Source organism: Saccharopolyspora flava, from assembly GCF_900116135.1.
Classification (GTDB): Bacteria; Actinomycetota; Actinomycetes; order Mycobacteriales; family Pseudonocardiaceae; genus Saccharopolyspora; species Saccharopolyspora flava.
This window is the reverse complement of sequence record NZ_FOZX01000001.1, coordinates 974648-1205333: the sequence shown is the minus strand read 5'-3', so window position 1 is coordinate 1205333 and position 230686 is coordinate 974648. Positions and strand designations below refer to the sequence as shown.

The following is a 230686-nucleotide window of genomic DNA, read 5'->3' as shown; positions in this document are numbered from 1 at the left end:
GGTCGGGCGTTCGGCGACTCGGTGCGCGGTACGGGTCTGAAGATCCAGGAGGCCGGGGTCGCGGCCGAGCAGACGAAGGCCTCGCTGCAGCCTCCGGCCGGGTACGACTCGGTGCGCGGCGGCCTGTCGGCGGCGATGGGCCCGAGCGGCATGCTCATCGACAGCACCATGCAGATGCGGGAGCAGAAGGAAGCCGATCAGCAGGCCCGGCAGGTCGCGGAGAACGTCTACGCGAAGAGCTATCAGGCCGTCGACACCAGCACTCCGACGTTCCCCCCGCCGGTGAATCCGCTGGCGCCTCCGCCGCCTCCGCCGGGTGGTGACACCCCGGGCGGGCCCGGCGCGGGGACCGGCTCCGGGTCGGGGTCCGGTACCGGGGGCGGTGGCTACTCCGGCTCGTCCGTCGGCGGTGGTCCCGGTGGCGGCGGGTACTCGGGTTCCGCTCCCGCGCAGAGCAGTGCGCAGTGGGCTTCGCCCTCGCCGGCCGGTCCCGGTGCCGGTGGCGGGATGCCGCCCGGGATGACTCCCGGTCAGGGCGGCCCGGCCGCCGGGTTCGCCGGTGCGATGCCGCCGGGAGCCGGTGCCGGAGCGGGTCGCGGTGCCGGTGGCATGGGCGGTGCTCGCGGTGCGGGCGCCGGCATGGGTGCCGGGGGCAAGGCCGGAGCCGGGATGGGTGCCGGTGGTCGTTCCGGGATGGGCGGTCTCGGCGCGGGTTCCGGGTCTGGTGGTGCCGCTGGTGCGGGTGCCGGTGGTCGTGGTGCCGCGGGGGCTCCCGGTGCCGGGGCCGGTGCCGGTCGCGGCAAGGGCGGCGAGGAGGACAACGAGCACGAGCGTCCCTCGTGGCTCGAGGAGCAAGAAGACATCTGGATGGACGACATGCCGAAGACCGCGCCGCCGGTCTTCGGTGAGTGACCTGGGGTGGGGAAGTTTTCATGAAAACTTCCCCACCCCACGATCCGCGGGTAGCTGGGGGAGGAAGAGTGTCGGAGCGTTGGCTGCTGCCACCGCTGTGGTTCGACCTGTGCTGGGAGATCGGCGGGTTCGACGAGTACCCGTTCCCGATCTCCGTCCGCTCGCACGGTGAGACGCTCGAGGAGCGGGCCGTGCTGCGCCAGCGCACCCTCCCCGACCTGCACAACGCGGGTCTGCTCGGGCAGAACGGCCTGACGCAGCGCTTCGCCGAGATCCTCGGCCAGATCGCCAAGCCGGGCCTGTGGATCGAGGGCCTGTGGATGCCCGACGACACCACCGACTCCCCGGCCCGGCTCCTGTCGGTGGCCACCGAGCAGGGCGCGCTGCTGCTCGTCCAGCAGCCCGGCGACACCGAGAGCTACGGCGGTGACCTGCGGATCTCCGTGCTGCCGCGCACCTCCGTCGGGGCCGCGGCCGTGCAGGGGATGCCTCCGGCGCCCGTCGGCAAGCGCCCGCGCCTGGCGGTCCCGGCCGCCGACCTGGCGCAGCGCGCGCCCGCCGACGACTTCGAGAACATCGACCACATGCAGTCGGCGGCCCCGCGCAAGGCCCCGGCGGCCGAGACGCTGCGCGACCTCGTCGAGGCCCGGCACTTCAGGGACGGCCAGTTCACGGCCAACCTCCGCGACCGCTACGGCCGCACCCACCGCTCGGCGGTCCTCAAGTGGTTCGACGCCCCGGAACCCGACGGCCGCTACGGCCTCACCCAGGCCCAACGCCCCGGCGTCGGCGTGGAGATCGTCCTCGCCGGCCTCGGAGCCCCGGAACTCACCGCGGCCCTCGACAACAGAGTCGCCGAAGTCCGCACCCTCGCCCAGTCCTGACCATCACCTGGCAGTAGTCGGGGTTGTGGCGTTCGGGGTACGTGGGCGGGTGGGTGCGGCATGATGTTGGGCGTGCGGAGCCCCTGCCTCTAGGGTGCTCACCCGGGGGACGGTGCCGTCGCGTCGGCGGGCCGGTGGACGACGTCGTTGCAGGCGAGAGCTTCGGCGACGGTGAATGGAGTACTGGGTGTCCCTGCACGTCTCGATCGACTTCGGCACATCGAGCACATGCACGGTGGTCTCGGTCGGCGGTGCCGAACCACAGGTGGTCGTCATCGACGGGCAGCCGCTGGTGCCCTCGGCGGTCTTCGCCGCCGCCGACGGCACGCTGTTCGTCGGGCACGAGGCCGAGCGCCAGGCCGCCGTCGATCCCGCCCGCTTCGAACCGCACCCCAAGCGCCGCATCGACGAGGGCGAACTGCTGCTCGGCAGCACCGTGCTCAAGGTCGGCGACGTCATCCGCGCTGTCCTGCAGCGCGCCGTCGGCGAGGCCCGCCGCTTCGCGGGCGGAGCCGCCGTCGACCTCCTCGTGCTCACCCACCCCGCCGACTGGGGTTCGGTGCGCGCCGCCGAGCTCCGCCAGGCCGCCACCGGCCTCGGCAAGGAGATCGTGCTGGTCCCCGAGCCCGTGGCCGCGGCGGTGTTCCACTCGGCGGGCAACGGGCTTCCCGACGGCGGGGCGCTGGCGGTCCTCGACCTCGGCGGCGGCACCATCGACGCCTCCGTGGTGCGCAAGCAGGGCGCGTCGTTCCAGGTCCTGGCCACCAAGGGCGAACCGAACTTCGGCGGCGCCGACATCGACCAGCTGCTGCTGGAGCACGTCGGCGAACTCGTCGGCAGCACCGACCCGGACGCGTGGCGCAAGCTCGTCGAGGGCCGCGAGATGCCCGACCGGCGACGTCGCCGCGTGCTGCGGCAGGACGTGCGCGGGGCCAAGGAGACGCTGTCCCGCCACGCCTACACCGACGTGCCGATGCCGCCGCCGTTCCCCGACGCGCACGTCACCCGCGCCGACCTGGAGAAGCTCATCGCCGCCCCGCTGGCCCGCGCCGCCGACCTGGTGCTGGCCACGCTGCACGACGGTCAGGTGCCGCGAAGACAGCTCGCCGGGGTGTTCCTCGTCGGCGGTTCCAGCCGGATCCCGATGGTCGCCCGCCTGATCCACGAGCGCACCGGTGTCGTCCCGGCCACCCTCGACCAGCCCGAAACCGTCGTCGCCCGAGGTGCTTTGCGGGCCGTGCGGCTCGACCCCGGGCGCAGCGGCGGCCTCGCCCCGACCGGGACGTGGGCCGGTACCACGGTCCGCGACTACCCGATCCCCGGGCAGGCGACCAGGGGCGATCCGCTCAGCCACGCCCGGACGGTGGTGATGACCGGCGACGAGCCGACCCGCCCGGTCACCAAGCGCCCCACGGCCAAGCGCAAGAGCAGGACCCCGTGGATCGCCGGTGCCGGGGCCGTGGCGATCGCCGCGGTCGCCGGGGTGGCGGCGCTGCTGCTCACCGACACCCCGCCGCAGGCCGACCCGGCCGTGCCCGCGCAGCAGATGGCCGCCTACGACTACCACTTCGCCTACCCGGGCGGCTGGCGTCCGGCGGGCGGTGATCCGGCGAAGTTCCAGACGCTCGTCGAACCCGCCGGCGGACCGCAGGGCGCGCTGGTCGCGGTCGAGGAGGGGCGGCTGACCTTCGACACCGACGGCGACCGCAACCGCGCGGTGCAGCTGCTGCGCGGCGAGTACGAGAAGAGCGTCGCGGCGGGCGAGAAGTTCTCGCTGTTCACGCCGTCCACCAGCTTCGCCGGGAGGGACGTCGTCTACTACCGCGAAACGCTGCCCGCAGCGACCGTCGAGTGGTACACGCTGTACAAAGGTCAATTCAAAGTCAGCGTGGGCTGCAAGTACGGCGTGGAGGGCAGGGACGAGGTCGTTCGCGCCTGCGAACAGGTCGTCGGTTCTCTCGCGCTCGGCTGATGCAATTGCGAACGGACTCCGTTCGGCCGAGTGTCCTTTGAGGTTTTCGCAACCGCAAAACCGTTGCTGACCAGCGGGTTCCCCGTTCCGCGTTTACAACAGCAACGGCTTGCGAAGAAATCCAGGACAACGGGGAACCGGACGTGGCAATGTCTGCGTCGCAGGTTCATCAGAGCTTGATACCGAGTTTGAAGGGGGTCATCGGAGAGATGGCTGGAATTGGTGCGGACACCGAGGCGATCCAGCAGGCGTCGGTCGACATCGACGAGGCCCGCAACGCCGTGGAGCAGGCGCTGCAGCAGCTGCAGGGGCAGCTGGAGGGCCCGGTGCAGAACTGGCGGGGCGCCGCGGCGGACGTCTTCCGCAAGCTGATGGAGCAGTACGAGCAGAGCGGCAAGACCATCATCCAGAAGCTCGACGAGCTGGGGCAGAACGTGAAGTCCTCGGGTCAGGACTACGCGCAGGTCCAGGAGGAGCAGGCCCAGGAGATCTCGAAGATCAGCAGCCTGCTCGACGGCTGATTTCGCTTCCGCAGTTCGCAGATTCCACATTTCTTGATCTAGAAGATTCCGAGGGGACAGGTAATGAGCGAGATCAACGTCAACTTCGCGGAGCTGCAGCAGGCTTCCGATGACCTGCAGGCGGCCGCCCAGAAGATCCAGGGCGAGCTGGACGACCTGGAGGGCAAGATCCAGAAGCTGGTCGCCACCTGGGAGAGCGAGGCCGCCTCGGCCTACCAGGAAGCGCAGCGCACCTGGGACCAGGAAGCCGCCAAGATGCAGGAGACCGCCGCCAAGATGGGCATGGCCGTCGGTGCGGCCAACGAGTCCTTCCAGGCCGGTGAGAAGAAGAACGCCGGCCGTTTCGGTGGCTGAGCTCACTTCGCACTGATTTCCGCGCTGATGGCTCCGGCGTTTTTCGCCGGGGCCATCGGTGCGTCCGGCGGGTGATCTCCATTTGCGGAGGTCCGATCGGCTTTGCCGGGGTGCCCGTCGGCGACCAGCGGGCATTGCTATGCTGGTTTCGGCGATCTGGCAGGTCAGGGCCTCACAAGTAGGACCGAGGACCCGTTTTGACCGGCCGAGAAGCCACCAAGTACCCTCATTCTTTGTTGTGCGGTGCGCGGCTGCAGTTCGCGCCAGCGGAACGGACTCGCTCAGCGGGTCGCGGTCCCGGCGGCGGTACTGGCGGACGTGCCGGTTCCACGAGCAGACCTCGTGTGAACCGTCCGGCGTGATCGAGACGGGCTCCGCACTGAGATTCCGACGCGAACGACGACGAGGTAGACCCGTGCGCACGTACAGCCCGAAGCCCGGCGAGGTGACCCGCGCCTGGCATGTGATCGACGCCGAGGATGTGGTGCTCGGCCGGTTGGCAACTCAGGCCGCGACGCTGCTGCGCGGCAAGCACAAGCCGACCTACGCGCCGCACGTCGACACCGGTGACTTCGTCGTCATCATCAACGCCGAGAAGGTGGCCCTCACCGGTAACAAGCGCGAGCAGGCGTTCCACTACCGGCACTCCGGGTACCCGGGTGGCCTGCGCAAGCAGTCCTTCGGCCAGGTGCTCGACTCGCACCCCGAGCGGCTGCTGGAGAAGGCGATCAAGGGCATGCTCCCGAAGAACAAGCTCGGCCGGGCCATGGGCAAGAAGCTCAAGGTCTACGCCGGTCCGGAGCACCCGCACCAGGCCCAGAACCCGCAGGCGTTCGAGATTAAGGCGAGCCAGAAGTGACTGACGAAGAACTGCAGCAGGAAGAGGCAGTGACTGCCGAGGAGACGGTCGAGGCCGTCGCCGCTGACGAGACCGCCACCGAGGAGACCGCTGCCGAGGCTCCGGCTCCGGCCCCCGTCCCGGTTCCGGCCGGTGGCGCGGTGCAGACCGTGGGTCGTCGCAAGGAGGCCGTGGTCCGCGTCCGGCTGGTGCCGGGCAACGGCGGCTTCAAGCTCAACGGCAAGAGCCTCGAGCAGTACTTCCCGAACAAGGTTCACCAGCAGCTCATCAAGGAGCCGATGGTGACCGTCGAGCGCCTCGAGAACTTCGACGTGCTGGCCACCCTGCGCGGTGGCGGCCCGTCCGGTCAGGCCGGTGCGCTGCGCATGGCGATCGCCCGTGCGCTGACCGCCTTCGACTCGGAGGACCGCCCGGCGCTGAAGAAGGCCGGCATGCTCACCCGCGACGCGCGGGAGAAGGAGCGCAAGAAGTACGGCCTCAAGAAGGCCCGCAAGGCGCCGCAGTACAGCAAGCGCTGACGCGACCCCAGCATCACCTGCGGGAGCAGGTTCGTCCTTCCTGGGCGGGCCTGCTCCCGCAGTCTTTTGTTGGGGTGGGGAAGTTTTCATGAAAACTTCCCCACCCCGACCACGAGGCTCACCCGGGGTCTCGACCCGGGGACGCTGTGGAGTGCCGACGGACCGGTTGTGCGAGGCTTGTGCCACCGGTCGCAGACACGAGGAGGACTTGCTGCTGATGGCTCGGTTGTTCGGCACCGACGGTGTCCGCGGATTGGCCAACGGCGATCTCACGCCGGAGCTGGCGATGTCGGTGAGCTCGGCCGCCGCTCGCGTGCTCTACGACCGGGACGACTCCCGGCGCCGGGTGGCGCTGGTCGGTCGTGACCCGCGGGCCAGCGGCGAGATGCTGGAGTCCGCCGTCGTGGCCGGCCTGACCTCGGCGGGTGCCGACGTGCTGCGCATCGGAGTCCTCCCCACGCCGGCCGTGGCCTACCTGGTCAAGGAGCTGGGCGCCGACATCGGCGTGATGATCTCCGCCTCGCACAACCCGATGCCCGACAACGGCATCAAGCTGTTCAGCGCGGGCGGCAACAAGCTCCCCGACGCCCTCGAGGACGAGATCGAGACCCGCCTGGGCGAGCAGGTGGAGCGCCCGACCGGCGTGCACGTCGGCCGCGTCCGCGACGTCCCGGACGCGCTCCGCCGCTACACCGATCACCTGCTGGTCGCCGCCCCGCACCGGCTCGACGGCCTCAAGGTCGTCGTCGACTGCGCCAACGGCGCGGCCTCCGAAGCCGCCCCCGACGTCTACCGCCGGGCGGGCGCCGAGGTCATCGCGATCGCCGCCGAGCCCGACGGCCTCAACATCAACGACGGCGTCGGCTCCACCCACCTGGAGGGGTTGCAGGCCGCGGTCGTCGAGCACGGCGCCGACCTGGGCATCGCCCACGACGGCGACGCGGACCGCTGCCTGGCCGTGGACGCCTCGGGCGAGGTCGTCGACGGCGACCAGATCATGGCGATCCTGGCCGTGGACATGCACGAGTCCGGCGAGCTCGCCGACGACACGCTGGTCGCGACGGTCATGAGCAACCTCGGTCTGCACCTGGCGATGCGCGAGCACGGGGTGTCGCTGCGCACCACGGCCGTCGGCGACCGCTACGTGCTGGAGGAGCTGCGCGCCGGCGGCTACTCGCTGGGCGGCGAGCAGTCCGGCCACGTCGTCCTGCCCGCCCACGCCACCACCGGTGACGGCCTGCTCACGGCGCTGCGGCTGATGGGCAGGATCGCGTCCACCGGCAACCCGCTGTCCTCGCTGGCCAAGATCATGCGCCGGCTGCCCCAGGTGCTGATCAACGTCCGGGTCGCGGACAAGGCCGCGGCCGTGGTCGCGCCCGAGGTCACCACCGCCGTCGCCGAGGCCGAGGCCGAGCTGGGCGAGACCGGCCGGGTCCTGCTCCGCCAGTCCGGCACCGAGCAGCTGGTCCGGGTCATGGTCGAGGCCGCGGGCGAACAGGACGCGCAGGACATCGCGGACAGGCTCGCGAAGATTGTCTCCGCCATCCGGTGATCTTTGTGATTTGGGTCTCCACTTGACGCGAATCTGTGAGACCCTGCTCACATGGGTGCCATCGTCGTCGCCATAGTTGTCGGGCTCATCGCTGTTGGGCTCGTTGTCGGGATCATCGCGTTCGGAGCGCTGATGCTCGCGGGCCTCAAGGCTGTCAACGCAGCTCACGAGGGCCGTTCCTGGTACGTCAACCGCCGACACCACAAGGTGTGAGGTCCCGATGCGCCTCCTCGGAGACCTCTGGACGATCCTGATCGTCCCGCTCCTGTGCATGCTCCTGGGCGCACTGGTGTTCGCCGTGATCCTCGCCCAAGGCTGGGGCCTCCAGACCTTGATGCACTGAGCAGCCACCCCCGTCCCCCCGCGTCCGATAGGTTCGCGAGGAAATCGAGGACGGAGGAACAGGCATGTTCATGGCCCCTTGGCTGCTGATCGGGCTCGTCATCGGAGGAGGCCTGGGCTTCCTCGTCGGGTACTTGGTCTTCAAGAAACGACCGGCTCAGCAGGGCTATCCGCACGCCCCGCAGGCCTGGGGCCAGCCGCCGCAGCCGGTGCAGTCCCCGCAGCAGTGGGGCCAGCCCCAGCCCCCGCAGGCCCCTCAGCAGTGGGGCAACCCGCAGCAGCAGTACCCGCCTCAGCGCTGACGGCTTCGCGGATGCAAGTACCTGGTCGTTCCGGCCTTCCGCGCGCCCCTTTCCTGCCAAGATGAGGAACCAGACCGTCTTGGTTCACGTCGGAACCTGTGCTTGAGCGCCGTGCGAGCGACGGCGGGTTCCTGGAATGGAGGGGGAAGGGTGACCGGGTTCGGGGCCAACGCCGGTGAGTTCTCATCGGTAGGAGGAAGCATTCGTGCAGCGGCGGATCCCGTCCGCGACAAGCACAGCAAGGACATCGCCGACCTGGGGATGGGCCAGGCCGACTTCGGCAAGGCCCACGGCGAGTACTTCCAGCCCTACCAGCAGGCGATGGACAAGATCTCCAAGTGCGTCGCGAGCCTCGCCGACGGCATGGACGACTTCGCCGGAAAGCTGGAGCAGAGCGGTTCCGGCTACACCTGGTCCGATGCCGACGCGGCCGGCACCGTCGGAAAGTCTGGGGGTAACTGATGTCGGACGACCTCCCGAAGTGGGAAGACGTCAAGAAGGTCCTCGACGATCCGAACGTCTCCGATGACAAGAAGCGCCAGTTAGCCATCGCGTACGGCCAGAACTCCGATGAGTTCTGGGGAAACGGCATCAACGACGAGGTTGAGCCCTACCTCGACAAGTACGACGACGGCTACTGGCGTCTTCGGGGCGAGGGTTTCCTCAACCCGGACATCGAGCAGAACCTGAAGGACTCCTACAACGACGCCAAGGGCGAGGCTGACAAGGCCGCGAGCGACAAGCGGGAGCACGACAAGGCCGTCAGCGACGGCAAGGGCAAGCTCGAAGACGTCAAGCGCAAGTCCGAGAACGGTGAGAACGGCGGCGCAGGCGCCAAATCCGGTGATGAGCTGCTGGACGCGGGCAAGCCGGGGCTGAAGTTCTTCGATACCTGGGTGCCGCTCTACGAGAAGATCCAGCACGACTACAACGACAAGAGCAAGGTCCCGAAGCTCGACAAGATCAAGGAGCACTACGACGAGCAGCGCCGGCTGAACTTCGACAAGTTCGCCAAGAACATCGACGACCTCGAAAGTGCCGAGAAGGGCATGCGGGAGTCGATGCAGACCATGTCCGACAAGCTCGGCGGTCTGTGGAAGAGCTGGACCGGTGGTGCGTCCGATGCTTCGCAGGACTTCTTCTCGTCGAAGTTCACCCCCACCGCGCAGGAACGCGTGATCCAGACGGTCAGCGATGGCGCGTCGGCGACCAAGGACACGGTGAAGGCCGTGTCCTCGCTGATCCAGGCGAAGGCCAACGCCGCTCTGGAGCTCGACCAGTACTCCACGAGGATCGGCGGCAAGGCCGAGCAGGATTGGGACACCACCATCACGGTGGCCAACGGGACCGATGACGACACCACGCTGCGCAAAGCGTGCTCGATCTGGGACATCCCGATCGACGAGAGCTGTGGCGATCTCACCCAGGAGGTGAAGGACAAGATTTGCGACGAGTGTCGCAACGTCGTCCGGAACACCTTCGCGAAGCAGGTCGAGGAGTCCACGCACGGCTTCGTGAAGATGTGCGAGGACACCAAGAAGAACATCAACGACGCCTGGAAGAAGCTCAACGACGAACTGGGCAAGGCGGAGGCGAACCCCTTCAAGAACCCCGGTCCGGCCGACAAGGGCGGTGACCAGAAGCCCGGCGGCCCGCAACAACCCGGCGGGCAGCAGGGCGCCGGTGGAGCCGGTGGCGGCGCAGGCGGTGGAGCCGGCGGGGGTGCCGCTGGTGGCGGTGCTGCTGGTGGCGGCGCCGGCGGAGGCGCCGGGGCCGGCGGTGGTGCCATGCCGGCTGCTCCGGAGATGCCCAAGCCCCCCGAGATGCCGGAGATGCCGCAGGCCCCGGGCATGCCCGGCCAGGGCGGCCCGGGTGGTCCGGAAGGCGAGAAGGTCACGCTCGGCCAGGGCCAGAACGCCGTCACGGTCCAGGAACCGGGCGCGGACGGCAAGCCACAGGTCCAGTTGACCGGGCCGGACGGCCAGCCCAAGACCTACGCGGTCGACTTCGGCCAAGGACAACCGGGTCAGATGCCCGGGCAGCCGGGCGCGGTTCCCGGCGGTGTGCAGGCCATGCCCGCCCCGGCACCCGGAGCTCCGGGAGCCCCCGCGCCGGGTGGGCCGCAGCCGATCCCGGTCCAGGCCGGTCCTGACGGGCGCGCGGTCATCCACGAGGGCGACCGGACGATCACCCTGGAACAGGGCGCCGGTGGAGAGATCAAGGTCAACGTCGACAACGGCGGCGGCCAGCCCCCGCTGAACCAGACGATCGACTTCGGCGACGAGCCGCAGCCGCCCACCCTGGGCGGACAGGCTCCTCCGGCCGACGGCATCGTCGGCGGTCCGTACCCGGCCGAGCCCCCGCAGGCACCGGCACCGGGCGCACCCCCGGTCGATCCGGGCATGCCCGTGGCGGAGCCCGCTCCGGCGCCTGCGCCCCCGCCGATGCCCGAACCGGCGGGAGCCGGTGCGGCGAGCGCCTTCACGGCCGCGCCCGCCCCGGACACGAGCGGTTTCACCACGATGCCCGCCGCTGACACGGCTGCGGAACCGGTGCCCGGTGCTCCGGCGGCTACGACCGCGCAATCCGCGGGTGTCGCGCCGTCCGGACCGACCGGTGACGGCGTGCAGAACTTCTTCGGCAGCATCTCGGGCGACCTGTTCGGCGGTGATCCGGACCCGCATTCCGGGGCTCCGGGGCTCTCCTCGCTGGGCGGGGATCCCGCTGGTGGCACGGCTCAGGGAGCCGGGTCGACCGGTCTGTCCTCGCTCGGCGGTGATCCGGGAGCCGGTGCGCAGCCCGGTGGTGGGCAGTCCGGCCAAGGCGGTTCGACCGCGATGGGCGGCGGCATGATGGGCGGCATGATGGGTGCGGGCCAGGGGCAGCAGGGCGGTGAGCAGGAGCGCACCAACGACAGCCCGTGGCGCACCCAGGGCCAGCTCTTCGACGACGGGGTGGACGCGTCCAACGTGCGCTTCCGATCCGTGCTGGGCGAGGACCGGGATCAGTGAAGCCCGGTGAAGGAGTGCAGCGGTGATCAGTGAGAACGCCAAGGCCTTCCGCAACGCGATGGAAGGCCTGGTGCGGGAGAACGCGGCGAGCGTCCGCGTCGTCCAGCAGAGCTGGGAGGACGCGGCGAAGGCGGCGGACAAGTCCGCGCAGGAGACCACGGAGAAGGGCCAGAAGCTCGTCGAGCGCATCCGCGAGCGCGCCGAGAACCTGCGCCGCGCCGACGAGAAGTCGGGCGTGCAGGAGATCTCCGTCGGTGAGGAACCGGACACCGTGGATCCCGATCCCGAGGTGGAGCGGTTCGGGCAGCAGCTCTACGCGACGCAGAAGAGCAAGGCGGAGGAAGCCGCCGCGACGACGGCGCAGGCCGCCGAACCGCAAGCCCCGCAGCAGGCCGGTCATGCTCCGGCTTCGCCTGCGCCGCAGGCACCTCCGGCCGACAACGGGTGGAACGTGCAGGCCGGGCGGTTCGGTCGGCGGACCGCACCGCCACCCCCGCCGCCGGCCGCGCCGAAACCGCCTGCGCCGCCGAAGCCCGCGCCGCGCCGGCAGCAGCCGGTGTTCGACGACGACGATGACTACGAGAACCAGAGCTGGTTGCGCTGAACGCATTTCGGGCCGTGATCCCCAGGATCACGGCCCGATTCGTCATTGCTGCGGATAGCCACCCGGCTGCTGCGGTCCGCCCGGCTGCTGCGGCGGATATCCCGGCGGTTGCGGGAATCCTTGCTGCTGCGGGTATCCCGATTGCTGAGGCGGGTAGGCGAACCCGCCCTGCTGGGGGTATCCGCCGAACTGCACCGGCTGCGCCGCGCGCGGGCCGCCGGGCTTGGGCTTGAGCGACTTGCGCACGATCGGCAGGAACGCGAGCACGGTGACGATCAGCCCGGGCAGGAACGTCGCGATCCCGGCGTAGGGGAAGAACTGCTCGATGACCGTGTCGTCGCGGTCCATCGTCGTCAGCCCGTAGGTCACCGCCCAGACCAGGTTCCCGAACAGGAAGATGCCGCCTCCGAGCAGGACCAACGGCGCGAACCGGAGCCGGAAGATCAGCAGCACGCCGCCTGCGATCAACACCAGCCCACCGGGCACGCACATCACGAGTCCGGACAGGTTGTCCAGGCCGTCGAAGAACACGACGAGACCCGCGATGATCGCGATGGCGGCCGTGAGGAAGCCGATGATCCGGCCGGGATCAGAACCGCCCTGCCGCGGTCCCGCCTGCTGTGGATAACCCTGTGGATAACCCGCCTGCTGCTGCGGATGGGCGGGTTGCTGGGGGTAGCCCTGGGGTGGAAGTCCCTGGTGCGGGTATCCCGGTTGCTGGGGTTGACCGTAGGGCGGCTGCGGCGAGGTCATGGGCGGATTCTCGCGCATCCGCGTGCTGTTCCGGGTGGGTTCCGGGGAGGTCTAGGCGGCGAGTTTTCCGTGGGTGTTGACCTGGTCGATCGTGCTGCCCTTGATGTTCTCGTTGAGCAGGAGGTCGCCGCGGCGGTCGTTCGCGAGGGCGCGGAGGAAGAACGCCGTGAGCAGGCCCTTGGTGATGCGCTGCGTGGTGTACTCCGGCTTGCCGTGCAGCAGCAGCTGCGACCAGTGCGTGCCCTCGGTGAAGCCCAGGTGGGTGGCCTTCTTGATGGTGCGCAGCTGCACCGGGCCGCCCCAGGCGCGGGAGATCGGTTCGGCGTTGGCGACCGGCGGGGTGAGCAGGTCGTCGGCGGCGGCGAGGTGCAGGGCGGGGGCCTTGACCTTCGGGGCCGCGTCGAGCGCCGACGGGTGGGTCTCGGCGGCGGCCAGCGTGGCGACGGCCTTGATGCGCGGGTCCTCGGCCGCGGCCAACACGGCGCAGCCTCCGCCCATCGCGTGACCGGCGGCGCCGAGCTTGTTCTCGTCGACGCTGATCTTGCCCTCGCCGAGCCGGACGCCGACCGCGACGTCCAGGGCGGCGCGCATGTCCTCGGCGTAGAGGCGGTGCGAGGCCAGCGGGCCCCGGTGCGTCGCGGGCGAGACCACGACGATGCCCCAGCTCGCGAGGTGCCTCATCAGCGCCAGGTAGCGGCGCGGCGGCTGCAGCCAGCCGTGCCCGAACACGACGGCCGGCAGTCCCGTCCCCGAGCGCGGGGTGCAGACCGTGCCGGGCAGGCCGACCAGGGCCATGTCGCCGTGCAGCACGTCGTGCGGACCACGACGGGACAGCTCGACGAACGCGTGCTTCGCGGAGGGCAGCTTCTTGGCTTTGCGCGCCATGGTCGATAACCGTAGCGGATCTAGACGCACGCGCGAGGTAGCGCGTTGTTACGTGATCCTTCCGATCGGAGAACCCCGAGCGATGTGGGTCACCAGGGCTCCGTCATGTTCTGTTCGGGCGGAATGGCTACCCTGGCTCGCGTGTGCGGCATCGTGGGTTACGTAGGACATCGCCAGGCGCTGGAAGTCGTGCTGGGCGGACTTCGGCGACTGGAGTACCGGGGTTACGACTCGGCAGGCGTGGCCCTGCTCGACGGTGAGGGCGGCCTCGCGGTGGAGCGGGCGGCCGGGGCGCTGTCGAACCTGGAGAAGAAGCTCGCCGAGGGCGACGGCACCGGCTTCGAGGGCAACTCGGGCATGGGTCACACCCGGTGGGCGACGCACGGTGCTCCCACCGACCGCAACGCCCACCCGCACCGGGACTCGGCGGGCCGGGTCGCCGTGGTGCACAACGGCATCATCGAGAACTTCGCCGCGCTGCGCGCCGAGCTCGAGGCCGACGGCGTCGAGATGGCCAGCGAGACCGACACCGAGACCGCCGCGCACCTGGTGTCGGCCGCCTACGCGGCCGGGCCGACAGCCGGTGACCTCGCCGCCAGCGTCTGCGCCGTGGCGCGACGCCTCGAAGGCGCGTTCACGCTGGTCGTGACGCACGCCGACGAGCCGGGAACGATCGTGGCGGCGCGTCGCTCGTCGCCGCTGGTGGTCGGCGTCGGCGACGGCGAGCACTTCGTGGCCTCCGACGTGGCGGCGTTCATCGAGCACACCCGGGACGCCGTGGAGCTCGGCCAGGACCAGGTCGTGAGCATCACCCGCGACGGCTACCGGGTCACCGACTTCGACAACACCGAGGTCGAGGCCAAGCCGTTCAGCGTGGACTGGGACCTGTCGGCCGCCGAGAAGGGCGGCCACGACTACTTCATGCTCAAGGAGATCGAGGAGCAGCCGGCGGCGCTGGCCGACACGCTGCGCGGGCACTTCGCCAACGGCCAGATCGTCCTCGACGAGCAGCGGCTCACCGAGCAGGACCTGCGCGACATCACCAAGGTCTTCATCGTCGCCTGCGGCACCGCCTACCACTCGGGCCTGCTGGCCAAGTACGCCATCGAGCACTGGTGCCGCATCCCCGTCGAGGTCGAGCTGGCCAGCGAGTTCCGCTACCGCGACCCGGTGCTGGGCCGCGACACCCTGGTGGTGGCGATCTCGCAGTCCGGTGAGACCGCCGACACCCTGGAGGCCGTGCGGCACGCCCGGACCCAGCGGGCGCGGGTGCTGGCGATCTGCAACACCAACGGCGCGCAGATCCCGCGCGAGTCCGACGCGGTGCTCTACACCCACGCCGGCCCGGAGATCGGGGTGGCCGCCACCAAGACGTTCCTCGCCCAGATCGCGGCGAACTACCTGGTCGGGCTGGCCCTGGCGCAGGCTCGCGGGACCAAGTACTCCGACGAGGTGGCGCGCGAGTTCAACGAGCTCGCCGCCATGCCGGAGGCGGTGAGCTCGACGCTGTCGACCGTCGACCAGGTCCGCAAGCTCGGCAAGGAGCTCGCCGACTCCAAGGCGGTGCTGTTCCTGGGCCGCCACGTCGGTTACCCGGTGGCGCTGGAGGGCGCGCTCAAGCTCAAGGAGCTCGCCTACATGCACGCCGAGGGCTTCGCGGCGGGCGAGCTCAAGCACGGTCCGATCGCGCTGATCGAGGACCAGCTGCCGGTCGTGATCGTCATGCCGTCGCCGACCGGGCGGGCGCTGCTGCACGCCAAGATGGTCTCCAACATCCGGGAGATCCAGGCCCGCGGTGCTCGCACGATCGTGATCGCCGAGGAGGGTGACGAGGAGATCGAGCCCTTCGCCGACGAGCTGATCACCATCCCGGCCGTGCCGACGCTGCTGCAGCCGCTGGTGTCGACGATCCCGCTGCAGGTCCTGGCGGCCGAGATCGCCCGGTCCCGTGGCTACGACGTCGACAAGCCCCGCAACCTCGCCAAGTCCGTCACCGTCGAGTGACCCCGGGGGTTCCCGATTTCGTGTCACCCGGGAGGTGGCGGCGGGCCTGCGGCAGACTGTCGGCGGATCTTGTCCCCGGGCGAGAGGGCTCGTGATGCAGGGCGTGTGGACTCCTGACCAGGTCCGGGAAGCCGAGCAGCGGTTGTTCGCCCGGACCCCGGAACCGGCCGTGATGCGCCGGGCCGCCCACGCGGTCGCGGTGCAGTGCGCGCGGCTGCTGTCCGAGCAGACCGGCGGGGTCGCCGGTCGCCGAGTGGCGCTGCTGGTCGGGGCGGGCAACAACGGCGGCGACGCGCTGTGGGCGGGAGCGTTCCTGCGGCGCCGCGGCGTCGGCGTCACCGCCGTGCTTCTGGCGCCCGACAAGGCGCACCCGGCCGGGCTCGAAGGGCTTCGCCGAGCCGGGGGCCGTGCGGTCCCCGCCGAGGGCGCGGGCGCCGACACGACCGGGATCGGCGCCGAGGCCGCCGACGCGCTGGAACGCGCGGACCTCGTCGTCGACGGCATCGTGGGCCTGTCCGCGCGCGGCGCGCTGCGGCCGGTCGCGGCCGAGCTGGTGCGCCGGGTGATCGTGCCGATCGTGGCCGTGGACCTGCCCTCCGGGGTGGACCCGACGACCGGCGCCGTCGACGGTCCCGCCGTCTCGGCTGATCTGACGGTGACCTTCGGCGGCCTCAAGCCCTGCCACGTGCTCGGCACGGGCGCGGTGCGCTCCGGCGAGGTCACCACCGTCGGCATCGGCGTCACCGAGGAGCTGCCCGAGCCGGAGCTGTCGCTGCTCGACGCCGCCGACATCGGCGAGAACTGGCCGGTGCCGGGCCCGGAGGACGACAAGTACAGCACCGGTGTCGTCGGCATCGCCGCCGGTTCGGCGACCTACCCCGGAGCGGCGGTGCTGGCCACCGGCGCGGCCGTGCGGGCCACCGCCGGGATGGTGCGCTACGCCGGTCCGGCGGCCGACGAGGTGCGCGCCCGCTGGCCGGAGACCGTGGCCACCGGCTCGATCGGCGACGCCGGACGGGTGCAGGCGTGGTCGGTCGGCCCCGGCATCGGGACCGGGGCCAGCGGCCGGGACGTGCTGCGGTTCGTGCTGGAGTCCGGGCGGCCGGTGTGCGCCGACGCGGACTCGATCACGATCCTCGCCGAGGACGAGGCCATGTGGGACTCCCGCGACCCCGACGCGCCGCTCGTGCTCACCCCGCACGCGGGCGAGTTCGCGCGCCTGTCCGGTGCGGAGCTCGGCGCGGACCGGGTGGGCGAGGCCCGCGAGGTCGCCGCTCGCTTCGACGCGTTCGTGCTGCTCAAGGGCAACACCACGGTCATCGCGGCTCCCGACGGGCGGGTTCTGGTCAACGACGCCCGCCAGGCCTGGCCCGCGACCGCGGGTTCCGGCGACGTGCTGACCGGTCTCATCGGCGCACTGCTCGCGACCGGTGTCGAACCCCTGCTGACCTGCGGTTACGCGGCGCACGTGCACTCGCTGGCGGCGGAGATCGCGGCCCACGGGGCCACCGCCGACGGTCCCCGCTCCGAAGCCGGAGCCCCCATCGGCGCCTCGGCGCTGCTCGACGCCGTCCCGGCGGCCATCCGCGCGGTCCGGGACGCGGCCCTGCCCTCCTGACCCGGCCGATCCCACCCGATGGTGGGAAATCGCGTGTCCCTCGCCGGTGCGGGCCGTCCCACCAGTGCGTTGAGCTGGGGAAAGGCCACGTCGGGCGAAGGGCGGGATGGCTGATGTGGGACCATGAGCGGGCCATGAGTGAGCAGCCCGTGTACCGCGCCGACCTGCGGATCGACGTCGATGCGATCCGCCACAACGTCCGGGTGCTCGCGGGCCACGCCGCCGATTCGGGCGCGAGCACCATGGTGATCGTGAAGTCCGACGGCTACGGCCACGGCGCCCTGACCGTCGCGCGCGCCGCGCTGAGCGCCGGGGCCGACCGGCTGGGCGTCGCCGCGCTCGGCGAGGCGCTGCAGCTGCGCGAGGGCGGCATCACCGCACCGGTGCTGTGCTGGTTGTTCACCGAGGCCGACGAGTTCGGCCCGGCCATCGCCGCCGACGTCGAGCTCTCGGCGTCCTCGCAGGCCACGCTGGCCCGCATCGTCTCCGCCGCCGAGGCGCAGGACCGGGTCGCGCGGGTCCACCTCAAGATCGACACCGGACTGGCGCGCAGCGGCTGCCCCGCCGACCTGTGGCCCGCGCTGGTCGAGGCCGCCGCGAAGGCCGAGGCCGCCGGGCACATCCGGGTCGAGGCCGTCTGGTCGCACCTGGCCTGCGCCGACGAGCCCGGCCACCCGTCGATCGACAGGCAGGCCGAGCGCTTCGCCCGCGCCTACGAGCAGGCCCGCGCCGCCGGGCTGACGCCGATCCGGCACCTGGCCAACTCCGCCGCCGTGCTCACCCGCCCCGACCTGCACTTCGAGCTGGTCCGCCCGGGCATCGCCGTCTACGGCCTCGACCCGGTGCCGCAGGCCGGGGACCACGACCTGCGACCGGCCATGACGTTCCGCTCCTCGGTGTCCCTGACCAAGCGCGTTCCCGCAGGTGAGAGCGTCTCCTACGGGCACTCGTGGACCGCGACCGAGCCCACCACCCTGGCGCTGGTGCCGGTCGGCTACGCCGACGGCGTGCCGCGCAGCCTGTCCGGCCGGATGGACGTGTGGCTGGCCGGGCGCCGCAGGCCGGTGCGCGGCCGGGTGTGCATGGACCAGCTGGTCGTGGACTGCGGCGACGACGAGGTCCGCGAGGGCGACGAGGTGATCGTCTTCGGCCCCGGTGACCGGGGCGAACCGACCGCCGCCGAGTGGGCCGACGAGCTCGGCACCATCCACTACGAGATCGTCACCGGCATGTACCGGCCGCGGGTGACGCGGACGGTCGTGAACTCCGAAGCGGAGGAATCATGACCGGAAAGCGTCATTTCGCCCAGGATTCGGTGACGGGAGTGGGGCGCACCGCACACAACGCTGTGCAACCGGCACCGCGCTCTGTAACGATCTTCACGTTCCGCCGCTGGAGCCGACTGGAGGCGACGTGAAACCGGTGTGGCAGGCGTTGGCCTGGACGAGCGGGGTGATCGGGGCCGCGGTCACCGGCGCCGCCGTCGGTGCGGCCGCGCACAGCACGCGCGCCGCCGTGCAGCGCAAGGGCGACGAGGCGTTCGTCGAGGAACCCCTCGGCAGGCTGCGCCCCGACCGGCAGTCCACCGTCGCCGCCGACGACGGCGTCCCGCTGTCGGTGCAGGAGATCGGCCCGGCCTCCGGCGGCGAGCCCGCGCTGACCGTGGTGCTCGTGCACGGCTTCGCGCTCGACTCCCGCTGCTGGCACTTCCAGCGCCGCGACCTGCCCGGACTGCTCGGACCGAAGGTGCGGCTGGTGCAGTACGACCAGCGCAGCCACGGCCGCTCCGGGCACTCCAGCAAGAAGAACAGCACCATCGACCAGCTCGGCCGCGACCTCGACGCCGTGCTGCGCGCCGCCGCCCCGCGCGGACCGATCGCGCTGATCGGGCACTCGATGGGCGGCATGACGATCATGGCGCTGGCCGAGCAGAACCCGAAGCTGTTCGCCGACCGGGTCCGGGCGGTGGCGCTCATCGGCACCTCCGCCGGTCAGCTCGGCGAAGCCGGGCTGCCGCGCACCTGGCTGTCCCGCGCCAACCCCGTCCCGCGCGGCCTCGCGCTGCTGTCCGAGCTCAACCAGGGCCTGGTCGAGCGCACCCGCAAGATGGGCGACCGGCTGGCGTGGAACATCATCCGCGCGCTGTCCTTCGGGGACCGCAAGGTGTCCCCGGCGGTGGTGGACCTGATGGCCGAGATGATCGGCGCCACCTCCGTGGAGGTCGTCACCGACTTCCTGGAGACGATCAGCCTGCACGACCGCAAGAAGGCCCTGGCCGCGCTGAGCACCTGCGAGGTGCTGGTGCTCAGCGGCGACGTCGACAAGCTCACGCCGTTCTCCCCGCACGCCGAGGTGCTGGCCGGGGAGCTGCCGGACGCGACGCTGGTCAAGGTCGAGGGCGCCGGGCACCCGGTGATGCTGGAGCGCCCCGAGCTGGTCACCAACGAGATCGTGGCGATGCTGCGGCGCGCCACCGGGATGAAGTTCAAGAAGGGGACCGGGAGTTGAGTGCCGCGCTGAAAACCCTGGAACTGCCGGAGGAATCCGACACCCTGGAGTTCGGCCGCCGGCTGGGCGCCGTGCTGCGCGCCGGTGACCTGTTGCTGCTCGACGGGCCGCTGGGCGCCGGCAAGACCGTGCTGACCCGCGGCATCGCGGCGGGCATGGGGGTGACCGGCCGGATCACCTCGCCGACGTTCGTCATCGCCCGCGTGCACCACCCGGAGACCGACGGGCCGTCGCTGGTGCACGTCGACGCCTACCGGCTCGGCGGGCTGGAGGAGATCGACGACCTCGACCTGGACACCGACCTCACCGACGCCGCCGTGGTGGTGGAGTGGGGCGAGGGCCTGGCCGACCGGCTCTCCGAGACGCACCTGATGCTGCGGCTGCGCCGCCGCGAGGACGACGTCCGCGAGCTCACCCTGGAACCGCGCGGCGAGGGCTGGCCGGAGCGGCTCGGCGAGCTCACCGGGTGACGGAATTCCTGGCCGGGTTCCCCGGTCTGCTCGCGCTCGCGGTCGCCGCCGCCGTGCTGTTCGCGGAGTCCGGCCTGCTCATCGGGGTCTTCCTGCCCGGATCGGGCACGGTGCTGGCGCTGGGCTGGCTGGCCGGGCACGGCGCGCTGCCGGTCTGGGCGGCGGCGCTGGGCGCCTCGGCGGCCACGATCCTCGGCTGCCAGCACGGCTTCTACCGCGGTTCCCACCCCGGTGCCCTGAACCGGCGACTGGTCGAGCGGGTGGGCGAGACCCGGATGAAGCGCGTCGAATCCGCCCTCGACGGGCGGGCCGGGCGCACCGCCGCGGTCTCCCAGTGCTTCGCCGTGGTCCGCACCCTCGTCCCGCGCCTGGCGGCCCGCTCGGGCATGCCTCACCTGCGGTTCACGGCCTGCAACACCCCGGTCGGCCTCCTCTGGGGCACCGGCCTGACCCTCCTCGGCGCCTACTCCGGCGACGCCTACGACCACGTCCGCACCGCGGTCGGCCTCCTCGGCGTCCCCCTCCTGGCCCTCGCCGCGCTCGTCCTCGCCCTGCTCTGGTGGTCCCGCCGACGCCGCGATGTCCATGGAAATCGGGAACACCCGTCGGTGAGGTGACGTCGCGCTCGGGGAGGGGAACCGCCGGTCAGGCGGTGGCGCTGAGCTCCGTGGACAGGGATTGGGCAAGGCGCTGCATGACCGGGATGATCTCGTCGGCGGCGATGCGGGTCATCCGGCCCTCGGGGCCTGAGATGGAGATGCCCGCGCCCGCCGGGGCGCCGGGGACCGCGACCGCGTAGCAGCGGACGCCGACCTCCTGCTCACCGTCGTCGACCGCGTAGCCCTGCTCGCGGATGCGGCCGAGCTCCTCCTGCATCGACTCCACGTCGGTGATGGTGCGCTCGGTCTGCGGGTTCATCGCCGTGCGCGACAGCAGCTGGGTGACCTCGTCGGCGGGCATGGTGGCCATGACGGCCTTGCCGACCGCGGTGGCGTGGGCGTCGACCCGGCGGCCCACCTCGGTGAACATCCGCATCGAGTGCGGCGAGGGGACCTGGGCGACGTAGACGATCTGCGTGCCGTCGAGGACGGCCATGTTCGCCGACTCGCCGGTGACCTCGGTCAGCTCCGCCAGGTACGGCCGCGCCCAGGAGCCCAGCGCGCGGCTGGCGGTCTCGCCGAGCCGGATCAGCCGCGGCCCCAGCGCGTACCGCCGGGACGGCTGCTGCCGGGCATAACCGCTGTTCACCAGGGTCCTGATGATGCGGTGGATGGTGGGCAGCGGCAGCCCGGACTTGTCGGCCAGCTCGGACAGGGCGACCTCGCCGCCGGCATCGGCCATCAGCTCCAGGAGCTCGAAGGTGCGCTCGACCGACTGCACCCCTCCGCCCTGGTTCGCCCGCCGTGGGCCAGTCGTCATCGCAGAACTCCCTCTTGGTGGATCCAGCCGAAGTCTAGTTCGTGGCGCGTGCGCAAGCTCATGTTGCTTTTGACGCTATGTGGAAACTAACATCCACGATGCAGAATTTCATGTGGATGTTCTCCGCTTGTGACGACCCTGCTCGCGGGTGCGCGCCGGCTCGTCACGCGGCAAGGTGAGCCCTCAGCCACCGTCTGAAATCCGGCAGCAGAAAGAGGTGGACGATTCATGTCCGAAACGGCAGGGGTGAAGGTCCTCGGCGGCGCCGTCGAGCGTGGCGACGAGATCCTCACCGCCGAGGCGCTGCAGTTCGTGGCCGGTCTGCAGCGCGCCTTCGGCGCCCGGCGCGACGAGCTGCTCGAGCGCCGCAAGCAGCGTCGCGCGGAAGCCGCCGAGAAGGGTCGCCTCGACTTCCTCGAGGAGACCAAGCACATCCGCGAGGGTGACTGGCAGGTCGCCGCGCCGCCGGCCGACATCGCCGACCGCCGCGTGGAGATCACCGGCCCGACCGACCGCAAGATGGCCATCAACGCGCTGAACTCCGGCGCGAAGATCTGGCTGGCCGACCTCGAGGACGCCAACACCCCGCACTGGGACAACGTCGTGTCCGGTCAGGTCAACCTCTACGACCTCGTCCGCAAGCAGATCGAGCTGCACGTGCCGGGCGGCAAGTCCTACACGCTGCGCGACGACATCACCCACGCCGTGCCGCTGGTGCGCCCGCGCGGCTGGCACTTCGACGAGAAGCACATCGAGGTCGACGGCAAGCCGGTCGTGGCCGCGCTGGTCGACTTCGGCCTGCACTTCTTCCACAACGCCCAGGAGCTCATCAACCGCGGCAGCGGCCCGTACTTCTACCTGCCGAAGATGGAGAGCCACCTCGAGGCTCGCCTGTGGAACGACGTGTTCACCCACGCGCAGAAGGAACTGGGCATCCCGCACGGCACGGTGCGCGCCACGGTGCTGATCGAGACCTACCCGGCCGCGTTCGAGATGGAGGAGATCCTCTACGAGCTGCGCGACCACTCCGCGGGTCTCAACGCCGGTCGCTGGGACTACCTGTTCAGCGTCATCAAGACCTTCCGCGACTCCGACAAGTACATCCTGCCGGACCGCAACGCGGTGACCATGACCGCGCCGTTCATGCGCGCCTACACCGAGCTGCTGGTGAGCACCTGCCACAAGCGCGGTGCGTTCGCCATCGGCGGCATGGCCGCGTTCATCCCGACCAAGGACGACTCCAACGCCGCGGCGATGGAGAAGGTCCACGCCGACAAGAAGCGCGAGGCCGGCGACGGCTTCGACGGCTCCTGGGTGGCGCACCCGGGTCTGGTGCCGATCTGCTTCGAGGAGTTCGACGCGGTCCTGGGCGACAAGCCGAACCAGATCGACCGCAAGCGCGATGACGTCACCGTCACCGCCGACCAGCTGCTCGCGGTGGCCGAGACCCCCGGTGAGAAGACCATCGAGGGTCTGCGCGGCGCGGTCGACGTCGGCGTGCGCTACATCGTGTCCTGGCTGGGCGGCAACGGCGCGGCGGCGATCCACAACCTCATGGAGGACGCCGCGACCGCCGAGATCTCGCGTTCGCAGCTCTGGCAGTGGCTGCACAACAGCGTGAAGCTGGCCGACGGCCAGACCGTGACGCTGGAGCTGGTCCGGCAGGTCCTGGCCGACACGGAGAAGGCGCTGCGCGCGGAGTCCGGGTTCCCGACCGAGAACCTCTCCCGCGCCGTGGAGCTGTTCGAGCAGGTGGCGGTGGCCGACGAGTTCGTCGACTTCCTGACGCTGCCCGCCTACGAGCAGATCGACTGAGTTGTCATCGCGGGGGTACCGGGCGCACCGGTGCCCCCGCTTTGTCTCTAGGGAGGGTGCAAGTGGCTGAAACCTCGTTGGACTCCGCGGAAGTCGCCCGGCGGCTCGCTCGTTTATCCACTGTGGACGAGCACGTGGCGCGGACCTACCCGGGTGCCCGTTCCGACCGGCAACCGGTGCACACCTGCTACGTGCCCGCCGACAAGGTCGGCGCGACCGTGCTGCGGGACTGGGCCGATCAGGCGCTGGCGGTGCTCGACGAGCACGCCGCCACACCCTCCAGGCTGGCCGAGATCCTCGGCCTGACCTCGGAGATCGCCGAGGCCGTGCACCCCCGGATCCGGGCGAAGCTGGCCGGGGCGCCGGTGCAGGACCTGCGGATCGACTTCGAGGACGGCTACCTCGCCGACGCCGAGGACGACGACGCCGTGCGCACCGCCGGTGTCGTCGCCGACTGGCTGCGGGACGGCGTGGCACCGGCGAACTTCGGGCTCCGGGTGAAGTCCTACGACACGCCCGAGCTGCGCGAGCGCTCGGTGCGGACCCTCGACCTGTTCCTGACCGCGCTGCTGGCGCGCACCGGCGGCGTGCCCGACGAGTTCGTGCTGACCTTCCCGAAGGTCGTCGACGTCGCGCAGGTCGAGGTGTTCGTGGAGATCCTCGGGCTGCTGGAGCAGCGGTTCGGGCTCGACGAGGGCGCGCTGCGGTTCGAGATCCAGGTGGAGACCACCCAGTCCATCGTGGACTCCGAGGGCCGCTTCGCGCTGCCGCGGTTCCTGCGCGCCGGGGCCGGGCGGGTGACCGGGCTGCACTTCGGGACCTACGACTACACCGCCTCCTGCGGGCTCACCGCCGCGCACCAGCACCTCGCGCACCGGGCCTGCGACTACGCGCGGCACGCCATGCAGGTGGCCGCGGCGGGCACCGGCGTGTTCCTCTCCGACGGCTCGACCAACGTGCTGCCCGTCGGCGACCAGGTCGTCCACGGCTGGCGGACCCACTACGGGCTGGTGCGGCGTTCCCTGGAGCACGGCTTCTACCAGGGCTGGGATCTGCACCCGGCGCAGCTGGTGACCCGCTACGCGGCGGTGTTCGCGGCGTTCCGCGACTCCGCCCCCGCCGAGGCGGCCCGCCTCGCGGCCTACACGGGCACCGGCTCGGCCGAGGTCCTCGACGAACCCGCCACGGCCCGCGCCCTGGCGGCGTCCTTCGTCCGCGCCCTCGACAACGGCGCCACCGACGCCGACGAGGTCAAGGCCCTCACCGGCCTCCCAGAACCCGACCTCCGCACCCTCGGCCGCCTCTGACCTCCACCAACACACCCGAACCAACCCGGAACAGGTCAAAAACCCCCGGATTCCACAGGGCAAAACCTGCGGTATTCGACCCGACGAATACCGCAGGTTTTGACCGGGCGAATACCGCAGGTTTTGTCTCGGGTTGGGTGCGAGGGCGTGTGATGTTGGGATTTTCCGGGGGGTTGGGGCCATGCTCTGGGGCTGTACGAGCTGTGGGCCTCGGGGAGTGGTCGTGGCGGGCGGGTGTCCGCGGCGGGGCGGTGATCCGGGGTGGCAGCGCCGCCTAGGAAGGGATTTGCCGTGACCAGCACCGTTCTGCCCGGATCCAGCACGCACGTGGGTGGCCGGGAGAGCAATCAGGATTCCTCGCTCGTGGCCGAGGGGCTGTTCGCGGTGGCGGACGGCATCGGGGGCTACGTGCACGGCGACGTCGCCAGCCGGCTCGCGCTGGACACCCTGGAGCAGGCCTTCGCCGAGGACCGCACCACGTCCGGGCTGCTGGCGGCGGCGCACCGGGCGAACGAGGTGGTGTGGCAGCGGGCGAGCAGAGACGGCACGAAGATGGGCACCACCGTCGTGGCGCTGGCGATGACCGAGGACGCCGGGGCCGTGCTGCTCAACGTCGGCGACTCCCGGCTCTACCGGTTGCGCGAGGGGGAGCTGGAACAGCTGACCGACGACCACACGGTGCCCGCCGAACTGCTGCGGGCCCACCGCGTCACCGACGACGAGGCGCGCAACCACCAGTACCGGCACGTGCTGACCAGGGCCATCGGCGTCGGGCCCGAGGTGGAGCTGGACCACGCCGAGACGTCGGTCGAGCCGGGCGACCGCATCCTGCTGTGCACTGACGGGCTCTACAACGCCCACACCACCGAGGAGCTGGCCGCGCTGCTGGGCGCCGACGCCGAACCGCAGCAGATCTGCGACTCCCTCGTCGAATCCGCCCTCGACCACGACGCCGACGACAACGTCACGGCCGTCGTCCTCGACATCCGCTAGCGCGTCAGAGCCGCCGCAGTCCTTCGAGGACGCGCTGCATCAGCACGCGGCTCGGGACCGAGCCGTCGCTTTCGACCGTGTCGTGGGCGGTGACCGCGCCCGAGTCGGCCATGTCGGAGATCAGCACGCGCGCGACGCCGACCGGGATCGACAGCGTCGCCGAGATCTCGGCCACCGGGGTGCCGCGCACAGCCCGGAGATCGTCCGCCACTCCGGCGGGCGGTCGTCGAGCGGGCAGCGGCCGGTCGCGGAGATCAGCGCTTCCAGCGGCAGCGACAGGTGCGCCCGGGTGCGGCCGGCGGTGTGGGCGTAGGGGCGGATCAGCGAGGCGGGCGGCTCGTCCCACTGGGTCTCCGGGAGACGCGGGGGCGGGGCGAGCTCGACCACCTCGACGGTTTCGGGCTCGGGCTCGGGTTCCGGCTCCGGTGGTGGCGGAATCGGTTGCAGCGCTTCACTTTCCGGCTCGCGGGCCAGCTCGGCCTCGCGCTTCCAGCGTCGGCGCAGCGACGGGGAGCCGAACCGGGCGCCGGACAGCTCGGCGATCGAATCGTCCTCGTCCGGCGGGAGGTCGTCCTCCTCCGCCTCGGCCTCCTCCCACGTCTCGCGCATCGCGGCCGACCCGAACCGCGCGCCCGTCCGCCCGACGACGCGCTTCCGGCTCACCGCCGGGCACCTGGGATGCGGAGAGTGTTCACGCTGCACCTCCCTGTGATCGCCAGAACCGACAGCCATCCAAAATACGGACATTCGCGTCGGCGGTCGTGACGCAGGCGTTCCGGTCGTGTGCAGAGCGTGTTAACGGCGGCGTCGTCAGGTGCCGACCGAGCGGGGATCCATGCCGGAGAACTCGACGAGCCGGGCCGAGACCTCGGCGATGCTCGGGCGGGACGCGGGATCCGGTTCCAGGCAGGCGTCGACGGTGCGGGACAGGGCCGCGGGCAGTCGCCGGTGGGTGCGCAGCGGTGCCGCGCGCTCGTCGCGCTGCGGGTAGTGCCTGCTGCCGCCCGCGGTGCGCTCCCGGTGCGAGACCGACGCCCACGGCGTCGTTCCCGACAGCGCCTCGTAGAGCGTCACCCCCAGGCCCCACACGTCGGCGGCGGGCGACATCCGCTCTCCCCGGGCCTGTTCCGGCGAGAGGTAGTCGAAGGTGCCCGCCGAGCTCTTCTCGCCGATCCGGCACACCAGGCTCAGGTCGAGCAGCACCGCGCGACCGCCGATCTCCACCACGTTCGACGGTTTCACGTCCAGGTGCGCCCAGCCGTGCCCGTGCAGGTAGCCCAGCACCGAGCACAGCTGGATGCCCAGCACGGCCGCGTCGGCGGGCCGCAGCCTGCCCAGCGCGCCGATCAGGTAGCTCAGCGTGTGCCCGGGCAGCGTCTCGGTGATGACCGCCGGGCGCTCGGGCTCGTTGCTGCGCACGATCTCGTAGCCGCGCACCAGGTGCGGGTGGGTGAGCTGGGTGAGCAGCACGCCCTCGTTGCGCAGCCACGCGATGGCGCGCTCATCGGTGGCGCGCTCGGGCCGGATCGTCTTGGCGATGCAGCGGCAGGACCGTTGCTCGCTCCACACGTCGTAGACGTCGAGGCGGCTGCCGCGCCGCAGGTGGTCGACGACGCGGTAGCCGGAGGCCAGGACGTCGCCGGGGGCCAGCGGGGCCCCGGGAGTTCCCCAGTTCTGCTCCGGTTCTCCGTAGTAGTAGGACGAGGTCAACGACTCGATCAGCACAGCGGAGATCAGCTGTGGCTGCGGTGGCGACGGCGGTGGTCGCTGCTGCCGTAACGGCGGCGATGCCCGCTGCTGCTGTCGTGCCGGTGGCGGCGGTGATCGCTGCTGCCGCTGCGGTGCCGGCGGTGGTGATCACTGCTTCCGCGCGAATGGTGTTGCTTCGCGGGGGACACCATTTGGAACAGCTTGGAAAGGTCCACTGCACGCTCCCGGGGATTTTCATGATCATTCGGGTCACGCTGCGGCAACCCTTCGGACCATTCTTCCGTAGAACGAGTGGCTCATGCGACCGGTTTCGCGAGGAAAGCGCTTCGCGCGGCGAATGAAAAAGTCGCGGCCGGCAACAGCGGAAGCTGCTGCCGGCCGCGACTTTCGAAAGGGAGGTGGAGATCAGCCCTGGTAGCCGACCGCGGCCGCGGCGTCGACGACGCCGTAGCCGTACACGGGGTTGTAGACCCCGCGCAGACCGGCGATCGGGGTCTGCGCCGTGTGGATCAGCGCGTCCTCGATGCCGGCGGCGTCGCGTCCCTGCGCACCGAGCAGCGCGGCGACACCGGCGACCTGCGGGGCGGCCATCGACGTGCCCGCGAGCGCGTCGTAGTCGGCCTGCCCGCACTCCGGCTTGCCCATGCCGCGCGGCACGGAGGACCACACGTCGCCGTCGCAGTCGCCGAGCGAGGAACCGCCCGGCGCGGAGACGGCCCGCAGGTTGAGCTTGACGCCGAGGTTGGAGTAGATGGCGTGCATCTCGTTCGCATCGGTCGCCGCCACGCACAGCGCGCCCTGCTCCCACGACGGGGTGTCGCACAGCGGCGCGGTCTCGTTGCCCGCCGAGGCCACCACGACCACGCCCTTGTCGCGGGCGTAGGCGATGGCGTCCTTGGTGGCCGCCTGGATGCCCAGCAGGGTCAGCACCTGGATGCCCGGCTGGGCGCCCAGGCTCAGGTTGATCACGTTCGCGCCGTGGTCGGCCGCGTAGCGCACGCCCGCCCCGATCTCCTCGAACGTGCCCGAACCGTTCTCCAGCGCCTTGATCGGCATGATCTTGGCGTCCGGTGCGACGCCGGCACCGCCGACGCCGTTGCCCGCTGCCGCGGCCGCGATGCCCGCGACGTGCGTGCCGTGCACGTCGGCCTCCTGGCCGACGCCGTCGGCGCCGGTCCAGTCGCCGTTGCCGCAGGGAGCCGGGGCTCCGCCGCAGGCGAAGGTGGCGCCCGGGACGAGCTTGCCGGCGAACTCGGGGTGACCGAGGTCCACACCGGTGTCCACGACCGCGATGGTCTGCCCGGCTCCGGTGCTGGAGGCCCAGGCCTCGGGGGCGTGCAGCTGCTGCAGCCCCCACTGCTTGTCGATCAGCGGGTCGCCGGCGGCTGCGCCGGCGCTGGCTTGGGTGACCACCAAAGACAAGCCGACCAGGCTCGTGGTGATCAGGCTCCGCATCCGCATACGAATTCCTTGGGGTTGGCGCGGCATTTGGAGGATCAACGAGCCCGGTCGGCAATGGTTTCCCGCGCAACTGTGAATGGCTCCGTTCACGAGCCGGAATTCATTCGCGTGGAGCAATGCGGACTGTGAACATCTCAGTTAGGTGACGGCGAAATCCGTCCGCGTCCCGGCATTTCCGGCGACTCAGGCCGGTTCTGTCTTCTTCCGGTGGGAGAACAGCAGGTTCAGCAGCAGGGCCGCGATGCAGCCGGTGCTGATCCCGGAGTCGAGAACGGTCTGCAGCGCGGCGGGGAAGTGCTCGTAGAACGAGGGCGCCACGACCGGGATCAGTCCGAGCCCGAGGGATCCGGCGACGATGAGGCCGTTGCGCGGGTCGTCGAGAGCGGCGGTGCTCAGCGTCCGGATGCCGCTGGTGGCGACCGATCCGAACAGCACCAGGGCGGCGCCGCCGAGCACCGGCTGCGGCACCAGCGACACGACCGCGCCCGCCACCGGGAACAGGCCCAGCAGCACCAGCACGCCGCCGCCGGTGGCGACCACGAAGCGGCTGCGCACGCCGGTCAGCGCGACCAGGCCGATGTTCTGCGCGAAGGCGCTGCAGGTGAATCCGCCGAACAGGGCGGAGATCGCGCTGCCCGCGCCGTCGGCGCGCAGACCGGCGGCGATGGTCTTCTCGTCGGCGGGCCGGTCCACGATCTCGCCGAGCGCGATCATGTCGGCGGTGCTCTCCATCATCGCCACCAGCATCACGATGCAGATGGACAGCGTGGCGGTGAAGCTGAAGGCGGGGGCGCCGAGCTGGAACGGCATCGGCAGGTTGAACAGCGGGGCGGAGTCGAAGGTGCTGGTGTCGATCAGGCCCATCGGCCAGGCGATCAGCGTGCCCACCAGCAGCCCGATGAGCAGCGCGATCCGGTTGAGGAAGCCGGTGAGGAAGCGGTTGAACAGCAGCACCAGCACGAAGGTGATGGCGCCGAGGAGGATCTTCTGGGGCGCGCCGTAGTCGGGGGCCTCGCTGTCCTGCCCGGCGATCCACTTGATCGCCACCGGCATCAGCGACAGCCCGATCAGGGTGATCACGGTGCCGTTGACCACCGGCGGGAAGAACCGGACGAGCCGGGAGAAGAACGGTGCGGCCACGAACGCCAGCGCACCGGCGATGAGCACGGCTCCGTAGACCACCGACAGCGGGTTGGCCGACCCGCTCTGCTGGGCGACGATCGCGAGGATCGGCGCCACGGACCCGAACGTCACACCGTTGACGAACGGCATCCGGGCGCCGATCTTCCACACGCCGAGAGCTTGCAGGGCCGTGGCGATGCCCGCGGTGAACAGGCTGGCGCCGATGAGCAACGTCATCTGCAGCGGGGGGAGGCCGATGGCCTCGCCGACGATCAGCGGTGGTGCCACCACTCCCGCGTACATCGCCGCGACGTGCTGCACGCCGAAGGCGATGAGCCGTGTCGGTGGCAGTACCTCGTCGACCGGGTGCACTGCGCTTCCGGTGTCGGTTCTGGCCATTGCTCTAGCTCCCAAGCCCGCCGGTTCTTGCTGTCACGTCACTATCGGCACTAGGTGTTCTTTCCCGGTTTTCGTTGTGTTGCAACGCAATGAAGGTCCACAGTGGACTTTTGGGCACAGCGGACCGGACGTCCCAGTCGGAACGCCTTGGTTACCAGTGGATTTCACGATCCTCACCGCGCGAGTGCGATGAGTCGGCCGAGCCTCAGAACTCGGCCAGGGAGTACCAGGCCATCGGGGCGTCGTCTACGTCGTCGCGGCGGACCGTGCCCTCGATGAGGCCGTACGGGCGGTCGGCGGCGAAGAAGACCTCGTTGTCGTTCTCCAGCCCGAAGGGGGAGAGGTCGACCAGGAAGTGGTGCTTGTTCGGCAGTGAGAGCCGCACCTCGGCCAGCTCGGGGTGCTTCTCCAGCGCGGCCTTGCCCATCTCGTAGAGGCTCTGCTGCAGGGCGAGGCTGTGGGTGGTGGCGAAGGCCTCCAGCATCGTGGCGCGGATCGACTCGAAGCTCTTGCCCCAGTCCACGTCGGTGTGCCGGTAGCGCCAGCGGGCGGTGACCGCGGTGGCCAGGATGCGGTCGGTGGTCTCGGCCAGCGTCGTGTACTGGTCCTTCGGGTAGCCCCAGAACTCCGAGCCGGTGGACTTGAGCACCACCAGGTCCTTGAGGCCCGAGACGACGTGCGCGGTGTCGCCGTCGATGGTGACCGCGGTGGTGCGCTTCTCGTCGTTGGCGCGGGAGAACGAGTGGTCGTGGCCGGTGCCCTCGACCGGGATGCGCTGCCAGTTGTACTCGTCGATGAGGATGCGGGCGCCGGTGATGCCGTCGGCGGTGGAGACGAAGTGCCTGCCCAGCCGCAGCGCGAAGTCCTCGATCTCGCCGACCGGCTGCTGCTTGGCGAAGGCGTAGACGGTGTTCTTCTGCGTGTCGGTCGGCAGGCAGTTGGCGTTGTCGCCGGTGAGGTGCACCGCGTCGAGGTCGCCGCGCAGCGCGCTGCTGACGTTGAGGTCCTTGATGGAGTGCCGCGGCGTCGAGCGGTCCACGGTGACGAGGCGGACCTCAGCCTTGCCGTACTGGTTCGGGCCCATGGAGATGCCCATGATTCAGCTCCCTCGGTAGGTGGAGTAGGCGAACGGGCTCAGCAGCAGTGGAACGTGGTGGTGCTGCCCGGGATCGGTGATCCGGAAGGTGATCGACACCTCCGGGTAGAAGGTCGGGGTGCTCCGCTGGTCGAAGTACTCACCGGTGTGGAAGGTCAGCCGGTAGTCGCCCGCGTCGAGGCGTTCCGGGCCGAGGTCGCGGCAGCGGCCGTCGGAGTCGGTCCGGCCGGTGGCTTCCGGAGTCCCGTCCGCCAGGGGTTTCCCGTCGGCGGTCTCCAGTCGGACGGCGACGCCGGCCGCGGGCGTGCCCTGGGCGGCGTCGAGGACGTGGGTGGTCACAGCGCTCATGCTTCGATCTCTTTCGCCAGCCGCAGCGCGGCGATCTTGCGGAGTTCGGAGTCGACGATGCGCAGCTCGTCGGACGGGGTGTTGCCGAGCCTGGAGCGCAGGATCTCCAGGAGCTCCTGGCCGCTGCGCCCGCTGGCGCACACCAGGTAGACGTGGCCGAAGCGGCGTTCGTACTCCAGGTTGGCGGCCCGCAGCTCCTCGGCGAGGTCGTCGCCGACCCCGGCCTGCTCGTCGCGGGAGAACTCGGCGCTGCGGCCGGTGTCCTTCGGGCGCTCCCCGATCCGGGGGTGCGCGGCCAGGGCCTGCTGGATCTCGGCGTCGGTGAGTCCCGGGGCGGCGGCGTCGGCCGCCCGGAGCACGGCCTCGGCGTCGGCGAAGGGGCGCGCGTCGGCGACGTCGGCCGCCCATCGGGTGATGTCCAGGCAGCTCAGCAGCCTGTCGATGAGATCGGCTCGGGACGAGTCGTTGAGCCGTTGCACACCGGTGGTCGTAGCCATGCGCTTCTCCGCTGAAGTGGTTCACATGCCGGCTGGATGATCCCGGGGGAACCCGGTGACCGCAGTGCCGGTCCGGTGCGCAAGAAGCTACGACTGGCCTGACGGGGTGTCAACAGTTTGTTGAAAAACCCAGGTTAACGATGATGCGGAAGTGAACGCGATGGGCCGCGGTTCAGCGGCCCGACTGCTCCCGGTTGAGGTAGTTGTAGACCGTGAAGCGGCTGACGCCCAGCGCCTTGGCGACCGATTCGACCGACTTGCGCATGGTGAACGCGCCGCGCTCCTCCAGCAGCCGGACGGCCTTCTGCTTCTCCGGGCGGGGCAGGTCCGGCAGCTTCGCGCCCAGCTCGTTCTCCACGTCGCGGATCATCCGGTCCAGGGCGCTGGTGAGCTCCTGGCCGGGCACCCGCACGGCCACCGCCGGGGCGCCCTCCCAGTGGAGCACGATGTCGCCGGGTTCCCGCTGGTCGACGGGGACGGCGGTGCCGCCGATGTGGTCCAGCAGCGGGGCGATCGCATGAGCCAGCGGATGCATCGTGACCAGCCTAGACCTCGTCGCCGTCGGCGGTGACCTGCAGGGTGATCCGGCTCGCCCCCGCCGCCAGCGCCTTGTCCAGCACCTCCGCCAGTGCGGGCAGCAGCCGCTCCCGGTCGGCGGTGATCGCCGTGCCCAGCGGACCGAAGTCCGGATCCAGGCCCGCGTCCAGCAGGCAGTCGCGGGCGGCCAGCGCGTGCGCCGGCGGCTCGCCTTCCCCCTCGAACGGTTCCGTGGTGAACTCTGCGCGCAGCATCATGGACCGACCTCCCTCTCCGAGACGGTAGCGTCCGGTCGCCGACACGACCCACACGGGAAGCCCATGAGAACGGACCGATTCGACGTCAACCTGTCGATCCTGTTCACCGAGCTCGACCTGCTCGAACGCCCCGCCGCCGCCAAGGCCGCGGGGTTCGACAAGGTCGAGTTCTGGTGGCCCTTCGACACGCCCGTTCCCGCCGAGGCGGAGGTGGAGAAGTTCATCCGCGCCATCGACGACGCGGGTGTGTCGCTGGTAGGACTGAACTTCTTCGGCGGCGACCTGGCCGCCGGTGAGCGCGGAGTGCTGTCCGATCCCGACCGGTCCGGGCAGTTCGCGGCCAACATCGACGTGCTCTGCGAGATCGGCGAGCGGCTCGGCTGCCGCGCCTTCAACGCGCTCTACGGCAACCGGATCGACGGCGTGGACCCGCGCGTCCAGGACGAGATCGCGACCGAGAACCTGGTGCGCGCCGCGCGCGGCGTCGCCCGCATCGGCGGTACCGTGCTCGTCGAGCCGGTCAGCGGGATCCCCGCGCACCCGCTGCGGACCGCCGCCGACGGGCTCGCCGTCGTCGACCGGGTCCGCGAGGCCGGCGGGCTGGACGACATCCGCCTGCTGTTCGACGTGTACCACCTGGTCACCAACGGCGACGATCCCGACGTCGTGCTCGACGAGCGCCCCGAGGCGATCGGGCACGTGCAGATCGCCGACTCGCCGGGACGCGGCGAACCCGGCACCGGATCGATCGATTTCGCCCACTACTTCACCAGACTCGACGAGGTCGGCTACACCGGCCACATCGGACTCGAGTACCGACCCGGCGGAGCCAGCACCGACGCCTTCGGCTGGATCTCGCGCTGAACCAAGGAGGACGCAGTTGCCCGGTCCCGTTCTCATCGCACCGGACAAGTTCAAGGGCACGCTCACCGCACCGGAGGTCGCCGAAGCCGTCGCGGCCGGGCTGCGCGCCGAGCGCCCCGACGTGGAGGTCCGGCTCGCGCCCGTCGCCGACGGCGGTGACGGCACCGTGGAGGCCGCGCTGGCGGCCGGGTACTCCCGGATGACGGTGCCGGTGAGCGGCCCGACCGGCTACCCGGTCGACACCGAGATCGCCTACGACGGCGAGACGGCCGTCGTCGAGCTCGCCTCCGCCTCCGGCCTCGCGCTGCTCGACCCCGACGACCTCGACGCGCTCGGCGCCTCCAGCGACGGCACCGGGGAGGCGTTGCTGGCCGCGCTCAGCACCGGCGCCCGGCGCATCGTGCTCGGCGTCGGCGGCAGCGCCTGCACCGACGGCGGCGCCGGGCTCCTCACCGTGCTCGGGGCCCGGATCCTGGACACGCACGGCAACCCGGTCGCGCCCGGGGGAGGCCCGCTGGCCAACGTCGGCGAGATCGACCTGTCCGGGCTCGACCCGCGGCTCGGCGAGGTCGAGCTGGTCCTCGCGTCCGATGTGAACAACCCGCTCACCGGGCCGAACGGTGCCGCGCACGTCTACGGGCCGCAGAAGGGCGCCAACCCCGAGCAGGTCGAGCTGCTGGACGCCGCCCTGAGCAAGTACGCGCAGGTCATGAAGGCCGCCGGCGGCCAGGACGTCGCCGATCAGCCGGGCGCGGGCGCGGCCGGGGGCGTCGGTTTCGCCGCGCTGGCGGCGCTGGGCGCGACGATGCGGCCCGGCGTGGACGTGGTGCTGGACCTGGTGGACTTCGACCGCCACCTCGACGGCGCGGGACTGGTCATCACCGGCGAGGGCGCGCTCGACGAGCAGACCCTGCACGGCAAGGCCCCGGCCGGTGTCGCCCAGCGCGCGATCGCGGCGGGCATCCCGGTCGTGGCCATCGCGGGGCGCTGCGACCTCACCCCGGAACGCCTCGCCGAGGCCGGGATCGACGCCGCGCACGCCCTGCTCGACGTCGAACCGGACCCGCAGCGCTGCATGGCGGACCCGGCGCCGATCCTCACCACCCTCGCCGCGGAACTGGCCAAGACCCACCTGTAGGGACGAAAAACGTCCCCCTCCCCGAAGATTCGGGAAGGGGGACGTTGCGAGACCGCTCAGTACTCGTCCTTGGAACCCCTCGGTATCAGGGCTATGACGATGAGCAAGAGGATCACGATCACCGTTCCGCCGCCGACGGCCAGCCAGAAGGTGTAGCCGTCGCCGTCGGACTCGCCCGGAGGGGCCGGCGCCACGTTGAGGTAGTAGCCGCCTTCGGTGGTGTGCCCGTCGTCGAAGGTGGTCGTGTACTTCACCGTGTGCAGGCCCGGTTTCAGCGCCTCCATGCGGACGGTCACGTGGTTGCCGTCCACATCGGCCTCACCGGAGACGAGGTTCGCCCCTTGCGGGTTCTTCACCTCGACCTGCGGGGGCTTCGACGCGTCCAGGGCGCCCGCGAAGTCCATCTCGATCCGGTCCACCCCGGCCTGGGCGGTTTCGCCCGGGCCGGGGTGGGCGGAGTTGAGACCGCTGTGCGCGAACGCGATGTCCGTGTGCAGCAACGCCAGCAGCGCGGTCAGGACCGCGCCGAGGACGGGTCTCAGAAGTCTGCGCATGCGATTCGGTTGTCGGAGAACTCGGCCGGGTGGACCACGAGCGACTTGGCGGCGTCGGCCCGCTTGTCGTTCTCGGCCGTCATGAAGCCCTTGCCGCTCGCGTCGGCGGTGAAGGCCAGGTGGATCTCGTTCGGCGGCATCTCCGGTCCGGCCGGGTCGAACTTGAGGTGACCGCCGCCGTTCTCCTCCGCGCACGGCTTGGCGTGCACGTGGGCCATGTACTTGCCGTTGGGCTGCAGACCGGTCATCTCCAGCGTCACGGTCGTGCCGGCCTGGTGCAGCGCCAGCCACGCGGTGCCCTGGGCCTGGTCGAGCCCCGGCGGGCGGGTGGGCAGCAGCTGGAACGGGTTGCTGCGGACCTCGGCGCCCGGGACGTCCTTGGCGGGGGTGGCGTTGGGGTCACCCATGTTCATCTGCATGCCGCCGCCGGCCTGGTCGCCACCGGACTGCTGCATGTGCATGCTGTGGTCTTCGGCGGAGGAACCGCCGCTGCACGCCGAAAGAGCCGCGCAGGTCACGAGGATCCCGGCGGCGAAGGACTTCTGAAGTGTCATGCCCTCATCAACTTCCGTGTGGACTCGTTCGGGAGCCGTGACGGTGCCAACGATCGTTGGCAGTGGACAGTTTTAGTCATAATTGTCCGGGCAAAACGGACATTGATCATGGGTGATTATGGCTAAAACTGTCCGCGGTCTCCCCGGCCTCACCGCGAGCCCGGGGAGACCCCGGCATCAGCTCACATGTTCTCGGCCGCCTGCTTGATGGCCTGGCGGATCCGGCCGTAGGTGCCGCACCGGCAGACGTTCTCGATCTTGTCGATGTCGGCGTCGGTGACGTCGTCGCCCTTCTCGTTGAGCAGCGCGACGGCGGTCATGATCTGGCCGGGCTGGCAGAAGCCGCACTGCGGGACGTCGCGGTCGATCCAGGCCTGCTGGACCGGGTGCAGCTCGTCGTCGTCGGCCAGGCCCTCGATCGTGGTGATCTCGGTGCCGTCGGCGTCCTCGGCCTTGACCATGCAGGTCTGGACCTCTTCGTCGTCCTGCAGGCAGGTGCAGGCCCTGCAGACGCCGACGCCGCAGCCGTACTTGGGGCCGGTGATGCGCAGCTCATCGCGCAGCACCCACAGCAGGGGCATCTCCGCCGGGACGTCGACCTCGACGTCCTTGCCGTTGACGGTGAACTCGTACTTGGGCATGTCGCTCGGGAACTCCTCGAAGGATCAGGCCGGAATCAGAAGTTGATCGGGAAGCTGCGCGGCTTGGTGCCGGTCGCGCGCGCGTAGGCGCAGGCGATCGCGCCACCGCACACCGGAACGCCCAGCTCGCCGACGCCGCCCGGTTCGTCGGTGGTGGCGGGCATGACGTCGATCTGCAGCTCCGGCGGGGTGTTGCCCTGGCGAGCCCAGTAGAAGTCGCCGTAGCTGCCCTCGCGCACCGCGCCGTTGTCGATGTGGATGCCCGCCTGCAGGATCGTGGAGATCGCGTCGGTCAGGCCGCCCATCATCTGGGCCTCGATGCCCTTCGGGTTCAGCGGCTGGCCCGCGTCGACCACGATGTAGGCCTTGGTGACCCGCGGCTTCTTCGGGTCCGAGGCGTTGATCTCGACCAGGCAGGCCGCGATCGACTTGAACTCCTCGTGCAGCGAGATGCCCTGGGCGTGGCCCTTGGGCATCTGGCGGCCCCAGTTGCCGCCCTTCATGGCCTTCTGCAGCACGGCCTTGGCGCGGTCGGACTTGGCGTTCTCCAGGCGGAAGTTCGCCGGGTCGGAACCGGCCTTCGCCGCGATCTCGTCGACGACCAGGTCCTCGGCGACGCGGAAGGTGCCGGAGTGCACCGAGCGCCAGCTGCCGGTGTTGACACCGTCGAGGTCGAGGTCGTGCAGCGAGATCGTGGTCGTGCCGAACTCGTAGGGCACCGACTGGGTCAGGTTGAAGTACAGCTGCGCGGCCGGGAGCTTGCCGATCCCGGACTCCACCGCGGTCGAGGTGATCAGGTCACCGAGGCCGTGGGTGAAGTCGGTGGCCACGCTGGCCATCTTGTGGGTCCAGGAGCGGACCTTGCCCGCGCGGTAGGAGGCCTTGACGCGGTGGTGCGAGGCGGGACGCATCCGGCCGTGCCGGGTGTCGTCGTTGCGGGTCCACATCAGCTTGACCGGCTTGCCGATGGCCTTGGAGACCTCGGCGGCCTCGATCGCCGCGTCGTGGAACAGGTGGCGGCCGAAGGAACCGCCGGCGCGGGTGACGTGCACCTTGACGTCGAGCACGCCGATCTTGGCGGCGATGTCCTTCTGCGCGTCCTGCGGGGACTGGGCCGGGACCCAGACCTCGGCGCGGCCGTCCTTGACGTCGGCGACGGCGTAGTTGACCTCCATCGGCGCGTGGCTGACGAAGGCGAAGTCGAAGCCCTCGTCGATCTCGTCGCCGTCGTCGTCGTTGACCGAGTCGTCGAGGCTGCCCGCCATGTCGGCGAGCTTGGCCTGGATGTCGGCCGAGGACATGTCGGTGATCGGGCCGGACTTCCAGGTGACCTGGAGCTTCTTGGCCAGCTCCATCGCCTGCCAGGTGTACTCGGCGCACACCGCGACACCGCTGGAGATCTCGGCGGTGCCCTTGAAGCCCGCGACGTTGCGGATCGCCGAGTCGTCGTAGGACACGAGCTCGCCGCCCAGCGTCGGCGGGCGGACCACGACGGCCACCACCGAGTTCGGGATCTTCAGGTCGGAGACGTAGTGCGCCTTGCCGGTGACGATGGCGCGCGCGTCGGAGCGGGTCATGCCCTTGCCGAGGACCTTGAACTCGGAGGCCTTCTTCGGCGTGGCGGGCACCGACGGGATCACGACCTTGGCGGCGTCCTTGGCCAGCTCGGCGAAGGTGGCCTTGCGGCCGCCCGGGCCGACGATGCCGCTGCCCTGGGCGGTCAGCGAGTTCGCCGACACGCTCCACTTCTTGGCGGCGGCGGTGATCAGCCGGGCGCGGGCGGTGGCGGCCATCTGGCGCAGCGGCTTCCAGAAGGTGCGCACCGACGACGAGGCCGCGGTGAACTGGTTGAACAGCAGCTCGGGGCGGGCGTCGGAGAGCTCGACGACGACGTCGGAGGTCCGGGCGCCGAGTTCCTCGGCCAGCATCATCACCACGGCGGTGTTGAGGCCCTGGCCGACCTCCAGGCGCGGGAGCTCGAAGCGGACCTTGTTGTCCGTGGTGAACTCGAGCTTCATCAGCTCCATCGTCGGGGCCGTGGCGATCTCCATGATGTCGCCGAAGTCCACGAGTCCGGAGACCGGAGGGAGCGGGAGCTGCCCCGCGACCGGCCCGGCCGCTGCGGCCGCTTCGCCCTCCAGGACGAACTTGCCGGCGATCGTCAGCATCGGCGCCGCCGCGACGTAGGTGAGGAAGCGCCGGCGCCGGGTGCCGGAGGCCGGAGCGGCATCCTCGTGATCGGTGGCGGGGTGAACCATCCAAACTCCTCTCGCGCGTCGGCACTCAATGGCCGACCGGGGACCATTCACCGAGCGGAAAAGGCGTGCCGACGTACTCAGAACAGACCTAAGGCAGGACTTGTCCGACCGCAGGGCCGTCAGAACCCCGCACGATGCCGTGGGGTGAGCACCGCGTTATCGAAAATTCATTTCCGGTGGCCGGGAGTAGTCACGCTGCGGCATTTGGCCGTGAATGTCACTTCCCGTGACCGGAACCGATTCGAAGATGACTTTCCGGGGTTGTTCGACTTCCTCTGGGTCGGGGGAAATGCTGCATGAAAAGTCGGTGCGGCCGGTTTTTAGCCAGCCAACGTCGCGAGAGCCTACCTGACGGTAGAGAAGTCCCTGAATCGCCCTTTGGGTAGCGTTTCGGTTGGGCTGAACGGAGCAATTCAGCGTAGTTCCAGTCTATTTTGGCCGGGCGGCCAGCCAGGGATGGATCGCTGCAGAACGGACTCTCTAGGCGGCCGAGTTCGGGGTGGTTCGGGCTCGATGGGATAAGTGGCAATGCAATTCAGCATTGCCGACCGCGTCTGCTAATGTTCCGAACATCCTGCACGACCAGCGTATATAACAATTGTGTCGATAGGTTCCATAAGCGCGTTGACCACGTATGACGGCGGTCCTAGGCTGCGTCGTCATCTGATGCGCCGATGGGCCCGAGATTTTTCGGCGCTCCCGCCGGACCCGGCCGTTTCGCGGCATCTGCCGCTCACCCGGGCGGGCGCGAGTTCTTCTTGCTGCGGCCAACCAACGGAGAAGGTTTGAGACGAGGTCCATGTCAACGCTGAAACGCCTCTTCGCCTCCGGCACGATCCAGGCGCGACTGTTGGCCATCGCACTCGTTCCGAGTGTCGCGGCCCTGCTCGTCGGCGTCGGCTTGTCGGGGTACCTGATTTTCCACGGCCTGAGCGTGCAGAACTACGTCGGCAGACTCGCCGACGCCAAGGACCCCTCGGCCCGCTTCATGGCCAACCTGCAGGACGAGCGCCAGCTCAGCCTCGTCTACCTGAGCAACCGCAGCCAGCGGTACAACCTCGACGACGTCCGCAAGAAGTTCGACGCCTCGGTGGCCGAGATGGACTCCGTGGCCGAGGAGTTCGCGCGCGGTGTCCCGAGCGACGCGCGCGGCAACTTCGACGAGTTCCGCTCGCAGATGGCGACCGTCAAGGAAGTCCGCAAGCAGATCGACGGCGGCCCCGCCGAGCTGGACGCGGTCTACAAGTTCTACAACGGGCTCTACGACGCCTACGTCATGAGCCTGCGGACCTACGTCCGGTACGCCCCGGACGCCCAGGTGTCCTACGAGAGCTCGGTGTCCGCCGACCTCATGGACGCCGCCGACGCGATGGCGCGAGGCCACGCGCTGGCGCTGGGCCGCACCTCGGTCGGCATGACGCCCGCGCAGTACCACGAGTACGCGCACCAGATCGGCGCCTTCCACGACAACCTCAACTCGCTGACCCCGCGCATGACGCCGGTGGAGCAGCAGAACTACACCGACCTGCAGAAGGGCTCGGCGTGGTTCCGCGTCGACGCCGTGCAGGACGCGATGGAGGTCGCCGGTGGCAAGGCCGCCGCGGGTGAGGTCATCCGCGTCCCGGTCAGCACCACCGACTGGATCAGCGCCTCGCACGACCTGGCCCAGGAGCTCAACGCCCTTGCCAGCTCGCACTTCCAGTACGCGCTGGACCTCGGCGGCACGGTCGTCGACGAGACGCTGCTGACCTCGCTGATCACCGGCGCGATCATCGTGCTCATCGTCGCGATCGTGTTCCTGATCGCGCTGCGGCTGTCGAACCTGCTGGTGCGCAGGCTCAACCGGCTGCGCAGCCAGACCCTGGCGCTCGCGCAGCAGGAGATGCCCTCGGTCGTGGCGCGGCTGCGCAACGGGAAGCAGGTCGACGTCGAGAACGAGGTGTCCTGGCTGCGCTTCGGTCACGACGAGATCGGTGAGGTCGCCGACGCCTTCAACGAGGCGCAGCGCACCGCGATCCGCGCGACCGTCGCCGAGGCCGAGACCCGGCAGGGTGTCCGCTCGGTGTTCCTCAACATCGCCCACCGCAGCCAGGTCATGGTCCACCGCCAGCTGCAGGTGCTGGACAAGGCCGAGCGCAAGCTGGAGGACCCGGACCAGCTGGAGCTGCTGTTCCAGCTCGACCACCTCGCGACCCAGTCCCGCCGCAACGCCGAGAACCTGATCATCCTCGGTGGTCAGCGGCCCGGTCGACAGTGGCGCAACCCGGTCCTGCTGCACGACGTCGTGCAGGGCGCGGTCGCCGAGACCGAGCTCTACGCCCGGGTCGAGATCCAGCAGCTGCCGGAGATCTCGGTGCAGGGCCGCGCGGTCGCCGACCTCGTGCACCTGCTCGCCGAGCTGGTGGACAACGCGACCTCGTTCTCGCCGCCGGAATCGCACGTCGAGGTGCGCGGCAACGTGGTCGGCAAGGGCATCATCGTCGAGATCGAGGACCAGGGCATCGGCCTGGAGCCGGAGAAGCTCGACGAGCTCAACCAGATGCTGGCCAGCCCGCCGGACTTCGCGGTGATGGCGCTGTCCGAAGAGGCCCGGATGGGTCTGTTCGTGGTCGCCCAGCTCGCGGGCAGGCACGGCATCAAGGTCACCCTGCGCGACTCCGCCTACGGCGGCATCCGCGCGGTGGCGCTGATCCCGAACCACATCGTCGCCGACCGCGGCCCGCAGACCGAGCGCCAGGAGCGGATCGAGCAGAGCGGCTCGCAGCCCGCGATCGCCGCCGAGCCCGAGCCCGAGCAGGAGGCCCGGCAGCCGCGCAAGCGCTGGATGGAGGGCCGGCTCGACCCCGACGTCGCGCCCGACCCGATCGGGCCGGACAGCCCGATCACCCCGCACAACCCGGTGGGCCCCGAGGCGACCACGCAGCGCTGGACCCGCCCCGGCACCAACGGTTCCGGTCCCGCCACCGGCGAACTCGGTGTGCCGCAGCAGAACCCGGCCGAGCACCGGCGTCCGGTCGCTCCCCGGCCTCAGCAGCCCTCGCAGCCGCAGCAGTCGGCGCCGCCGCAGCAGCAGCGGCCGCCGGAACCGCCGCGCCAGCCCGAGTACCGGACGCCGGAACCGCGTCCCGATCAGCAACGACCGGTGACCGGGCCGCGGATCACGCCCGAGACTCCGGCGAACATGCCGGGGCTGTCGTCGAACATGCCCAACGCGTCTGGTGAAATCCTCCCGACGGAGGTTGTTGCCAATGGAACCAACGGCTCCGGTCCGCCGAAGAGCGGTACCACTGCCGGAGTTTCGGTGAACACTTCGGTGTCGAGCTCGGCCGACAAGCCGCCGCTCCCGCAGCGCCGGCGCGGTCAGAAGGCCAATCTCGCGGCGCCGCTGCGCGCCCAGATCGACCAGGGCCCCAAGACCGAGGCCGCGCCGCAGCAGCCCGCTCCCAGCAGCGGCCCGCCGCGGACGCCGGACCGGTTCCGCAACAGCATGAACGCCTTCCAGACAGGCACCAAGCGAGCGCGCACCAACGATGCGAACAACGAGGCTGCGCGGCCAGGAGGAAACGAGGCATGACGCTGAAGGCTTACAGCAAGGAAGTTGACTGGCTGCTCAACGATCTCGTGCAGCGGTTGGCCGGTGCGGACAAGGCGGCGCTGCTGTCCTCCGACGGTCTGCTGCTGGGCAAGACGCCGCAGCTGGGCCAGGCCGACGCGGAGCACCTGGCGGCGGTCGCTTCCGGCTTCCAGAGCCTGTCGAAGGGCGCCGCGCTGCAGTTCAACGGCGGCGACGTCTACCAGACGGTCGTGGAGATGGCGAACTGCTTCCTCATGGTCACCGCGGCCAGCGAGGGCGCCTGCCTGGCGCTGATCGCCGCGGCGGACGCCGACCTGGGCATGATCGCCTTCGAGGCCAACCGCATGGTGACCCGGGTGGGCAACTACCTGAGCTCCGCGCCCCGTGCCGCCGGTTCTCCCCTAGATGCGTGACCGCGATGTCAGGCGGGCGAGGATGGTTCGACGAGGACGCTGGACCGGTGGTGCGTCCGTACGCCTTGACCAAGGGGCGTACGCGGGCCACGAGCTACGAGCTCGACCTGATCACGCTCGTCGTGGCGCGCCAACCGCTGCCGCCGAACGCGCGTGCGCTGTCACCCAACTACCAGCGGGTTCTGCAGGGGTGCGGATATCCGGTCTCGATCGCCGAGGTCGCCGCCCGGGCAGATCTCCCGCTGGGAGTGGTGAAGATTCTGATCAGTGACTTGATCGAGCGTGACTACGTGGTCTTCGGACCGGATTCGTCGCCGACGACCGGGCCGAGTCTCGACATGATGCAGAAGGTGCTGGATGGGATCCGCAAACTCTGAACAAGCCAGCCTGAACGCGGTCGCGGCGAAGATCCTCATCGCCGGTGGCTTCGGTGTCGGCAAGACCACCCTGGTGGGGTCGGTCAGCGAGATCGTGCCGCTGCGAACCGAGGAGACTCTCACCGAGGCCAGCGCCGGGGTCGACGACCTGACCGGTGTGGAGCGCAAGACGACCACCACGGTGGCGTTCGACTTCGGCCGCATCACCATCAGCTCGGATCTGATCCTGTACCTGTTCGGCACCCCGGGCCAGGAGCGCTTCTGGTTCATGTGGAACGAACTGGCCAACGGGGCGCTCGGGGCGATCGTGCTGGCCGACACCCGGCGACTGGACACCTGCTTCGCGGCGATCGACTACTTCGAGGGTCGCGGGCTGCCGTTCATCATCGGCGTGAACTGCTTCAACGGCACGCAGATCTACGACCCGGAGGAGGTCCGGCGCGCGCTCGACATCGACGAGAACGTGCCGATCATGCTCTGCGACGCCCGGCAGCGGGAGTCCAACAAGCAGCTCCTGACGACCCTGATGGAACACGTCATGGCCGTCACCCGAGCCAAGCAGCAGCACGCCATGCGCTGACCCCGGCACCGGTTCCCTCAGCGCTGCACCCCAGCCCTGACCCCGGCACCGGTTCTCAGCGACCGGCACCCAGCACCGGCCCACCCGGCGCTGATGCACTCAGCGCGCGAACCTCACCACGCGCGGCGGCCCCCGGCACCGACCGGGGGCCGCCGCGCATCCGCACCCCGGTCCCGGGACCAGGGGCCGTGGTCCCGGGAGGCTCGTGCGTCACCAGGCGACAGTTTTAGCCATAACTGTCCGGACATTTCGGACGCGAACCCCGGGTGATTCTGGCAAAAACTGTCCCCTGGCGACCCGGAGGACGCCCGTGACCAGCGCTGACGTAAGCTGAACAGCTGTGCTCGTCATAGCGCTGGACACTTCGACGCCCGCGGTCACGGCCGGCCTGGTCGCCCTCGACGACGGACTCCCGCGGGTTCTCGCCGAGCGCGTCACGATCAACCCCCGCGCGCACGGCGAACTGCTCATGCCGCAGCTGGTCGACGTCCTCCAGGAAGCCGGTCGCGGCTTCACCGACGTCGACGCGATCGTCGCCGGGATCGGCCCGGGCCCCTTCACCGGCCTGCGGGTCGGCCTGGCCACCGCCACCGCGCTCGGCCAGGCCTGCGACGTGCCGGTGCACCCGGTGTGCGGCCTCGACGCGATCGCGGCGGCCGCCGAGGTGACCGGGCCGCTGCTGGTGGCCACCGACGCGCGCCGCAAGGAGACCTACTGGGCCGCCTACGACGGCGCGACCCGCGTCGACGGCCCGCACGTCGCCAAGCCCGCCGACGTCCCGACCGAGGGCTACCCGGTCGCGGCCGGTGAGCTCGCCGAGGCCGTCGGGCTGCCCGCGGTCGGCCCGAAGTACCCCACGCCCGCCGGGCTGGTGGCCGCGGCGACGCTCGACGCCGACCCGGAGCCGCTGGTCCCGATGTACCTGCGCAGGCCCGACGCCCAGGAGCCCGGCGAGCGGAAGTCGGTGCTCACCCGGTGAGCGAGGTGGAGGTGCTCAAGCTGCGGCGGTCGGACCTGCGCCGCTGCGCCGAGCTGGAGCAGGTGCTCTTCGCCGGGGACGACCCGTGGTCGCGGGCGGCGTTCTCCGCCGAGCTGGACCAGGGGCACCACTACGTCGGCGCCTACCTCGACGAGCGGCTGATCGGCTACGCGGGCTTGGCGGTCAACGGCCGCCCGCCGCACGTCGAGGCCGAGGTGCACACCATCGGCGTCGACCCCGAGCACCAGGGCGAGGGCGTCGGCAAGGCGCTGCTGCGCGCGCTGCTGCGGCGCGCCGACGAGCACCGCGCGACGACGTTCCTGGAGGTGCGCACCGACAACGAGGCCGCGATCGGGATGTACCGCGCCCACGGCTTCGAGATCGTCGGGCTGCGCCCGCGCTACTACCAGCCCTCGGGGGCCGACGCGCACACCATGCGACGCGAAGCTGCGGGTGCCCCGCAGGGAACGGAGGCGTCATGAGCGAGCGGATCGTTCTCGGGATCGAGAGCTCCTGCGACGAGACGGGAGTCGGCCTCGTCCGGCTCTCCGACGACGGCCGGGTGGAGCTGCTGGCCGACGCCGTGGCGTCCAGCGTGGACGAGCACGCGCGGTTCGGCGGCGTCGTCCCGGAGATTGCCAGCCGCGCGCACCTGACCGCGATGGGGCCGACGATGCGCCGCGCGCTGGAGGATTCGGGACTCGCTCTGTCCGATGTGGACGCGATCGCGGTCACCGCGGGACCCGGTCTGGCCGGGGCGCTGATGGTCGGCGTCGCCTCCGCGAAGGCCTACGCGACCGCGCTGAACGTGCCGCTGTTCGGGGTGAACCACCTCGGCGGGCACGTCGCGGTCGACACCCTGGAGCACGGTCCGCTGCCGGAGCGCTGCCTGGCGCTGCTGGTCTCCGGCGGGCACAGCCAGCTGCTGCTGGTGGAGGGCGTCGGCGAGAAGATCACCGAGGTCGGCACGACCATCGACGACGCGGCCGGCGAGGCCTACGACAAGGTGGCCCGCATCCTCGACCTGCCCTACCCGGGCGGCCCGCCGATCGACCAGCAGGCCAAGCTCGGCGACCCGAAGGCCATCGCGTTCCCGCGCGGGCTCACCGGGCCGCGCGACGCCCGGCACGACTTCTCCTTCTCCGGCCTGAAGACCGCCGTGGCGCGCTGGGTGGAGACCGAGCGGCGCGAGGGCCGGGAGATCCCGGTCCCGGACGTGTGCGCCTCCTTCCAGGAGGCGGTCGCCGACGTGCTCACCATGAAGGCGGTGCGCGCCGCGCAGGACCACGACGTCGACACGCTGGTGATCTCCGGTGGTGTGGCGGCGAACTCGCGGCTCTCGGGGCTGGCGCGCGAGCGCTGCGCCGCCGCCGGGATCGAGCTGCGGGTGCCGCGGCCCCGGCTGTGCACCGACAACGGCGCGATGATCGCCGCGCTGGGCGCGCACGTGCTGCACTCCGGAGCCAAGCCGTCGCCGCTGGACATGCCCGCGAACCCGGGCCTGCCGGTGGACACCATCGTCGTGCAGTAGGTCAGCGGGGCAGCCAGAAGGCCTTCACCGTCGCGAGCAGCTCGCGGCGGGTCGCCCGCGCGTTGACCCGGCGCAGCCCGTCGGCGGCCGCGTCGTGCCCGACGCCGCAGGCGTCGATGCCCAGCCGCCGCGCCAGCGCGATCGAGCGCCGCAGGTGGAAGCGGGTGGTCACCACGATCAGCGAGCGGTGGTGCTTCGCCGCGGTGCGGCACGAGGAGTAGGTGTCGACGCCGGTCTCGTCCAGCACGACGGCGTCCTCGGGGATCCCGCGCGACAGCAGGTACCGCCGCATCACCGCGGGTTCGCTGTGCCCCCGGGACTCCGGCGATCCGCTGACCACGACGGTGCGGACCTTCCCGGCCCGGAACAGCGCCACGGCCACGTCCAGCCTGCCCTGCAGGATGCGGCTGGGAACCCCGTCCCACCGGACCCCGGCGCCGAGCACCAGCGCGACCTCGCTCTCGGGAGCGCCGTCCACGCTGCGGACCCGGCCGGCGCTGCGCCCCCACGCCCAGATCAGCGGGAGGACCAGGCCCCCGAACGCGACTCCCACGACCACCCACAGAGCACGCACCGCCACAGTTTCCCATCCCCGCTCCGGGAGGGTCCGACGTGATCACGGCCGCGCCCCGGGTCTCCGGGAGCGCGGCCGTGTCATCGCGGCGGCCGGGTGTCCGGCGCGCCAGGGGGTCTCGGGGGCGTCCTTACTTCGGACGCCAGCTTCCGCGGGTCGGGGGGCCGGACGGACCAGGCGGGCGAGCGGGTCGGGGACGTCGCTCCCACGGCCGGTTCGCGGGCTTGGAGAGGGCTGGCATGCCGAGCAACCTAGGGCACCGGACGCCTCAGGTGTGAACCACCCGGCGACATTGGTGAGATTCCCCGCATGCCGATCTACCTGCGATGATCACGCTGCGCGCAGTGGAGGTGACGATGTCGCAGGTGAGCCCGGGCGGGGTGATCGACACCGGGTGCCACCACTGCGGGTGATGCCGTCGCCCCGGTGGGTGAACACGCCCTGACACGACACGCCGGGGCGTGTCGCGCGGGTTCAATGAACCCCGCCGGTCGGCGGTCTCCGGCGGTGCCGTTGAATGCGCGGAGTCGCGTTCCGCCGAGCGGGTGAGCGGGTGGTTGTTGAGCGTTGGCACTCTCCTGGGTAGAGTGCTAGTAGCACGGCGACACCGCGACCCGGCACCCGCGACGACGGGGAGCAACGGAGCCGTCATTCCCAGCCAACGCTTCGAAGGCCCCAGAAGGTGGAGGTCACACCGTGGCGAGCATCAAGCCGCTTGAGGACAAGATCGTCGTCCAGGCGAGCGAGGCCGAGACGACGACTGCGTCCGGCATCGTGATCCCGGACACCGCCAAGGAGAAGCCCCAGGAGGGCAAGGTCCTGGCTGTCGGCCCGGGTCGCATCGACGACAAGGGCAACCGCATCCCGGTGGATGTGAAGGAAGGCGACGTCGTCATCTACTCGAAGTACGGCGGCACCGAGGTCAAGTACAACGGCGAGGAGTACCTGATCCTCTCCGCCCGCGACGTGCTGGCCGTCGTCAACTGACGCCAGATCATCGTGCGCCCACCGAGCGTGGGCTCAGCCGCCCCGGCGGTCCCGACCGCGGGACCGCCGGGGCGGCTGCATGTCGGGGATCAGGCACACATCTGAAGGGCTGTAGCAACAATGGCTAAGCAGATCACCTTCGACGAGCCGGCGCGCCGCGCACTGGAAAGCGGCGTCAACCAGCTCGCCGACGCGGTGAAGGTCACGCTCGGGCCGCGCGGCCGGCACGTCGTGCTGGACAAGCAGTTCGGCGGACCGCAGATCACCAACGACGGCGTCACCATCGCTCGCGAGATCGAGCTCGACGACCCGTTCGAGAACCTGGGCGCCCAGCTCGCCAAGAACGTCGCGACCAAGACCAACGACGTCGCCGGTGACGGCACCACCACCGCCACCGTGCTCGCGCAGTCGCTGGTCAAGGAGGGCCTGCGCAACCTCGCCGCGGGCGCGAACCCGGCGGCCCTGAACAAGGGCGTCACGCTGGCGGCCGAGGCCGTCGTCGAGGCGCTCAAGGCCAAGGCCACCCCGGTCAAGGGCCGCGACAACATCGCCCAGATCGCCACCGTGTCCTCGCGCGACGAGACCATCGGCGACCTGATCGGCGAGGCGATGGAGAAGGTCGGCGAGGACGGCGTCGTCAGCATCGAGGAGTCCTCGACGCTGGCCACCGAGCTCGACCTGACCGAGGGCGTGCAGTTCGACAAGGGCTTCGTCTCGCCGCACTTCGTCACCGACGCCGAGCGCCAGGAAGCCGTCCTGGAGGACGCGCAGATCCTGCTGCACCGGGAGAAGATCTCCAACATCCAGGAGCTGCTGCCGCTGCTGGAGAAGGTCGTCGAGGCCGGCAAGCCGCTGCTGATCGTGGCGGAGGACGTCGAGGGCGAGGCGCTGTCCACCCTGGCCGTCAACGCCGTGCGCAAGACCCTCAAGGTCGCCGCGGTCAAGGCGCCGTACTTCGGCGACCGCCGCAAGGCCTTCATGGACGACCTGGCGATCGTCACCGGCGCCCAGGTCATCGCCCCCGAGCTCGGCCTGAAGCTGTCCGAGGTCGGCCCCGAGGTGCTGGGTTCGGCCCGCCGCGTCACCGTCACCAAGGACGAGACGACGCTGGTCGACGGCCGCGGTGCCGCCGAGGACGTCAAGGACCGCGCCGCCCAGCTCCGCAAGGAGATCGAGGCGACCGACTCCGACTGGGACCGCGAGAAGCTGCAGGAGCGGCTGGCCAAGCTGGCCGGCGGCGTCGCGGTGATCAAGGTCGGTGCGGCCACCGAGACCGAGCTCAAGGAGCGCAAGTCCCGCATCGAGGACGCCGTCGCGGCCGCCAAGGCCGCCGCGGAGGAGGGCAGCGTGCCCGGCGGCGGGTCCGCCCTGATCCACGCGGCCAAGTCCCTCGACGGCGACCTCGGCCTGACCGGTGACGAGGCGACCGGTGTCCAGCTGGTCCGCCGCGCGCTGGACGCGCCGCTGTTCTGGATCGCCGCCAACGCGGGCCAGGAGGGCGCCGTCGTGGTGTCCAAGGTCCGCGACCTCGACTGGGGATCCGGCTACAACGCCGCCACCGGCGAGTACGGCGACCTGGTGCAGTCCGGCATCGTCGACCCGCTGAAGGTGACCCGCTCCGCGGTCTCCAACGCGGCCTCCATCGCCCGCATGGTGCTCACCACCGAGAGCGCCGTCGTGGACAAGCCGGAGGAGACCGAGGAGGAGGCCGGCCACGGGCACGGCCACGGCCACGGCCACTGACCTGGTGAGAGCGGCCGAGCCGCTCGCCGAGAACGAAGAACGGGGCGGTACCCACCTGGGTACCGCCCCGTTCTCTTGCCTCCCGCCGGGCGCGAATGACGCCCCTCGTGCCATTCGATCCCGGCTTCACCTGATCCGCGGCGCTTTCCCCCACCGCCGATCGAGGACTCGGGTCAGCTGGCCGCTACCGCCAGCTGCTGGCGCTTGCGCGCCTTGATGATCACTTCGCGCTCCGATTCGGACAGCCCGCCCCAGATGCCGTACGGCTCCTGAACCGCCAGTGCGTGCGTGCGGCACTGGGCGAGAACCGGGCAGTGCTGGCATACCTCCTTCGCCTTCGCCTCACGCCTGGCTCGGGCCGGACCTCGCTCTCCGTCCGGGTGAAAGAAGTACGCGCTGTCCATCCCCCTGCACGAGCCCCGTATCTGCCAATCCCAGATATCGGCGTTCGGTCCTGGAAGACGTCGAGTGTCTGCCATTGCGACAACCACCTCCTACCGGTGGATCCCCTCCCTCGCTACGGCGGGACCGCCGCAGCCTCGCATGATCCGACCGTAGAACCGAGTCAAAACTTGTTCAACCCCTTTCGCGCCAAAAGCTGTTCATCGTTGGTGTGATCCTTGGAAATGGGGTGATCGAAGTCCGACCCGCTTGCTCTCGACGGACGAGAACCGGAATATGTCCGGCGTGACGACGCGGCCTGAACCAGTTGTGGGGGTGGACGCCCCCGAACCGCTCGGCGACGCTCCCTCGGGCGAGCCGGCGGTCGCGTCGGAGACGGCAGCGCAGGCACCGGAGGAGATCGCCCTGGACGACGAGCCGAGGCTCAGCGTCGCCGCGGTCGCTCGCAGGCTCGGCGTCGCACCGGCCACGCTGCGCACCTGGGACCGCCGCTACGGGCTCGGGCCCAGCGACCACACCAGCGGCAGGCACCGCCGCTACGGGCCGGACGACATCGCCCGCCTGGAACAGATGCAGCGCGCCCTGCTGCGCGGCGCCTCCCCGATGGAGGCCGCCCGCTACGCGCGCACGGTCGCCGCACCGCCGCCTCAGCGGCGCGTGGAGGATCCGTCGCGTGCCGAGTCGCCCGATGAGGGCCCGCTGCTGCTCTCCGGCGTCCTCGACGGCGAGGAGGGGTTCGCGCCCGCCGGTGCCAACACCGGCGGCCGGGGCCTCAAGCTCTCCGGGGCGAGCCCGCGCGCTCGCGGCCTCGGGCGGGCGGCGCTGGCGCTGGACTCCTGGTCGGTGCAGCGGCTGCTGATCGAGGCGATGGACGCCGACGGCGTGGTCCGCACCTGGCAGGAGATGCTGCAGCCGGTGCTGCGCGCGGTCAGCGAGCGCAGGCAGCGCTCCGGCACCGGTGTCGAGGTGCTGCAGCTGCTGCACGACTGCGCCTCGACGGCGCTGCGCTCGGTCATCGCGGGCGCCCCGAAACCGCAGAACCCGCGTCCCGCGGTGCTCGCGCCGGTTCCCGGCGAGGGGCAGGAGCTGGAGCTGGTGGCGCTGGCGGCGGTGCTGGCCGCGCAGGGCGTCGGGCACCGGTTGTTCGGCGCCGCGCTGCCGCGCGAGGGCCTGGCCGCGGCGGTGAAGCGCTCCGCGCCCGCTGCGGTCGTGCTGTGGGCGGACCAGCCCTACTACGCCGCGCCGCGCGTCCTGGACGACATCCCGATCACCCGGCAGCGGGCCCGCGCGTTCGTCGCGGGGGCGGGGTGGTCGCCCGAGGCGCTGCCGGGTCACGTGGAGCTGCTGGGGTCGCTGGAGGCCGCGGTGACGCGCGTGTCCGACGCGGTTCTGGGCTGAGTTGAGTATGATGTGACCTAAATCACAGAACCGTGCGCGGGGTCGTTTTCGATGTTCGTTCGGACGGGCGAAGTGATCGTCACATTCGCAGCGATCGGGTGAACACCGCAGGTATGGCGGGCGAGCCGCCCCATTCAAGGGGTAACGATCCGACCCTGCTCCGTTATGGTGAATGTCCCTCACGTGTGTCAGCCGCCAGGATTCTGGACGGATTAAGCACCGGATCGTGTCAAGGTTTCGCCCACTGCGTCCGATAGGGCTTGTGGAACGTCACTCGCCTGCAGGAAAGGAGTTCCCGTGACGACGGTCCTGATCTGCGATGACCGACGTAGCGTCCGGGAAGGGCTCACTCGTGTGATGTCGGCTGTCCCCGGAGTGAGCCGGATCGATTGCGTTGCGCACGGCGACGAGCTGCTGGCCCGCTTCTCGCGGCAGGCCGTGGACGTCGTGCTGGTGGGAACGCAGCGCGCCGTGCCCAACGGCGTCGAGGCCACCCGGCGGCTCGTGTCCGCGCACCCCCAAGCCAACGTGATCGTCTTCGGTGCCCCCGACGACGCGGCGAGCATCGCCGCGGCCATCGCCGGTGGTGCCCGCGGCTACCTCCGCTGGGACGCGTCCCGGCCGGAGCTCGTCGCCGCGCTCGCGCACACGCTCGCGAGCACCTCGGTGCCCGCACCCCGTCAACCGTCCGACCCCGGCGTGCAGCTCACGGAGCGCGAGCTCCAGGTGCTGCGCGGCATGAGCCAGGGCAAGAGCAACGGCCAGATCGGCCGCGAGCTCTACCTCTCCGAGGACACGGTCAAGACCCACGCTCGCCGGCTGTTCCGCAAGCTCGGCGTTCGCGACCGCGCTCAAGCGGTGGCGCACGGGTTCCGCCGCGGCCTCGTCGCCTGAACCGATGATCAGGCGGCACCGGCCGGTTTCGGGGGAGGCCGGTGCCCGTCCGATGAAAGCGACTTCGGGTGAGCTGACGCTTCGGTAGCGGCTGTGGCTCGCCTCGCGCACGATCCCGCCGCCGCGTTTCGCGGCGACGCAAGGGATTTCGTGACGTGAGCCACAGCCGCCTCCGGTCGGCAGATGATTCGGGTGCCGGCGGCGAGAACCTTCTCCGCTCCGGCCGTCGCCGCCGCCGGGCGCCCGCGGGAGACGATGTGAAGATCGTCTCCGATTTCTCCCACGCGCACCACCAAGATGTCGGTGGCCAGCTCAAACGCCACCGGCCCCGGCTTCTGGTAGATGTGGATGTGTGACGACGACGGCCCCCGATCCCCGGTCCCTGTTCTGCGGACGCCTCCTGCCCGGTACGGTGGCCACGGCGCGGCGTGCGGTGCACGCGAAACTCGCCGGGCAAATCCGAATCGCTTGAACGCGTAACACCAGGGCTGCTGTCTGCGATGACCAATGTGGGGGACGGGCTGGACGCTCTTGTAAGCGCCGCCGTCGACGGCGATCGTCAGTCGATTGAGCGCTTGCTGGCCGAAATCCGTCCTTTGGTGGTGCGGTACTGCCGCGCCAGGGTCGGACGAAACGAGAGGTCGTTCGCTTCGGCGGACGACGTGGCCCAGGAAGTGTGCCTGGCGGTACTGACCGCGCTGCCCACTTACAAGGACCAGGGTCGTCCCTTCTTGGCGTTCGTGTACGGCATCGCCGCGCACAAGGTGGCTGATGCGCACCGTGCGTCAGCTCGCAACCGTTCCGAACCGGTCGCGGACATGCCGGACACCCCGGAGTCCGAGGCCGGTCCAGAGCAGCGGGCGATGCAGGGTGAGCTCTCGGGCAGGATGGCGCAGTTGCTCCAAATCCTCCCGGCCAAGCAGCGGGAAATCCTGCTGCTCCGGGTGGTAGTCGGGCTGTCGGCGGAGGAAACCGCCGAAGCGGTCGGCTCGACACCGGGTGCTGTGCGCGTGGCACAACATCGCGCACTGGCCCGGTTGCGGAAGACGCTGTCCGCGGAGGAGGTGGTCTGAATGGCTGAGCGGAAAGGGCCCGACGGGGAGCTGGGAGGCATCCCGCACGAGGAGTCCGCCCCGGAGCAGGACCGTTCGACCCGTGCAGACGAGCGGGACTCGGCTCCCGCTGAGAGATCCGCAGACGAGGGAACGGAACTGAGCGACAACCACCGGGACTCCGGCTCGAACGAGCCCGAGACCTCCCGCGACGAGGCCGGTGCCGAGGTGCTGACCTTCCGTCCGCGCGGTGACGCGGACGAGGAGCTCACCGACCTCGACGACTTCAGCGACGAACCGATCGACCTGGCGGCGCTGCAGGAGGACGACCTCCTGCTGGACGCGCTGGGCGGGACCAACCCCGACGTTCCCGCGTCGGCCGACGGCTCTCCCAGCCTGGAAGAGCTGCTCGTCGCCTGGCGCCAGGACGTCGACTCCGCGCCGATCGGTGATCTGGTGGACACCGACACCGCCGCCGCGGCGATCGCCGAGGCCGGCCGGCCGCGCAGCTTCCTGCGCCGCAGGCACCTCGTCCCGGTGGCCACCGCGGCAGCGGTTCTGATGATCACCTTCACCGGTGTCGGCGTGGCCGCCCGCGACGCGCAGCCCGGCGACATGCTGTGGGGCGTGGCCCAGGTGCTCTACACCGACCACACCCGCGCGGTGCAGGCCGCGGCGTCGGCGCGCACCGACCTCGACACGGCCGAGAGCGCCGTGGACCGGGGCAACCGGCTGGCCGCCGAGGAGGCGCTGCGCTCCGCCAAGGAGCACATGGCCAAGGTCGACGCCGAGAACGGGCTCTCCGAGCTCAAGGCCGCGCACGAGTCGCTGACCAAGCGCATCGACCGCGGTTCCGGCAACTCCTCGCACACCTCGACGCCGACGACGACGCTGCCGCCCACGACGCAGCCGTCCCCGTCGCAGCCGCTGCCGCCCAACCCGGGCGTGCCGCCGACCGGCAGCAGCACGCCGCCGTCGAGCACCTCCGACCCGACCTCGCCGACCACGTCGCCGAGCGAGACCAGCAGCTCGGAGAGCTCGTCAGGCGGATGGTTCTGGCCGAACCAACCCCAAACCTCAACTCCCTGAGATCACGAAGAAGGGGCTTCTCTCATGAAAAGAGGAGCCCCTTCTTTTGCTTGGCGGTGCGGGTAGCGGAACCTCAGACGCCTTCTGGCTCCGGGATCCGAGGCTTATGTATGCCAATACACGACACGTCGGCTGTCCTCACCAGAAGACGTCTGAGAACCCGCGGCGGTGCCAGTTGCTCAGGTGGGGTAAGGAGAAACCGCCTGCGGCGGTTGCCTGACGAGGGTCAGAGCGTGGTTTCGCTCTCGGTCATTCCGTCTGCGTAGCCGCGGCAGTACTCCCACGTCACGTACTGGCCCGGGTCCGGGTCGAAGGCCGGTTCGTGGGGGCGCATGCGGCCGTCGTGCAGCAGCTGGGACAGGCTGGAGCGCAGCAACTCCCAGTCGTGGTAGTGGCACTCTCCGCAGTCCGCGCAGTCGACGACGATGCCGCGGACGCCCCGCGGCTCCAGCAGCGCCTGGTAGACGGCGAGATCGGTCAGGTCGGCGAGCAGCTCGGCGCGTTCCTCGTCGCCGAGCGGCGGGCCGTCCTCGGCGTCGTGGTCACCGAGTGCCATGCTCGGATCGTCCGGATCACCCGCGAAGGGGTCTGGTGGCATCGGATCGTGCGGCACGGCCCGCACGGTACCGGGCGCGTCGTGCGCGCGGGGCTGTCGGGGCGGTTTTCACACGCCTGCGACCACGGTCCGTGGTGTGGCGCACCCCTGGTGGGACGGGGGATCGGCGCCCTGACCTGTGGTCTCTATCATTTGGGGAATCCCGTATCCGGACTCCGCGTTGCTACTCAGCACAGCTGAACGCTTCGACGCGATCGCCGTGGTAATCCCAGCAAGCCGCACCTTGAAGGTTTGTGGGCCATATCGTGAAGGAAGGCACATCCCTCGCCATGACCAGCGAACTCTCCGCTCCCGGCCTCCCCGATAAGTTCGCGACGCTGGGTCTGACCTTCGATGACGTGCTGCTGCTGCCCGACGAGTCGGACGTCATCCCGAGCGCGGTGGACACCTCGACCCAGCTCTCGCGCAACGTCCGCCTGCGCGTCCCGCTGCTCTCGGCGGCGATGGACACGGTGACCGAGGCGCGGATGGCGATCGCGATGGCCCGCCAGGGCGGCGTCGGCATCCTGCAGCGCAACCTCTCCGTCGAGGAGCAGGCCGCGCAGGTCGAGGTCGTCAAGCGCTCCGAGGCGGGCATGGTGACCCAGCCGGTGACCTGTTCCCCGGAGGACACCCTCGCCGAGGTCGACGCGATGTGCGCCCGCTTCCGGATCTCGGGCCTGCCGGTGACCGACCCGGACGGCACGCTGGTCGGCATCATCACCAACCGCGACATGCGCTTCGAGGTCGACTACACCCGCAAGGTGCGCGAGGTGATGACCACGACGCCGCTGATCACCGCGCAGGTCGGCGTCACCGCCGACGCGGCGCTGGGCCTGCTGCGCCGCAACAAGATCGAGAAGCTGCCGATCGTCGACGGCGCGGGCAAGCTGCGCGGCCTGATCACCGTCAAGGACTTCGTCAAGACCGAGCAGTACCCGAGCGCCACCAAGGACCCCGACGGCCGGCTGCTGTGCGGCGCGGCCGTGGGTGTGGGCGCCGACTCGCACGAGCGCGCGATGGCGCTGGTGGACGCGGGCGTGGACGTGCTGATCGTCGACACCGCCCACGGCCACTCCCGCGCGGTGCTCGACACCGTGGCGACGCTGAAGAAGGAGCTGGGCAACTCCGTCGACGTCATCGGCGGCAACGTGGCCTCCCGCGCGGGCGCGCAGGCGCTGGTGGACGCGGGCGCGGACGCGGTCAAGGTCGGCGTCGGCCCGGGCTCGATCTGCACCACCCGTGTCGTCGCCGGTGTGGGCGTGCCGCAGATCAGCGCGATCTACGAGGCCAGCATGGCCTGCAAGCCCGCCGGTGTGCCGATCATCGGTGACGGCGGCATCCAGTACTCCGGTGACATCGGCAAGGCCATCGCCGCCGGTGCCAGCTCGGTGATGCTGGGCAGCCTGCTCGCCGGCACCGCCGAGTCGCCCGGCGACCTGGTGCTGGTCAACGGCAAGCAGTTCAAGGTCTACCGGGGCATGGGCTCGCTGGGTGCGATGCAGTCGCGCGGCCAGGCCAAGTCCTACTCCAAGGACCGCTACTTCCAGGACGACGTGCTCTCCGAGGACAAGCTGGTGCCGGAGGGCATCGAGGGCCGGGTCCCGTTCCGCGGCCCGCTGTCCCAGGTCGTCGACCAGCTCGTCGGCGGTCTGCGCTCGGGCATGGGCTACACCGGCTCCACGACGATCCCGGAGCTGCAGGAGGCCAAGCTGGTCCGGATCACCGCGGCCGGGCTCAAGGAGTCCCACCCGCACGACATCACGATGACCGTCGAAGCCCCGAACTACACGACCCGCTGAGGTCCGTCGGACCTCTTCCGAGAGCCCGGTGCCCGCGTGGCGCCGGGCTCTCGGTCGCTCTGGGTGATCTCGCGGGTTCGGGTGGTGATCGGGGGACCCCGCGCGGCGGAGACGGGGTCCTTGCGGCGAGAATGTTGCGCTGGACATCCGCCGCTAGGAGGGACACACGGTGCGGGATCAGGTTGAGATCGGGATGGGCCGGACCGCCATGCGCGGCTACGACTTGGACGACGTCGAGATCGTGCCCTCGCGGCGCACCCGCTCGTCCAAGGACGTGTCGCTGGCCTGGCAGATCGACGCCTACCGCTTCGACATCCCGGCGATCACGCACCCGACCGACGCGGTCGTCTCGCCCGCCACGGCGGTGCGGATGGGTGAGCTCGGCGGCCTGGGCGTGCTCAACGCCGAGGGGCTGTGGGCGCGGCACACCGACGTCGAGGACAAGATCGCCGACGTCATCCGCCTCGCCGAGGAGAGCAGCGACCCCGAGGCCCCGATCCGGCGGCTGCAGGAGCTGCACGCCGCGCCGCTGCGGCTGGACCTGCTGTCGGAGGCCCTCAAGCAGGTCAAGGACTCCGGTGTCACGGTCGCGGCCCGCGTCAGCCCGCAGCACGCCGAGGAGCTGACCCCCGACCTGCTGGCCGCGGGCGTGGAGATGCTGTTCGTGCAGGGCACGATCATCTCCGCCGAGCACGTGGCCCGCGACGGCGAGCCGCTGAACCTCAAGAGCTTCATCAACGAGCTGGACGTGCCCGTGGTCGCCGGTGGTGTCGGCGACTACCGGACCGCGATGCACCTGATGCGCACCGGCGCGGCCGGCGTGATCGTCGGCTTCGGCCAGTCCCGCGCCGCCACGACCACGCAGGTGCTGGGCATCGGCGTGCCGATGGCCACGGCCATCGCCGACGCCGCCGCGGCGCGCCGCGACTACCTGGACGAGACCGGCGGCCGCTACGTGCACGTCATCGCCGACGGCGCGCTGTCGTACTCGGGTGAGATCGCCAAGGCGATCGCCTGCGGCGCCGACGCGGTGATGCTCGGCGAGTCGCTCAGCGAGTCCACCGAGTCGCCCGCCCAGGGCTACTACTGGACGTCGGCGGCGGCGCACCCGAACCTGCCGCGCAGCGAGATCGTCGGCTTCACCGGCACCGACGCGGACCTGGAGAAGATGCTCTTCGGCCCGTCCAGCGACCCGTACGGCACGCTGAACCTGATGGGCGGTCTCCGCCGCGCCATGGCCAAGACCGGCTACCGCGACCTCAAGGAGTTCCAGAAGGTCGGCCTCATGCTCCGAGGCTGACCCAACCCCGGAATTCTCCCGGTGCCCCTCCTGGCCCGAGGCCGCCCCACTGGGGTGCTCGGTCCGGGAGGGGGACAGTTTTAGCCATAATTGTCCGGACATTTCGGACATTGATCATGGGTGATTATGGCTAAAACTGTCCGCTGCCGAGCGCTCCGCCACCGGAGGGCGCCGCGGGAAGCGCCTCGGGCCGAGTCCCGAGCGGGGTCTAGCTACTCGCGAGTAGTTTCGCTTACGCTGTCGCGCATGGCACAACGTGGTGATGGCGGTACCGATTTCGACGTGGTGGTCATCGGCTCGGGCTTCGGCGGCAGCGTTGCCGCGCTGCGCCTGACCGAGAAGGGCTACCGGGTCGCGGTGCTCGAAGCGGGACGGCGGTTCTCCGACGAGGAGCTGCCCAAGACCTCCTGGGACCTGCGCAAGTTCCTCTGGGCTCCCCAGCTGGGCTGCTTCGGCGTGCAGCGGATCCACCTGCTCCGCGACGTGCTCATCCTCGCCGGTGCCGGAGTCGGCGGCGGGTCGCTGAACTACGCCAACACCCTCTACCGGCCGCTCAAGCCCTTCTACCAGGACTCGCAGTGGGCGCACATCACCGACTGGGAGTCGGAGCTCGCGCCCTACTACGACCAGGCCACCAAGATGCTCGGCGTCATCGAGCAGCCCTCGGAGACCCCGCACGACGTGGTGATGAAGCAGGTCGCGGCCGACATGGGCGTCGCCGACACCTTCCACCGCACGCCCGTCGGCGTGTACTTCAACGAGCCCGGCCGCACCGACGCCGACCCGTTCTTCGGCGGCGCCGGACCGGCGCGCACCGGCTGCACCGAGTGCGGCGCCTGCATGACCGGCTGCCGCGTCGGGGCGAAGAACACGCTGGTCAAGAACTACCTCTACCTCGCCGAGAAGCAGGGCGCGGAGATCTTCCCGCTCACCACCGTCAACCGGCTCGGCAAGGGCCGCGACGGGCGCTGGCGGATCGCGACCTCGCGCACCGGCGCCAAGCTCAACCGCAAGCCGAAGATCTTCAGCGCCGACCAGGTCGTGGTCGCCGCGGGCACCTGGGGCACCCAGAACCTGCTGCACCGCTGCGTCGACAACGGCGACCTGCCGAAGCTGTCGAAGCGGCTGGGCACGCTGACCCGCACCAACTCCGAGGCGATCATCGGCTCGCAGATCGCGGAGGTCGACCCGGAGCGCGACTTCTCCACCGGCGTGGCCATCACCTCCTCGTTCCACCCGGACGAGGACACCCACATCGAGCCGGTCCGCTACACCAAGGGCGCCAACGCGATGGGCCTGCTGCAGATCCCGGCGACCCGCGGCGGGCGGGGCTCGCGCTGGAAGCAGCTGGGCAAGTTCCTGCGGGAGAACCCGAAGCTGTCGCTGCAGATGCTGTCGGTGCGCGGCTGGAGCCAGCGCACGGTGATCCTGCTGGTCATGCAGAGCCTCGACAACTCGCTGACCACCAGCGTCAAGCGGATCCTCGGCAAGCGGCTGCTGACCTCCAAGCAGGGGCACGGCGCGCCGAACCCCAGCTACATCGAGGCGGGGGAGCAGGCCAACGAGCTCGTCGCCGAGAAGATCGGCGGGATCTCCGGCGGCACCTGGGGCGAGATGTTCGACATCCCGATGACCGCGCACTTCCTCGGCGGCTGCGCGATCGGCGACAGCCCCGACACCGGCGTCATCGACCCGTACCACCGCGCGTGGTCCTACCCGGACCTGTCGATCGTGGACGGCTCGGCAGTCAGCGCCAACCTCGGCGTGAACCCGTCCCTGACGATCACCGCCCAGGCGGAGCGAGCCTTCTCCCTCTGGCCCAACAAGGGCGAGGCCGACACCCGCCCGGACCAGTCCGAGGGCTACCGCAAGGTCACCCCGGTCGAACCCAAGTCCCCGGCGGTTCCCCCGACGGCCCCCGCGGCCCTCCAACTCCCCCTCGTCTGACGCCGTCGCCACCCCGAGGTCAAAAACTGCAACATTCATCGGTCAAAAACCGCGGTTTTCGTCGGGTCGAATATCGCGGTTTTCGACCGGGCGAATACCGCGGGTTGTGACCTCGGGTGGGGAGCGGTAGTGCGGGCCGATGCGGTTGTGGCCTTGGTTACCTGCGACAATGTGCGGACCGCAGTGCGATGGCCAAGGAGGTCGGCGACCACGTGTCCGGTTCCGCAAGCAACAGCGCCACAGGGCCTGTTCTCGTTGTCGACTACGGCGCCCAGTACGCCCAGCTGATCGCTCGGCGGGTGCGCGAGGCGCAGGTGTACTCCGAGGTCGTCCCGCACGACACCCCGGTGTCGGAGATGGTCGCCCGCGACCCCGCGGCGATCGTGCTGTCCGGCGGTCCTTCCAGCGTGTACGCCGAGGGCGCGCCGCAGGTGGACCCGGAGCTGTTCAACGCGGGCGTTCCCGTGTTCGGCATCTGCTACGGCTTCCAGGCGATGACCTCCGCGCTCGGCGGCACCGTCGAGCACACCGGCACCCGCGAGTACGGCCGCACCGAGGTCGAGATCAGCGGTGACGGCGGACGGCTGCACAACGACCTGCCCGGCCACCACCCGGTGTGGATGAGCCACGGCGACTCGGTCAGCAAGGCCCCCGAGGGCTTCCAGGTCACCGCAGGCACCAAGGACACCCCGGTCGCCGCCTACGAGAACATCGAGCGCCGGCTGGCGGGCGTGCAGTACCACCCGGAGGTCGTGCACTCCCCGCACGGCCAGGAGGTGCTGCGCCGCTTCCTGCACGAGATCGCCGGCGTCCGCCCGCAGTGGACGACCTCGTCCATCGTGGACGACACCGTGGCCGCGATCCGCGAGCAGATCGGCGACCGCCGCGCCATCTGCGGCCTGTCCGGCGGCGTGGACTCCGCGGTGGCCGCAGCGCTCGTGCAGCGTGCCATCGGCGACCAGCTGACCTGCGTGTTCGTCGACCACGGCCTGCTGCGGGCCGGTGAGCGGGCGCAGGTCGAGCGCGACTTCGTCGCCGCCACCGGCGTCAAGCTGGTCACCATCGACGCGGTCGACCGGTTCCTGGGCGCGCTGTCCGGGGTCACCGACCCCGAGGAGAAGCGCAAGATCATCGGCCGCGAGTTCATCCGCGTCTTCGAGCAGGCCGCCCGCGACCTGCAGGCCGAGGCCGGTGCCGCGGGCGAGCAGATCGACTTCCTGGTGCAGGGCACCCTCTACCCGGACGTGGTGGAGTCCGGCGGCGGCTCCGGCGCGGCCAACATCAAGAGCCACCACAACGTCGGCGGACTGCCCGACGACCTCCAGTTCTCGCTGGTCGAGCCGCTGCGCGCGCTGTTCAAGGACGAGGTCCGCCGGGTCGGCCTGGAGCTGGGCCTGCCCGAGACGATCGTGCACCGGCAGCCGTTCCCCGGCCCGGGCCTGGGCATCCGCATCATCGGCGAGGTCACCGCAGACCGGCTGGAGACGCTGCGCGCCGCCGACGCCATCGCCCGCGAGGAGCTCACCGCCGCCGGCCTGGACCGCGACATCTGGCAGTGCCCGGTCGTGCTGCTGGCCGACGTCCGCTCCGTCGGCGTGCAGGGCGACGGCCGCACCTACGGCCACCCCGTCGTGCTGCGCCCGGTCTCCAGCGAGGACGCCATGACCGCCGACTGGACGCGCCTGCCCTACGACGTGCTGGAGCAGATCTCCACCCGCATCACCAACGAGGTCCCCGACGTCAACCGCGTGACGCTGGACGTCACGTCCAAGCCCCCGGGCACCATCGAGTGGGAGTGACGGTTTTACCCCTCTGTGGGCACCCTGCTTGGCGGTGCGGGTAGCGGAACCTCAGACGCCTTCTGGCTCCGGGATCCGAGACTGATGTATGCCAATACACGGCGCTACGGCTGTCCTCCCCAGAAGACGTCTGAGAACCCGCGGCGGTGCAAGCGTCTTAGGTGGGGTACTGAGAAAGCGGCTTCGCCGCTTGCCTGACGTGAAGAAGGGCCCCTCTGACCTGGTCAGAGGGGCCCTTTCAGGTTCGGCTCACTGCTCGACCTTGACCCAGTCGATCAGGTAGCGGGCCGTTCCGGCCTTGATCTTGTCGACGCTCTCCTGCGGCAGGCCCGGGTAGGGCTCCGTGACGCCGTTGACGTTCTGCGGGTACTGACCGCCGGTGGCGAAGTTCAGGATCATGTACTGCGGGTCGTCGAAGACCCAGGTCCAGCCGTTGGCGTCGAACTCGGCCTTGGTGACCTGGTAGGTCTGGGTGTCGTCGACGAAGAAGGTGAAGCCCTCCGGCGTCCAGTCCACCCGGTAGGTGTGCCAGTCCGCCGGGTCCTTGCCCTCGAAGTTCTGCTGGTGGGTGATCGGGGTGTCGCCGTTGTACTCGGGGCCGTGCATCGCCGAGCTCGTCCACGGCTCGCCGACGTGCTCCATCACGTCGACCTCGCCGCACTCCGGCCACGGCTTGCCCTCGTTGATGCTGGTGCCCAGCGACCACCACGCCGGCCACAGGCCCGAGCCGGTGGCGTTCTCCGGCAGCTTGATGCGCGCCGAGTAGCTGCCGTAGGTGAACTCGAACTTGTCCTCGGTCTTCACCCGGCCGGACACGAAGTCGTAGGTGCCGCCGTCGGGCGCCTGGAAGCCCTGCTGGTAGCGCGGGTGCAGCGCGAGCGCGCCGTTCTGGGCGCCGGTGTTGCCGTCGTCGTGGTCGATGTAGATCGTGTCGGGCGAGTCGACGTAGGCCTGCTGCTCGTTGTTGACGGTCCCGAAGTTCTCACCGGTCACCTCGACCTGCCACTTCGAGCGGTCGAGCTCGTTGCCGGAGAAGTCGTCGAAGAAGACCTCCGCGCGCGGCTTCACGTCCTTGGGTGCTTCAGCCGGGTTCGCTCCCGCCGCCGCGGACGGCAGCGAGACGAACAGGGCGAGCACGGCGCCGCCTGCGAGCAAGCGGTTCCTGGTCATAGCCAGCTCCTTGCGGGGATGTTGGGAGCAACGCTGTTCGGATCGATCAAGACCGCAGTATCAGCAGATCGGAGCCGCGCTCGGGGCCGGTTGTCGTGTTTTGGAAAGGGTGCAGACGGATCGATCGGTGACGAACGGGAAAAATTCCCGGAAAACCTCGACGCGATCGCGAAAACCCCGGTGGAACTGGCAAATTCACTCGGCCCGCCGACGCAGCGAGGCGATCAGCAGCACGCCGCCGACGACCACCGCGGCCCCGGCGAGGATCCACTGCAGGAAGCTCGACAGGTCGAGCGCGACGGTGGCCGTGATGATCAGCGCGACGGCGCCCGCGACCAGCAGGACCGGGTCCGGGCCCTCGTGGGGCGTGCTCTCGTCAGTCACGGATGACCTCCACGTTTCCGGTGCCCACGCTCGCGTTGAGCACGAGTTTTCCACCGCCGGGCCCGTCCGGGCCGACGTCGGTGACCGATCGGTCCAGGTGCTCGCCGTTGGCGAGCTCGTTCAGGCAGCTGATCTCGCCGATCTCGGCGCGGCAGTGCGCCGTGACGTCCACAGTGGAGGGAACCCGGATCAGGACCCGCCCGGCGCCGACCGTCGCGTCGGTCTGCACGACCTGGTCGGTGCTGATGCGCAGGTCGGACAGGTCCAGCTCGATGGTTCCCGCCGTGCGGTCGTAGCTCGGCAGCACCTGGGTGGTCTCGACCGGGGTGACCCGCAGGTCGCCCACGCTCAGATCGCCGTCGAGCCGGTAGTCGTCGGCGACCGAGGGAACCAGCGCGAACATCGCCAGCAGCGCCGCGATCAGGATCGGCCAGCGACCCGCGTGCAGGAACGCGCCGAGCACCATCGCCGCCCCGAGCACGCCCAGCGCCACGGCCGCGGCGGGCCCGCCCCCGGCTCCCGAGGCCGAGACCAGCACCGCCGCCAGGAGCGCGAGCAGCACCGCGACCGGGTTGTACCAGCGGTACCGCCGAGCCTTCGGCTCCGGTGGTTCGGGCTCGGCCGGTTCCGGCAGGTCCCACGCGAACGGCGCCGCGCCCAGCGGATCCCACGCGGGCGGGGTCCGCTGCTCGGCCGCGGTGCTCGGGTAGACCCAGGTGTTCTCGCCGGTCGGGGTGGCCTGCGGCGGCGGGTTCGACGTGCCCGTCACCTGGCGGTCGCCCTGGTTGCGGTGCAGCAGGTACAGCGCGACCGGGCCGGCCGCCAGCCCCAGCACCGACATCGAGCTGATCATCCACATCATGCTCGGGAGCAGCAGGAGCACCAGCACCACCACGATCCAGGTGTCGGTGGGTTCCCGGCTCGGCGTCGTCTGGCCGGGCAGCGGCGGCGCCTCCTTCGGGAACAGCAGCCAGCCCAGCATGTAGAGGACGACGCCGGCGCCGCCGTAGCAGGCCAGCACCACGAAGGCGACGCGCACGAGGATCGGGTCGACGCCGTAGCGGCGCGCGATCGCCGCCGACACACCCGCCGCTTTCGACCCGCTGCGCGGCCGGACCGGGCGGGTGGCCCAGAAGTCGCGCAGGGTGGCCTCGACACCGCCGGACTGCTGCGTGCTGTTCATGCCGACCACTATCCGACGCGACCCACGTCCCGGGAATCCGGGACCTCCCTGAGACCATCCCCGGTGTCCTCGCCTCCTCGTCCCGAGGTGGGGGAGGTTTTCATGAAAACTGCGATCTCCCAGAGCACGTCGGGAACGGACCTCCGAGAGGTCTTCGACCAGGTCACCCCGGTGGTGGTGTCCGTGGGGTGGGGACAGTTTTCATGAAAACCGTCATCACCCACGGCACCGGGAACGGGTGAGGTTCTCATGAGAACTGCGCCGACTCCGGGTAGGTCAGGGGACGTCCCTGATGCCCGGGGTCTCTCGACCGTGTGACCATCGAAAACGTGACGGCCCCCGATGAGCAGAACCCGCAGCGGCACCCGCCGCATCCGGCGCACGCGCCGCAACCGCCGCATCCGCCGCGCAAGGTGAATCCGATGCGGACCGATCCGCGGATGCGGCAGGGCGACGTCCCCACCGAGCGGATGCTGCCGGTGCTCCCGCAGCTGCACCGGACCCGCGACGGGCGGCTGCTGGCCGGGGTGTGCGCGGGCGTGGCCGAACACCTGGGCGTCCGGGTGCTGTGGGTGCGGATGACCTTCGCGGTGCTGTCCGCGCTGGGCGGCGCCGGGATCCTCGGGTACGCGCTGCTGTGGGCGTTCGTGCCGCAGGGCGGCGGATCGCGTCCGGCGACGAAGCGGGAGTGGCAGCAGGGCTTCGGGATCGTGCTGCTCGGCGTCGGCGCGCTCGCCGGCTTCGGCGCCGTGCTGTCGATGCCGACGTGGCTGACGGTCCCGCTCGTGGTGGCCCTGGTGGGTGCGGCGGTGGTGTGGCGGGAGGCGGACGACTCACAACGCCGCCGCTGGAGGCAGGGCGCCCGCTCCGGGGTCGCGGGCGCCCTGCTCGGCTCGGGTGCCCGCAGCGCCTGGATCCGCGTGATGGCCGGTGCCGCGCTCGTCGTCCTCGGCATGGTGCTGCTGGTGGGCAGCACCACCTCGCTGGACGCGCTGCCGACCGGACTGCTGGCCTCGGGCGCCACGCTGGTCGGCGTCGCCGTGCTCACCGTGCCCTGGTGGGTGCGGATGGTGCGCGACCTCAACGTCGAGCGCTCCAGCCGCATCCGCTCGCAGGAGCGCGCCGAGATCGCCGCGCACCTGCACGACTCGGTGCTGCAGACGCTGGCGCTGATCCAGAAGCAGGCCGGTTCCGAGCGCGAGGTCCGCAGGCTCGCCCGGGGGCAGGAGCGCGAGCTGCGCGGCTGGCTCTACGGCCCCGACGGCTACGGCGCGGCCGGGGACAGCGCGGTGCCCTCCGGGGCGGAGAAGGGCACCTTCGCCGCCGAGGTGGCGCGCATCTGCGGTGAGGTCGAGGACCACTTCGCGATCACCGTGCAGCAGGTCGTGGTCGGCGACTGCGAGGTCGACGACCGGCTCACCGCGTTGGTCAACGCGGCCCGCGAGGCGCTGGTCAACGCGGCCAAGCACGCCGGGGTCTGCGAGGTCAGCGTCTACGCGGAGGTCGAACCCGAGGTCGTGTCGGTGTTCGTGCGCGACCGGGGCGCCGGGTTCGACCCGGACCAGGTCCCCGAGGACCGGCACGGGCTCGCCGACTCCGTCCGCGGTCGCGTGCAGCGGCACGGCGGCAAGGTCAAGGTGCGTACCTCGCCCGGTCAGGGCACCGAGGTCGCGATGGAAATGCCCGGGTCGGCGCCGTGAGGCGTAGCCTGCCAGGGGAAACGACGTTTTCGGAGGATGTTGTGACCGGTGAAGCCACCGAGGGGCCGGGCGCGGTCCGGGTGTTCCTCGTCGACGATCACGCGCTGTTCCGCGCCGGTGTGCGCGCCGAGCTCGCCGCCGCCGACGGCGTCGAGGTCGTGGGCGAGGCGGGCTCGGTGGCCGAGGCCGTGGCCGGCATCGGCCACTTCCGGCCCGAGGTGGTGCTGCTCGACGTCCACATGCCCGACGGCGGCGGCGCCGAGGTGCTGCGGCAGGTCCGCGCCCGCTCCGGCGACGACAAGGGCGAGATCGTCTTCCTGGCCCTGTCGGTCTCCGACGCGGCCGAGGACGTGATCGCGGTGATCCGCGGCGGCGCCCGCGGCTACGTCACCAAGACGATCTCCGGGCGCGAGCTGGTGGACGCGATCACCCGGGTCAAGGCCGGTGACGCGGTGTTCTCGCCGCGACTGGCGGGATTCGTCCTCGACGCCTTCTCCGAGGGGCCCAACGCCGCCCCGGTCGGCGACCCCGAGCTGGACCTGCTGACCCGCCGCGAGCGCGAGGTCCTGCGGCTGCTCGCGCGGGGATACGCCTACAAGGAGATCGCCTCGGAGCTGTTCATCTCGGTCAAGACCGTGGAGACCCACGTGTCCAGCGTGCTGCGCAAGACCCAGCTGTCCAACCGCTACGAGCTCTCCCGCTGGGCCTCGGACCGCCGCCTCGTCTGACCGGGGGTCACTTCGCGGGGTGGTTGGTGGCGAGTTCGGCGTAGATCCCGGAACCCCGCCGGAAGAACGCGCGGAGCCGGCCGGTCGCCGACGGGCCGGACGTCCTGCGGTGGGTGAGGGCCACGCCGAGCAGCACGATCACCATCCCGAGCAGGACCCGGAGCGGGAGCTGCTCGCCGAGCAGCAACCAGCCGAGCAGGACCGAGAAGACGGGCATCACGTAGGTGACGGTGGACGCGGTGGTGGGGCCCTCGTCGCCGATCAGGCGGTAGTTCAGGGCGAAACCGATGCCGGTGCCGACCACGCCCAGCGCGAGGACCGCCAGCAGCGCCACCGGGTTCCAGTGCACCATCCGCAGGCCGTCGATCGGCAGCGCGAGCACCGAGAACCCGATCGCTGCGGTGAGCTGCATGCTCGCCAGGGCCAGCGGCGGCGTGCCGCGCCCGGTGATGAACCGTCCTGTGTAGACGAACCCGATGCCGTAGCTGGCCGACGCGGCGACGCACGCGAGCACGCCCCAGCCCAGCATCCCGCTTCCCTGCCACGGCGCGAAGATGACCAGCACGCCGAGGAATCCGAGCAGCAGGCCCGCGGCACGGCGGGGCGGCAGCGCCTCGCGGCCGGCGAGCAGGCCGAACAGCACCGTCCACAGCGGCGTGGTCGCGTTGAGCACTCCCGCCAGTCCCGATTCGACGCTCTGCTCGCCGATGCCCAGCAGCACCCACGGCAGCGCGTTGGCGAACACCGCGGCGACGGCGACGTGCCGCCACAGGGTGCGGTCGCCGGGGGTGCGCAGGCCGCGCACCGCGCAGATCGCCAGCAGCGTCAGCGCGCCCAGCACGATGCGGCCCAGCGCGATCTGCGTCGGGGACAGGGCCTCCAGGCCCAGCTTGATCAGCAGGAAGCTCGCGCCCCAGAACAGCGCGAGCGCGCCCAGCCGCAGGTAGCTGGTCGGGTTGTTCATGATCGCTCCCCAGTGCCGTTGATGTCCGTGAGACCAGCTTGAGGAAGCGGAGACGTAAGGACAAGCGAATTAATCTCAACGAACCTTTAAGCAATCCTGTACGGTTGGGGTCATGCTCGACGTTCGGCGGATGCAGGTCCTGCGCGCGGTGGTCACCAGCGGATCGGTGAGCGCCGCCGCGTCCAACCTCGGCTTCACCCCCTCGGCCATCAGCCAGCAGCTCGCCACGCTGGAGAAGGAGGCCGGGACGCCGCTGCTGGAGAAGGCCGGTCGCGGCCTGCGGCCGACCCCGGCGGGCACGCTGCTCGCCGAGCGCGCCGGTCGGATCGCCGACCTGCTCGGCGAGACCGAGGCGGAGCTCGCCGACATCCGGGCGGGACGCACGGGTCTGCTGCGGCTGCGGTTCTTCACCACCGCGGCCGTCGGCCTGATCCCGCAGGCCGTGGCGAAGTTCCGCGCCGAGCACCCGGAGGTGCAGCTGGACCTCCAGCTGCAGGAGGAGGGGCTGCTCGACGACGTCGCGGCCGGGGAGTCGGACCTCGCGGTCGTCGTGCTCGGCGCGTCGGTGCCGGAGCTGCGCGGGGTGCGGTTCGTGCACCTGGCCGACGACCCGTACCGCCTGGTGCTGCCCGCCTCGCACCCGCAGGCCGACCAGGCGAGCGTCGACATGGCCAAGCTGGCGCACGACTCGTGGGTCAACAGCGCGGTCACCGACGGCGGCATCTGCTCCCGGCTGCTCGAAGACGCCTACGCCAGCGCCGGTTTCACGCCGCGCGTCGTGGTCGAGACCGACAGCACCTACTCAGCGCAGAGCTTCGTCGCCGCCGGCATGGGGATCGCGCTGGTGCCAAGGCTGGGGCTGGAGGTCGTGCACCCGGGCGTGGAGATCTGCGAGATCACCAAGCCGGCGCCGACCCGCCGCCTCCACCTCGCCGTCCGCGAAGCCGTAGCCGACCTCCCCGCAACCCGCTCCCTCCAGGACTGCCTCCACGAGGTGGCCCAACGGTGAGGCGCCCCGATTTCGGGGCGCTCGGGGGTCTGGAGGGGGACAGTTTCAGGCTACGTTTCGCAAGGAACGCGACCAAGGTGACCCAAGCTTTAGTAAACGCGACCCACTACGGATACGTTTCGATAGGCAGTGGAAATTTCTTCTGAAATTGGCAGACCCCACAACGAAAGAAAACCACGAAACGACGCCAATTTCTGGAGAAATTGCCACTCCGCACGCAAGCAGCTCGACCCCGCGAAGCGCTCCCGAGGAACCCCGTGGGGGTGGTGACAGTTTTCATGAAAACTGTCCGGCCCCTCGGGGTCTCTTTGTGGAGGGGGTCCCGGCCCTCGAGGTGGTTGAACTGGGATTTCGGGGTCCCGTCGTGTGGGTGGAGTGACAGTTTTCATGAAAACTGTCCCGACCCCTCGGGGTCGTCTTGGGAGCGCTCCGCGGGGTGCTTTGGGTGCGCGCGGAGGGGCAATTTCGTCCGAAATTGGCTGCGTTTCGTGGTTTTCTTACGTCACGCGGTCCGCCAATTTCAAACGAAATTTCCCCTGCCTTTCGAAACGTATCCGTAGTGGGTCGCGTTTACCAAAGCTTGGGTCGCCTCGGTCGCGTTCGTTTCGAAACGTACCCGCGGTGGGTCGCCTCTACCAAAGCTTGGGTCGCCTTGGTCGCGTCCGTTTCGAAACGTACCCGCCGTGTCGGGGGCTCAGGTGTGGTTGTCGGTGTTGATCAGGGCGTCTCCGTCGGTGTTGGCGACCATGCCCAGGACGTGCATCTCGGTGCTCTTCTTGCCGTCCTTGGTGAACTGGAGCGTCACCACGACGTTGGCGCCGGACTGGATCGGCTCGCCGACGATCTTGACGTCGTCGATCTGCTTCCAGAAGTCTTCGTAGCGCTCCTTGCCCTGGGACTGGAGGCTCGGGCCGAGCAGCTTCCACGCGTCGTCGAGCTCCTTGGGCACCAGCGTGTAGTACTTCTTGACCGTGGCGACCAGCTTCTCCTTGGTCACCTGCTTCTTGGTGCTCGTCGCGCTCGACGTCGGGGCCTGGCTGCTGGTGGTCGGAGCCGCCGAGGACGTCGTCGGGGTCGCCGAGGTCGTCGGGGCCGGTGCAGCGACCGGCGCCGGCTTCGGGGCGGGCCGCGGCGGCGCGCCCTGGTTCGAGCCGGAACCGAACGCGTTCGCGGCCAGCACGCCCACCAGGACCGCCACCACGATCGCCACGATCCACAGCGCCACCTGCTTGCCACCGCGACGCGGCTCTGCGGGGGCGGCCGCGACCGGGGCCGCACCGCCCACGCGGGTCGGCGGGTTCGCCCCGCCGCCCATGCCGCCGCTCGGCATGCCGCCCTGGTAGGCCATCGTCGGCGCACCGGTCGGCGGAGGCGGTGCCGGGGCCTGCTGCTGACGCTGCCAGCCCGCACCGGCGCCCGGGGCCGCGTTGGGCACCGGACGGCCGTCGAGGACGGCCTGCAGCAGGTCGCGGGTGTGCGCCATCGTCGGCCGGTCCACCGGGTCCGGGCACAGCATCTGCATCAGCACCGGAGTCATCGGCCCCGCCTGGCGCGGCGGCTCGAACTGACCGCGCGCGACCCGGTGCAGCAGGCTGATCGCGTTCTCGTCGGTGCCGAACGGCGGACCGCCCTCGATCGCCGCGTACAGCGTCGAACCCAGCGAGAACACGTCCGAGGCCGGTGCCGGGTCGCGGCCCAGCGCGACCTCCGGCGCCAGGTAGGCGGGCGTGCCCGCGAGGATGCCGCTCTTGGTGACCGCGACGTCGCCGATGGCCCGCGAGATGCCGAAGTCGGTGATCTTGGCGAGGTCGTTCTCGCCGAGCAGGATGTTGCCCGGCTTGAGGTCGCGGTGGACGATGCCCGCCATGTGCGCGGCGGCCAGCGCACCGGCCACCTGCACGCCGATCCGGGCCACCCGCATCGGCGGCTGCACGCCCTGCTCGTCGATGACGGCGGCGAGGCTGGTCGAGGGCAGGTACTCCATGACCAGCACGGGCTGGCCCTCGTCCTCGGCCACGTCGAACACGACGATGGCGTTCTGGTGCTGGAGGCGGGCGGCGATGCGGCCTTCGCGCATCGACCTCTGCCGCGCTTCCTCAGTCTCCTCGGGGGTGTAACCGGGCTGCAGCAGCAGTTGCTTGACGGCGATCGTGCGGTGGAGGCGCTCGTCGACGGCCTTCCACACCACGCCCATGGCGCCGCTGCCGATCTTTTGCTGCAAGCGGTACCGGCCCGCGATCAAACGACCTTCGGCGCTCACCGGTGTCTCCTGGTACTGGCTCGCCCCACGGGGCTCGCCTGTCTGAGGACTGCCTGTTTTCTCGTTAGCAATGAGGACGGACCGGACTCCCCGCTGCCGGCTTCACCCGACGGTGTCACGCCCGCAGTCACGTTACTGGGCGGCCCCTCCGGGTCGGCACCCCGGGGCCGGAATGCGCCTGCGGCCGGGGTGCTCACCAGGTGATGAGCATCCCGGCCGCAGGGCGTCGAGAGGATCGCCGACTACCTCACTGGGTGGTGACGCTGCCGGACTGGCTCGTCCGGGTGCTCGTCGGCTCGCTGGAGGTCTCCTCGGCGCTCGACGTCGGCTGCTGGGTCGACGTGGGCTCCTCGCTGGAGGTCGTCGGCTCCTCGGCCGAGGACGTCGGCTCCTTCGTGGAGGTCCGCGTCGGCTTCTTGCTGGTCGTCGTCTCCTCCGAGGTGGTCTCCGGCGGCGGGGCCGGGATCTGGGGAGCTTCCGACTGCTGGTTGGCCGGCTGCGGCGGCGGTTCCTGCGGGCGCAGCGCGGAGGTCACCAGGACCGCGATCACCGCGACGGCGGCCAGCGCGATCGCCGAGATGATCACCGGCCGCTTGCTGCTGCGCCGCGGCTCCTCGTAGACCGCCGAGTCGGCCCGCGGGTCGGCGCCCATGTAGGACGTCGCGTCCTCGTACGGGCGCTCCGAGTACGGGTCGTCGTCGTAGTAGGCGACCGTGGTGCCCGCGGCGGCGCCCGCACCCGCGCCCATCACGCTCGTCGCCTCTTCCGGGGTCTCCGGGGCCAGCGCGGGCGGGATCGGAGCGGCCATCGTTGGGATGGAGTTCACCGAGCCGCCGTCGGCCACGGCCTGCAGCATCTCGCGGGACTGCGCCATGTCCGGCCGGTCCTGCACGCGGGCGGCCATCATCGCCATCAGCGGCTGGGCCATCGGGCCCGCCTGCTGCGGCGGCTCGATCTTGCCCGCGGCCACCGCGTGCAGCAGCGCCAGCGTGTTCTCGTTCAGGCCGAACGGCGGGTGGCCCTCGATGGCCGCGTACAGCGTCGCGCCCAGCGAGAACACGTCCGAGGCCGGAGTCGGCTCCTGGCCCATCGCCACGTCCGGCGACAGGTACGCCGGGGTGCCCGCGAGCATGCCGGTCTTGGTGACCTGCACGTCGCCCTGAGCTCGGGAGATGCCGAAGTCGGTGATCTTCACCTGGCCGTTGTCGCCGAGCAGGATGTTGCCCGGCTTGATGTCGCGGTGCACGACACCGGCCGCGTGCGCGGCGCCGAGCGCCGAGGCGACCTCCGCGCCGATCCGCGCCACCTCGCGCGGCGGCAGTGGCCCGTGCTCGGACATCATCGCGGCCAGGCTCGTCGACGGCAGGTACTCCATGACGAGGACGGGCTGTCCCTCGTCCTCGGCCACGTCGTACACCGAGATCGCGTTCGAGTGCTGGAGCCGGGCCGCGATCCGGCCCTCTCTCATTGCCCGTTGCCGCGCTTCCTCGGCTTCACCCGGATCCAGACCGGGCTGCAACAGCAACTGCTTGACCGCAACGGTGCGGTGCAGGCGCTCGTCAACACACTCCCACACCACGCCCATCGCGCCACTGCCGATGCGTCGCTGCACCCGGTAGCGTCCGGCGACCAGGCGACCTTCGTCGCTCACCGACGTCTCCCCGTACTGCTATCGATGCCCAGCGTTGCCACCGCCCGGAGACCCGGGCGCCGTCCCACCGGACACCGGCGGATTAGGGCGGACCGCCATCGGCCCCCCATGAGTACACGTTTCCAGCACGACTCGGGTTGCCACCGAACCGCGATACGGCAGCCTAGCCGACGCCGTGTGGGCGTAGGTCCGAAGTCGAAAAGATCGGTACGACCTGTTTCGACTCGGCGCCGTCCGATCCGGACGCCCGGGTGATCCGGGCAGTTCGCCCAGCTGTTTGCGCTGGTGATCCGGATCTGGGCCGTCCGGCATCGCCGGGTTCGTGACCCGCGGCGCCGACCGGCTCACGCCACGGTACCGGCGGAGGGGTTGCTGGTGGGCGGGGGTGCCGGTGGTGACGGGTCGTTGCCGCATTGTTGTGCACCTCAGCGGCGGGCCTCCGGGACCTCGCTCAGCCCGGCGGCAGCTGCTTGGCGCTGCGCAGTTCGGCCCCGACGATGCGCGGCAGCGGCCCCGGCGAGACCTCCAGGTGCTGTTCGAGCAGCACCCGGCGGCCGTCCGGGTACACGGCCTCGACCTGCGCGGAGACCGCTCCGTCGGACTCCAGCCGCAGGTCCACGAGGCGCACCGCGCTGACCGCCTCCCACGCCCGGTGGATCTCCTCGGACTGCCCGAGCTCGGGTGCGATGAGCTCGCCGAGCCGGTCCGGGGCGTCCTGGGCGCGGCGGTAGAAGTCCTCGACGAGGCCGAGGGTGGTCTCGGCGCTGCCCGCGGCGGGGTTGGCCAGGTGGGCGTCGTCCGGTTCGGTCGCGACGACGGTGCCGCCGCCCTCGACGGCGGTGGTGAACCCGGCGTTGTCGTGGAACGGCCAGGCGGCCTGCAGCACCAGGTCCGGGCGCAGCGCGAGGGCGCCGCTGATCGCGGCGGCGGAGTCGGTGGGGCGGGGCAGCTGCGCGGGCTTGGCCATGACCAGCGCGCCCGCCCCGGCGGCGGAGAGCAGCAGGAGCAGCCCGAGCGCGGCCAGCGCGAGCCGCCCGCCCGGCGGCGAGGCGGCGGTGAGGTCGGGTCGCTCGTCGAGCTCACCGGCGAGCAGGACCTGCTCGGGGGTGTGCGGCCCGCGGCGGATCAGCTCGGCGACCGTCACGGTGTGGTCGAGCTCGGGGGTGCCGAACGCCGGTCGATCGCTGGGATGGTCCACGGCCTGAAGACGTACCCGTCTGCTGCGGTCAGGGGAAGACTTCTGGCAGAGATCACCGAATGGGGTGGTCCTGGAGATCACGAACGGAGCAGTGGATCACGTTCCGTGATCACGAGAGCCGGTCGTCGGACGAGATCAGCGGCTGCTCGGCCATCTCGTAGCGCAGGATCCGCCGCTCGGTGCGCACCGAGCCGTCGGGCAGGGTCAGCCGCAGCGTGTGCGTGGTGCTCGTCGGCGTCACGTAGACCTGCGTGACCTCGACCTTCGACGCGAACGAGTAGCGGGCGGCGAAGGCCTGGTAGCCCTCCTCGCGCAGCTTCCCGGTCGTCAGGGCGTAGGCGCCGGGCAGGTCGCCCGCGGCGATCGCGTCGAAGTACTGCTCGCTGCTGCGCTGCATGCCCTCGGTGTCGGTGAGCTTGAGCAGCTGCGGCGCCTCGGTCGTGGGCGGCCTGCTGGTGGTCGGCGGCGCGCTCGTGCCGGGAGCACCGCCGCCCGGGGACTCCGGCAGGTCACCGGTCCCGTCCTCGCCGGGCTCCGGGGCCGTGGTCCCGGTCGGCTGCGGTCCCGAGATCAGCCGGTTCGGGCTGCTCGACGGGGGTGGCGCGGCGCTGGCCGTCGAGGGCCGGGTGGGATCGCCGGTGAGGAAGTACGGATCGCGCGGCAGGGGCGGGTAGGCGCCGCCGCGCGGCATGCTCGGCAGGTCCAGGCCCTCGATGCGGGTGGTGTGGCTGGACACCAGCGTCGTGGCGAACACCAGGCCGCCCAGCGCGGCAGCCGACGAGGCGATGGCGAACCAGGCCGCGCGGCGCCACGTGCGCGGCGGGGTCACCGAGGCGGGCACCATGCCGAGGTCGAACTTGTGCAGCCCGCCCACGGGTGCGGTGTCGGTCAGCGGGTCGATCACCAGCCGGGGCGAGGAGTCCTCGGACCCGACCCGCTGCGCGGGCACCGGGGCCCAGGCGGCGCCGGTGTCGGTCTTGCGATGCCGGCCGGGCGCCGGTTCCGGGAATGCCGGTTCCGGGGCCGGTTCCAGGGGTGGCGGCGGCCAATCGAGTCGGCCGCTCCAGCCGGTGGTTCTGCCGCTGTGCATCGGAGTCTCGACTTCCTGCAAGTCGTGAGGGGTTCACGGCGAGCTTCGCGTGAGGAAGATCGGCCCTCCGAATGGAGCTCTTGATGCATCGAACGGGTGATATCAGCGCAGAACCACCCGGACGAACGTCACCGAAAGGCGGTTCCGAGGTGCGCGCGTCGAAGCCGGCACCTCGGAACCGGCACCTCAGGAGCTCAGAACTGCCCCTTGCGGAAGCGGCTCTGCGTGGTCCCCAGCGCCTTGAGCGACCCCGCGCCGCCGCCGAGGGCCAGCAGCGTCGCGAAGACGTCCGCTCCCACGCCGCCGCTGCTGATCACCAGCGCCAGCAGCGTGACGCCGAGGCCGACGCCCGCGACCGGGTAGCGCTTCTTGGCGAACTCGACGGCCGGCTGACCGCCGGGCCGCTTCTTCGCCGCCGAGGTCAGCATCGCCAGATAACCCGCGTGTCCCGCCGCCGCGATCACCGCAGCGATCGTCACCAGGAGCGCGACCAGACCGATAACCATGCCCATGACCACAGTCTGCTCCTTGACGCGGCATGTCCGATATGGGGGATCGCCCTGATTCCGGGATCGGTTCGAAAAGGTTGTGAATCAAGTCTGGTTTGAGATCGTCGTCACGCTTAGGTTCTGTCGCTATGAGCGAGCGAACCGGTCTCGATCTGAACGGCAAGCGGGTCCTGGTCACCGGGGCCGCCAGCGGCATCGGAGCCGCTGTGAGCAGGGGATTCGCCGCGGCGGGAGCCGAGGTGATCGCGGTCGACCGCAACGCCGAGGCGGTCGCGGCGCTCGCCGACGAGCTGGGGGCGCGGGCCCGCGTCGTCGACCTCGCCGATCCGGACAACGCCGACGGCCTGGGCGAGGGCGCCGACGTCGTGGTCAACAACGCCGGTCTGCAGCACGTCGCGCCGGTGCAGGAGTTCCCGACCGAGGTCTTCGGCACGATCCTGCGCGTCATGGTCGAGTCGCCGTTCCGCATCGTCCGCTCGGCCCTGCCGGGCATGTACCGGAACGGCTGGGGGCGGGTCATCAACATCTCGTCGGTCCACGGCCTGCGGGCCTCGGCGTTCAAGAGCGCCTACGTCACCGCCAAGCACGGCATCGAGGGGCTGTCCAAGACGATCGCGCTGGAGGGCGCCGCCTACGGCGTCACCTCCAACTGCCTCAACCCGGGCTTCGTGCGCACCCCGCTGGTGGAGCGGCAGGTGGCCGAGCAGGCCCGGCTGCACCGGGTGCCCGAGGAGCAGGTCGTCGAGGACGTGCTGCTGGCCCGCACCCCGGTGAAGCGGCTGGTCGAACCGGACGAGGTCGCCGACCTCGCGGTCTGGCTGTGCGGGCCCGGGACCGCGTCGATCACCGGAGCGTCGCTGTCCGTGGACGGGGGCTGGACGGCGAACTGACCCAGGTTTTCCCAGGTGACCACGGCCCGTCAAGGAGGACGCCAGCCATGACAACCGAGCCCGCTCCCGCCAGATCCTCGACCGCCAGGGTGGTGCTGGCGAGCCTCGTCGGCACCACCGTCGAGTGGTACGACTTCTTCCTCTACGGTTCCGCCGCCGCGCTGGTGTTCAACAAGCTGTTCTTCCCGGCCGGCGACCCGCTGATGGGCACCCTGCTTGCGTTCATCACCTACGCCGTCGGCTTCGTCGCCCGGCCGCTGGGCGGGCTGGTGTTCGGCCACTTCGGCGACCGCATCGGGCGCAAGAAGCTGCTGGTCCTGAGCCTGGTGATGATGGGCGGCGCGACGTTCGCGATCGGCCTGCTGCCCACCTACCAGTCGGTGGGCGTGCTGGCTCCGCTGCTGCTCACCGCGTTGCGGCTGATCCAGGGCTTCGCCATCGGCGGCGAGTGGGGCGGGGCGGTGCTCATCGTCTCCGAGCACGGGTCCGGCGATCGCCGCGGTTACTGGGCGTCCTGGCCGCAGGCCGGGGTGCCGCTGGGCAACGTCTTCGGCACCGCGGTGCTGGCCGTGCTGGCCGCGGTGCAGTCCGACGAGGCCTTCCTGGCCTGGGGCTGGCGCGTGGCGTTCCTGCTCTCCGGCGTGCTGGTGCTGATCGGGCTGTGGGTGCGGCTGGCGGTCGCCGAGTCGCCGGTGTTCCTGGAGGCCCAGCGCCAGGCGCGGGAGGCCGGGGCCGAGCAGAAGCCGCCGATCCTGGAGGTGCTGCGGCGCTACCGGAGCGAGGTGCTGACCGCGATGGGCGCCCGGTTCGCCGAGAACGTCGTCTACTACGTGCTGACCTCGTTCGTGCTCACCTACGTGTCCACGTTCCTGGACCTGCCGCGCGGCGTCGCCCTCAACGCGGCGCTGATCGCCTCGGTGCTGCACTTCATCAGCATCCCGGTCTGGGGCGCGCTGTCGGACCGGTTCGGGCGGCGGCCGATCTACCTGCTGGGCACCGTCGGCACGGGCGTGTGGGCGTTCTTCTTCTTCACGATGCTCGACACCAAGTCGTTCTGGGTGATCACCTTCGCGACCACCGTGGGCCTGGTGTTCCACGGCGCGATGTACGGGCCGCAGGCGGCGTTCTTCGCGGAGCTGTTCGGCACCCGGGTCCGCTACTCGGGGGCGTCGATCGGCTACCAGCTGGCGTCGATCGTGGCCGGGTCGCTGGCGCCGATCATCGCGACCGCGCTGCTGGCCTCGTTCGGCTCGTCCGTGCCGATCTCGATCTACGTGGCGCTGTGCTCAGTGGTGACGCTGGTCGCGGTGCTGCGCGCCCCGGAGACGCGGGAGCGCGACCTCGCCGCCGACCACGCGGTGTGACGCCGAAGGGCGCCTCCGACCAGGTCGGAGGCGCCCTCAGGGGTGTCAGGAATGGCCCAGCCGGCCCCTGCCGAGGCGGAGCAGGATCATGGCGATCTCGCGTCCCTCCGGCCCGAGCTCGCGGTAGCGGGCGAGCACGTCCATCTCGCGGTTGTAGACGATGCGCGGGCCGCCCGCGGCCATGCGGGCCTGCCCGACCTGCTGCGAGACCTCTGCGCGGCGCTTGATCAGGCGCAGGATCTCGGCGTCGAGGTAGTCGATCTCCTCGCGGAAGTTGGTGATGGCCTCCGCGGCGGCCTTCTCAGCCGAGGGCTTCTCGGACTGCGGTTGGTCACCGTCCACAGTGGCGTTCATCGGACGTCATCCTCCGGCTCCGGCCCCGTTCCCGTCCCGGAACGCGAAACGCCCCGAGTCCGAGGACTCCGGGGCGTCGTAGTGGTTTTCGTGCTCACGCAGCTACGGGCGCCGGAGTCCCGGGCCCGTAGAAAAACTCGTACTGCTGCGTCCGCACGCTTCCAGTCTGCCACAACCCGGACGACCGATCCACCACCTGGCCGAGGCGTCCCAGCCTTTGGACGGCCTTAACGGCGGAGCCGTTATCTCTTCACCCCACCTGGGCAACTCGCACCGCCGCGGGTTCTGACACGTCGTCTGGTGAGGACAGCCGTGACGCCGTGTATTGGCATACATCAGGAGCGGCTCCCGGAGCCAGGCGGCGTGTCAGGTTCCGCTACCTGCACCGCCACGCAAGGCGAGCTCACTGAAAAATCCGCGTCGGGGGTGTTCGGTAACGTGGTCAGGCGATGAGCACCCCTCTCGATCTCGAATTCCAGGGCGACGAGCCCGCGCAGCCCGCCCGCCGCTCCGGGCCGGACCCGGACGCGCTGCTGGCCGGGCTCAACCCGCAGCAGCGCGAGGCCGTGACGCACACCGGCTCGCCGCTGCTGGTCGTGGCCGGTGCCGGGTCGGGCAAGACGCGGGTGCTCACCAACCGCATCGCCTACCTGCTGGCCAGCGGTGCCCACCCCGGTCAGATCATGGCGATCACCTTCACCAACAAGGCCGCGGCCGAGATGAAGGAGCGGGTCGCCGACCTGGTCGGGCGCCGGGCCAACGTCATGTGGGTCTCGACGTTCCACTCGATGTGCGTGCGGGTGCTGCGCCGCGAGGCCAAGACGCTGGGCATGTCGTCGAACTTCTCGATCTACGACTCCGACGACTCCAAGCGGCTGATCACCATGATCGCCCGCGAGCAGGACCTTGACTCGAAGCGCTACCCGGCGAAGACGCTGTCGATCCACATCTCGAACCTGAAGAACGAGCTGCTCACGCCCGAGGACGCCGCGCAGCAGGCGGGCAACGACGTGGAGCGCAAGGTCGCCCAGGTCTACGCCGCCTACCAGCGCAGGCTCGCCGAGTCCAACGCGATGGACTTCGACGACCTGATCATGCGCACGGTCGAGCTGCTGCAGCAGCACCCGGCGGTCGCCGAGTACTACCGCCGCCGCTTCCGCCACGTGCTCGTCGACGAGTACCAGGACACCAACCACGCGCAGTACGTGCTGGTCAGGGAGCTGGTCGGGACCGAGCCGACGGAGAGCGGCGTCGAACCGGCGGAGCTGTGCGTGGTCGGTGACGCCGACCAGTCGATCTACGCGTTCCGCGGCGCCACGATCCGCAACATCGAGGAGTTCGAGCGGGACTACCCGCAGGCCCGCAGCATCCTGCTGGAGCAGAACTACCGGTCCACGCAGACGATCCTGTCGGCCGCGAACGCGGTGATCAAGCGCAACCCGAACCGCCGCGACAAGCGGCTGTGGAGCGACGCCGGCGACGGCGAGCCGATCGTGGGCTACGTCGCCGACAACGAGCACGACGAGGCCGCCTTCGTCGCCGGCGAGATCGACCGGCTGGTCGACCAGGGCGAGGCCACGTTCAACGACATCGCGGTCTTCTACCGCACCAACAACCAGTCGCGCGTGTTCGAGGAGGTGTTCATCCGCCTCGGCCTGCCGTACCGGGTCGTCGGCGGGGTGCGCTTCTACGAGCGGCGCGAGGTCCGCGACGCCCTCGCCTACCTGCGGGTTCTCGACAACCCGGACGACACGGTGAGCGTGCGGCGGATCCTCAACGTGCCCAAGCGCGGCATCGGCGACCGGGCGGAGGCCGTGGTCGCGGCGCACGCCGAGCAGGAGCGGATCTCGTTCACCACCGCGCTGCGCAAGGCCGCGGCCGGGGACGTGCCGCTGCTCAACACGCGCGCCCGCAACGCGATCTCGGGCTTCGTGGAGCTGCTCGACGAGCTGAACCGGGTCGCCGCCGAGAACGACGTCGCCGAAACCCTCGACACGGTCCTGGAGCGCACCGGGTACCGCGGCGAGCTGGAGGCCAGCGACGACCCGCAGGACGCGACCCGGCTGGAGAACCTGACCGAGCTGATCACCGTCGCCCGCGAGTTCACCGAGGCCCGGGCGGGGGAGCCGCTGCCGGTCGACGCGGAGGCGTCCCCGTCGGCGGAGGCCGTGGTCTCCGGCGTCGGTCCTGAGGAGGACGACGAGAACCCGATCGCCGACGACTCGCTGGCGGCGTTCCTGGAGCGCGTCTCGCTGGTCGCCGACGCCGACTCGCTGCCCGAGACCGGCGACGGGCTGGTCACGCTGATGACCCTGCACACCGCCAAGGGCCTGGAGTTCCCGGTGGTGTTCTCCGGCGGCTGGGAGGACGGCGTCTTCCCGCACACCCGCGCCCTGGGCGACCCGGCCGAGCTCGCCGAGGAGCGGCGGCTGGCTTACGTCGGCATCACCCGGGCCCGCCAGCGGCTGTACCTGTCGCGCGCCATGATGCGTTCGGCGTGGGGGCAGCCGATGACGAACCCGGCGTCGCGGTTCCTCACCGAGATCCCCGAGGAGCTGATGGAGTGGCGCCGGGTCGAGCCCGAGCGCGCGGCCCCGCAGGTGCGCAGCACCTGGGGCAGCCGGGGCGGCGGTTTCGACCGCACCGGCGGCGACTCGGCTCAGGCCGGGCTGGCCGAGCGCGGTATGCGCAGCACCGGGATGAAGGGCTGGAAGGACACGGTCGCCCTCAAGCTCGAAGCCGGCGACAAGGTCACCCACGACAAGTACGGCCTGGGCACGGTCGTCGCCACCGATGGTGAAGGCCCCCGAGCCACGGCCACCATCGACTTCGGCACGGCGGGCACGGTCAAGCTCATGCTCATCGGCAGCGTCCCCCTCACCAAGCTCTGAGGAACGTCTCCCGGATCCGGTCCCGGAGCCAGCGGTGCGCCGGGTCGGCCTCGTTGCGCGGGTGCCAGGCCATGCCGATGGTGATCGGCGGCAGCCGCAGCGGGACCGGGAAGGTGCGCAGACCGAAGCCGCGAGCGGCGGCTTCGGTCGTGAGGCAGACCAGGTCGCTGTCGCGGGCCAGCGCCAGCGCCGACGCGTGACGCGGCAGCACCACCGAAACCCGGCGCCGCAGGCCGATTTCGGCGAGCGCGTCGTCGACCGGGCCCCACGACCGGCCCCGGCGCGAGGCGCTGATGTGGTCCGCCGCGGCGAACCGCTCCGGTGTCACCGGCGCGTCGGTGAGCGGGTGCGCGGGCCGGACCGCGCCGACCAGTTCCGTCGAGGCCAGTTCCGCCGTGCGGGTTTCCGGGTCGAGGTGGTCGAGCACGCCGACCTCGACGTCCACCAGCCCGTCGCGGAGCGAGTTGGTCCCCTCCGTGCTCTCGGGAGCGAATCGCAGCGTCACCCCCGGTGCTTCGCTGTTGAGGGATTCCAGCAGCGGGGCGGCGGTGGAGACCAGCAGGAGATCGCTGGTCTGGACGGTGAAGGTCCGCACGAGCGAGGCCGGGTCCGCGGGGCTCCCGCGCGTCAGCAGCGCGGTCGAGGCGGCGACCACCGCGCGGACCTCGTCGCGCAGTTCCAGCGCACGTGGGGTCGGCACCATCCCCTGGCCGGCCCGGACCAGCACGGGATCGCCGAGGATCCGCCGGATCCGGCTCAGCGTGCGGCTCATCGCCGCGGGTGAGGTGCGCATCCGCTCGGCGGCACGGGTGACGCTCTGCTCGCTGAGCAACGCGTCCAGCGCGGCCAACAGGTTGAGGTCCACGTTCGACAACGGTGCTCCCGACCTCGGACATTGCGTTCGCGGCAATGATCCCATGCCGACGTGGCCATCGACGCAATTCCTCTCACGGGCAACGCTGGAGGCGAGCCCGCGATCGCGGGAATGCGCGAATCCACCGAGGAGACGACATGGCGAACGCCGACCTGCTGGCCGTGGTGAGCCAGAGCGGTCCGACCGTCACCTTCTTCAACGCCGAGACCCACGAGGTGCACGGTGTTCTGGAGGTGCCCGCCGAACCCCACGAGCTGTGCTTCGACCCCGATCAGCGCCTGCTGTACTGCACGATCGCCTACCGGGGCGGGTACTACCACGCCAACGAGGGGCGGGCGACGGAACTGGTGGTGATCGACCCCGATGAGCGGCGGATCGTGCAGGTCGTGGACCTGTCGCCGGAGCACGCGCCGCACGGCCTGGCGCTCGATCGCGAGCGCGGCCTGCTGTACGTGAGCGTCGAGGAAGGACCGGCCGGGTCGGGCGGGTTGGTGGTGCTCGACACCGCGACCAGGGAGGTCACCGGCCGGATCGACACCGAGGCGCCGGGGCCGCACTGGTTCGCGATCACCCCCGACGGCCGGCGCGGCTACGCGGCCAACAAGGAGGCCGGGTTCGTCTCGTCGGTCGACCTGACGACCGGTGCGCCGCACCGCATCCCGGTCCCGGGCAGCGAGGGGATCGCGGTGTCGCCGGACGGCGCGGAGATCTTCGTCGCCGCTCCGTACGGCGGTGGGGAAGACCGGGGGACTCCCGGGATCCGCGTCATCGACACCGCGAGCGACGAGGTGGTGCGCACGATTCCGGCCGACCACCAGGTGTTCCCGGTGCACGTGACGAGTCGGGGTCTGCTGCTGACCGGCGAGGTGCGCACGTCCTCCGACCCGGTCGCGTTCGGGGACCAGGGCGCGGGACTGCTGTCGGTCCACCGCGACGGTCAGCGGATCGGGCAGATCGACGTCGGGCGGCTGCCGCTGACGATCGCCTCCTCACCGGACGGGCACCGGGCCTGGGTGTCGGCGGTGTCGTCCTCCACGGTCTCCGTCGTGGACCTCGACGACCTCTCGGTGGTGGCCACCCTGCCCATCCCGCGCCGCGGAGAACCCGGAGCCCACGGCCTCGCCTTCATCCCGGCGTCCTAGACCCGGATGCTGGGTCCCGGAGGGGTGCGCACGTCACCAGGCGACAGTTTTAGCCATAACTGCGCATGATCAATGCCCGAAATGTCTGGGTAATTATGGCTAAAACTGTCCCACTGCCGGGGACCGTCGGGGCGGGAGAGCGCTCGGGTCAGGTCACCGCACCGGGGCGGTTCGGGGTGGGGTCGTAGTCGCTGGTGGTGATCGTGCGGTGGAGGTGGGTGGTTGCTGCGAGGACGTCCTGGTGGGAGGTGTAGAGGGCGTTGACGCCGAAGCGGAGGACGTCGGGGGCTCGCATGTCGGCGATGACGCCTTGGGTGGCCAGGGCTTGGATGAGGCCGTAGGCGTGGGGGTGGCGGAGGGAGACCTGGCTGGCTCGGATGTCTGGGTTGGTCGGGGTGATCGGCTCGAAACCCTCCGGGGCCAGCAGGTCTTCGGCGCAGCGGAGGAAGAACCCGGTCAGCGACAGGCTCTTCGCGCGGACCTGTGCCAGGTCGACGCCGTCGAACGCGGACAGCGCGGCCTCCAGGGCCAGCAGCGACAGGATCGGCGGGGTGCCGATGCGGGCGCGGGCGATGCCGGGAGCGGGGACGTAGTCGGCCGCCAGGCCGAACGGTTCGGCGTGCCCGGTCCAGCCGTGGAGCGGGGTGCGCCACGAGTCGTGGTGCCGCGCGGCCGCGTACAGGAACGCGGGCGCGCCCGGACCGCCGGAGAGGAACTTGTAGCCGCAGCCGACGGCGAAGTCCACCCCGAGGTCGTCGAGGTGCACCGGCATCGCCCCGGCCGCGTGGCACAGGTCCCACACCGCCAGCGCGCCGACCTCGTGGGCGGCGGAGGTCAGCGCGGCCATGTCGTGCAGTTCGCCGGTGCGGAAGTCGACCGGCGAGTAGCTGATCGCCGCGACCCGATCGCCGTGCGAGGCCAGGAAATCCGGCAGGTCGGCGGGCGCGACCCGGCGGACCTCGCGGCCGTGCAGGCGGGCGACCGAGTCCGCCAGGTACCGGTCGGTGGGGAAGTGCTCCGGGTCGGTGACCAGCAGCGACCGGTCGGGGCGCAGGTCGCAGGCCGCGCTGAGCGCGGTGAACAGCTGCACGCTGGTGGAGTCCCCGGCCACCACCTGGCCCGGGGCGGCGCCGATCAGCGCGCCGACGGCGTCGCCGACCCGCAGCGGCGACTCCCACCAGTCGTTGTCGTTCCAGGAGCGGATCAGGTCGGTGCCCCACTGGCGGTGCACCACGTCCTCCAGCACCGGCGGCACCGCCGCGGGCAGCGGGCCCAGCGAGTTCCCGTCGAGGTAGATCACGCCCTCGGGCAGCAGGAAGCGGTCCCGGACGTGCGCCAGCGGGTCGGCGGCGTCGAGCTGGTCGGCGAGTTCGGCGAGTTCGGTCATCACGAGCACTCTCCCGCATCGGCGTCGCGTTCACGGGACAACCGCCACAGCACGTCGGCCACCGCGGCCGCGGCCGGGTTGTCGGGTTCGATCAGCGCGTAGTGGCCGGTGTCCGGCAGCACCACGGTCTCCAGGTCGTCGTGGACCTTCGCGTAGTCGGTGAACTGCCCGTGCGGCACCTCCTCGTCGGCGTCGCCGTGCAGCAGCACCGTGCGCACGCCCGTGGTCCGGGCCTCGGCCAGCAGCGTCACCGGGTCCACCAGCGGCAGCCGCTCCTCGAACTCCTCGGCCCCCATGAGCTGCACCGCGGCACCGTCGCTGAGGTCGTCGCGGCGGGTGGCGGTCAGGTCGGTGATCGGGGCCAGCGCCAGCACCGCGTCGGGCAGCCGCGTCGAGTGCCACGGCGAGTCGGCGGGCAGCAGTCCGCGCGCCGCGCACCACAGCGCCAGGTGACCGCCGGAGCAGTGCCCGGCCAGCACGTACGGGCGCCCGGCGGGCAGCTCGTCGACGATGCGGGCCACGTCGTCGAAGGTCTCCGGGTACCCGCCCGCACCGCCGGAGCGGCGGAAACCGGGCAGCAGCACGGAGAACCCCTGCCGCGCCAGGTAGGAGGCGAACGGGGTCAGGTGCATCCGGTCGTAGCGCCAGTAGCCGCCGTGCAGCAGCACCACCAGCGGACCGTCGCCCGGCCACTCGTCGTAGCCGTGGTGCGGGTGCTCGCCGTACTTGCCGTGCTTCGGCGCCAGCACCGGCTTGAGGCTCAGCACCCGCTGCTCCTCGGCCGCCGCGCGCGCGGAGATCTCCCTAGAGGGCACCGCGGGCCTCCCACAGCTCGGGGAAGACCGGGATCGCGGCCCGCTTCTCCAGGTACTTCACGCCCGCCGACCCGGCGCTGCCGGGCTTGGAGCCCATCGCGCGGCGCACCACCATCACGTGGTCCAGCCGCCAGCGGGTGATCGTCTCGGCGACGTCGGTGAGCAGCTCGCCCAGCCGCAGCAGCGGGTGATGCTGGTTCCCGGCGTAGATCTGCCGCCACACCTCCACCACGCCCGGGTCGGACGCGTAGGGCTCGGTGACGTCGCGGGTGAGCACGTGCTCGGGCACGTCGAACCCCTCGCGGTGCAGGAACCGCAGCACCTCGTCGTACAGCGAGGGCTCCTCGTAGGCCTCGCTCAGTCCCTTGTGGACATCGGGGTCGCCGGAGTGCGCGCGCAGCAGCGCCGTGGACTTCTGCCCGATGAGGAACTCCATGTGCCGCTGCATCGCCGACTGGAACCCGGAGGCCTTGCCGAAGGCGGCGCGGAAACCGTTGAACTGCACCGGGGTCAGCGAGGCGATCGGCGCCCACGAGCCGTTGAGGGCCTGCAGGCCCCGGCGGCTGCGCTGCAGCGCGTCCATCGCGGTGTCGAGCTCGTCGGCGCGGAACGCCTCCCGCGCGGCCCGCCACTCGTGGACGATCAGGGTGAACCACAGCTCCATCACCTGCGTGGTGACCAGGAAACCCATCTCGTCGGCGGCGTCGGTCAGCGGTTCCTGCAGCGTGTTGAGCAGCGTCGCGCGGACGTACTCGTCGTAGGGGCTGGCGCCCTGGAACGGCTGGGTCAGGGGGTCGTCGGTGGACAGCTCCGCGAGGGCGGAGGCGCGGTCGGTCATCACCACTCCTACGGGGACCGGAGGTTGCGGGATTCGGTGTTGCTCAGATCCGGACGCCGCCGCTGGCGTCGATCCACTGCCCGGTGGTCCAGCCGGCATCGCCGCTGGCCGCGAACGCGACGACGGCGGCGATGTCCTCGGGCTGCCCGAGCCGGTCGAACACCGACTCGGCCGAGTAGGCCCGGCGGATCTCCGGGTTGCGCAGGGTCGGGTTGATCTCGGTTTCGGTGAAGCCGGGCGCGACCGCGTTGACCCTGATGCCGCGCGGTCCGAGCTCCTTGGCCAGGGCGAGGGTGAAGGTGTCCAGGGCGCCCTTGCTCATCGTGTAGGCGATGATCGCCGGGTAGGCGAAGCGCGTGGTCACCGACGAGACGTTGACGATGGCGCCGCCGTCGCGCAGCCGCGGGAGTCCGCGTTGGACGACGAAGAACGGCGCGCGGGTGTTGATCGCGAACAGCCGGTCGTAGTCCTCCTCGGTGACGTTGGCGATGGTGCGCGGCAGCGTGATGCCGGCGTTGTTGACCAGCACGTCCAGCCCGGGTTTGGCGTCCTGGCCGGCGATCTCGCGGTCGAAGGACTCCCAGAGGGCGTCGGCGTCGCCGGGGACGCCGAGCTCGGCGTGCACCGGGAACGCCCGGCCGCCGTCGGCGATGATCTCCTTGACGGTGCGCTCGGCGGCGGCGTGGTCGTGGCCGTAGTGCACGGCGACCAGGGCGCCTTCGGCGGCGAGCCGCCTGCTGATCGCCCTGCCGATGCCGCGGCTGCCGCCGGTGACCAGGGCGGTGCGGCCTTCGTGGCGCGGTGTGGGGGTCACGTCGTCTCCTCAGACGTCGAAGTCGAGCGCGAGCTCGTCGGTGCGGGGGCGGGCGCGGCAGGCGAGCGTGTAGCCGTCGGCCAGGTCGGCGGGGTCGAGGGCGTGCTGCGGTCCGAGCGCGACCGCACCGGCGACGACCTTGGCGCGGCAGCTGCCGCACACGCCGTCGCGGCAGGAGTAGGGCACTTCGGGCCGGTGCCGCAGCACCGCGTCGAGCACCACCCGGTCCTGCGGCAGCATCGTCACGCTGCTGGTGCGACCCCCGAGCGTCGCCGAGATCCGGCCACCCCCGGGCGTGTCGGTCTCCGCGTCGAAAACCCCGGTTTTCGTCGTGTCGAAAACCCCGGTTTTCGCGCCGTCGAATGTTGCGGTTTTTGACGGGAAGGAGTGGAAGAGCTCGGTGCGGACGTGGTCGGCGGGGACGTCGTGGAGGGCGTCGCGCGCGGTGGCCAGCAGGCCGGGCGGGCCGCACAGCGCGAACCGCGCGCCGGGGGCGGTGTCGAGCAGTTCCAGCAGTCGCCGCAGCTTCGGCGGGTCGAGCCTGCCGGTGCACAGCTCGCTGCCGCCGGTCTCGCGGGTCAGGACGTGCAGCACGTCGAAGCGGTCCAGGAACTCGTCCTTGAGCAGGGCGAGCTCGTCGGCGAGCAGGGCGTCGGCGGCGGTGCGCACCGAGTGGATCAGCGAGACCCGGCAGTCCGGGTCACCGCGGAGCGCGGCCGCGGCCATCGGGGCGAGCGGGGTGATCCCGCTGCCGCCCGCGAGCAGCACGTGGTGCGCGCCGGGAGCGTCCGGCAGGCCGAAACTCCCCGTGGGAGCGGACAGTTCGAGCGCGTCGCCGCACTTGAGCTCGGTGCGCGCGTAGGTGCCGAAACCGCCCGGCGTGACGGGGGTGAGCACCAGCCGCAGGGCCGTCGGGTCGTCCGGCGGCGGGCAGATCGAGTAGCTCCGCCGCAGCTCACCGGCCGGGGCGCGGTGCCGGACCACGACGTGCTGTCCCGGCCGGTGGGCGAAGGTCTCGGTGAGCTCCGGCGGCACGCGCAGCGACAGCGCCACGGACTCGGCCGGGAGGTGCTCGATGCGGGTGACGTCCAGCGGGTACCAGGTCATCGGGGCCTCACATCGCCGTGATGCACGGGAAGATCTCCCGGCACCGCGCGCAGCGCAGCAGCGACTGGCAGCGCGTCGGGCCGAAGGAGCTGTGCGGTCGGGTGTCCTGGGAGCCGCAGTGCGGGCACGGCGTGCCCAGCCCGAGTCCCACGGGAGTGGGACCGCCGGGCGGGGCGATGCCGTGCTGGGCGAGCTTGTCCCGCCCGGCGGCGGTGATCCGCTCCGGGGTCCAGGCGGGCGAGAGCACCTGCCGCACCCGGCCGTCGGGGTGGCCGCAGTCGGCCAGCACGTCGGCGATGGCCTCGGTGATCGCCGGGATCGCCGGGCAGCCCAGGAACGTCGGCGTGAACTCGACCTCCACGCACCCGTCGTCCGCGGTGCGCGCGGAGCGGATCACACCCAGCTCGCCGAGGGTGATCATCGGCAGCTCGGGGTCGGGCAGCGCCTCGACCCGCTCCCGCACCAGGTCCGGGGCCGCGCTCACCAGGTGCCTCCGGGGAACTGGCGGCGCACCGACTGCATCTCGGCGACGAGCGAGCCGAAGCCCTCGGTGTGCACGCCGCTGCGGCCGCCGGTGGCGTGCCAGCCCGGCTTCGGCTCGGTCAGCCCGGCGCGGGCGAGCACGTCGGCCACGCCGTCGTGCCAGACCTCGCGCACCTCTTCGGGTTTCGGGTGCAGCCCGGCCTCGACCAGCCGCTCCACCACCGGGTCGGTCTCGACGAGCTCGGCCGCGTAGGGCCAGACCCGCTCCAGCCCGGCCTGCATCCGGCGCGCGCTCTCCTCGGTGCCGAGCCCGAGCCGCACCGCCCAGTCGGTGGCGTGCCTGCGGTGGAAGGCGACCTCGGCGGCGGCCCGGGCGGCGAACGCGGCCAGCTCGGCGTCGGCGCAGCCGGCCAGCCGCTCGTAGAACGGGACCGCGTGGTGGGCGAACACCAGCTGCCGCGCGATCGTCACCGCGAAGTCGCCGTTGGGCAGCTCCACCAGCAGCGCGTTGCGGAACTCCCGCTCGGTGCGGCCGAACGCCAGGTCGTCCTCGTCCCGTCCGCTGCCGTCCAGCTCGCCGCCGAGCGAGAGCAGCACGCGGGCGTGGCCGAGGAGGTCGAGGGCGATGTTGGACAGCGCCAGGTCCTCCTCGATCATCGGCGCGCGCGTGATCCACTCGCACAGCCGCTGACCGAGGATCAGCGCGTCATCACCCAGCCGCAGCGCCAGTTCCGCGAGGTCGGCGTGCTCACGCATCCCCGTTCTCCTCGGTCATCGGGTACTGCTCCGGGTACCGGTAGGGCTTGTGGCGGGCGTTGCTGAAGAACGGGTCGTGCTCGTCCGGCGCCGACGCGTGCACCGCCTCCGAGGCCACCACCCACAGCGACAGCGGATCGCCGCGCCGGGTGTAGAGGTCGCGGGCGCGGGTGAGCGCCAGGTCGGCGTCGGCGGCCCGCACCGATCCGACGTGCTGGTGCGCCAAACCCCTGCGCGGGCGCAGGAACACCTCCCAGGAAGCACCGCTCATGACGTCCCCTCCTCGCGGGCGGCGTGGGCCAGCGCGGCTTCCCGCACCCACGCGCCGTCGTCGTGCGCGGCGACCCGGTGGGCGATGCGCTGCCGCGCCGAGGGCAGGTCGTCGCCCAGCGCGTCGCGGTACACCTCCCAGGTGATCGGCGTGAAGTCGTAGTGGCCGCGCTCGTCGTTCCAGCGCAGGTTCGGGTCCGGCAGGTCCAGGCCCAGCGCCTCGGCCTGCGGCACCACCTGGTCGACGAACCGCTGCCGCAGCTCGTCGTTGGTGTGCCGCTTGATGCCCCACGCGATCGCCCGCCGGGACACCGCCGCGCCCATCGCCGCGGTGCGCTCGTCGGCGCCGCCCGCGACCGTGTCGGGCGGGCCGAACATCAGCGCCACCGCGGGCAGCCACCACCGGTTGACCGCGTCCTGCGCCATCTCGCGCTGCTCGGGAGTGCCCTGGCACAGCGCGCGGATCTGGTCGTAGCCCTGCCGCACGTGGAAGGTCTCCTCCTGGCAGACCCGCCGCATCGCCCGCGCGTAGGGCCCGTAGGAGGTGTGGCACAGCGGGGCCTGGTTGAGCACCGCGGCGCCGTCGGTGAGCCACGCGATCGCGCCGGTGTCGGCCCAGGTCAGGGCCGGGTGGTTGAACGTCGCGGCGAACCGCTGCCTGCCGGTGTGCAGCGCGTCGAGCAGGTCCTCGCGGTCCACGCCCAGCGTCTCGGCGGCCGAGTACAGGTACATGCCGTGGCCGGCCTCGTCCTGGACCTTGGACAGCAGCACGGACTTCCGGTGCAGCGACGGGGCGCGGGTCAGCCACGCGCCTTCCGGCTGCATCCCGATGATCTCGGAGTGGGCGTGCTGTGCGACCTGCCGCAGCACCATCCGCCGGTAGCCGTCCGGGACCCAGTCGCGCGGCTCCACCGAGGCGCCCTCGGCGAGCAGGGCCTCGAAGCGCTCGGTGAGCTCCTGCTCGGATCGCGGCGCGCTCACGGGTTCTCGCCTCGCCTGCGTTGCCTGCGCACCCCGCATCACTCCTCACGTGATCACCCGCGGTGTTCCCACCCGAGAAGGAGTGCCGAACCGGCCCCGGCTATCCCGGGCGCTCGCGTGACGAACCTCACCGAGGGCGCGGGGATCGCGGGCGCCCGCGCGCGCCTCCTCCCGGGTGACACACGTTGTCGACAACGCGAAAGAGGTTGCCATGAGCACCATCCGGGAGCTGCTGGTCGAACTCACCGGCACCGCCGAGTACGCCGACCAGGTCGGCGACGACGTCGACCTGGCCGCCAGCGGCATCGACTCCGGCGACCTGGTGCGCCTCGTGCTGCTCGTCGAACAGCGCACCGGCGTCGAGATCACCGCCGAGGACGTCGAGGAGCTGCGCACCATCGCCGACTACGAGCGCTTCATCGCCGAGCGCGCGTCCACCACCACCGGCGGCGCGTGATGTGGCTGACCCAGCTGGCGGAGCGCAACCGCCAGTGCTTCCCGAACCGCACGGCCCTGGTCGACGAGCACCGCAGCGTCACCTGGGCGGAGTTCCACGACCGCACCCTCGAACTCGCCCGCGGGCTCGCCGAGCTCGGCGTGCGGCGCGGCGACCGGGTCGTGGTGCTGTCCCAGGACCGGGTCGAGGTGCTGGAGAGCTACTTCGCGATCGCGCGCCTCGGTGCGCTGTTCGTGCCGCTCAACCACAGCGTCGCGGCCCCGGAGGCCGCCGAGATGATCGAGCGGGTCGGCGCGGTGGCGATGCTCGGCGAGTCCGAGCTGCTGGACCGGCACACCGACCTGCCGTCGGTGCGCATCCGGGTCTCCTTCGACAAGCCGGAGTTCGCCGAGCTCGGCAGCACGTCCCCGGACGTCGAGCTGCCGGAGGTCGCCGACACCGATCCGGTGGCGGTGCTGCACACCTCGGCGACCACCGGCCGGGCGAAGGGCGTGACCGTCGACGCCGGCTCGTTCCGCGCGATCGCGCTGGGCTGGCTGGTGCAGGCGCGGCCGACCGACGACATCGTGATGGTCAACTGCTGCCCGCTGTACCACGGCAGCATGGTCGTGTCGCTGACCTACCTGGCGGCGGGCGCGACGCTGGTGCTGATGCCCGGCTTCACGCCGCAGCGCGCGCTGGCCGCGGTGGAGAAGCACCGCGCCACGCACATGTGGCTGGTGCCGCAGATGCTGCGGTTCATGTTCCAGGCCAAGGCGGCCGAGTCGGCGGACCTGTCGTCGCTGCGCGAGGTCCTCTACGGCGCGGCCCCGATGCCGATCGACGTCTACACCGACGCGGTGGGCCGGCTCGGCTGCGGCTTCCGCCAGGTGTACGGCATGACCGAGGTCGGCGGCCCGTTCGTGACGCTCGGCCCGGACGAGCACCCGCAGCCCGGCGACGTCACCGCCCGCATCCCCTGCGGCCGGGTCATCCCGGGCATGTCGGCCCGCGCGGTCGACAAGCGGGGCGTGGAGCTCCCGACCGGGGAGATCGGCGAGATCGTGGTGCGCGGTCCCGGTGTCATGCAGGGCTACTGGAACGACCCGGAGGCCACCCGCGAGGTCACCCTCGACGGCTGGATCGTGACCGGCGACCTCGGTTTCCTGGACGAGGACGGGCGGATCCACCTGGTGGACCGCAGCAAGGACGTGATCATCCGGGCGGGGCAGAACGTCTACCCGTCGGAGGTCGAGCGGGTGCTCATGACGCACCCGGCGGTCCGGGACGCGGCGGTGATCGGCGTTCCCGACGACGACTACGGCGAGGTCCCGCTCGCCCACGTCGTCGCCGACGACGTCACCGCACCGGAGCTCCTGGCGTTCCTCAAGGACAACCTCGCCCCCTACAAGCGCCCGCGCCGCATCGAGTTCATCGACGCCGTTCCCCGCAACCCGGCGGGCAAGATCCTCAAGAAGCAGCTCCGAGCCTGACCCGTCGTGGGGGGAGTTTCCGGTGAAACTCCCCCACGCGACCGGAGCGGGGGACCGTCACCTCGGGTGGGTGGTGGGGGAAGTTTTCATGAAAACTTCCCCCACCCCACGGGACCCGGGTCAGCCGAGAGCGGTGCGGAGGGTCTCCGCGATCTGCGCGATCGGGCCGGGTTCGGTCATCTCGTAGTGGTTGCAGGGGATCGGGTGGTCGTGGAGCGAGCCGGTGACGTGCTTGCTCCAGTGGGCCGCCTTGTCGGGCGCGAGGGCGAAGTCGTCCGTCGCGCCGGGGACGTCCTCGGTGGCGGTGAAGAACAGGGCGTCGCCGTCGAACTCGCCCGGGGCGAACTGCGGGGCGATGCGCAGGCTGTTGCGCATCACCTCGGCGATCGACGTCGCCTGCTCGCGGGTGACCGGCGATTCCCCCGCGGGCAGTGCCGAGATCCGGTCCAGCACCTCGGACACGTCCTCGGCGCCGGAGAGCCCGGCGACGCGCCCCAGCAGACCCGCGACCTGCCGCTCGATGCCCTCGGCCGTGTAGGGCAGGCCCTCCGGCAGCGGGGCGTCGAGCATGGCCAGCAGCTCGACCTCCTCGCCGTCGGCCTGCAGGGCGCAGGCCATCGCGTGGGCGACGAAACCGCCGTAGGACCAGCCGAGCAGCCGGTACGGGCCGTGCAGCTGCACCTCGCGCACGAGGTCGACGTAGGAGCGGGTCATCTCGGCGGCATCGGCGGCGGGCGGCCGGGTTCCGTCGAGACCGAACGCCTGGATGCCGTGCACCGGCTGGTCGGCGCCCAGCTGCGGCAGCAGACCCGTGTAGCGCCACGCCACGCCCGCGCCCGGGTGCACGCAGAACAGCGGAGTCCGGGAACCTTCGGCGCGCAGCGTCAGCAGCGGCGCCAGCCCGGTCGGGCTCGGCCCGTCGGCGGCCAGCGCCCCGGCGATCGTCGGCGCCGACAGCAGCGCCGCCGCGGGCACGTCCAGCAGTCCCGCCTGCCGCAGCCGGCCGGCGAGCAGCACCGCCCGCATCGAGTCGCCGCCGAGGTCGAAGAGGTTGTCGTCCAACCCGATCCCGTCGATGCCCAGCGTCTCCTCCCACACCCGGGCCACCGCGCGCTCGCGATCGGTGCCGGGAGCGCGGTGCGGGGTCGCCAGGTGCGGGCGCGGCGCCCGCGTCTCCTCGACGACCTCCACCTGTTCGCCGCCGGTGCGGGCGCCGGGGGCGTCGATCCAGTGCCGGTGCCGCTCGAAGGCGTAGCCGGGCAGCCGCACCCGGCGCGGCTCGCCCGCCACCTCCGGCAGGGCCGAGGTGACGCCGTGGCTCCACAACCGGCCCAGCGCGTCGGCGAGCACCCGCCCGTCCGGCTGCTGCGCCTTGGCGTGCCGCATCGTGGTGACCGCCCGCGCCTCCGGGAACCGCGCCCTGGCGAGCTTGGTGAGGCCGTCACCGGGGCCGATCTCCACCAGCACCGGGTCGTCCTCGCACAGCGTCGCGATCCCGTCGGCGAAGCGGACGGTGCGGCGGAAGTGGTCGATCCAGTGCTGCTCGCCGGTCACCTCCGGACCCGCCCAGGTGCCGGTGACGTTGGAGACGTAGGGCAGGCGCGGCGCTCGCCGCGTCACCCCGCGCAGCTGCGCGGTGAAGTCGCCGACCACCGGGTCCAGCAGGTGCGAGTGCGCGGCCCCGGCGACCCGCAACCGCCGGAACGGCACGTCCCGTCGGGTCAGCTCGGCCTCCAGGCGCACCACGGCTTCCTCGTCCCCGGCGACGGTGCAGGCCTCGGGGCCGTTGATCGCGGCCAGCGACAGCCGGTCGTCGAGCAGCTCCCGCAGGTCCTCGGCCGGGGCGGCGACGCCGACGGTCGCGCCTCCGGCGGAGACGATGAGCCGCAGCCGCTCGGCCACCAGCGGCAGCATCTCGTCGAGCTCCAGCGTTCCGGCCAGGCACGCCGCGGTGTACTCGCCGAGCGAGTGGCCGATCAGCGCGTCCGGCACCACACCGGACTCCATCAGGGTCGTGGCCAGCGCGTACTCGGTGACGACCAGGGCCAGCATCGCCGACGGGCTGCCCGGTTCGGCGTGCTCGAACAGCGCCGTGCGGATGTCCTCGCCGAGCACCGGCCGCAGGATCGCCGCGCAGCGGTCGACCGCGTCCCGGTAGACCTCGTCGTCGCGGTGCAGCTCGGCGCCCATGCCCACGTACTGGGTGCCGCCACCGGGCAGCAGGAACGCGATGCGGGGCTCGTCCTCCCCGGTCGCGTGACCGGCGGGTCCGGCCGCCCGCAGCGCGGCGACGGCCTCCTCGGTGCTGGAGGCGCTCACGGCGAGCCGGTGCGGGAAGGCCGGGCGGTCGACGCGCAGCGAGTGCGCCACGTCGTCCAGCCGCAGGCCGGGGTGGTTCTCCAGGTGCCGGGCCAGCGCCTCGGCCTGGCCGCGGATCGCCCCTGCGGTGCGCGCCGACAGCGGCAGCACCTGACGTCCCGAGCAGTCCGGTCGCGGCGAATCCTGCTGCGGCGGGGCCTCTTCCAGGATCACGTGCGCGTTGGTGCCGCCGATGCCGAAGGCGCTCACCGCGGCCCGGCGCGGGTGGCCGGGGTCGGGCCAGGGCTCCAGCTCGGTCGGCACCCGGAACGGGCCGGACGGGAAGTCGATCAGCGGGTTGGGCTCGGTGAAGTGCAGGTTCGGCGGGATCTGCCGGTGCTCCAGGGACAGCACGGCCTTGATGAACCCGGCGATCCCGGCCGCCGCGCCCAGGTGCCCGATGTTGGTCTTCACCGATCCCAGCGCGCAGAACCCGGTGTCCTCGGTGGACTCCCGGAACGCCTCGGTGAGCGCGGCGACCTCGATCGGGTCGCCGATCCGGGTGGCCGTGCCGTGGGACTCGACGAGACCGATGGTGCGGGCGTCGACGTCGGCCTGGGCCTGGGCGGCCAGTACCACCTCGGTCTGCCCGGCGGAGCTGGGAGCGGTGAACCCGACCTTGCGCCGCCCGTCGTTGTTGATCGCGGTGCCCCGGATGACGGCCCGGATCCGGTCGCCGTCGGCGAGCGCGTCCTCCAGGCGCTTGAGCACCACCACGCCCACGCCGTCGCCGGAGGACGTGCCTGCCGCGTCGGCGGCGAACGCGCGGCAGTGCCCGTCGGGCGAGAACGGCCCGTCGGGCACGTGCCGGTAGCCCAGCGCCGCCGACGGGTTCAGCGACGCCGCCCCCGCGAGCGCGGTGTCGCAGCGGAACTCCAGCAGGTCCTGGCAGGCGGTGTGCACCGCGACCAGCGCGGTGGAGCAGGCCGTCTGCACCGACGAGCTCGGCCCGGTCAGCCCGAGCTCGTAGGAGATCCGGGTGGCCAGCGTGCCCAGCGAGTTCGCGGTCGCCGAGTGCACCAGCTCCACGCTGCCGGGCTGCCCGGCGAAGCGCGGGTACACGTGCGCCGGGTAGTAGCGGCTGTCGCCCGCCCCCGCGTACACGCCGGTGGTGAGCTCGCCGTCGGGTTCGGGCAGGCCCGCGTCCTCCAGCGCGTGGTAGGCGGTCTCCAGCAGCAGCCGCTGCTGCGGGTCGACGACGGCGGCCTCGGCGGGGCTGTAGCCGAAGAAGCCCGAGTCGAACCGGTCCATCCCGTCCACCGTGGAGGCCATCCGGACCAGCGCGGGGTCGTCCAGGTCGCGCGGATCACCGCCCGCGGCGAGGAACTCCTCGTCGTCGACGGCGCGCACGGATTCCCGGCCCGAGGCGAGGTTCGCCCAGAACTCGTCCACATCGGACGCTCCGGGCAGGCGCGCCGCGACGCCGATCACGGCGACGGCCGGTGCGTCCTCCGGCGTGGTGTCATCCATCGCGATCCTTCCGCTGGCGGCGGGCGCTGCGGGCGGCCCGCTGCCGCTGTGCTCGTTGCTTGGCCCGGTCCAGGCCGCTGGGTTCGGCCTGCCGGTCGGTCTCGGGTGCGGCGGTGCCCTGCCGGGCCAGGTGCCGCGCCAGGGCGCGCACCGTGGGGTGGGCGAACAGGTCGACCACGCCGAGCTCGCAGCCCAGGGCCCCGTTGATCGCGGTCTGCGCCTTGACCAGCAGCAGCGAGTTGCCGCCGAGGTCGAAGAAGTTCTCGTCGCGGCCCACCTCGTCGCGGTCGAGCACGCCGCGCCAGATCGTCGCGAGCTCGTCCTCCAGCCGCCGCTGCTCGTCGCCGCCGGTCTGCTCGGCCCGGGCCGAGGTCCCGGCCGAGCGCAGCACCCAGGTGCCGGGCGCGGCACCGGCCGCGGCGGCCTCGTGCAGCGCGCCGAGGTCGGTGCCGTCGTCGAGCCCGACGCGCCCGGCCAGCCGCCGCAGCTGACGCGCGGGCGCGCGCACGTGGCTGCGCACCCACGGGGCGGTGCGGTCGGCGCCGATGAGCAGGTGCGGTTCGTCCAGGCCCCGGGCGAAGTCGAAGGAGCGCAGCGCCTGCGCCGGGTCCAGCACCCGGTAGCCGCGCATCTCGGTGAGCTCGGTGTGCCGGTAGCCGCGGCTCATGCCGCGTTCCCGCCACATGCTCCACGCGAGGCTCTGCCCGGGCAGGCCGCTGCGCCGCCGGAGCACGGCCAGGGCGTCGAGGAACGCGTTGGCCGCCGAGTAGGCGGCGTTCATCGACCCGCCGAAGTGCCCGTTGACCGAGGAGAACGCGACGAACGAGGTCACCGGGTGCTCGGCGGCGACCTGGTGCAGCGTCCAGCCGCCCAGCACCTTCGCCGACAGCGCGTCTCGCCAGTCGGCGGGGGAGAGCTCCGGCACGGGGCGTTCGTCGAAATCGCCCGCCAGGTGCAGGATCCCGGTCAGCGGCACACCCCACTCGCCGGCCGCGGCGTCCACCGCGGCCCGCACCTGCGCCGGGTCGGTGACGTCGGCGACCGCGTGCCGCACGTCGCCGAGCCGCTGCAGCCGCTGCAGCGCCGCGGCCTTGTCGCCGGTCGGCTCGGTGCGGCCGAGCAGCAGCAGCCGGGTGCCCGGCGCGTCGAGCAGGTGCGCGGCCAGCTCGGCCCCGATCCCGCCCAGACCGCCGGTGACCAGCTGGAACCCGTCCTGCCGAACGATGTTGCCGGGACTGGGTTCGGCGGGCAGCGGGGCGAGCCCGCGGACGTGCCGCCGTCCACTTCGGACGGCGACCTCGGTGTCGGCGGGATGACCGGCGGCCTCGGAGACGACCGCGTCCAGCGGGTCCTCGTCGGCGCCGACGTCGAGGTGCACGCCGCGCAGCCACGGCAGCTCCTCGCGCACCGACTTCAGCAGCGCACCGGCGGCGGCGTGGGCGGGCGAGGGCAGCTCGTCGTCGGCGACGGCCTGCGCCCCGGCGGTCACGAACAGCAGGGTCACCGGTCGCGGCCGTTGCGCCAGCGCGCGGGTCAGCACCAGCAGCGATTCCGCGCCGCCGTCCCACGGCTGCTCACCGGGCCGCAACGCCGCCAGGTGCACGACGGTGTCGACCTCGCGCCCGTCGGCCGCCAACCCGGCCAGCAGCGCCGCGTGGTCGGCCTCGTCCGGCCGCACCCGGTAGGTCGCCGCGTCCACCCGCTCGAACTCCGCACCCGGCGCGACCACGGTGCACAGCCCGCCGTCGGCGCGCAGCCGGGCCGCGAGGCGCTCGGCGAGGTCGGTGTCCGCGCCCGCGAACACCAGCACGTGCCCGGCGGGCCGGGCCGGGCGGTGCGCCTCGGCCCGCTGCCACACCGGGCGCAGGAACCAGTCCGGGACCGTGGCCGAGGTGCCCAGCAGCAGCTGCGACTCGCGGATCTCCGCGTCGAACTCCCCGGCCTCGAAGCTCTTGCGCAGCTTGGTGCGCTGGATCTTGCCGATCTCGGTCTTGGGGATCCGCTCCGGCGCCACCGGGAGCACGAACGCCGGGCTCACCCCGACCTCGCGGGTCACCTTGCCGCCGATCTCCCGCAGCGCCGCCGCCGCGTCCTGCCCCTCGGCCAGGTGCACGAACAGCGCCAGCTCGTCGGTGCTCACCGACGGGTCCGAGCGCACCGCGCAGGCGGCGGTGAAACTCCGCACCACGCTGGGAAGTTCCTCGACGCAGGCCTCGATCTCGTGGCTGTAGTGGTTGACGCCGTTGACGATGATGACGTCCTTGGCGCGGCCGGTGATGAACAGCTCGCCGTCGCGCAGGAACGCCAGATCACCGGTGTCGAACCAGCCGTCCTCGGTGAACGACTCGGCGTTGGCCTTGGCGTTGTCGTGGTAGCCCTCGGTCACCGAGGTGCCGCGCACCTGCAACCGGCCCACCTCGCCCTCGACCAGCAGCCGGTCCTGCTCGTCGACGACCCGCATCCCGAACCCCGGGTAGGGCAGGCCGCAGCTGACGAACGACTCGTCGTGGTCCGGGACCTCGCCGGGCAGCTCGAAGTCGGTGACCACCGAGCAGGTCTCGGACATGCCCCAGCCCGGGTGCATCACGTGCTGCGGCAACCCGAACGGCCGCAGCGCGCGCAGGAACTTCCGGGCGGCCGAGGCGACCACGACCTCACCGGCGTTCATCACCAGCCGCACCGGCGAGAGGTCCCAGTCCCGGCCGGTGAACCGCTCGGCGTGCTCGGCGAGCAGCCCGAACGCGAAGTTCGGGGCCCAGGTGACGCTGACCCGGTGCCGGTCCATCAGCTCGGGCCAGCGCGGCGGGTCCTCCAGGATCCACGAGGTCTGCGCGTGCACCTGGCGGCAGCCCAGGTAGACGTCGCGGAGGTGGAACATCACCACGCCGGTGACGTGGTCCAGCGGGATCCAGTTCAGCGAGACGTCCTGCGGCCCCAGCCCGTTCATCGCCTCGGTCGCCGCTGAGCGGGTCAGCACCGCCCGGTGCGTCTGCCGCACCGCCTTGGGCAGACCGGTGCTGCCGGAGGTCATCAGCAGCAGGAGCAGGTCGTCGGGTTCGGCCCGGTACCAGTCGCGGTCCTCGGGGTGGGCGCGCAGCTCGTCGGCGGTGAGCAGGTGCAGGTCCGGCCAGCTCTCGCGCGCGGCGTAGGAGCGGATGCCGCTCTCGTTGCCCGCCGAGGTCGCGATGAGCGGGCGGCCCAGCATCCGCCAGATGCCGTCGAGCTTGGCCAGCGCCGCCGACCCGGTGTCGTAGGAGCCGGGCACGGTCAGCGGCACCGCCGCGAAACCGCCCAGCACGCACCCCCACAGCACCGACACGAAGTCCTCGGTGTCGTCGCACTGCAGGATCACCCGGTCGCCCGGCTGAAGCCCCGCGCGGCGCAGCCCGGCCAGCACCCGGGAGGCCTGGGCGGCCAGCTCGGCGTAGCTCATGCGGCTCTCGGTGCCGTCCGGGCGGACGTGCACGATCTCGCCGTCGCCGCGCTCGGCGGCCCGGGTGAGCGCCGAAGCCCAGTCCGGCACCGACGGTTCCGGCAGCACCGGTCCCTCGGACAGCGCCGGAACGGTGCTGGTCGGCCCGCTCTCGGGCGCCTGCGCGGCCTCGGTGCGGGGCGTGCCGAGGTGACGGCGCTCCAGCTCGACCGGGACGTCCTCCAGCCGCACCTCGACGTCGCGGACCCCGTCGACGGCGGCCAGCCGCGCCTGCCACTCCTGCGCGCTGCGCTCGTCGACGACCGGCAGCGCGCGCAGCGCGTCGAGGTCGAGCGCGCCGTCCTCGTCGCGCGGTAGGTCGTTGACGGCGACGACCCGGGCAGCCCCCGCCAGGGCGCGTTCGACCTGGTCGACCGCGCCCTGCCGGTCCGGGACCACGGCGAGCGCCCGGTCGTCGATCACCGCGGCGTCGCGGATGCCCGGCACCGCCAGCGCGGCGCGTTCGAGCGCCGGTGGCACGGCGGCGTTCCCGGCCGCCGCCGGGCGGGTGCGACTGGTCAGGGCGCTCAGCGGAGCGTCGGGGTCGGCGCAGGCGGACTGCAGGACCTCGTGCAGCGCGCGGGCGAACTCCTCGGCGGTGGCCGGTTCGTAGAGGTCGGTGGCGTACTCGACGTGCAGTTCCAGGCCGTCCGGCCGCTGCTGCTCGTCGTGGCGCTCCAGCACGTCGACGAACAGGTCGAACTTGGCGGTGCCGGTGGCGCTGGGCCACAGCGCCGCGCGCTCGGTGCCGAGGTCGAGCACCGCGGTGTCGTTGTTCTGCAGCGCCAGCATCACCTGGAACAGCGGGTGCCGCGCCGGGTGCCGGGCGGGGTTGAGCTCCTCCACCAGCCGGTCGAACGGCATGTCCTGGTGGTCCAGCGCCCGCAGGTCGCTCTCGCGGACCCGGGCCAGCAGCGCGCGGAACGCCGGGTCTCCACCGGTGTCGGCGCGCAGCACCAGGGTGTTGGTGAGCAGCCCGATCACGTCGTCGAGGGCCGGATCACCGCGTCCGGCGACCGGGGTGCCCAGCACCACGTCCTCGCCGGCGCCCCAGCGGGTCAGCACCGCGCTCACCGCCGCGTGCAGCACCACGAACAGGCTCACGTCGGCCCGCTCGGCCAGCTCCAGCAACCGGGCGTGCAGCTCAGAATCCACAGTGGACGTCGTGCTGGCGCCCTCGCCCGCGCTGGTGCCGGGGCGGGGCCGGTCGGTCGGCGGGGAGCTCTCGGCGGGCAGCCCGGCCAGCGCGGAGCTCCAGAACTCGGTGAGCCGCTCGATGCGGCCCGCGCCCGGTGCGAGCAGTTCCCGCTGCCAGAGCGCGTGGTCGGCGTGCTGCACCGGCAGCGCGGGCAGTTCGGGCACCTCGCCGGCGACGCGGGCTCGGTAGGCGGCGCCGAGGTCGTCGGCCAGCGGCCGCAGCGACCAGCCGTCGGCGGCGCTGTGGTGCAGCAGGAGCAGCAGCGCCCGCTCGCCGGTGCCGAACAGGCCCGCGCGCAGCGCGCTCTCGCGGGTCAGGTCGAAGCGGTGCCGCGCGGCCGCGGCCACCTGCGCGTCGACCTCGTCGTCCGGGCAGTCCACCACCCGCAGCTCCGGCACCAGCTCCCCGGGCTCGCGCACCAGCTGGTGCACGCCGTCCTCGTCGGGGACGAACACGGTGCGCAGGCTCTCGTGCCGGGCGGCGACATCGCCCAGCGCGGCCCGCAGCGCCTCGACGTCGACGTCGTGGCGCAGCCGCACCACCAGCGGGATGTTGTAGGTGGCGGCCCGGTCGCCGAGCCGGTCGAGGAACCACATGCGCTCCTGGGCGAACGACAGCGGCACCCGCTGCGGGCGCTCGACGGCCGTCAGCGCGGGCAGCCGCGCGCCGGTGTCCCCGCCGATCCGCGCGGCCAGGGCCGCCGGGCGGGGCGCGTCGAACAGCTCCGAGATCGGCACCTCCGCCCCGGTCTCGGCGCGCAGCCGCGCCAGCAACCGGGTCGCCAGCAGCGAATGCCCGCCCAGCGCGAAGAAGTCGTCCTCCACGCCCACCTCGGGCAGTCCCAGCACCTCGGCGAACAACCGGCACACCAGCGCCTGCTCCGGCGTGCTCGGCGGGGTTCCCCCTGCTGCGGCGGCGAAATCGGGTTCGGGCAGCGCGGCGGTGTCCAGCTTGCCGTTGGCGGTCAGTGGGAACTCGTCGACGAGCACGCACGCCGCCGGGACCATGTGCTCGGGCAGCCGCGCCGCCAGGTGCTCCCGCAGCTCGGCCGGTTCCGGCCGCGCCGAACCGGGCACCGCGTAGCCGACGAGCTGCGGCTGACCGTCGCGCGAGCGGGCCACCACCGCGGCCCGCGCGACCGCCGGGTGCTCGGCCAGCACCGCCTCCACCTCGCCCGGTTCGATGCGGAAACCGCGGATCTTGACCTGCTGGTCGGCGCGCCCCACGTACTCCAGCACGCCGTCGCGGCGCCGCCGCGCCAGATCCCCGGTGCGGTACATGCGGGTTCCCGGGCGCCCGAACGGGTCGGGCACGAACCGCTCCTCGGTCAGCTCCGGCCGGTTCAGGTAGCCCGGCGCCACCCCGGGCCCGGACACGTGCATCTCACCGACCACGCCCGGCGGCACAGTGCGGCCGGCGGCGTCGAGCACGTGCACCCGCAGGTCGGGCAGCGGGCGGCCGATGACGCTCGCCCGGCGCGGGTCGTCCAGGTCGGCCCAGGTCATCCGGTGGTGCGTGACGTGCACCGTGGTCTCGGTGATGCCGTACATGTTGACCAGCTCCGGCGAGTCCACGCCGCGCCGCTCGGCCCACGGCCGCAGCCGGTCCGGGTGCAGCGCCTCGCCGCCGAAGACCACGTAGCGCAGCGCCAGCGGACGCCCGTCATCGGCCGCCACCAGCTGCTCGAACGCCGACGGCGTCTGGTTGAGCACCGTCACGCCCTCGGCCGCCAGCAGGTCCAGGAACTCGCCCGGCGAGCGGCTCACCTCGTGCGGCACCACGACCAGCCGGCCGCCGTGCAGCAGCGGACCCCACAGCTCCCACACGGCGAAGTCGAAGGCGTAGGAGTGGAACAGCGTCCACACGTCGTCGGATCGGAAGTCGAAGTGCTCGGCGGCGGCGTCGAACAACCGCAGCACGTTCGCGTGCGGCACCGGAACGCCCTTGGGGCGCCCGGTGGAACCGGAGGTGTGGATGACGTAGGCGATGTCGCCGGGCCCGGTCGGCCCGGTGCGCTCGGCGTCGGTGAGCGGCTCGGATCCCCGCCCGGCCAGGTCGGTTTCGGTGGCGGGATCGTCGAGCACCGCGGTCGCCGGGACCGGCAGCAGCTCGGCGTGCGCCGAGTCCGTGACCAGCGCGACCGGGCCGACGTCGTCGATGACCAGCCGCAGCCGCTCCGCCGGGTGCCGCACGTCCAGCGGCAGGTACGCCGCACCGGTCTTGAGCACCGCCAGCAGCGCCGCGACCAGGCGGGTGCCGCGCGGCAGCGCCAGCGCCACCGCCGTTCCCGGTCCGGCGCCGCGCTCCACCAGCAGCCGTGCCAGCCGGTTCGCCTCCGCGTCCAGCTCGGCGTAGGTCAGCGACTCGCCCGAGCAGGACACCGCGACCCGCTCCGGGAACCGCGCCGCCTGCTCATCGAAGCGGCGGGCCAGCGTCGTGGTCACCGAGTGCTCGGGAGCCTGCGCGTCGCGCGGTTCCTCCTCCGGCAGCAGCAGTTCCGCCGCGCCCACCGGCATTTCCGCGTCGGCCTCGGCGCACTGCCGCAGCACCAGCAGGAACCGCCGCAGGTGCGCGTCGAGCTCGTCGGCGTCGTAGAGGTCGGGATTGGCGTCGAAGGCGATCCACAGCGCCTCCGGGTCGGCACCGGGGCGGATCGAGATCTGCAGGTCCTCCACCGCGCCACCGGACAGGTGGTGCGAGGTCGACGGGCTGCCCGCGAACACCAGGTCCTCGGTGAACGGCACGACGTTGACCACCGGCCCGTGCATCCGCCTGCCGCCGCCGAGCAGCCCGAGATCGCGGCGCAGCACCTCGCCGCGCTGCCGCTGGTGCCGCCGCAGCGCGCGCAGCTCGTCGGCCACCGATCCGGCGAACTTGCCGATCGGCGTCTCCGGGGCGGCCGCGATCCGCAGCGGCAGGATGTCCGAGGCGGTGCCCGGGGTGCGCAGCGCGGCGCTGCCCAGCCGGCTCATCGTGGCCAGCCCCAGCACCAGGTCGTCGGCGCCGGTCATCCGGTGCAGGTAGGCGGCGATCGCGGTGACCAGCAGATCCGTCCGCGCGACGCCGAGCCGTGAGGCCGCCGCCGACAGCACCTCGGCCTCGTCGCGGGACAGGTCCACGGTGCGGCGCAGGAACGGCGCGACGGGCGCGGCGGTGCGATCGGTGAGCCGAGCGGGCTCCGGGAGCCCGGCCAGCTGCTCGGCCCAGTGCGCGCGGTCCCGCTCGCTGCGCTCGGACGCCAGGTAGGCGGCCTCGTCCTCCTGCAACCGGTGCACCGACTCGAACCGCGCGGGCTCCGGCTCCCGCCCCTCGGCCAGCGCCGTGTAGGTGTCGGCCAGCCGCCGCGCGACCATCTTGTAGCTGTAGCCGTCCAGCAGGATGTGGTGCGCGCGCAGGAACCAGATGTGGTGCTCGGCGCCCAGGCTCAGCAGCGCGTGCGAGAACAGCGGGCCCGCGTCGAAGTCCACCGGGGTGGCCAGGTCGCGGTGGATCCACTCCTCGGCCGCGGCCACCGGGTCGTCGGCGTCGCGGAAGTCCGCGCGGTGCAACGGCCAGTCGTCCGGGGCGCCCAGGTCGCAGCGCGGCCCGTCCGGGGTGTCGAAGAAGCGCAGCGCGAAGGTGTCGATCTCGGCGACGGTCCGGCGCAGCGCCGTCTCGAAGAGCTCGGCGTCGATCGGCCCGTGGATCTCCACGTGCTCACCGGTGTTGTAGGCGGCGCTGCCCGGTGCGAGGCGCTGGGCGAACCAGAGACCCTCCTGCGCTCCGGACAGCGGTCGACGATCTTCCCGGCGGACTGACATGGCACCAACCCTGTTGTGGCGAGCGGTCTTCCAACGGCGCCCGCTCCCGCAGCCGGTCGTGGGCGCACCGATCTGCGCGCGCACCCGACCGCCCCCGCGTGCGGTGCTGCGAAGCGCCGGAAAGCGGGGGTGAATGCTCGGGAAAATGCGTTCGCGCGTCCGGCGGGAATCGCGATCTCCCGCCGCGCGGAGCACATTGCCCCAGTGCGGCCAACTCGGTCAAGACCGGAGAACGTGGGAGGAATGTCCGTTCTAGAAAAACACCTAGAATGCGCGTTCGCGGTCGTGATCCACCCCATTCCCGTTCCGCTCGGGCGGGCGGCGCGGACGTGCACCAGCCGTCGGTGCAGCGCTCGTGAACTGCGTCGATGATGCTCCCGCGCTGGTGGCGGCGGGTCGCGCCGGTGGGCCTCGGTCTGGGGAAACCCTTAGCTTCCGCCCCGTATGTCTTGATTTCCGATCGCCCTCGCGCCTTTTCTGGACCCAACCCTGCCGATGCGAAGTTCAGGCGCGGGAAAAACACGTGCTGAGGAACGCCCCCGATCTCCGGGAAAAAGGGGATCGCGGCGTCTGGAAAGGGCGGAAGCGATGCGACGCGCACTGTGCCCGGTGGAAACCCTCTACGTCGGCCAGCGCAGCAGGGCCGTGCTCTCCTGCGAGGTGCGCGGCGCTCTCGACGCGGCGCTGCTGGCGCGGGCCTTCGACGAGGTGATCACCGAGCACCCGACGCTGCGCTCCCGGATCGTCCCGGACGGCGACGGGCACGCCTTCGAACTCCTCGGCCCGCAGGACCGCCCCGCGCTGCGGGTCCGGTCCGATGTGGACACCGCGCACGGCGACGAGCTCAACGACCCGCTGCCGGTCGGCGGCCCGCTGGTGCGCGCCACCCTCGCCTCCGATCCGGTGGGACGCCGCCACCTGCTGGTCATCTCGGTCGACCACGCGGTCATCGACGGGCACAGCGCGATCGCGCTGCAGAACGCCGTCTGGGACCGCTACCGCGCGCTCGCCGACGGAGCCCCGCTGGCCGCACCGGCCGAACGCGGGTGGCCCGCGCCGATCAGCGGACTGCTGCCGCCCGCCGACGACACCGCCGTCGCCGAGCACCTGCGGCGACGCCTGGCCGAGGTGCAGCGCGACCCCGTCGAGCTGCTCGCCTACGACGGGCCCCGCAGCGGCGGCCGCATCGAGGTCCGCAGGCTGCTGCTCGACGCCGACCGCACTGCCGCGCTGCGCGAATTCGCCCGCAGCGCAGGCGTTTCGGTGCACGGGCTGATGGGAGCGGCGCTGCTGTCGGTCGCCCGCTCCCGCCTCGGCGGCGACGACCCCCGGGTGCTCGGCTGCCTGTCGCCGGTCGATCTGCGCTCCCGCATCAGCCCGCCGGTGCCGCCGAGCGAGATGGTCGCCGCGGTGGCCACCCACCTGCACGCCCTGCCGGTGGCCGCGAACCCCGACCCCCTCGTGCTGGCCGGGGAGACCACCGCGCACCTGCGCGCGGCCATCGCCCGCGGTGAGCACTTCCACGACATGCGCATCACCCCCGAGGTCCCGAAGCACCCCGCGCTGCAGATGGCCACGGTGATCGCGACGAACATGGGCGAGGTCCCCGGCCCCCGGCTGCCCGCCGGGCTGGACCTGGTCGACGTGCGCCTCGTTCCCGGCCGCGAGCACTACTTCCCGCAGGCCGGCCGCAGTCCGCTGATGGCCTGCGTCGTGTCCTTCGACGGGCGGCTCGCCGTCGAGCTGCCGCACCACACCGCCTGCTTCAGCGCGGAATTCATGCGCTCGTTCCGCGACGACCTCCGCTCCGCGCTGCTGTCGCTGCCGACCCCGCGCGGACTCCTCACCTGAGCGCACCCCACCGGTCCCACCCGAGGAGCGAGCCTCCGAGATGACGATCGCGCACGAACCGAACCCCGTCCCCGCCCTGCTCGTCCGCGCCCAGGGCGGCGACGGGCAGGCCATGAACGAACTGCTCACGCACATCACGCCCTACGTGGCCCGGGTGTGCGCGTCGGTCGCCCGGTACCACAGCTCGGACGCGATGCAGGAAGCGCTGCTGGCGATCTACCGGGGGCTGACGACCGTCCGCGAGCCCGCCGCCTTCTACGGCTGGGTCCGCTCGGTCACGGTCCGCGAAGCGGTCCGCACGGTCAAGCGGCTCAACGACGCCGCGACGTGCTCGTCGGTGGAGGCCCGCCACGAGGCGAATCCGCTGGAAGGCGTGCACATCAACGACGTCCTGGAACGTCTGTCCACACCGCACCGCGAGGTCCTGACCCTGCGCGCCTGGGGGCTCAACGAGGAGGAGATGGCCGAGACGCTCCACCTCCCGGTGGGCACGGTCCGCTCCCGCCTCCACCGAGCCCGCCGCTCCTTCCAAGAAGCCTGGGCCCCCTCCGCCGCCTGACCCTCACCCCAAAACCCGAGCCCCACCCCGACTCCCGAACCTCACCCCGTCTCCCGAACCTCACCCCGGTGTCCCTGAACCCGGGTGCGGTGGTTCCGCGGGGTGCATGCCTCGCCAGGGGACAGTTTTAGTGAGAACTGTCGGGCATCGGTGTCCGAAATGTCGGGACAGTTTTCACTAAAACTGTCCGCACGCGCACTCGCGCACCTTCAGAACCGCGGTGCACGCGCGCGAAAAAGCGGTTCGGCGACCGCGGGATGGTCGCCGAACCGCTCAGGAGTCGATCAGACCGGGAGTCGATCAGGTCGGGGAGATGCCGCGCTCGCGCATCCACGGGAGCGGGTTGATCTTCTTCCCGGACGAGTTCCACACCTCGAAGTGCAGGTGGGTGCCGGTGGAGAAGCCGCGGTTGCCCATGGTCGCGATCTGGTCGCCCGCCTTGACCCGGTCGCCCTCGTCCGCGGTGATCGTGTTGACGTGGCCGTAGACGGTGATCGTGCCGTCGTCGTGCTGAACCCGGACCCACAGGCCGAAACCGCTGGCCGGGCCGGCTTCGATGACGACGCCGTCGGCGACCGACATGATCGGGGTGCCCTTGGAGTTGGCGATGTCGATGCCGTAGTGGGTGGTGCCCCAGCGACCGCCGAAGCCGGAGGTGAAGTTGCCCAGCGCGGGCACGTGGTACTTCGGCTGCCGGGCGGCTTCCTCGGCGGCGCGGCGGGCGGCCTCGCGCGCTTCGGTGATCCGCTCGCTCTTGGTCAGCTTCTCCATCTCGGAGCTGACGTCGGAGGTCTTGGCGACCGGGAGCATGGCGGGCGCGGGAGCGCTGCCGCCCATCCCGTTGTAGGTGGGGGATGCCGAGCCGTCCTCGGCCATCGCGGTGTTGAACGACCCCGCGGCGTCGGAGGCGTTGAAGTCATCGCTGTCGGGGGAGGCGTTTCCCTCGCCCGCTGCCAGCGACTGGCCTGCCGCTGCGAACGCGCCCGCCGCTACCGCGGCGACGACGACGCGACCGCGCCAGACCGAAGCTGTCGATGCACCCCGGCCCCGATTCCGAGCACTGGAGGGGTCGTCGGGGGACGCCTCCGGGTGACCGGGAAAGGGTCGTTCGCCGCCGGGGGAGCGGTGGTGAGCCAATGCCTGCCCTTCCGTCTCGGGGAGCCTGATCGCGCGGGCCCGGAACGGGGAATTTCCGGGTGCCGGTCGGGGAACCGGCCGAAGGTTGTCCTTCGTGATCAGACCGTGACAACGGACCGGGGGACAGTAGCGAAGCCGATCCCCTAGGGGCAACACCCGATCTGTGACGCGTCGGCGACCGCCCGTGTTCGAAATACCCGTCGCGGGGCGGATTGTCAGCCCCGTCCGGATACTGCGCGTGGTCGTCGCTCAGCGGAGCCACCTGCGGGTTCGTGATCAGCGGCGGGGGTTCCGATCGGCCCAGTCGGCCTCGTTCTCGGAACCGATTCGGACACGCGGGGGCACTGCGCTGTGCGACACGTCACACCCCAAGAGCGTCTTGTCGGCGAGCCGAAGATGCTCCGTTCGGGTGCTGCCCGGGCGTGTCGGGACGCGGCGACCCCGAGGTGGGGCTGCGGGTGGTGTCCGGAAACGGTCACCCGGTTGCTAGCGTCTGGCCGGTGACTGCGCGGCCTGACCTCCCGTCCGGTTCGTCTGCCTCGGCTTCGGCCCCGGCCACGAACCCGCAGCCAACGCTCGGCACGCCGGCTCGCCTGCGCGCCGCGATCGGGCTCGCCCTGCTCGGCGCCGCGCTCACCGGCCTCGGACCGCTGCTCGGGCTGACCAGCCCGGCCGTCCCCGCCGCCTACCCGGCCTGGCCGCTGCTGCTGGTGCTCGGGCTGATCGCCCCGGTGCTGGCCGCGGTGTTCGCCCGGCGCGGCCGCCCGGTCGTGGCCGCCGCGCTGCTGGTCGGCCCGGCCGCCTTCGCGCCGGGCAGGCTCGGCCAGGACGTCCAGTTCGCCGCCGACGCGGGCATGGCCGCGCGCCCGGAACTGCTGCGCGCCACCTCCCTGCTCAACTTCGAACCCGGCCTCGGCTGGTGGCTGCTGGCCGCCGGGCACCTGCTCGTGCTGGTCGCGGGCGTGCTCGGCACCTGGGGCACCCGCGAGTCCGGCGCCGGGTCGCACCGCCAGGGCCTGCTGGCGATGGCGCTGTGCGCGGGCGTGCTCGGCGCGGTCGCGGTGCTGATGGCCCCGTTCTCCTCCGACGACCCGTACCTGCCCGCCGAGACCGCCCTCGACGGGCCGCTGCCGGTGCTGATCGGCAGCGCGCTGCTGGCCGTCGCGGTGCCCTGCGCCGCCGGTCTGCTCGCCGGTTCCACCGACGCGGAGTTCGCCCGCGGCGGCCTGCTCGGCGTCGCGTTCTCGCTGATCGCGGTGTCCGTGCCGCCGCTGGTGTCGGTGCTGGTGCTCGACGTGATCACCTTCGCCTGGGGCCCGCTGCTGGGTCTGCTGGCCGCCGCCGCGCTGCTGGTGCTGGCGGTGCGCGCCGGGCGCGGCGAACCGGCCGAGGACGTCGACGACCTGCGGCTGCCCGCGCTGACCAGGCTGCTCACCCTCGCCGGGGTGTTCGCGCTGCTGGCCGGGGCGGTCGCGGTGCTCGCGGCGCTGACCCCGCACGTCGCCATGCCCTACGGGCTGCGCGACCCCTCCGAGTACCCGGCCCGCGTGCTGCTGCCGGCCGGGATCCTGCTGGTCCTGGTGGGTGCCGGGATGCTGCTGCCGAAGCTCGCGCTGACGCTGCGCCCGGTGCTGACCGTGCTGTGGGCGGTGGTGCCGCTGGCCGCGGCCGGCTCGCTGGACGCGGTGTTCACCGCGGTGCAGGTGGCCGGGGCCGGAGCGGGCCTGGGTGCCTGGGCCGCCGGGCTGTCGGTGCTGCTGGCGGCCGTCGCGGCGGTGCTCGCCGCGCTGGCCGGGGCCGTCGAGCGCGACGACGTCGACCTCACCGAGATGGCGATGCGCCGCCTGGTGCTGGTCCCGTCGCTGGTCGCGCTGGTGCTCGGCGCCGGGGCGTTCAGCCTGCCGGTGCTCACCGCGCCCGACTACAGCGCTCCCGGCGTGTTCACCGACTTCGGCACCACCTCGTGGGGCCTGGTGCTGGCGCTGGCCGCCGTCGTCGGCGCGACCGTGCTGGCGCCGATGTGCCGTCCGGGCCCGGCGGCCGCGCTGCTGTGCGGTGCGGCGCTGCTGGTCGCGGTGCGCGCGCTGGAGTTCCCGCTGACCGCCGGGCGGCTGCCCGGCGCCGCCCCGGGGCTGGGCCTGTGGTGCGCGATCGGGTGCGCGGTGGTGCTGCTCGGCACCGCCCTCGCGGCCCGCACCACCGCCGAACCGCGCAGCTGAGTTCACCCTCCCGGACGTCTTGTGGGACCCCACGCGGTGCCCGAGACTGGCTGCGCGCCGTCACGGCGCCTGTTCCGTTCGTCACGCGAACGCAGATATCGCTCCTGCCGAAACCGGCGAATTCCCGTGTTGGACGGGTCGATCCAGGCTTGACGCCCTACCTCAGGTGAGGCAGTTCACCAGGTGCGCCGCCCCATGCGTCATCGCAGGTCGATATCGTCACCGAGTCCGACACCGACGTCGCAGGAGAGTCGAGTGGACCTGTACGAGTACCAGGCGAAGGAGCTCTTCGCCTCCCACGGCGTGCCGACGCTGCCCGGCGCCGTGGCGACAGACCCGCAAGGGGCCAAGGCAGTCGCCGAAGAACTCGGCGGGCCCGTAGTCATCAAGGCCCAGGTCAAGACCGGTGGCCGCGGTAAGGCCGGCGGCGTGAAGCTGGCCGAGTCCGCGGATGAGGCCCAGACCAAGGCCGAGGCCATCCTCGGTCTGGACATCAAGGGCCACATCACCAACAAGGTGCTGGTGACCTCCGCTTCCGACATCGCCGAGGAGTACTACTTCTCCTTCTTGCTCGACCGCGCCAATCGCAACTTCCTCGCGATGGCCTCGGTCGAGGGCGGCATGGAGATCGAAGAGGTCGCGGCCACCAAGCCCGAGGCCCTGGCCAAGATCGCGATCGACCCGATCGAGGGCGTCGACCAGGACAAGGCGAAGGAGATCGTCTCCGCCGCCAAGTTCCCGGCCGAGGTCGCCGACCAGGTCGCCGACGTGATCGTGAAGCTGTGGGAGACCTTCGTCGCCGAAGACGCCACTCTGGTGGAGGTCAACCCGCTGGTGAAGGACCCCGAGGGCAAGGTCATCGCCCTCGACGGCAAGGTCACCCTCGACGAGAACGCGTCGTTCCGCCAGGCCAAGCAGGAAGAGCTGGTGGACAAGGCCGCGGAGAACCCGCTCGAGGCCAAGGCCAAGGAGAAGGGCCTCAACTACGTCAAGCTGGACGGCGAGGTCGGCATCATCGGTAACGGTGCCGGTCTGGTCATGTCCACGCTGGACGTCGTGGCCTACGCCGGTGAGAACCACGGCAACGTGAAGCCGGCGAACTTCCTCGACATCGGCGGCGGCGCCTCCGCCGAGGTCATGGCCGCGGGACTGGACGTCATCCTGGGCGACCAGGACGTGAAGTCTGTGTTCGTCAACGTCTTCGGTGGCATCACCGCCTGCGACGCCGTGGCCAACGGCATCGTGCAGGCGCTGAAGATCCTCGGCGACGAGGCCACCAAGCCGCTGATCGTGCGTCTCGACGGCAACAACGTCGACGAGGGACGCCGGATCCTGGCCGAGGCCAACCACCCGCTGGTCACGGTCGTGGACACGATGGACGGTGCGGCCGACAAGGCCGCCGAGCTGGCTGCGGGGGCGTGAGGCGATCATGGCTATCTTCCTCAACGAGAACAGCAAGGTGATCGTTCAGGGCATCACCGGCTCTGAGGGCACCAAGCACACCGCCCGCATGCTGCGCTCCGGCACCAACATCGTCGGCGGTGTCAACGCCCGCAAGGCCGGGCAGACCGTCGAGATCGAGGGCAAGGAGCTCACGGTCTTCGGCAGCGTTCAGGAGGCGATGAAGGAGACCGGCGCCGACGTGTCGGTCGTCTTCGTGCCGCCGAAGTTCGCCAAGGACGCCGTGATCGAGGCGATCGACGCCGAGATCGGCCTGGCCGTGGTCATCACCGAGGGCATCCCGGTGCACGACTCGGCCTACTTCTGGGCGCACGCCAACGCCACGGGCAACAAGACCCGGATCATCGGGCCGAACTGCCCCGGCATCATCTCGCCCGGCAAGTCCAACGCCGGCATCATCCCGGCCGACATCACCGGCCCGGGCAAGATCGGTCTGGTGTCCAAGTCGGGCACGCTGACCTACCAGATGATGTACGAGCTGCGGGACATCGGTTTCTCCAGCGCCGTCGGCATCGGTGGTGACCCGATCATCGGCACCACCCACATCGACGCGCTCCAGGCCTTCGAGGAGGACCCGGAGACCGAGGCCATCGTGATGATCGGTGAGATCGGTGGCGACGCCGAGGAGCGCGCGGCCGACTACATCAAGGCCAACATCACCAAGCCGGTGGTCGGCTACGTCGCGGGCTTCACCGCGCCGGAGGGCAAGACCATGGGTCACGCGGGCGCCATCGTCTCCGGTTCGTCGGGCACCGCCTCGGCGAAGAAGGAGGCCCTGGAGGCCGCGGGCGTGAAGGTCGGCAAGACGCCGAGCGAGACCGCCAAGCTGATGCGCGAGATCGTCAAGGGCTGACGCCTTTCGACCTCGATCGTTTCGGGGCCGGGTTCCCACCGCGGGAACCCGGCCCCGAACGCGTTCGGGGGTGTCCAGGCGGGCCGCCCCGCCTGGGCGGGGATTCGGTACCGTCGATCAGCACGCCCGATCGAGTGCCTTCGAGGAGTCCGAGACAGCCATGTCCGCCCCGTATCCGCAACAGCCGAGCACCGGTGAACGCCGATCGTTCGAGCTGAAAGAAGTCCTCGTGATGGTGGCGGGCGGTGCCGGTGCTGTCGGCTACCTGCTCGGCTTCTTCGACGACGGGGTCGGTGCCCTGATGGGCAGCATGGCCGGTGTCGGCCTGATCTCCACCGCCGCGCTCGCGGGCATGCGGTTCCTGCCGAAGACGCCGGACGCGCTGTTCGTCGGCGTCCCGCTGACGGCCTACGCGGCGCTGGCGCTGCTGCAGGACGTCATCCGCAACACCGCGTCGGGCCTGGTCCCGCTGCTGATGGTGCTGGCGCTCGCGCAACTGGCCGCCGTGCTGGGGGTGCTGCTCATCGAGGGCGGCGTGATCAAGCCCGGAGCCAAGCCCGGCGGCTCGCACCCGGGCACCGGCCCGCAGCCCTACGGCCGTCCGCCGTTCTCGCAGGGCCGTCCCGGCCCCTCGCGGCCCGGCCCCGGCTGGAACCCGCAGGGCCAGCAGCCCGCAGGTCAGCCAGCAGGTCAGTTCGGCGGGCAGCCGCCGTGGAACCCGGCCGCCGGCGGCCCCTCCGGCCCGCAGCCGGACGGCCGCAACCCGTCCTCCGACGGCTTCGCCGCCCCCAACCCGGACAACAGCGGCCCGCACCAGGTCCGCCCCACCTCCGGCCCCCTCCCGCAGAACGGCCACCCCGGCTCACCAGCCCAAGCCCAACCGGGCCAGGGGCAGGGCCAGCCCATCCAGGGCCAGGGCCAGCCGGGTCAGGGACAGGGACAACCGGGCCAGGGCCAGAACGCGCAGCCGAGTCAGGGCCAGCCGGGCCAGGGCCAGCCAGGACAGGGTCAGCCCGGTCAAGGCCAGAACGCCCAGCCCCAGAACCAGCAGCAACCGAAGCCCGACCAGGACAACGGCGGCCCCCAGGGCACCCGCCAGATGCCCCACCCCAACGCCACCCCACCCACCTTCTAACCACCAACCCGACACTCGGGACACCCGGTATCCGGGCCCGGTGCCTGGGCCCGGTGCCAGGGGGCTCAAGGCGCGTGGTCCCGGTGGGAGGGAACTTGGGGAGGGGACAGTTTTAGTCAAAACTGTCCGGACAAAACGGATGTTGATCATGGACAGTTTTCACTAAAACTGTCCTGCTCCCGGACCCCGGCATCCCCCGATGGGCGGATGCGCTGGCGTGTTCGAGGCCGTTCGGCGCAGCGGTGGTGCGACATTCGGGCTCGTGTCTGCGCTGGATCCGATCCCCCATGCCGTGGCCGCCGGCCATTCCGACCGGAAACCGGGTCTGCGCCGGTGGCTGTTCATCGCCGTCGTCGGCGCGGTGCCGCTGATCGGTTTCCTCTCCGTCGCCGCGCTGCTGGCGCTGGTGGTCGGCATCGCCAGCGGCACGAGCTTCGACCCGCTGATGATCCTGACGGCCGCGCTGCCCGGCTGGCTGATGCTGTACCAGTCGCCGCTGGTGATCTCCGGTGCGCCGCTGAGCGTGCTGCCGATGCTGCCCACGATCGGCGTGGTGCTGCTGGTCGCGGCGGCGTCGGCGTTCGTCGCCCGCCGCTGCCGGCTGCGCCGCCCGGACCAGGCGTGGCCGGTGATCGCGACGATGGCGCTGGTGCACGCGTGCGTCGGCGCGCTGTTCGCGATGCTGCTCGGCGGCCCGTTCAGCGCGGTCCCGGTCGAGGCGTTCCTGAGCTGCGGCCTGACCGCCGCGATCGCCGCGACCGCCGGGGTCGCCAACCGCTGCGGCCTGTTCTACCTGCTGTGGGAGCGCACCGACGCCTACGTGTGGACCGGGCTGCGGATCGGCCTGCTGACGATCGCCACGGTCGTCGCGACCGGGGCGTTCGTGCTGCTGGCCGCGATCGCGCTCGCGGCGCCGGACATGGCGGCGTCGATGGCGCGGATGGGCGGCGCGGGTGATGCCGTCGGCGCCACCGTCCTGTCGCTGCTGTACCTGCCCAACGCGGTCCTGGCGGGCTGGTCGTTCGCTGCGGGCAGCGGCTTCTCGCTCGGTTCCCAGACGGTCCAGCCGCTGGAGCACGCGCCGGGTCCGCTGCCGGACCTGCCGCTGCTGGCGGTGCTGCCCGACGACGGCCCGGCGGTGTGGTGGTCGGCGGTGCTGCTGCTCCCGCTGCTGGTCGGGATGTTCGTGGGCCTGGTCGCGCGCCGCGTCCCCGGCCCGCTGATGCGGCGTCTCGTCGTGGTGCTGGTCGCGGCGGGCGTGGCGGCGCTGGCGGTGCTGGTCCTGGCGGCGGTCGCCGGCGGCCGTCTCGGCAACGGCCCGATCGGCGACGTCTCGTTCCACCCGGTGACCCTGGCGGTGGCCACGCTGTGCTGGCTGGCGATCCCGGCGCTGGCGATGACCTGGCTGGGCGGCGCGGAGGAACCGGACGACCCGGCGCTGGCGGCCTTCGCCACCGACGCGTTCGACGACGAGGACATCGATCCAGACCCGGAGACCGAGGACCCGGACGAGGACTTCGACTACACCGATCTCGACGACCTGATCGCCGAAATCCCGCACGCCCGGGCGGAAAGCGACGCCGAAACCGAGGTCGAGGCGGACGAGTTCGACGCCGAACCGGACGAGGAGGAGCCCGCGCCGCGCGACCGGGGGTGAGCGCTGCGCCACTCGCCCGGCCCCTGCCGGAGCCGCCCCCGCAACCAGGTCTTACGCTGCGGGGGAGATCGTGCCGAGGCATGTCAGGAGCGAACGCTGAACCCGAGTACGCCCGACCAGCCGAGCACCGCCGCGCACCCGAACCGGATCACGACCGCCACCCCGGCGCGGGTGGTCGTGCTCGTCTCCGGTTCCGGCACCCTGCTGCAGGCCCTGCTCGACGCCACCAGCGACCCCGACTACCCGGTCCGGGTGGTCGCGGTGGGCGCCGACCGCGACGGCATCGAGGGCCTGGCCCGCGCCGAGCGCGCCGGCATCCCCACGTTCGTCCGCAAGGTCGGTGACCACGATTCCCGCGAGGAGTGGGATCGCGCGCTGACCGAGGCCTGCGCCGAGCACGAGCCGGACCTGGTGGTCTCCGCCGGGTTCATGAAGCTCGTCGGCGCGGATTTCCTGGCCCGCTTCGACGGCCGTTACCTCAACAGCCACCCGGCGCTGCTTCCCTCGTTCCCCGGCATGCACGGGGTGCGGGATGCGCTGGAGTATGGAGTCCGCGTCACCGGCTGCACCCTGTTCGTGGTGGACGCCGGTGTGGACACCGGGCCGATCCTGGCCCAGGAAGCCGTCGAGGTGCTGCCCGAGGACGACGAGGCGAGCCTCCACGAGCGGATCAAGGCCGTCGAGCGGCGGCTGCTGGTCGGCACTCTGCACAAGCTGGCGTTGCACGGGTGGACCGTGCAGGGACGGAAGGTGAGTATCCCGTGACCGCGAACTCCCAGGAGCGGCGCCCGGTTCGCCGCGCGCTGATCGGCGTGTCGGACAAGTCGGGCCTGCTGGAGCTGGCCACCGGGCTGCACGCGGCCGGGGTGGAGATCGTCTCCACCGGCGGCACGGCGCGCGCGATCGCCGACGCGGGCGTGCCGGTCACGCCCGTCGAAGAGCTCACCGGTTTCCCGGAGGCGCTGGACGGCCGGGTCAAGACGCTGCACCCGCGGGTGCACGCGGGTCTGCTCGCGGACCTGCGCCGCGACACCCATGCCCAGCAGCTGGAGGAGCTGGAGATCGCTCCGTTCGACCTGCTGGTGGTCAACCTGTACCCGTTCGTGCAGACGGTGGCCTCGGGCGCCGCGCAGGACGAGGTGATCGAGCAGATCGACATCGGTGGCCCGGCGATGGTGCGCGCCTCGGCGAAGAACCACGCCAACGTGGCCGTCGTGGTCGACCCGAGCCGCTACGAGTGGGTCCTGGAGGAGGTCCGCGCGGGCGGTTTCTCGATGGCCGACCGGACCGAGCTGGCGGCCGAGGCGTTCCGGCACACCGCGTCCTACGACGTGGCGGTGGCGTCCTGGATGAGCAAGGTCCCGACCGGTGACGACGCCGCGTTCCCGGGCTGGATCGGCGAGACCTGGCAGCGCCGCTCCGCGCTGCGCTACGGCGAGAACCCGCACCAGCCGGCCGCGCTGTACGTCTCGGGCGGCGAGGCCACCGGCCTGGCCGCGGCCGCGCAGCTGCACGGCAAGGAGATGTCCTACAACAACTACGTCGACGCCGACGCCGCGTGGCGTTCCGCGCACGACCACGACGAGCCGTGCGTGGCGATCATCAAGCACGCCAACCCGTGCGGCATCGCGGTCGCCGACGACATCGCCGCCGCGCACCGCAAGGCGCACGAGTGCGACCCGGTGAGCGCGTTCGGCGGCGTGATCGCCACCAACCGCGAGGTGTCGGTGGCGATGGCCGAGCAGGTCGCGGAGATCTTCACCGAGGTCGTGGTGGCCCCCGGTTACGCCGAGGGCGCGGTCGACGTGCTGAACAAGAAGAAGAACATCCGCATCCTGACCGCGCAGCCGCCGCAGAGCGGCCGGGTCGAGATGCGCGCGATCTCCGGCGGCATGCTGGTGCAGGGCTCGGACGCGATCGACGCCGACGGCGACGACCCGGCGAACTGGACCCTGGCGACCGGTTCCCCGGTGGACGAGGCGACGCTGGCGGACCTGAAGTTCGCCTGGCGCGCCTGCCGCGCGGTGAAGTCGAACGCGATCCTGCTGGCCGACGAGGGTGCGACGGTCGGCGTGGGCATGGGTCAGGTGAACCGGGTCGACTCGGCCCGCCTGGCGGTCTCCCGCGCCGGTGACCGCGCCAAGGGCTCGGTCGCGGCCTCGGACGCGTTCTTCCCGTTCCCGGACGGCCTGCAGGTCCTGCTGGACGCGGGCGTCCGCGCGGTGGTCCAGCCGGGCGGCTCGGTCCGCGACAACGAGGTCATCGCCGCGGCGGAAGCGGCCGGCGTCCCGGTCTACCTCACCGGCACCCGCCACTTCGCGCACTGACGCCCCCCACGACGAGCCCCGAGGCACCGCCTCGGGGCTCGTTTGCTTGTGCTCCCGGTGGCCGATGTCGTGCGGAAGCACCACCACTTCGTGGCTCGCGCTCGTGAGGGGGAGAGGCGCTGGATCACTCTTTCGAACTAATGTTCCCGTCATGCTTGACTTGAGCTTCCGAGCAGGGTTAACTGGCCTTGTTCGAACGGAAGTTCGAGATCGGAATCGGCCGGTGTCGGGGTCGGCCGCTCCGATGGAGTTCGGCGCTGTGGTCCGGGTGCAGGCGCAGCGCTGACTCCACCGCTGCCTTCCCCGCAGCGGCTGTGTTCGTGGGTGCCCGCGCCGGGGTCGGGCACCCACCGCGGTCACGTATGTGGGGAGGGCGGCGATGTCCGCGATGGTGTCTTCGGCGACGCTGAGCGCGCCCACGGCTGACGGGGTGTCCGTGGGTGTGCCGCACGTCGAGGCGGGCGGTGTCCCGGGTGCGGGCCGGGTGCTGCCGACGCGGGCGGAACTCGCCGCCGTGCTGCCGTGGCCAGGTTTGCGCCGCGGCAGCACGGTGGCGGTGCACGGATCGGTGTCACTGCTGTTCGCGCTGCTGGCGGAGGCCACGGCGAGCGGTTCCTGGGCGACCGTGGTGGGCCTGCCCGGCATCAACCTGGTCGCCGCCGCCGAGGCCGGGGTGTCGCTGGAGCGGCTGGCGGTCGTGCCGCAACCGGGGTCCGACCCGGCGGGCGTGATCGCGGCGCTGCTCGACGGCGTCGACCTCGTCGTGGTCGGCGGGACCGCGCAAGTGCTCGACGCCGATGCCCGCAGGCTCTCCGCGCGGGCGCGCCACCGCGGTTCGGTGCTGCTTCCCTTCGGGCGCTGGCCGGGCGCGGAGGTGCAGCTGCGTTGCTCCGGAGCCCGCTGGCGCGGACTCGGTCACGGCCACGGTCACCTGCGCGAACGCGAGGTCGCGGTGCACGCCGAAGGGCGTGGCGCGGCGTCGCGACCGCGTTCCCACCGGGTGCTGCTGCCTTCTCGCGACGGCGCGATCGCCGCCGTCCCCACCGCACCGACCGACATCGCTCCCGTCGTTCCTGCCGGAACCGGCGTTGCCGAAAACGACTCCGCTGACACCGCTGTCGGCATCGGGGCCGTCGAACGTCCGGCCGCCCGGGCGCACCTGCGCGCGGTGGCGGGGTGAGCGACGTGCCCGCCCGCAGGATCGTCGTGTGGTGCCCGGACTGGCCGGTGGTGGCCGCCGCGCGCGCCGCCGAGCTCGAACCTCTCGTGCCCGCAGCGGTTTTCGCCGCGAACCGGGTCGTGGCCTGCTCCGCGACCGCCCGCGACAGCGGCGTGCGCCGGGGGATGCGGCGCCGCGAGGCGCAGGGCCGCTGCCCGGAACTCGTCGTGTGCGAGCACGACCCGGCGCGCGACGTGCGGCTCTTCGAGCCCGTCGTGGCCGCCGTCGAAGAACTGGTGCCCGGGGTCGAGGTCGTCCGCCCCGGCCTGGTCGCCGTGCCCGCCCGAGGTCCCGCGCGCTACTTCGGCGGGGAGGAGGCCGTCGCGGAGAAGCTCGTCGACGAGATCGACGCGCAGACCGGCGTGGAGTGCCGGATCGGCGTCGCCGACGGGCTGTTCGCCGCGATCCTCGCCGCCCGGCGCGCCCGGCACGTCGAACCCGGTGCCAGCAGGGGATTCCTTGCTCCGCTGCCGATCGAGGAGGTCGAGCAGCTCGCCGACCGGCTCGGTCCGAAGCAGGTCGCGCAGCAGCCCGAACTCGTGGACCTGCTGCGCCGCTTGGGGATTCGCACCCTCGGCGAGTTCGCCGAGCTCGGCTCGGCGGACGTGGCGACCCGGTTCGGCCAGGCCGCCCTGCTGGCCCACCGCGCGGCGGGAGGTCACGAGGAGCGCCCGGTCAAGCGGCGGCGACCACCACCCGAGCTGGTCGTCGCCGAGGAGCTCGACCCGCCGGTGGACCGGGTGGACCGCGCGGCGTTCGTCGCCAAGGCGCTCGCCGACGAACTGCACGTCAAGCTGGGCGATCTCGGCCTGGCCTGCACCCGGCTGGGCATCTCGGCGCGCACCGAGAACGACGAGGAGCTGCACCGGGTGTGGCGCTGCGCGGAACCGCTCACCCCGACCACCACCGCCGACCGGGTCCGCTGGCAGCTCGACGGCTGGCTCAACGGCCGCGCGGGGCGGCCCACCGCGGGTCTCCGCGAGCTGAGCCTGATCCCCGAGGAGGTCGTGGGGGCGGGTGGCCTGCAGCTCGACCTGCTCAGCTCGGCCACCGGCGAGGCCACCGCACGCGCGGGCCGGGCCTTCGCGCGGGTGCAGGGCATGCTCGGCCCGGAAGCGGTGCTGACCGGTGTCCTCGGCGGCGGCAGGGACTTTCGCGACCAGGTGCGATTCGTGCCCTGGGGCGACGAGCGGCGTCCCGCGCTGCCCGCCGATGCGCCGTGGCCGGGCCGGATCCCGGCGCCCTCGCCGACGGTGGTGCCGGGCGAGGCGTGGCCGGCGCGGGTGCTCGACGCCTCGGGCGAGCCGGTGTGGATCACCGACCGGACGGGCCTGTCGGCGGCCCCGGTCCGGGTCGAGGTGGCAGGCGGCCGATCCCGCGCGGTGGCCGGCTGGGCCGGTCCGTGGCCGGTGACCGAGCGCTGGTGGGTCGACCTGCTGGCCACCGGCTCCGGCCGGACCGCGCCGGAGTCGCAGGTGCCGCCGCGGGCCCAGGTCCGGCTCCAGGTCGTGCTCGCACCGGAACCTCCGGCGGAGTCCGGCGATGAGGACGAGGTCGCGCTGCTGCTGGTGCACGAGCGCGGTGACTGGTGGGTGCAGGGCGCCTACCGATAGCCGGGGAACACTCGTTCGAGTGGATGTCGGCTTCGTTGGTAGCGCCAACGGTTCGAACAGGAGTTCACTAGGTTCATGAGTTGGTTCAACCCGCCCCAGAGCTGGACAGAGCTGGAGAAAGCCCTCTCCGGCAAGATGACGCCGACCGACGCGACACCGCACCACGACGAACCCGCGGTGCGTCCCCGCGCCGAACAACGACGACGAGGACGAGGGCTCTCGCCGCCTGGCGACCGCGTCCCCTACGCCGAGCTGCACGCGCACTCCAACTTCAGCTTCCTCGACGGCGCCGCGCACCCCGAGGAACTGATCGCCGAAGCCGCGCACCTCGGCCTCGAGGCCATCGCGCTCACCGACCACGACGGCCTCTACGGCGTCGTGCGGTTCGCCGAAGCCGCCAAGGAGCACGACGTGCGCACCGCGTTCGGCGCCGAGCTGAGCCTGGGGCTCACCCAGCCGCAGAACGGCATCCCCGATCCCGAAGGCGGACACCTGCTGGTGCTCGCCCGCGACCTCACCGGCTACGCCTCGCTGTGCCGGGCGATCAGCACCGCGCAGCTGCGCGGCGAGGAGAAAGGGCGCCCGGAATACCGGCTGGAGGAGCTGGCCGCCGACGCCGCCGGGCACTGGCAGGTCCTCACCGGCTGCCGCAAGGGCGCGGTCCAGACGGCCCTGGCCGCGGGCGGAACGGACGCTGCCCGGGCCGAACTCGACCGGCTGGTCGGGCTCTTCGGCCGCGAGCACGTCACCGTCGAGCTCACCGACCACGGCCTGCCCACCGACTCGGTGCGCAACGACGCGCTCGCCGAGCTCGCCGACCGCGCCGGACTGTCCACGGTGGCCACCACCGGCGCGCACCTGGCGCGGCCCGACCGGGCGCGGCTGGCGAGCGTCGTCGCGGCCGTCCGCGCGCGACGCAGCCTCGACGATATGGACGGCTGGTTGCCCGCCTGGGCGGGCAACCACCTGCGCTCCGGCGCCGAGATGGCCGAGCGCTTCGCCCGCTACCCGGGCGCGGTGCAGCGGGCCGCCGAGCTCGGCAAGTCCTTCGCGTTCGACCTGAGCCTGGTCGTCCCGCAACTGCCCCCGTTCGACGTGCCGCCCGGTCACACCGAGACCAGCCACCTGCGGGAACTGGTCTACCTCGGCGCGCTCGACCGCTACGGGCCGCCGCAAGCCGCGCCGGAGGCCTACCGGCAGATCGAGCACGAGCTCGCCGTCATCGAGGAGCTCGAGTTCCCCGGCTACTTCCTGGTCGTGCACGACATCATCGACTTCTGCCGCCGCGAGGACATCCTGTGCCAGGGCAGGGGATCGGCGGCCAACTCGGCCGTGTGCTTCGCGCTGCGCATCACCAACGCCGACCCGGTCCGCTACCGGCTGCTGTTCGAGCGGTTCCTCGCCCCCGAGCGGGACGGGCCGCCGGACATCGACATCGACATCGAATCCGGCCGCCGCGAAGAGGTCATCCAGTACGTCTACGCCAAGTACGGCCGCACGCACGCCGCGCAGGTCGCCAACGTCATCGGCTACCGGCCCAAGTCCGCGGTCCGCGACGTGGCCCGCGCGCTCGGCTACTCGCCCGGGCAGCAGGACGCCTGGAGCAAGGAGATCGAGCACTGGGGGCCGCTTCCCGACGACTCCGAGATCCCCGGCGCCGTGCGCGACCTCGCCGACGAGCTCATGGGATTCCCGCGCCACCTGGGCATCCACTCCGGCGGCATGGTGATCTGCCACCAGCCGGTCAGCGAGGTGTGCCCGGTGGAATGGGCGCGGATGCCCGGCCGCACCGTGCTGCAGTGGGACAAGGACGACTGCGCCACCGTCGGACTCGTCAAGTTCGACCTGCTCGGCCTCGGCATGCTCTCGGCGCTGCACCACGCCATCGACATGACCCGCGAACACCACGGCGTCCACGTCGACCTCGGCGAACTGGACCTGTCCGACCCCGAGGTCTACGCGATGCTGCGCCGGGCCGACGCCATCGGCGTGTTCCAGGTCGAGAGCCGCGCGCAGCTGGCCACGCTGCCCCGGCTCAAACCCCGCGAGTTCTACGACCTCGTCGTCGAAGTCGCGCTGATCCGCCCCGGACCCATCCAAGGCGGCTCGGTGCACCCCTACATCCGCCGCCGCAACCACGAGGAGGAATGGGACTACGAGCACCCGCTGATGGCGGGCGCGCTCGAGAAGACCCTGGGCGTGCCGCTGTTCCAGGAACAGCTGATGCAACTGGCCGTCGACGTCGCCGGCTTCAGTCCCTCCGAAGCCGACCAGCTCCGCCGGGCCATGGGCGCCAAGCGCTCCGCCGAACGCATGGAACGCCTGCGCGGCAGGCTCTTCGAAGGCATGGCCGCCAACGGCATCGGCGACGAACTCGCCGAGCACATCTACCAGCGGATGCTCGCCTTCGCCAACTACGGGTTCCCCGAGAGCCACGCGCTGAGCTTCGCGCTGCTGGTGTTCGCCAGCGCCTGGTTCAAGCGCTACTACCCGGCCGCCTTCTGCGCCGCGCTGCTCAAAGCGCAGCCCATGGGCTTCTACTCGCCGCAATCGCTGGTCGCCGACGCGCGCAGGCACGGCGTCGTGGTGCGCGGACCGGACATCAACGCCAGCCGCGTGCACGCCGACCTCGAACCCGACCCCACCAGCACCGGACGGCAAGCCGTGCGCATCGGCCTGTCCTCGGTGCGCAAGCTCGGCGAAGACCTCGCGGAGAAGCTGGTCGCCGAACGCGCCGACCACGGGCCCTACGCCGACATGGCCGACGTGGCGCGACGCGTGCGCCTGACCGCGCCCCAGATGGAAGCCCTGGCCACCGGAGGTGCCTTCGACGGCTTCGGCCTCACCCGCCGCGAAGCCCTGTGGAACGCCGCCGCGGCCGCCCGCGAACGACCAGACCGGCTGCCCGGCACCACCGTCGCCTCCGACGCCCCCGCCCTGCCCGGGATGGACGGCGTCGAGAAAGCGGCCGCCGACGTGTGGGCCACCGGCGTCTCACCCGACAGCTTCCCGCTGCAATTCGTCCGGGCACGCCTCGACGAACTCGGAGCGCTGCCCGCCTCCCAACTGTCCGAAGTGGAGCACGGTACGCGAGTGCTGGTGGGCGGGGCCGTGACCCACCGGCAGCGGCCGTCCACCGCCGGCGGGATCACCTTCCTCAACCTCGAGGATGAGAGCGGGACCGTCAACGTCGTGTGCTCGCCCGGGTTGTGGGCGCGGTATCGGAAAGTCGGTCGTACCAGTGCGGCTCTGCTCGTTCGGGGGGTTGTGGAGCGGGCTGGGGAGGTGGTGAATCTGCGGGCGGACAGACTCCAAAAACTGGATATTCGGGTGCCTTCTGAATCTCGGGATTTTCATTGATCTCTTTGGTTTATTGGGGGATGAAATCTCCTGTGGTGTGCGGGGTTTCGTCTACGGACAAGACTCTGTGGTCGCCTTGCTTGGCGGTGCCAGAAGCGGAACCTGAGCGACTCTCTGGCTCCGGGATCCGAGGCTTATGTATGCCAATACACGACACGTCGGCTGTCCTCCCCAGAGAGCCGCTCAGAACCCGCGGCGGTGCCAGCGTCTTAGGTGGGGTAAGGAGAAACCGGCTTCGCCGGTTGCCTGTCGGGGTTGGGGTTGGGGTGAAACGGCTTCGGTTGTGTTAGGCGATTCCGCAGCGTCGGATTGCTAGGAGGGTGAAGGTTTTGGCGCACTGTTCCAGGTCTGGGATGGTGACGTGTTCGTCGTCGGCGTGGGCGTAGCGGACGTCGCCCGGGCCGTAGGTGAGGGTGGGCATTCCGGTGGCCGCGTACTGGCGCAGGTCCGAGCCGTAGGGGGCGCCCAGGACTTCCGGGTCGGGGCCGCCTGCTGCGACGATCGCTCCCCGGGTTTCCTCCAGCAGGGGGTGGCCTTCCGGGAAGCGGCCGCTGGCGAAGATGCCGCCCGGCCAGGTCACGCGGACCGGGTGCTCGGCCAGCCACGGGTCGGCTGCGCAGGCCTCCGCCACCGCGGCGGTGAACTCGGCCTTCGCCTGCTCCACGGACTCGCCGAGCCGGACGCCGTAGCGGCCCTCCGCGACCGCCAGGTCCGGGACCGTGCTCGCCCAGTCGCCGACGTGCGCCTTGCCGACCGACAGCGGGTACGGGATCTCCAGGTGCCGCACCAGCGGGTCCGGGTCCACGTTGCGGCGGGACTCCAGCTCGCGCAGCACCGGCAGCAGCTCGGCCAGCTTGTCCAGGGCGTTGACGCCCCGGTAGCGGGTCGAACCGTGCGTGCTCTGCCCCGGGATCTCCAGCCGGAACGTCAGCGAACCGCCGTTGGCCGCCACGATGGTGTTCTGCGTCGGCTCGGCGATCACGCACGCCTCGCCGCGGTGACCGCGCTGCAGCGTCGCGAACGCGCCCAGCCCGCCGTCCTCCTCCGCGACGACCGCGTGCACCGCCAGCGGCCGGGCCAGCTCCACGCCCGCCGCGCGCAAGGCCTGCAGGGCACCGAGGAACGCCACCACACCGCCCTTCATGTCGCAGGTCCCGCGACCGGCGGCGACGCCGTCGGCGATGCGCAAGGTGTACGGGTCCCGGTCCGGCCAGCGGTCCAGGTCGCCCGGGGGCACCACGTCGGTGTGCCCGCAGAACACCAGCGCCGGCTCGCCCTCGCCGCTGACCCCGACGCAGCCGTAAGCCTCGTCCCGCTCGGCCTCCTGACCGGGGAACTCCGGGTGCCGGGCCAGCTCGTCGACGTCGATGCGCCAGTGATCGACCCGGTGCCCGAGCCCGGCGAGCTTGTCGGCGCACCACTGCTGCGCGTCGTGCTCGGCGGTGGTCCCGCCGACGCTGGGGATCGCCACCAGCTCGCGGAGATCATCGACGATGGCGTCGACGTCCACGGCGTCCAGGGCGCGCTGTTCGGCTTCGGTGCGGGGCTCCACGGCGGTCACGTCGCAGAACCTAACGCGCCCCACCCGCCACCGGACACCCCCGGTCGGGCACAGCACCCCCAAAAACCGGTGGACCCAAAAACCGGTGGACCCCGAAAACCCGTGGCGGAACGAGCAGCGACGGAACAGCGAGCCCGGGCACTGAGTACCATTCCGGCGTGGCCGAAGGCGACAGCACCGAGCGTGAATTCGAGATCGGCAAGGACGGCCTGGGCGGCATCGTCGTGGGCATGGACGGCAGCCCCGCCAGCTTCCACGCCGCCGCGTGGGCCGCGGGACTCGCCCGCCGAGAACGCGCGCGTCTCGTGCTGGTCTACGTCGAGGCGGTCGGCGGCGTCGCCTACTGGTCCCCGATGGGGGTCGCGGTGGCCAGCGAGGCCGCGGAATCGCTGGTGGAGGAGCTCAAGCAGGAGGTCGTGTCGCACCTGAGATGGGTGGACATCGACTGGGACTTCGTGCACCACCGGGGCGACCCCGCCGTCGGGCTGGAGCAGGTCGCCGAGCAGTACCGCGCCGATCTCATCGTCGTCGGCCGCTCCCGGCGCCGAGGAGGACTCCTCGGCACGGTCCCGGCCACGCTCGTCGTCGAAGCGGTCCGCCCGGTCGTCGTCGTCCCCTGAGCCGTCCCCCGACCAGCGACGAGACCCCCGGCCGGATCACCGGTGGGAGAGCGTGTTGACCACGGTCCCGCTCGGGTCGCGGTGGAAGAACCTCCGCACGCCCCACGGCTCGTCGGTGAGCGGGTGCACGATCTCCGCGCCCGATCCCAGCGCGGCCGCGTAGGCGACGTCGACGTCGTCCACCTCGATCGAGATGTCCGGGTGCTCGGGGGCCGTGGCGTCCTCGGTGATGATGCTGAACTGGCGCGCCCGGTCCTCGGGCGAGGCGAGCGTGACGATCCAGTCCATGTCCATCACCACCTCGAACCCGAACAACCGCACGTAGTGGTCGCGGGCCGCCGCGAGATCGGTGGCCTTCAGGTTGGGCACTACCCGGTGGATTCGCATGGCGCCTTCCCAGGACGTCGGGCGCCCGTGCCAGGGTGTGTGCCATGACGAGCGCGGTCGGCGAGGACTTCCAGGACGCGATGCTGCCGGATCAGGAGTGGTCCGGCCGGGTTTTCGAGCGGTGCGACTTCACCGACGCCGACCTGACCGGGCTGAGCACCCGCAACTGCGTGTTCACCGACTGCGACTTCACCGGCACCGACCTCAACGGCTCCCGGCACGTCGCGACCGCGTTCCGGTCCTGCACGTTCGAGCGCACCGTGCTCGGCAAGAGCTCCTTCGAGGGATGCAGCCTGCTCGGTTCCAGCTTCGTGGACTGCCGGCTGCGCTCGCTCACGCTCACCGAGACCGACCTGACCCTGGTCGCGCTGGGCCGCTGCGACCTGCGCGACGTGGGCCTGCACGGCGCCCGGTTCCGCGAGGCCAACCTCACCGAGTGCGATCTGCGCGGCTGCGACCTCCGCGAAGCCGACTTCACCGGTGCCCGCATGCTCGGTGCCCGGCTCAACAACGCCGACCTGCGGGACGCCCGGCTCGACGCCGACGCCCTCGTCCAAGCGCACCTGCGGGGCGCCCGGGTGGACACGACGCTGGCCCTGTCCTACGCGGCGGCCCACGGCCTGCAGCTCGACTGAAGCGCGAAAGAGGGCCCCTCCCAGGTGGGAAGGGCCCTCTCTCAGCTCTCGCTCACTCCATCGGCGGGCGCTCCGGCGACGGCACCTCGGCGAGCGTGCCGTCCGAGAGCAGGTCGCTGACCGCGCCCGGGAGCACGAACGCCGTGCCACCACCGGGCTGCTCGAACCACGCGACCGCGGTGCCGCGCAGCGCCTGGATCGGGCGCTGCACCCGGTAGGCCGCGTAGGTCCGGTTCGCCCACTGCGGCGGCAGCGAGCGGTGCGTGTACGGCGTGCGCATCGCGTACATCACGTTGCCGTTGGGCTCGCCGAAGCGGTCCAGCTCGGTGCCCGGCTGCAGCATCACGATCCGGCGGTCCCGGTACAGCGTCAGCGGCGGTTCGCCGTTGAGCGGCTGGATCTGCTGACCCTGCGGCGGCTGGCCGTTGGGCGAGGCCTGCTGCGGCTGGCCCTGCGGCTGACCCTGCGGGGCCTGGCCCTGCTGCGGACGCGGCGGCCCGGGCGGCGGGCCCTGCCGCTGCGGTCCAGCCATGCCGGGACCACCCGGTCCGGGACGGCGGTCGGCGCCACCGGCCGGACCCTGCGCGGGCCCGGCACCCGGACCGGCGGCCGGGGGAACCGGCGCGTTGCTGTCCCGGCGCGGCTGCCGCTTGGGCAGCGGGTTCGAGCCGGGAGCACCGCCCTGCGGCTGCACCGGGTTGCCCACCGGCGGGGACTGCGGTGCCTGCGGCGGCATCGGCCGGTCCATCGACGGAGCGGGCTGGAACCGGGTCGCCTCCTCGGCCGGAGGGGCCGACGGCGGCTGCGGGGCGGGGTCCTGCGGGGCCACGTCCTGGTTCGCGGTGAACAGCGGGTTCCCGCCGGTGCTCGGCCCGGACTGCTCCGGCTCGCGCGCGGCGCGCTGGGGCAGGTCGGATGCCTGCGGCGTGCGCTGCGGCAGGTCCGAGGACGGCTCCGGGTTGCGCTGCGGCAGACCGGATTCCGGCGCCTCCCGCTGCGGGAGCTCGGCGGACTCCGGCGCGCGCTGCGGCAGCTCCTCCGGTTCCGGCTCGGGCTCGGGTTCCGGTGCTCCGCGGCGCGGCAGGTCCTCGACGGAGTCGGAGCTGCCCGGGAGCAGCTCGTCGACCGGCTCGGCGCCCCGCTGAGGCAGGTCCTCGACCTGCTCGGGAGCCGGATCCGCCTCGGCGGCGACCGCAGCGGCCGGGGCCGCGGAGGCCGCAGCAGCCGGAGCCGACGCGGGCGGCTGGTCCATCAGCAGCTGACCCAGCAGGTAGGCCGCGGCGTGGTCGACGCGCGCGAAGCGCACGTCCTCGGTGCCGCTGACGACCCAGTCCTCGCCGTCCTGCACCAGGCAGAGGGCGTCGGTGCTGCGGCTGCCCAGCCGGTACGAGTCGCTGTCGACCTGGAAGTCGGTGAGCCGGTCGTGCAGCTTGGCCAGCACGTCCTGCGGGTCCGGCGCGTCGTCGTCCTCGTCGAGGACGTGCCGCGACCCGGACGAGGCCGGCGCGGGCTCCTCCTCGACCGGCGAGGCGGGGACCTGAGCGGCGGGCTCGTCGAGCTCCTCCTCGTCCGAGGAGGAAGCGGCGGCGGCACCGACAGCGGCGGCACCGGCGGCAGCCGCACCCACGCCGACGGCGGCACCGTTCGCACCCGAGGAGTCGGACTCGGGCTCGGCGGCGGGCTCGTCGATCGGCTCATCGGCGGGCTGGTCCACCAGCTCGCTCACGGCCGCTTCGCGGGTCTCGTCGTCGACCTCGCCGACGCTGAAACCGCGGCTGCGGGCGTGCTCGACCAGGGCGGTCTCCGGCGGCATGCCGTACTGCGCCAGGTAGTAGGCCACCGCGCCCGGCCACAGCCAGGTGCCGTCGGTGTGCCAGGTGCCCGGGACGGACTGGGCGCGCTCGGGGTCGAGGTGGTCCTCCTCGTTCTCCCGGGAGGCCAGCACGACCGGGGCGTTCTCCAGGTACTGCCGCAGGGCGCTCATCTCGTCGGCCGGGACCGGGCGGCGCTCGGAGACGACCGGGCGGCCCTCGTCGTCGACGTCGTCGAAGACGTTGGTGATCCGGAAGCCGCCGGAACCGGCCCCGGCGTGCTCGGCGGCCTCGGCCTCGAGACCCGCGACCGTGTCGGGCACCACGGGGGTGTCCTCGGCCTGCGGTGCGGAGGTGCCGTCGACCCGTTCCTGCATCCAGTCCGGGATGTTGTCCTCGGACCGCGGGTAGCGGCGAAGCTCGTCGACGTAGGCCGCGCGGGGCAGCGGGCGCTGCCACTGCGGCTCGGTGTCGAAGTTGATATCGATTCGGTAACTGGACGGGCGCTCGACGACGTAGAGCGCGCTCAACCAGGTGCCCACGTCGGGGCGGTACATGCCCTCGCGGAGGCGCTCGAAGATCTCCCGCAGTTCCACCGGTGGCTCGAGCGGACGCGTACTGCCGTCCTGCGCGGTGAGCTCACCCAGCAGGTCGGTGTACTCGCCGGTGGCTCGGTACTCCACCGTGATCTCCTGCCAGTCCTCAGGAGCGCCTTGTAAGAGCAGAACCCCGATCTTGCGGGCGATCTGCTCCTGCTCTTCCGGACTGATCGCTGTCGGACGCGACATGGGTGACATCCTCCCCCTCTCGACGAGGCAACCCGACTCCACCCCGCCGAAACGCTACTCGACGCGGGCCCGGCGTTGTGCGCTGTGTGTGACATCCGCGCCGCCGGTGATCGTCTTGTGGCGGTTTTCAAGATCGCCCCGGACGGGACCGGTGATCTCGTCCCAGAGCTTGCCTGCTGAAAGTGCGAATGAACATCACACCACCAGGTGTATTGGATCAAACGGGGGGTCCCGGAAAACCGGTAGCGGTACGGCCGTCCCGGAAGCGACAGTTATCACGTGCTCCGTCCTTACCGTCTGCTGGCCGCCGTCCCGCACGCTCCGTCACTGATGACCTCCGGTCTGTTGGCGCGCCTGCACATCCCGGCTCAGGTGATGGTGCTGACGTTCCTCATCGCCGACTGGACCGGTTCGTACGCGATCGGCGGTGCCGTGTGCACCGCGATGACCCTCGGGCACTCGATCGCCGGACCGGTGCGTGGCCGCGCCGCCGACCGCAGCTCGGTGGTGCGGGTGCTGGTGGTCAGCGGGGGAGTCCAGTTCTTCGGGTTCGCGGCGATGATCGCGACGGTGCGCTGGGTCGACGCGGCGCACTGGTGGCTGATGCTGCCGGTGTCGCTGGCCACCGGCCTGGCCGCGCCGCCGCTGGCGCAGGTGGCCCGGTCGATGTGGCCGCACATCGCCTCCGGCGAGGCGCGCGAGGCCGCCTACGCGGTGGAGGCGACGCTGCAGGAGCTGCTGTACGTGGTGGCGCCGATGCTGGCGACGTTCGCGGTGGCCGCCTGGAACCCGTCGCTGGCGCTGGCCTGCCTGGCGGTGTGGGCGGTGGTCGGCCCGGTCCTGTTCGCGTCGGCGCTGTGGCGCGCCGGGATCCGAGGTGGTCTGGGCGGCGGGGCTCCGGCGCGGTCGGGCGGTCTGCTGCGGCTGCCGGGCTTCCTGTCGATGATGTGCTTCTTCACCCTGATCGTCGGCGCGCTGGTGTCGGTCGACCTGGTGCTGGTCGGGTGGGCGCGCGGCAGGGGTGCGCCGGAGCTGGCCGGGTTCATGGCGATGGCCTGGGCGGTGGGTTCGCTGGTCGGCGGGCTGGTGATGGGCGGGTTCCCCCGGTCCCGGTTGTGGCTGCGCTGCGGCTTGGCGGCCCTCGGGCTGTGCGCGCTGGCCGTCGTGCTGCCGCCGGTGGCGCCGGGTTCGCCGTGGCTGGTCGGCGGTGTCCTGCTGCTCGGCGGCGCGGCGATCGCGCCGCTGCTGGCGGCGTCGAACGGCAGGCTGGCCGACCTGGCCCCGCCGGAGCGGCGCGGGGAGGCGTTCGGCTGGACGACCACGGCGAGCACGGCGGGCATCGCGATCGCCAACCCGCTGGTGGGGTCGATGATGGACTTCGGCGGTCCCGCCGCCGCGGGCGCGACCTGCGCCGGACTGGCGGTGCTGGCCTTCGCGGTCGTGCTGCTGCACCTGCGCCGCGCCGGGACGGTTTCGCCCGTGGCGGAAGTGGTGGAGAAAACTGCGGACCGGCGGGGTCATGCGGTCGACGATCTGCCACGATGAGCAGCTGTGAGCGCGACGATTCTCGACGGCAAGGCCACCAAGGACGCGATCTTCGAGGAGCTGCGACCCCGCGTCGCCAAGCTCGTCGAGCAGGGCCGGGCCCCGGGCCTGGCAACGGTGCTGGTCGGTGACGACCCCGGCTCGCAGTCCTACGTGCGCGCCAAGCACAACGACTGCGCGAAGGTCGGCATCAAGTCGATCCGCAAGGACCTGCCCGCCGACGTCAGCCAGGCTGACGTCGAGGCGGTCATCGATGAGCTCAACGCCGACCCGGAGTGCACCGGCTACATCGTGCAGCTGCCGTTGCCCAAGCACCTCGACGCCGGTCCGCTGCTGGAGCGGATGGCCCCGGCCAAGGACGCCGACGGCCTGCACCCGATCAGCCTCGGCCGCCTGGTGCTGGGCGAGGAGGCGCCGCTGCCGTGCACCCCGCGCGGCATCATCGAGCTGCTGCGCCGCCACGACGTCGAGCTCAACGGCGCGCGCGTCGCGGTCGTCGGCCGCGGCATCACGGTGGGCCGCCCGATCGGTCTGCTGCTGACCCGCCGCAGCGAGAACTCCACGGTGACCCTGTGCCACACCGGCACCAAGGACCTGGCCTCGGAGATCTCCCGCGCGGACGTGGTCGTCGCCGCCGCGGGCGTGCCGAAGCTGATCACCCCGGACATGGTCAAGCCGGGTGCGGCGGTGCTCGACGTGGGCGTCACGCGCACCGACGACGGGCTGGCCGGGGACGTGCACCCGGACGTCGCCGAGGTCGCCGGCTTCCTGTCGCCGAACCCCGGTGGTGTCGGCCCGATGACTCGCGCGATGCTGCTGACGAACGTCGTCGAGGCGGCCGAGCGCAACCTGGGCTGAGCCCGGCCCGCTGGACTGGAGGATCGTGAGCGACTGGTTGCCGGACAGGTCCCGCCTGTCCATCCACGTGCCGTTCGGCCTGGTGTGCGGCATCGGGTTGATCGGGTTCCTGCTGGTGTCCCTGCAGCACTGGCGCCGCGGCACGGTCGTGCTCGGCCTGGCGCTGCTGGTCGCGGCGGGACTGCGCGCGATGATCCCGGAGGAGCGGACCGGACTGCTCGCGATCCGCAGCCGGGTCGTCGACATCCTCCTCTACAGCGGTTTCGGCGTGGTCATCATCTCCATCGCCATGACCATCAGAGGCCTCTTCGGCTGACCCCGAAAACCACGAGAAGGCAGGCACCCCACCCAGGGGCGCCTGCCTTCTTCACGTCCACACCGGACACTCCACACCGGACCCCCGCGGTCCTCGGGTCAAATACCGCAGGTTTTGTCGGGTCGAATACCGCAGTTTTTGACCCGACAAAACCTGCGGTATTCGACCCGAGGGGAGGGTCAGTCCCACCAGAAGGACCAGGTGCGGCGGCCTCGGATCTCGTTGGCGTAGGCGGAGAGGGAGCCCGTCTCCTGCAGGATGCGGTCGGGGCAGAAGGTCCAGTGCTCGGCGGCGACGGCGGCCGCGTGCTCGGCGGTCTGCGGCGGGGCGGCGACGCTCATGTCCAGCCGGTCCGGTCCGAGCCGCAGGATGCGGGCGCCGAAGCGCTCCTCCCAGGAGCGCACCATCGCCGAGAGCCCGGCGGTGCGCGAGACGTGGTTGGCCGCACCGGACCAGCCCAGCACGGTGAGCACGTCGGCACCGCGCTTGACCGGCACCAGCGCGAGCCGGGTGTCCTCGTCGACGAGCTTCGGAAGCTGTTGGTTGGCCAGCACGTCCGGGTCCGCCAGCAGGTTCCCGGCCTTGGCCGGACCGGGGCAGGTGTAGTCGAAGGGCGCGAGCACGTCGAGGTCGTAGGCCGGGCCGAGCTCGTCGTCGACCTGCACGAGCCCTTCCCAGATCCGCGCCATCACGTCGTAGACGCGCCAGCGGTCGATGTGCTCCAGCGGTTCCGGCGAGACCACGCCGACGGTGCAGCGCTCGCCGAAGGTCTCGTCGCTGTCGCACAGCAGCAGCGGCCACAGCCCGCTGCGCCGGTGCTCGGCGCGCAGCGCGGCGGCCAGTTGCGGCCCCGGGGTGTCGAGGCTGATCCAGCACAGCGGGGCCGGGTAGACGGCCATGGACATCTGCTCGGTGAGGATCTCACCTGGTGGCAGCTCCGTGGAAAGCCCTGAACCGATGCCGAAAACCGCAGAAAGATCGGCCGGTGCCCCCGCGTCCCGGTCGTCTTGCAACATCACCGCCTCCTAGCGATTCCCCGATGTGCCCACCTTAAGGACGCGGCGCTGCCGGGGGGAGCCCGGGATGGTGCAAACCAGCTAACATTTCGGCCATCACTCCCGGTGAGAGCCCGGTAGCAGCACGATGCGCCCGGTCCGCTTCCCGGACAGGTGCAGGTCGAGCGCGCGCTCGGCGTCCTCCAGCGGCAGCCGTTCGGCGATGAGCGGGCGCAGTCTTCCGTCGGCGAGCAGCGCGAACAACGCGGACAGGTCGTGCCGGAACCGCGCGTCGGAGCGCACGTAGTACATCCGCGCGCGTCGCCCGCCGGTCCGGCCGAGGAGCCTGCGGATCTCCCATCCGGCCAGCTGTCGCACGATCCCGAGGTAGGGCGCGAACCACGGCCCGCTGTCGTCGAGCGTCGCGGAGCTGCCGTAGCTGATCAGCGTTCCGCCGGGTGCGAGCAGCCGCCAGGACGCCGGCAGGCTCGACGGCCCGAGCGGGTCGAAGACGGCGTCGACGCCGCCGGGCGCGAGTTCGGCGACCTTCGCGGCGACGTCCTCGGTGCGGTGATCGATCAACTCCGCTCCGAGACCGGCCAGATCCGGGTGCCGGCGCGCGGAAGCGGTTCCGATGACGCGGGTTCCGTCGAGGACGGCGAGTTGCCCGAGCAGCGCCCCGACCCCGCCGCCGATGCCGTGCACCAGCACCGTCCGTCCTGTTCGGACGTTCGCGTCGCGCAGCAGCTGCCGCGCGGTGACGCCGTTGGTCACCAGCGCCACGGCCTCGGCCGCGTCGACGCCGTCGGGGACGGCCACCAGGTCGCGATCGCGCAGCACCACGTGCCCGGACCAGGACCCGGTGCGGGTCATCGCGGCCACCCGCTGCCCGACTCGCCAGGACGTCCCGGTTCCGGTGGCGACGATCTCGCCGACCACGTCGTAGCCGGGCACGAACGGGAACTTCGGCTGGGCGGGGTAGCGGCCGAGCCGCATCTGCACCTCGGCGAAGCCGACGCCGGTGGCCTCGGTGCGCACGACGACCTGGTTCGGTCCGGGCTCGGGCGTTTCGTTGTCGCGGACGGCGACCTCGCCGAGTCCGGTGAGCACGATCTCGGTCATGACGACCCCCAGGGTGATAGTGATAAGCGAACGTTAGAAGCTCTAACTCGAATATGGACCTGTTACCCTGGGGTGTCAAGGGAGGCGGAGCATGGCAGTCCAGCCGCGCAGTCCCCGGGAGCGCTTCCGGGAGCAGACGCGCAACGAGGCCAAGCAGGTCGCGATGGAGCAGCTCGCCGAGTCGGGCCCGTCGGGGATCTCGGTGAACGCGATCGCCAAGCGCATGGGCGTCACCGGCCCGGCGCTCTACCGCTACTTCGCCAACCGCGACGCGCTGCTCACCGAGCTGGTGGCCGACGGCTACCGGGACCTCGCCGAGGTTCTGGAAGGTGTCGTGCGGGAGCACCGCCGGAAGGCTCCGGAGAACCGGTTCCGCGAGGTCGCGGTGGCCTTCCGGGCGTGGGCGCTGGAGGGGCCGCAGCGCTTCCTGCTGCTGTTCGGCACGCCGGTGCCCGGCTACGTCGCGCCGGAGGAGACCTTCGAGCTCGCCGACCGCGCGTTCCGCTCGGTCCTGGAGCCGCTGGCCGCGCTCGCGCCGGAGTCGCCGCCGAGCGGCGCGCTGGACCGGCAGCTGCTGAGCTGGCGCGAGCGCCGCGGCGGACCGCAGCCGCCGCTGCCCGCGCTGCGCAAGGCCGTCCGCGCCTGGTCACGTCTGCACGGCGTGATCAGCCTCGAGGTCACCGGCCAGTTCGCGGGCACGGGCGTCGACCCCGAGCCGCTGTTCCGCGCCGAGGTCGAATCCGTGCTCGCCGAACCCTGGGAGGTCTAGTCGCCCTGGCGCGGCGAGGGCGCTTCGATCACGCAGTCCGATCCCGGGAACACGATGCCCTCGTGCCCGTCGGTGTAGCGGACCTTGTACGGCGGCTCGCCGTCCTGCCCGAGGACCTCCAGGATCTCGGCGTACTTCTCGGCTTCGTCGACGTGCTTGCTGTGCACGTGGAGCTGGTCGCCCACGACTGCTCTCATCGCCCCTCACCTCCGCCCTCAGGCTAGGCGAGATGTGACGCAGATCGCATCGGGCGTCATTCCGCCAGGCGCGAGCAGGTCGTGGTGACCGCCTGGTACTTGTCCAGCTGGGCGGAGGTCCACTCGGCGCTGGCCTCGATGTCGACCTGGCCGGCGGCCACCTGCTGCACCGATTCCTGCACGTCGAGCAGGTTCTGCTTGAGCGTCTCGTCGGCGGTCGAGCTGGTGAGCTGCTGCAGCTCGGCGACCTTGGCCTGGGCGTCGGCCTGCGCCTGCTGGGGGTCGGCGAAGTTCGGCACGAAGTTGGCGGCGTTGATCGCCCGCAGGCACGCCTGCGCCGAGTCCAGGGACTGCTGGGCACCTTGGAGCTGCTGGTTGGCGTTCTGCAGGCCCTGTTGAGCCCCCTCGATCTCGCCGCACGCGGCGAGGCCGGTCAGCAGGGGTAACGCCAGGGTCGCCACCGCGATCCGCGTTCGAGCTCGCATCTTCCCTCCGGGGACAAGGCGCAGTGCCTCGGTGGCGCTGCAGGTGCACCTTATCGGTCAGACCAGAGGGATTGTGCAGTTTGTCGCGTTTTAGGTGCTAATGGTCTAAACCCTGCTCCAACCGGCTCAAGGTCCGGCCTCGATCCAGGCCATCACGCCCGGCGGCAGGTCGAGCCCGGCCAGCCACGGGGCGGCGCCGATGCGGTAGAGAACGACGCAGGTCAGCGCGATCGAGACCAGCGTCAGGCCGGGTCCGACGATGGCCAGCTCGACGGCGCCGCCGGTGCGCATCCGCAGCTTCTTCGGCGGCGCGACCGGGTACCAGGTCTTGCCGCCCAGCGGGACCGGCCACAGCATCGGGCAGCCCTGCTCGGTGATGGCGTCGCCGATGAAGTGCGCGATGCAGCCGATCATCACCGCGACCCCGAAGGCGGCGGCCTCCGTCGGCTGGTTGCCGGCCCACGCCCAGCAGGCGACGGTGAGCAGCAGCGAGGTGACGGCGATGAGCAGCGCGTCGCGCCGGGAACACCAGGTGTGCATGAGTCCGCGCACGGCCAGCCCGGCGAAGAAGAACATCAGCACGCCCAGCGCGCTGCCCTCGCTGGTCTGCACGATCGCGGTGGTGATGAGGCCGGCGAGGACGGCGAAGACGATGGTGTGGGTGAAGCCGCGGTGGGTGCCCTCGCGGTCGCTGTCCTTCTTGGTGCGGGTGAGCCGGTAGAGGAAGCCGCTGAACCCGCTGAGGGCGGCGGAGAGGCCCTTGGAGATGGCCCCGAAGGTGGCGGCGACGGTCGACGACGGGTGATCGATGTCGGGCAGCAGCGCGGCGCCGGCCGAGAGCGTGGCGCCGACCACCCAGGTCTTGGGGGATAATTGCCCTATCGCGTGCGTGTCGGCCAGGGCGGTCACCGCTGCCCATGCGGCCAACCCGCTCATCGCGTGCGTCGGTCCTGTCGCCATGTCTCTCCCGCATCGCCTGCCGCGCCGAACAACTGCTCGACAAGATCACTCGTCTGTGAGTTCGAGAGTAGAAGAGGATCGCGGCGCGGCCGGGCATTGCCCTGGGGGTGGCAGCTGTGAATCTGACTTCGGATGCGCCGTGACCCTGGTGGCGGGCGACGGGGGCAAGGCACAATCAAAAGCGCTAGCAGTACGCTTGTACCGCTTGCATTCTCGCGAGAGGAGCACCCCGCCACATGAGCAAGATCAAGGTCCAGGGCACGGTCGCCGAACTGGACGGCGACGAGATGACCCGGATCATCTGGTCCTTCATCAAGGACAAGCTGATCCACCCCTACCTGGACATCAACCTCGACTACTACGACCTGGGCATCGAGAACCGGGACGCCACCGACGACCAGGTGACCGTCGACTCCGCGAACGCCATCGCCAAGCACGGCGTAGGTGTGAAGTGCGCCACCATCACCCCCGATGAGGCGCGCGTTGACGAGTTCGGCCTGAAGAAGATGTGGCGGAGCCCGAACGGGACGATCCGCAACATCCTCGGCGGCGTCATCTTCCGCGAGCCGATCGTCATCTCCAACATCCCGCGGTACGTGCCGACGTGGACCAAGCCGATCGTCATCGGCCGTCACGCCCACGGCGACCAGTACAAGGCCAGCGACTTCAAGGTCCCGGGCGCGGGCACCGTCACCATCACCTACACCCCCGAGGACGGCTCCGAGCCGATCGAGATGGAGGTGGCGAAGTTCGGTGAAGACGGTGGCGTGGCGATGGCCATGTACAACTACCGCAAGTCGATCGAGGAGTTCGCGCACGCGTCCTTCCGGTACGGCCTGGAGCGCGGTTACCCCGTCTACATGTCGACCAAGAACACGATCCTGAAGGCCTACGACGGCATGTTCAAGGACGTGTTCGAGGAGATCTTCGAGAACGAGTACAAGGCTCAGTTCGACGCCAAGGGCATCACCTACGAGCACCGGCTGATCGACGACATGGTCGCCACCGCCCTGAAGTGGGAGGGCGGCTACGTCTGGGCCTGCAAGAACTACGACGGTGACGTGCAGTCGGACACCGTCGCGCAGGGCTTCGGCTCGCTGGGTCTGATGACCTCGGTGCTGATGACCGCCGACGGCAAGGTGGAGGCCGAGGCCGCGCACGGCACGGTGACCCGCCACTACCGCCAGCACCAGCAGGGCAAGCCCACCTCGACCAACCCGATCGCGTCGATCTACGCCTGGACGCGCGGCCTGCAGGCCCGCGGCAAGATGGACTCGACCCCGGAGGTCATCGGTTTCGCCGAGGCGCTGGAGCAGGTCGTCGTCGAGACCGTCGAGAGCGGCAAGATGACCAAGGACCTGGCTCTGCTGGTCGGCAACGACCAGCCGTTCCAGACCACCGAGGAATTCCTCGCCACCCTGGACGAGAACCTGCAGAAGAAGATGGCCGACCGCTGATCTTCCCCTGACGCGAAGCGCCGCTACCACCGAGGTGGAGCGGCGTTTTGCGTCCCCGCCCTCGTGCGGGTCCCGGGGTCCTGGGGGTCACGGGGGTGGGGAAGTTTTCATGAAAACTTCGCCCCAACCAAGGACCACACCCCACGACGACGTCGCCAGGGGACGGTTTTAGTCACAACTGTCCCCTGGCGACGAACGTCGAGGTGGAGTCCGGAGACAGGCAGTTCTGGCAAAAACTGCCCCATGCCGAGACGCGCTGCTCCACTACCCAGAGGTCAGGAGCGACCTTCGCGACGCCTCTCCGCAAGCTCCCGCAACTCACTCCGCACCACGTCAAGGTCGAACTTGTACCGACCCCCGGGCGTCACGAGGGCGACCGAGATCAAGCCCTCATCGGCGTAGCGGCTGATCGACCGGCGGGAGATGCCGAGCTCCACCGCCAGCTCGCCCGACGACAGCAACCGCTTACCCATACCCCGAACGTATGGCGACCGCGTGTCCTTTGCTGCCTAGCTGGCCTGTCTGGCCTCATTGGCCCTATCGTTGGCCCTGTTGGCCTGAGTGTCCGAATTGATGGAGGTGCAGTGGTGACGAGCGGGCATTTCTGGTTGCCGGTGGCGGCCGATGGCGCACGTGCGCGGCACGCGTTTCGCGGGCGGCGTTGGGAGGGCGAGCGGGTATCCGAAGCGGTCTGCGGTCAGACGCTTCCGCTGGCTCAGCCATCGGAGATGGACTGGATCACCTTCAAGACCTGTGATGAGTGCTGGCGACTTCTCCTCGTGGAAGCAGGGATCTCGCCGGAAGCGGTGAACGCGTACGTCTCCGAGGGCGGCTGAACCTGCTGCCCTTGAGCCGGTCGGCCGACTTTCGCGTGGGAAGCGTCGGCGTGCTCGGTGTCTGGGGGTGGGTGTGAACGCCGGGAAGCCGCTGGGATAAACTTTCCGCGCTGGCGGCGAACACCGCCGAGCGCGATTAGCTCAGTGGGAGAGCGCTACCTTGACACGGTAGAGGTCACTGGTTCAATCCCAGTATCGCGCACCATCTTTCACTTCCGAGAAGCCCTGTCGGCGATAACGCCGGCAGGGCTTCTTGTTGTTCGGGTCCGGCGTTGATCGCTGCGGGATTCACGTTCGCTGGGCGGGTTTTGGGGCCGTGAGTTGACCGTGGGGTGGATGCTTCGGCGACGCGCGGGTGCGGTATTGCCGTTTTTGGCGGGTTTTCGCCTGGTGAGTGGATACGGTGTGCGCCGTTGTGACCGTTCGGGCGCTGGTCTTGTTGCTGGGGAGCCTCGGGAGCGCCTGTTTTTGCCGTGGTGGGTGCGGCGTGATGGGGGTCGACAGTGCTGGTCGAGGAGGAGCGTTCGCCTGAGACGCGGGAGGGTGCGCGGGCTCGGCGGAGCGGCGTGTGGTGGGTGGCCGCGGGCGCGGTGGTGCTGGCCGGTCTGGTGTTCTGGCTGGTCAAGGACGCTTTGCTGGATGATTCCTACATCACGTTGAGCTACGCGCGTGGCGTGGTCGAGCGTGGTGAGTGGGGGATGATCCCGGGCGAGGTGGCGAATTCGGCGACGTCGCCGGGCAACGTGCTGCTGCTGACGTTGGTGGCGTGGGTGGTGGGCAGTCCGGTGCGGGCGCTGGGCGTGGTGTTCACCGCGTCTGCCGTGGTGCTCGTGCTGGCGCTGCGACGGGCCGCGCTGGATCGGGGGTTGCCGGGCTGGACCGGGGTGGTGACCGCGGCGCTGGTGGGGTTGAACCCGCTGTTGCTGTCGACGGTGGGTTTGGAGATGACCCTGGCCGCTGCCCTGCTGGCGGTGCTGCTGGCGGCGGTGACCGGGTCGCGGCCGTGGCTGTTCGGCATCACGACCGGGGCGCTGGCCCTGACCCGGCTGGATCTCGGGGTGTTCGTGCTGGTGGCGGTGGTGTGCTGCCCGCGGTTGTGGCGTGGGTGGTGGAAGTGGTTCGTGGCGGCGGTGGTCGTGGCCGGGCCGTGGTTCGTGTTCAGCTGGTTCCACTTCGGTTCGGCGGTGCCGGACACGCTGGTGATCAAGCAGTTGCAGGAAGCGTGGGGTGAGTACAGCTTCGGCAACGGCCTGGGAATGCTCCACGAGCTGGCGCCGGAGGCGACGGTGGTGGCGTTGCTGCCGGCGGTCTGCGGAGTGCTCGCCGCGGTGGTGCTGGCCGTCCTCGCGGTCCTCGGTCGTGGTCGGCGCGCGTGGCCGTGGGCGGTGCTGGGAACGGGTGGTGCGGCGCACTTCCTGGTGTATTCGCAGTTGGGAGTGCCGCCGTACCACTGGTATTACGCGCCATCATTCATCGCTACGACGATCGCCTTCGGCGGACTGCTGGGCCTGGTGGCGTCGCGGGTGAGGTGGCGGCTTCCGGTGGCCCTGGTCGGCGCGGTGCTGGTGGTGCCGTCGTTGTGGGTCGTGGGCGGGCAGGGCCTGCCGTGGCGGACGGCGCCGATCGAGACCAACTGGGGCAGCGCCGCGGACTACGCGCGCATCGGGACCGAGGTCGGCCGACGGGTCGGTGATGCGACGGTGACCAGCCCGGGCGAGTTGGGAACGCTGGCGTACTTCTGCCGCTGCCGCGTGGTCGACGGCTTCTCCGACCGCGGCTACCTGGGCCCGGAGATCGCCGAACGCATCGACCGCGCCGGACCGCTCACGGCCGCGTTGCTGCGTCTGAACTACCGGCATTTCCAGCCGACCGAACCCCGCGAGATCGACTACCTGCTGCGCGTCGCCGACGGCCCGGGCCCGGACCCGTTCTGGACGATCTCCACCCCGCTCGGCCCGCCGAAACACCTCACCCTGGAACCCGCGAGCCCCTGAACAGGGGAGACCCCCTGCCGGTGTTGTCACCGGCAGGGGGCTCAGCCGAACTGCAGCGGGGTCAGTTGTTCGATGTCGCTGCGGATGCGCAGCTCCGCGATGGCGGCGTGGTCCACCGGGCCGGGGGCATCGAGGATCTCCAGGAGTTCCTCGAAGTAGTGCTCGTGGTGCGTGGGCGGCGAGGACTGGAAGAACATCTTCGCGTCCGTCTTCCCCGGGTTGGCGAAGGCGTGCGGGCAGCCGGGCGGGACGAACATGACGCTGCCCGGTCCGGCGCGAATCACGCGCTCGCCCTCGTCGTTCTCCCACTCGCGCCAGTTCCCCGTCCGCTCACGGGGTTCGAAGGCGAGCAGGTCGAGTTCGCCGTCGATGACGTAGAACAGCTCCTCGCTGCGCGTGTGCACGTGCGCGCCCACGTCGAAACCCGGTGGCACCACCACCTCGAAGCTCGACGCGGCTCGCGAGTGCTCTCCGGTGACCTTGAACGTGACGTCTTGCGCGCCGGTGTGGATGCGGCGTCCCCGGCCGGGCGGGACGATCAGGCCTGTCATGAATGCGTTTCTCCGATTTACCAGGTGACGGGGAATGCGATGGGGCCGCGGATGAGCGCGCCGGGTTGCATCCGGATCTCGTCCGGGGCCACCGCCAGCTCCAGTTCGGGAAGTCGGTCCAGCAGCGTGCCGAGGAGGACCTGGGATTCCATCCGGGCCAGCAGCGGGGCCATGCAGTAGTGCGGGCCGTGGCCGAAGGACAGGTGGCCGACCTCGGTGCGGTCGATGTCGAGCCGGTCCGGGTCGGGGAACACGCTGTCGTCCCGGTTCGCGGTCAGGTAGGAGACGTAGACGAACGAGCCCTCCGGGATCAGCACGCCGCCGACCTCGACGTCCTCGGTCGCCACCCGCGGCTGTCCGAGTCCGCTCTTGTGCGGGATGTACCGCAGGAATTCCTCGACGGCCTGCGGCACCAGGCCCGGATCGGCCAGCAGCCGGTCCTTGAGCCCCGGGGTGGTCAGCAGCAGGTAGATCATGTTGGAACTGTTGTTGCGGACCGCGTGCCAGCCGTTGAACTGCAGCAGCAAGGCGAGCGCGATCAGCTCCTCCTCGTCCAGCACGCCTTCGTGGCAGGAGGCGGCGAGCACGCTCATCAGGTCCTCGCGCGGCTCGGCGAGTCGCTGTTCGGCGAGGTCGAGGAAGTAGCGGCGCGCGGCTTCCTTGGCCTCGGCGACCTGCTTCAGCGCGTCCTCGTCCGGGGCGACGCGCAGGATCGTGCTCGCCCACCCGGTCATGCGCGGCCAGTCCGGCGCGGGGACGCCGAGGATCTCCCCAACCATCCGCACCGGGAACGGCGAGGTGACGTGCTCCACGATGTCGCTCGGCGATCCCGCTCGCACCATGCCGTCGATCAACTCGTGCACCACCTGCTCCGCGTGCTTGCGGAGGTCTTCGGTGCTGCGCTGGTCGAAGGCCTTGGCCACCACCCGCCGGACGCGCGCGTGCTCGGGCGGGTCGGCGAAGCTCACCGCCTTGTCCACCGGGATGTGGTGCGGCGTCATCTTCGGGAACGTGCGGCCGACGATCTCGGCCCTGCTGAACCGCGGGTCGGAGGTCACCATCCGGACGTCGTCGTAGCGGGTGACCAGCCACGCGTCGCCGTCGCCGTAGGGCATCCGGATCCGGGAGACGGGGCGGTGGCGCAGGGCGTCGGCCAGGAACGGGTCGAATTCGAGCCCGGCGAGGTCGGTCGGTGTGTACAGCGGGCAGGACATCAGCTGGGCTCCAGGACGGCGTCGGCGGTGTGCGGGAGGGTGACGGCGGCGGGCTGCCAGGTGCCGACGGCCATTTCGGCGGTGATCCCCGGACCGAAGCCGGCGATCACGCCGCGCGCTGCCGCCGGCAGCTCGTCGTTGTCGAAAACCCTGGTCAGCGCGTCGAGCACGACCGCGCTGGCGATGTTGCCGTACTCGGTCAGCGTCGCCCTGCTGTGCCGGAAGGAGTCCGGCGGCACGCCCAGGTAGCGGGTCAGGTCGTCGAGGATGCGCGGACCGCCCGCGTGGATCACGTAGAAGTCGAGGTCGTCGACCTGCCAGCGGTGCGACTCGACGAGCTGTCGCAGAGCGGGGGCGAGCGGTCCCATCGTGGTCGGAACCCGCTTGTCCAGCCGGAAGTGGAAGCCGGTCGACTTCACCCGGTAGGAGATCCAGTCCTCGGTGTCGGGGATCAGCGAGGAGGAGTTGCGCTCCAGGTTCACCCCCGCACCGCCCGAACCGCGCACCACGGCCGCCGCGACGGCGTCGCCGAAGAGCCCGTTGGACAGCAGGGATCCGATTCCGGTGTCGGTCGGCTGGTAGCACAGCGAGCAGAACTCGCAGGACACGATGAGGACGTTGGCGCCGGGGTAGGCGGTGCAGAAGTCGTGGGCCCGGTTGATCGCCGCGCCTCCGGCGGCGCATCCCAGCTGCGCGATCGGCAGTTGCCGGGTGTCGTGCCGGAAGCCCATCTCGTTGATCAACCAGGCGGTCATCGACGGCATCGTGAAACCGGTGCAGGACACGTAGATGATGGCGTCGATGTCGTCGGCGGCGAGGTGGGCGTTGCGCAGCGCCCCCTCGACCACGGCCGGGACGCGCAGCTTGGCCTGCTGCTCGTAGACCGCGTTGCGCTCCTCGAAACCGGGGTGCCGCAGGGTCTCCTCGATCGGCCGGATGAGGTGTCTCTTGTGGACACCGGTGTTGCTGATCAGCCGCAGTGCCAGCGGAAGCTGCTCGTGGGACGGGTGGAGCCGGCTCGCGAGCTCCAGGGTTTCGTTCATGGTGATGACGTGCTCGGGCACGGCCACTTCGGGCCTGCACAGGACTGCCACGGGTTGCTTCCTCCGGGGAATGATCGGCTCGTCGAGGAATCGGACGGCGGAGAAAAGGAACGGGACGATGCCCGAACCCCCCTCGAACTCCGCGTCCTGACCTCCACACCGACGTTCGGCCGAGATGATCAACTTCTTGACCGAGGCGGTCAGCATTCCCCCTGGTGGGCCACTGATCGGATGACGGAAGCGAAGATGATCACTCCTGGTGCGGCGACGAAGGCCACACCGTTCCCCGCGCGGGTCCGCACGACGAGCACGCCACATACCCGACAGGAGGAGCCCCCTTGCCGAGGAAGCCTCGGTTCGCGTCGTGCTGGACGAGGCGAAGTTCGTGGACGGCTCGGTGCTGGCCAGGTCTTGTCATCCGAGGGCGCCGAAGCTCCGTCGACGGTGTGACGTCGGTTGCCCGCCGGGGTTATTGCTGTTCTGAGGCTCGATCGCAATCGTCCAATGCGGACCGGTGGGGAGGTCGTGGGGTAACGTCCCGGCCGTTAGAGCTGCTGAGGAGGGGTCGTGCTGCGGAGGTTCTTCTGGCGGCTTCGGCACCCGCGCAACCGGCGGCTCCGGGGGCTGGTGCGGTTGACCGCGCGGACCGTGGAGAGCAGCGGTCGTTACCGGTTGACCGGTCTGGCCGGGGAGGCGGCGTTCTTCACGCTCACCTCGTTGCCGCCGGTGCTGCTCGGTGTCGTCGGCACGCTCGGCTACCTCGCCGGGTGGCTGGGGCGCGAGGACACGATGGCCGCCGTCGAGGAAGCCCTGGTGCAGGCGGCCGGGACCGTGCTGTCCCCCGAGGCCATCGATCAGCTGCTGCGGCCGGTGCTGGTGGAGGTCCTGGGGTCCGGACGAGCCGGGGTCATCTCGATCGGTTTCCTGCTGGCGCTGTGGTCCGGATCGGCCGCGCTGAACGTCTACATCGACACGATCTCGGTGGTCTACGGCCTGGGCGGGCACCGCAACGTGGTGCGGCAGCGGCTCATGTCGGTCCTGGTCTACGTGGTGGGACTGCTCGTCTCGCTGGTGCTGCTGCCGCTGCTCGCCGTCGGCCCGTCGGTGATCGCCGGATGGCTCCCGGAAGTGTCCGCGCTGGTCTACGGGCTGTACTGGCCGGCGGTCGTGCTCGGCTCGATCGCCTCGCTGAGCACCCTGTACATGGTGTCCGTCCCGATCCGCGCGCCCTGGCACGAGCACCTGCCGGGGGCGGCGGTGGCGCTGGTGGTGTGGCTCGCGGGCAGCTTCGGCCTGCGGATCTACCTGGACGTGAGCCTGGAGAACTCGCCGGTCTACGGTGCGCTGGCGGCACCGATGGGCGTGCTGCTGTGGCTCTACGTCACGGCTTTCGCGGTGCTGCTCGGCGGTGCCGTCAACGCCGAGCTCGACACCGTCCAGCCCTCCCGCGAGATCGCCATCGCCCGCCGAGCCGCCCGGGAAGCCGCCGAGTGATCAGCCCGGAATCGGCCGCCGGATCCGGGGGAGAACATCAGCGCTCGTCGTCCCGGTCGCGGGCGATCTCGGCCGCCAGGTCCACCCCGTCGGCCGCCTCCATCCCGCTCCGCAGGACGGCGCGTCGCATCGTCGAGGAACGCGACGCGCCGTCACCGGTGAGAACGTCCGGGGCGTGCTCGGTTTCGGGATCGCTGCGGATGGTCTCGGCCACGGAGCCAGCGTGGGGCAGAACGTCTTACGCCTGCCAGGTCACGATGGGGTGATTCGTTTGGTGGTGTGGCGGAAGGCCCAGAGGACGACGAGGGCCGCGAGCGCGGTGAGGGGTGTGCCCATGGCGATCTTGGCGAAGGCGAGCCAGCCCGTGGAGTCGGCGAGGTAGAGGTACTCCTTGACCACGAACCGGGCCGCGAACACCGCCGTGACCGCCAGCGAAGCGAGGTAGTGGGCGCGCAGCGCCGAGCGGTTCCGCCGCCACGGCTTGTCGCCGCCGTGCAGCAGGTTCCAGATCACGCCGGTCAGCGGCCTGCCCACCAGCATCGAGACCAGCATGACGATCGCCCCGGCGAGGCTGGCCCAGATCCCGATCAGGAAGAAGTCCTTCGCCGATCCGGTCAGCGCCGCGACGCCGCCGGCCGCGGCGATCGCGATCACGCCGCCCAGGGCCGAGGAGAGCCGTTCGCCGCGCAGCACTCGCACGCCGGTGAGCACCAGGGCCGCAGCGAGGGCGACGCCGATCGCCGCCATCAGCGGCAGGAACGGCACCGCCGTCACGAACACCACCACCGGCAGGGCGGTGTAGAGCATCCCCATCGGCCCGCCGACTCCGTCGACCAGGGCCTGCTTCACGTCGGTGGGCTTGTCGGTCATCGGGCGTCTCCTATGTGGCGGGCGAGGAAGCGGTCGGCGGCGCGGAACATGGTCACCTGGTTCTCCGGGTTGACCACGGCGTGCCCCTCGTCGGGGAACACCAGGTATTCGACGTCGAGGCCGCGAGCGCGGGCCGCCTCGACGATCAGGTCGGACTCGCCCTGCACGACGCGGGCGTCGTTGGCGCCCTGCACCACCAGCAGCGGCGAGCGGATCTTGCCGACGTGGCTGATCGGCGAGCGGGCCAGCATGTCGGCCTCCTGCACCGGATCGGCCGGGTCGCCGACGTAGCGGTACCAGTTGTTGACCAGGGCGGGCCGGACGAACTCGGGCTGGGTGCGCATGAAGTTCGCCAGGTCGGAGATGCCGACGAAGTCGACGACGGCGGCGAAGCGGTCGGGCGTGAACGTGGCGCCGACCAGCGCCGCGTAGCCGCCGTAGGAGCCGCCCATGATCGCGATCCGGTCCGGGTCGGCGTAGCCCCGCTCGATCGCCCAGTCCACGCCGTCGATGAGGTCGTCGTGCATGGTGCCCGCGAACTCGCCGATCGCGGCCTGCATGTGCGCCTTGCCGAACCCGTCCGAACCCCGGAAGTTGACCTGCAGCACCGCGTACCCGCGGTTGGCCAGCAGCTGCACCAGCGGGTTGAAGCCCCAGTGGTCGCGGTGCCACGGACCGCCGTGCACCAGCAGCACCATCGGCAGCCCCGACGGTTCCACGCCGACCGGCAGCGTCAGGTACGACGGCAGCTCCAGCCCGTCGCGGGCGGTGATCGTCACCGGCGTCATCGGGGCCAGCGACTCGGGGTCGAGGTGCTCGTAGGGCTTGAACAGCAACCGCTTCTCGCCCGTGGCGTGGTCGTAGAACCAGGTCGCGCCCGGGTCGCGGTCGTGCTGGAACGACACGATCCAGCGCTTCCCGGCGTCGTCGGACGACAGCTCGCCCACGTCGCCGTCGGAGAGCTGCTCGATCTCGGCCAGCACCTCGGCGAAGTGCGGGTCGATCGGGCGGATCTCCTGGCGCGCGCCCCGGTAGCGGGCGCCCAGCAGCTCGCCGCGCCGGTCGCGGATGAGCGTCGCGGGCGCGGTCGGGAACACCTTCGGGATCGGGTCCAGGTCGAACCTCGGGTGGCCGTCGACCTCGGTCCGCTCGCCGGTGGCCAGGTCGACGCGGACCAGCCGCAACCGGTCGCCGTCCTCGTACGAGCCGATCCACATGCCGGTGCCGTCGGGCGTCATCTGCGACAGGTGACCCACCGGGTGGTCGGCACCCGGCAGCAGCGCGATCCGCCGCAGCTCGCCGCCGGGATCCGGGCGGAGCAGTTCGAGATCGCCGTCGGCGGTGATCCCGCTGGCGAGCAGTTCGCCGGACGCCTGGAACCAGGTCCGGCCGGGTCCCGGGCTCTGCGCGAGCAGGGTGATCTCGCCGGTGGCGACGTCGATCTCGTGCAGGTCGAACTCGGCCGGGGTGCGCGCGTTGAGCAGCACCGCGAGCTTCCCGGGCCGGCCGATCGACGGTTCCATCGAGACCACCCGGGCCCCCGGGAACGGCGTCAGGTCCACCGCGGGCACGCCCGGGGCGTCGATGTCGGCGCGGTGCAGGTGCCAGTTCTCGTCGCCGCCGGAATCCTGCAGGTAGAGCAGCCAGCGCGGGTCGTCGGCCCAGTGGAAGTTCTCGACGCTGCGGGTCTCGTCGGCGGTCACGCACACCGGTTCGGAACCCGGTTCGAGGTCCTGCACCCACACGTTGAGCCGGTTCTGCCAGGGCGCGAGGAAGGCGATCCGGGTGCCGTCCGGCGCGATGCGGGCCTTGAGCCGGCGCGGCTCGGTGAACAGGCTCTCGACCGAGAGGTGAGCGGGTTTCATGAAGGTTCCCCCATGTCGGTGTCGGTGGAACCAGTCCAAGGCGTGCCGCAGCGGCATGCTCAATACCCTGAAGAGGTGACGCGGGTCACGGTTGACCGTGCCGCAGCGGCACGGTTTTCACTCGGAACCGCACCCACGAGACGACGAGGAGCAGCCGGTGGCCTGGAGCACCCGTGAAATCGCCGAGCTGGCGGGCACGAGCCTGCGCGCGGTCCGGCACTACCACGAGGTCGGTCTGCTCGACGAGCCCGAACGCCGCGCCAACGGCTACAAGCAGTACGGCGTCGCCCACCTGGTGCGGCTGCTGCGCATCAAACGGCTGGTCGACCTCGGCTTCTCGCTGTCCCAGATCGCCGCCATGGGCGACGCCGACACGCACCCGGAGGAAGCCCTGCGCGCACTGGACGCCGAACTGGCCGCCACCATCGAACGACTCCAGCGGGCCCGCGTCGAACTCGGCCTGCTGCTGCACCAGTCCGTACCCACCGACCTGCCGCCCGAGCTGGGAGCGCTCGCCGACGGCGCGGAGATGAGCGAGGCCGACCGCTCGTTCCTGGTCGTGATGTCGCGGGTCATCGGGCCGGACGCGCTGGAGGCCTACGCCGAGATGCTGCGCTCCGCCGGCAAGGAGGCCACGGTGCCGGAGTTCGACCACCTCGCCGCCGACGCGGACGAGACCACCCGCGCCGAGGTCGCCGAACGCCTCGCCGGGCTCACCACCGAGCTCTACCGGAAGCACCCCGGCCTGCTCCACCTCAACTCCGACGCCCCGCGCGGCCCCCGGCACGCCCGGGAAACCGCGGGCAAGGCCCTCGCCGACCTCTACAACCCCGCGCAGCTCGACGTCCTCCGCCGAGTCCACGACCTCGTCAACAGCACTCCTCCCCGGTCGGGCGATGGGTGAGGTTTCGTGGGTGGTGGTGGGGAAGTTTTCATGAAAACTTCCCCACCACCCCACGAACAGGTCGTCTTCGTCCCGGACCCGGTGAGCCGCGCGGTGATCCGTGGTATCCCGGTCGTTCTCGACGAACCGGGGAGCGGAATTGGACGATGTGCTGCGGGAAGTGCGGCGGCAGGTGGTGCGCGGCAGGCAGCCCGATCTCGCGAAGATGCTCGACCTGATCGCGCGTCACGCCGACGCGCAGATCGCCCTGCTCGACGAACCCGGCCGAATCCGGGCCCGCACCAAGGGTTTTCCCGACGAGGTGCTGCCGGGGCTGAGCGGGTTGCTCGGGCGGATGTCCGCCGGGGAGCTGGATTCGGCCTCCACCCGGGAAGGGGCGCTGCACGTGCAGTGCGAAGCGCTCGGGCATCGCGAACCGCGCCCGGTCCTGGTCGTGGCGGGCGACACCGCGCCCGATCAGCGGACCGCATCGCTGGTCTCCGAAGCCGGGAGCCTGCTCGTCCTGCTGCTGCACGCCCACGAAGGCGAACGCGCCCGCCGGGCCTACGACGACAAGGCGCGGCAGGTCCGGGTCGGCGTGATGCACGCGCTGCTGTCCGGCGAACCCACCCTGGCCCGCCGGATGACCAGCGGCGCGGTGCCGCCGCTGCTCGACGCCGAGCGCCTGCGCGTCTACCTGCTGCGCTGCACCAACGACGAGCGCGACCGGATCGTCCGGTTCCGCCAGGACCCGTTCGGCTACCACGGCTCCGACCTGCTGGTGCAGTGCCCGGTCTTCGACGACCACCTGATCTGCCTGGTCGCCGAGCAGGCGGATCGCGACGACGCGCTGGAGACCTCGCTGCGCGCGGCGGTCCGCGACAACGACGACTTCTCGCTGGGCGTCAGCGGAGCGCAGCCGCTCAGCGCCACCGCCGAGGCCTACGCCCAGGCCGCGCACGCGCTGACCGCCGCCCGCATCACGCCCGAGCGCGTCGCCCACTTCCACGGCCGCTGCTCGCTGGGGGAGGTCCTCGGCGCCAGGGGAGGGCAGCGGTGGGCGCGGGCGTTCCTCGCGCCGCTGCGCGAGGCCCCCAAGACCAGCGTCGACATCACCCGCCTGTCGATGATGCTGCCGCGCTCGGGCGTGGCGAAGCTGCTCGGGTTCAGCCGCAACACCGTCGCCGCGCACCTCGCGCGCGTGGAGCGCAGCCTGGGCGTGGATCTCGCTGACGTGCGCTCGCGGGCGGCCGTCAACCTGGCGCTGGCGCTGAGCGGGACCGGCGACGAGGGCCCGCCGGACGCGCCCGAGTCGCTGCCCGAGCTGCTGCGCTCGGAATCCGCCGCGTCCTGGGCGAGAGGTCTGCTGCGCCCGCTCGACGAGCGGTTCCGGCGCACGCTGCGCGCCTGGATCGACGCCAACGCCGACGCCCGGCGCGCCGCCGGTGAGCTGGGCATCAGCCGCAACACCGTCCGCGCCCACCTGGTCGCGGCCGAGTCGGCGCTGGGGCGCGACCTGCTCACCACCGGCGGCGGGGTGCACGACGTCGTGCACGCGTTCGACGCGCTGGACGGGTGAGCAGCGTGCACGCATCCGGGCCGATCCTGCACACCGTGCACGGTGGGCGAGCCGGGCTGCCCGTCCTACCTTCTCCGGAGGAGGTTCGAGCGCGGGAGCCGAGGCGGGCTTCGTCTGGGGGTAGGCACGCCCCTCCCGCGTCAGCGGGGTGGAGGTTTCGAGACCTCCACCCCCTCTCCGGGGGAGTAACGAGGTGGTGGCGGTTGCGTAAAACCGCCACCACCGGAGCAAGCGGAGGAGGACATTCCTGTTCGGCGGACTGTCGCGGAACGGGAGGCCCGGGGTGAGAAGAAGACTGCGCGCGTGGAGCACGGCGGTGGCGGCGGGACTGCTGATCGGAACCGCACCCGCGACCGGAGCACCTGCGATCGGGGCACCCGCGCCGGACGCGGCAGTGCAGCGGGCCTTCGAGTCCTCGGCCGCCGAATTCGGCGTTCCCGCACCGATTCTGCTGGCGACCTCCTACCAGCTGACCCGCTGGGAGGATCACCGCGGCCGGCAGAGCCGCGCCGGCGGCTACGGGCCGATGCACCTCACCGACGTCGATCTCGCGCAGCTGCGCGAGCAGAACCCCAAGCTGCGCGGCCTCGCCGACCACCCGGCGCTGCACACGCTGCCCGAGGCGGCGAAGCTCGTCGGCGCTTCGGCGGAGTCGGTCGAGCGCGATCCGGCGAGCAACATCCGGGCCGGGGCCGCGCTGCTCGCCGAACGCGCCGAACGGCTCGGCGGCGGGACGCTGCCGAGCACCCTCGGCGGCTGGTACCCGGCCATCGCCGAACTCAGCGGAAGCCCGCAGGTCAGCGGTGCTCGGGACTTCGCCGACAGCGTCTACGAGGTGCTCGGCCAGGGCCGGGAGCGCACCACCGCCACCGGTCAGCACGTCGGGTTCGCGCCGGTCACCGGCGTGACACCGGACCGGGACCTGGCGCGCACCGGACTCGCCGACGACGAGTCGGACGCCGCCGCCGAGTGCCCGGAGTCGCTGCACTGCCGCTTCCTCCCGGCCGCCTACGCGCCCACCGACCCGCAGGACCCGGCCGCGGGCTACGGCAACTACGACACCGCGCAGCGCCCGAAGGACGTCAAGATCGACTCGATCGTCCTGCACGACACCGAAGTCTCGTACCAGACGGCGCTCTCGCTGTTCCAGGACCCGGCGAACGGGGCCTCCGCGCACTACGTCATCCGCTCCTCCGACGGGCAGATCACGCAGATGGTGCCGACCGAGGACATGGCCTGGCAGGCGGGCAGCTGGGACCGCAACACGCGCTCCATCGGCATCGAGCACGAGGGCTGGGCCAACGACGGCGGAACCTGGTACACCGAGGCGATGTACCGCTCGTCGGCGAAGCTCGTGCGGTACCTGGCCGCCGAGTACGGCATCCCGCTGGATCGCGAGCACATCCTCGGGCACGACGAGGTCAGCGCCGACAAGCCCGGCAGCGCCGGGACCGAGCACTACGACCCGGGCCCGTACTGGGACTGGGCGCACTACATGAGCCTCGTCGGCGCGCCCCTCGACGACGGCCGGGGCGCGGGCGACGCGGTGACGATCTACCCGCGCTTCGACACCAACCAGCCCCCGGTCACCGAGTGCCCCGACGACGTCTGCCAGGACCTGCCCGCGCAGCCGGCGAACTTCGTCTACCTGCGCACCGAACCGCGCGACGACGCCCCGCTGCTGAGCAACCCCGCGCTGCACCCCGGCGGCGAGCCCGGCACCACCCGCATCGAGGACTGGTCGGCGAAGGCCGCCACCGGCAGGCAGTACGCGGTCGCCGAGCGGCGCGGCGACTGGCTGGCGATCTGGTTCGGCGGCGAGAAGGCGTGGCTGCGCGACCCGGACGGGCAGAACACCGCCCCCGCCCTCGCCGCCGACCTGGTGGAACCGCGACGCGACGGCATCCCGACCTACGGCATGGCCGCCCCGGCGCCGGGCGACTACCCGGAGGGCGTCGAGCCTCCCGGGATCGAGCCGCTGCCGTACGTCATCCCGGCCGGGCAGGCCTACGTCGCGGGCGACGACGCGGCCGCGCGCGACTACTACGTCGTCTACGACGGTCTCGACGACCCGAACAACCACACCGTCGTCGAGGGCGACGAGCAGTACGTCCGGATCTCGTACCACCACCGCTGGGTGTACGTGAAGCGCTCGGACGTCCGCCCCGTCACCTGATCGCGCCTCGCGCGGGGGCAGTTTTCATGAAAACTGTCCCCACACACGACCACGGAAGTTTTCATGAAAACCTCCCTCCCCGTGAGGGCGGAGCCTCCGTGAGGACTCCCGTGGTGGGGAGGTTTTCATGAAAACTGTCCCCCTCCCAGGACGCCGCTACCGGTGCCGGTGCGGGGTCAGGGCCGCGGTGAGGCCCAGGAGGGTGAGGCCCGCCGTGGGGAAGGCGACCGCCCAGGGCGCGGTTTCGGCGTAGTCGAGGGACTGGGCGAGGATCGCGCCCCACTCCGGGGAGTCGTGCGGCGCCGCGAGACCGAGGTAGCCCAGGCCCGCGAGGGCGAGGGCGTTGTGCGGCAGCCGCACCAGCGCGTGCCGCAGCACCGGCGGCAGCACCGACGGGAGCAGGTGCCGCCGCGCCACGTGCGCCCGCCCGGCACCGGAAGCCCGTGCGGCGCGGACGAATCCCGCGTCCCGGACCTCGGCGACCAGCGTCCGCGTGTGCACCGCTAGCGGAATCCACGCCACGGCACCGACCGCGATCACCGCGCCCGCCAGCCCGGGCCCGGTGACGGCCGCGACCACGATCCCGGCCAGCACCGGCGGCACCGCGTTGAGCACGTCGGCCACCCCCGCGCGGGCGCGCGTCATGCCGACGACGACCCCGATGACCAGCGAGATCATCCCGATCACGAGCGATCCGCCGATGCTCAGCAGCGCGCCGTGGCCGAAGCGGGCCAGCAGGTCCCGGCCCAGCGCGTCGGTGCCGAACGGGTGCGCCGCCGTCGGCGCCGCGAGCCGGTCGGTCAGCGAGATCGCGCTCGGGTCCCGCAGCAGCCCGGCCACCACGGCCACCGTCAGCACCCCGGCCGCGACCAGCGCCCAGCGCGGGCTCCCGCCCGAGTCCGATGTGGACTGCGGAAGTCCCGCGCCGTGCAACGCCGGACCCAGCACCCACCGGTGCGCGAGCACCCCGATCCCGCCGAAGGCCAGGCCCAGCAGCGCGAGCACGATCACGCAGCCCTGCACCACCGGCAGGTCCTGCGCCAGCACCGCGCGCAGCGCCGTGGCCCCGAGCCCGGGGATCGCGAAGACCGTCTCGACCACGATGCCCGACCCGAGCAACCCGACGAACAGCAGCACCAGCTGCGGCAACGTCACCGCCACGGCGCGTCGCAGCACGGCCCGCAGCACCACCCGGCGGCGCACGCCGTTGGCCCGCCACACCCGCACCCACGGCTCCGACAGCGCGCCGTCGATCGCGCTCGCCAGCACTCGGCTCAGCGCCCCGGCCGCCGGAAGTCCCAGGGCCAGCGCGGGAAGCGGCATGTTCGCCGGACCCGTCCAGCCCGACGTCGGCGCCAGCCGCCAGTGCGCGGCCACCACCACGAGAAGCCCCGCGGCCAGCAGGAACTCCGGCAGCGCCGCCAGCACCGCACCCGCGGCCACCGCACCTCGCCCGACCCCGCCGGTGCCCCGGGCGGCCCGCCGCAGGCTCGGCGCGAGCACCAGCAGCGCGCACACCAGCGCCACCAGCGCGGCGACCAGCGCCAGCGTCACCGACACCCCGATGGCCGGGCCGATCGTCTCCGACACCGGCACGCCGCTGACCCAGGAACGCCCGAAGTCGCCGCGCACCGCACCGGCCAGCCAGCTCAACGCCCCGGTCACCGGGTCGTCCGGGATCCCGGCGGCGTGGCGGATCGAGGCGAGCACCGCCGGGTCGAGCTCCTGCTCGGCGGAACGCGCGCGCAGCACCGTCCGCGCCGGGTCGTCGCCGCTGAGCCACGGCAGCGCGCCCACCACGAACGCGGGAACCAGCACCGCTCCCGCGACCAGGAGCGGGAAGCGCAGGAACCTCATGCGCCGAGCGAGGTTTCGGCGGTGATCAGCCGGTGGTCGTAGCCGTCCTGCGCCACGCCCCGCACACCGGGCGCGACGCCGATGCGGGTGCGCTCGTGCACGATCGGCACGATCGCGTCGGTGCCGACGATCTGCCCGGCGATGCGCACCGCCGCGCGCTCCCGCTCCTCGATCGGGGCCGGCCGGGCGGCGTCGACGGCGGCGTCGATCGCCGGGTCGCACAGCCGCGAGAGGTTGTAGCCGCCGTCGCAGGTCCAGTCGCTGCTCAGGTAGCTGATCGGGTCACCGGTGTCGACCGAGTAGTTGCGGGCCCCGATCACCACGTCGAAAGCCCCGGACAGCAGGTCGGATTCGATCGTCGAGTACTCCTGCACGACCACGTCCGGCACCTCGAACCCGGCGGCGCGCAGGTTCTCGGCGACCACCGAGGCGATCTCGGGCAGCTCGGGGCGCTCGTCGTAGGTGGCGATGCGGATCGTGCCGCGCGCCGGACCCGGCGCCGCCGCGGGGCGCGGCGCGTCCCCGGCCCACGGGCTGGCGGGCCCGAAGAGCCCGCGCGCCGCATCGGCCTGACCGGCGTAGACGCCCTGGGCGATGGCGGCGGGGTCGATGGCCTGCCGCGCCGCCGCGCGCGTCGCCGGGTCGGCGAACACCGCCGAGCGGGTGTTGAGGTGCGCGCCGACGAGCCGGGGCAGCGGCACGTCGAGGACCTCGTTGCCGGTCACGGCCGGCAGCTGCGAGACCGGCACCGTGTCGACCACGTCGACCTCACCCGCCCGCAGCGCGTTCGTGCGGGCCGCGCCGTCGGCGATGAACCGCGCGTCGATCCCCGAGGTCTTCGGCGCCCCGCCCCAGTAGCGGGGGTTCGCGCTCAACGTCGCGCCGGAAGCGCCCTGCACCGAATCCAGCACGTACGGGCCGGTTCCGGCGCGCACCGGGTTCGGCGCGGACGGGTCGGCGTAGGCCGACGGGGCGAGGATCACCAGCTGCGACGCGGTGAGCCGCTGCGGCAGGACCGGGTCCGGCTCGGCGGTGGTGATCTCCAGCGTCCGCTCGTCGGCGGCCTTCGCGCTCAGCCGCACGCCCTTGATCGCGCGCGGCGGGGTGGTGGCGGTGGTGACGTGGTTGATCGAGGCGGCGGCGTTCTCGGCGGTCAGCGGCGTGCCGTCGTGGAAGGTGACGCCGGGGCGCAGCGTCAGCCGCAGCGTGCGCGGATCGGTCTGCTGCCAGCTCTCGGCGAGCCCGGGACGCGGGGTGCCGTCGGGGTCGAGGACGGTGAGGGTTTCGGCGGTGCCGAGCTTGGTGAGCAGCAGCGCGTCGTCGCTGTAGGGCGAGAGGTTCGCGACCGGCTGGAACGACAGCGCCACGCCGAGCCGGTCGTCCGCGCCGCCTCCCGGGGCGGCGGCGAAGCAGCCGGAGAGCAGGAGCGCGCCGGCTAACAGCGCGACGACGCGGACCAGTCGCTGGGGCGAGGGCATGCGGGTACGAACCTCCTCGGGTGCCGGAACACCCAGATTAATGAGAACGACTTTCATTCCTGTACCGCTTGGCGAGTGCCAGCAGCGTGAGACCACCCACAGCGGGCAGCACCGCCAGCACCGCCCACGGCACCGGCGCCGCCGGTCCCGGGCGCGCGGCCAGGTCGAGCAGCCCACCCGCGACACCGCTGCCGACCAGCACCGCCAGACCACCGGCCGAGGACAGGAACCCGTAGTACGAGCCGAGATTGCGGCCCCCGGCCAGCCGCGGCACCAGGTCCTGGGCCACCGGCACCGCGAGCATCTGCCCGCAGGTCAGCAGCACCACGAACACCGACGCGGGCAGCAGCGACAGCCCCTCGGGCAGCGCCCACGGCGAGAGCACCGCGACCGCCGCGAAGGCCAGGCTGAGCAGCCCGAATCCCAGCGGCAGAGCGCGGTGCGCGCCCAACCGGGTCCGCGCCCACGCCGCCATCGGCAGCTGCCCGAACACCACCAGGCCCGAGGCCAGCGCGAACATCCAGCCCAGCGCCCAGTCCGCGCCCGACCGGCCCAGTTCCACCGGCAGCGCCAGGTAGAGCTGGTTGTAGCTGAGCAGGTAGGCGCTGTAGCCGGCGGCGAACACCAGGAACGTGCGGTTGCGCGCGATGTCGGCCCACCCGGCCAGCAGCGGACGGCGCTCGGCGCGCGGCCCGCGCGGCAGGAAGCGCGCGTGCGCCAGCAGGATGATCGCGAACACCGCGGCCGCCACCGAGCAGGTCAGGCTGAAATCGACGCTGAGCAGCGCCGCCCCGAGCAGCGGCCCGGTCACCGCACCGACCTCGCCGCACACCGCGAACAGCCCGAACAGCTCGGTGCGGGTGATGACCCCGCGCTCCTCCAGCTCGGTTCCCTGCACGGCCAGCGCCGATTCGACGGCGGGGGAGAACAGCGCCGCGGCGAAGCCGATCAGCACGGTCCCGATCAGCACCGTCGCGAAGTCCCCGGCGGCGGCCAGCACGACGAAGCCCGCGATCCGCACCGAGCAGCCCGCCAGCACCGTCGGCCGCACGCCGAAGCGGTCCGCCAGCGCGCCGCCGAGCGCGAACATGCCCTGCTGGCTGAACGTCCGCACGCCGAGCACGATCCCGATGGCCCACCCGGCCATCGCCAGGTCGTCGGCCAGGTGCGTGGCCAGGAACGGCACCACCAGGTAGAAGCCGATGTTGAAGGCGAGCTGCGTGAGCAGCAGCAACCGGGCGAGCCCGGGCAGCACCGCGAACCGCGCCAGCAGCGACCAGCGGCCGCGCCGGGTGTCGGTGGCGGTCACGGGCGGGGGCGCTGGAGCGGGACCGCCTCCGCCACGACCGCCTCGTTCGCGGAGACCGGCAGCAGCGGGATCTCGAAGTGCACGACCGGCTCGCCGCCGGGCCGCTCGTCGAGGACCTCCTTGGCGAGGCTCCGCCAGAACGGCTCGGCGCCGTCGATCTCGGGATTGGTGTGCAGGTAGGCGGTGTCGTATCCGGTGTCGGCGGCGAACTCGCAGCACAGGTCCACCAGCGCCCGGGCCAGTCCCCGCCTGCGGTGGGCGGGGCGCACGTAGGTGCGCACCAGCTGCGCGGTCGCCCCGCGCGCGTAGTGCTCGGCCAGCCACAGCGGGTTCGGCGGGCTCTTCGGGCCGCCCGAGCGCACCCCGCCGGTGGCCACGACCTCGCCGCCGAGCTCGGCGACGAACAGCGCCTGACCGGGCGTGCGCAGGTAGGTCCGCTCCAGGTCGATCACGTCCGCGTGGAACGCGGGCACGTACCCGGTCCCCATCTCCCGGTAGAACGTGTCCAGCATCAACGACCGAGCGCCCTCGACGTCGTCGATCCCGGCCCGCCGCACCGAGTACTCCCCGACCTGGCCTTGCCCGCCCTGCCGCACCACGACCACAACCCCTCAACCGGAACAGCTCGTTCCGAGCCTAAACACTCCCCACTTGCTGTAGCAACAACCTGGCAACAACCGCGAGACGAAGATCGCACCCGGTCATCGGGTCAAAACCTGCGGTATTCGACCGGTCAAAAACCGCGGTATTCGACCCGACGAATACCGCGGTTTTTGACCCGGGGGAGGGTGAGGAGGATCAGGAGCGGCGTTGGGCGGCCTGGTCGAGGAGCTGGCCGACCGTGCGGCGGCCGACGGCGGTGTCGCCGTTGAAGCGGCGCAGCAGCTCGACGCGGGCCTCGGTCGCCTGACCTTGGGCGACCTGCAGCAACAGCAGGTCCTTGTCGGCCGAGGGGAGGTCGGTCACCCAGGCGCCGAGGGCCTTCGGGTCCAGGGCGTCCTGCAGCGGCGTGCTGTTCTCGGCCGCCACCGCCAGCAGGTCGTCGTCGAGCCGCAGGAACTCCGCCAGCCGCCGCTGAGCCGGGGTGAGCTGCGTCAGGCCCGGCGGCACGACCGGCTCCGGCTCGTCCTCGGCGTCGGTGTCGAAGGCGAACTCGTCGCGCTCCCACGCGCCGTACCCGGCCAGCCACGCCAGGTAGAGCGGCCGCAGATCGCCGCCGATGATCTCCTCGCGCACCACCGCCAGCTCCGGCAGCAGGTCCTCGTGGCCCACCGGGGGATCGGCCGGGTCCTCCTCCTCGCTGAGCAGGTCCAGCACCACGTGCTCCTCGGAGCTCCAGACCTCCACCCGCTCGGCGACCTCGAACTCCTCGGCCAGCGAGTCGTCCAGCGCCGACAGCGGGATCCGCAGCATCAGCCGCCGGGTGCTCCAGTTCGTCACGTGCAGGTGCGCGTCGTAGTAGGACTCCACGAGCACGTCGGGATCACCGCGGAACGACCCCTGCTCGTAGAAGGCGACGAACGAGGTCTCGTCGACGAAGGCCACCTCGGACAGCTCCCGGACCTCGGCCTGCTCGTCATCGCTCAGCGGCCGCTCGACCGCGAGGAACTCGTAGTACTGGTACTCGCTCAACAAAAACCCCGCAGCTCCGAGGAAACATCGAGCCGCCAGGCTACTCAGCGGAAGCGTCGCGCGGGTGAACGCCTCGGCTTCGCCCGTTGTGATTACTGGCCGAGAGCACCCGGGGAGGCGCTGGTAAGTATCGGTTCCGGGCGAACCGGACCGGCTCGCCAACCCCGAAAAACCTTCATAGTGGAGGAGATCGACATGAGACGCGCTCGCTGGACGTTGGGTGCGCTCGGCGCGCTGGCGGCACTGACCGTCGCGCCCGCGCTCCCGGCCTCGGCCGATTCCGTGCTCATCACCAAGATCACCAACGTGGCGGACGGGTCCCGCTGGGTCGTCGACGGCTCCGACGCCGCGATCACCGCCGTGGCACCCCACTCGACGCCGCAGCCCCGAGCGGCGGACCTGTGGGCCATCACCAAGCGCCCCGACGGCTCGATGACCATCCAGAGCAGGCAGAACCACCAGTGCGCGACCGCCCAGGAACGCGCGGACGGCGAACTGCGCACCACCGCGTGCGACGCGAACTCCGACGCCCAGACCTGGACGGTCAAGCGCCGCAACGACGGAACCGTCGTGATCAGCCCGAAGTCCGCGCCCTACCTCGTCGTCGCGATCCAGCAACCCCCGGCCAAGAGCGGCACCCTGCGGCTCACCGAACGAGAACAGGTCACCAGCGATTCCACCCAAGCCGACCACCACGCGATGGACACCCAGGCCTTCAAGCTCGACATCTGACCGGCCGAAAAGGCGGCTGCCCCACCGGTTCCGCGGTGGAGCAGCCGCCTTTTTTCATGCCGTGAAGCGGAGGGCCGGGTTCCCGCGCGCTGGGGGACTCGAAAGCGCGGGAACCCGGCCCTTCGGGGGTGCCCGAACCGGTGCGCGGGAATGGGGGGTTCGCGAACCGGTTCTCGGACGGGGGTTTCGCGGCAGCAGGACCAGGCCCGGGGTGGGACGAGCCCACCGCGAATCAGGTCCTGCCGCGAACCGGGGTCACGCCGTGACGGCGAGCCATCGGGATCGGCCGGCGTGGGTCGGGACCCAGCAGCCGGCGGCTTCCGCGCCGGTCTCCGGCAGCGGTTCCGGCATGGCCAGGAGTTCGTTGATCACGTCGAGCGCGGGACCGTTGGTCCGCCACAGCACGCGGCTGGGGAAGAGCACGTCCGGCTCGTCGGCGGGGATGCGCGCGGCGTCGGCGTCGTTCTCGCCGAACAGCTGCAGGATGTCGAAAACGCCGCGGTGCACGCGGATTCCGACCACGGCGACCAGGCTTCCGCTGGCGTCGCGGGGATGCGTGAACTGGAAGTCGCGGGCGACCAGGGCTTGCAGGCCGTTGGTTATGTCGTTCATGGCGCCACCGTTGTTCGTCGTAGGGGCTCAGACCATGCGGCGACGGGTCAGACGATCAGGTCGTCGAACTCGCCGTCCTTTGCTCCGTTGAGGAACGCTGCGATCTCGTCCCTGCTGTAGACCAGTGCCGGGCCCTCGGGGTAGCGCGAGTTTCTGACGGCAACCCCGCCGTCGACCAACGGTGCCAGCTCCACGCAGTTGCCCACCGCTCCGCTGTGGCGGCTCTTGCGCCAGTCAGCGTTGGGAAGCTGCTTCGCGGGCATGCCGTTCTGGATGTTCGTCATCCGAACCCCACCCTTCCCCGACTCTCGTCTTGCACCGATCATCTGCACGTGCAGTTGATCGTGCACCGAAGGTATCAGTTGCAGATGCACGGCAAAATGCACGTGCAGAGCACTGAGATCGTGATCACACGGATGGCGGTACGCCGAACGACGGCACTCGGTGCCGGTTGCATGGCGAAGGTAGGTTCTTGATCGACCGAACGGCCTACGAGCTGGGAATTTCCCGAGTTTCGCTCAGAGTTCCCGGAGCCGGTCCTGCAGCATCTTGCGGGTGCCCTCCGGGGTCAGCGCGTCCACCGCGAGACGGTGGCTGACCTTGCTGTAGATCTCGATCTCTTCGGGCTTGTCCAGGTACAGCGCGCCGCAGAGGTGTTCCAGGTAGACGATGTCCGGAATCTCCGGCTCGGCGAACCGCAGGATCGTGTAGGCGCCCTCGGCGGCGGAGCGGCCCAGCGCGAACGGCAGCACCTGCAGCGTGACCGTCGGCAGCTTCGTGGCGTCGAGCAGCGACTCGATCTGCTCGCGCATCACGCTCTTGCCGCCGATCGGGCGGTGCAGCACCGACTCGTCGATCACCGCCCACACGCGCGGCGACTTCGGCTGCGCGAACATCCGCTGCCGCTGCATGCGCAGCCGGACCCGGCGGTCGACCTCCTCGTCCTCGGCCTCCGGGCGACCCTGGCTGGCGACCGCGCGGGCGTAGCGCTCGGTCTGCAGCAGGCCCGGGACGAACTGGAGCTCGTAGGTCTGGATCCGCGAGGCGGACTCCTCCAGGCCCACGAAGTCCTGGAACCACGGCGCCATCAGGTCGTTGTAGCGGTTCCACCAGCCCGGCTCGTTGGACCGGCGCACGAGGTCCAAAAAGGACTCGCGCTCGGACTCGTCCGAGACCCCGTAGAGGGTCAGCAGGTCGGCGACGTCGCGTTCCTTGAAGCCGACGCGGCCGAGCTCCAGCCGGCTGATCTTGGATCCGGAGCCGCGGATGGCGTAACCGGCGTCCTCGCGGGAGATCTGCTTGGCCTCGCGCAACCTGCGCAGCTGGCTGCCCAACACGAGACGGCGGGCCGTGGGGCCGCTTCCCGTGGCGCTGTCCGGGGCCACGCAAGACCTCCTGCAGGAGTTATTCAGACGCTCTACGACCCGTTGTCGAGTCGGAGTGGTGGAACGTTACGAGAGGCGATCTTAGTGGAATACCGCCGAAGGTCTAGTGGCTTCCCCGAGCCGATCCGACTTGCCCAGGTCAGGCCCGCGAAATCGGCGCATTCCCGGAGTGTTGGAATCGGGCCGAATCGGCCGAACGAGTCGATCAGCGGCCGAAATCACTCGTGCGGGGCGGTTCGCGAAGGGAAAGGCGGTGGTTAGGCTCGGTGGTGTGCTGACTTTGTCAACGGTGAATGTAAATGGTTTGCGCGCGGCCTCGAAGAAAGGCTTCGTCGAGTGGCTCGCGGGAACCGGTGCGGACGTGATCTGCATGCAGGAGACCCGCGCCGAACCCGACCAGCTCACCGCCGAGGTGCGCGAGCCGGAGGGTTGGCACACGACCCTCGCCCCGAGCTCGGCGAAGGGCCGCGCGGGCGTGGCGATCTACAGCCGCACCGAACCGGAGGACGTGCGCATCGGATTCGGCTCCGCCGAGTTCGACGACAGCGGCCGCTACGTCGAGTGCGACCTGCCGGGCGTGACGATCGCGAGCCTCTACCTGCCCAGCGGCGAGGTCGGCACCGCGCGCCAGGACGAGAAGGAGCGCTTCATGAAGGAGTTCGGCGAATACCTCGCCGGCCTCCGCGAGCGCGCCGCCTCCGCCGGTCGCGAGGTCGTGGTCTGCGGCGACTGGAACATCGCCCACCAGGAGATCGACCTGAAGAACTGGAAGGCCAACAAGAAGTCCGCGGGCTTCCTCCCGGAGGAGCGCGCCTGGCTCACCGAGGTCTTCGAATCCGGCTACACCGACGTCGTCCGCAGCCTCCACCCCGAAGGCCCCGGCCCGTACTCCTGGTGGTCCTACCGGGGCAAGGCCTTCGACAACGACTCGGGCTGGAGGATCGACCTCCAGGTCGCCACGCCCGGCTTGGCCGAACGCGCCACCGAAGCCGTCGTCGAACGAGCCCCCACCTACGACCAGCGCTGGTCCGACCACGCCCCCGTCACGGTGACCTACGACCTCTGACCGGGGGCCCGCGGGCGGAATTCCGATCGCGATCTCCGGGAGAATCGCGGAAGTTCGCGCGATTCCTCGGAATCCCGAAAAACTGTGATGTGACAACGGCTGTCGTCAACGTTCGCGACGTCGTCATTGAACGTTGTCAACAACGGTATTCCGCTTTCAACGACGGCGACGGTAAGTGAGGTGGACCACTCCGCTGGCGAAGGGCTTCACCCCGGCGAGGTCGTACTCCTCCGGGGAGAATTCTCCGTCGAACAAAGGGATTCCCGCGCCAGTGGACACCGGGTGCAGCTTGATGATGAGCTCGTCGATCTCCGGGCGGAGGGCCGCTGCGAGCCTGCCGCCGCCGCAGAGCCAGATCCCCGCGCCGGGCTCGCGTTTGAGCTCGCGAACCCGTTCGAGGGGGTCGGTGGCGACGAATTCGACCGTCGGATCGGGGCTTTCGGTGATGCTGCGGGAGAACACGATGCTGCGCAGGTGCCGGTAGGCGTTGGTGATCCCCGCCCGCATCCCGATGTCCCAGCTGCCCCGCCCTTGCAGCACGGTGTCGAAGTGCTTGTTCGGTGCCCCCTCGACGCCCAGCGCCGGCCGGACGTGCGTGGGCAGCAGCTCCGGGTACTCGGCGCGCAGGAACTCCCCGTGGTCGCCTTCGTGCAGGAAGAAGTCCGGGTTCCCGTTGTCAGGCCCCGCGATCCGCCCGTCGATCGTCGACGCCACCATGTACGTCATTCTTCGCAAACCAGACCTCCCCACAGTCCCCGATGACTGTAGACGGGCTCCGCCGCCGGCGTGACCGATTTTTCCGTCGTCCGTCGGGTCAGGCGGTCAGGATGCGGGAGAGCTCTGCGCGCTCCTTGTTGTCGCGCAGCATGTTTCGGGCTCGCACGATGTGATCCGTCGCAGCGATCTCGACCTCGTGCGCGGTGATCTCCGCTCCGGCGTTGAGGTGGCGGGTCGACCAGTCGACCACCTGCGACCAGGAGTAGAGGGCCCATCCGTCGCCGGACATGGCCGGTGGAAATCCGCCGGGGCCGCGCTTCGCGGCGGCGAGCAGCCGAACGCTCTCGTAGCTGCGATCCAACCTCGCGGCGACCGTGCGCAGCGACACCAGGTCGTCGGTCCGCACTCCCTCCACGCGAAAGCCCGCGCTCTCGGCGTCTCGGATCGCCGAGACCAAGGCCTGGGCGAGGCTGTCGGCCTCCCTGGTGAAGTCGAGAAGTCCGACTCGGTCCCGCTCTTCGACCGCGGCGTCATCACAACCCGCCTCGAAGAGCGCGTCGTGCTCCTCCTCGTTCGGAACGCGATCGAGGATCAGCGTGAACTCGTGGCTGTTCATGAGCACTCCCGGTGTCGTGCGCAGAATCGGTGGATCTTGGCGGCGTCGTTCTCGGGCACCCTGGGCGTGCACCAGACGGAGAACCTCCCCTTGCAGCGCATGCAGACGATCACGCCCCAGCGGTGGCCACTGTGTCGCTCGATCACGATGAGGCCCTGCTCCCTGGCGTGTTTGATCGCCTCGGCAATGGCTTTCTTGGGGTGCCGCCCACTGCTGATCACGTTGTGAGTATCCAACAGTGTGTTGCGAGTGTACAACACACGACCGGGTGGTGTCAGCGGGCGATGTGTTCGTTGAGGGGGACCGAGAGGTCTTCGAGGGCTTGGCGGTCGACCGTGGTGGCTGAGGTGATGAGGGTTTTGATCTGCTCGCCGACGTCCCAGATGTTGACGTTCATGCCCGCCACCACGCGGCCTTCGGAGAGCCAGAAGGCGATGAACTCGCGGGCTTCGACGTCGCCGCGGAACAGGACCTCGTCGTAGCCGTCGGGGTCGACGTGGCCCAGGTACTCCATGCCCAGGTCGTACTGGTCGGTGAAGAAGTACGGCAGCTCCGAGTAGGTGCGGTCGCCGCCGAGCATCGAGGACGCCGCGACGGCGGGCTGGTTGAGGGCGTTGGCCCAGTGCTCGACGCGGATCTGCTTGCCCAGCAGCGGGTGGAAGGCGTTGGCGACGTCACCGGCCGCGACGATGTTCGGGTCGCCGGTGCGCAGCGTCGCGTCGACCAGGACCCCGTTGTCCACGCGCAACTTCGCCTCCGTGGCCAGCTGCACGTCCGGGTCCGCGCCGACCGCGACCAGCACCGCCTGCGCCTCGATCTCCAGGCCGTCGGTGAGCCGGACGCCGGTGACCTTCCCGGACGGGGCGAGGATCTCGTCGACGGCGGTGGTGAAGCGGAACGCCACACCGCGGTCGCGGTGCAGGGCGGCGAAGACCTCCGCGACCTCGCGGCCGAGCACCCGCAGCAGCGGCAGCTCGGCGGTCTCCACGACCGTCACCGCGACCCCGGCCTCGCGGGCCGCGGCGGCGACCTCCAGGCCGATCCAGCCCGCGCCGACGACCACCAGGTGCTCGATGCCGGACAGGGTCTGCTTGATGCGGTCGGAATCGCCGACCCGGCGCAGCTGCAGGACGCCGTCGGCGTCGTGGCCCGGGACCGGCAGCGAACGCGGGTGGGCGCCGGTGGCCAGCAACAGCTTGTCGAAGTCGAGGTGCGTCCCGTCGGCGAGTTCCAGCCTGCGCAGCGCGCGGTCGACGTGCCGCGCGGAGGTGTTCAGCCGCAGGTCGACGTCGTTGTCGGCGTACCAGGACTCCGGGTGGACGTAGGCGGAGTCGAACTCGGCGCCGCCCATCAGGTACTCCTTGGACAGCGGCGGTCGCTCGTAGGGGCGATGCGATTCATCGCCCAGCAGGGTGATCCGCCCGTCGAATCCCTGGTTGCGCAGCGCCTCGGCGCCCTTCGCGCCGGCCATGCCCGCGCCGACGATCACGAAGTTCTCGGAATCTCCCACCCCCGAAGCGTCCTGCCACCCCGGGAACCGGGCAACCGGAGCCACCGGCCCCGGACCAGCCGCGTTCGGGTGAACCGACCCCCGGACCCCTCAAGTCGAATACCGGGGTTTTCGACCCGACGAATACCGCAGTTTTTGACCGGTCAAAAACTGCGGTATTCGACTTGAGGGCCTTATCGGGTGACTGCGTTGAGGGCGTTGATGAGGCCGGAGCCGTAGAAGCCGGTTCCGGTGGGTCCTCCGGCGCAGACCGCGTCGACGACGCCGTCGCCGTCCCCGTCGTAGTCCTCGGGGCAGGGGAGCGGGTCGGACTGGTCGTTCAGGGCGCCGATGACCTGCTGGGCCGTCCAGTCCGGGTGGGTGCTGCGGACCAGCGCCGCGACGCCGGCCGCGTGCGGGCCCGCCATCGAGGTGCCCTGCATCCAGCCCCAGCCGCCGCCGGGAACGCTGGAGAGGATGCGCCCGTTGGCCGACGGGGTGTCCGGGATCTGCCGGGCGTCGCCGCCCGGGGCGGTCACCGAGATCGAGCCCTGGCCGTAGTTGGAGTAGTACGACTTGACCGCGTTCACGCCGACCGCGGACACCGCCACCACGCCCGGCAGCTCACCGGGCAGCACGTGGCACTCCGGACCGGTCTGGCGGTCCTGGGTCGGCCCGCCGTTGTTCGGGCTCTCGGTGTCGTGGATCGGTTGCGACAGGTCCCAGTTGCTGTTGCCCGCCGAGACGACGTTGACCACGTCGTGGCCCTGGGCGTAGGCGACGGCGCGGCGGACCGCCTCGGCCGCGGCCTTCTGGTCCGGGTCGCTGTCGCACCACAGGAACCACGGGTCGACGAAGTACGAGTTGTTGGTGACGTCGAAGTCGTGCTCGGCGGCCCAGATGAAGCCGCAGATCGCGTACTCGGGGTAGATGAACCCGCCGTCGTCGATGACCCGCACCGAAGCCAGGGTGACGTTCGGGGCGACCCCGGCGACGCCGACGCCGTTGCGGGCGGCGGCGATGGTGCCGGAGACGTGGGTGCCGTGGTCCTGCGTCGGGTCCTGCGGCTGCCACGCGTCCTGGTTCTGGTCCGGCACGCCCTCGTTGACGCAGCTCACCGAGCGGGAGACGTCGAGGTTCGGCGCCAGGTCCGGGTGGGTGGGATCGATGCCGTAGTCGAGGACGCCGACCGTGATGTCCTTGCTGCCCTGCGAGATCGCGCTGGCCTGATCGGCCTTGATCTGCGGCAGGTCCCACTGGTCGGCTTCCAGCGGTTCCTTGCCGTCGGCCGCGGTGGTGCCGACGGCGCCCGCGTGCCCTTCGAGGGTTTCCAGCTGCGTGGACTCGGTCGGCGGCAGCTGCTCGGCGAGGTTGCGGCTGGCGCCCGCCTGCTCGACGCCCGGCTGCTGCCGGACGGTCGCGGCGAACGCCGGATCGGGCGAGCTCGCGACGACCACGCCGATCTGCGGCCAGCTCTGCACGACGGTGCCGCCGACGGCGCGCACCGAGTCCTCGGTCTGCGCGAGCCCGTCGCCGACGGGGCCGACGACCACGAAGTGCGCCGGAACGGCCGTGCTCGCGGGCGCTTGTGGCGCCGAACCGAGCAGGCCTGCGGGTAACAGCAGCGTCAGGGCCAGGGCCGATCCTGCGATCCGCAGCGAACGGCCTCTCCTACTTCTGCGCGACAACGTGTCCCTCCCAGGAGACGAAGAATTGGTGCACCCAGTGGCATTCGTCCGGATTTTGCGCCTGATTCGGGGACACTCGGTAGGTCTTAACGGAGCAATTCGGTAGCCGAAAGTGAGGGACTGCGCACGCGTGTGACGGCTGGGCAACGACTTCGCGCCGACTTAGAGTCGTCAGGTGTCGGTTGCAGATCTGAACATCACCCCGCCGGAACAGACCCCCAGCGCATCGGCGATGCGGCGCGCGCTGCGCCGCGCCACCGACGGCGTCACCCTCGACGCCACCGAGGCCGCGGTTCTGCTGCACGCGCGCGGCGATGACCTGGACAAACTCCTGACCGCAGCGGGCAAGGCCCGCGATGCGCACCTGGTCGCCGAAGGCCACCCGGATGTCGTCACCTACAGCCGCAACGTGTTCATCCCGCTGACCAGGCTGTGCCGGGACCGGTGCCACTACTGCACTTTCGCCACCGTCCCGCACAAGGTCGAGTCCGCGTTCCTGGAGCGCGACGAGGTCCTGGAGATCGCCCGCCAGGGCGCCGCCGCGGGCTGCAAGGAAGCCCTGTTCACCCTGGGCGATCGCCCCGAGGAGCGATGGCCCGCCGCCCGCGAGTGGCTCGAGGCCCGCGGCTACTCCTCCACAGTGGACTACGTCCGGTCCTGCGCGATCGCGGTGCTGGAGGAGACCGGGCTGCTGCCGCACCTCAACCCCGGCGTGCTGTCCTGGTCCGAGCTGACCAGGCTCAAGCCGGTCGCGGCCAGCATGGGCATGATGCTGGAGACGACCTCCGAGCGGTTGTGGAGCGAGAAGGGCGGCCCGCACTACGGCAGCCCGGACAAGGAACCCGCCGTCCGCAAGCGGGTCCTCACCGACGCCGGACGCGTCGCGGTGCCGTTCACCAGCGGAATCCTCATCGGCATCGGTGAAACCCGCACCGAGCGCGCCGAGTCGCTGCTGGCGCTGCGCCAGTCCGCCCGCCAGTACGGGCACATCCAGGAGATCATCGTCCAGAACTTCCGGGCCAAGCCGGACACGGCGATGCGCTCGATGCCCGACGCGGACCTGCAGGACCTGGCCGCCACCATCGCCGTGGCGCGGCTGCTGATGCCCTCGGGTGTGAGCGTGCAGGCGCCGCCGAACCTGGTCGGCGAGGAGCACCTGCTGATGCTGCGCGCCGGCATCGACGACTGGGGCGGTGTCTCGCCGGTGACCCCGGACCACGTCAACCCGGAGCGCCCGTGGCCGCACATCGACGAGCTGGACGAGCTCACCGGTCAGGCCGGGTTCCGGCTGCGGGAGCGGCTGACCGCCTACCCGCGCTACGTGCGCAAGGGCCTGGCCGGGGACAGCACGCAGTGGCTGGACCTGCGGGTCGCCTCGCACGTGGACGCGCTGTCGGACGCCGACGGCTTCGCCGATCCCGACGCCGAGATCGTCGGTCGCGAGTGGCAGGAGCCGGACGGCGGGTTCGAGTCGATCGGGCGCACCGACCTGCACCGCAGCATCGACACCGAGGGTCGCAGCGAGGACCGGCGCACCGACTTCGACACCGTCTACGGCGACTGGGACGAGCTGCGCGGTCAGGTGCCCTCGGCGGCGTCGCCGGAGCGGCTGGACGCCGACGTCAAACAGGGCCTGCGGCTGGCCGAGTCGGACCCGGCGGTGCTGCTGGAGGAGCAGCACCACGAGGCCGCGATGGCCTTGATGACCTGCGACGGAGCGGCGATGGACGAGCTGGCCGGGATCGCCGACCGGCTGCGTCGCGAGGTCGTCGGCGACGACATCACCTACGTGGTCAACCGCAACATCAACTTCTCCAACATCTGCTACGTCGGCTGCCGGTTCTGCGCCTTCGCGCAGCGCGAGCGCGATGCCGACGCCTACCGGCTGTCGCCGGAGGAGGTCGCCGAGCGCGCCGACGAGGCGTGGCGGGCCGGGGCGACCGAGGTGTGCGTGCAGGGCGGCATCGACCCGCGGCTGCCGGTGTCGGGCTACGCCGACCTGGTGCGGGCGGTGCGCGAGCGGGTGCCGGAGATGCACGTGCACGCGTTCAGCCCGATGGAGATCGTCAGCGCCTCGGCGAAGGCGGGCGTGTCGGTCGAGGACTGGCTGTCCGAGCTGAAGGAGGCCGGTCTGGGCAGCATCCCGGGCACGGCGGCCGAGATCCTCGACGACGAGGTCCGCTGGGTGCTGACCAAGGGCAAGCTGCCCGCGGCCGAGTGGATCGAGGTGGTCAGCACGGCGCACCGGCTGGGCATCCCGTCCTCGTCGACGATGATGTACGGCCACGTCGATCACCCGGAGCACTGGCTGGGGCACTTCCGCACGCTGGCCGGGGTGCAGGACCGGGCTCGGGAGCACGGTCAGGCCGGGTTCACCGAGTTCGTGCCGCTGCCGTTCGTGCACCGCAACGCGCCGATCTACCTGGCGGGCCTGGCCCGGCCGGGGCCGACGCGGCGGGACAACCGGGCGGTGCACGCGATGGCCCGGATCCTGCTGCACGGCCGGATCGACAACGTGCAGACCTCGTGGGTCAAGCTCGGCGACGCCGGGACGACCGAGGTGCTCAACGGCGGCGCCAACGACGTCGGCGGGACGCTGATGGAGGAGACGATCAGCCGGATGGCCGGATCCGAGCACGGATCGGAGCGCAGCGTCGAGGAGTTGCACGAGCTGGCCGGGCGCGCGGGGCGCACCGCGCGGCAGCGCACTACGACGTACGGGCGAGTGGGTCAGGTGCAGCTCGGCATCAGCGCTGTGTAGGGGCCTGAATACTCCATTTGAGTGAGATTCAGGTCTCTTGGTGACGCGGGGTGGGGCCGGTGAGCCGCCGGCCCCACCGCTCACCTGCGAAAGCACTGATCAACAACCCGGGGAAAACTGCTTAGGTCCGGAAAATATGATCACCCTGTCGTGGTTGGTTTACGCAAGGCAACCGCGATCGCAACAGGCGGTCGGTACTGTCCGCCATCGGACCACACGAGTAGATGGCCCCCGAAAGGGTCAACTTTCGCAGGGAGGCACGCTGTTGCGTAGCCGAATATCTCGCGTGATCGGGCGGGCTTCCGCACCCGGTGCCGTCGCGGCAGCGCTCCTGCCGACGACCGCGGGCCTCGCCGAAGCCCAGCCCGGAGTCGTCGTCCTGGCGGCGCCGTCGATGGACTCGCTCGGCCCCGTCGGCCTCAGCGCCGTCGTGCTCGGCGTCGCGGGCATGGTCGTCGGCGTCTTCCGGAAGAAGAAGATCCAGCCGGAGAACCAGCGCAAGGGCTGAGCCCGGTCTGCTGAGCCCGGTCCCGGGCGCGGGGCGGCGCTTGCGAGAATCGGACCCGTGAGCAGCGACAGCCCCGCAACCCAGACCAGCGAACAGTCCGAGGGCCGGCGGCCCCGCGTCCTGTCCGGCATCCAGCCGACGGCCGACTCCTTCCACCTCGGCAACTACCTCGGCGCCCTGCGGGAATGGGTCACCATGCAGGACACCTACGAGTGCTTCTACAGCGTCGTCGACCTGCACGCCATCACCGTCGAGCAGGACCCCGAGCTGCTCCGGCAGCGCACCCGTCTGTCGGCGGCCCAGCTGCTCGCGCTCGGCATCGACCCCGACCGCTCGGCGCTGTTCGTGCAGAGCCACGTCCCCGAGCACGCCCAGCTGTCCTGGGTCCTGGAGTGCATGGCCGGGTTCGGCGAAGCCGGCCGGATGACCCAGTTCAAGGACAAGTCCGCGCGCCAGGAGGCCGACCACGTCAGCGTCGGCCTGTTCACCTACCCGATCCTGCAGGCCGCCGACATCCTGATCTACCAGGCCGACGCGGTCCCGGTCGGCGAGGACCAGCGCCAGCACCTGGAGCTCACCCGCAACCTCGCGCAGCGCTTCAACTCCCGCTTCGGCCAGACCTTCACCGTCCCCTCGGCGCACATCCCGAAGGACACCGCCAAGATCTTCGACCTGCAGGACCCGACCTCCAAGATGAGCAAGTCGGTGCCCAGCGGCGTGATCGAGCTGATGGAGGAGCCCAAGCGCTCGGCGAAGAAGATCCGCTCGGCGGTCACCGACACCGAGCGCGAGATCCGCTACGACGTCGAGAACAAGCCCGGCATCTCCAATCTGCTGGCGATCTACTCGGCGCTGACCGGCCAGAGCGTCGCCGAGCTCGAAACCGCCTACGACGGGCGCGGCTACGGCGACCTGAAGAAGGAGCTCGGCGAGGTCGTCGTCGAGTTCGTGACGCCGCTGCAGCAGAAGGTCAAGGGCTACCTCGACGACCCGGCCGAGCTGGACAAGGTCCTGCAGCGCGGCGCGGACAAGGCCCGCGAGGTCACCGCGCAGACCCTGCAGACGGTGTTCGAACGAGTGGGATTCCTGTCGCCGATGCGCTGACGTGATCAACAGCCGGTAGCCTGCCACCGTTCGGGGGAACGCCGCGGGGTGGGAGGCGCACCATGACGGACCAACAGGAGCAGCCGGGCCGCCTGGCCCGGCTGCGCCGGCGGCACGAGTGGCTCGACCGGCTGATCCGGGCCGCCACCGGATACCAGAAGCAGTACGGCGACTACTACGCCGCCGCGATCACCTACTTCAGCGTGCTGGCCCTGGTGCCGCTGCTGATGATCGGGTTCGCCGCCGCCGGTTTCGTGCTCAGCGGCAACCCCGAGCTGCTGGCCGACCTCAAGCGGTCGATCACCACCGCCGTCCCGAGCCCGGCCATGAGCGAGATGCTCAACAAGGTCGTCGACCAGGCCATCGAGCAGGCCGGGGCGGTCGGCATCATCGGCCTGCTCACCGCCCTGTACTCCGGTCTGGGCTGGATGACGAACCTGCGCGAGGCGCTCACCGCCCAGTGGACCCAGGCCCCCACCGCGCAGCCGATGCTCAAGCGGATGGGCTCGGACCTGGTGTCGCTGATCGGCCTCGGGCTGGCGATGGCCCTGTCGTTCGGCATCAGCGCGCTCGGCGGCGGCGTCGGGCGGCTGCTGCTGCGCGCCGCCGGCTTCCAGCAGAGCGCCGTGGCCGACGTGTCGCTGCGGGTGCTGTCGATCCTGCTGTCGCTGCTGGCCGGGTGGCTGGTGTTCGTGTGGGTGCTGGCGCGCCTGCCGCGCAAGCCCGTGACGCTGCGCAGCGCCATCTGGGGCGCGCTGTTCGCCGCGGTGGGCTTCGAGATCCTCAAGCAGGTCGGCGTGATCTACCTGAACACCGTCACCAACTCGCCCGCCGGGACCGCGTTCGGCCCGATCCTGGGTCTGCTGGTGTTCGCCAACCTGATGTCGCGCTTCGTGCTGTTCGTGACCGCCTGGACCGCCTCGGCCCGGGAGAACCGCGAGGCCGGGCCGGTGCCCGTGCCGGGCCCGGCGATCATCCGCCCGACGGTCCGGGTCCACCGCCGCCCAGGCGCCCGCACCACCGCCGGTCTGCTCGGCGCGGGCGCCCTGGCGGGCTGGCTGCTGGGACGGCGCGGGAACTCCTAGGGGTGCTCGGCGGACTCCGCTGAGGCCTGACGCCGGGCCTGGGCCAGCTGGGCGCGGCGACGGCGCAGCAGCACCGCAGCGGCCACCGCCACCAGAGCCGCGGCGAGCAGCAGCAGCGGGCCGGTGATCGTGCCGAAGAACGACGAGTCGTGGACGCCGGCGCCGTTGGTCCCCGGCGGCGGCAGGTCGGCGCGGGCGGCCGGAGCCACCTGCTCCGGGGCGCGCGGCGAGGTCGTCACCAGCTCGCCCACCACGGCCCCCTTGGGCAGCGAGAAGCCGTAGTCCAGCAGCGCCATCGCCTGGTGCGACAACCGCACCGGGTGGTTCTCGCCGCGCATCATCACCGCCACCAGGCGGCGACCGTCGCGCTCGGCGGAGCCGATGAAGGTGTGCCGGGCGTCGTCGGTGAAGCCGGTCTTGCCGCCCAGGCCGCCCGGGTAGTTGCGCAGGACCTGGTTGTCGCTCCACAGCTCGTACGGCGGCTGCCCGGGAGCGCCGGGCAGCACCATCATCGGCGTGGCGATGGCCTGGGCGAACGCCGGTTCGCGCATCGCCACCCGGAAGATCGTCGCCAGGTCGTAGGCGGAGGTGCTCATCCCGGCACCGTCCAGTCCGGACGGTGTCGCGGCGCGGGTGTCCAGCGCGCCGATCTCGGCCGCCAGCGCGTTCATCTTCCGCAGCGCGACGTCGACGCCGCCCATCTTCATCGCCAGCGCGTGCGCGGCGTCGTTGCCCGAGCCCATCAGCATCGCCTGGAAGACCTGGCCGACCGTGTAGGTCATGCCCGGTTGCAGCCCGATCCGGGTGCCCTCCTGGTTGGCGTCCTCCTGGGTGGCGACCAGCGTGTCGTCGAGCTTGAGCTCGTGCAGCGCGGTCAGCGCGGTGAGCACCTTGATGGTGGAGGCGGGGCGCTGCCTGCCGTGCGGGTCCTTGGCGGCCAGGACCTCACCGGAGTCGAGGTCGGCCAGCACCCAGCCCGCGGCGGAGTTCGCGACGTCCGGCGGCGGGCCGGGCTGGTTCGGGTCGGTCTGCAGCGCGCAGCCGGCCATCTTCTCGCCGCCCACCGGTGTCTCGGGCACCGGCACCGGAGCCGGGGCGGGCTGCCCGGGCGCCGGGACCTCGGAGGTGTCGACCGGCGGCGGAGGCGCCTCGACCTGCGGGCATTCGGGCGCCTGCGCGGCGGCGGGCGCGGTGGTCAGCAGCGGGAGAGCGGCGAGCAGCGTGGCGAGAACCGGCCAAAAAGGTGATTTCGCACGGGGTTTCGCCGACGGGAGTGGACGCGGAGGCACACGGGAGAGGTTAACGGGTCCGGTCCATGAACGTCCGGCGTGCACTCGACCCGGGACCTCGGGTGAGCCCGGTAACAGCGGATACTCGGGGACGTGACGATTTCTCGCCGAGTTGCGCTGTTCTTGCTGGCCTTCGGGGTCTGGTCCTACCTGCTGTGGCCGACGTTCATGCGCAACATCTGGAACAGCGACCGCTCCTGGGCGCAGGGCAGCCCCACGGCCTACCTGATCGTGCACCTGGTCATCGCCGTGGTCTCGCTCGTCCTGGGCACCATCATCGGAGTCCTCGGCTGGCGCGCCTTCCGCGCGACCCGCTCCTGAACGAGGTCCCCTGAACGTGACAACGGCGCCCACCCCTGTGCGGGGTGGGCGCCGTTGAGTCGTGCCGGTCAGCGGCGGCGGAACATCAGCGCGCGCTTGACCTCCTGGATCGCCTTGGTGACCTGGATGCCACGCGGGCAGGCGTCCGTGCAGTTGAAGGTCGTGCGGCAGCGCCACACGCCGTCGACGTCGTTGAGGATGTCCAGGCGCTCCTCAGCGGCCTCGTCGCGGCTGTCGAAGATGAACCGGTGCGCGTTGACGATCGCGGCCGGGCCGAAGTAGTTGCCGTCCGACCAGTACACCGGGCACGACGTGGTGCACGCCGCGCACAGGATGCACTTGGTGGTGTCGTCGAAGCGCTCCCGCTCGGCCACCGACTGGATCCGCTCGCGGGTCGGCTCGTTGCCCTTGGTCTGCAGGTACGGCTGCACCGACCGGTAGGCCTCGAAGAACGGCTCCATGTCGACGACCAGGTCCTTCTCCAGCGGGAGGCCCTTGATCGGCTCGATGGTCAGCGTGGTCTCGCCGTCCTTGTTGAGCATGTCCTTCATGAGGACCTTGCAGGCGAGCCGGTTGACGCCGTTGATCCGCATCGCGTCCGAGCCGCACACGCCGTGGGCGCAGGAGCGGCGGAACGTGAGCGTGCCGTCGACGTACCACTTGATGTAGTGCAGCAGGTTGAGCACGCGGTCCGACGGCAGCGCCGGGATCCGGTACGACTCCCAGTGCGGCTCGGAGTCCTGCTCCGGGTTGTAGCGGAGCATCTTGACGGTGACCATCACCGCGTCGTCCGGGATCGGCGGGGCGTCTTCCGGGATCTGCGTGGGGTTCGATTCTGTGGTGGCGGCAGTCATCAGTACTTACGCTCCATCGGCTGGTACCGGGTGACGACGACCGGCTTGTAGTCCAGGCGGATGTCGGCCTGGAACCCGGTCAACCCGAGCGGCGCGTTCGGATCTTCGGACTCGGGCAGCACCTTGTACTGCATGCTGTGCCGCATGAAGTTGGTGTCGTCCCGGGAGGTGTAGTCCTCGCGCGCGTGACCGCCGCGGGACTCCTTGCGGGCCAGGGCCGCGTTGACCAGGGCTTCGGCCAGGTCGAGCAGGAAGCCCAGCTCGATGGCCTCCAGCAGGTCGGAGTTGTACCGCTTGCCCTTGTCGTGCACGGCGATCCGGCCGTAGCGCTCCTTGAGCGCCTGCACGTCCGACAGCGCCGTCTTCAGCGTCTCCTCGGTGCGGTACACCGAGGCGTTGGCGTCCATCGTGGCCTGCAGCTCGGTGCGGATGGTCGCGACCCGCTCGCCGCCGGTGTTGGTGCGCAGGTGGTCGACCATGCCCTCGACCAGCTTGGCCGGGTCCTCCGGCATGTCCACGAACTCGGCGCTGTGGGCGTACTCGGCGGCGGCGATGCCGGAGCGGCGGCCGAACACGTTGATGTCCAGCAGCGAGTTGGTGCCCAGGCGGTTGGAGCCGTGCACCGAGACGCAGGCGCACTCACCGGCGGCGTAGAGGCCGCGGACGACGTTCTCGTTGTCGCGCAGCACCTCGCCCTCGACGTTGGTCGGGATGCCGCCCATGGCGTAGTGCGCGGTCGGGTAGACCGGGACGGGCTCCTCGGTCGGTTCGACGCCCAGGTAGGTGCGGGAGAACTCCATGATGTCCGGGAGCTTGGACATCAGCAGGTCTTCACCGAGGTGGGTGACGTCGAGGAGCACGTAGTCCTTGTTCGGGCCCGCTCCGCGACCTTCCAGCACCTCCAGGGCCATCGACCGGGCGACGATGTCGCGCGGCGCGAGGTCCTTGATCGTCGGGGCGTAGCGCTCCATGAAGCGCTCGCCGTCGGCGTTGCGCAGGATGCCGCCCTCACCCCGGACGCCCTCGGTGATGAGGATGCCCAGGCCGGCCAGGCCGGTCGGGTGGAACTGGTAGAACTCCATGTCCTCCAGCGGCAGGCCCTTGCGGTAGATGATGCCCATGCCGTCACCGGTGAGGGTGTGGGCGTTGGACGTCGTCTTGAAGACCTTGCCGAAACCGCCGGTGGCGAACACGACGGACTTGGCGTGGAAGACGTGGATCTCGCCGGTGGCCAGCTCGTAGGCGATGGCGCCGGTGCAGACCTGCTCGCCGTTGGCGTCCTCGTTCATCATGACGTCGAGGACGTAGAACTCGTTGTAGAACTCCACGCCGTGCTTGACGCAGTTCTGGTACAGCGTCTGCAGGATCATGTGGCCGGTGCGGTCCGCGGCGTAGCAGGCCCGGCGGACCGGGGCCTTGCCGTGGTCGCGGGTGTGGCCGCCGAACCGGCGCTGGTCGATCTTGCCCTCGGGGGTCCGGTTGAACGGCAGCCCCATCTTCTCCAGGTCCAGGACCGCGTCGATGGCCTCCTTGGCCATGATCTCCGCGGCGTCCTGGTCGACCAGGTAGTCACCACCCTTGATCGTGTCGAAGGTGTGCCACTCCCAGTTGTCCTCTTCGACGTTGGCCAACGCCGCGCACATCCCGCCCTGGGCCGCACCGGTGTGCGAGCGGGTGGGGTACAGCTTGGTCAGCACCGCGGTCCTGGCGCGCTGGCCGGACTCGATCGCGGCGCGCATCCCGGCGCCACCGGCGCCGACGATGACCACGTCGTACTTGTGGAATTGCATGGTCGCCTCCTCGGGCTGTGGCGGGACCCGCTACCGGCAGCCGACATCTGCCACTGCGACCGGCCTCGCCACGCTGTGGTCTCTGCGGCGCTAGCCGATGTTCGGGTCGAAGGTGAAGATCACGAAGCTGCCCAGACCCACGGTCAGCAGTACGGAGACGTACAGCAGCATCTTCAGCCAGAAGCGCGTGCTGTCCTTCCGGGAGTAGTCGTTGATGACGGTACGAAGACCGTTGCCGCCGTGCAGGCCGGCCAGCCACAGCATCGTCAGGTCCCAGAACTGCCAGAACGGGGAGGCCCAGCGGCCCGCCACGAAGGCGAAGTTGATCTTGTGGACGCCGCCGTCCAGGAACAGCATGATCAGCAGGTGGCCCAGCACCAGGAACAGCAGGACCACACCGGACAGGCGCATGAACAACCAGGCGTAGAGCTCGAAGTTGTTGCGCCGGGCGGCGGACCGGCTCGGGGTGCGCGGCTTCTCCACGGCGAGAGGTGCGTCGGTGACGGACATTGGCGCTTAACCCCCGAAGATTTCCGTGACGGCGCGGGTGAGCATGCTGATCGCGGCCGGGATCATCAGGACGAGCCAGAGCCCGATGACGGTCCACAGCATCGGCTTCTGGTACTTCGTGCCCTTGGACCAGAAGTCGACCAGCATGACGCGGATGCCGTTGAACGCGTGGAAGAGCACTGCGGCCAGCAACCCGAGTTCGAACAGGATCATCACTGGGTGCTTGTAGGTCTCGATGACCGTGTCGTACGCGTTGGGCGACACCCGGACGAGGGCGGTGTCCAGGACGTGCACGAACAAGAAGAAGAAGGTGAGTACGCCCGTGATCCGGTGGGCGACCCACGACCACATGCCCAGATCGCCGCGGTAGAGACGTCCCTTGGCGCGCACGGTTTCGGCGCGCGTCGGTGCGTCGGCCGCGGAGGCGGTGGTGCTGGCCATGGTGGAAGGCCTCCAACCTCGCTGGTGGACTGACGGCCCCGCGTTCGGGAACAGGGGCGGCCGGCCCCGAGTTGCAGTTGGTCCCAAGCGATGTTGGGTGCACGCCCGTCACCGGCCACGAACTGGGGCCTTGACGAATGGGATGCTAGACCCGACTAATCGCCTCGGCCTACTCGCCTGAGCTGTCTGTGATCGACCAGACAAGCGGTGCGTACCGGTTAATCGAGTAAGAAATCATTTCGTGACACGTGAGCAATGCGCAAGCAGCAGCGTCAAGCCTTAATTTCGAGAGTCACGTCACCGGCTGACGTGCACCGTGTCCCGAGCGTGAGATTCACACGAAAGTGGATCTTCGTCCGGCGCCGCGCGTCCCGCTGATCCGGGGCCCGGCGCGGGGGCGCGGTGGCCTCGGACGAAAGGGGAACGGCATGCGGCGAACGCCGACTCGACGACGGCGCTCGGGTGCCGGAACGCGGCGCAGAGGTGTCGCGACGGTTGCGTTACTGCTCACCGGCGCGATGGCGCTCGCGGGCTGCGCGAAGGACACCGGCGGCGGGAGCGCCGACGGCGGGGAGAGCGGGCCGTGCGCGTTGAACCCGCCGCCCGCCGCGGCCGCGGCACCGACCAGCTCGACCACCCAGCAGCTGCCGCCGCCGAACGCGAGCGGAATGCGGGTCGGGGTGGCGTTCGACATCGGCGGGCGCGGTGACGCCTCGTTCAACGACGCCTCGGTCGCGGGCCTGGACCGGGCCAAGGCCGACATGGGCCTGGGCGAGACCAAGGAGCTCGACGCCGGGGCCGGTGAGCCCGAGGACGCCAAGCAGACCCGGCTGCGCCAGCTCGCCCGCGAGGGCTTCAACCCGGTCATCGCCGTCGGCTACGCCTACGCCGACGCGCTCAAGATCGTCGCGCCGGAGTTCCCCGGCACGAAGTTCGCCATCATCGACGAGCAGATCGACGGCGTGCCGAACGTGACCTCGCTGGTCTTCGCCGAGGAGCAGGGCTCCTTCCTGGCGGGCGTGGTGGCCGCGCACAAGTCGAAGAGCTGCCACGTCGGGTTCGTCGGCGGCGTGCAGACGCCGCTGATCCAGAAGTTCCAGGCCGGGTTCGAGGCGGGCGCCAAGGCCGCCGCGCCGGAGATCAAGATCGAGCAGGAGTACCTGACGCCGGCCGGTGACTTCAGCGGCTTCCAGGACCCGAACAAGGGCTCCGAGGTCGCCACCGGGCAGCTGGAGGCGGGCGCCGACGTGATCTACCACGCGGCCGGGGCCTCCGGTAAGGGCGTGTTCGGCGCGGTCGAGGGGGCCGGGGCGCAGGCCATCGGCGTCGACTCCGACCAGTACAACCAGCCGACCGTGGCCGAGTACAAGGACGTCATCATCAGCTCGATGCTCAAGCGCATCGACCTGGCCGTCTACGACTACATCGCCGCCGTCGCGCGCGACGACCTGAGCACGGTGCCGAAGAAGTTCGACGTCGCCATCGACGGCGTCACCTACTCCACCTCGGGCGGCAAGATCGACGACCTCAAACCCGTCCTCGACGCCTACAAGACGGCCATCGCGAACGGCCAGATCAAGGTCCCCGAACAACCCTGATCACCCACGCGGCACACGTCGGGTCGAAAACCGCGGTATTCGACCCGACAAAAACCGCAGGTTTTGACCGGTCGAATACCGCGGTTTTTGACCGGTCAAAAACCGCGGTATTCGTCCTCGGGGTGGTGAGCGCGGCGGGGTGGTGGCGTGTTCACGCCAACAGCGCCGGTCGCGCGGTGAAACCGTCCACTGTTGAGCGTCCCCCTGGTTCGCTGCCGGTGAGACCCGTCCAGGAGCGTCATGAACACCTCTGCCGAACCGGATTCCGGTGGCCCGCCCACCGGTGAGCCGCCCGCTGTCGAGTTGAGCGGGATCACCAAGACCTTCCCCGGCGTCGTGGCCAACTCCGACGTCAACCTCACCGTGCGGACGGGCGAGGTGCACGCGCTGTGCGGGGAGAACGGGGCCGGCAAGTCGACCCTGATGAAGATCCTCTACGGGATGCAGGCGCCGGACTCGGGAACGGTCCGGGTGCGCGGCGAGCAGGTCTCCTTCCGCACCCCGGCCGAGGCCATCGAGGCCGGCATCGGCATGGTCCACCAGCACTTCATGCTCGCCGACAACCTGACCGTGCTGGAGAACGTGGTGCTCGGCGCCGAGCGCGCCCACGGCATCGGGACGAAGGCGCGGCGCCGGATCCGGGAGCTGGCCGAGCAGGCCGGGTTCGAGGTGCGGCTGGACGTGCTGGTCGAGCGCCTCGGCGTGGCCGAGCGGCAGCGGGTGGAGATCCTCAAGGTCCTCTACCGGGGCGCGCGGATCATCATCCTCGACGAGCCGACCGCCGTGCTCGTCCCGCAGGAGGTCGACGAGCTGTTCGCGACCCTGCGCACCATGCGCGAGCGGGGCTTCACCTTCCTGTTCATCTCGCACAAGCTCGACGAGGTGCGCGCCATCGCCGACACCGTCACGGTGCTGCGGCGCGGCACCACCGTCGGCACCGTCGCCGCCTCCGAGGTCACCAGCCGCGCGCTCGCCGAGATGATGGTCGGCAGCGCCCTCCCGGTCCCCGAGCGCGGTCCGTCCACGGTGACCGATCGGGAAGTCCTCGCCGTGACGGGACTTTCGGCGTTCGACGACGACCGGCCGGTGCTGAGCGACGTCGAGCTGACCGTCCGGTCCGGCGAGGTCGTGGGCATCGCCGGGGTGGAGGGCAACGGCCAGACCGAGCTCGTCGAGGCCATCATGGGCATGCGGCCCGTCTCGGCCGGACAGGTCCGGCTCGCCGAACGCGACATCACCGCGCTCGGCACCCTCGCTCGCCGCGAAGCGGGCATCGGGTACGTGCCCGAGGACCGCCACCGGCAGGGCCTGCTGCTCGACGAATCGCTGTGGCAGAACAGGATTCTCGGCCACCAGACCCGCCGCCCGGTCTCGCGCGGGCGGCTGCTGGACCGGCAGGGCGCCCAGGACGACACCCGGCGCATCGTCGAGCGGTTCGACGTGCGCACCCCCGGCATCGGCGTGGACGCCGCCGCGCTGTCCGGCGGCAACCAGCAGAAGTTCATCGTCGGCCGCGAGCTCTCCGGCGACCCCCGGTTGCTCATCGCCGCCCACCCCACCCGGGGCGTGGACGTCGGCGCGCAGGCCGGCATCTGGGAGCACCTGCGCAGCGCCCGGGCCGAGGGGCTCGCGGTGCTGCTGATCTCGGCCGATCTCGACGAGCTGATCGGCCTGTCCGACACGATCCGGGTCATGTTCCGGGGCCGGCTCGTCGCCGAGGCCGATCCGCGATCGGTGACGCCCGAGCAGCTCGGCGCCGCCATGACCGGCACCCAGGAGGCGATGTGAACACCTGGCGGGCGCGGCTGCTGCCGCCGGCCCTGGCGATCGTCTTCTCCGCGGTGCTGTGCAGCGCGGTGCTGCTGATCTCCGGGGCCGATCCGATCGCGACGCTGCTGGAGATGGTCGCCCAGGTCGGCCGGGGCACGACCGCCGTGGACATCGTCAACACGGCGGGCGCCTACTACCTGGTGGCCATCGCCGCGGCGATCGGGTTCCAGATGAACCTGCTCAACATCGGCATCGAGGGCCAGTACCGGCTGGCGGCCTGCGTGGCCGCGATCGTGGCCGGTGCGGTGAGCCTGCCGTTCGGGCTGCACGCCGCGCTGGTGGTGGTCGTCGGCGCGGTCACCGGGGCCGCGTGGTGCGGGATCGCGGCCCTGCTGAAGGTCTACCGCGGGGTGTCCGAGGTGATCTCCACGATCATGCTCAACACCCTGTCCATCGGCCTGATCGCGTTCCTGGTGCGGGTCTTCGGCGAGATGCGCGGCAACAGCCAGGGCACCGCGATCATCCCGGCCAGCGGCCGGGTGCCCGGGCTGCCGCTGGGCGGCGCGGGCACCGTGTTCGGGCTGGTGGCGCTGGCCGTGCTGGTCGGGGTCGGGTACGCGCTGCTGATGGACCGCACCCGCTACGGCTTCGAACTGCGCGCCTCGGGCCTGTCGCCCACGGCGGCGCGCGCGGGCGGGGTGAACTCCCGGCGCATGATCCTCACCGCGATGCTGCTCTCCGGCGCCATCGCGGGACTGGCCGGGCTGCCGGAGATCCTGGGCCGCGACCACACCTTCACCATCAACTTCCCGACCGGCTACGGCTTCGCGGGACTGGCCATCGCGCTGCTGGGGCGGAACCACCCGCTGGGCGTGGCCTTCGGCGCGCTGCTGTGGTCGTTCCTGGACAAGAGCTCGCTGACGCTGGACAACATCGGCGTGCCGAAGGAGATCGTGACCATCCTGCAGGGAACCATCGTGCTGTCGGTCGTGGTCGCCTACGAGCTGGTGCGCCGCCGCGAGCTGGCCGCCGAGCAGCGGCGGGTGGGCGAGGCGCTGGAACCCGTCGCCGCGAGCGGAGGTGAGCGGGCGTGACCTCGGTGTTGGCAGGGAGGACCCCTTCCGCGGGTCAGGGCGGGAAGAAGCTGCCCGGCTGGGCGCGAGTGCTGCTGTGGGTCGCGGTCGGGTTCGTGGCGCTGGCGATCACCTCGTACCAGACCGGCGTGCCGCAGCTGACCGGATCGGGAACCGTGCAGGCCGCGGTGCGGCTGGGCATCCCGATCCTGCTGGCCGCGCTGGGCGGGCTGTGGGCCGAACGCGCGGGCGTGATCAACATCGGCCTCGAAGGCATGATGATCATGGGCACCTGGGGCGGCGCCTGGGCCGGGTACCAGTGGGGTCCGCTGGCCGGGCTGATCGCGGCGGCCGCGTTCGGCGCGCTGGGCGGGCTGCTGCACGCGATCGCCACGGTGTCCTTCGGCGTCAACCACATCGTCTCCGGCGTGGCGATCAACCTGCTCGGCGCCGGTGCCGCGAAGTACCTGTCCACGCTGGTCTTCGAGCCGATCTCGCAAAACCCCCGGCAGTCGCCGCCGGTGCCGAAGTTCGACACCTACTCGATGCAGCCGGTCTCGGGCTGGCTCCAGCAGCTCGAAGACCTGCAGCGGGTCGGGATTTCCGACGTCGCGGGCGTGCTCGGCGGCCTGGTCTCCGGCGTCTCGCCGCTGACGATGCTGGCCTACCTGCTGGTCCCGGTGAGCTACCTGGTGCTGTGGCGCTCGCCGTTCGGGCTGCGGCTGCGCTCCTGCGGGGAGAACCCGGTCGCCGCCGCGTCGCTGGGCGTGAACGTCTACCGGTACAAGTACGTCGCGGTGATCATCTCCGGTGCGCTGGCCGGGATCGGCGGGGCAGCGCTGATCCTCAACCCCGGTCAGGCCGGGTATCTCGAAGGCCAGACCAACAACCGGGGCTACATCGGCCTCGCCGCGATGATCTTCGGCAACTGGCGGCCCGGCGGGCTGCTCGGCGGCGCCGCGCTGTTCGGCTACTCCGACGGGTTGCAGCTGCGCAGCGGCGAGACCAGCGTGCACGCCCTGTTCTACGGGGCCACCCTGCTGCTGGTGGTGGTCGCCGCGCTCCAGCTGTGGCGGCGCAGGTTCACGGCCGCGGGGATCTCGCTGCTGGCGGCGGCGGTGATGTACTCGGTGTACTGGTTCACCGACCAGCTGCCCGAGGAGCTCACGGCCTACACGCCGCACCTGGTCACGCTGGTCGTGCTGGGCGTGGCCGCGCAGCAGCTGCGACCACCGGAGGCCAACGGGTTGCAGTACCGGAGGGGGATGGACTAGTGGACGTCGACTGGGAATCCTTGCGCGCCAAGGCGATCGAGGCCGCCGCGCTGGCCTACTGCCCGTACTCCGGGCTGCAGGTCGGCGCCGCCGCGCTCTGCGACGACGGCCGCGTCGTCACCGGCTGCAACGTCGAGAACGGCTCCTACGGCGTCACGCTGTGCGCCGAGTGCACGATGGCCGGCCAGCTCCACCTCACCGGCGGCGGACGCTTCGTCGCCGTCGCCTGCCGCAGCGGCACCGGCGACCTCCTCATGCCCTGCGGCCGCTGCCGCCAGATCCTCCAAGAACTAGGCGGCTCCACCTGCCTCGTCGACACCCCCGACGGCGTCCTCCCCATGCACCAAGTCCTCCCCAACGCCTTCGAACTCTGACCCACCCCAACCCCATCGAGCGACTCAAGACGAAAACTGCGGTATTCGACCCGTCGAAAACTGCGGTATTCGTCGGGTCGAAAACTCCGGTATTCGTCTTGAGTCGCCTGATCGGGGGTTTGTGGGGTGGGTTGGGGGTGGTGAGGGTGGAACCGTGGAGGGGTTGAGGAGGTGGTGCGGTGTTCTCCGCCGTGGACGTGATTCGGGTGAAGCGGGACGGGGGTCGGCTCAGCGATGAGGCGATCGACTGGGTCGTCGACGCCTACACCAGGGGTGAGGTGGCCGACGAGCAGATGTCGGCGCTGGCGATGGCTGTGCTGCTGCGGGGGATGACGCCCGCGGAGACGGCGCGGTGGACCGCGGCGATGGTGGCCTCCGGGGAGACGCTGGAGCTCGGCGAGCTGGGACGGCCCACCGTGGACAAGCACTCCACCGGCGGCGTCGGGGACAAGATCACCCTGCCGCTGACACCGCTGGTGGCGGCGTGCGGGGCCGCCGTTCCGCAGCTGTCCGGGCGCGGGCTGGGGCACACCGGCGGCACGCTGGACAAGCTCGAATCGATCCCCGGCTGGCGGGCGAGCCTGAGCGCCGGGGAGATCCGCGACCGGTTGCGCGAGGTCGGCGCGGTAATCTGCGCGGCGACCGAGGGCTTGGCGCCCGCGGACCGGAAGCTCTACGCGCTGCGCGACGTCACCGGGACCGTCGAGTCCGTGCCGCTGATCGCGAGCTCGATCATGAGCAAGAAGATCGCCGAAGGCGTCGAGTCGCTGGTGCTCGACGTCAAGTGCGGGTCCGGCGCGTTCATGAAAACCCCTGAGCAGGCCCGGGAACTGGCCACCGCGCTGGTCGACATCGGTGCCGCGCACGGACTTCGGCTCAGCGCGCTGATCACCGACATGTCGGTTCCGCTGGGCCGCGCCGTCGGCAACGCGCTGGAGGTCGCCGAGAGCGTCGAGGTGCTGCGGGGCGGCGGGCCGCCCGACGTCGTCGAGCTGACCGTCGCGCTCGCCCGCGCGATGCTGCGGCACGCCGGGGTGTCCGATGTGGACCCCGCCGACGCGCTCGCCGACGGCCGGGCGCACGAGGTGTGGCGCCGGATGATCACCGCCCAGGGCGGCGACCCCGACGCCGAGCTCCCGCGAGCCCGCCACGTCGAGACCGTCCCGGCGTCGGCCACCGGCACGCTCACCCGGCTCGACGCCTACGCCGTCGGCCTCGCCGCCTGGCGCCTCGGCGCGGGCAGAGCCCGCAAGGAGGACGCCGTCGACCACGGCGCCGGAGTGCTGTGCCTGGCCAAACCGGGCGATCGGGTCGTCGAGGGCCAACCGCTGCTGGAACTGCACACCGACCGGCCCGAGACCCTCGGCCGGGTCCGCGAAGAACTCGCCGCCGCATACGACATCAGCGGTGCCGACGCGAAGTCGACACCGCTGATCCTCGACGAGGTCACCGCGGACCGGTGATCAGGCGCTCTCGGCGGTGAAGTCCTCGTCGCCGCTCTCGATCGCCTTGTTCTCGCTGTTCTCCCGCTTGGCGCTCTTCGAGCGACCGCGCCGCTGCTGCCGGGGCAGCGTGGTGGGCGGCGGCGGGGTGGACTGCGGGCTGCCACCGAGGATGAGCTCGGCGAAGGTCGCCATCGCCTCGTCCAGCTGACCGGCGTGCCGCTGCTCGCTCTCCTCGTTGGCCTCGCGGACCAGCGCGTTGAGCTTGTCGGCGTCGGGACGCTGGGACAGCGTGCCGGACAGCTGCGAGAGGTTCTGCGACAGCGTGCCGCCCAGCTCGCCCAGGCCGGTCTTGACGCCCTCCTCGACGGTGTCCAGCCGGGAGTTGACGCCCTGCTCGACGGTGTCGATGCGCGTGTTGACGCCCTCCTCGACCTGCGACAGGCGACCGGAGACCTGGTCGAGCCGGTCGGTCAGCGCCTCGAGGCGCTGCGCCAGGTCGTTGAGCTTGTCGGTCGGGTCCACCGCCGGGCGCTCGGCGAGGTGGTCGAGCTTGCCGTCCAGCTGGTCGCGGGTGCCGGCGACCGCGTCGGCCAGCTCCTTCTGCGACGCCGCCAGCTCCTTCTGGGCCTCGCTGAGGTCCTTCTGAGTGGTGCCGGCCGAGTCGGTGACCGCGCGCTGCAGGGCTTCGCGGGTGCCGTCGATGTGCTCGTGCACGCCCTCGTCGATCTCGGCGAACCGGCCGCGCAGGCTGGTCTCCAGCGAGTCGATGCGGTCGCGGACCGGGTCGTTGACCGACGCCGGGAGCGCTTCCAGGCGCGTGTCCTGCTTGTCCAGGTGCGCGCTGAGCTCGTCGATCCGGTTGTGGATGTGGCCGAGCTTGTCCTCCAGGCCGTCCATCCGGCCGGACACGCCGTCCATCCGCCCCGCGACGCCGTCGAGGCGGCCGTCGAGCTGGGCGAAGGGCTTGGCGAGCTTGTCCACCACGGCCTCGACGGCGCCCTTGAGGTCGAGCAGCGCGCCGTCGTGCGCCTCGAGCTTGGCCAGGGCCTCGTCGAGTCGTTCGGCGAGCACGCTGACCTCGGTGCGGTCGGGCAGCTCGGACAGGCGCTTGCGCACGGAGCCCAGGGACTCCAGCGGGGAGAGCCGGGCGTGGATTTCGTCCAGTGCGTCGAAAATCTGCTGCTGTTCGCTTTCGCGGATCTCAGCCGCACGCGTGAGCATGTTGCGCATGCGGTCGAACGACATGTTCTCGGTCACGGCTAGGGGCGTCCTTCGTCGAGGGGGGGTGAGGACTAGAGAAGCCTAGCCACTCCATTCTCGTGCCCATAGCCGCCCCCCGTTACATTCCGCGACATTGATCCGCCAATTGGGTCTGATCGGTCCTGCTCCGTTGAGCCGAACGCATCAGCGGTCCTGAACCGGATGCAGCAAGAATGGTGATTGCCTCCATACGGGTGAGTTTTTTCGCGGGCCATGTTGGGCCAATTGGTAGTGAACCCCGATCGGCGCAGCGGTGGATCACCGCTGAACAGCCGCGAAGCCCCAGGGTGATCAGGTGGTGGCACTCTGTGAGGCGCCGAGGGCGGGCGGGTAACGTAGTCGCATGTCGACACCGGTGAACCTGGAAAACATCCGGCAGGCGCCGAAGGTGCTGCTGCACGACCACCTCGACGGCGGGCTGCGACCGCAGACCGTCCTCGACCTCGCCCGCGAGAGCGGGTACTCCGAGTTGCCCCACGACAACGCCGATGACCTCGCGCGATGGTTCGTGACCGCCGCCGACTCGGGATCTCTGGAGCGCTACCTGGAGACCTTCGCGCACACCGTGGGGGTCATGCAGACCGCCGACGCGCTGTCCCGCGTCGCGGCCGAGGCCGCCGAGGACCTGGCCGCCGACGGCGTCGTCTACGCCGAGGTGCGGTACGCGCCCGAGCTGTTCCAGGAGCAGGGGCTGACCCTGGACGAGATCGTGCAGGCGGTGCAGGACGGTTTCCGCGAGGGAGAACGCCGCGCGGCGGCCGCGGGCAAGCGAATCCGAATCGGCACGTTGCTGTGCGCGATGCGGCAGAACGCGCGATCCACCGAAATCGCCAACCTCGCGGTTCGCTATCGGGACGCGCAGGTCGTCGGCTTCGACATCGCGGGTCCGGAAGCGGGATTTCCGCCCACCCGCAACCTCGACGCCTTCGAATACCTGCGGCAGCAGAACGCGCATTTCACGATTCACGCAGGTGAGGCATTCGGATTGCCCTCGATCTGGGAGGCGATCCAGCACTGCGGCGCCGAACGCCTCGGGCACGGCGTGCGGATCGTCGACGACATCAAGGTCGACGACGACGGCACCGTGCACCTGGGCAGGCTGGCGTCCTACGTGCGGGACCGCCGCATCCCGCTGGAGATGTGCCCGTCGTCGAACCTGCAGACCGGTGCGGTGGCCGCGCTCGCCGATCACCCCATCGGGCTGCTGACGCGGATGCGGTTCCGGGTCACCGTCAACACCGACAACCGCTTGATGAGCCACTGCTCGATGTCCAGCGAGTTCGCCGCGCTGCACGAGACGTTCGGGTACGGCTGGGAGGAGTTCCAGTGGTTCACGGTGAACGCGATGAAGTCGTCGTTCCTCGGCTTCGACGAGCGGCTGGCGATCATCAACGAGCAGATCAAACCCGGATATTCGGACATGTTGGTATGACTCGGGCGGTGCGCGGCAAGTAAGCTGCGGGGTCTCCGGCGTCGCCGCGCGGTGCCGCCGGAGCACTCCCCGCAGGTACGAGCCGCTGCACGGTCCTGGAGGCGCAGGTGAACAGAGGCAGCGAACCCACGTTGATCGCATCGGTCCAGCGGGCACTTCGGCTGCTGGAGGTGGTCGGGCAGCACCCGGGCGGGATCACGGCGAAATGCCTGGCCCGCAACACCGGTTTAGCCCTGCCCACGACGTACCACCTCCTGCGCACCCTCGTGCACGAGGGCTACCTGGCCAAGCTCGACGACGGCGCGTTCATCGTCGGCGAGCAGGTCGCGGGCCTGCACGACGCGGCGCAGGCGCAGCAGCTGCGCAGCACGATCCGCAGCACCATGATCGAGCTGCGGGAGGACCTCAACGCGGCCATCTACCTGGCCCGCTACGACGACGGCGAGGTCGTGGTCGACGAGATCGTCGACAGCCCCCGCACACCCCGCGTGGACGCCTGGGTCGACTTCCGCCACGCCGCGCACGCCACCGCCGTCGGCAAGTGCCTGCTGGCGGGCCTGAGCAAGGACGAGCGCACCGACCACTTCCGCCGCCACCCGCCGGAGGACCTCACCCCGCGCACCATCACCGGTCTGCGCGAGCTGGTGGAGCGCCCGGCCCCGGCGCTGGTCGTCGACACCGAGGAGTACTCGCTGGGCACGGCGTGCATGGCGGCGCCGGTCCGGATCGCGGATCTGCCGGTCACGCTGGCCATCTCGTTCCCGGTGCGCAAGCTCGCCACCACCCGCGACTACGTCCGCCCGCTGCGCGCGGCGGCCGACCGGATCTCCCGGTCGCTGGCGGTGGCGGGGGACTACCCGAGCCGGAATTGAGCGCTTCCGGGATCACCATCTGAAAAGCCGCGCCTTGTCCGCCTCTCCGGCGCGGCGGGAGACTTGTCGGAAGTCAGCCAGTGAGGGGTATTGCGATGCCAGCCGGCGACGACCGGAAGTTGTTGCGCAACGTCCGTTCCGGGTCGATGGTCGCGTTCGCGGAGCTCTACGCCCGGCACCAGGCCGCGGCGCACACGATGGCGGTGCAGGTCGCGGCGGTTCCCGCCGATGCGGAAGACCTGGTCTCCGAGGCGTTCACCAAGATCCTCGACGTGCTGCGCCGGGGTGGTGGCCCGGAGCAGGCGTTCCGCGCCTACCTGCTGACCACGATCCGCAACCTCGCCGCGGCCAACGCCGCCAAGTCCCGCCGCACGCTGCTGGCCGCGGACCTCGACGACTACTGCGAGCCGCAGGAACCGGTGTGCACCGACCCGATCGCCGAGGAGCGGGAGCGCGCCCGGGTGTGCGAGGCGTTCTCCCGGTTGCCGCAGCGGTGGCGGCAGGTCCTGTGGTCGGTGGAGGTGGAGCACCAGACGCCGTCGGACCTGGGCCGCCGCTACAACATCAGCCGCAACAGCGCGGCGGCCCTGGTCTACCGGGCCCGCAAGGGGCTCCGGCAGTCCTACCACCAGGCCGGGCCGGCCTCGGCGATGCTCACCGAGGCCGCCTGATCAGTGCGTCCGGAATCGGGCCTCCAGGTCCGCGACCAGCTTCCGCCACACCTCGACCTCGTCGTCGAACGGCGCGCTCGGCGGCATCCGGTTCGGGTTCGGGCGCAGCACGAACGAGACCAGCCAGCCCAGCCGCTCGGAGGACTGCAGCGCCTTGTCGGCGGTGTCGTCACCGGCCCAGGCGGCCGCGTCCAGCAGCAGTTCCTCGGCGAGGTCGAGCTGCGTCGGGTCCACTTCGGACGGACCGGCGAGCAGGTCGGTGTCGAGGCCGTTGAGCACGTAGGTGTTGTCCGACTCGACCTGGACGTCGAGCTCGCCGCCGGTGGCGGCGTCGCGCAGCTGCTGCCAGGTGGCGACCCGGGCCATGTCGGTGTCCTCGACGGCCTCGTCGTCGGTGAGGAAGCGGGCCAGGGCGCGCGGCGATCCGAACACGTCGATCTTGCCGTCGTGGCCGAGGAAGACCGGGTCGTCGCCGAGGTAGCAGCGCAGCGTGTAGTACTCGGCGTCGCTGGTGATGATGTGGATCGGGTCGATGCCGATCTCGCCCCAGAAGCCGAGTTCGACCTCCTCGATCTCGTCCACGTCGGACGGCGTGGCCGCGGCGGTCTCCTCGTCGGCGTCGGTCTCCAGCGCTTCGGCGAGCTCGGTCTCGGCGGTGGCGACCGCGTCCGCGGGCACCTCGGGGGTGCTCACCACGGCGTCGATGGCGTCGAGGACCTCGTCCCAGCGCTCCACGACGACCTTGCACACCTCGTTCCAGCGCTTCTGCCCGTCGCGGCCGTTGAAGGCCAGCATGCCCTGGTTGAGCAGCGAGAAACCGTCGGCGGCGTCGAGGACCTCGGTGACGGCGTCGAGCTCGCACACCTCGGCCAGCGACCGGGCGATCTCGACGATGTCGGCGAGCTCGGCGACGGTCCAGGTGTCCAGCGGCTCGGCCACCAGCTCCGGCACGCCGACGAGGTCGAACTGGTGGTCCTCGTCGGGGCTGAGCTCCACGGCCGACAGCGCGGGTACCACGTGCCAGGCGGGGTGGTCGTCGAGGTCGTGCTCGCGCGCGGTTCTGACGAACGCGGCCAGCCGCGCGGGATCGGGGAATCCGTAGAGGTCATCTCCGTATCCGAGGAACGCTTCCCATTCCTCGCCATCTTCGCGCCAGTGCGGTGCCCACAGGGTGACGACGTCGCCCTGCGGCAGCCCGAGCTCGATGGGGACGATGTCCTGCGCCATCTCTCTACCTCCGGTCACCGGAACCAGACCCCGCGGGAGCCTACGGGTTGGCCTTGGGCCGCTAGTGCCCTGGTCCGGTGTCACCGTAGCTGGTTCGATCATTGCAACGGTCAACGGAACAGTTCGTAACGATGGTCTGTCGCTTCTGCGGCGTCGGAGGAACGCGGTTCCGCTGTTCGGCCCAGTCGTTCGTCGCGGGGCTCACCGTTCGTCGCCGGGTCCCCTTTGGCGGTACCGCCGGGGCTCCCGCAGCGAGACCATGATCAGAATGAATGTCACGGAGCTGTGGAGTCAGATCGCGCACTGGCTCGGGCGTCATGCGCCGGTCACCGCAGCCGCCCTGCGTCCGCCCGTCCGGGAACCGGACTTCGCCGAGCTGGAGGCCGAGTTCTCCGTGGAGCTCCCCGGCGAGCTGCGCGCGCTGTGGCTCAGCTGCGGTGGCACCGAGGGCGATGTGCTCGCCGACGTCCTGCCGCCGTTCTACACGCCCTACGGGGCGGAGCAGGCGCTGGCGTCGTGGCGCGATCACCGCAAGAACTGGACGGCGCAGTGGGAGCGGCCGGCCTGCGACTACTACGCGGGCTCGCCGGGATCGAGCTTCCACCCGTCGTGGATCCCGATCGCCGGCGACGGGTTCGCCGACGAGCTGGTGGTGGACCTGAGACCGGGTCCGCTGCACGGCTGCGTGCTGGAGTGGGAGCAGGAGCACGCCCAGGTGCTGCGGCCCGAGTGGCAGGGCATCGCGGCGATGCTCACCGACGTCCACAGAGCCCTGATCAACGGCGTCCCGGCCGGCCACAGCTATCCGACGGTGACGGAAGACGGTCGCTTGGACTGGCAGATCCGCTGATCAGATCCCCATCGGAGATCCGGTGGGGATTTTTCCTGACCCACTAGTTGGCGTCACACACTAGTCGGTGTTACGTTCTAGTCATGGCGGAACGGACGACGACCAGGCAGACGCAGTGGCTCCGCGGGGTGCTCGACCTCGCCGTGCTCGCGCTGCTGGCCGAAAGCGGGGAGGGCTACGGCTACACGCTGCTGCAGCGGCTGGCCGAGGCCGGACTTCCCGACATGAAGGCCGGAACGCTGTACCCGCTGCTCAACCGGCTGGCCGCCGACGGCCTGCTGGCCACCGAGTGGCGGGCTGGGGAAGGCGGCCCGGGGCGGAAGTTCTTCACGCTCACCGATCAGGGCCGCGACGTGCTGGCCGAGATGGGACCGAAGTGGATCGAGTTCGCCCAGAACTCGATCATCGTTGTCGAACGAGGGATGAAGGCATGATGATGCTGGACGACAAGTACCGCGATGACCTGCACAGGGCGCTGCGCTTCCACGAGATATCCGGCGACCGCATCGGCGAGGTGCTCGCCGAGGTCGAGGCGCACGTCGTCGAGACCGGGGACGACCCGGTGGAGGCGTTCGGCAAACCGCGCGAGTACGCCCGGCAGGTCGCCGCGCAGCTCGACCCCGCGACCGGCAAGCGCTCGACCAGCGGAGTCATCCTCTCCTTCGTCCTCGCGGGGGTCCTGGCGCTGTTCGGCCAGCGGTTCTGGAGCGACGGGCTGTCGAGTGACCCGGCCCCGGTGCACTACACGATGCGCGACGTCGTGTCCCAGCCGCTGATGCTGGTGGCGATCATCGCCTTCGCGGTGCTGCTCTTCTACGCGCGCACCGCGTTCAGCCACCGCAAGATCTACGGCATCGCAGCCGTCGTCGTGGCGGTCGTGGGACTGGCCGCGCAGTTCCCGGCCCGCTCGTACCTCGACGATGAAACGCCGGTCATCACCGCGCCGAGCTGGCTGATCCTCACCCTCGGCGCCGTGTTCCTGGCCGCCATGTTCGGGATGCTCATCCACTCCATCCGCCGGGGCCGCGTCCGCTACCCCGAGAAGAAGTGACGTTCCCCCCGGTGCCTACGTGCCCACGGGGTGCCAGACGGTCTTGATCTCGGTGAACGCGCGCAGGCGCTGCAGCCCGGGTTCGCCGGTCCAGTCGGGTTCACCGCGGACCGGCAGCACCCGTTTGACGGTGTCGGCGGCCGAGCGCGCGAGCTCCCCGCGCAGCTCCGCCGGGGCACCGGTCGGGTCCAGGGCGTTGACGTCGGCGTGCGAGGCCAGCCACGGGCCGAGCTCGGCGGCCCGCCCGGTCAGCAGGTTGACGACCCCGCCGGGCACGTCGGAGGTCGCCAGCACCTCGGCGAAGGTGATCGCGGGCAGCGGCCGCTCCCCGGAGGTCACGACCACGCAGGTGTTGCCCGCCGCGATCACCGGGGCGATGACGCTGACCAGCCCCAGCAGCGAGGACTCCTGCGGCGCGAGCACCCCCACGACACCGGTCGGCTCCGGCGTGGAGAACGAGAAGTACGGTCCCGCAACCGGGTTCGACGCTCCCAGCACTATCGCGATCTTGTCGGTCCAGCCCGCGTACCAGACCAGCCGGTCCACCGAAGCGTCCACACCGGACAGCGCGGTGTCGCGCGAAACCCCTTCTGCAGCAGCCACTTCGGCGGCGAACTGCTCGCGGCGGCCCTCCATCACCTCGGCGATGCGGAACAGCACCTGACCCCGGTTGTAGGCGGTGGCGCCGGACCAGCCGCCGAAGGCCTTGCGGGCCGCGGACACCGCGTCGCGCACGTCCTTGCGGGAGGCGTGCGCGACGTTGGCCAGGAACTCCCCGTTGGCAGAGGTCACGGCGAACACCCGTCCCGACTCGGAGCGCGGGAACGCGCCACCGATGTAGAGCTTGTACGTCTTGGCAACCGCGAGTCGGCTGTGCACGTCAGACATCGAGGTACGCCTCCAAACCGGCCCGGCCGCCCTCGCGGCCGAACCCGGACTCCCGATAACCGCCGAACGGCGCGGCCGGGTCGAACCGGTTGAACGTGTTGGCCCACACCACGCCCGCGCGCAGCTTCTCCGCCGCCCACAGGACGCGCGAGCCCTTCTCCGACCAGATCCCCGCCGACAGCCCGTAGGGCGTGTTGTTGGCCTTGGCGATCGCCTCGTCCGGCGTGCGGAAGGTGAGCACCGACAGCACCGGGCCGAAGATCTCCTCCCGCGCGATCCGCATCGACTGCTGCACCCCGGAGAACACCGTGGGCGCGAAGAAGAAACCGCGTTCGGGCAGCTCACAAGGGCTGCTCCAGCGCGTGGCGCCCTCCGCCTCGCCGCTGGCCGCCAGCTCGGTGATCGTGCCGAGCTGCTCGGCGGAGTTGATCGCGCCCACGTCGGTGTTCTTGTCCAGCGGATCGCCCACGCGCAAGGTGCTCACCCGCGCCCGCAGCCTCTCCAGCAGCTCCTCGGCGATCGTCTCCTGCACCAGCAGCCGCGACCCCGCGCAGCACACGTGGCCCTGGTTGAAGAAGATGCCGGTGACGATGCCCTCGACCGCCTGGTCCAGCGGCGCGTCGTCGAAGACGATGTTGGCGGCCTTGCCGCCCAGCTCCAGCGTCAGCTTCTTCCCGGTCCCGGCCAGCGTCCGCTGGATCTGCTTGCCGACCTCGGTGGAACCGGTGAACGCCACCTTGTCCACATCGGAGTGACCCACCAGAGCGGCCCCGACGTCGCCGGCGCCCGGCACGATGTTGACCACGCCCGGCGGCAACCCGGCCTGCCGGCACAGGTCGGCGAAGACCAGCGCGCTGAGCGGAGTCGTCTCAGCGGGCTTGAGCACCACGGTGTTCCCGCAGGCCAGCGCGGGCGCGATCTTCCACGCCAGCATGAGCAGCGGGAAGTTCCACGGGATCACCTGACCGGCCACGCCCAGCGGCTTCGGGTCCGGCCCGTACCCGGCGTGGTCGAGCTTGTCGGCCCACCCGGCGTGGTGGAAGAAGTGCGCCGCCGCGGTCGGGATGTCGACGTCGCGGGACTCCTTGATGGGCTTGCCGTTGTCGAGGGTCTCCAGCACCGCCAGCTCGCGGCCGCGCTCCTGGATGAGCCGCGCGATCCGGAACAGGTACTTCGCCCGCTCGGTGCCCGGCAGCCTCGACCACACCTGGTCGTAGGCGCGGCGAGCTGCGGCGACCGCCCGGTCGACGTCGCCGAGGTCGGCGGAGGAGACCTCGGCGAGGGTTTCCTCGGTCGCCGGGTTGAGGGTCTTGATGGGCTTACCGCCGCCGTCGACGAACTCGCCGTCGACGAACAGCCGGTAGTTCGGCTTGAGGTCGGCGAGCTCGCGCGACTCCGGCGCGGGCGCGTACTCCCAAGGGCTGGTCATCAGTCCACCGCCACGTGTTCGGGGCCGCTGTAGTGGCCGTCGAGCTGGGTTCGCCGCTGCATCAGCAGGTCGTTGAGCAGGCTGGACGCCCCGAACCGGAACAGCTCGGGGGTGAGCCACTCGGGTCCGGCGACCTCGTTGACCGCCACCAGGTAGCGGATCGCGTCCTTGGTGCTGCGGATGCCGCCCGCGGGTTTCACGCCGCGCAGCTCACCGGTCGCGTCCCGCCAGTCGCGCACCGCCTGCAGCATCAGGTGCGTGACCGGCAGCGTCGCGGCGGGGGAGACCTTGCCGGTGGAGGTCTTGATGAAGTCGCCCCCGGCCAGCAGCGCCAGCCACGAGGCCCGGCGCACGTTGTCGTAGGTGGCGAGCTCCCCGGTTTCGAGGATGACCTTCAGGTGCGCGTCGCCGCAGGCTTCCTTGACGGCCTGGATCTCGTCGAAGACCTGCCCGTAGCGCCCGGCCAGGAACGCGCCCCGGTCGATGACCATGTCGATCTCGTCGGCCCCGGCCGCCACGGCGTGCTCCACGTCGGCGAGCTTCACGGCCCGCGCCGCCCGCCCGGACGGGAACGCGGTCGCCACCGACGCCACGCGCACCCCCGACCCGCCGAGCTCCGCGACGGCGGTGGCGGCCAGATCCGAGTACACGCACACGGCCGCGACCGGCGGAACCCCGTCCCACCCCGGATCGGGCCGGCGCGCCTTGGCGCACAACGACCGCACCTTGCCCTCGGTGTCGGCGCCCTCCAGCGTCGTCAGGTCCACCATCGAGATCGCGATGTCGATGGCCCGCAGCTTCGAGTCCTTCTTGACGCTCCGAGTCCCCAACCCGGCGGCCCGCTGCTCCAACCCCACCTGATCCACACCGGGAATCCCGTGCAGAAACCGACGCAACGACCGGTCATCCCGGGCAGCGTCCTCAAGACCAAAAGGCATCCAAGCCATACCCGCAGTCTAGGCACGCCACCCGGCGCTGACGCTCCCCGAAACCCCAACTCGCGCGAACTCGCCACATCACCCGATTTGCTGATCATCAGGCGTCCCAGGTACCCCGGGATTTGTCGTCCCACTGCTGTAAACCGAGTTTCGGCAACTGCCGGACCCGATTGCGGATCAGAGGTCGCGTGATGTCAGCTGTGGAGGAGTTGCGGGCCGGGATCAGCCTGGCAAGTGAGCAGGGCCGAGACGCTGTCGCGTCGCTTGACAAGGCCATCTCGAAACTCGAAACGACCTGGAAGTCGCTCGCTGTCGTCACTCGGGGTGCGGCGCAGGACGACGTGATGGCGGTGCCCGATGGGCTCAGGAAATCGATCAGCTCGTTGACGAATGCGCGCAGCATGATCGTCAGCAGTATCAGTGCATCGGAGTGTTGGGCCGACCGCTTGTGAGCGCGTTGGAGGAGTTGCTGGCCTCACTTCGCGAGATCGCTGATCAACTGGAGTCGGCGCGTGCCGACATGTCAGCGGGGATGGACAGCTGGGCTGAACGTGCGGCCACGCTGGAATGGTGGCTCACGGGAACGAATGATCCAGACGCCCTGGATGTCTTGGCGCAGCAGCCCGTGACAACGGACGCCCTGCGAACGTCGTGGGAAGCGGTGGACCTGACCGTCGCTGTGATCGAGGACTACATAGGTCGTCTGGAAGCTGTCGAATCACCGAGTTCCAGCGCTGCCAGTGGAAATTCAACGAGTGGCGATGACCAGGCTGCTCAACCGTCGATGACGGCGCCCGATGGCAGTCGGTATCCGCGGGCGGTCGGCTGGGCGGTTGACGTGATGCCGCGACGCGTGCGGGAAGGTCAGGGGGACAGGACGGTCGGCTACGCCGATGGCGCTGTTGGCCAGCCCTTCACCTCGGGGCACGATCAGACGTGGACCCCCTTGATCTTGGAACGGGCCCGTGCGGTGGGATTGCCCGCTCGGTTTGCGGGACTGCTGGGTTCGCACGTGGAAATGAAGGTCGCGACCGCGATGATCCAACGCGGTCGCAGGCACAGCGAACTGGTGATCAACCACGTTCCGTGTGGTTCGCAGGCCGGCCAGCGACCAGGGTGTCACCAAGCGCTGGAGAAGTATCTGCCTGAAGGGCACACTCTTACCGTCCACGGCACTACGCAGGGCGGCGAGCCGTATTCGCACACCTATCACGGAAGGGCACAGCGATGACGTCACCGGCCGTGCCGGAGGTTCTGCGGACGCAGTTCTTCACGGTCTCGTCAGGTCTGGACGCCGATGAGTTGTTCCAGCTCATGCGCGACTTCGAAGCGAGTCGCGAGGGGCACGCCTCCGGGTTGTGCTGGGAGATCACCGCAGACCCCGACGACTGGGGGGCGGACTGCCTGGTGGTGGGCGTGCGCGGAGACGTCGGCGCGCTGGAGTGGTACGGCGCCACCAGCTGCGTCCCGGCGAGCGACCTCAACGCCGACGGCGTCGAGTACTACACGTTCGACGGTCACGTGCGGGCCGTTCATCCCGGGGCCGAGGTCGATGTCGAGACGGTCCGCCGTGCCCTGCGCGAGTTCCTGACTACCGGTGAGCAGCCGACATCCGTCGCATGGCGAGAGTTCGACCCCTACCAGCTCTGATGCGCTCGCGGCGTCGGCGCGGTGTCTCGCGTCGGGACAGTTTTTGCCAGAACTACCCATGATCAACATCCGTTTTGCCCGGACAGTTATGGCAAAAACTGCCCCTTGCCGAGACGCGCTCAAGCGCAGCCCCAGCTCACCCCCGGTCGCGAAGCCCGAAAACGAAGTCCTGCCACCGCTCCCGGCTGAAGGCGAGCGTGCCCCCGGATCGGTCCTTGGTGTCGCGGACCCCGACGAGCTCGGTCGTGACGGCGACCTCGACGCAGTAGGAGTTGTCCGAGCTGTGTGAGGACTTCTGCCAGGCAGCGTCGAATAAGACGTGCTGTTTGTCGTCACTCATATTTTCGACTGTAGCTGTGCGCTATCCCCGAGTGAACTCCTTCCCAAGAACCCGAGACCGCCTCCACCCGCCCCCGTCCTGTGGCTGACAGCGGAGCTCGGGGGCGTGTTCAGCGGGAGAGGATTTTGGTGAGGGCTGCTTTGAGGTCTGCTCGCGTGCCGGGGCCTGGGGAGCGCCAGGCGATGACGAAGTCGGGGCGAATCAGCGAAGCGCCTTCGGGTGTGACGCCGTAGGGCTTGGTCCAGTCGCCGGTGAGGTCGTCGCCGAGGAGCAGGGGAGTCAGGCGCACGCCGAGATCGGCGGCGACGTCGCGGGCTGCTTCGGCCCAGCTCTGCGACTCGGTCAGCAGGACGAAACCCCGGCCGAAGTGGTCGATCGTGGAGACGCGTCCGTCCGGTGTGGACAGCCAGACGTGCGGCGCTCGCGACCCGGGGCGGCCCGTGGGGCGTGTGGGCTCTTCCAGCACCTCACCGTCGTCGTCGGGTTCGCGGACGACCGCGCCCGGGTGCCGGTGCCCGAACAGGAGCAGGCCGGGTTCCTCGATCGGCGGTTCCTGATCGGGTTCGGCCCACTCGGGCGCGTTGCGCACCACCGCGTTCCGGTACTGGTTCTCCGCGATCAGCTCACCGATCGGCCTGCGCTCCTCGTCGTGGCTGGCCAGCAGGCCCGGTCCCGCCTCACCGCGCAGCACGGCGGCGAGCTTCCACGCCAGGTGGAAGCCGTCCATCATCGCGGTGTTGCCGCCCATCCCGCCCTGCGGCGGCATGGTGTGCGCGGCGTCGCCGACCAGGTGCACGCGGCCTGCCGAGAAGCGGTCGGCGACCCGCACCGACGCGACCGTCGTGTCGGCGTTGAGGATCTCCGCGCGCAGGTCCGGAGCACCCGCGATGAGACGGATCTGCTCCAGGGCGCGATCCGGCGTGAAGTCGGCCAGGCTCTCGCGCTCCGGGTCGTACCCCACACCGACGAGGAACTCGTCGGGCGCATCGGTGCTGGCCAGGACGCCGGTTCCGCCGGACAGGCGAGGGTTCTGCATGTAGTACATGACCTGCCGCTCGCCCACGACATGACGCAGGTCGGCGCGCACCAGCCAGAGGATCGTGTGCCCGAGGGTTCCGCGCCCGTGCGTCCCGATTCCGGCGGTCTCGCGGACCGGGCTGCGCACTCCGTCCGCCCCCACCAGGTGGTCCGCGCGGATCTCGCGGGTGCCTCCGGAATCGCGCAGCAGCGCGCGCACCCCGTGCTCGTCCTGCTCGAAGGACTCCAAGGTGGTCGCGAACCGGACCTCCCCGCCGAGTTCGCGTGCGCGGGCGAGCAGGATCCGCTCCGCGCTCGCCTGGCTCGCGTCCGCCGAGCGCGCCGGGGTGAGGTGGTCGAGCTTCAGGTAGGTGTCGTGCAGGATTTCGCGGAACACCGGGCCGGCGGCGCTCTCGACGATCCGCAGCACGAATCCGCGGCTCTTCGGGGATGCCGCCACGAACTGCTCGTCGATGCCGGCGAGTCGCATCGTTTCCATGACGTGAGGTTGTTGTCCGCGTGCCTTCGGCTGCACCGACGTGCTCGCGTGCCGCTCGACCACGAGCGCGGGCACGCCGTGCAGCCCGAGGAAGACCGCGGTGGAAAGGCCGGACAATCCCGCGCCCGCGATCAGGACCGGTACTCGATCACTCATGACGCCCCCAGTGCGAACGGTGTTCGTCGCTTACGAACACCGTTCTACTCACGAACACTGTTCGCGTCAAGTACGGTGTTCGCATCGCGAAGTGGAGGTCATCGGATGTCGATCCCCGTTCCGCCGTGGCAGCAACGAGCCGCGAGGGAGCGTTCGGCCAGGCGACCTCTGAGCCTGGACCTGATCGTGCGCACCGCCCTGGAACTGCTCGAGACCGACGGGCTCGACGCCGTCAGCATGCGCAAGGTCGCGCAGCGCCTCGGGACCGGCGCGGCGTCCCTCTACGCCTACGTGAACAACAAGGACGAGCTCCACGAGCTGATGCTCGATCTCGTCATCGGTGAGATCAGCGTTCCCGACCCCGACCCGGCGAACTGGCGGCAGCAGATCAAAGACCTGATCAACAGGCAGGTCGAGGTCCTGGCCGCGCATCCGGGCATCGCGCGGGTCGTGCTGCGCACGCCGGCACCCACCGGCCCGAACGCGCTCGCCGTCACCGAGGCCATGCTGTCGATCCTGCGAGCGGCCGGTTTGCCCGATCGCGCCGTGGCGTTCGCGGTGGACATCCTCGCGTTGTTCGCCACGGCGGCGGCGATGGAGCTCAGCGCCGACTTCGGGCTCACCGACGAGCAGCGCGACGAGCGGATCAGCCAGGTCGAGCAGTACTTCGCGTCGCTGCCCGAGGACCGCTTCCCGACCCTGGTGTCGATGCTCCCGGTGCTGTCCCAGGGGGATTACCGCGAGCGCTTCGACTTCGGCCTCGACCTCCTCCTCAACGGCCTCGCAGCCTGGAAACCGTGAAGGCGCGGAAGCGCCGGTGGGAACTGCGCTCCGCGAGGAGCTCGAGGCCTTTGCGGGAGTCGCGCCCGTGGTGTGGGGTGGGGAAGTTTTCATGAAAACTTCGCCCCCGACCACGTCCGGGTGGGAGTTGGGGTGCTCGTTACTGGTGTTGGTCGTGGATGTTCGGGTCTTGGTCGGTCCGAGTGGGTTCAGCCGTCTGATTCGTCGAGCCAGTTCACCGACATAGGGCGATCAGCGGTGCGCAGGAACTCCGCGAGGACGTCGGTGAATCGCTCGATGCGCAGTCCTGAGCCGGGCGGGAAGTCTTCGTCGTCGAACTCGCAGCCCTCCGAGGCCGGGTCGCCTTCCGGATAAGCCTTGTCGCGGGTGGCGTCTTGGTAGGAGACATAACCGAATCCGTCGTGCACCGTGGCGTAGACGTCGTGGTCGAGCAATCCGTGCTCCGCATCCCACAACGGCCTGTCGCGGTGGATCAGCCGAGCCACGTCGGCGGCCTCGTCAGCGAGCAGCTCAACGAGCTCGTGGACCTGCTCGCGGTCGTTGACGAGCAGGCTCACGCCGCGTTCGTCACCATCCTCGGTGAACACAGCCCAACGGGCGTCGACGGTCATCGTTCCCCTTCCTCACCTCGGTAGAGCCTCCCATCCGGGCTGCTTCCGTCGGCCTCGCAGCGGTCGATCGCCTCGTTGAGGAACCCCGTCGCGGCGTGAATCTCGCTCAGTGCAGTCGCGATGGCCTGCCCGAGCATTTCCACGGCAGTTGCCAACGGCGTTCTCCTCGAACGGGCGGAGATGAGGATGCCGATCTTGGGGGTGGGGAAGTTTTCATGAAAAATTCCCCACCCCCACAACGACCGGCACCGGGTCGGGGTGTGCGACTGGGGACACGTTGGTGCAGGTCGGTGGGGCTGGGGTGGGGGTCGGTCGTTACTGTTGACGGTCATGGATGTTCGGGTTGTGGATCACCCCCTGGCGAAGTCGCGGTTGTCGACGATGCGCGATGCGCGCACCAACAGCGCCGCGTTCCGGGCCGCGTTGCAGGAGCTGACGCTCATGCTCATCTACGAGGCGACGCGGGAGGCCGAGCTGGCCGAGGAGCCGATCCACACGCCGGTCGCCAGGACCACCGGCTACCGGATCGCGAACCCGCCGCTGCTGGTGCCGGTGCTGCGGGCCGGGCTGGGCATGGCCGACCAGGCGCACCGGCTGATCCCCGAGGCGCAGATGGGCTTCGTCGGGCTCGCCCGCGACGAGGAGACGCTGCAGCCCACGCCCTACCTCGAGTCGCTGCCCGCCGACCTGACCGGCCGTCCGGTGCTGGTGCTCGACCCGATGCTGGCCACCGGCGGATCGATGGTGCACACCATCGAGCTGCTGGTCGAGCGGGGCGCCACCGACGTCACCGCGATCTGCACGCTCGCCGCGCCCGAGGGTGTCCGCCGCTTGGAGGAGGCGAGCCTGCCGGTGCGCGTGGTGACCGCGAGCATCGACGAGCGGCTCAACGAGTCCGGCTTCATCGTGCCCGGCCTCGGCGACGCCGGAGACCGCGAGTACGGCGCCGTCTGAACCAGCCCGTCTGAGGCTCCCCGTGTCAAAAACCCCGGTTTTCGCGCGACGAAAACCGGGGTTTTCGATCGGGTGACCGGGGTGGAGCTGGGGTTTCCGGGGGCTTCGCAACCGGTGCGGAGTTTCGGCGCAACGTGAAGTTCAAGACCAGTTCGGGCGTTTGCGCAACACCCCTTTGCCCCTTTCGTGGCAGTCTGAGGTCGTGGTTTCACCGCGAAGACACGCCAAGGGCTGGTCCTGGGGGCTCGGTGCGGTCGCCGCCGGGGTGCTGATCCGCAGCGCGCGGACGCTGCGTCAGACGCGCGCGGTCGTCCCGCTGCGCGAACCCCGCAGCGGGGCGGTCGCCCCGCCGAAGGTCACCGTCGTCGTCCCGGCCCGCAACGAGGCCGCCGTGCTCGCCGACTGCCTGGACTCGATCACCGCCCAGACCCACGGCACGGGTCACGAGGGGCTGCTGCGGGTCGTCGTGGTCGACGACGGCTCCACCGACGGGACCGGCGACATCGCGCGCGAGGTGGCCCGGCGCGACCCGCGCGTCGTGCCGATCCGGGTGGACTCGCCGCCGCCCGGCTGGGGCGGCAAGGTGCACGCGATGCACGTCGGCGTGGAGGCGGCCGGTCCGCCGGAGGCCGGGGAGTGGCTGCTGTTCCTCGACGCCGACACCGTCGCCGACCCCGAGCTGCTCAGCCGCCTGCTGGCCACCGCCGACGCCGTCGAGGCCGACCTCGTCTCGACCCCGGGAGGCCCGCCCGCGCGGCACTCGGCGACGTGGCCGCTGCTCATGCCGCCGGGGCTCCAGCTGATCGGCGAGAACGCCTCGCCCGACGGCCGCGGCCGCAAGGCCTTCGCCATCGGGCACTGCATCCTGGTGCGCCGCTCGCACTACGAGAAGGTCGGGGGCTGGGCGGCGTTCGCCGCGATCCGCAACGAGGACGTCGCGATCGCCACCGCCGTGCGCGACCACGGCGGCACCACCCGCACCGTCGACGGGCTGGACCACCTCCGCACCAGCGGGATGGACCCGTTCGAGCAGGGCTGGGCGTCGTTCCGGAAGAGCTTCGTGGCCGGCACCAGGGGGTCGGCGCCGACGCTGGCGGCGATCGGCCTCGGCCAGATCGCGATGTCGGTGGCGGCGCCGCTGGCGGTGCTGGTGGGGCGCGAGCGGCGGCCGGTGCTGACGGCGCTGGGGGTGCTCGGCTGCGTCGCGCAGGGCGCCGCGCACGCCGCGACGGCCCGGTTCATGCGCTCGAACCCGGAGCTCGCGCCGCTGGCCCCGGTCAGCGGGACCCTGTTCGGCGTGCTGCTGCTCGACGGCGCGGTCCGCGCTCATCGCGGCCGTGACCAGTGGAAAGGCCGTCGGTCGACGTTCCAGAAGTGAGGCCCGGCCGGGGAGTCCGGCCGGGCCTGTCGCGTTCTTGAGGTGTCGAGCGGTCAGCCGACCGAGCCGCCCTGCAACCTGCGCATGGCGATCGGCGCGCCGGCCAGGTCTTCCTCGTTGCACATCAGCTTCAGGTCGTAGTACGGGGCGCCGTCCCGGTCGTCGTAATCGAGATGCACTGCGATCACGTCGATGGGTTCCCCGAGCCAGTTCTGGGCTTCGCGAAGCCACTTGGCGGATCGTTCCAAGGCCGCCGGCAGGTCGTCGTCGCGGAACTCGACCGGCCGGTAGGGAACGCCCTGAACCTGGTCATGATCACCAGGGGGCTTGGGGAGATCCACGGAGACGCCGGAGTCATCGAGTTCGAGTCGGATCGTTTCCTCACTCACTGTCGCAGGGTAACGCGTTCGGGACCGGAAATGCTGCTGGAGGTCCTCGACGATTCGCTGAGCGGCTCTCGTGCCCGATTACGATGAGCGAAGGTGCGGGGCGCCCCGAACATCGCACGTGATGAGGGAAGGCGGGCTCTGTCCGGGGCGCCCCGCCGTCGCCGAGGGGCGCGCCCCGACGACACGATCAGGTTACTCGAAACAGGCCGACCAAGATCAACTGGGTGGTCTCGGGACCAGCTACGGCATGAGGCCCGCGGCGAGCGTCGCGCCCAGTTCCCAGCAGGACTCCAGATCCGCCTTCTCCGGCGTGCCCAGGACGATCGCCGGCTCGGCGGCCTGCTGCCAGCCCAGGCCGGTGGTGATCGAGCCGATCGCGCGCTGCGCGCCCTCGACGCCCTCGTTGCCGTGCACGAAGTAGCCGAACGGTCGCCCGATCGTGGTGTCCAGGCACGGGTAGTAGATCGTGTCGAAGAAGTGCTTCAGCGCGCCCGAGATGTAGCCGAGGTTGGCAGGCGTGCCCAGCAGGTAGCCGTCGGCCTCCAGCACGTCGGAGGCCGTGGCGCCCAGCGCCGGACGCCGCCGCACCTCGACGCCCTCGATCTCGTCGGTCGTCGCACCCGCCACCACCTGCTCGAACATCGCCTGCATCCCCGGCGACGGCGTGTGGTGCACGATCAACAGCGTCGGCATCTACTCCTCCACCAGGGCCGTCACGGCCCGCGTCAGCTCCTCCAGCCGGTCCGCGCCGCGCTGCTTGGCCTGCGCCAGCGGCAGCTCGCCGACCCGCTCGACCACCTGCAGGTAGCACTTGAGCTTCGGTTCCGTCCCGGACGGGCGGATCACCACCCGCAACCCGCCGTCACCGGTGAGCACCAGCGCGTCGGTGTCCGGCAGCAGGTCGCGCACCGCGACGGTGACCCCCGACAGCTCCGACGGCGGCCGCTCGCGCAACCGGCGCATGATCCGCGGGATCACCGCCAGGTCCGCCACCCGCACCGACACCTGCCCGGTCGCGTGCACGCCGTGCTCGGTGGACAGCTCGTCGAGCAGGTCCAGCAGGTGATCGCCCGAGGCCAGCAGGCTCGCCGTCAGGTCGCAGGCCAGCACCGCCGCCGAGATCCCGTCCTTGTCGCGCACCCGGTCCGGGTCGACGCTGAGCCCCAGCGCCTCCTCGTAGGCGTAGACCAGACCGGTGCCCTCGCCGTCGCCCGCGCGCACCAGCCACTTGAACCCGGTCAGCGTCTCGTCGTAGCGGACGCCGAACTCCGCGGCGATCGACCGCAGCATGCTGGAGGACACGATCGTCGTCGCCACCAGCGGATCCGGCGCCGACTCGTCCAGAGTGGACAGCACGTGCCAGGCCAGCAGGACCCCGGTCTCGTCGCCGCGCAGCATCCGCCACGAGTCGCCCTCGCGCACCCCCAGCGCGCAGCGGTCGGCGTCCGGGTCCAGGGCGATCGCCAGGTCCGCGTTGATGTCGGAGGCCAGCTGCAGCAGCTCGTCGGTGGCGCCCGGCTCCTCCGGGTTCGGGAACCCCACCGTCGGGAAGTCCGGGTCCGGGTCGGACTGCGAGGCCACGAAGTGCACGTCGTCGAAACCCGCGCGCTGCAACGCCCTTCGCAGCGCCTTCGCCCCGACGCCGTGCAGCGCCGTGGCCGCCACCCGCACCTCGCGGTCACCGCCGCGCGGCAGCGCCGACACCCGCGCCAGGTAGTCGTCCAGAGCGGACTCCAGCTGCGTCCAGTTCCGCTTGCGCGACACCGCGTTCGCCGCGGGCGTCTTCGCGATCGCCGCCTCGATCTCGGTGTCGGCCGGACCCACCAGCTGGATCCCGCCGCCCAGGTAGAGCTTGTATCCGTTGTCCTGCGGCGGGTTGTGCGAAGCGGTGATCTGGATGCCCGCCACCGCCTCCAGCGCGCGGGTGGCGTGCGCGAGAACCGGCGTCGGCAGCGGCTCCGGCAGCATCCGCACGTCGAACCCGGCCGCCGAGAGCACTCCCGCCACGTCGTGGGCGAAGTCCTCCGAACCGTGCCGCGCGTCGCGGCCCACCACCACGATCCCGCCGCCGAGACCCTGCTGGACCAGCCAGCTCGCGACCCCGGCGGTGGTGCGCACGACCGCCGCGCGGTTCATGCCGTTGGCGCCCGCGCGCACCGGCGCCCGCATCCCCGCGGTGCCGAAGCGCGGCATTCCCGACATCCGGTCCGCCAGCTCGGGCGAGTCGAGAAGTCCCCTCAGCTCGTCCTGAGCCTGCGGATCGACGTCGTCGGCGATCCACTGCTCCGCGGCAGCCCGAACGTCCGGCTGGGTCACGCCTCCTCCAGCAACGACCGCAGCAAGCGGCCCATCCGCGACGCCGAGACCCGGCCCGCCTCCAGCACTTCCTCGTGGTTGAGCGGCTGCCCGCTCAGGCCCGCGGCCAGGTTCGTCACCAGCGACAGGCCGAACACCTCGGCGCCCAGCGAGCGGGCGGTGATGGCCTCCAGGACCGTCGACATGCCCACCAGGTCCACGCCCAGCGAGCGCAGCATCCGGATCTCGGCCGGGGTCTCGAAGTGCGGTCCCGGCAGTCCCGCGTAGACGCCCTCCTGCAGCGAGGGGTCGATGCCCCGCGCCAGCTCCCGCAGCCGCGGCGAGTACAGGTCGGTGAGGTCCACGAAGTTCGCGCCCACCAGCGGGGACCTGGCCGTCATGTTGATGTGGTCGCTGATCAGCACCGGCTGCCCGACCTGCATGCCCTCGCGGATGCCGCCCGCGGCGTTGGTGAGCACCACGCTCCGGCACCCGGCGGCGACCGCGGTCCGCACGCCGTGCGCGACCGGCTCGATGCCGTGGCCCTCGTAGAGGTGGGTGCGGCCGAGCATCACCAGCACGCGCTTGTCGCCCACCGGCACCGAGCGCACCTTGCCGGTGTGGCCGACGGCGCCCGGCTTGGCGAAGCCCGGCAGCTCGTCCATGCCGATCTCGGCGTCCGGCGTCCCGATCTCGTCGGCGGCCGGCTGCCAGCCGGAACCCAGGACGACGACCAGGTCGTGGCTGTCGGCACCGGTGAGCTCGGCCAGCTTCGCCGAGGCCTCGTGAGCGGTGGCGGTCGGGTCGGTGATGTTCGTAGCGGTCACGGCCGGGCAGCTTAGTCTCTCCGCATTTCCCACGCGTGCTCGTCCGGTGTCCGGAGCGGGAACTCGTCAGGCACCCGGCACGAACGTCGGGACGACGCGATCCAGCAGCGTCTGGGCCATCGCCACCTGATCCGCGGGCCCGGTCACCCGGACGATCCACAGGTCGTCGCCGGAGCGCTGCAACGACGCCGCGCTGTAGCGCTCGATCTCCTTGGCGGGGCCGGTCAGCAGCTGGTGCGCGCGCGTCACGTAGGACACCCGGCGGGCGTCGCCGTCGGGGTGGAACGGCGAGCTGAGCGTGACGTCCGACGTCGGACCGCCGAGCGTGGCACCGATCTTGGCCTCGTAGTCGTCCATCGTGCCGCCGTCGGCGAAGTAGTCGCCGTAGCGCTGCACCGCGACCTCGCTGGTGCCGTCACCGGAGATGAACGCGACCACCGAGTTGTTCGCCAGGTCGTTGCGCTCGCTCTGGAACGGCTGCCAGCCCGACGGCACCGAGATGGCGAACTCGCCGCCGTTGGGAGCCGAGGTGTGCTTGGCCTCCTGCTCGGTCGGCGCCAGCGGCGGCAGCGACACGGCGGGAGCCGTCGGCGTCCCGGCGCCGTCGCCGGGCAGCAGCGGTGCGCCGACCAGCAGCCGGGTCGCCGCGAACGACCCCACCATCGCGCCCGCGAACAGCACCAGGGCGGCCATCACCAGCGCGACCGTCCGAAGCGGACGCCGCCGCGGCTTCGGCGGGTCGTGCAGCGTGAACGGCGGCGGTCCCGGGTCGGCGGCCAGCGGCGCGGGCGCCGGCGGCACCGACGGCTGGGACTGCGCCGACGGCATCGGCTGGGACGGGTGCGAGGGCTGGGCGGTGTGCTGCTGCACCCGCTGCCGCACCCGCACCGTCGGCGAGTCGGGGTTGAGGACCGTCGCGAACGGCCGCGCTCCCGGTTCCGGCAGCAGGTGCTGCAACCGGCGCCGCACCTCCGTCAGCGGCAACCGCTGCGCCGGGTCCTTGACCATCAGCGCCCGGATCACGTCACCCACCACGCCCGGCCGGTGCAGCACCGGGACGGGGCCGCGCACCACCTCGGTGACCGTCGCCAGCGGGTCGTCGCCCACGTCGTAGGGTGGGCGGCCCTCGGCCGCGGCGAACAGCGTCGCGCCCAGGCCCCACAGGTCCGCGGCGGCGGTGACGTCCTCGCCGGCCGCGACCTCCGGGGCGATGTAGGCGGGAGTGCCCAGCAGGATCCCGGTGTTGGTGAGGGTGTGCTCGGCGACGTTGCGGGAGATGCCGAAGTCGCTGACCTTCAACCGGCCGTCGTCGCCGATGAGCACGTTGCCCGGCTTGACGTCGCGGTGCACGATCCCGGCCCGGTGCGCGGCGTCGAGACCGGCCGCGACGCCGTCGGCGATCACCGCCAGCTGCGTGTCGTCGAGCGCCCCGTGGTCGTCGAGGATCGCCGCCAGGCTCTGCGACGGGACCAGCTCCATCACCACGAACGGCTCGGCCTGCTCGCGCGCGACGTCGTAGAGCGTCACCACGTTGGGGTGGGACAGCACCGCGATGGCGCGAGCTTCGCGCAGGGCGCGCTCGCGCAGCTCGGCGGCCTCCTCCTCGGGCATGCCCGGAGCGAGTCGGACCTCCTTGACGGCCACCGGGCGCTGCAACAGCTCGTCGGTGGCGTACCACACGGTGCCCATCGCGCCGCCGCCGAGCTTGCGCTCGATCCGGTAGCGGCCCGCGATCAGCCGGCCGATGCCGGCGAGGGTGTCATGGTTGTCGGTGGGCACGGCCTCATCTTCCACCTTCGGTCCGGCGGCCGGGGCCGGAACGGATCAAAGGCCCTCGAAAACCCCTCGACGACGGGATTGATCGTCCAGGTCGGAACGTGATGTTACGCCACGTGAAGAATCCCACTCGAACCGTCGCGCGCCCGAACCCTTCGAGACGCGAACATCATTTCGGTGCAACGAAAAACCGCCTCCCAGCGGCCTCGATGCCGTTCGCGGCGGTGTTGGCGCGTAACCCCCTACTGCGGATAGGTTGTCACCGGTCGGACCTTCCGGACATCCGCGACCTCTGATCACCACCTGATCGCGGTCGCGGTGCGCGCTCCGCGCGGGTGGCGAATGATCGGGCGGGTCCGGGCCGGCACGACAACCGCGGTGTGGAGGAGGTGCTTTGTTCGGCTTCGTCGTCGCGCACCTGGTGGTGGCCGTACTCCTGCCGCTGGTGGCCCGTCGCAGCACCCGCGCCGCGTTCTTCATCGCCGCGATCCCGCCCGCCGCCGCGGCGGTCTGGCTGCTCGCCCGCACCCCGCAGGTGCTCGCCGGCGGCACGATGACCGAAACCGTGCCGTGGGTCCCGCTGATCGGCCTGAACTTCGGCTTCCGCCTCGACGCCCTGTCGCTGGTCATGACCGTCCTGGTCTGCGGTCTCGGCGTGCTGGTGCTGATCTACGCCGACTCCTACTTCGCCCGCGGGCGCGGTGACGCGCGGCGATCCGCGCCGCTGCTGCTGGCCTTCGCCGGGGCGATGCTCGGCCTCGTCGTCGCCGACGACCTCACCACGGTCTACGTCTTCTGGGAGCTGACCACCGTCTGCTCCTTCCTGCTCGTCGGGCAGGCCGGCATCAGCCGCGAGTCCCGCCGATCCGCGCTGCAGGCGCTGATGATCACCAGCCTCGGCGGTCTGGTGATGCTGCTCGGCTTCGTCGTGCTCGGCGAATCCGCGGGCACCTACCGCATCTCCGAGCTCGCCGCGCACCCGCCGTCGGGCACCGCGATCTCGGTGGCCGCCGTGCTGATCCTCGTCGGTGCCTTCACCAAGTCCGCGCAGCTGCCGTTCCACAACTGGCTCCCCGCCGCGATGGTCGCGCCCACCCCGATCAGCGCGTACCTGCACGCCGCGTCGATGGTCAAGGCCGGCGTCTTCCTCGTCGCCCGGCTCGGCCCGGTCTTCGGGGCGCTGCCCGAGTGGCGCTACCCGACCGTCGTGCTCGGGCTGGCCACCATGCTCTTCGGCGGCTGGCGGGCGCTGCACGAGTACGACCTGAAGAAGCTGCTGGCCTACGGCACCGTCAGCCAGCTCGGCTTCCTCATGGTGCTCTTCGGCGAGAGCAGCCACGACGCCGCGCTCGCCGGGGCGACCATGCTGCTCGGGCACGGCCTGTTCAAGGCCACCCTGTTCCTGGTCGTCGGCATCATCGACCACCAGGCGGGCACCCGCGACCTCCGCAAGCTCTCCGGCCTCGGCAAGAAGCAGCCGTGGCTGGCGGTGACCGCCGGGCTGGCCGCCGCCTCCATGGCCGGACTGCCGCCGATGCTCGGCTTCCTCGGCAAGGAAGCCGCTTTCGGCGCGTTCCTCACCGGACCCTCCGGCGTCGCCGTCGACGTGGTGCTGGTCATCGGCTCGATGCTCACCGTCGCCTACAGCCTGCGCATGTGGTTCGGCGCCTTCGCCACCAAGCCCGACCTCGCACCGACCTTCATCAAGCCCACCGCGCTGCAGGCGCTCCTGCCCGCCGCGCTGCCCGCCTTCGCCGGGGTCGTGCTGGGCGTGGCCTACCCGCTGACCCACGAGCTCGCCGACGGCTACGCCCGCTCCTACGACTCGCCGGGCGAACCCGCCGAGCTCGCCCTCTGGCACGGGTTGAGCTTCCCGCTGGTCATGTCGGTGCTGGCGGTCGCCGGTGGTCTGCTGCTGCACCGGGTCCGCACCCCGCTGACCGCGTGGCGCACCCGAATCCCCAAGCCGCTCAACGCCCAGCGCGGCTACGAGCGCATCACCGCGCTGCTGGAGCGCGTCGCGGTCGCCGTCACCGCGCGGCTGCAGGTCGGTTCGCTGCCCACCTACCTCGGGATCATCCTGGTCACGGTCGTGGCGATTCCCGGATCGGCGCTGCTGGTCTCCTTCACGACGCCGAACGACCTGCGCGGTTACGACAACCTCATGCAGATCCCGCTGGGACTGGGCGTGGTCGTGGCCGCCCTGGCCGTGCTGCGCGCGCACCGCAGGCTCACCGCGGTGCTGCTGGTCGGCGTCGTCGGCTACGGCATCGGCGGACTGTTCATCGTGGACGGTGCCCCCGACCTCGCGCTCGCCCAGTTCCTGGTCGAGACGCTGACCGTGGTGGCCTTCGCGTTCGTGCTGCGGCGCCTGCCGGAGCGCTTCTCCGAGGCCGACACCGCCAAGTCCATCCGCATCCCCAAGGCGGTCATCGCCACCGTCGCCGGGGTGTTCGTCTCGCTGGCCGCGATCGGGTTCAGCTCCGTCCGGCACGCCCCGCCCGAGGCCAGCGAGTACTTCATCGCCCACGCCGAGAAGGGCGCCGGGGCCACCAACATCGTCAACTCGATCATCGTGGACTTCCGGGCCTTCGACACCGTCGGTGAGATCTCGGTCCTCGCGGTCGCGGCCACCGGCGTCGCCAGCCTGATCCTGGCGTCCCGCCACGAGCGCAGGCGCCGCGAGCAGCAGGAGGTGCGCAAGTGAGCCCGACGACCCCACGTTCCTGGACGAACTGGGACGCGCCCACCGAGCGCTGGCTGCTGTCCGGTTTCCGCCGCGAGGGCCAGGCCCGCTCGGTGCTGCTGGAGCTGGCCGCGCGCATCGTGTTCCCGACCGTGCTGGTGCTGTCGATCTACCTGCTGTTCGCCGGGCACGACCGCGCGGGCGGCGGGTTCACCGGCGGCCTGGTGGCCGGGCAGGCGTTCCTGCTGCGCTACCTCGCCGGTGGCCGGATGGACGACAGCGCCGTGGTGTCGATGCGCCCGCCCGTGCTCATCGGGCTGGGCCTGACGCTGGCCTGCGCCGCCGCGTTCCTGCCGCTGCTGTTCGGCGGCCAGCTGCTGGAGACCGCGATCTACAAGTTCACCGTCCCGCTGCTCGGCGAGATCAAGTTCGTCAGCAGCGTCATCCTCGACACCGGCGTGTTCCTGCTCATCGTGGGCGTGGTGCTCGACCTGCTGCGCACGCTGGGATCGGGGATCGAGACCGACGCCGACGCGGCGGCCAGGGGACGCCGATGACGATCAACCTGATGCTGGCCGCGGTCATCGCGGTGCTGTACTCGGTGGGCTTCTACCTGCTCATGCAGCGATCCCTGATGCGGATCCTGCTGGGCATCGTGGTCCTCGGCCACGGCTCGAACCTGCTGCTGCAGACCGCCGGAGGCCCGCCCGGACGCGCACCCATGCTCACCACCGCGCTGCCCGAGGAGATGACCGATCCGCTGCCGCAGGCCATGGCGCTGACCGCCATCGTGATCACCTTCGCGCTCACCACGTTCCTGCTCGCGCTGGCCTACCGCTCGTGGACGCTGCTGGGCCACGACGAGGTCCGCGACGACGTCGAGGACCGCCGGATCCAGCGCCTGGAGAAGCGCATGGAGTCCGATGAGGACGCCGGCGAGGAAGCCGAAGGGGACGAACCGGCGAAGGAGGCAGCCCAGTGACGGTCCTGGTCGCCCTGCCGGTCCTGCTGCCGCTGACCGCCGCCGGGCTCTCGCTCGCCCTCGGCCGCTTCGCCGACCTGCAGCGGCTCCTCGGCCTGCTGGTGCTCGGCGTGATCATCGCCGACGCGGCGGTGCTGCTCTACGTCTCGGACCAGAGCGGTCCCGTCGTGCTGCAGATGGGCGCCTGGCCCGCGCCGTTCGGCATCACGCTCATCGCCGACCGGCTCTCCGCGCTGCTGCTGCTGGTGTCGTCGGTGGTGACCTTCGCGGTGCTGATCTACTCGATCGGCCAGCGCATCACCGACTACGGCCGGGAGCGCTCCAGCACGACCTTCCACCCGATGTACCTGATGCTGTGCGCGGGCGTGTCCCTGGCGTACCTCACCGGCGACCTGTTCAACCTGTTCGTCGCCTTCGAGATCATGCTCAGCTCGTCGTACGTGCTCATCACCCGGCGCACCACGGCCACCCGGGTGCGCGCGGGCATGACCTACACGATCGTCAGCCTCGCCTCGTCGCTGCTGTTCATCACCATGATCGCGCTGGTCTACGCCTCGACCGGCACGGTCAACCTCGCCGACCTGGGCGGCAAGGTCGCCGAGCTGCCGCAGGGCCTGCAGGTCGCGCTGGCGCTGCTGGTGGTGATCGTGTTCGGCGTGAAGGCCGCGATGGTGCCGCTGCACTTCTGGCTGCCGGACAGCTACCCGACCGCGCCCGCACCGGTCACCGCCGTGTTCGCCGGGCTGCTGACCAAGGTCGGCATCTACGCGCTGATCCGCACCCAGACGCTGGTGTTCGCGCACTCCGAGAGCTGGAACCTGATGCTGATCATCGCGCTGGTCACGATGATCGTCGGCGCGCTCGGTGCCCTCGCCCAGAACGACCTCAACCGGCTGCTGTCGTTCCTGCTGGTCAGCCACATCGGCTACATGCTGTTCGGGCTCGGCGTCTACGACGTCATCGGCCTGACCGGCGTGATCCTCTACGTCGTCCACCACATCACGGTGCAGGCCACGCTGTTCCTGGTCAGCGGTCTGATCACGCGGCACAGCGGCACCGTCGCGCTGACCCGGATGGGCGGGATGGCCAAGGCGACGCCGATGATCGCGGTGCTGTTCGCGCTGCCCGCGCTGAGCCTGGCCGGGGTGCCGCCGTTCTCCGGGTTCGTCGCCAAGCTGGCGCTGCTGCAGGCCGGTGTCGGCAGCGGCACCATTACCGGCTTCGCCGTGACCGCGGGCGCGGTGCTGACCAGCCTGCTGAGCCTGTACGCGATGGCGCGGGTGTGGACGCGGGCGTTCTGGGGGCAGGTCAAGGCACCGGCTCCCGACCCGGACCCGACCGACGAGCTGGTCGTGGGCACCGCGAGCTCCAACCGCCCGATGCTGGCCGCCACCGGGGTCCTGGTGGTCGCGAGCCTGGTGATCGCGCTGGTCGCGGGCCCGCTCGGGGAGATCGCGGGCCGCGCCGCGGGCGACCTGATGCACGGCGAGACCTACCGGACCGCGGTGCTGGGAGGTGGTTCCGGTGGGTGAGCGGATGACCCGCCGCAGGCGCTTCGTGCGGCGGCTGCCCCTGGTGTGCTGGCTGACGGTGGTGTGGGTGCTGCTGTGGGGCAGCTTCGACCTCGGCACCCTGTTCTTCGGCGTCCTGGTGGCGCTGCTGGTGACCTCGCTGTTCCCGCTGCCGATGATCCGCACCGGGATGGTGCTGCGCCCGCTGCCGCTGCTGCGGCTGGCCGCCTACCTGGCCTGGGACCTGGTGATCTCCACGATCCGGGTGGCCTGGCAGGCGGTGGCCCACCGGCGCGGCACGACCGCGGGCATCGTGGCCACCACGCTGCACGCCGACTCCGACCACCTGATCGCGATCGTGGCCAGCGCGGTGTCGCTGGCACCGGGCAAGTTCGTGCTGCAGATCGACCGCGCCGAGCTCACCTGCTACGTCTACGCGATGGGCATGCGCCCCGGCGACGAGGAGTCGGTGCGCCGCGAGGTGCGGTTCCTGGAGCGGCTGGTCGTCGAGGCGGTCGGGTCCACCGCGCAGCGGGACCTGGTCAGGGGGAGTGCGGGATGAGCTGGGTGTTCGCCGTGACCTTCGCGCTGCTGGGCGCGGCCGGGCTGCTGGTGGTGGTCCGGTTGCTGCGCGGCCGGACCACGTTGGACCGGATCGTGTCGGTCGACGTGCTGGTGACGCTGATCGTGGCGGGCAGCTGCGTGGGCATGGGCCTGCAGCAGGACGGGTCGAACATCGCGCTGCTGGCGGCGTTCGCGCTGCTGGCCTTCATCGGGTCGATCAGCACGGCCAAGTTGATCGAGAAGAAGGAGCCGTACCGATGAGCTTCCCGGACGTCTTCTCCGCGATCTGCCTGATCGGCGGGGCGCTGTCCTGCCTGTTCGGCGCGATCGGTCTGCTGACCTTCCCGGACGTCACCGCGCGGCTGCAGGCGGCCACGAAACCGCAGACGCTGGGCCTGATCCTGATCCTCATCGGAACGGGCGTGCAGCTGGATCTGGCCTACGCCACCGGTTTGATCCTCGTCGGACTGTTCCAGATGCTCACCGCTCCGGTGATGGCGCAACTGGTCGGTCGTGCCGCCTACCGCACGGGAAGCGTCGAGCGGGACACATTGATCATCGATGAACTCGGCCATCGAATCGATCGGGAACCGAAGGGTCGCTGAACCGGCGGTTGTCGCCGCGCGGTCGTTCTAGGACTGTCCTCAGAGGTGCCGGTCGCGCAGTCGACCCCGTCCACTGGCGACGCGCGTTCGATATGATCGACTCCGACCGGAACGAGTGACCCTCGATGGGGTCGCTTCGGCAGGGCCCGGATGTGTCGGTTCACCGGCGCGACGCGAAGGATGTGGAGCCATCATGTGGGGGATCGGCCGCCTGCTCGCAGGAGTCGCGATCGCGTTATCCCTGCTGTTCACGCCGCTGACCGCGGAGGCTCCGGCGGAAGCGGCACCGGTCGCGGTGGTGGCTCAGCAGCCGACGCCGGAGGCGCCCGCCCCGGAGCGCGAGACCGACGCCGAGCGCAACCAGCGGACCGCGATGGGGGTCGCCGGTCTGGTGCTGATCGGGGTCGTGCTGCTTTCCCGCAAGCTCCGGAAGAAGCCGATGCTGTTCTTCGAGAAGAAGAAGTAGGGAATCCGAATAATAATTAGACCAGTGGGTCGGTTTTAGCGCTTTCTTTGCTATCAATTTCCGTCATGGACTAGACCTGGCGGCGAAGCTGTGGGATTTTCACACCGGATCGCGCGCGGACGCATTCCGTGCGCTTCTCGGGTGAGTAGCCCGCAAAGACGTGGGTCGGCACCGGGAAGCCCCCCGACCGGTGCCGGCCCACACCCCATTCCCGTTCCGCGACTGAAATGTCCGGGTTGACCAGCGGATTTCACCTCGCGCCCGGAATAACGGTGAATTCACCTTTTTCTGCCCAGCTGAAGTCCCGCCACCCGTTCGGCGCAGCAGGGCTACCGGTGGTCTCCACGAAGCGTGTTCGCCCCGCGTCGCCGTTCCGGCTGATGCAGGATGAACGCACATGCGTACCACCCCGCCCGAAGAGTCCGGCCCGTCCGGTTCCGCCGCCGCGCTCCGCGACCGCTGCCGCGACGTCGTGCGCCGGAACGAGGCGGCGCTGACCGGGCTCTCCCGCAGCATCCACGCCGAGCCCGAGACGGCCTTCGCCGAGCACCGCAGCGCCGCCAAGGTCGCCGATCTGCTCGCCGCGAGCGGCTTCACCGTCCGCACCCCGGTCGCCGGGCTCGACACCGCGCTGATCGCCGAGCGCGGCAGCGGTGACCTCGTCGTCGGCATCTGCGCCGAGTACGACGCGCTGCCGCAGGTCGGGCACGCCTGCGGGCACAACGTCATCGCCGCGGCCGCCGTCGGAGCCGCGCTCGCGCTGGCCGAGGTCGCCGACGAGGCCGGGCTGACCGTGCGGCTGCTGGGCACGCCCGCCGAGGAGACCGGCGGCGGCAAGGTCCTCATGCTCGAAGCCGGGCTCTTCGACGACGTCGCGCTGGCGCTGATGGTGCACCCCGGGCCGGAGGACGTCTGCCTGCCCAGCTCGCTGGCCATCACCGATCTCGAGGTCCACTACACCGGCCGCGCCGCGCACGCCGCGGCGGCGCCCGAACTGGGCCGCAACGCCGCCGACGCGCTCACCGTCGCGCAGGTGGCCATCGGACTGCTGCGGCAGCACCTCGAGCCGCAGCAGATGGTGCACGGTATCGTCACGGAGGGTGGTGCGGCGCCGAACATCGTGCCCGCGCGCACCGCGGCGGTCTACAACCTGCGTGCTGCTGAAGCGCGCTCCCTGCAGCGCCTGGAGAACCGCATCCGGGCCTGCTTCGAAGCGGGTGCGACGGCGACCGGATGTGCGCACGAGATCGTGCAGATCTCCCCGGTCTACGCGGAGCTCGCCTGCGACCACTGGTTGTCGGAGGAGTACCGTCGCGCGATCACCGATCTCGGGCGTGAACCGCTCGATCGGGGCACTGAACGAGGCCGGGTCATCGGCAGCACCGACATGGGCAACGTGACCCGGGTCTTGCCCGCGATCCATCCGATGATCGCGGTGGAATGCGGAGACGCGGTCAACCACCAGGCGGAGTTCGCCGCCGCCTGCGCCACGCCCTCGGCGGACCGAGCGGTCCTCGACGGGGCGGTGGCCATGGCCTGGACCGCGCTGGCGGCCGGGCTCGACGGCACGCAGCGCGCGCGGCTGCTCGCCGGGGTGGACGACCGCGCCCGGAATGGTTCGACCGAGCATTTCTGCACGTCGGGAGGCGTGGCGTGACCGTGGTGGATTCTCGTGGCCCGGAGCCGGGCCAGTTCCCGAACCGCGAAGGTTCGGCTGTGGTCGAGGAGCGGACCGGAGCACCGGCGACGCTGGTGGCTGACGAGCCGATCGGCGCGACCGAAAGCACGATGGCGGACGTGGATTCCCGCTTCGAATCCAGTGTGGATTCCGTCGTGCCCGACCTCGGTGCGGGCCGCGGACCCGGCTGGCTGGACGCCTGGCTCGGTGCGCACGCGCACCGGGTCGTCGCCTGGCGCCGCCACCTGCACGCCCACCCGGAGCTCTCCCGCGCCGAGCACCGCACCACCGCGTTCCTCGCCGACCAGCTCACCCGCGCCGGCCTCGCGCCCCGCGTGCTGTCCATCGGCACCGGCCTGACCTGCGACATCGAGGGTTCCTCGCCCGGCCCGACGGTCGCGCTGCGCGCCGACATCGACGCGCTGCCGCTGACCGAGGCGACCGGCCTGCCGTACTCCTCCACAGTGGACGGTGCCGCGCACTCCTGCGGCCACGACGCGCACACCGCCGTCGCGCTCGGCGCCGCGACCGCCCTGGCCGGCCACCGCGATTTCCCCGGCCGGGTGCGGATGATCTTCCAGCCGGCCGAGGAGGTCATGCCCGGTGGCGCGCTGGACGTGCTCGCCGACGGCAGGCTCGACGACGTCGACCGGATCTTCGGGCTGCACTGCGACCCGCGCCTGCCCGCGGGCAGCGTCGGCACCCGCGTCGGCCCCATCACCTCCGCCAGCGACCTGCTCGAACTGCGGCTCACCTCGCCCGGCGGGCACACCTCGCGGCCGCACCTGACCGCCGACCTGGTGCACGCCCTGGGCACCGTCATCACCGGCCTGCCCACGCTGCTGTCCCGCCGCGTCGACCCGCGCACCGGGACCGTGCTGACCTGGGGCGCGGTGCACGCGGGCGAGGCGCCCAACGCGATCCCGCAGGACGGCGTGCTCACCGGCACGCTGCGCACCGCCGACCGGGACACCTGGGCGAAGCTGGAACCGCTGGTCCACGAGCTCGTGCAGGGGCTGCTCGCGTCGCTGGGCGTCGGCTTCGACCTGCAGCACCGCCGCGGCGTCCCGCCGGTGGTCAACGAGCCGGAGAGCACCGAGCTGATGCGCGCCGGGATCACCGCCGCGCTCGGCGAGCAGGCCCAGGCCGACACCCCGCAGTCGTCCGGCGGCGAGGACTTCGGCTGGTACCTGGAGCACGTGCCCGGCTCGTTCGCGCGCCTGGGCGTGCACCCGGGCAGCGGGCGGATCAAGGACCTGCACCAGCCGACGTTCACCCTCGACGAGCGCGCGCTGCTGGTCGGCGTCCGCACGATGGTCCACACCGCGCTGCAGGCGCTGCACGGCTGAAACTTCGCCTGATCGAGGTGTATCCGGGCCGGGGTGTATCTGTGGGCGGGGTTCGCGCCTCTGTATGGGCATGAGGACCTATATCGACCGCCCGCAGTTCCTGCCCGCTCCCGACAACTCCGGCCCGGACACCTCCGGTCCGTCCCGGCACGGTGCGCTGCCGCGCGACGAGGCCGAGCGGCTGCTCGGCCCGGACGAGCTCGCCGAGGCCCTGGCCGCCGGAGCCTGGGTCGAGCCGTTCGCCGGGGTCGTGCTGCCCGCCGCTCTCGGTGACGACCCGAGAGCCCGGGCCGCCGCCGCGCTGCTGCGCGCCGGTGACCAGGCGGTGCTGTCCGGGCCGACCGCCGTGGCCATGCACGGCTGCGGCCCGGTCGAGCACGCCGTGCACGTGACCGTGCCCTACGACCGCGACATGCGGTCGCGGGACGAGCTGGTGGTGCACCACGCCTGGCTCCGCGAGACCGACGTCATCGAGCTCGACGGGCTGCGCGTCCAGGCGCTGGACGTGGCGCTGGCCGACGTGCTGTGCACGGGTCCGCAGCGCCGCGCCCTGGACTGCCTGGAGCGCGCGCTGTCCCGGCTCGGTTCCAGCGCCGAGCACTTCCGCGCGCTGGTCGGCGAGCGGCTGACGCGGCGCCGCGACCGGCGCGGAACGCGGAAGGCGTACGCGCTGCTGGAGCTCGCGTGGGTGCGCCCGTCCGTCGCGGGGGTCATGCGGTGAACGCGCTGGTAGATATCACACGCGATGCTGTTAAATACATCGACGCCGATGTTATTTTGACCGTGGAAGGTGCCATCCCGGTCCCGGTGGACCGCGAGCGGAAGGACCGGACGTGCCGGAACCGATCGACCTCGTGCTGCTCGACGTCGGCGGCCCCGTCTACGACGACGCGGCCTATCGCGACGCCCTGCTGCGCGCCACCCGCGAGCTCGCCGCCGAAGACGGGCGCGAGGTCGCCGAGGAGGACTTCCTGCGCCTCTACGACGAGCGCAGGCAGGCCCAGGGCGGTTCGCTGCGCACCGCGATGGCGCGGCGCTTCCTCGTCTCGCACGATCGCGCCGACCTCTCCGCCCGGGCCGAGCGGTACTGGGAGTACCCGCCCGAAGCGCTGCACGACGACGTGCTGCCCGCGCTGCGCCGGATCCGCGAGCACCACCGGATCGCGGTGGTGGCCAATCAGCGCGCGGTCGTCGTCGACGCGCTGCGCCGCGACGGCGTCGCCGAGCACGTCGACGTCTGGGCGATCTCGGAGACCGTCGGCGCGGAGAAGCCCGACCCGCGGATCTTCCAGCACGCCCTGGACGAGGCCGGGGTCCCCGCGTCCCGCGCGGTGCACGTCGGCAACCGGCTCGACACCGACGTCCGCGGCGCCCAGCGCGTCGGCCTGCGCACGGTGTGGGTGCTGCGCGGTGAAGCGCCACCGGCGCCCACGCCCGACCAGCTCGCCGAACCGGACGTCGCGGTGCGCTCGCTGGCCGAACTCCCGGCCGCGCTGGAGAAGCTGGCGTCATGACCGGCGAACTCGTCGCCGGGATCGACGTGGCGACGGCCGCCGTCCGGGTGCAGGTCCACGACCCGCGCGGTGCCCCGCTCGCCGAGGCCTCGCGGCCCCTTCCGGCCCCGGTGCGCTCGCCGGACGGGCGCTCGGAGCAGAACGCCCGCACCTGGTGGCCCGCCGCCCGCGACTGCCTGGCCGAGTGCACCGCGAGCCTGGGCGCGCGCAGCCGGGAGATCACCGCGCTGGCGATCTCGGCGACCTCCGGCACCGTCGTGGCCGTCGACGGCCGGGGCGACCCGGTCGGCCCGGCCCTGATGTACGACGACCGGCGGGCGCGAGTGCCGTGGCTGGCGAAGCACCTCCCGGCGGGCGCGGAGCGGATCTGCCACACGCCCGAGGTGATCGCCGGCGCGCTGGTCGGGCTTCCCGTCGCCACCGACACCAGCCACGCCCTCAAGAGCGGCTACGACCCCGTCGCGGGGGAGTGGTCGGCTGAGGCCCCGGTGGCGCTGCTGCCGCAGGTCGTGCGCCCCACCGCCGTGCTCGGCCGGGTGGGGCGCGAGGCCGCCGCGCTCACCGGGCTGCCGGTGGGCTGCGAGGTGCGCGCCGGGATGACCGACGGCTGCGCGGGACAGCTGGCCACCGGCGCGGTCGACCCGGGCCGGTTCGTGACCGTGCTGGGCACGACGCTGGTGCTCAAGGGCGTGTCCGAGAAACTCGTGCGCGATCCCGCGGGCGTGGTCTACAGCCACCTGCACCCCGAAGGCAGGTGGCTGCCCGGCGGGGCCGCCAACATCGGCGGCTCCGCGCTGTCCGATGTGGACCCCCGGGAGCTGCCCGGCCTGGACGCCGCGGCGCTGGAACGCGGACCGGCGAGCGCGCTGCACTACCCGCTTCGCGGGCGCGGCGAGCGCTTCCCGTTCGCCGCACCCGACGCCGAGGAGTTCCGGATCGGCACGCCGCAGGACCGCGTCGACGAGCACCGCTCGCGCCTGGAGGGCATCGCGTTCTGCGAACGCCTCGCGCTGGAACGGCTCGCCGCTCTGGGCGCGGTCGCCGAAGGACCCGTGCGCACGGCGGGCGGCGGAGCCCGCAGCGCGGCCTGGTGCCGGATCCGCGCCTCGGTCCTGGACCGGCCGGTGCTGCGGGTGCGCGGCGCCGGAACCGCTCTGGGTGCCGCGCTGCTGGCGGCCACGGGCTCGGTCCACCCGGACCTGAGCGCGGCGGCGGACGCGATGGTTCCGCCCGGTGAGCTCGTCGAACCCGACCCGGCCGAAGTGGACCGCCTGGACGAGGCCCACCACCGGTTCGCGGCCGAACTCCGCGCCCGCGGCTGGCTCTAGAGCTCCCGAGGGGAACCCGGGCCGACGTTGTGGCAGGGGCGCTTGCGGAGCTTCTCGACGTAGTCCTCGGGGGCGCCCGCGGCTTCGGCCGCGTCGGCCATGACGCCGAGGTAGCGGGCCGAGGGCAGACCGCCCTCGTAGGCGTCGAGCACGTAGAGCCACGCCAGCACGGGACCGTCGAGGGTCTGCACCATCAGCCGCAGCTTCTTGTGCATCCCGAGCTCGGCGCCCTCCCAGTTGTCCAGGTTCTTCTCGTCTTCCGGGCTCACGTCGTAGAGCACCGTGAAGACCTGCGAACCGGGCTGCTCGACGATCGTCGCGAGGGCGCCTTCCCAGCCGTAGTCCTCGCCGCCGAAGGTCAGCCGCCAGTCCATCAACCAGCCGCTTCCCGCCAGCGGGGAATGCGGGGCGCGCTTCAACATCTGGGCCGGATCCATGTTGGATCCGTACGCGGCGTACAGAGGCACGCCTCACAGGGTAGCGATCCGGTGGCGGAAAAGCGGACCGGACCACGGCACGGATTCGGTTTTCCCGCTCAGGTCCCGCCCGTCCGGGGCGCGGTCGGTCCTGCGCACCGGTGATGATCACGCGCGGTGTTCGATCGTCGGAGTGGCGTTCGCCACGATCACCGATCCGGGCGGTACCACCCGGTTTGACCGGAGTCCTCGCGGCGTACCGTGAGCTGGGCGCCCACTCGGCAACGGGTGCCCCTCGGCCGGATGGACTCAGGAGGAGCGCGAAGTGACCCGCATCGTGATCATGGGAGGCGGCCCGGCGGGCTACGAGGCGGCATTGGTCGCCGCTTCCAACGGAGCGGACGTCACACTGGTCGAACCGGAGGGCCTGGGCGGCGCCTGCGTGCTCTACGACTGCGTGCCCTCGAAGACCTTCATCGCCTCCGCCGGCGCCCGGTCGTCCTTCCGCGACGCCGAGGAGCTGGGCATCCGCACCCCGTCGGAGGAAGCCGACGTGGACGTCGCCGTGGTGCACGGCCGGGTCAAGGGCCTGGCGCTGGCGCAGTCCGCCGACATCCGCTCCCGGGTCCGCCGCGAAGGCGTCAAGATCATCCCGGGTCGTGCTCGCTTCACCGACCCGACCCCGGGCATGGCGGTGCACCAGATCGGCGTCGACCGCGCCGACGGCACCTTCGAGGAGCTCACCGCCGACGTCGTGCTGATCGCCACCGGCGCCACGCCCCGCATCCTGCCGGGTGCCGAGCCCGACGGTGAGCGGATCCTGACCTGGCGCCAGCTCTTCGACCTGCCGGACCTGCCCGAGCACCTGGCCGTCATCGGTTCGGGTGTCACCGGTGTGGAGTTCGCCTCCGCCTACACCGAGATGGGCGTGAAGGTCACCATGATCTCCTCCCGCGACCGCGTGCTGCCGCACGAGGACGCCGACGCCGCCGCCGTGCTGGAGGAGGTCTTCGCCGAGCGCGGCACCGAGGTCGTCAAGCACGCCCGCGCCGAGTCGGTGGAGCGCACCGACAAGGGCGTGATCATCCACCTGGCCGACGGTCGCACGGTCGAGGCCAGCCACGCGCTGATGACCGTCGGGTCGGTGCCCAACACCAGCGACATCGGTCTGGACAAGGTCGGCATCGAGCCCGGCCGGGGCGGCTACGTCGAGGTCGACCGGGTCTCGCGGACCGGGGCACCCGGCATCTACGCCGCCGGTGACTGCACCGGCCTGCTGCTGCTCGCCTCGGTCGCCGGGATGCAGGGCCGCATCGCGATGTGGCACGCGCTGGGTGAGGGCGTCGCGCCGATCAAGCTCAAGACCGTGGCCGCGAACGTGTTCACCCACCCCGAGATCGCCACGGTGGGCATCAGCCAGCAGGCCATCGACAGCGGCGAGGTCCCGGCCCGGACGGTGATGATGCCGCTGGCGACCAACCCGCGCGCCAAGATGGAAGGGTTGCGGCGCGGTTTCCTCAAGGTCTTCTGCCGCCCGCAGACCGGTGTGGTCGTCGGCGGCGTGGTGGTCTCGCCGAACGCCAGCGAGCTGATCCTGCCGATCGCGCTCGCGGTCCAGAACCAGGTTACGGTGGACAACCTGGCCAACACCTTCTCGGTCTACCCGTCCCTGTCGGGTTCCCTGACCGAAGCCGGCCGCCTGCTCATGCGCCACGACGACTTGGACTGACGCGGGGACCTGGACTGACGCGGGGACCTCTGCGGAGGAGGATGGGCCCATGCCCGAACGGCCGGTCCTGATCTACGACGGCGATTGCGGATTCTGCACCCGCAGCGTCCGCCTCGCCGTCCGCCTCCCGGTCCGCATGCGCGTCCAGCCCTGGCAGGAAGCGGACCTCGCGGCGCTGGGAACCACGGAGACGAGGGCCCGCCACGAGGTCCTCTGGGTCGACACCGCCGGCGAGGTCTCCGGCGGCGCGGCCGCGATCGCCGAACTCCTCAAGGCCGCCCGAGCCCCCTGGCCGCTCCTGGGCCACCTCGCCGCGGCCCCGCTCATCCGCGTGATCGCCGCCCGCACCTACCGCTGGATCGCCGACAACCGCCATCGCCTCCCCGGCACCACCCCGGCCTGCCAACTCCCACCAGACCAACGCCCCGGAACCCCCACCTAACCCCTCCGAACACGACCCCAAACCCACACCACGAGGGAACAAGGACAAAAGACCCCACAGTTTTCATGAAAACCTCCCCCACCCCGGGGGGACGAACTCCCCACCAGCCCCCTCGATCAAGGCACAGTTTTCATGAAAACTGCACTGGGACCACGGAAACGTGGGGTGGGGAAGTTTTCATGAAAACTTCCCCACCACAGACATCATCCCTGGTCAGAGACTTGGTGGGGGTCCGAGCCACTGCGGGTGGGAGCACAGTTTTCATGAAAACTGCGTCGAGGGTGTGAAGACGGTGGTGGGGGAGGTTTTCATGAAAACCTCCCCCCACCAAAGGACACCGAGGTCAGTCGATCCAGTTGAAGGTCTTGGTGACCGCCTTCTGCCAGTTGGCGTACTGGGACTCGCGGACCTCCTCGGTCATCGAGGGGTCCCACTGCTTGTCCTTGGCCCAGTTGCTGCGGATGTCCGCTTCGCTCTCCCAGAAGCCGACCGCGAGGCCCGCGGCGTAGGCGGCGCCGAGAGCGGTGGTCTCGTTGACCACCGGGCGGATCACCGGGACGCCGAGGATGTCGGCCTGGAACTGCATCAGCAGCTCGTTGACCACCATGCCGCCGTCGACCTTCAGCGACTTCAGCGGAACACCCGAGTCGGCGTTCATGGCCTCGATGACCTCGCGGGTCTGGAACGCCGTGGCCTCCAGGACCGCGCGGGCCAGGTGGCCGCGGTTGACGAACCGGGTGAGGCCGACGATCGCGCCGCGGGCGTCGGAGCGCCAGTGCGGGGCGAACAGGCCGGAGAACGCGGGCACGAAGTACGCGCCGCCGTTGTCCTCCACGCTGCTGGCGACCTGCTCGATCTCCGGCGCGCTGCCGATCATGCCGAGGTTGTCGCGCAACCACTGCACCAGCGAACCGGTGACCGCGATCGAGCCCTCCAGGCAGTAGACCGTGTCGTTGTCGCCGATCTTGTAGCCGACCGTGGTGAGCAGGCCGTTCTGGCTGATGACCCGCTCGGTGCCGGTGTTGAGCAGCACGAAGTTGCCGGTGCCGTAGGTGTTCTTGGCCTCACCGGGCGACAGGCAGGCCTGGCCGAAGGTGGCCGCCTGCTGGTCGCCGAGGATGCCGGCGATGGGGATGCCCGCGAACACGCCGCGCTCGCGGAACTGCCCGTAGACCTCCGACGACGAGCGGATCTCCGGCAGCATCGACATCGGCACGCCGAGCTCGGCGCAGATGTCCGGATCCCACTGCAGCGTCTCCAGGTCCATCAGCAGCGTGCGCGAGGCGTTGGTCGGGTCGGTGACGTGCAGTCCGCCGTCCGGGCCACCGGTGCAGTTCCACAGCACCCAGGTGTCCATGTTGCCGAACAGCAGCTCGCCCTTCTCGGCGCGCTCCCGGACTCCCTCGACGTTGTCCAGCAGCCACTTCACCTTCGGACCGGAGAAGTAGGTCGCCAGCGGCAGACCGGTCTTGGCCTGGAAGCGGTTCTGCCCCTCGGTGGCGCCGAGCTCGCTGACGATCTCGTCGGTGCGGGTGTCCTGCCAGACGATGGCGTTGTACACCGGCTTGCCGGTGTCCTTCTCCCACACCACCGTCGTCTCGCGCTGGTTGGTGATGCCGCAGGCGGCGATGTCGGAGGAGACCAGGTCGGCCTTGGCGAGCGCGCCCGCGCACACCTGGCGGACGTTGTTCCAGATCTCCATCGGGTCGTGCTCGACCCACCCGGCCTTGGGGAAGATCTGCCGGTGCTCCTTCTGGTTGACCGCGACCACCCTGCCGGAGCGATCGAAGATCATGCACCGCGTCGACGTGGTCCCCTGGTCAATGGCGGCGACGTACGAGGCCATTGTTCAAACCTTCCTTGGTGTTTCAGCTGCTGATGGGCAGGGCGAGCGCGAACAGCGCCGCCAGCGCGCCGCCGACCATCGGGCCGACGATCGGGATCCACGAGTAGCCCCACTCCGGCGAACCCTTGCCGCGGATGGGCAGGATCGCGTAGGCGATGCGCGGGCCCAGGTCGCGAGCGGGGTTGATGGCGTAGCCGGTCGGCCCGCCGAGCGAGTTGCCGATGCCGATGACGATGAAGGCCACCGCGGCGTAGCCCAGCGCGGCGTTGCCGAAGTCCGGCACACCGCCGTCGCCCGGGGTGGCCGGCGGGTTGGTGATGATCCAGAAGACCAGCACGAAGGTGCCGATGATCTCGGTGACCAGGTTCCACGGCGCGTTCGGCACGGTGGGGCCGGTGCAGAAGATGCCCCGCGTGTCGGCCGGGGCCTCGGTGGTGTCGAACTGCAGCTTGTAGGCGGCCCAGCACAGGACCGCGCCCAAGGTGCCGCCGATGATCTGCGCGATGAAGTAGACCGGGACCTGCGACCACGGGATCTCCCCGTAGATCGCCATGCCGATGGTGACCGCGGGGTTGATGTGCGCCCCGGAAGGTTCGGCGATGCTGGCCCCGGCGAAAACCGCGAAGCCCCAGCCGAAGTTCACCAGCAGCCAGCCGCCTCCGACGCCGAGGCTCTTGCTCAGCGTCACGTTCGCGACGACGCCGCAACCCATCAGGGTCAGCACTGCCGTCCCGAGCAGCTCCCAGAGGAATACCTCGCCAAGACTGGTCATTCTCCGTTCCCCTCGTAATGCCGCCGTTGGCACGGGCGGGTGTTCGGTGTCTGTCCGACGTGGAGCGAGTCGGGACGGTACTGCCGCATGGCAACACGTGTCCATCAGTGCCGCCAGTCGTGCGCAGGGCATTCGGCTGGAACGACTAATCCGCGGCTCGCTCGGCGGTAGCGCGGAGCGCGCGGCGGTGCCCGCGGTGCCGGACGCGCGGAGCTGGGGGACGCCGTCGTCCGGCAGCGGGGGATCGACGATCGACCCGGCTACCGATCGACACCTTAATCACAACAAGCGTGTGAAAAGAAGCGTTGCAGACCGGTCGAGATGGTGTTTTTATCGAGATGTACGGTGAGCGACGAAGGTAGCGGCCACCCGGAACGAGGAGTCACCATGTCCGGCCGACGACCGTCCGGCAAGCAGCAGGACAGGCGCCGCAAGATCACCGAGCTGGTGATGGCGGAGGGCACCCTGCGCATCGACGACCTGGTCGCGACCATCGGCGCCAGCGCCATGACCGTGTACCGCGACCTCGCCGACCTGGAATCGCAAGGCCTGGTGCACCGCAACCGCGGCAACGTCTCGGCCGCCTCGTCCCTGCTCTACGAAGCGGCTTCGGAATACCGGCTGCAGCAGAACCAGGCCGAGAAGGACGAACTCGCCCGCGCCGCAGCCGAACTCATCGAACCCGGCCAGGCGCTGGTGCTCGACGACTCCACGACCGGCGTCCACCTGGCGCGGCTGCTGCCCGAGCGCGCGCCGCTGACCGTGGTCACCAACCACCGCGGCGTCTTCGACGAGCTCGCCTCGGCCCCCGGCATCAGCCTGATCTGCGTCGGCGGCGACTACCTGCCGTGGGCGGACGCGTTCGTCGGTGGCATGGCGCTGGATTCGCTGCGCAACCTGCGGGTCGACCTGGCGATCATGTCGGTCTCGGCGGTCACCGACGGCGTCGGCTGCTACCCGCAGCAGGAGATGGTGCAGATCAAGAAGGCCATGCTGGCCGCGGCGCAGCGCACCGTGCTCTACGTCGACCACACGAAGTTCCACCGGCGCGCGCTGCACGCGGTCGCGCCCGTCGAGGACTTCGACATCGTCATCGTGGACTCGAAGACCCCCGAGTCCCAGATCGAGGTGCTGCGCGAGCGCGGCGCCCTCGTCGAGCAGGCGCCGGTCGCGGGCCGTGCTGCACCCGGCACGGACCGTGCAGGTCGGGCATGATGACCACCGAGGTGCGCCGCCTGGCTCAGGTGGCGGTTCCGCGTCGGCGGTGGGGTGACAACGGTGGGACGCGAACAACGCTAGGAGGACGCGGTGTCCAAGGATAAGACGGAAGCGGGAAACCGGCTCGAAGGCACGTTGGGACCCACCGAGCGCGCCGAGAACTGGAAGCGCCTGGGCTCCCAGGAGTTCGACGTCGTGGTGATCGGCGGCGGCGTCACCGGCGCCGGCGCGGCGCTGGACGCGGCGACCCGGGGACTGCGGGTCGCGCTGGTGGAGGCCCGCGACCTCGCGGCCGGAACCTCCAGCCGCTCCAGCAAGCTGTTTCACGGCGGCCTGCGCTACCTCGAACAGCTGGAGTTCTCCCTGGTCCGCGAGGCCCTGCGGGAACGCGAGCTGATGCTCACCCGCATCGCCCCGCACCTGGTCAAGCCGGTGCCGTTCCTGTACCCGCTGACCCGCCGCTTCTGGGAGCGCCCGTACACGGCGGCCGGCCTGCTGATGTACGACACGATGGGCGGCGCCCGCTCCGTTCCCGGGCAGAAGCACCTCAGCCGCGCCGGCGCGCTGCGCATGGTGCCCGCGCTCAAGCGCAACGCCATGATCGGCGGCATCCGCTACTACGACGCGCAGGCCGACGACGCCCGCCACACCATGACCGTCGCGCGCACCGCGGCCCGCTACGGCGCGGTCGTGATGACCTCCACGCAGGTCACTGGGTTCCTGCGGGAGGCCGACCGGATCGCCGGGGTCAAGGTGCGCGACGTCGAGACCTCCGAGGAGGTCGAGATCCGCGCCCACGCGGTGATCAACGCGACCGGGGTGTGGACCGACGAGCTGCAGAAGCTCTCCGGCGGCCGCGGCCGCTTCCGGGTGCGCGCCAGCAAGGGCGTGCACATCGTCGTCCCGCGCGACCGGATCGTCGCCGAGACCGGCATGATCCTGCGGACCGAGAAGTCGGTGCTGTTCGTCATCCCGTGGGGCAACCACTGGATCATCGGCACCACCGACACCGACTGGCACCTCGACCTGGCGCACCCGTCGGCGACCAAGGCCGACATCGACTACCTGCTCGAGCACGTCAACACCGTGCTGGCCACACCGCTGACGCACGACGACATCGAAGGCGTCTACGCCGGGCTCCGCCCGCTGCTGGCCGGGGAGAGCGAGGAGAGCTCGAAGCTCTCCCGCGAGCACGCGGTCGCGCGGGTCGCCCCGGGCCTGGTGGCCATCGCGGGCGGCAAGTACACGACCTACCGGGTCATGGCCGCCGACGCCGTCGACGCCGTCTCGCCCGACATCCCCGGCCGGATGGCCTCGTCGATCACCGACCAGGTGCCGCTGCTCGGCGCCGACGGCTACCACGCGCTGGTCAACCAGGCCGATCAGCTCGCCGGCGCGCACGGCCTGCACCCGTACCGGATCCGGCACCTGCTGGACCGCTACGGCTCGGAGATCCACGCCGTGCTGGCCACCGCCGACGACAACGCCGAACTGCTCAAGCCGGTCCCGGCCGCGCCGAACTACCTGCAGTCCGAGATCGTCTACGCGTGCAGCCACGAGGGCGCGCTGCACCTGGAGGACGTGCTCACCCGGCGCACCCGGATCTCCATCGAGTACCCGCACCGGGGAGTCGACTGCGCCGACGCGGTGGCCCGGCTGATGGGAGGTGTGCTCGGCTGGGACGAGGACACCATCACCCGCGAGGTCGCGGTCTACACCCAGCGGGTCGAGGCCGAGCGCGCCTCGCAGACCGAGCCCAGCGACCAGGCGGCCGACGCCAAGCGCTCGGCGGCCCCGGAGGCCCGGACCAGCCTCGTGGAACCCGTGGTCTGAGAACCGGTTCCGGCACCCGTCAGGGGTCGGTGATCTCGTCGAGCAGCTGCTCGACGAGGCCGATCAGGCGGCGGGTGTCGACCGGGGCGATCGTGCTCCACGCCTCGCCGGACGGCGAGGTGGTGCGCGTCTGCACGTAGCG

The 230686-nt window shown here is 71.1% G+C and carries 211 protein-coding genes, 1 tRNA gene and 1 pseudogene (2 of these 213 cut by a window edge); 120 read left to right on the top strand and 93 right to left on the bottom strand.

Annotated elements, in window-relative coordinates; translation table 11 throughout:
• The 14 genes from BM424_RS28720 to BM424_RS05415 all read left to right on the top strand — a co-directional run.
• Positions 1–912, top strand: partial view of a hypothetical protein gene (locus BM424_RS28720; protein ID WP_175547931.1) — the 3' portion only. The gene continues 441 nt to the left of window position 1, outside the view; only the last 912 of its 1353 coding nucleotides appear in the window; the start codon falls outside the window, past its left edge; it ends in the stop codon at positions 910–912.
• A gap of 68 nt (positions 913–980) precedes the next feature.
• Entirely contained in the window at positions 981–1796 is an 816-nt protein-coding gene (locus BM424_RS05465; protein WP_093414128.1) for an ESX secretion-associated protein EspG, read from the top strand.
• Positions 1797–1983: 187 nt separating this feature from the next.
• A complete protein-coding gene (locus BM424_RS05460) occupies positions 1984–3768 on the top strand; it encodes a type VII secretion-associated protein (protein WP_175547930.1) in 1785 nt (594 codons plus the stop codon).
• A gap of 209 nt (positions 3769–3977) precedes the next feature.
• Positions 3978–4289: a WXG100 family type VII secretion target gene (locus tag BM424_RS05455; protein WP_093414688.1), complete on the top strand. Its 312-nt coding sequence runs from the start codon at positions 3978–3980 to the stop codon at positions 4287–4289.
• A gap of 63 nt (positions 4290–4352) precedes the next feature.
• Entirely contained in the window at positions 4353–4643 is a 291-nt protein-coding gene (locus tag BM424_RS05450) for a WXG100 family type VII secretion target (protein WP_093414124.1), read from the top strand.
• A 415-nt stretch (positions 4644–5058) separates the two neighbouring features.
• Complete coding sequence (gene rplM / locus BM424_RS05445; RefSeq protein ID WP_093414122.1) at positions 5059–5502, top strand: 50S ribosomal protein L13; 444 nt, start codon at positions 5059–5061, stop codon at positions 5500–5502.
• Between the two features lie 29 nt (positions 5503–5531).
• On the top strand, positions 5532–6020 hold the full coding sequence (gene rpsI, locus BM424_RS05440; protein ID WP_245775610.1) for a 30S ribosomal protein S9: 489 nt from the start codon (positions 5532–5534) through the stop codon (positions 6018–6020).
• Between the two features lie 217 nt (positions 6021–6237).
• On the top strand, positions 6238–7572 hold the full coding sequence (gene glmM, locus BM424_RS05435) for a phosphoglucosamine mutase (protein WP_093414685.1): 1335 nt from the start codon (positions 6238–6240) through the stop codon (positions 7570–7572).
• Positions 7573–7623: 51 nt separating this feature from the next.
• Complete coding sequence (locus BM424_RS28715) at positions 7624–7785, top strand: hypothetical protein (RefSeq protein WP_175547929.1); 162 nt, start codon at positions 7624–7626, stop codon at positions 7783–7785.
• 7 nt (positions 7786–7792) lie between these two features.
• Positions 7793–7915 (top strand): hypothetical protein, encoded by a 123-nt coding sequence (locus tag BM424_RS29705; RefSeq protein ID WP_281248673.1) that lies wholly within the window; start codon positions 7793–7795, stop codon positions 7913–7915.
• 64 nt (positions 7916–7979) lie between these two features.
• Complete coding sequence (locus BM424_RS05430) at positions 7980–8216, top strand: hypothetical protein (RefSeq protein WP_093414120.1); 237 nt, start codon at positions 7980–7982, stop codon at positions 8214–8216.
• Between the two features lie 150 nt (positions 8217–8366).
• Positions 8367–8678 carry a hypothetical protein gene (locus BM424_RS05425; RefSeq protein WP_093414118.1) on the top strand — a complete coding sequence of 104 codons (312 nt, stop codon included), beginning with the start codon at positions 8367–8369 and terminating at the stop codon, positions 8676–8678.
• On the top strand, positions 8678–11227 hold the full coding sequence (locus tag BM424_RS05420) for a hypothetical protein (protein ID WP_093414116.1): 2550 nt from the start codon (positions 8678–8680) through the stop codon (positions 11225–11227). The genes BM424_RS05425 and BM424_RS05420 overlap by 1 nt, the downstream gene beginning before the upstream one ends.
• A gap of 22 nt (positions 11228–11249) precedes the next feature.
• The gene (locus BM424_RS05415; RefSeq protein WP_093414115.1) at positions 11250–11831 is read left to right on the top strand and encodes a hypothetical protein; all 582 of its coding nucleotides are present in this window, start codon (positions 11250–11252) and stop codon (positions 11829–11831) included.
• 42 nt (positions 11832–11873) lie between these two features.
• Here BM424_RS05415 and BM424_RS28710 read toward each other — a convergent pair whose 3' ends face one another.
• Both BM424_RS28710 and BM424_RS05405 read right to left on the bottom strand, forming a co-directional pair.
• A complete protein-coding gene (locus tag BM424_RS28710) occupies positions 11874–12584 on the bottom strand; it encodes a hypothetical protein (protein ID WP_175547928.1) in 711 nt (236 codons plus the stop codon).
• 51 nt (positions 12585–12635) lie between these two features.
• Positions 12636–13469 (bottom strand): dienelactone hydrolase family protein, encoded by an 834-nt coding sequence (locus BM424_RS05405; protein ID WP_093414111.1) that lies wholly within the window; start codon positions 13467–13469, stop codon positions 12636–12638.
• A 141-nt stretch (positions 13470–13610) separates the two neighbouring features.
• Here BM424_RS05405 and glmS point away from each other — a divergent pair, with 141 nt between their 5' ends.
• From glmS to BM424_RS05375, 6 genes are all read left to right on the top strand, one after another.
• Positions 13611–15473 (top strand): glutamine--fructose-6-phosphate transaminase (isomerizing), encoded by a 1863-nt coding sequence (gene glmS / locus BM424_RS05400; protein ID WP_093414109.1) that lies wholly within the window; start codon positions 13611–13613, stop codon positions 15471–15473.
• Between the two features lie 94 nt (positions 15474–15567).
• On the top strand, positions 15568–17091 hold the full coding sequence (locus tag BM424_RS05395) for an NAD(P)H-hydrate dehydratase (RefSeq protein ID WP_093414684.1): 1524 nt from the start codon (positions 15568–15570) through the stop codon (positions 17089–17091).
• Between the two features lie 134 nt (positions 17092–17225).
• Positions 17226–18377, top strand: a complete 1152-nt coding sequence (alr, locus tag BM424_RS05390; protein ID WP_093414107.1) for an alanine racemase — start codon at positions 17226–17228, stop codon at positions 18375–18377.
• A 127-nt stretch (positions 18378–18504) separates the two neighbouring features.
• Positions 18505–19599 carry an alpha/beta fold hydrolase gene (locus tag BM424_RS05385; RefSeq protein WP_093414105.1) on the top strand — a complete coding sequence of 365 codons (1095 nt, stop codon included), beginning with the start codon at positions 18505–18507 and terminating at the stop codon, positions 19597–19599.
• Complete coding sequence (tsaE, locus tag BM424_RS05380) at positions 19596–20069, top strand: tRNA (adenosine(37)-N6)-threonylcarbamoyltransferase complex ATPase subunit type 1 TsaE (protein WP_245775609.1); 474 nt, start codon at positions 19596–19598, stop codon at positions 20067–20069. The genes BM424_RS05385 and tsaE overlap by 4 nt, the downstream gene beginning before the upstream one ends.
• On the top strand, positions 20066–20686 hold the full coding sequence (locus BM424_RS05375; protein WP_093414103.1) for a DedA family protein: 621 nt from the start codon (positions 20066–20068) through the stop codon (positions 20684–20686). The genes tsaE and BM424_RS05375 overlap by 4 nt, the downstream gene beginning before the upstream one ends.
• Positions 20687–20714: 28 nt before the next feature.
• Here BM424_RS05375 and BM424_RS05370 read toward each other — a convergent pair whose 3' ends face one another.
• Positions 20715–21488: an IclR family transcriptional regulator gene (locus BM424_RS05370; RefSeq protein WP_093414101.1), complete on the bottom strand. Its 774-nt coding sequence runs from the start codon at positions 21486–21488 to the stop codon at positions 20715–20717.
• Between the two features lie 228 nt (positions 21489–21716).
• Here BM424_RS05370 and aceB point away from each other — a divergent pair, with 228 nt between their 5' ends.
• The 3 genes from aceB (at position 21717) to BM424_RS05355 (ending at position 25603) form a co-directional block, all read left to right on the top strand.
• Complete coding sequence (gene aceB / locus BM424_RS05365) at positions 21717–23303, top strand: malate synthase A (RefSeq protein ID WP_093414099.1); 1587 nt, start codon at positions 21717–21719, stop codon at positions 23301–23303.
• 62 nt (positions 23304–23365) lie between these two features.
• The gene (locus BM424_RS05360) at positions 23366–24610 is read left to right on the top strand and encodes a DUF6986 family protein (RefSeq protein ID WP_093414098.1); all 1245 of its coding nucleotides are present in this window, start codon (positions 23366–23368) and stop codon (positions 24608–24610) included.
• Positions 24611–24901: 291 nt separating this feature from the next.
• The gene (locus tag BM424_RS05355) at positions 24902–25603 is read left to right on the top strand and encodes a protein phosphatase 2C domain-containing protein (protein WP_175547927.1); all 702 of its coding nucleotides are present in this window, start codon (positions 24902–24904) and stop codon (positions 25601–25603) included.
• 4 nt (positions 25604–25607) lie between these two features.
• Here the strand turns inward: BM424_RS05355 and BM424_RS29050 are convergent.
• Together BM424_RS29050 and BM424_RS05345 are read right to left on the bottom strand one after the other, a co-directional pair.
• Positions 25608–26212, bottom strand: a pseudogene (locus BM424_RS29050) (DUF742 domain-containing protein).
• Between the two features lie 201 nt (positions 26213–26413).
• A complete protein-coding gene (locus BM424_RS05345; protein ID WP_093414095.1) occupies positions 26414–27328 on the bottom strand; it encodes a serine/threonine-protein kinase in 915 nt (304 codons plus the stop codon).
• 14 nt (positions 27329–27342) lie between these two features.
• On the opposite strand from BM424_RS05345, the gene BM424_RS28705 reads away from it, so the two are divergent.
• A complete protein-coding gene (locus BM424_RS28705; protein WP_175547926.1) occupies positions 27343–27654 on the top strand; it encodes a hypothetical protein in 312 nt (103 codons plus the stop codon).
• A 64-nt stretch (positions 27655–27718) separates the two neighbouring features.
• On the opposite strand, the gene BM424_RS05335 is transcribed toward BM424_RS28705, so the two are convergent.
• The 7 genes from BM424_RS05335 to BM424_RS05305 all read right to left on the bottom strand — a co-directional run bounded on the left by BM424_RS05335 (position 27719) and on the right by BM424_RS05305 (position 33030).
• Positions 27719–28774 (bottom strand): S8 family serine peptidase, encoded by a 1056-nt coding sequence (locus BM424_RS05335; RefSeq protein WP_093414092.1) that lies wholly within the window; start codon positions 28772–28774, stop codon positions 27719–27721.
• 183 nt (positions 28775–28957) lie between these two features.
• Entirely contained in the window at positions 28958–30295 is a 1338-nt protein-coding gene (locus BM424_RS05330) for a nucleobase:cation symporter-2 family protein (RefSeq protein ID WP_093414090.1), read from the bottom strand.
• A gap of 205 nt (positions 30296–30500) precedes the next feature.
• Complete coding sequence (gene pucL / locus BM424_RS05325; protein WP_093414089.1) at positions 30501–31391, bottom strand: factor-independent urate hydroxylase; 891 nt, start codon at positions 31389–31391, stop codon at positions 30501–30503.
• A gap of 3 nt (positions 31392–31394) precedes the next feature.
• Positions 31395–31739 (bottom strand): hydroxyisourate hydrolase, encoded by a 345-nt coding sequence (uraH, locus tag BM424_RS05320; protein WP_093414087.1) that lies wholly within the window; start codon positions 31737–31739, stop codon positions 31395–31397.
• Positions 31736–32236, bottom strand: coding sequence for a 2-oxo-4-hydroxy-4-carboxy-5-ureidoimidazoline decarboxylase (uraD, locus tag BM424_RS05315; RefSeq protein WP_093414086.1), 501 nt, complete (start codon positions 32234–32236; stop codon positions 31736–31738). The genes uraH and uraD overlap by 4 nt, the downstream gene beginning before the upstream one ends.
• Positions 32237–32408: 172 nt before the next feature.
• Positions 32409–32771: a helix-turn-helix domain-containing protein gene (locus tag BM424_RS05310; RefSeq protein WP_093414084.1), complete on the bottom strand. Its 363-nt coding sequence runs from the start codon at positions 32769–32771 to the stop codon at positions 32409–32411.
• Between the two features lie 10 nt (positions 32772–32781).
• Entirely contained in the window at positions 32782–33030 is a 249-nt protein-coding gene (locus BM424_RS05305) for a hypothetical protein (protein ID WP_093414083.1), read from the bottom strand.
• A 63-nt stretch (positions 33031–33093) separates the two neighbouring features.
• Here BM424_RS05305 and BM424_RS05300 point away from each other — a divergent pair, with 63 nt between their 5' ends.
• Both BM424_RS05300 and BM424_RS05295 read left to right on the top strand, forming a co-directional pair.
• Positions 33094–33894 carry a hydroxypyruvate isomerase family protein gene (locus tag BM424_RS05300; RefSeq protein WP_093414081.1) on the top strand — a complete coding sequence of 267 codons (801 nt, stop codon included), beginning with the start codon at positions 33094–33096 and terminating at the stop codon, positions 33892–33894.
• A gap of 16 nt (positions 33895–33910) precedes the next feature.
• Positions 33911–35032, top strand: coding sequence for a glycerate kinase (locus BM424_RS05295; protein ID WP_093414080.1), 1122 nt, complete (start codon positions 33911–33913; stop codon positions 35030–35032).
• A gap of 56 nt (positions 35033–35088) precedes the next feature.
• Here BM424_RS05295 and BM424_RS05290 read toward each other — a convergent pair whose 3' ends face one another.
• The 4 genes from BM424_RS05290 to BM424_RS05275 form a co-directional block, all read right to left on the bottom strand.
• On the bottom strand, positions 35089–35586 hold the full coding sequence (locus tag BM424_RS05290; RefSeq protein ID WP_093414078.1) for a copper resistance CopC family protein: 498 nt from the start codon (positions 35584–35586) through the stop codon (positions 35089–35091).
• Positions 35571–36140, bottom strand: a complete 570-nt coding sequence (locus BM424_RS05285) for a superoxide dismutase family protein (protein ID WP_093414076.1) — start codon at positions 36138–36140, stop codon at positions 35571–35573. The genes BM424_RS05290 and BM424_RS05285 overlap by 16 nt, the downstream gene beginning before the upstream one ends.
• Positions 36141–36322: 182 nt before the next feature.
• A complete protein-coding gene (locus BM424_RS05280; protein WP_093414075.1) occupies positions 36323–36781 on the bottom strand; it encodes a (2Fe-2S)-binding protein in 459 nt (152 codons plus the stop codon).
• A 35-nt stretch (positions 36782–36816) separates the two neighbouring features.
• Positions 36817–39039 (bottom strand): xanthine dehydrogenase family protein molybdopterin-binding subunit, encoded by a 2223-nt coding sequence (locus tag BM424_RS05275; protein WP_093414073.1) that lies wholly within the window; start codon positions 39037–39039, stop codon positions 36817–36819.
• A gap of 799 nt (positions 39040–39838) precedes the next feature.
• On the opposite strand from BM424_RS05275, the gene BM424_RS05270 reads away from it, so the two are divergent.
• From BM424_RS05270 to tsaD, 7 genes are all read left to right on the top strand, one after another.
• Positions 39839–42613 carry a nitrate- and nitrite sensing domain-containing protein gene (locus BM424_RS05270; protein ID WP_093414072.1) on the top strand — a complete coding sequence of 925 codons (2775 nt, stop codon included), beginning with the start codon at positions 39839–39841 and terminating at the stop codon, positions 42611–42613.
• On the top strand, positions 42610–43026 hold the full coding sequence (locus BM424_RS05265; protein ID WP_093414071.1) for a roadblock/LC7 domain-containing protein: 417 nt from the start codon (positions 42610–42612) through the stop codon (positions 43024–43026). Before BM424_RS05270 ends, BM424_RS05265 begins: the two co-directional genes overlap by 4 nt.
• Before the next feature lie 5 nt (positions 43027–43031).
• Positions 43032–43403, top strand: a complete 372-nt coding sequence (locus BM424_RS05260) for a DUF742 domain-containing protein (protein ID WP_093414681.1) — start codon at positions 43032–43034, stop codon at positions 43401–43403.
• Positions 43384–43983 carry a GTP-binding protein gene (locus BM424_RS05255; protein WP_093414069.1) on the top strand — a complete coding sequence of 200 codons (600 nt, stop codon included), beginning with the start codon at positions 43384–43386 and terminating at the stop codon, positions 43981–43983. The genes BM424_RS05260 and BM424_RS05255 overlap by 20 nt, the downstream gene beginning before the upstream one ends.
• 340 nt (positions 43984–44323) lie before the next feature.
• Positions 44324–44962, top strand: coding sequence for a tRNA (adenosine(37)-N6)-threonylcarbamoyltransferase complex dimerization subunit type 1 TsaB (gene tsaB, locus BM424_RS05250; protein WP_093414068.1), 639 nt, complete (start codon positions 44324–44326; stop codon positions 44960–44962).
• Between the two features lie 5 nt (positions 44963–44967).
• Positions 44968–45444, top strand: coding sequence for a ribosomal protein S18-alanine N-acetyltransferase (gene rimI, locus BM424_RS05245; protein ID WP_093414680.1), 477 nt, complete (start codon positions 44968–44970; stop codon positions 45442–45444).
• The gene (gene tsaD / locus BM424_RS05240) at positions 45441–46493 is read left to right on the top strand and encodes a tRNA (adenosine(37)-N6)-threonylcarbamoyltransferase complex transferase subunit TsaD (RefSeq protein ID WP_093414066.1); all 1053 of its coding nucleotides are present in this window, start codon (positions 45441–45443) and stop codon (positions 46491–46493) included. Before rimI ends, tsaD begins: the two co-directional genes overlap by 4 nt.
• A 1-nt stretch (position 46494) precedes the next feature.
• Here the strand turns inward: tsaD and BM424_RS05235 are convergent, their stop codons facing one another.
• Positions 46495–47067, bottom strand: coding sequence for a SanA/YdcF family protein (locus BM424_RS05235; RefSeq protein ID WP_093414678.1), 573 nt, complete (start codon positions 47065–47067; stop codon positions 46495–46497).
• 696 nt (positions 47068–47763) lie between these two features.
• On the opposite strand from BM424_RS05235, the gene groES reads away from it, so the two are divergent.
• Positions 47764–48054, top strand: coding sequence for a co-chaperone GroES (gene groES, locus BM424_RS05230; protein WP_093414065.1), 291 nt, complete (start codon positions 47764–47766; stop codon positions 48052–48054).
• 120 nt (positions 48055–48174) lie between these two features.
• On the top strand, positions 48175–49797 hold the full coding sequence (gene groL / locus BM424_RS05225) for a chaperonin GroEL (protein ID WP_093414063.1): 1623 nt from the start codon (positions 48175–48177) through the stop codon (positions 49795–49797).
• A 173-nt stretch (positions 49798–49970) separates the two neighbouring features.
• Here the strand turns inward: groL and BM424_RS05220 are convergent, their stop codons facing one another.
• Positions 49971–50276 (bottom strand): WhiB family transcriptional regulator, encoded by a 306-nt coding sequence (locus tag BM424_RS05220; protein ID WP_093414062.1) that lies wholly within the window; start codon positions 50274–50276, stop codon positions 49971–49973.
• A gap of 208 nt (positions 50277–50484) precedes the next feature.
• Between BM424_RS05220 and BM424_RS05215 the strand changes: the two genes are divergently transcribed.
• The 4 genes from BM424_RS05215 to BM424_RS05200 all read left to right on the top strand — a co-directional run bounded on the left by BM424_RS05215 (position 50485) and on the right by BM424_RS05200 (position 54632).
• Positions 50485–51597, top strand: coding sequence for a MerR family transcriptional regulator (locus BM424_RS05215; RefSeq protein WP_342742591.1), 1113 nt, complete (start codon positions 50485–50487; stop codon positions 51595–51597).
• A gap of 297 nt (positions 51598–51894) precedes the next feature.
• Positions 51895–52491, top strand: a complete 597-nt coding sequence (locus BM424_RS05210) for a response regulator transcription factor (RefSeq protein WP_029536209.1) — start codon at positions 51895–51897, stop codon at positions 52489–52491.
• Between the two features lie 500 nt (positions 52492–52991).
• The gene (locus tag BM424_RS05205) at positions 52992–53564 is read left to right on the top strand and encodes a sigma-70 family RNA polymerase sigma factor (RefSeq protein ID WP_093414059.1); all 573 of its coding nucleotides are present in this window, start codon (positions 52992–52994) and stop codon (positions 53562–53564) included.
• The gene (locus tag BM424_RS05200; RefSeq protein ID WP_093414057.1) at positions 53565–54632 is read left to right on the top strand and encodes an anti-sigma-D factor RsdA; all 1068 of its coding nucleotides are present in this window, start codon (positions 53565–53567) and stop codon (positions 54630–54632) included.
• A 226-nt stretch (positions 54633–54858) separates the two neighbouring features.
• Here the strand turns inward: BM424_RS05200 and BM424_RS05195 are convergent, their stop codons facing one another.
• On the bottom strand, positions 54859–55230 hold the full coding sequence (locus BM424_RS05195) for a DUF5319 domain-containing protein (RefSeq protein WP_093414677.1): 372 nt from the start codon (positions 55228–55230) through the stop codon (positions 54859–54861).
• Positions 55231–55517: 287 nt separating this feature from the next.
• On the opposite strand from BM424_RS05195, the gene guaB reads away from it, so the two are divergent.
• The 4 genes from guaB to guaA all read left to right on the top strand — a co-directional run bounded on the left by guaB (position 55518) and on the right by guaA (position 62075).
• Positions 55518–57029, top strand: coding sequence for an IMP dehydrogenase (gene guaB / locus BM424_RS05190; RefSeq protein ID WP_093414055.1), 1512 nt, complete (start codon positions 55518–55520; stop codon positions 57027–57029).
• A 169-nt stretch (positions 57030–57198) separates the two neighbouring features.
• Positions 57199–58329, top strand: coding sequence for a GuaB3 family IMP dehydrogenase-related protein (locus BM424_RS05185; RefSeq protein WP_093414054.1), 1131 nt, complete (start codon positions 57199–57201; stop codon positions 58327–58329).
• Positions 58330–58575: 246 nt separating this feature from the next.
• On the top strand, positions 58576–60276 hold the full coding sequence (locus BM424_RS05180; RefSeq protein WP_093414052.1) for a GMC family oxidoreductase N-terminal domain-containing protein: 1701 nt from the start codon (positions 58576–58578) through the stop codon (positions 60274–60276).
• Between the two features lie 188 nt (positions 60277–60464).
• Positions 60465–62075 (top strand): glutamine-hydrolyzing GMP synthase, encoded by a 1611-nt coding sequence (gene guaA / locus BM424_RS05175; RefSeq protein WP_093414051.1) that lies wholly within the window; start codon positions 60465–60467, stop codon positions 62073–62075.
• Between the two features lie 249 nt (positions 62076–62324).
• Here the strand turns inward: guaA and BM424_RS05170 are convergent, their stop codons facing one another.
• From BM424_RS05170 to BM424_RS05160, 3 genes are all read right to left on the bottom strand, one after another.
• A complete protein-coding gene (locus tag BM424_RS05170; RefSeq protein ID WP_093414049.1) occupies positions 62325–63245 on the bottom strand; it encodes a glycoside hydrolase family 16 protein in 921 nt (306 codons plus the stop codon).
• A gap of 195 nt (positions 63246–63440) precedes the next feature.
• Complete coding sequence (locus tag BM424_RS05165; RefSeq protein WP_093414048.1) at positions 63441–63629, bottom strand: hypothetical protein; 189 nt, start codon at positions 63627–63629, stop codon at positions 63441–63443.
• Entirely contained in the window at positions 63622–64812 is a 1191-nt protein-coding gene (locus tag BM424_RS05160; protein WP_139274004.1) for a PspC domain-containing protein, read from the bottom strand. The genes BM424_RS05165 and BM424_RS05160 overlap by 8 nt, the downstream gene beginning before the upstream one ends.
• Before the next feature lie 314 nt (positions 64813–65126).
• Here BM424_RS05160 and BM424_RS05155 point away from each other — a divergent pair, with 314 nt between their 5' ends.
• Together BM424_RS05155 and BM424_RS05150 are read left to right on the top strand one after the other, a co-directional pair.
• Entirely contained in the window at positions 65127–66512 is a 1386-nt protein-coding gene (locus BM424_RS05155; protein ID WP_425441974.1) for an ATP-binding protein, read from the top strand.
• A gap of 41 nt (positions 66513–66553) precedes the next feature.
• On the top strand, positions 66554–67240 hold the full coding sequence (locus BM424_RS05150) for a response regulator (protein WP_093414045.1): 687 nt from the start codon (positions 66554–66556) through the stop codon (positions 67238–67240).
• Between the two features lie 7 nt (positions 67241–67247).
• On the opposite strand, the gene BM424_RS05145 is transcribed toward BM424_RS05150, so the two are convergent.
• Positions 67248–68204: a DMT family transporter gene (locus BM424_RS05145; protein WP_093414044.1), complete on the bottom strand. Its 957-nt coding sequence runs from the start codon at positions 68202–68204 to the stop codon at positions 67248–67250.
• Positions 68205–68316: 112 nt separating this feature from the next.
• Here BM424_RS05145 and BM424_RS05140 point away from each other — a divergent pair, with 112 nt between their 5' ends.
• A complete protein-coding gene (locus BM424_RS05140) occupies positions 68317–69213 on the top strand; it encodes a LysR family transcriptional regulator (RefSeq protein ID WP_093414042.1) in 897 nt (298 codons plus the stop codon).
• Positions 69214–69907: 694 nt separating this feature from the next.
• Here BM424_RS05140 and BM424_RS05135 read toward each other — a convergent pair.
• The 5 genes from BM424_RS05135 to BM424_RS05115 form a co-directional block, all read right to left on the bottom strand.
• Positions 69908–71473, bottom strand: coding sequence for a serine/threonine-protein kinase (locus tag BM424_RS05135; protein WP_093414040.1), 1566 nt, complete (start codon positions 71471–71473; stop codon positions 69908–69910).
• Between the two features lie 247 nt (positions 71474–71720).
• The gene (locus BM424_RS05130; RefSeq protein WP_093414039.1) at positions 71721–73124 is read right to left on the bottom strand and encodes a serine/threonine-protein kinase; all 1404 of its coding nucleotides are present in this window, start codon (positions 73122–73124) and stop codon (positions 71721–71723) included.
• Positions 73125–73575: 451 nt separating this feature from the next.
• Complete coding sequence (locus BM424_RS05125) at positions 73576–74322, bottom strand: hypothetical protein (protein ID WP_093414037.1); 747 nt, start codon at positions 74320–74322, stop codon at positions 73576–73578.
• 109 nt (positions 74323–74431) lie between these two features.
• Positions 74432–75412, bottom strand: a complete 981-nt coding sequence (locus BM424_RS05120; protein ID WP_093414036.1) for a hypothetical protein — start codon at positions 75410–75412, stop codon at positions 74432–74434.
• Positions 75413–75606: 194 nt separating this feature from the next.
• On the bottom strand, positions 75607–75924 hold the full coding sequence (locus BM424_RS05115; RefSeq protein ID WP_245775606.1) for a hypothetical protein: 318 nt from the start codon (positions 75922–75924) through the stop codon (positions 75607–75609).
• Positions 75925–76049: 125 nt separating this feature from the next.
• Here BM424_RS05115 and BM424_RS05110 point away from each other — a divergent pair, with 125 nt between their 5' ends.
• Together BM424_RS05110 and BM424_RS05105 are read left to right on the top strand one after the other, a co-directional pair.
• Complete coding sequence (locus tag BM424_RS05110; protein WP_093414034.1) at positions 76050–76811, top strand: 3-hydroxybutyrate dehydrogenase; 762 nt, start codon at positions 76050–76052, stop codon at positions 76809–76811.
• A 47-nt stretch (positions 76812–76858) separates the two neighbouring features.
• Positions 76859–78175, top strand: coding sequence for an MFS transporter (locus BM424_RS05105; protein ID WP_093414033.1), 1317 nt, complete (start codon positions 76859–76861; stop codon positions 78173–78175).
• A 45-nt stretch (positions 78176–78220) separates the two neighbouring features.
• Here BM424_RS05105 and BM424_RS05100 read toward each other — a convergent pair whose 3' ends face one another.
• Positions 78221–78529, bottom strand: coding sequence for a chorismate mutase (locus BM424_RS05100; protein WP_093414032.1), 309 nt, complete (start codon positions 78527–78529; stop codon positions 78221–78223).
• Positions 78530–78978: 449 nt separating this feature from the next.
• Between BM424_RS05100 and BM424_RS05095 the strand changes: the two genes are divergently transcribed.
• The gene (locus BM424_RS05095; protein WP_093414031.1) at positions 78979–81420 is read left to right on the top strand and encodes a UvrD-helicase domain-containing protein; all 2442 of its coding nucleotides are present in this window, start codon (positions 78979–78981) and stop codon (positions 81418–81420) included.
• Here BM424_RS05095 and BM424_RS05090 read toward each other — a convergent pair.
• Positions 81407–82285, bottom strand: a complete 879-nt coding sequence (locus BM424_RS05090; RefSeq protein ID WP_245775662.1) for a LysR family transcriptional regulator — start codon at positions 82283–82285, stop codon at positions 81407–81409. The genes BM424_RS05095 and BM424_RS05090 overlap by 14 nt on opposite strands.
• 146 nt (positions 82286–82431) lie before the next feature.
• Here BM424_RS05090 and BM424_RS05085 point away from each other — a divergent pair, with 146 nt between their 5' ends.
• Positions 82432–83436: a YncE family protein gene (locus BM424_RS05085; protein WP_093414029.1), complete on the top strand. Its 1005-nt coding sequence runs from the start codon at positions 82432–82434 to the stop codon at positions 83434–83436.
• A 148-nt stretch (positions 83437–83584) separates the two neighbouring features.
• Here the strand turns inward: BM424_RS05085 and kynU are convergent, their stop codons facing one another.
• Genes kynU through paaA form a run of 9 tightly spaced genes read right to left on the bottom strand, consistent with a single transcriptional unit; the run spans position 83585 to position 90887 of the window.
• A complete protein-coding gene (kynU, locus tag BM424_RS05080) occupies positions 83585–84823 on the bottom strand; it encodes a kynureninase (protein ID WP_093414673.1) in 1239 nt (412 codons plus the stop codon).
• Positions 84823–85638: an alpha/beta hydrolase family protein gene (locus BM424_RS05075; RefSeq protein ID WP_093414028.1), complete on the bottom strand. Its 816-nt coding sequence runs from the start codon at positions 85636–85638 to the stop codon at positions 84823–84825. Before BM424_RS05075 ends, kynU begins: the two co-directional genes overlap by 1 nt.
• A complete protein-coding gene (locus BM424_RS05070) occupies positions 85628–86476 on the bottom strand; it encodes a tryptophan 2,3-dioxygenase (protein ID WP_093414026.1) in 849 nt (282 codons plus the stop codon). Before BM424_RS05070 ends, BM424_RS05075 begins: the two co-directional genes overlap by 11 nt.
• A 43-nt stretch (positions 86477–86519) precedes the next feature.
• A complete protein-coding gene (locus BM424_RS05065; RefSeq protein WP_093414025.1) occupies positions 86520–87290 on the bottom strand; it encodes an SDR family oxidoreductase in 771 nt (256 codons plus the stop codon).
• 9 nt (positions 87291–87299) lie between these two features.
• A complete protein-coding gene (locus BM424_RS05060) occupies positions 87300–88397 on the bottom strand; it encodes a 2Fe-2S iron-sulfur cluster-binding protein (RefSeq protein ID WP_093414023.1) in 1098 nt (365 codons plus the stop codon).
• 7 nt (positions 88398–88404) lie between these two features.
• On the bottom strand, positions 88405–88881 hold the full coding sequence (gene paaD / locus BM424_RS05055; RefSeq protein ID WP_245775605.1) for a 1,2-phenylacetyl-CoA epoxidase subunit PaaD: 477 nt from the start codon (positions 88879–88881) through the stop codon (positions 88405–88407).
• Positions 88878–89636 carry a 1,2-phenylacetyl-CoA epoxidase subunit PaaC gene (gene paaC / locus BM424_RS05050; protein WP_093414022.1) on the bottom strand — a complete coding sequence of 253 codons (759 nt, stop codon included), beginning with the start codon at positions 89634–89636 and terminating at the stop codon, positions 88878–88880. The genes paaD and paaC overlap by 4 nt, the downstream gene beginning before the upstream one ends.
• The gene (paaB, locus tag BM424_RS05045) at positions 89629–89907 is read right to left on the bottom strand and encodes a 1,2-phenylacetyl-CoA epoxidase subunit PaaB (RefSeq protein ID WP_093414020.1); all 279 of its coding nucleotides are present in this window, start codon (positions 89905–89907) and stop codon (positions 89629–89631) included. Before paaB ends, paaC begins: the two co-directional genes overlap by 8 nt.
• Positions 89904–90887: a 1,2-phenylacetyl-CoA epoxidase subunit PaaA gene (gene paaA / locus BM424_RS05040; protein ID WP_245775604.1), complete on the bottom strand. Its 984-nt coding sequence runs from the start codon at positions 90885–90887 to the stop codon at positions 89904–89906. The genes paaB and paaA overlap by 4 nt, the downstream gene beginning before the upstream one ends.
• A 211-nt stretch (positions 90888–91098) precedes the next feature.
• Here paaA and BM424_RS05035 point away from each other — a divergent pair, with 211 nt between their 5' ends.
• Both BM424_RS05035 and BM424_RS05030 read left to right on the top strand, forming a co-directional pair.
• Positions 91099–91344 carry an acyl carrier protein gene (locus tag BM424_RS05035; RefSeq protein WP_093414017.1) on the top strand — a complete coding sequence of 82 codons (246 nt, stop codon included), beginning with the start codon at positions 91099–91101 and terminating at the stop codon, positions 91342–91344.
• Positions 91344–92816: a class I adenylate-forming enzyme family protein gene (locus BM424_RS05030; protein ID WP_093414016.1), complete on the top strand. Its 1473-nt coding sequence runs from the start codon at positions 91344–91346 to the stop codon at positions 92814–92816. Before BM424_RS05035 ends, BM424_RS05030 begins: the two co-directional genes overlap by 1 nt.
• Before the next feature lie 120 nt (positions 92817–92936).
• Here the strand turns inward: BM424_RS05030 and BM424_RS05025 are convergent, their stop codons facing one another.
• Together BM424_RS05025 and BM424_RS05020 are read right to left on the bottom strand one after the other, a co-directional pair.
• Entirely contained in the window at positions 92937–96644 is a 3708-nt protein-coding gene (locus BM424_RS05025) for a type I polyketide synthase (protein ID WP_093414014.1), read from the bottom strand.
• Entirely contained in the window at positions 96637–105114 is an 8478-nt protein-coding gene (locus BM424_RS05020) for a non-ribosomal peptide synthetase (RefSeq protein WP_093414013.1), read from the bottom strand. The genes BM424_RS05025 and BM424_RS05020 overlap by 8 nt, the downstream gene beginning before the upstream one ends.
• 588 nt (positions 105115–105702) lie before the next feature.
• Here BM424_RS05020 and BM424_RS05015 point away from each other — a divergent pair.
• Positions 105703–106965, top strand: coding sequence for a phthiocerol/phthiodiolone dimycocerosyl transferase family protein (locus BM424_RS05015; RefSeq protein ID WP_093414011.1), 1263 nt, complete (start codon positions 105703–105705; stop codon positions 106963–106965).
• Between the two features lie 40 nt (positions 106966–107005).
• Positions 107006–107524, top strand: a complete 519-nt coding sequence (locus BM424_RS29700) for an RNA polymerase sigma factor (RefSeq protein ID WP_093414010.1) — start codon at positions 107006–107008, stop codon at positions 107522–107524.
• A 300-nt stretch (positions 107525–107824) separates the two neighbouring features.
• Here the strand turns inward: BM424_RS29700 and BM424_RS05005 are convergent, their stop codons facing one another.
• Positions 107825–108661 carry a M23 family metallopeptidase gene (locus tag BM424_RS05005; protein WP_093414008.1) on the bottom strand — a complete coding sequence of 279 codons (837 nt, stop codon included), beginning with the start codon at positions 108659–108661 and terminating at the stop codon, positions 107825–107827.
• 500 nt (positions 108662–109161) lie between these two features.
• Here BM424_RS05005 and BM424_RS05000 point away from each other — a divergent pair, with 500 nt between their 5' ends.
• The 10 genes from BM424_RS05000 (at position 109162) to BM424_RS04955 (ending at position 124505) form a co-directional block, all read left to right on the top strand.
• Positions 109162–110880, top strand: a complete 1719-nt coding sequence (locus BM424_RS05000; RefSeq protein WP_175547925.1) for a hypothetical protein — start codon at positions 109162–109164, stop codon at positions 110878–110880.
• Between the two features lie 255 nt (positions 110881–111135).
• Positions 111136–112302 (top strand): ADP-forming succinate--CoA ligase subunit beta, encoded by a 1167-nt coding sequence (gene sucC, locus BM424_RS04995; RefSeq protein ID WP_093414007.1) that lies wholly within the window; start codon positions 111136–111138, stop codon positions 112300–112302.
• A 7-nt stretch (positions 112303–112309) separates the two neighbouring features.
• Positions 112310–113194 (top strand): succinate--CoA ligase subunit alpha, encoded by an 885-nt coding sequence (sucD, locus tag BM424_RS04990; RefSeq protein ID WP_093414005.1) that lies wholly within the window; start codon positions 112310–112312, stop codon positions 113192–113194.
• A 160-nt stretch (positions 113195–113354) separates the two neighbouring features.
• Positions 113355–114329 (top strand): DUF5336 domain-containing protein, encoded by a 975-nt coding sequence (locus tag BM424_RS04985; RefSeq protein ID WP_093414004.1) that lies wholly within the window; start codon positions 113355–113357, stop codon positions 114327–114329.
• Positions 114330–114591: 262 nt separating this feature from the next.
• Positions 114592–115986 carry a cell division protein PerM gene (locus BM424_RS04980; RefSeq protein WP_139274003.1) on the top strand — a complete coding sequence of 465 codons (1395 nt, stop codon included), beginning with the start codon at positions 114592–114594 and terminating at the stop codon, positions 115984–115986.
• Positions 115987–116157: 171 nt separating this feature from the next.
• Positions 116158–116751 carry a phosphoribosylglycinamide formyltransferase gene (purN, locus tag BM424_RS04975; protein ID WP_425441973.1) on the top strand — a complete coding sequence of 198 codons (594 nt, stop codon included), beginning with the start codon at positions 116158–116160 and terminating at the stop codon, positions 116749–116751.
• Complete coding sequence (gene purH, locus BM424_RS04970; protein WP_093414000.1) at positions 116748–118313, top strand: bifunctional phosphoribosylaminoimidazolecarboxamide formyltransferase/IMP cyclohydrolase; 1566 nt, start codon at positions 116748–116750, stop codon at positions 118311–118313. Before purN ends, purH begins: the two co-directional genes overlap by 4 nt.
• Positions 118314–118692: 379 nt before the next feature.
• Positions 118693–119493, top strand: a complete 801-nt coding sequence (locus BM424_RS04965; RefSeq protein ID WP_245775603.1) for a hypothetical protein — start codon at positions 118693–118695, stop codon at positions 119491–119493.
• Positions 119490–121145 carry a DNA polymerase Y family protein gene (locus BM424_RS04960; RefSeq protein WP_093413998.1) on the top strand — a complete coding sequence of 552 codons (1656 nt, stop codon included), beginning with the start codon at positions 119490–119492 and terminating at the stop codon, positions 121143–121145. The genes BM424_RS04965 and BM424_RS04960 overlap by 4 nt, the downstream gene beginning before the upstream one ends.
• Before the next feature lie 75 nt (positions 121146–121220).
• Positions 121221–124505: an error-prone DNA polymerase gene (locus BM424_RS04955; protein ID WP_093413997.1), complete on the top strand. Its 3285-nt coding sequence runs from the start codon at positions 121221–121223 to the stop codon at positions 124503–124505.
• A gap of 286 nt (positions 124506–124791) precedes the next feature.
• Here BM424_RS04955 and BM424_RS04950 read toward each other — a convergent pair whose 3' ends face one another.
• Complete coding sequence (locus BM424_RS04950) at positions 124792–126066, bottom strand: ArgE/DapE family deacylase (RefSeq protein WP_093413995.1); 1275 nt, start codon at positions 126064–126066, stop codon at positions 124792–124794.
• A gap of 158 nt (positions 126067–126224) precedes the next feature.
• On the opposite strand from BM424_RS04950, the gene BM424_RS04945 reads away from it, so the two are divergent.
• Complete coding sequence (locus BM424_RS04945) at positions 126225–126686, top strand: universal stress protein (RefSeq protein WP_093413994.1); 462 nt, start codon at positions 126225–126227, stop codon at positions 126684–126686.
• A 36-nt stretch (positions 126687–126722) separates the two neighbouring features.
• Here BM424_RS04945 and BM424_RS04940 read toward each other — a convergent pair whose 3' ends face one another.
• A complete protein-coding gene (locus tag BM424_RS04940) occupies positions 126723–127073 on the bottom strand; it encodes a VOC family protein (protein WP_093413992.1) in 351 nt (116 codons plus the stop codon).
• A 44-nt stretch (positions 127074–127117) separates the two neighbouring features.
• Here BM424_RS04940 and BM424_RS04935 point away from each other — a divergent pair, with 44 nt between their 5' ends.
• Positions 127118–127708 (top strand): pentapeptide repeat-containing protein, encoded by a 591-nt coding sequence (locus BM424_RS04935; protein WP_093413991.1) that lies wholly within the window; start codon positions 127118–127120, stop codon positions 127706–127708.
• Between the two features lie 52 nt (positions 127709–127760).
• Here the strand turns inward: BM424_RS04935 and BM424_RS04930 are convergent, their stop codons facing one another.
• Positions 127761–130307 carry a TNT domain-containing protein gene (locus BM424_RS04930; protein WP_093413989.1) on the bottom strand — a complete coding sequence of 849 codons (2547 nt, stop codon included), beginning with the start codon at positions 130305–130307 and terminating at the stop codon, positions 127761–127763.
• Between the two features lie 330 nt (positions 130308–130637).
• Here BM424_RS04930 and BM424_RS04925 point away from each other — a divergent pair, with 330 nt between their 5' ends.
• From BM424_RS04925 to BM424_RS04915, 3 genes are read left to right on the top strand one after another with little or no spacing between them, the layout of a single operon-like run.
• A complete protein-coding gene (locus BM424_RS04925; protein ID WP_245775602.1) occupies positions 130638–131852 on the top strand; it encodes an MFS transporter in 1215 nt (404 codons plus the stop codon).
• Positions 131853–131858: 6 nt separating this feature from the next.
• Complete coding sequence (locus tag BM424_RS04920; protein ID WP_093413988.1) at positions 131859–132710, top strand: bifunctional methylenetetrahydrofolate dehydrogenase/methenyltetrahydrofolate cyclohydrolase; 852 nt, start codon at positions 131859–131861, stop codon at positions 132708–132710.
• Positions 132711–132735: 25 nt separating this feature from the next.
• On the top strand, positions 132736–133026 hold the full coding sequence (locus tag BM424_RS04915; protein WP_093413986.1) for a DUF3017 domain-containing protein: 291 nt from the start codon (positions 132736–132738) through the stop codon (positions 133024–133026).
• Between the two features lie 179 nt (positions 133027–133205).
• Here BM424_RS04915 and BM424_RS04910 read toward each other — a convergent pair whose 3' ends face one another.
• A complete protein-coding gene (locus tag BM424_RS04910) occupies positions 133206–134042 on the bottom strand; it encodes a DUF4253 domain-containing protein (protein ID WP_093413985.1) in 837 nt (278 codons plus the stop codon).
• A gap of 96 nt (positions 134043–134138) precedes the next feature.
• The gene (locus tag BM424_RS04905; protein ID WP_093413983.1) at positions 134139–135143 is read right to left on the bottom strand and encodes a medium chain dehydrogenase/reductase family protein; all 1005 of its coding nucleotides are present in this window, start codon (positions 135141–135143) and stop codon (positions 134139–134141) included.
• Between the two features lie 91 nt (positions 135144–135234).
• Here BM424_RS04905 and BM424_RS04900 point away from each other — a divergent pair, with 91 nt between their 5' ends.
• Positions 135235–135912: a TetR/AcrR family transcriptional regulator gene (locus BM424_RS04900; protein WP_093413982.1), complete on the top strand. Its 678-nt coding sequence runs from the start codon at positions 135235–135237 to the stop codon at positions 135910–135912.
• On the opposite strand, the gene BM424_RS04895 is transcribed toward BM424_RS04900, so the two are convergent.
• The 3 genes from BM424_RS04895 to BM424_RS04885 all read right to left on the bottom strand — a co-directional run bounded on the left by BM424_RS04895 (position 135909) and on the right by BM424_RS04885 (position 137554).
• A complete protein-coding gene (locus BM424_RS04895) occupies positions 135909–136109 on the bottom strand; it encodes a DUF1918 domain-containing protein (protein WP_093413980.1) in 201 nt (66 codons plus the stop codon). The genes BM424_RS04900 and BM424_RS04895 overlap by 4 nt on opposite strands.
• A gap of 56 nt (positions 136110–136165) precedes the next feature.
• On the bottom strand, positions 136166–136594 hold the full coding sequence (locus BM424_RS04890) for a hypothetical protein (RefSeq protein ID WP_093413979.1): 429 nt from the start codon (positions 136592–136594) through the stop codon (positions 136166–136168).
• Between the two features lie 126 nt (positions 136595–136720).
• A complete protein-coding gene (locus BM424_RS04885; protein ID WP_093413977.1) occupies positions 136721–137554 on the bottom strand; it encodes a metal-dependent hydrolase in 834 nt (277 codons plus the stop codon).
• Between the two features lie 236 nt (positions 137555–137790).
• On the opposite strand from BM424_RS04885, the gene BM424_RS04880 reads away from it, so the two are divergent.
• Positions 137791–139011, top strand: a complete 1221-nt coding sequence (locus BM424_RS04880; RefSeq protein WP_093413976.1) for an NADP-dependent isocitrate dehydrogenase — start codon at positions 137791–137793, stop codon at positions 139009–139011.
• A gap of 275 nt (positions 139012–139286) precedes the next feature.
• Here the strand turns inward: BM424_RS04880 and BM424_RS04875 are convergent, their stop codons facing one another.
• Positions 139287–139484: a MerR family transcriptional regulator gene (locus tag BM424_RS04875; protein WP_175547924.1), complete on the bottom strand. Its 198-nt coding sequence runs from the start codon at positions 139482–139484 to the stop codon at positions 139287–139289.
• Positions 139485–139598: 114 nt separating this feature from the next.
• Between BM424_RS04875 and BM424_RS04870 the strand changes: the two genes are divergently transcribed.
• The 3 genes from BM424_RS04870 to BM424_RS04860 all read left to right on the top strand — a co-directional run bounded on the left by BM424_RS04870 (position 139599) and on the right by BM424_RS04860 (position 141841).
• Positions 139599–139847, top strand: a complete 249-nt coding sequence (locus BM424_RS04870) for a hypothetical protein (protein WP_093414668.1) — start codon at positions 139599–139601, stop codon at positions 139845–139847.
• A 130-nt stretch (positions 139848–139977) separates the two neighbouring features.
• Positions 139978–140052, top strand: a tRNA-Val gene (locus BM424_RS04865).
• A 361-nt stretch (positions 140053–140413) separates the two neighbouring features.
• On the top strand, positions 140414–141841 hold the full coding sequence (locus BM424_RS04860; protein WP_093413974.1) for a hypothetical protein: 1428 nt from the start codon (positions 140414–140416) through the stop codon (positions 141839–141841).
• Positions 141842–141882: 41 nt separating this feature from the next.
• Here the strand turns inward: BM424_RS04860 and BM424_RS04855 are convergent, their stop codons facing one another.
• The 3 genes from BM424_RS04855 to BM424_RS04845 are packed head-to-tail and all read right to left on the bottom strand — an operon-like array spanning position 141883 to position 144700.
• Entirely contained in the window at positions 141883–142392 is a 510-nt protein-coding gene (locus BM424_RS04855) for a cupin domain-containing protein (protein ID WP_093413973.1), read from the bottom strand.
• Between the two features lie 17 nt (positions 142393–142409).
• Complete coding sequence (locus tag BM424_RS04850) at positions 142410–143606, bottom strand: cytochrome P450 (protein WP_093413971.1); 1197 nt, start codon at positions 143604–143606, stop codon at positions 142410–142412.
• Entirely contained in the window at positions 143606–144700 is a 1095-nt protein-coding gene (locus BM424_RS04845) for a type III polyketide synthase (protein ID WP_093414666.1), read from the bottom strand. The genes BM424_RS04850 and BM424_RS04845 overlap by 1 nt, the downstream gene beginning before the upstream one ends.
• A gap of 516 nt (positions 144701–145216) precedes the next feature.
• Here BM424_RS04845 and BM424_RS04840 point away from each other — a divergent pair.
• Positions 145217–146143 (top strand): YihY/virulence factor BrkB family protein, encoded by a 927-nt coding sequence (locus tag BM424_RS04840; protein WP_093413970.1) that lies wholly within the window; start codon positions 145217–145219, stop codon positions 146141–146143.
• Positions 146144–146180: 37 nt separating this feature from the next.
• Here the strand turns inward: BM424_RS04840 and BM424_RS28700 are convergent, their stop codons facing one another.
• Genes BM424_RS28700 through BM424_RS04830 form a run of 3 tightly spaced genes read right to left on the bottom strand, consistent with a single transcriptional unit; the run spans position 146181 to position 148878 of the window.
• Positions 146181–146357, bottom strand: coding sequence for a hypothetical protein (locus BM424_RS28700; RefSeq protein WP_175547923.1), 177 nt, complete (start codon positions 146355–146357; stop codon positions 146181–146183).
• A gap of 38 nt (positions 146358–146395) precedes the next feature.
• Positions 146396–147013 carry a DUF3159 domain-containing protein gene (locus BM424_RS04835; protein WP_093413968.1) on the bottom strand — a complete coding sequence of 206 codons (618 nt, stop codon included), beginning with the start codon at positions 147011–147013 and terminating at the stop codon, positions 146396–146398.
• Positions 147010–148878 carry a S9 family peptidase gene (locus BM424_RS04830; RefSeq protein ID WP_093413967.1) on the bottom strand — a complete coding sequence of 623 codons (1869 nt, stop codon included), beginning with the start codon at positions 148876–148878 and terminating at the stop codon, positions 147010–147012. Before BM424_RS04830 ends, BM424_RS04835 begins: the two co-directional genes overlap by 4 nt.
• Positions 148879–149035: 157 nt before the next feature.
• Between BM424_RS04830 and BM424_RS04825 the strand changes: the two genes are divergently transcribed.
• From BM424_RS04825 to BM424_RS04815, 3 genes are all read left to right on the top strand, one after another.
• The gene (locus tag BM424_RS04825; RefSeq protein WP_093413965.1) at positions 149036–149782 is read left to right on the top strand and encodes a helix-turn-helix domain-containing protein; all 747 of its coding nucleotides are present in this window, start codon (positions 149036–149038) and stop codon (positions 149780–149782) included.
• Between the two features lie 148 nt (positions 149783–149930).
• Complete coding sequence (locus BM424_RS04820; protein WP_245775661.1) at positions 149931–151340, top strand: helix-turn-helix domain-containing protein; 1410 nt, start codon at positions 149931–149933, stop codon at positions 151338–151340.
• 283 nt (positions 151341–151623) lie between these two features.
• Positions 151624–153516, top strand: coding sequence for an N-acetylmuramoyl-L-alanine amidase (locus BM424_RS04815; RefSeq protein WP_139274001.1), 1893 nt, complete (start codon positions 151624–151626; stop codon positions 153514–153516).
• Positions 153517–153672: 156 nt separating this feature from the next.
• Here the strand turns inward: BM424_RS04815 and BM424_RS04810 are convergent, their stop codons facing one another.
• The 5 genes from BM424_RS04810 to BM424_RS04790 form a co-directional block, all read right to left on the bottom strand.
• Positions 153673–155373 (bottom strand): ABC transporter permease subunit, encoded by a 1701-nt coding sequence (locus BM424_RS04810; RefSeq protein WP_093413962.1) that lies wholly within the window; start codon positions 155371–155373, stop codon positions 153673–153675.
• Positions 155370–156851: an ABC transporter substrate-binding protein gene (locus tag BM424_RS04805; protein ID WP_093413961.1), complete on the bottom strand. Its 1482-nt coding sequence runs from the start codon at positions 156849–156851 to the stop codon at positions 155370–155372. Before BM424_RS04805 ends, BM424_RS04810 begins: the two co-directional genes overlap by 4 nt.
• Before the next feature lie 37 nt (positions 156852–156888).
• Positions 156889–158160, bottom strand: coding sequence for an MFS transporter (locus BM424_RS04800; protein ID WP_093413959.1), 1272 nt, complete (start codon positions 158158–158160; stop codon positions 156889–156891).
• The gene (locus tag BM424_RS04795) at positions 158157–158759 is read right to left on the bottom strand and encodes a GNAT family N-acetyltransferase (protein WP_245775601.1); all 603 of its coding nucleotides are present in this window, start codon (positions 158757–158759) and stop codon (positions 158157–158159) included. The genes BM424_RS04800 and BM424_RS04795 overlap by 4 nt, the downstream gene beginning before the upstream one ends.
• A 199-nt stretch (positions 158760–158958) precedes the next feature.
• A complete protein-coding gene (locus BM424_RS04790; RefSeq protein ID WP_093413958.1) occupies positions 158959–159792 on the bottom strand; it encodes a hypothetical protein in 834 nt (277 codons plus the stop codon).
• Between the two features lie 195 nt (positions 159793–159987).
• Between BM424_RS04790 and BM424_RS04785 the strand changes: the two genes are divergently transcribed.
• Positions 159988–160524 carry an RICIN domain-containing protein gene (locus tag BM424_RS04785; RefSeq protein ID WP_139274000.1) on the top strand — a complete coding sequence of 179 codons (537 nt, stop codon included), beginning with the start codon at positions 159988–159990 and terminating at the stop codon, positions 160522–160524.
• Between the two features lie 255 nt (positions 160525–160779).
• Here the strand turns inward: BM424_RS04785 and BM424_RS04780 are convergent, their stop codons facing one another.
• The 3 genes from BM424_RS04780 to BM424_RS04770 all read right to left on the bottom strand — a co-directional run bounded on the left by BM424_RS04780 (position 160780) and on the right by BM424_RS04770 (position 162521).
• Complete coding sequence (locus BM424_RS04780) at positions 160780–161136, bottom strand: hypothetical protein (RefSeq protein ID WP_093413955.1); 357 nt, start codon at positions 161134–161136, stop codon at positions 160780–160782.
• Between the two features lie 47 nt (positions 161137–161183).
• Positions 161184–161420, bottom strand: coding sequence for a DUF397 domain-containing protein (locus BM424_RS04775; protein WP_093413953.1), 237 nt, complete (start codon positions 161418–161420; stop codon positions 161184–161186).
• 234 nt (positions 161421–161654) lie between these two features.
• Positions 161655–162521, bottom strand: coding sequence for a helix-turn-helix domain-containing protein (locus tag BM424_RS04770; RefSeq protein ID WP_093413952.1), 867 nt, complete (start codon positions 162519–162521; stop codon positions 161655–161657).
• 271 nt (positions 162522–162792) lie between these two features.
• Here BM424_RS04770 and BM424_RS04765 point away from each other — a divergent pair, with 271 nt between their 5' ends.
• A complete protein-coding gene (locus tag BM424_RS04765) occupies positions 162793–163587 on the top strand; it encodes an exodeoxyribonuclease III (protein WP_093413950.1) in 795 nt (264 codons plus the stop codon).
• A 156-nt stretch (positions 163588–163743) separates the two neighbouring features.
• Here BM424_RS04765 and BM424_RS04760 read toward each other — a convergent pair whose 3' ends face one another.
• The 5 genes from BM424_RS04760 to BM424_RS04740 all read right to left on the bottom strand — a co-directional run bounded on the left by BM424_RS04760 (position 163744) and on the right by BM424_RS04740 (position 168097).
• Positions 163744–164322, bottom strand: coding sequence for a dihydrofolate reductase family protein (locus tag BM424_RS04760; protein WP_093413948.1), 579 nt, complete (start codon positions 164320–164322; stop codon positions 163744–163746).
• A gap of 79 nt (positions 164323–164401) precedes the next feature.
• Positions 164402–164920: a hypothetical protein gene (locus BM424_RS04755; RefSeq protein ID WP_093413946.1), complete on the bottom strand. Its 519-nt coding sequence runs from the start codon at positions 164918–164920 to the stop codon at positions 164402–164404.
• Entirely contained in the window at positions 164917–165141 is a 225-nt protein-coding gene (locus BM424_RS28315) for a hypothetical protein (protein ID WP_139273999.1), read from the bottom strand. The genes BM424_RS04755 and BM424_RS28315 overlap by 4 nt, the downstream gene beginning before the upstream one ends.
• Positions 165142–165194: 53 nt before the next feature.
• Entirely contained in the window at positions 165195–166430 is a 1236-nt protein-coding gene (locus tag BM424_RS04745) for an NAD(P)/FAD-dependent oxidoreductase (RefSeq protein WP_093413942.1), read from the bottom strand.
• A 173-nt stretch (positions 166431–166603) separates the two neighbouring features.
• On the bottom strand, positions 166604–168097 hold the full coding sequence (locus BM424_RS04740; RefSeq protein ID WP_245775600.1) for a S8 family peptidase: 1494 nt from the start codon (positions 168095–168097) through the stop codon (positions 166604–166606).
• Positions 168098–168272: 175 nt separating this feature from the next.
• Here BM424_RS04740 and BM424_RS04735 point away from each other — a divergent pair, with 175 nt between their 5' ends.
• From BM424_RS04735 to yhjD, 4 genes are all read left to right on the top strand, one after another.
• On the top strand, positions 168273–170858 hold the full coding sequence (locus BM424_RS04735) for a bifunctional FO biosynthesis protein CofGH (protein WP_093413940.1): 2586 nt from the start codon (positions 168273–168275) through the stop codon (positions 170856–170858).
• Positions 170859–171144: 286 nt separating this feature from the next.
• Positions 171145–171366, top strand: a complete 222-nt coding sequence (locus BM424_RS04730; RefSeq protein WP_093413938.1) for a hypothetical protein — start codon at positions 171145–171147, stop codon at positions 171364–171366.
• A gap of 57 nt (positions 171367–171423) precedes the next feature.
• Positions 171424–172470, top strand: a complete 1047-nt coding sequence (gene trpS / locus BM424_RS04725; RefSeq protein WP_093413936.1) for a tryptophan--tRNA ligase — start codon at positions 171424–171426, stop codon at positions 172468–172470.
• A gap of 62 nt (positions 172471–172532) precedes the next feature.
• Positions 172533–173555, top strand: a complete 1023-nt coding sequence (gene yhjD / locus BM424_RS04720) for an inner membrane protein YhjD (protein ID WP_093413934.1) — start codon at positions 172533–172535, stop codon at positions 173553–173555.
• On the opposite strand, the gene BM424_RS04715 is transcribed toward yhjD, so the two are convergent.
• Entirely contained in the window at positions 173552–174844 is a 1293-nt protein-coding gene (locus BM424_RS04715) for a D-alanyl-D-alanine carboxypeptidase family protein (protein ID WP_245775599.1), read from the bottom strand. The genes yhjD and BM424_RS04715 overlap by 4 nt on opposite strands.
• A 93-nt stretch (positions 174845–174937) precedes the next feature.
• Between BM424_RS04715 and BM424_RS04710 the strand changes: the two genes are divergently transcribed.
• Complete coding sequence (locus BM424_RS04710; RefSeq protein WP_093413932.1) at positions 174938–175165, top strand: SCO4848 family membrane protein; 228 nt, start codon at positions 174938–174940, stop codon at positions 175163–175165.
• Positions 175166–175233: 68 nt separating this feature from the next.
• On the opposite strand, the gene BM424_RS04705 is transcribed toward BM424_RS04710, so the two are convergent.
• The 4 genes from BM424_RS04705 to sdhC form a co-directional block, all read right to left on the bottom strand.
• Positions 175234–176019 (bottom strand): succinate dehydrogenase iron-sulfur subunit, encoded by a 786-nt coding sequence (locus tag BM424_RS04705; RefSeq protein ID WP_093413930.1) that lies wholly within the window; start codon positions 176017–176019, stop codon positions 175234–175236.
• The gene (sdhA, locus tag BM424_RS04700) at positions 176019–177809 is read right to left on the bottom strand and encodes a succinate dehydrogenase flavoprotein subunit (protein WP_093413928.1); all 1791 of its coding nucleotides are present in this window, start codon (positions 177807–177809) and stop codon (positions 176019–176021) included. The genes BM424_RS04705 and sdhA overlap by 1 nt, the downstream gene beginning before the upstream one ends.
• A 90-nt stretch (positions 177810–177899) precedes the next feature.
• The gene (locus BM424_RS04695) at positions 177900–178319 is read right to left on the bottom strand and encodes a succinate dehydrogenase hydrophobic membrane anchor subunit (protein WP_093413926.1); all 420 of its coding nucleotides are present in this window, start codon (positions 178317–178319) and stop codon (positions 177900–177902) included.
• A 6-nt stretch (positions 178320–178325) separates the two neighbouring features.
• Positions 178326–178760 carry a succinate dehydrogenase, cytochrome b556 subunit gene (sdhC, locus tag BM424_RS04690; protein WP_093413924.1) on the bottom strand — a complete coding sequence of 145 codons (435 nt, stop codon included), beginning with the start codon at positions 178758–178760 and terminating at the stop codon, positions 178326–178328.
• A gap of 428 nt (positions 178761–179188) precedes the next feature.
• Here sdhC and BM424_RS04685 point away from each other — a divergent pair, with 428 nt between their 5' ends.
• The 6 genes from BM424_RS04685 to BM424_RS04660 all read left to right on the top strand — a co-directional run bounded on the left by BM424_RS04685 (position 179189) and on the right by BM424_RS04660 (position 186312).
• Positions 179189–180358 carry a BMP family lipoprotein gene (locus BM424_RS04685; protein ID WP_093413922.1) on the top strand — a complete coding sequence of 390 codons (1170 nt, stop codon included), beginning with the start codon at positions 179189–179191 and terminating at the stop codon, positions 180356–180358.
• A 240-nt stretch (positions 180359–180598) separates the two neighbouring features.
• Positions 180599–182146, top strand: coding sequence for an ABC transporter ATP-binding protein (locus BM424_RS04680; RefSeq protein ID WP_093413920.1), 1548 nt, complete (start codon positions 180599–180601; stop codon positions 182144–182146).
• The gene (locus tag BM424_RS04675) at positions 182143–183222 is read left to right on the top strand and encodes an ABC transporter permease (protein WP_093413918.1); all 1080 of its coding nucleotides are present in this window, start codon (positions 182143–182145) and stop codon (positions 183220–183222) included. The genes BM424_RS04680 and BM424_RS04675 overlap by 4 nt, the downstream gene beginning before the upstream one ends.
• Positions 183219–184475, top strand: coding sequence for an ABC transporter permease (locus BM424_RS04670; protein ID WP_093413916.1), 1257 nt, complete (start codon positions 183219–183221; stop codon positions 184473–184475). Before BM424_RS04675 ends, BM424_RS04670 begins: the two co-directional genes overlap by 4 nt.
• Entirely contained in the window at positions 184475–184849 is a 375-nt protein-coding gene (locus BM424_RS04665) for a cytidine deaminase (protein ID WP_093413914.1), read from the top strand. The genes BM424_RS04670 and BM424_RS04665 overlap by 1 nt, the downstream gene beginning before the upstream one ends.
• 179 nt (positions 184850–185028) lie before the next feature.
• Positions 185029–186312, top strand: a complete 1284-nt coding sequence (locus tag BM424_RS04660; protein ID WP_093413913.1) for a thymidine phosphorylase — start codon at positions 185029–185031, stop codon at positions 186310–186312.
• Here the strand turns inward: BM424_RS04660 and BM424_RS04655 are convergent, their stop codons facing one another.
• On the bottom strand, positions 186313–187551 hold the full coding sequence (locus BM424_RS04655) for a coiled-coil domain-containing protein (protein WP_093413912.1): 1239 nt from the start codon (positions 187549–187551) through the stop codon (positions 186313–186315).
• A gap of 346 nt (positions 187552–187897) precedes the next feature.
• Here BM424_RS04655 and BM424_RS04650 point away from each other — a divergent pair, with 346 nt between their 5' ends.
• The 3 genes from BM424_RS04650 to BM424_RS04640 all read left to right on the top strand — a co-directional run bounded on the left by BM424_RS04650 (position 187898) and on the right by BM424_RS04640 (position 190529).
• Positions 187898–188986 carry an adenosine deaminase gene (locus BM424_RS04650; RefSeq protein WP_093413911.1) on the top strand — a complete coding sequence of 363 codons (1089 nt, stop codon included), beginning with the start codon at positions 187898–187900 and terminating at the stop codon, positions 188984–188986.
• 107 nt (positions 188987–189093) lie between these two features.
• Positions 189094–189858: an IclR family transcriptional regulator gene (locus BM424_RS04645; RefSeq protein WP_093413909.1), complete on the top strand. Its 765-nt coding sequence runs from the start codon at positions 189094–189096 to the stop codon at positions 189856–189858.
• Positions 189859–189953: 95 nt separating this feature from the next.
• On the top strand, positions 189954–190529 hold the full coding sequence (locus BM424_RS04640; protein ID WP_093413908.1) for an RNA polymerase sigma factor: 576 nt from the start codon (positions 189954–189956) through the stop codon (positions 190527–190529).
• On the opposite strand, the gene BM424_RS04635 is transcribed toward BM424_RS04640, so the two are convergent.
• Positions 190530–191756: a primosomal protein gene (locus BM424_RS04635; RefSeq protein ID WP_093413907.1), complete on the bottom strand. Its 1227-nt coding sequence runs from the start codon at positions 191754–191756 to the stop codon at positions 190530–190532.
• 268 nt (positions 191757–192024) lie between these two features.
• Here BM424_RS04635 and BM424_RS04630 point away from each other — a divergent pair, with 268 nt between their 5' ends.
• The 3 genes from BM424_RS04630 (at position 192025) to BM424_RS04620 (ending at position 193657) form a co-directional block, all read left to right on the top strand.
• Positions 192025–192606, top strand: coding sequence for an SMI1/KNR4 family protein (locus BM424_RS04630; protein WP_093413906.1), 582 nt, complete (start codon positions 192025–192027; stop codon positions 192604–192606).
• 83 nt (positions 192607–192689) lie between these two features.
• Complete coding sequence (locus BM424_RS04625; protein WP_093413904.1) at positions 192690–193040, top strand: PadR family transcriptional regulator; 351 nt, start codon at positions 192690–192692, stop codon at positions 193038–193040.
• A complete protein-coding gene (locus BM424_RS04620) occupies positions 193037–193657 on the top strand; it encodes an HAAS signaling domain-containing protein (protein WP_093413903.1) in 621 nt (206 codons plus the stop codon). The genes BM424_RS04625 and BM424_RS04620 overlap by 4 nt, the downstream gene beginning before the upstream one ends.
• 15 nt (positions 193658–193672) lie before the next feature.
• Here BM424_RS04620 and BM424_RS04615 read toward each other — a convergent pair whose 3' ends face one another.
• Genes BM424_RS04615 through deoC form a run of 3 tightly spaced genes read right to left on the bottom strand, consistent with a single transcriptional unit; the run spans position 193673 to position 196921 of the window.
• Positions 193673–194545, bottom strand: a complete 873-nt coding sequence (locus tag BM424_RS04615; protein ID WP_093413902.1) for an aldehyde dehydrogenase family protein — start codon at positions 194543–194545, stop codon at positions 193673–193675.
• Positions 194538–195974 carry an aldehyde dehydrogenase family protein gene (locus BM424_RS04610; RefSeq protein WP_093413901.1) on the bottom strand — a complete coding sequence of 479 codons (1437 nt, stop codon included), beginning with the start codon at positions 195972–195974 and terminating at the stop codon, positions 194538–194540. The genes BM424_RS04615 and BM424_RS04610 overlap by 8 nt, the downstream gene beginning before the upstream one ends.
• The gene (deoC, locus tag BM424_RS04605; RefSeq protein WP_093413899.1) at positions 195974–196921 is read right to left on the bottom strand and encodes a deoxyribose-phosphate aldolase; all 948 of its coding nucleotides are present in this window, start codon (positions 196919–196921) and stop codon (positions 195974–195976) included. Before deoC ends, BM424_RS04610 begins: the two co-directional genes overlap by 1 nt.
• Before the next feature lie 182 nt (positions 196922–197103).
• Here deoC and BM424_RS04600 point away from each other — a divergent pair, with 182 nt between their 5' ends.
• From BM424_RS04600 to BM424_RS04590, 3 genes are read left to right on the top strand one after another with little or no spacing between them, the layout of a single operon-like run.
• Positions 197104–197364: a hypothetical protein gene (locus BM424_RS04600; RefSeq protein WP_139273998.1), complete on the top strand. Its 261-nt coding sequence runs from the start codon at positions 197104–197106 to the stop codon at positions 197362–197364.
• A 5-nt stretch (positions 197365–197369) separates the two neighbouring features.
• Positions 197370–198143, top strand: a complete 774-nt coding sequence (locus BM424_RS04595) for a DddA-like double-stranded DNA deaminase toxin (RefSeq protein ID WP_139273997.1) — start codon at positions 197370–197372, stop codon at positions 198141–198143.
• Positions 198140–198562, top strand: a complete 423-nt coding sequence (locus tag BM424_RS04590; protein WP_093413894.1) for an Imm1 family immunity protein — start codon at positions 198140–198142, stop codon at positions 198560–198562. The genes BM424_RS04595 and BM424_RS04590 overlap by 4 nt, the downstream gene beginning before the upstream one ends.
• 136 nt (positions 198563–198698) lie before the next feature.
• On the opposite strand, the gene BM424_RS04585 is transcribed toward BM424_RS04590, so the two are convergent.
• Both BM424_RS04585 and BM424_RS04580 read right to left on the bottom strand, forming a co-directional pair.
• Positions 198699–198902 carry a DUF397 domain-containing protein gene (locus BM424_RS04585; protein WP_093413893.1) on the bottom strand — a complete coding sequence of 68 codons (204 nt, stop codon included), beginning with the start codon at positions 198900–198902 and terminating at the stop codon, positions 198699–198701.
• Positions 198903–199011: 109 nt separating this feature from the next.
• Positions 199012–200574, bottom strand: coding sequence for an FAD-dependent monooxygenase (locus tag BM424_RS04580; RefSeq protein ID WP_093413891.1), 1563 nt, complete (start codon positions 200572–200574; stop codon positions 199012–199014).
• A gap of 105 nt (positions 200575–200679) precedes the next feature.
• Between BM424_RS04580 and BM424_RS04575 the strand changes: the two genes are divergently transcribed.
• Positions 200680–201375 (top strand): TetR/AcrR family transcriptional regulator, encoded by a 696-nt coding sequence (locus BM424_RS04575; protein ID WP_093413890.1) that lies wholly within the window; start codon positions 200680–200682, stop codon positions 201373–201375.
• Positions 201376–201563: 188 nt separating this feature from the next.
• On the opposite strand, the gene BM424_RS04570 is transcribed toward BM424_RS04575, so the two are convergent.
• Both BM424_RS04570 and BM424_RS28695 read right to left on the bottom strand, forming a co-directional pair.
• Positions 201564–201986 (bottom strand): Imm1 family immunity protein, encoded by a 423-nt coding sequence (locus BM424_RS04570; RefSeq protein WP_093413888.1) that lies wholly within the window; start codon positions 201984–201986, stop codon positions 201564–201566.
• Complete coding sequence (locus BM424_RS28695; RefSeq protein ID WP_175547922.1) at positions 201983–202141, bottom strand: hypothetical protein; 159 nt, start codon at positions 202139–202141, stop codon at positions 201983–201985. The genes BM424_RS04570 and BM424_RS28695 overlap by 4 nt, the downstream gene beginning before the upstream one ends.
• 175 nt (positions 202142–202316) lie before the next feature.
• On the opposite strand from BM424_RS28695, the gene upp reads away from it, so the two are divergent.
• Both upp and BM424_RS04560 read left to right on the top strand, forming a co-directional pair.
• A complete protein-coding gene (gene upp, locus BM424_RS04565; protein WP_093413886.1) occupies positions 202317–202940 on the top strand; it encodes a uracil phosphoribosyltransferase in 624 nt (207 codons plus the stop codon).
• A gap of 202 nt (positions 202941–203142) precedes the next feature.
• Complete coding sequence (locus BM424_RS04560; RefSeq protein ID WP_217649619.1) at positions 203143–204318, top strand: glycosyltransferase family 2 protein; 1176 nt, start codon at positions 203143–203145, stop codon at positions 204316–204318.
• Positions 204319–204371: 53 nt separating this feature from the next.
• Here the strand turns inward: BM424_RS04560 and BM424_RS04555 are convergent, their stop codons facing one another.
• From BM424_RS04555 to BM424_RS04535, 5 genes are all read right to left on the bottom strand, one after another.
• A complete protein-coding gene (locus BM424_RS04555; RefSeq protein ID WP_093413884.1) occupies positions 204372–204707 on the bottom strand; it encodes a hypothetical protein in 336 nt (111 codons plus the stop codon).
• 240 nt (positions 204708–204947) lie between these two features.
• On the bottom strand, positions 204948–205400 hold the full coding sequence (locus BM424_RS04550) for a flavodoxin family protein (RefSeq protein ID WP_093413883.1): 453 nt from the start codon (positions 205398–205400) through the stop codon (positions 204948–204950).
• Positions 205401–207023 carry a phospho-sugar mutase gene (locus BM424_RS04545; RefSeq protein WP_093413881.1) on the bottom strand — a complete coding sequence of 541 codons (1623 nt, stop codon included), beginning with the start codon at positions 207021–207023 and terminating at the stop codon, positions 205401–205403. It lies immediately after the preceding gene.
• A complete protein-coding gene (locus BM424_RS04540) occupies positions 207020–207829 on the bottom strand; it encodes a purine-nucleoside phosphorylase (protein WP_093413880.1) in 810 nt (269 codons plus the stop codon). The genes BM424_RS04545 and BM424_RS04540 overlap by 4 nt, the downstream gene beginning before the upstream one ends.
• Positions 207830–207895: 66 nt before the next feature.
• Positions 207896–209608 carry a serine/threonine-protein kinase gene (locus tag BM424_RS04535; RefSeq protein ID WP_093413878.1) on the bottom strand — a complete coding sequence of 571 codons (1713 nt, stop codon included), beginning with the start codon at positions 209606–209608 and terminating at the stop codon, positions 207896–207898.
• A gap of 391 nt (positions 209609–209999) precedes the next feature.
• On the opposite strand from BM424_RS04535, the gene mbhE reads away from it, so the two are divergent.
• The 13 genes from mbhE (at position 210000) to BM424_RS04470 (ending at position 222288) form a co-directional block, all read left to right on the top strand.
• Positions 210000–212312 (top strand): hydrogen gas-evolving membrane-bound hydrogenase subunit E, encoded by a 2313-nt coding sequence (mbhE, locus tag BM424_RS04530; RefSeq protein ID WP_093413877.1) that lies wholly within the window; start codon positions 210000–210002, stop codon positions 212310–212312.
• The gene (locus BM424_RS04525) at positions 212309–212848 is read left to right on the top strand and encodes an MnhB domain-containing protein (protein ID WP_093413875.1); all 540 of its coding nucleotides are present in this window, start codon (positions 212309–212311) and stop codon (positions 212846–212848) included. Before mbhE ends, BM424_RS04525 begins: the two co-directional genes overlap by 4 nt.
• Complete coding sequence (locus tag BM424_RS04520; protein WP_093413874.1) at positions 212845–213273, top strand: Na(+)/H(+) antiporter subunit C; 429 nt, start codon at positions 212845–212847, stop codon at positions 213271–213273. Before BM424_RS04525 ends, BM424_RS04520 begins: the two co-directional genes overlap by 4 nt.
• Positions 213270–214805, top strand: a complete 1536-nt coding sequence (locus BM424_RS04515; protein ID WP_093413872.1) for a Na+/H+ antiporter subunit D — start codon at positions 213270–213272, stop codon at positions 214803–214805. The genes BM424_RS04520 and BM424_RS04515 overlap by 4 nt, the downstream gene beginning before the upstream one ends.
• Positions 214798–215346 carry a Na+/H+ antiporter subunit E gene (locus BM424_RS04510; RefSeq protein WP_245775598.1) on the top strand — a complete coding sequence of 183 codons (549 nt, stop codon included), beginning with the start codon at positions 214798–214800 and terminating at the stop codon, positions 215344–215346. The genes BM424_RS04515 and BM424_RS04510 overlap by 8 nt, the downstream gene beginning before the upstream one ends.
• Positions 215343–215609, top strand: coding sequence for an MrpF/PhaF family protein (locus tag BM424_RS04505; protein ID WP_093413871.1), 267 nt, complete (start codon positions 215343–215345; stop codon positions 215607–215609). Before BM424_RS04510 ends, BM424_RS04505 begins: the two co-directional genes overlap by 4 nt.
• Entirely contained in the window at positions 215606–215953 is a 348-nt protein-coding gene (gene mnhG / locus BM424_RS04500) for a monovalent cation/H(+) antiporter subunit G (RefSeq protein WP_093413869.1), read from the top strand. Before BM424_RS04505 ends, mnhG begins: the two co-directional genes overlap by 4 nt.
• 193 nt (positions 215954–216146) lie before the next feature.
• A complete protein-coding gene (locus BM424_RS04495) occupies positions 216147–216419 on the top strand; it encodes a hypothetical protein (RefSeq protein ID WP_093413868.1) in 273 nt (90 codons plus the stop codon).
• Between the two features lie 397 nt (positions 216420–216816).
• The gene (locus BM424_RS04490) at positions 216817–218076 is read left to right on the top strand and encodes a M20 family metallopeptidase (protein WP_093413866.1); all 1260 of its coding nucleotides are present in this window, start codon (positions 216817–216819) and stop codon (positions 218074–218076) included.
• Between the two features lie 131 nt (positions 218077–218207).
• A complete protein-coding gene (locus BM424_RS04485) occupies positions 218208–219446 on the top strand; it encodes an amidohydrolase (RefSeq protein ID WP_093414657.1) in 1239 nt (412 codons plus the stop codon).
• Positions 219447–219516: 70 nt separating this feature from the next.
• Positions 219517–220167, top strand: a complete 651-nt coding sequence (locus BM424_RS04480) for a hypothetical protein (RefSeq protein WP_245775597.1) — start codon at positions 219517–219519, stop codon at positions 220165–220167.
• A 112-nt stretch (positions 220168–220279) separates the two neighbouring features.
• Positions 220280–220960, top strand: coding sequence for an HAD family hydrolase (locus tag BM424_RS04475; protein WP_093413865.1), 681 nt, complete (start codon positions 220280–220282; stop codon positions 220958–220960).
• Complete coding sequence (locus BM424_RS04470) at positions 220957–222288, top strand: FGGY-family carbohydrate kinase (RefSeq protein WP_093413863.1); 1332 nt, start codon at positions 220957–220959, stop codon at positions 222286–222288. Before BM424_RS04475 ends, BM424_RS04470 begins: the two co-directional genes overlap by 4 nt.
• On the opposite strand, the gene BM424_RS04465 is transcribed toward BM424_RS04470, so the two are convergent.
• On the bottom strand, positions 222285–222755 hold the full coding sequence (locus tag BM424_RS04465) for a gamma-glutamylcyclotransferase family protein (protein ID WP_093413862.1): 471 nt from the start codon (positions 222753–222755) through the stop codon (positions 222285–222287). The genes BM424_RS04470 and BM424_RS04465 overlap by 4 nt on opposite strands.
• 274 nt (positions 222756–223029) lie before the next feature.
• Between BM424_RS04465 and BM424_RS04460 the strand changes: the two genes are divergently transcribed.
• Positions 223030–224433, top strand: a complete 1404-nt coding sequence (locus BM424_RS04460) for an NAD(P)H-quinone dehydrogenase (RefSeq protein WP_093413860.1) — start codon at positions 223030–223032, stop codon at positions 224431–224433.
• 49 nt (positions 224434–224482) lie between these two features.
• Positions 224483–224875, top strand: a complete 393-nt coding sequence (locus BM424_RS04455; RefSeq protein ID WP_093413859.1) for a thiol-disulfide oxidoreductase DCC family protein — start codon at positions 224483–224485, stop codon at positions 224873–224875.
• A gap of 343 nt (positions 224876–225218) precedes the next feature.
• Here the strand turns inward: BM424_RS04455 and glpK are convergent, their stop codons facing one another.
• Positions 225219–226721 carry a glycerol kinase GlpK gene (gene glpK, locus BM424_RS04450; RefSeq protein ID WP_093413857.1) on the bottom strand — a complete coding sequence of 501 codons (1503 nt, stop codon included), beginning with the start codon at positions 226719–226721 and terminating at the stop codon, positions 225219–225221.
• 22 nt (positions 226722–226743) lie between these two features.
• Entirely contained in the window at positions 226744–227493 is a 750-nt protein-coding gene (locus tag BM424_RS04445; RefSeq protein ID WP_093413855.1) for an MIP/aquaporin family protein, read from the bottom strand.
• A gap of 387 nt (positions 227494–227880) precedes the next feature.
• Here BM424_RS04445 and BM424_RS04440 point away from each other — a divergent pair, with 387 nt between their 5' ends.
• Positions 227881–228708, top strand: a complete 828-nt coding sequence (locus BM424_RS04440; protein WP_093413854.1) for a DeoR/GlpR family DNA-binding transcription regulator — start codon at positions 227881–227883, stop codon at positions 228706–228708.
• 93 nt (positions 228709–228801) lie between these two features.
• Positions 228802–230544 (top strand): glycerol-3-phosphate dehydrogenase, encoded by a 1743-nt coding sequence (gene glpD, locus BM424_RS04435; protein ID WP_093413852.1) that lies wholly within the window; start codon positions 228802–228804, stop codon positions 230542–230544.
• 19 nt (positions 230545–230563) lie between these two features.
• Here glpD and BM424_RS04430 read toward each other — a convergent pair whose 3' ends face one another.
• On the bottom strand, positions 230564–230686 hold the 3' portion of the coding sequence (locus BM424_RS04430; RefSeq protein ID WP_093413851.1) for an ESX secretion-associated protein EspG. It continues 672 nt past the right edge of the window; the window shows 123 of its 795 coding nt (coding positions 673–795); the start codon falls outside the window, past its right edge; its stop codon occupies positions 230564–230566.

Excerpts from the sequence above, each read along its gene's own strand:
- BM424_RS04685 (WP_093413922.1), top strand. The coding sequence starts at position 179,189 with ATGCGGCGAACGCCGACTCGACGACGGCGCTCGGGTGCCGGAACGCGG.
- BM424_RS04610 (WP_093413901.1), bottom strand. The coding sequence starts at position 195,974 with ATGACCAGCCCTTGGGAGTACGCGCCCGCGCCGGAGTCGCGCGAGCTC.
- BM424_RS05170 (WP_093414049.1), bottom strand. The coding sequence starts at position 63,245 with ATGACCAGGAACCGCTTGCTCGCAGGCGGCGCCGTGCTCGCCCTGTTC.
- uraH (WP_093414087.1), bottom strand. The coding sequence starts at position 31,739 with ATGAGCGCTGTGACCACCCACGTCCTCGACGCCGCCCAGGGCACGCCC.
- mnhG (WP_093413869.1), top strand. The coding sequence starts at position 215,606 with ATGAGCTTCCCGGACGTCTTCTCCGCGATCTGCCTGATCGGCGGGGCG.
- BM424_RS04620 (WP_093413903.1), top strand. The coding sequence starts at position 193,037 with ATGATGATGCTGGACGACAAGTACCGCGATGACCTGCACAGGGCGCTG.
- BM424_RS04775 (WP_093413953.1), bottom strand. The coding sequence starts at position 161,420 with ATGACGAACATCCAGAACGGCATGCCCGCGAAGCAGCTTCCCAACGCT.
- BM424_RS05430 (WP_093414120.1), top strand. The coding sequence starts at position 7,980 with ATGTTCATGGCCCCTTGGCTGCTGATCGGGCTCGTCATCGGAGGAGGC.
- BM424_RS04905 (WP_093413983.1), bottom strand. The coding sequence starts at position 135,143 with ATGACCGAGATCGTGCTCACCGGACTCGGCGAGGTCGCCGTCCGCGAC.
- BM424_RS05120 (WP_093414036.1), bottom strand. The coding sequence starts at position 75,412 with ATGCACAGCGGCAGAACCACCGGCTGGAGCGGCCGACTCGATTGGCCG.
- glpK (WP_093413857.1), bottom strand. The coding sequence starts at position 226,721 with ATGGCCTCGTACGTCGCCGCCATTGACCAGGGGACCACGTCGACGCGG.
- deoC (WP_093413899.1), bottom strand. The coding sequence starts at position 196,921 with ATGGCTTGGATGCCTTTTGGTCTTGAGGACGCTGCCCGGGATGACCGG.
- pucL (WP_093414089.1), bottom strand. The coding sequence starts at position 31,391 with ATGGGCATCTCCATGGGCCCGAACCAGTACGGCAAGGCTGAGGTCCGC.
- BM424_RS04635 (WP_093413907.1), bottom strand. The coding sequence starts at position 191,756 with ATGGCGCAGGACATCGTCCCCATCGAGCTCGGGCTGCCGCAGGGCGAC.
- BM424_RS04830 (WP_093413967.1), bottom strand. The coding sequence starts at position 148,878 with ATGAAACCCGCTCACCTCTCGGTCGAGAGCCTGTTCACCGAGCCGCGC.
- sdhA (WP_093413928.1), bottom strand. The coding sequence starts at position 177,809 with ATGCAATTCCACAAGTACGACGTGGTCATCGTCGGCGCCGGTGGCGCC.
- BM424_RS04895 (WP_093413980.1), bottom strand. The coding sequence starts at position 136,109 with ATGAGAGCAGTCGTGGGCGACCAGCTCCACGTGCACAGCAAGCACGTC.
- BM424_RS05025 (WP_093414014.1), bottom strand. The coding sequence starts at position 96,644 with ATGGATGACACCACGCCGGAGGACGCACCGGCCGTCGCCGTGATCGGC.
- BM424_RS04835 (WP_093413968.1), bottom strand. The coding sequence starts at position 147,013 with ATGACCGACAAGCCCACCGACGTGAAGCAGGCCCTGGTCGACGGAGTC.
- BM424_RS05110 (WP_093414034.1), top strand. The coding sequence starts at position 76,050 with ATGAGCGAGCGAACCGGTCTCGATCTGAACGGCAAGCGGGTCCTGGTC.
- BM424_RS05455 (WP_093414688.1), top strand. The coding sequence starts at position 3,978 with ATGGCTGGAATTGGTGCGGACACCGAGGCGATCCAGCAGGCGTCGGTC.
- BM424_RS05395 (WP_093414684.1), top strand. The coding sequence starts at position 15,568 with ATGCAGGGCGTGTGGACTCCTGACCAGGTCCGGGAAGCCGAGCAGCGG.
- BM424_RS04875 (WP_175547924.1), bottom strand. The coding sequence starts at position 139,484 with ATGGGTAAGCGGTTGCTGTCGTCGGGCGAGCTGGCGGTGGAGCTCGGC.
- BM424_RS05145 (WP_093414044.1), bottom strand. The coding sequence starts at position 68,204 with ATGAACAACCCGACCAGCTACCTGCGGCTGGGCGCGCTCGCGCTGTTC.
- glmM (WP_093414685.1), top strand. The coding sequence starts at position 6,238 with ATGGCTCGGTTGTTCGGCACCGACGGTGTCCGCGGATTGGCCAACGGC.
- BM424_RS05070 (WP_093414026.1), bottom strand. The coding sequence starts at position 86,476 with ATGACCGACCGCGCCTCCGCCCTCGCGGAGCTGTCCACCGACGACCCC.
- BM424_RS04680 (WP_093413920.1), top strand. The coding sequence starts at position 180,599 with ATGAACACCTCTGCCGAACCGGATTCCGGTGGCCCGCCCACCGGTGAG.
- BM424_RS04900 (WP_093413982.1), top strand. The coding sequence starts at position 135,235 with ATGGCAGTCCAGCCGCGCAGTCCCCGGGAGCGCTTCCGGGAGCAGACG.
- BM424_RS04600 (WP_139273998.1), top strand. The coding sequence starts at position 197,104 with ATGTCAGCTGTGGAGGAGTTGCGGGCCGGGATCAGCCTGGCAAGTGAG.
- BM424_RS04705 (WP_093413930.1), bottom strand. The coding sequence starts at position 176,019 with ATGACTGCCGCCACCACAGAATCGAACCCCACGCAGATCCCGGAAGAC.
- BM424_RS04965 (WP_245775603.1), top strand. The coding sequence starts at position 118,693 with ATGTCCGCGATGGTGTCTTCGGCGACGCTGAGCGCGCCCACGGCTGAC.
- BM424_RS04550 (WP_093413883.1), bottom strand. The coding sequence starts at position 205,400 with ATGCCGACGCTGTTGATCGTGCACCACACGCCGTCGCCGGGGATGCAG.
- alr (WP_093414107.1), top strand. The coding sequence starts at position 17,226 with ATGAGTGAGCAGCCCGTGTACCGCGCCGACCTGCGGATCGACGTCGAT.
- BM424_RS04630 (WP_093413906.1), top strand. The coding sequence starts at position 192,025 with ATGAATGTCACGGAGCTGTGGAGTCAGATCGCGCACTGGCTCGGGCGT.
- BM424_RS04580 (WP_093413891.1), bottom strand. The coding sequence starts at position 200,574 with ATGAGTGATCGAGTACCGGTCCTGATCGCGGGCGCGGGATTGTCCGGC.
- BM424_RS04785 (WP_139274000.1), top strand. The coding sequence starts at position 159,988 with ATGAGACGCGCTCGCTGGACGTTGGGTGCGCTCGGCGCGCTGGCGGCA.
- BM424_RS04885 (WP_093413977.1), bottom strand. The coding sequence starts at position 137,554 with ATGGCGACAGGACCGACGCACGCGATGAGCGGGTTGGCCGCATGGGCA.
- BM424_RS05015 (WP_093414011.1), top strand. The coding sequence starts at position 105,703 with ATGCGACGCGCACTGTGCCCGGTGGAAACCCTCTACGTCGGCCAGCGC.
- BM424_RS05105 (WP_093414033.1), top strand. The coding sequence starts at position 76,859 with ATGACAACCGAGCCCGCTCCCGCCAGATCCTCGACCGCCAGGGTGGTG.
- BM424_RS04855 (WP_093413973.1), bottom strand. The coding sequence starts at position 142,392 with ATGACAGGCCTGATCGTCCCGCCCGGCCGGGGACGCCGCATCCACACC.
- BM424_RS04695 (WP_093413926.1), bottom strand. The coding sequence starts at position 178,319 with ATGTCCGTCACCGACGCACCTCTCGCCGTGGAGAAGCCGCGCACCCCG.
- BM424_RS05420 (WP_093414116.1), top strand. The coding sequence starts at position 8,678 with ATGTCGGACGACCTCCCGAAGTGGGAAGACGTCAAGAAGGTCCTCGAC.
- yhjD (WP_093413934.1), top strand. The coding sequence starts at position 172,533 with ATGACGGACCAACAGGAGCAGCCGGGCCGCCTGGCCCGGCTGCGCCGG.
- BM424_RS05030 (WP_093414016.1), top strand. The coding sequence starts at position 91,344 with ATGTGGCTGACCCAGCTGGCGGAGCGCAACCGCCAGTGCTTCCCGAAC.
- BM424_RS04480 (WP_245775597.1), top strand. The coding sequence starts at position 219,517 with ATGAGGACCTATATCGACCGCCCGCAGTTCCTGCCCGCTCCCGACAAC.
- BM424_RS04755 (WP_093413946.1), bottom strand. The coding sequence starts at position 164,920 with ATGAACAGCCACGAGTTCACGCTGATCCTCGATCGCGTTCCGAACGAG.
- BM424_RS05450 (WP_093414124.1), top strand. The coding sequence starts at position 4,353 with ATGAGCGAGATCAACGTCAACTTCGCGGAGCTGCAGCAGGCTTCCGAT.
- BM424_RS04805 (WP_093413961.1), bottom strand. The coding sequence starts at position 156,851 with ATGCCCTCGCCCCAGCGACTGGTCCGCGTCGTCGCGCTGTTAGCCGGC.
- paaC (WP_093414022.1), bottom strand. The coding sequence starts at position 89,636 with ATGCGTGAGCACGCCGACCTCGCGGAACTGGCGCTGCGGCTGGGTGAT.
- paaB (WP_093414020.1), bottom strand. The coding sequence starts at position 89,907 with ATGAGCGGTGCTTCCTGGGAGGTGTTCCTGCGCCCGCGCAGGGGTTTG.
- upp (WP_093413886.1), top strand. The coding sequence starts at position 202,317 with ATGGATGTTCGGGTTGTGGATCACCCCCTGGCGAAGTCGCGGTTGTCG.
- BM424_RS04570 (WP_093413888.1), bottom strand. The coding sequence starts at position 201,986 with ATGACCGTCGACGCCCGTTGGGCTGTGTTCACCGAGGATGGTGACGAA.
- BM424_RS05305 (WP_093414083.1), bottom strand. The coding sequence starts at position 33,030 with ATGATGCTGCGCGCAGAGTTCACCACGGAACCGTTCGAGGGGGAAGGC.
- BM424_RS04495 (WP_093413868.1), top strand. The coding sequence starts at position 216,147 with ATGTGGGGGATCGGCCGCCTGCTCGCAGGAGTCGCGATCGCGTTATCC.
- BM424_RS05200 (WP_093414057.1), top strand. The coding sequence starts at position 53,565 with ATGGCTGAGCGGAAAGGGCCCGACGGGGAGCTGGGAGGCATCCCGCAC.
- BM424_RS05020 (WP_093414013.1), bottom strand. The coding sequence starts at position 105,114 with ATGTCAGTCCGCCGGGAAGATCGTCGACCGCTGTCCGGAGCGCAGGAG.
- BM424_RS05405 (WP_093414111.1), bottom strand. The coding sequence starts at position 13,469 with ATGGCGCGCAAAGCCAAGAAGCTGCCCTCCGCGAAGCACGCGTTCGTC.
- BM424_RS05285 (WP_093414076.1), bottom strand. The coding sequence starts at position 36,140 with ATGACACTTCAGAAGTCCTTCGCCGCCGGGATCCTCGTGACCTGCGCG.
- BM424_RS04445 (WP_093413855.1), bottom strand. The coding sequence starts at position 227,493 with ATGACCAGTCTTGGCGAGGTATTCCTCTGGGAGCTGCTCGGGACGGCA.
- BM424_RS04880 (WP_093413976.1), top strand. The coding sequence starts at position 137,791 with ATGAGCAAGATCAAGGTCCAGGGCACGGTCGCCGAACTGGACGGCGAC.
- BM424_RS29705 (WP_281248673.1), top strand. The coding sequence starts at position 7,793 with ATGCGCCTCCTCGGAGACCTCTGGACGATCCTGATCGTCCCGCTCCTG.
- BM424_RS04925 (WP_245775602.1), top strand. The coding sequence starts at position 130,638 with ATGACCTCCGGTCTGTTGGCGCGCCTGCACATCCCGGCTCAGGTGATG.
- BM424_RS05095 (WP_093414031.1), top strand. The coding sequence starts at position 78,979 with ATGAGCACCCCTCTCGATCTCGAATTCCAGGGCGACGAGCCCGCGCAG.
- guaA (WP_093414051.1), top strand. The coding sequence starts at position 60,465 with ATGGCCAAGGAGGTCGGCGACCACGTGTCCGGTTCCGCAAGCAACAGC.
- BM424_RS28710 (WP_175547928.1), bottom strand. The coding sequence starts at position 12,584 with ATGACCTCGCCGCAGCCGCCCTACGGTCAACCCCAGCAACCGGGATAC.
- BM424_RS28715 (WP_175547929.1), top strand. The coding sequence starts at position 7,624 with ATGGGTGCCATCGTCGTCGCCATAGTTGTCGGGCTCATCGCTGTTGGG.
- BM424_RS04455 (WP_093413859.1), top strand. The coding sequence starts at position 224,483 with ATGCCCGAACGGCCGGTCCTGATCTACGACGGCGATTGCGGATTCTGC.
- BM424_RS05280 (WP_093414075.1), bottom strand. The coding sequence starts at position 36,781 with ATGCCCAAGTACGAGTTCACCGTCAACGGCAAGGACGTCGAGGTCGAC.
- BM424_RS04625 (WP_093413904.1), top strand. The coding sequence starts at position 192,690 with ATGGCGGAACGGACGACGACCAGGCAGACGCAGTGGCTCCGCGGGGTG.
- BM424_RS04490 (WP_093413866.1), top strand. The coding sequence starts at position 216,817 with ATGCGTACCACCCCGCCCGAAGAGTCCGGCCCGTCCGGTTCCGCCGCC.
- BM424_RS04780 (WP_093413955.1), bottom strand. The coding sequence starts at position 161,136 with ATGAACGACATAACCAACGGCCTGCAAGCCCTGGTCGCCCGCGACTTC.
- BM424_RS05205 (WP_093414059.1), top strand. The coding sequence starts at position 52,992 with ATGACCAATGTGGGGGACGGGCTGGACGCTCTTGTAAGCGCCGCCGTC.
- BM424_RS04575 (WP_093413890.1), top strand. The coding sequence starts at position 200,680 with ATGTCGATCCCCGTTCCGCCGTGGCAGCAACGAGCCGCGAGGGAGCGT.
- BM424_RS05035 (WP_093414017.1), top strand. The coding sequence starts at position 91,099 with ATGAGCACCATCCGGGAGCTGCTGGTCGAACTCACCGGCACCGCCGAG.
- sdhC (WP_093413924.1), bottom strand. The coding sequence starts at position 178,760 with ATGGCCAGCACCACCGCCTCCGCGGCCGACGCACCGACGCGCGCCGAA.
- BM424_RS05275 (WP_093414073.1), bottom strand. The coding sequence starts at position 39,039 with ATGGTTCACCCCGCCACCGATCACGAGGATGCCGCTCCGGCCTCCGGC.
- aceB (WP_093414099.1), top strand. The coding sequence starts at position 21,717 with ATGTCCGAAACGGCAGGGGTGAAGGTCCTCGGCGGCGCCGTCGAGCGT.
- BM424_RS04440 (WP_093413854.1), top strand. The coding sequence starts at position 227,881 with ATGTCCGGCCGACGACCGTCCGGCAAGCAGCAGGACAGGCGCCGCAAG.
- BM424_RS04930 (WP_093413989.1), bottom strand. The coding sequence starts at position 130,307 with ATGTCGCGTCCGACAGCGATCAGTCCGGAAGAGCAGGAGCAGATCGCC.
- guaB (WP_093414055.1), top strand. The coding sequence starts at position 55,518 with ATGACCAGCGAACTCTCCGCTCCCGGCCTCCCCGATAAGTTCGCGACG.
- BM424_RS04615 (WP_093413902.1), bottom strand. The coding sequence starts at position 194,545 with ATGTCTGACGTGCACAGCCGACTCGCGGTTGCCAAGACGTACAAGCTC.
- BM424_RS29700 (WP_093414010.1), top strand. The coding sequence starts at position 107,006 with ATGACGATCGCGCACGAACCGAACCCCGTCCCCGCCCTGCTCGTCCGC.
- BM424_RS05140 (WP_093414042.1), top strand. The coding sequence starts at position 68,317 with ATGCTCGACGTTCGGCGGATGCAGGTCCTGCGCGCGGTGGTCACCAGC.
- BM424_RS05335 (WP_093414092.1), bottom strand. The coding sequence starts at position 28,774 with ATGCGGATGCGGAGCCTGATCACCACGAGCCTGGTCGGCTTGTCTTTG.
- BM424_RS04590 (WP_093413894.1), top strand. The coding sequence starts at position 198,140 with ATGACGTCACCGGCCGTGCCGGAGGTTCTGCGGACGCAGTTCTTCACG.
- BM424_RS04485 (WP_093414657.1), top strand. The coding sequence starts at position 218,208 with ATGGCGGACGTGGATTCCCGCTTCGAATCCAGTGTGGATTCCGTCGTG.
- BM424_RS04505 (WP_093413871.1), top strand. The coding sequence starts at position 215,343 with ATGAGCTGGGTGTTCGCCGTGACCTTCGCGCTGCTGGGCGCGGCCGGG.
- BM424_RS05265 (WP_093414071.1), top strand. The coding sequence starts at position 42,610 with ATGACGCTGAAGGCTTACAGCAAGGAAGTTGACTGGCTGCTCAACGAT.
- BM424_RS05290 (WP_093414078.1), bottom strand. The coding sequence starts at position 35,586 with ATGCGCAGACTTCTGAGACCCGTCCTCGGCGCGGTCCTGACCGCGCTG.
- BM424_RS05260 (WP_093414681.1), top strand. The coding sequence starts at position 43,032 with ATGTCAGGCGGGCGAGGATGGTTCGACGAGGACGCTGGACCGGTGGTG.
- BM424_RS04935 (WP_093413991.1), top strand. The coding sequence starts at position 127,118 with ATGACGAGCGCGGTCGGCGAGGACTTCCAGGACGCGATGCTGCCGGAT.
- BM424_RS05330 (WP_093414090.1), bottom strand. The coding sequence starts at position 30,295 with ATGGCCAGAACCGACACCGGAAGCGCAGTGCACCCGGTCGACGAGGTA.
- groL (WP_093414063.1), top strand. The coding sequence starts at position 48,175 with ATGGCTAAGCAGATCACCTTCGACGAGCCGGCGCGCCGCGCACTGGAA.
- sucD (WP_093414005.1), top strand. The coding sequence starts at position 112,310 with ATGGCTATCTTCCTCAACGAGAACAGCAAGGTGATCGTTCAGGGCATC.
- BM424_RS04650 (WP_093413911.1), top strand. The coding sequence starts at position 187,898 with ATGTCGACACCGGTGAACCTGGAAAACATCCGGCAGGCGCCGAAGGTG.
- BM424_RS05060 (WP_093414023.1), bottom strand. The coding sequence starts at position 88,397 with ATGACCTGGTACCCGCTGGACGTCACCCGCATCGAGCACCTCCCGGCC.
- BM424_RS04585 (WP_093413893.1), bottom strand. The coding sequence starts at position 198,902 with ATGAGTGACGACAAACAGCACGTCTTATTCGACGCTGCCTGGCAGAAG.
- BM424_RS04910 (WP_093413985.1), bottom strand. The coding sequence starts at position 134,042 with ATGTTGCAAGACGACCGGGACGCGGGGGCACCGGCCGATCTTTCTGCG.
- BM424_RS04520 (WP_093413874.1), top strand. The coding sequence starts at position 212,845 with ATGACGATCAACCTGATGCTGGCCGCGGTCATCGCGGTGCTGTACTCG.
- BM424_RS05195 (WP_093414677.1), bottom strand. The coding sequence starts at position 55,230 with ATGCCACCAGACCCCTTCGCGGGTGATCCGGACGATCCGAGCATGGCA.
- BM424_RS04810 (WP_093413962.1), bottom strand. The coding sequence starts at position 155,373 with ATGAGGTTCCTGCGCTTCCCGCTCCTGGTCGCGGGAGCGGTGCTGGTT.
- BM424_RS05220 (WP_093414062.1), bottom strand. The coding sequence starts at position 50,276 with ATGGCAGACACTCGACGTCTTCCAGGACCGAACGCCGATATCTGGGAT.
- BM424_RS04850 (WP_093413971.1), bottom strand. The coding sequence starts at position 143,606 with ATGTCCTGCCCGCTGTACACACCGACCGACCTCGCCGGGCTCGAATTC.
- BM424_RS05180 (WP_093414052.1), top strand. The coding sequence starts at position 58,576 with ATGGCACAACGTGGTGATGGCGGTACCGATTTCGACGTGGTGGTCATC.
- BM424_RS04470 (WP_093413863.1), top strand. The coding sequence starts at position 220,957 with ATGACCGGCGAACTCGTCGCCGGGATCGACGTGGCGACGGCCGCCGTC.
- BM424_RS05085 (WP_093414029.1), top strand. The coding sequence starts at position 82,432 with ATGGCGAACGCCGACCTGCTGGCCGTGGTGAGCCAGAGCGGTCCGACC.
- BM424_RS04985 (WP_093414004.1), top strand. The coding sequence starts at position 113,355 with ATGTCCGCCCCGTATCCGCAACAGCCGAGCACCGGTGAACGCCGATCG.
- BM424_RS05160 (WP_139274004.1), bottom strand. The coding sequence starts at position 64,812 with ATGAACAGCACGCAGCAGTCCGGCGGTGTCGAGGCCACCCTGCGCGAC.
- BM424_RS05100 (WP_093414032.1), bottom strand. The coding sequence starts at position 78,529 with ATGAACGCCACTGTGGACGGTGACCAACCGCAGTCCGAGAAGCCCTCG.
- BM424_RS04955 (WP_093413997.1), top strand. The coding sequence starts at position 121,221 with ATGAGTTGGTTCAACCCGCCCCAGAGCTGGACAGAGCTGGAGAAAGCC.
- uraD (WP_093414086.1), bottom strand. The coding sequence starts at position 32,236 with ATGGCTACGACCACCGGTGTGCAACGGCTCAACGACTCGTCCCGAGCC.
- BM424_RS05370 (WP_093414101.1), bottom strand. The coding sequence starts at position 21,488 with ATGACGACTGGCCCACGGCGGGCGAACCAGGGCGGAGGGGTGCAGTCG.
- BM424_RS05300 (WP_093414081.1), top strand. The coding sequence starts at position 33,094 with ATGAGAACGGACCGATTCGACGTCAACCTGTCGATCCTGTTCACCGAG.
- BM424_RS05270 (WP_093414072.1), top strand. The coding sequence starts at position 39,839 with ATGTCAACGCTGAAACGCCTCTTCGCCTCCGGCACGATCCAGGCGCGA.
- BM424_RS05310 (WP_093414084.1), bottom strand. The coding sequence starts at position 32,771 with ATGCATCCGCTGGCTCATGCGATCGCCCCGCTGCTGGACCACATCGGC.
- BM424_RS05255 (WP_093414069.1), top strand. The coding sequence starts at position 43,384 with ATGGGATCCGCAAACTCTGAACAAGCCAGCCTGAACGCGGTCGCGGCG.
- BM424_RS04640 (WP_093413908.1), top strand. The coding sequence starts at position 189,954 with ATGCCAGCCGGCGACGACCGGAAGTTGTTGCGCAACGTCCGTTCCGGG.
- kynU (WP_093414673.1), bottom strand. The coding sequence starts at position 84,823 with ATGACCGAACTCGCCGAACTCGCCGACCAGCTCGACGCCGCCGACCCG.
- BM424_RS04890 (WP_093413979.1), bottom strand. The coding sequence starts at position 136,594 with ATGCGAGCTCGAACGCGGATCGCGGTGGCGACCCTGGCGTTACCCCTG.
- tsaD (WP_093414066.1), top strand. The coding sequence starts at position 45,441 with ATGAGCGAGCGGATCGTTCTCGGGATCGAGAGCTCCTGCGACGAGACG.
- BM424_RS04940 (WP_093413992.1), bottom strand. The coding sequence starts at position 127,073 with ATGCGAATCCACCGGGTAGTGCCCAACCTGAAGGCCACCGATCTCGCG.
- BM424_RS05115 (WP_245775606.1), bottom strand. The coding sequence starts at position 75,924 with ATGGGCATGGTTATCGGTCTGGTCGCGCTCCTGGTGACGATCGCTGCG.